Genomic DNA, 227,423 nt, shown 5'->3' with positions numbered 1-227,423 from the left:
GCGGCAGCCGCTCCTTCTCGCGATCCGCCAACAGCTTCGTCATGAAGCGCTGCCCCTCGGAAATCCGCTCGACCTCGATCGCCACGGTATCCACCGCCGACTCCAGCCGTCGCATGCGCTCCTGCGTCTCGGCATCGAGGCGCGGCACCGGCGGATTGTTCGCGCGCTTCCACAGCATGCGCGCGACGGTGAACGCGATCGGCGCGAGCACGAACATCGTGAAGACCATGGCGATCGCCGTCGTGTCGACCGACCGCCACTGGATGTTCGGCGCGGACGGCTGGCTCGTGCTGTTCGAGAGCAGGTTGCCGGGCGTCTGGGCAATCAGTTCGCCCGTCCGGGCGATCTCCTGCTCCAGCTCGATGATGCGGTCGTCGAGCACCTTGAGCCGCGCTTCCAGCCCCGGGCGCTCGGACGCCGAGGCCTCGCGCAGCTGATCGACGATGTCGTCGCGGCGCCCAAGGGCCGAGTTCAGCTGATTCGACAGCTCGGTGCGCTGGGCACGCAGTGCCCGCACCTCGACGACGGTCTGCGGCACGCCGGGCCGTGGCGGCAACACCGTGAGCTGCGTGGCCTCGCCGGGCGGCGTCGGGGGAGTGGGGGCTTGGACTTGCATGGTCATAACCTGCAGTACGGCGCCGCTGGCCGCGAGGTGTCACGCCGACACATCTTTCCCGGGTCCCGGATTGGAGCGACGCGTGCGGATGGGCCTCGACATCGCAGTCATCGGCGGCGGCATCGCCGGCCTCTCGGCCGCTTGGCGGCTGAGCACCCACCATCGCGTCACGCTCATGGAGCGGCACGAGGTGGCGGGCATGGACGCCCATTCCCTCGACCTCGAGCACGGCGGCGGGACCTACCGCGTGGACGTGCCGCTGCGCGTGCTCTATGAGGGCTACTATCCGACGCTGATCGCCCAATACCACCAGCTCGGCGTTCAGCTCGAGCGCACGAACTACGCGGGCTCGTTCAGCACGCTGGGCGGCGCAGCCTACTATCGATACGCCAACTGGCTGGTCGCCGGCCGTTCGATTCCCCTTCCGGCCTCGCCGTTCGGCGGCCGGGCCCTACGCATCAACAGGGAACTGCTGCGCTTCTATCGCGTCGCGCGGCCGGCGCTCGCCGGCCTGCAGGACAGCGAAGAGCCGCTCGGCAGCTGGCTCGACCGGCATCGCTTCGACCGCGATTTCGCCGAAGGCTTCCTGATCCCGACCTTCGCCGCCGTCTGCACCTGTTCGAACGCCGCGGTGCGCGCATACCCCGCGCGGGTGATTCTCGACTACCTCACGCGCGGCCTGACCTTCGGCGGCGTCCGCCGCGTGGTCCTCGGAACCCGCGAAGTCGTCAGACGCCTCACCGAGCCCGTGCACGCCGTCGAGTGCGGCATCAAGGTGCAGCGCATCGCGCCGGCACCCGACGGCGTGCGCGTCACGTGGGAAGGCGGCGAAAAGGTCTTCGACCACGTGGTCGTCGCCACGCAGGCCAATCAAGCCGCGGCGATGCTCGACGGTGCCTATCGTCGCGAGAAGGAGTCGCTCGAGCGCTTCGCGTATGAGTCCAGCGAAGTGGTGGTCCACACGGACGAGCGCCTCGCTCCGCGCGATCGCGCGCATTGGGCTCCGGTGAACCTCATCACCAGCGATGCGCACGACAAGCCGATGGCCACCATCTGGATGAACCGCGTGCAGCCGGGCCTCGCGGACTCGGCACCGGTATTCCAGACCTGGAATCCCATCGTCGCGCCACGGGCCGAGACGGTGCGCGCGCACGCGCGCTTCGAGCGGCCGCTCGTGAATGCCGCCTCGCTCGAGGGCGCACGCAGCGTGCGCCTGCTCCAGGCCCAGCACGGAAGGCGCCTGTGGTTCTGCGGCAGCTACCTCGGCCCCGGCATCCCCTTGCTCGAGGCCGCCTCGCGCACGGCGCTGGATGTGGCGGCCGCGATCAACGACGACGAGAGTAGGACGCTTCGACTGCCAACGCCTCTGTCCCGTCCGGCGTGATGTTGTACATGCGCAGGAGCAGCGCGTCAGCGCCCGGCTGCTCAAGCGTGATGCGCCATCCCCAGTCCGGTCCCGGCGGCGCCGGATAGCTGCCTCGCAGGTCCGGCACGCCCTCCCCCGCGGCGGGACCGGTGAGCGGCATGAGGCGATGTCCGTTGTGAAAGGAGTCCGCCCACGCGGCGTCGCACCGTCCCGCCTTGAGGTCATCCCCGAGGAGGAGGATACCCTCGCAGGGCTTTCCGTCGTGCGACCACTGGTAGCGCACCGCGAGCATGCGGCCAGACGCCTCCGCGCGCACCTCGGCCGTCGTGGCACACTCGATCGCGTCTGAGCCGGGCTCGAACCACAGCTGATTGCGACCCTCCCAGTCACCCAGCGCCGCCTGGAGCCGCGCGGGGACGCTCATCGGGCCTCCACGCGCGCCAACGCGCGCTCAGCCTGCACCACGTGCCGCAGCGCATGCCGGACCAGGATCCAGAGCGCCGAGTACGCGTCGTAGCGTGCACCGGCGACGAACGGCGACTCGACGATCACCTGATCAAGCGGCAGGCCCTCGGCCCGCCACACCATCGCGAGCTCTTCGGACTGCCAGCGCCGGAACTCTGCGACCACCTGCGCGCGCGGCAGGTCGCTGCCGGGCACGAACGCGGCCGCGGTCCTCGTGCGGCCGAGCCGGATGCCGAGCACCATGGGCACCGGACCCAGCATGCGGGCGAGCAGGCGTCCGAAGACGGCGCCCGTCAACTCGCGGGTTCCCATCGGCGGAAGCTGTTGCGCGTCGTCATAGGCCGCCTTGAGCCGCGGCAGCATGGCCGCGCTCGTGAGGTTCAGGTGGGCCACGCATTCGGCCACCGACCATTCGTTCGGCGCGGGACGCGTGGTCCACTGGGAGTCGCGGACGCGGGCATCGAGCGCCGTGAAGCGACGGCCCACCTCCGCGTACGCGGCGGCAAGTGCGTCGAGCTGCGCGTGAGACGATGCGTGTGCCATGGGCCGAAGGGTGCGGGGATCCGTCGGGGAAACCTACGCAATCCCGCCACTTCTTGTGACGCTGACCGTGCCGCATCTTTACGGGCAGAATCCCTCTCAGAGGCAACTCCGGATGCGTCGATACCCCTTGCTGGCCACCGCGCTCCTGCTCGCCGTACCGCTCGGCGCACAGGCCCCCTCCCCGCTCACCGCCGAGCTGGACCGTCGCCTTGCCGGCGTGATGCCGAAGGTCGTGGCTTGGCGCCGCGACATCCATGAGCATCCGGAGCTCAGCGGCTTCGAGGTCCGCACGGCGCGCCTGGTGGCCGAGCACCTGCGCGCCCTCGGCATGGAGGTCCGCACCGGCGTCGGTGGTCACGGCGTCGTGGGCGTGCTGCGCGGCGGTCGCCCGGGCCGGACGGTTGCCCTGCGTGCTGACATGGATGGCCTGCCCGTCACCGAGCAGGTGGACCTCCCGTTCCGCTCGCGCGTGCGCGCGACGTACAACGGCCAGGAGGTCGGCGTGATGCACGCCTGCGGGCACGACAACCACGTCGCGATCCTCATGGGCACGGCCGAAGTGCTCGCCGGCATGAAGGCGCAGCTGCCGGGCACGGTGGTCTTCATCTTCCAACCCGCGGAAGAGGGCCACCCGGATGGCGGTGGCGGCGCCGAGCGCATGATCGCCAACGGCGTGATGGATAATCCGAAGATCGACGCCATCTTCGGCCTGCACGTCTGGTCCGGCAAGCTGGGCGAGATCACGTATCGCCCCGGCCCGACGATGGCGGCGTCGAACTCGTATCGCATCACCGTCCACGGCCGGCAGACGCACGGCGCGAACCCGTGGGGCGGCATCGATCCCATCGTCGTCGGCTCGCAGATCGTGATGGGCCTGCAGACCATCATCTCGCGGCAGACGGACATCACGGCCAACCCGGCGATCGTCACCGTGGGCCAGTTCAATGCCGGCGTGCGCAACAACATCATCCCCGACTCGGCCGTGCTCGTCGGCACGATCCGCACGTTCAGCAACGAGCAGAAGGCCGACATCTTCCGCCGCGTGCAGACCACGGCGCAGAACATCGCCGAGGCCTCGGGCGCGCGCGTGGACGTGAAGATCGACTCCGGCTACATCGTCACTCGGAACGATGAAGCGCTCACCGCGCGCATGTTGCCGACGCTGCAGCGCGCCGCCGGCCGCGACATGGTGCAGCTCGCGCCGCTCGCGACGGGCGCTGAGGACTTCTCGTACTTCCAAGCGCGCGTGCCCGGCCTGTTCATCTTCCTCGGCGTGTCGGCGCCGGACGCAGACCTCAACACCGTGCCGCGGAATCACTCGCCGCTGTTCTTCGCGGATGAGCGGGCGTTGCCGGTGGGGGTGAAGGCGATGAGTGCGTTGGCGCTCGACTGGCTGGCGCAATCGTCTCGCTAGTTCGAGCGCGTCATTACCTGGGAGAGGGGAGACGAGGGTACGGGCGGAGATGGAGAGAGGGGAATGGGAGAGACGGGGGGTAGACGTGTCACGTCTGCCCCCCGTCTTCCGCATTTCCGTCTCGCACTCCCCGCCCGTGTCCCCTTCTCCCACCTCAGCGCGTGGCGACTTGCTGTCTATGCACCCTAGCCCCGGCCACGCCGCCACTCCGTCGGCACCATCCCCATCCATCGCTTGAACGCACGGATGAACGGCGCCGCCTCGGCGTAGCCGAGCAGGACGGCGACCTGGGCTGAGCTGAGGCGGGGGTCCGCCAGCAGCTGCAACGCGCGCTCGCGACGCTCGGCCTCGACCAGCGCGGTGAACGAGCTGCCGGCATCCGCGAGTCGGCGAGACAGCGTCCGTGCCGACATGGCGAGTCGCCGGGCGATGTCGCCGCTGCGTGGCTCGCCGTGGGCGAGCGCGATGCCGATCTCGCGCCGGACGCTCGCCACGATGTCCCCCTCTCGCTCGAGTGCGGCGTGCATGGCCTCGGCGTGCCGCGTGAGGTACGGCAGGACGAGCGCATCGGCGCGCGGCAGCACCTGCGCAAGCACCGCGGCATCGAACGCGACTTCGAACACGCGGCCGTTCCATGCCACCGGAGCGGCAAAGAACTGTTCGTGCCGCGCCGCATCGTCAGGACGCGACAGCGGGTAGGTCACCCACGCCGCCCGCACGCGGCGTCCGAGCAGCGCCTCCATCACGCTCACCGTGCTCGCCGCCTGCGCGTACACGGGCTCACGTAGTCGGGCGAAAGCTGGCGTCGGTGGACGCACGAAGACGATGCGCTCCCCCGCGGGTGTCATCCGACGTTCGGTCCGCGGCATCAGCTCGGGATGCACCACGGCCGCGAAGCGCTGCATGAGCTCGAGCGCCTCGGCCACGGTGCTCCCGTGACGCATCACGTGGCCGACGATGCCCGCGGCCCCCAGTCCCAGGCGCTGGCCGATCTCGAGGCCCATGCGCTGCGAAGCCAATGCTTCCCACAGCCGCAGGTCGCAGGACACGGGCACACGGGCGTCGGGATCCGCGAGCTCGGACTCGCGAAGGCCGGCCGCGTGCAGGAGTGCATCGCGGTCGGCGCCCAGCGACACCGCGACCGCCAGCACGCCGGCGGGAACGCTGGCCAGGATGGTGTCATGCTCGGAGACGGCGCGTGGGGTGGCGGGCACGGTCAATGCGTTGGCGGAATCGGTCAACGAGCGGAGGATGGGGCTGCCGTACGGTTCGCACACCCTACTGGAGGAATGATGCAGCTGGATTCGCTTCGTGTCATCGTCGTCGGCGGCGCCATCGGCGGCAGCACCACGGCGCTCTTGCTGGCCAAGGCCGGCGCCCACGTCACGCTGCTCGAGCGCATTGCCCACCCGCGCGCCGTCGGTGCGGGGATTGCGATCGCGGCCAATGGCATGGCCGTGCTTGAGGGCCTCGGACTCGGACCCGCGTTGGCGGATGCCCCCTTGGTGCGGAACGGCCGCATCGTGGACGGCAACGGCCGCGCCCTCCTCGAACCGATGACGGCGATGCCGCCGGTGCGCATGCTGCGGCGCGCGACGCTGGCCGCGGTGCTGCTCGATGCGATCGCCGCCGAGCCGCGCATCGAGGCACGCTTCGGGTCGGAAGTCCTCGCCGTGCATCCCGAGGGCCGGGTTCGCGTCCGACACGCGCAGGGCGAGACGGAGCTGCAGGCCGACTTGATCATCGCGGCCGACGGTGCGCACTCGGTCGTGCGCGAGTCGCTCGATTTCGGCGCGCGCGTGTCGGAGGGCATCGCATACGTTCGGGCGCTTGTGCCAGCTGGCCTGGCGCGAGAGGAGGAGGCGTGGACGTCCGCCGGAATCTTCGGCAGCTTCGCGGTCGATGCGGCCACGTATCTCTACGCCTCGGCCGGCACCCCGGCGCTGCAAGCAGCCGTCGCGGCACGAGATCTCGACGCCTTCCGCCAAGCATGGAGCAGCGCCTACCCCGCGGCACAACCGTTGCTCGCCGCACTCGCACGCTGGGACGACCTCCTGCTGCACCGCGTGGTGCAAGTGCACTGCGCGCGCTGGTCTGTCGGCCGCGTGACGCTGCTCGGCGATGCCGCACACGCGATGGCACCGAACCTCGGCCAAGGGGCGAACAGCGCGATGGTGGACGCCGCCATCCTGGTGGATGCGTTGCGGTCGTTCCAGAACGTGCCTGCGGCGCTGGTAGCCTATGAGAAGCGGCGGAGGCCGGCGGTCACCCGAGTCGCGACGACATCGTCGCGGCTCGGTGCGCTGGCGGATGCGACAGCACCGCGCGCACGGTGGCTGCGCGATCGCGTGCTGATGCCGGTGCTGCGGATGCTACCGGCGAAGCGGGCGGTACGGGACGTGCTGCAGGAGCAGCCGGAAATCCTACGCCGAGCCGCCGCGCTTAGCTGACCGCGGCGACGGACGCCCCGCACTCCACGCAGAACTTCGCGTCGGCTGCGACCGCCGCACCGCACGACGGGCAGCCGGCGCCCAGCATCCGCCCGCAATCGGAGCAGAACAGCGCGTCGCTCTCCGGCCGCGGACCGCAACTCGGGCAGCTGCGTCCACCCCGCTTCACGCGGGCAATCAGCGCCTCGGCCGCGTCATCGGCCGCCGTGCGTGCGGCTGCGGCGGCCGGTGTCGCCGCAGCGACGTCCCCCGCCTCGCGCGCCCGCAACTCCGCCAACGCGCGCGGCGTGTACGTCGCCTTGAGCGTGGCGTAGTCCTCCGGCGAGAGCTTCCCGGTGGCTTGGTCGAACTCGATTTCGCGAAGTGCCTCGAGGGCGCTCGCTTCCGGCGCCTGCTCCGGCGCGAGGACGATCGGCGTGTTCCGCAGGCCGCCCTTCAGCAGCGGCCACATCACGAAGGCAAGCGCAGCGACGGCCAGCACCGAGCCGAGCAGCAGGGCGATCACTCGAAGTCTTCCTCGCGCAGCGCCTTCTCGAGGCGCGCCATCTCGTCGGCGCTGGCATCAATGCGCGGCGCGACCACCGCAGCGCTCGCCGAACCGGCGGCCACCACCGGCGCGTTGGCCGCGGCCCGCGCCGTCCAGCGCTTGATCATCATCGTGAGGATGATGCCGCCCGTCGTCATCACCACGGCGGGGGCGAAGTACCCCGCCCAATTGAAGCCCTGCTTCACGGGCGCCGTCAGCGCGACCTCGCCGTACGTCGCGACGAAGGCATCCTTGATCTCCTGCGCGGTGAAGCCGCCTTCCACCAGCCGCATCACGTCGCGGTGCATCGCCGGCGACACACTACAGGTGAAGTCCGTCGTGCGGCAGGTGTAGACATCGAGGATGCAGGTGCACTGGCACTTGAGCGTACGCTCGAGTTGGTCGCGCTCGAGCGGCGTCATCGACGGCTGCGCACCCGGCTTGGGCTCCCGCAGCACGGGCCGGTACGCGCCCTGGTCCATCGGCGTGAACGTCGGCTGGCCTTGGCCACTCAGCACGCGGCTCGTCAGTACCGCGCCCGCGCCAGCCGCCGCGACGAACCACTCCCGACGCGTCAGCATCAGACGCCCGCCGTCTCGGCGTGCTGCGGCGCGAGTTCCGTCACGTAGCCGCCCTGCCGCTTCCGCTCGCTCTGCGGCCACATCACAATCAAGCCGCCCAGTGCCATCAGGATGCCGCCGTGCCACACCCACACGACGAGCGGATTGAAGTTGATGCGGATCTCCGCGCGGTCGCCGATTGTGCCGGCAAGCACGAGGTACACGTCCTGCCGCTGCATCTGCAGGATGCCCACTTCCGTGCTCGGCTGGAACGTCGGGTTGCCGCGCGTATCGAAGTGCTGCCGCTTCTCGCTGGTGAGCACCGGGAAGGCCTTGCCTTCCATGACCGGCATCAGCGCGACCGTGACGACGTCGCGGTTCAGCGCCTTGAACTGCGAGATGCCGTCGCTGGTGAAGGTCCATTCCTTGCCGAACGGATCCTTGGTCGTGAAGCTCTCGCCTTCGCGCAGCGTCACGTCGTACTCCTGACGGAACGCCATGCCGGCGAACGCCGAGAACAGGATGACGATGCCCGCGTGCACGATGTAGCCGCCGTAGCGGCGGCGATTGCGCGTCACGAGGTTCACGAGCGCGGTGAAGATGTTCTCGCCATGCATCTTCATGCGCGCCATCGCACCCTTGTAGAACTCCTGGATGATCGTGCCGGCCACGAAGGCGCCGAGGCCCCAGGCCATCAGCGGGTAGAGTTCGCGCGCGCCGAGCACCCAGAGCACGGCAGCGGCCACGACGCCGAAGAACGCCGGGCCCGCGAACTGCCGTTGGATGTTCTGCACCGAGGCGCGACGCCAGGCGATCAGCGGGCCGATGCCGGTCAACGCCAGCAGCAGCAGGCCCAGCGGGACGTTCACCGTGTTGAAGAAGCTCTCGCCCACCGTGATCTTCGAGCCGCGCACCGCCTCGGAGAGAATCGGGAACAGCGTCCCCCAGAGCACCGAGAACGCGATGCCCACCAGCACGAGGTTGTTGTACAGGAACGCCGCCTCGCGCGAGATCATCGCCTCCAACTCGGCCTTTGCCTCCAGGTCCTTGAGGCGGACCGAGACCAGCCACGAGGTCACCACGAGCATGAGCACCATGAACACGGCGAACCACATGCCGATGTTGCTCTGCGCGAACGAGTGCACGCTCTGGATGATCCCCGAGCGCGTGATGAACGTGCCGAGGATGCTGAGCAGGAACGTGCCGACGACCAGGATCACGTTCCACTTGCGCAGCATGCCGCGCTTTTCCTGGATCATGATCGAGTGCAGGAACGCCGTACCCGTCAGCCAGGGGAGCAGCGAGGCGTTCTCCACCGGGTCCCACATCCAGTAGCCGCCCCAACCCAGCTCCACGTACGCCCACCACATCCCGAGCAGGATGCCCAGCGTGAGGAACACCCAGGAGATGATGCTCCACTTCCGCACCGCGCCCAACCACTCGGCGTCCAAGCGGCGCGTGACCAGCGCGGCGATCGCGAAGCCGAAGGGAATCGCCGTCGCGACGTAGCCCAGGTAGAGCAGCGGCGGATGGATGGCCATCGCCGGGTTCTGCAGCTGCGGGTTCAGGCCGCGGCCATCGGGCGGAATCCACTCGAGTCGTTCGAACGGGTTCGACGCAATCGTCGTCGCCATCACGAAGAAGAGCAGCACCGCGGCGTTCGTGCCCGTCACCCACGGCATCAGCGCGCGGTTCTTGCTTCGGTTGGTGAACGTCGCCGCGGCCGCATAGCCGGCAAGCACAAGGCACCAGAAGAGCATCGAGCCCGCCTGGCCGCCCCAGAACGCCGAGAACTTGTAGACGATCGGCAGGTTGGCGCTCGTGAACGATGCCACGTAGCGCACGGAAAAATCACTGGTCAGCAGCGCGGTCCAGAGTCCGAGCGAGGCCAGCACCACGAAGCCCGTGGTGGCATAGAGGCCGCGCTCGCCGCTGACGATCAGGTCTTCACGCTTGAGGTAGCCGCCCGCGAAACTCAACGTGACGGCCCAGACGCCCATCAGGAGGGCGATCCACAGGGACAGCTCGCCGACGAGAACCACGACTCAGTACGACTTCGTCGCGGCGCTGTCGTGGCCCGCCGGCATCGGGGCGCCGCTCTCCATCGCCTTGCGCATCGCCTCGTAGCTCTCCGGCGTGGCTTCGTAGCGCGAGGCGCACTTGGCGAGCAGCGTCGTCGCCTGGAAGGTGCCCGTCGCATCGAGACGGCCTTCGACGACCACTTCCACGGAATCGGAGAAGGTGTCGGGGATGATCCCGCGGTACACGACCGGATACGTCGCCTTGCCGTCGGTCATCTGGAACGTGACCATGCGGCCGGACGAGTCGCGTACGACCGTCCCCGGCACGACCTTCGCGCCGACCTTCACGCCGGTCCCGACCATCGACGGGTCTTCGGCCACTTTGGCTTCCAGCTCGGCGGGCATCAGGAAGTAGATGCCGGTGTCCTTGATGGCGCCGGCCATCAGGACGCCTGCGGCGCCGAGGACGACGGCTCCGCCGAGGAGGAACTTGGTGCGGGGGTGCATCAGGGGGCTCCCAGGATTCGCGTACGCTTCAATATAGTCGCGGCGGTGGGCAAAGGGTCCCGTCCACGTGGTCCGCTATCTGTCCAGCTGTCGTACGAGAATCGCGCCGCTTCCACCGCTGAATCGGCCCGGGATTTCCGGAGACTCGGTTAGTTGAGTCCCACGGCCGCGGACGCGGCCTGGGTGTGATAATACTGCGCTTCGTACTCCGCCGGGGGGATGTCCCCGAGCGGCTGCATCAGGCGCTGGCTGTTGTACCAGGCCACCCATTCCAGCGTCGCATACTCCACGTCCTCCCGCCCCTTCCGTCAGCTTCCCCGTCAGGCAGACCGTTCGTAACTAGACTGGAGCGGCGCGGGTGACCTCGGCAGGAAGGTGAGCGGCGGGACCCGGCCGAGGCTGTCGTGCGGCCGCCGCGTGTTGTAGATCGTGAGCCAGCGTTCGGTCTCGGCGCGGACGTCGTCAAGGGAGCCGAAAAGGTACGCGTCGAGGACTTCCTTGCGGTAGCTCCCGTTGAAGCGTTCGATGTAGGCGTTCTGGTTGGGCTTGCCCGGTTGGATGTGCAGCAGCCGCACGCCATGGCGCCGGCACCACGTGGTGAGTTCGACCGAGACGAACTCGGGCCCATTGTCACAGCGGAGCGCGCTCGGCGCCCCGTGCAGCGCGACGAGCTGGTCGAGCACCTGCGTCACCCGCGCGGCCGGCAGCGACAGCGCCACCTCGACCGCGAGGGCCTCCCGATTGCCTTCGTCGAGCACGTTCAGCGTGCGGAAACGCGTCCCGCTGTAGAGCATGTCGCTCATGAAGTCGACGGCCCACATCCCGTTGAGGACCGCGGGCGCGTCGAGCGGCTGCCGCTCGCGCGGCGGGATCCGGCGTTTCGTCCGTCGCTTGAGGTTGAGCTTCAGCGCGCAGTACACGCGATACACGCGCTTCCAGTTCCAGCGATGCCCGGCGAGGCGCAGCGCATCGAAGCACATCCAGAAGCCCCACTGCGGCGTCTCGGTCACGAGCGCGGTGAGCGCCGCGATCACGTCGGCGTCGCGGTCCAGCCGGTCCGGCGGCGGTCGGTAGTACGCCGCCCGCGAGAGGGACACGACCTGGCAGGCATGCCGCACGGACAGCCCGTGCTCCTCCACCAAGATCGCGATCACCTGCCGCTTCGCGGGCGGCGCTACAGCTTGCGACTGAGGACGTCCTTGATGGCCGCATTCTCGAGCGCGAGCTCCGCGTACATCCGCTTGAGCTTCACGTTCTCGGCCTCGAGTTCCCGCAGCCGCTTGAGCTCGGCGACGGTCGCCCCGCCGTACTTCGACTTCCAAGTGAAGAAGGTCGCCCGGCTGATCCCGTGCTTCCGGATCACCTCGGCGATGGGCACCCCGCCTTCGACTTCCTGCAGGGCGGCCACGATCTGGGACTCGGTGAACTTCGAACGGCGCATGGCTCCTCCATAGGCACCGTCCCAAGTCTAACTCCGACTGTCTACCTCAGGGGGAAGCTGACGCGGGCGCGAGGAGCGGTCGGCCAGCGCCGCCCAGCCCCCGGCCGCGAAGCGGCGCAGCCACTTGTAAGCCGTGCTCGGGCTGATGTGGAGGGCCGCGGCGACGGCGCGCACCGGCTCGCCGTCGAGGACCACCCGGCGGACGAGCTCGGCTCGCCCCCAGGCGGTCAATCGCGCATTGTTGTGGATGTTCACTGAGGCCTCTGGCTGAAGGTTGGGTGGCTCGCACCTCCAGCTTCCTCAGTTATGCCTCAGTGAACAACCTCTTTAGAACCGACATCTAGGTCCCACTGGCTCAGCTGGCAGCTCTGCGGTTGTGGCTGCATGCAGCACGACCGTCCTATCGGAGAGACACCGTCGCGCCCGCCGTGCCTCAGTCTTCTTCTTGGTATCCTCGAGGAATAAGCTCCACAACGGCTGAGCCGCCAATCAGATCGAACACGAAGGTTGCGACATCGCCTTCGTCCGCCCCTACCTGACGGAGCCATCTCTTGTATCCGCCCACGATACCGCTGTCGTCTACTCGCAAATCGGTATCGTCCTGAGGAAAAGCGAAAGTACGCGCCGCGATATATCGCACAATCGTCGCAGGGGCAGAGAGAACCAACCCCTCCGTGTACTTTGGAAGCACGCATGAGAAGTGGAGTCGACCATCATCTCGCCAGCCGAAATCTGTGATGCGCTTAACGGGGGCACGAGTTGCGAGTTGTCGTCGCAACTCCGCGATCGCGACCGGGTCCGGCTTCAGGCCGCGGAGAGTCCAGATACCGCCACCGAGATTCTCGAGGTAGGGGCTGTAGGTCATTGCCAGTGCCGTGGAAGAAGGACTGACGTCCTGCCGCGCAGCGAGGTCGATGACCCTCGCTCGGTCAAGAATCCCAGTGGGAGACTCCCTGAATAGATCTGCGAGTTTCGACTCCGTCGGTGTGACGCGAGTGGACACACGCGCTCCTGGTGCCAACCGCACTGATGAGCCTACCTGAACGAAACTAGGGTGAGCCTGGAAGAAGGACGCGAGCGCCTCGCGGGGAGGGGGTACCGGAATCCACGGCGCGCTCATCCGACCTGAAGTTGTCCGCCACCTAAGCCCCTTTCCGAGCCCCTCTCGGATGCTGCCGACGTCGATCTCCGAGACAAAACCAAGCATCCCTGCCGCGGTGACCTCCACATAGCTGCCCAGTTGGCCGCGGTGCCAATACCACCCTCCTGCTAACTCCTCGTACTCCGAAAGCTGGTTGAGCACTGCCTTCACTTCCTCTGGTCCGGCAGTCGTGCCTCGAAGCCTCAGTGCGCTCACAACTGAATCGGGCCGGAACACCCCTCCCTGAAATGCAAGGCGCGATGACTCACGCTCGACTTCGATGTTCAGACGTGCCCTTGCCTCAATCACAACGATTAACTGACCAGCAATCTCCTGGAGAATCAGAGACACACGTCGACCGAGCCTTGCGGCTGTGCTCAAGAGGCTCTGAGGATGAAACGGACCGTCCGAGATGCCTCGATCTCTCAGTACGCGACTAGCTGTCTCAGCATCAATTGGCGCCTCGGACTCTAAGATTTCCAGCGCGGCATCGAGCTGTGGGAGATAGACCGGGTGCCGTGAAATTCGTGAGTCAAATTTGAGTTGCAGCTGTCTCGCTCGCTCTCGGGTGATGCCAAGGCGGCTAGCGACTTCTTCCAGCGTATATGCTCGAGACTGACCGGACATCTGAAGTCGGTCGAGTATTCTCGCAAGCCGGTCTCCCTTGAGTCCGGTGAGTCGACCAACGTAGTCCTCGATAGCCCCCTCGAGAGACAACGCGCTCACCTTCTCGGCGGTGAAGCGAGACCGAATGACAGCTTCACGCAGCTGAGCACCCTTCTCTTGCGCGTCCCCACCAACCTCCGAGACAAAGCTCTCAACCAACTCCGCGAGCGTCTCGCCTCCAAGCGGTAGGTGCTCGCGGAATCTGGGATCTGAGTGGCTGACGAACCTCATCCAGGGCTCGACCTCAATCCCTTCCCCTTCGGTCGAATCAGGAGTCTCAGCGTCCGCCTCGGACTGACTGTGGAGGTCAGCCACAGCACCCGCCTCAAGAGTACACGCGAAATCCAAATATGAACCTGGACCGAGGTTCGGGATGGCCATGATGTCCCGGATGCGCAGCAAACTCCAGTCGAACGGCGAGGCTGGCAACTGACGCTGCCATACCGCGCTTCTGACCGCGTTACGGGTCCGAGTTGTCCAAGGGATGAAGTCGACCGACACCTGAAGATTCAGGTCAGATACCGCCGGCAAGTCCTGAATCTCGGCGAGTCGGCTCTTAACGAGCCAAACCAAGAGCGCCTTTCCGCGCTCGCTAAACGACTTGCCAGGAGCAATCGCCGACACTGAGAGGTCGGAGTAGGTGCGAGCACCAGTTTCGGAGAGCTCGGCCTGCAACCAGGCAGGAAGCTCCTCGTGAGCCCACGCGTCGCGGAGCGCTCGAGGTAGCAAAGGAGCCCCGGCCATTCCCCAGCGAGGAAGCATTCGAACCTGGTGAGGGATGCTATCGATGTGTGAGTTGCGGAACGATGACGCACACAATATACTTTGTCAATCCCACAATTAACATTTTCGGTATTGATTAGTGCCAGTGTCCAACGTTGAAATCGTCACCTTCGCGGTTTTTGCCCTCGGGGGCGCCTCGAAAGTGGTTGACACTGAGGACATCGCAATCGAGTCTCACGCGATTGCTCCTTCTCGCTTCGCTTGGACCAAGTATCCGGACCAAGTGAATCTGGAGCTGGTGCGCGTCTTTCTCTCCGACGCGAAGAAGAAGTCGCATGGCTGGCTCGCCGGCACTGGCAAGGATGGATGGAGCCTGACACCCAAGGGACTCAAGTGGGTGAAGGAAAACGAGCATCGGATGCGCAGCACCGAGTTCTCTAGTCGTGCCCGGCGTGATCGGAGGTCCGCGTCCCCGGACGAGCGCCGCTGGAGGCGCGAAGAGCTTCGACTGCGATCTCTTCCAGCCGCGCGCGCCTGGATCGAGAGCAGGAGGCCGCCCACGAGTGCGGAAGCAATGGTGGTCTTCCGCATCGACTCATATGTGAACGCGCAGATGCGAGACCTCAAGATCACTCGCCTCTTGGAGCTATTCGCGCAAGAACCGGATCTCTTGGAGTTCGTCCAAGCGGCCGCGGACGCTATTCAGCCCGGAGAACGCCATGAAGGCCTCTGACATCAAGGTCACATCTCATGTGGGCCGCGACCTGCTGGCAGCAGCCGCATCATTTAAGCATGAAGCGGCTGTTGTTTGGGAGTATGTAGTAAATAGCCTTCAGTATGTTGAGCGCGGTCTAACACCGAGCGTGCAGGTGGAAATCGCTCCGCGCGCACGGCGAATTCTCATTAGCGACAATGGTCGCGGTATGACTGCGTCCGACCTGCAGCATTACTTCCAAATGCACGGAGAGAACCGTGATCGCGCTGCGGGCCGACCAGGGCGAGGGAAGTTCGGCACAGGGAAGTCTGCGGCGTTCGGAATTGGCACAAGTCTCACTGTCGACACGCGCCGGAATGGATTGCGCAACGTTGTGCATCTGTCGCGCGCGGCTATTGATGCGTCCAATGGCAGCGATATTCCGATTGAATGGCGTGTCCGAAATGAGTCGACGACCGGTGCAAACGGCACCGTGGTCACAATTGACGACATCGTTCTCCCTCGGATCGAGGCGTCGCGGGTGATCGAGTACATCGAACGCCATCTCAGCGCATTCAGAGGACTCTCTCCCGAGGTTGCGGTCAACGACCACGTTTGCTCTGCCCGAGAGCCCGTCGTGTCGCGAGAGCTCAAGTTTGAACCATCTCCTGCCCAGCGGACCTTGCTCGGAGATGTCGTTCTAGTGGTCCGTGTGGCGCGATCGTTACTGGGCGAGCTCGATCAAGGGGTGCAGGTAACCTGTGGCCCGGGTAACCTTGTCGCGATCGAGAAGGGAGGAGTCGACCGCAAGGAATACGGGGCGTTCCTATTCGGCAATGTCGACGTCCCGGCGCTCGAGCGCCACGAATCCCCGATTCAGCCTTTTGATGCGAGCCGATCACTCTCGCTGAACCCGCTCCATCCCGTCTCTGCCGCGCTTATTGCTTTCATCGGCGCCAGCCTCGAGAAAGCGAGACTTGAGCTCGTCTCCGATGCAAGAGAACACCGAAAGACCGAGCAGGCCCGCAAGCTAGCAGAGGCAGCTGACAAGATCGCGGAGGTGCTTAACAAGGATTTTGCACAGGTTCAGGGACGGCTCTTTCACATCCGTTCTGCCTCCGGCAGCGGCCCCGCACACGGTCGTTCTGCTCGATCCGAACTTGGGGGCGATGATCAGTCTTCGTGGATCGAAGGGGCGAGTGAACCAGGGGAACTCGCTTCTGAGCCGCCGCAGAGAACGGACAATCCAAGAGGGCGCAAGGCACCCGACCTGCCAAGGCTCGGTGACTTGAGCGATTCCGGATCAAGGTCGGTAGATCCTGCGGGTGGTACCGGAAACCGTAAGCGTGCAACTGGCGGCTTTCAGGTTAGGTTCGAGGAACTCGGAAAAGAGGAACCGAGGTCCGTTTACGATTCCTCCTCGCTGACAATCTTCATCAATCTCTTGCATCCAGCCGTGGAAGCCGCGCTCGGCGATGGAGACACGGAGAACGTTCTGTTCCGGCGGCTCGCGTACGAGGTGGCCTTCTCCGAGTACGCTATCGCGCTCGGGCACGAGACGGTGAAGGCTGACCCGGACCTCCCGGCAAACGATCTGCTGTACGAGATTCGAGCATCACTAAACCGAGTATCCGCCTCGGCCGCCAGCCTTTATCGCACCTGATTCTCGCTATCTGTCCAGCTGTCGTACGAGAATCGCGCCGCTCCCGCCGCCGGCGACATCTGCCGTCAGATCGCGCCAGGAGAAGAACCGGCCATCGGCGCGGTCATACAGCTCCTTCGCGATTCCCGCCGTGAGCGTCAGCCCCGCCGCCGTCCACGCGGCCTCGCGATAATCGAGTCCTGCACTGCGCCCGATTGCGTGCCCCGCACCCTGCAGCACGGCGGAGCCCACGAAGTGGTACAGCTTGTCGCGCCCGAACCACGGATCCTCCGGCGGCCGCTCGGGCGGCGCGCCGAACGTCCCCGAGAACAGGACGAACACCAGCGCGAACTTCATCCGTCGTCGCGGTCGCGGGCCCAACTCACCGCGGCGCGCGTCGCGCGCCGCCAGCCGCCCAATCCCTGCCGTGCTACGTTCACACCAGCCGTCGGCGCGAAACGCGTGAACGTCCGCGAGGCGTGGAACGCCTTGGCATCGGGCCACACGCCGCCGGCGATGCCCGCGAGGCCCGCCGCTCCCAGGGCGGTCGTCTCCACGAGATCGGGACGCTCGACCGGCACGCCGAGGACGTCGGCCTGGAACTGCATCAGCCAGTCATTCTGCGCGGCGCCGCCGTCGACGCGCAGCACGTCGAGCGGTGCGCCGCTCGCGCCGCGCATCGCCTCGAGCACGTCCGTCGTTCCGTAGGCCATCGCCTCGAGCGCCGCGCGGACGAGGTGCTCGCGCGAGGTGCCGCGCGTGAGGCCGACGATCGTCCCGCGGGCTTCGGGCTCCCAATGCGGCGCGCCGAGTCCGGTGAGCGCCGGCACGAAGTACACGCCATCGTTCCGCTCGAGCGACCGCGCCATCGCCTCGGTCTCATGGGCCTTCTCGACGATCCCCAAGCCATCGCGCAGCCATTGCACGGCCGCCCCGGCGACGAAGATGCTGGCCTCGAGTGCATACACGGGCCTTCCCGCCGCGTCGCAGGTGAGTGTCGTCAGCATCCCCTGTCCGCCCGGTGGCCGCGTCGCGCCGGTGTTGAACAGCAGGAAGGCGCCGGTGCCGTACGTGTTCTTGCTCTGTCCCGGATTCCAGCAGCCCTGACCGAACATCGCGCTCTGCTGATCGCCCGCCACGCCGAGGATCGGCAGCGCCACGCCGAGATGCTCCCGGGCGCTCTCCCCGAACGACCCCGACGACGGCCGGACCTCGGGCAGGATCTCCCGCGGCACGCCGAACAGCGCGCAGAGCTGATCGCTCCACTCCATCGTGTTGATGTCGTAGAGCATCGTGCGCGACGCGTTCGTCGGATCGGTCGCATGCACGGCACCGTTCGTCAGCTTCCAGATGAGCCAGGTGTCGATCGTCCCCGCGGCCAGGGTGTCGGGCGCCATGCCGCGCGTCCGCTCCTTGAGCAGCCACTCGAGCTTGGTCGCCGAGAAGTACGGATCCGTGACCAGTCCCGTCGCGGCGTAGATCGCCGGGGCCTGCCCGGCCTCGCGCAGCGCCGCACAGCGCCGCGTCGTGCGGCGATCCTGCCAGACGATCGCCTTGTCGACGGGCTTCCCGGTCCTCCGGTCCCACAGCACGATCGTCTCGCGCTGGTTCGTGATGCCCAGGGCATCGGGCGTGACCTTGGCCTGCGCCAGCGCCTCGCGCGCCGCGTCGACCGTGCGCGCGAAAATCTCCTCGGCATCATGCTCCACCCAGCCCGGCTGCGGAAAGTGCTGCGTGATCTCGCGGTACCCGCGCCCCACCACGCGCCCATCCTCGGCGATCACGAGCGCCGTCGTGCCGGTCGTGCCTTCATCGAGTGCGAGGACGTGACGCACGATGTCTCCTTACGCCGGCGGCAGCGGTAGCGTGGCGCGGTCGAAGTGATAGGGCGCGCAGAGCACACCGTCTTCGGTGACGATGTGGGAGATCAGCGCCGCGGGTGTCACGTCGAAGGCCGGGTTGAACACGCGCGCGCCCTCGGCGGCCACGCGCGTGCCGGCGACCTGCGTGATCTCCTCCGCCGCACGCTCCTCGATGGGAATCATCTCGCCCGTCGGGATGGCGCGGTCCACGGTGCTCGACGGCGCGATGACGATGAACGGGATCTTGTGATGCTTGGCCAGCACAGCCAGCGAGTACGTCCCGATCTTGTTCGCCGCGTCGCCGTTGGCGGCAATGCGATCGGCACCCACGATGACCATGTCCACCTTTCCCGCGGCCATCAGCGACCCCGCCATGCCATCCGTCACCAGCGTCACGGGGATGCCGGCCTGCGAAAGCTCCCAGGCCGTCAGCCGCGCGCCCTGCAGCAACGGCCGCGTTTCGTCGGCGAACACCTCGATGTCGAGGCCTTCGGCCTTCGCCACATACAGTGGCGCCAACGCGGTGCCCATGCCCGCTGTCGCCAGCGCCCCCGCGTTGCAGTGCGTGAGCACGCGCATGCCGTCCTTGAGCAGCGTGCGACCATGACGCCCCAGCGCCTCGCACATCGCCACGTCATCGGCGCGAATGCGTTCGGCCTCTTCGCGCATCGCGGCGACCAGCGCCGCGGGTGCGCCCGAGGCCTGCTGCAAGGCCGCGAGCATGCGGTCCAAGGACCACATCAGGTTCACCGCCGTGGGACGCGTGCCGCGCAGCGTCGCCGCGCCCGCTTCAATGAAGAGCCGCGCGCGCGCGGCGTCCGCGAGTGCGCCGCGCTCGAGTTCAGCCGCGGCAGCGGCCGCGAGCCCCATCGCCGCCGCGACGCCGATCGCCGGTGCGCCGCGGACGGCCAGCGTGCGGATCGCCTCGGCCACGTCCTCGAGGCTCGCGAGGTCCCGCATCACCAGCTCGGCGGGCAGTCGCCGCTGGTCCACGATGCGCAGCGCCCCGCTCGGGGCCCACGCGACGGTCTGCACGGGAGGTGTGGGCACGCTGCAAGATATAGATTGTAGGCATGACGACGCCATTCACCTTCCTCACGCTCGAGATCGCCGATGCGTTGGCGATCGTCACGGTCAACCGCCCCGACAAGCTCAACGCGCTCAACGCGACGGTGATCGCCGAGCTCGACAAGGCGTTCACCGAGCTGTCGCAGCGCGAACAGGTCCGCGCGATCATCCTCACGGGCGCCGGCCGCGCGTTCGTCGCGGGGGCCGACATCGCCGAGATTGCCGAGGGCGCCGACAGCCCGGCCGGGCTGGAATCGCTGTCGCAGGTGGGCTCGCGCGTGTTCACGAAGATCGAGCGGCTCAACAAGCCGGTCGTCGCCGCGATCAACGGTTTCGCGCTTGGTGGGGGCCTGGAGTTGGCGCTCGCCTGCCATGTGCGCGTCGCCAGCGAGGGCGCCAAGTTCGGCCTGCCCGAAGCCAAGCTCGGGCTGATTCCCGGCTACGGCGGCACGCAGCGGCTCCCGCGCCTCATCGGCACGGGTCGCGCGATGCAGATGATCCTCACGGGCGGCATGATCGACGCGAACACGGCGGCGAGCTACGGCCTTGTGAACGCGGTGTATCCCGCCGAGGTGCTGTTGGACGTGACGCGCTCGATGGCCAAGGAGATGATCGCCAACGGGCCGTTGGCACTCGCGCATGCGATCGAGGTGGTCGCGAAGGGCGCCGGGATGTCGATGGATGATGCCTTGGCGCTGGAAAGCCGGCACTTCGGCGTGCTGGGGCGGACGGCGGACATGCGCGAGGGCACGACGGCGTTCCTCGAGAAGCGACCCGCGGCGTTCAAGGGCGCGTAGGCGCAGGCGGCGCGCGCCATGTCGTCGCCTCGGTCCGCGCAGCTCCGTGCGCTCGCGCTGCATGACTTTCGCAACATCGCGGCCGCGCGGCTCGAGTTGCCGCCCGAGGGCATCGCCCTGGTCGGCGAGAACGGCCAGGGCAAGACGAATGCGATCGAGGCCATCGCGTACCTCCGCATGCTGCGCTCGATGCGTGGCGCGCGCGACCGCGACCTGATCCGGCACGGCGCCCCGGCGTTCCACATCGCGGCGGAGCTCGGCAACCTTCCGGCGATGCGCGCCACCATCGGCGCTGACCGCGCGGGCCGCAAGAAGGTGACGCTCGACGGTGCGGAGCCCGAGAAGCTCACGGACGCGCTCGACGCGCTGCCCAGCGTGTCATTCTCGCCGCGCGACGTCGACCTCATCGCGGGCGCGCCCGCCGAGCGGCGGCGCTACCTCGACATCACACTCGCACTCACGTCGCCGGCGTATCTCCACGCGCTGCGGCGCTACCGCGGCGCGCTGCTGCGGCGCAACGCCGCGCTGCGCGATGCCACGCGCAAGGGCGCCGCGCGCACGCTCGTCGCCGCCGTCGCGGCGTGGGAACCGGCGCTCGCCGAGCAGGGGGCGATCCTCGTGCGCGCGCGCCGTGCGTGGGCGGCCGCGCATGCCGCGCGCTTCACCGCACTCTCGGCGGCCATCGGCGAGACGCAGCCCGCCGCCCTCGAGTACGCCGGCAGCGCCGCCGACGCGGACGATCCACAGGCGGAGTTGCTGGCGCAGCTCGAGCGGCAGCGCGAGCAGGATCTGCGCCGCTGTCTCACGCATGCCGGCCCGCATCGCGACGATCTCGTGCTGCGGCTCGACGCGCACGACCTGCGGCAGGTCGGCAGCGCCGGCCAGCAGCGCACGGCGGCCATCGTGCTGCGCATGCTCGAGAGTGCCACGCATCGGGAGGCGACAGGCGTGATTCCCGCGCTGCTGCTCGACGATCCCTTCGCCGAGCTGGATCGCCGGCGCACGGCACGCATCCTCGCGCTGCTCGAGGAAGAGGGCGTGGGGCAGTGCGTGCTCTGCGTGCCGCGCGAGGACGAGATCCCGTCGCAGTTCACGCGGCTGCAGCGCTGGAGCGTGCGCGCGGGGACGTTCACGCGGTGAGCGCGGCGTGACGTACTACGACGACTCCCGCGCGGGCGGCCGCAGCGGACGCAACGCGCCGCGCCCGATCGCCGAGATGTTGGCCGAGGCGCTGCGCGAGAGCGGACTCGACGACGACGTGCATCGTGCCCAGGTCCTCGAGCTCTGGCCGCGCCTCGTCGGTACGCAGATCGCGAAGGTCACGCAGGCGCGGTTGATCGCCGAGGACGGCACGATGGTCGTGGGCGTGAAGACGCATGCTTGGATGCAGGAACTGGCGATGATGGAGCGGTCGTTGGTGGCGAAACTGAACGCCGCGACGGGCGACACTGGCGTGAAGAAGATCCGCTGGGAACTGCTGCAGGAGCCGGGTCCGGGACGCGCTCCCTAACCCATTGCCGCACAGGCATTTGCCGCGCGCGAAATCCGTTGCGTTCGCCCTGAAAAACCGTTAGCTTTGTGGGTCGCTCCCACGAGCGGACATTCGGCTTATCTTCGCGCGGTTTCCACGCCCCTTTTTCGTCCCCCAATGGCCAAGACGAACGACGTCGCCGATTCGCAGTACGACTCCTCTGGCATCCAGGTCCTCAAGGGGCTCGAAGCCGTCCGCAAGCGCCCCGGCATGTACATCGGCTCGACGTCGCATCGCGGGCTGCACCATCTCGTCTACGAGGTGGTCGACAACTCGATCGACGAGGCGCTCGCCGGCTACTGCGACACGGTGAACGTCATCATCCACCCGGATGATTCGATTTCCGTCGAGGACAACGGCCGTGGCATCCCGGTGGACATCCACCCGGTGGAGAAGCTGCCGGGCGTCGAACTCGCGCTCACCGTGCTGCACGCGGGCGGCAAGTTCGACAAGAACACCTACAAGGTCTCGGGCGGCCTGCACGGCGTCGGCGTGTCCGTCGTGAACGCGCTCTCCGAAGTGCTGAAGGTCTGGGTGAAGCGCGACGGCAAGGAGCACTACATGGACTTCGCGCGCGGCGGCACGACGACGAAGCTCAAGGTGCTCGGCCAGGTGAAGCCCAAGGATACGGGTACCAAGGTCTGGTTCAAGCCCGACGCGCAGATCTTCACGGAACTCGAGTACGACTACGCGACGCTGGCGTCGCGCCTGCGTGAGCTGTCCTTCCTCAACAAGGGCGTGACCATCACGCTCAAGGACGAGCGCGAGGGCAAGCAGCGCGAGGAGACCTTCCATGCGAAGGGCGGCCTCCGGGAATTCGTCGGCTTCCTCAACGCCAAGCAGAAGGCGCTGCACTCCGAGATCGTCTACTTCGACGGCGAGAAGGACGACATCGGCATCGAGATCGCGCTGCAGTACAACGACGGCTACAACGAGAACGTGTTCTCGTTCGTGAACAACATCAACACGCACGAGGGCGGCACGCACCTCACCGGCTTCAAGTCGGCGCTCACGAGCGTGATCAACAAGCACCTCGACAAGTCGTCGTTCGCCAAGAAGGACAAGGACCTCAAGCTCTCCGGCGACGACGTCCGTGAAGGCCTCACGGCCGTGCTCTCGGTGAAGGTCCGTGAGCCGCAGTTCGAGGGCCAGACCAAGACCAAGCTGGGCAACTCGGAAGCCGAGTCGGCGGTGAAGACGACGGTGAACGAGTGGCTCTCGACCTACCTCGAGGAGCATCCGCGCGTCGCCAATGCCGTGCTGGAGAAGGCGCTGAGCGCCGCCCGCGCGCGCGAGGCCGCCCGCAAGGCCCGCGACCTGACCCGCAAGAAGTCGGCGCTCGACGTCGGCAACCTGCCGGGCAAGCTCGCCGACTGCTCGCTCTCCGACCCCGCGATGTGCGAGCTCTACCTGGTGGAAGGTGACTCCGCCGGTGGCTCGGCCAAGCAGGGCCGCGACCGCATGTTCCAGGCCATCCTGCCGCTGCGCGGCAAGATCCTCAACGTCGAGAAGGCGCGTATCGACAAGATCCTCGGCAACGAGGAGATCCGCACGATCGTCACGGCCATCGGCGCCGGCATCAAGGAAGAGTTCTCGCTCGAGAACGTGCGCTACCACAAGGTCATCATCATGACCGACGCCGACGTGGACGGCGCGCACATCCGCACCCTGCTGCTGACGTTCTTCTTCCGCCAGATGCCAGAGCTCATCGACGCCGGCATGGTGTACATCGCGCAGCCGCCACTGTTCTCGGTGTCGAAGGGCAAGGAGATCTACTACGCCTACGACACGCAGGAGCGCGATGCCATCGCCCAGCGCATGGGCGGCGAGGACGGCAAGGGTCTCAACATCCAGCGCTACAAGGGTCTCGGCGAGATGAATCCCGACCAGCTCTGGAAGACCACGATGGATCCGGAAACGCGCACGATCCTCAAGGTCACGCAGGACGATGCGTTCCAGGCGAACGAGATCTTCCAGACCCTCATGGGTGACGAAGTCGAGCCGCGGCGCGTGTTCATCGAGACCAACGCCAAGTTCGCGTCGAACCTCGATATCTAGGCTGCGCCGATCGCGGGATGCCTAGGGCATCGCGCCATCGTTCGGCCCCACAAGCCTAGGACACGCGCGGTCCTGAGGGTTGTGGGGCCGAATGATTTCCCGCATGCTGTGGGCACCGGAGGCTGGCATGCGCGCGCTCGCACTCGTTGCACTGGTCGCATTCACGCAGGGCACGGTCGCCTGCGGCGGGAACATCGACGACCCGTTCGGCTCGACGCCGTCAATGATCTCACCCGAGATCGTGATACTGGGCGCCACCGCGACGGTTGGCCTCCTCTACGCCTCCGGTGGCACGTGGCGCTCATCGGACAGCGCGGTCGTCACGGTCGCCGCCGACGGCCGCGTGCATGGGAGGCGCATCGGCAGCGCGTACATCGAATACGCACAGCCGGGATTCCGCGACTCCGTGCAGCTGGGCGTGTACGCGAGCAGTTGCTTCGCCACGCCGCCGCAGGACACGCTGGTCGGAGACACGGTGCTCACCATTGGCTTCGATGCGTCGTCCTGCGGCATGCCGTCGTTCGCCGCCTGGAGCTGGCTGCCACGAACGGCCAGCGGGCAACCGGCAGTCGCGAACCGCGCGGACGGCTGGCGACTCCATCTGGCCGGGCCACGCATCGTGGAGATCGAAGCCGACGCGAGCGGCACGCGCCCGACGATCGCGTTGCTCGATGTGGGCGGCCGTGCGCTCGAGTGGGTGCACGGCAGCGATAGCAGCGCACGCCTTCAGCCGACCACACTCGGGGCCGGGCGGTATCGCATCTGGATTGCGACGCGCGGCATGTTCGACACCGCCAGCCTGCGCGTGGTGCTGCGCACGACGGCGGTGCCGTAGTCGTGATGTCCATCGCGACCCTCCGCCGCGCGCATCGCCGGCACGCGATTGCCCTGGCGGCCGTGCTGACGCTCGGCAGCGCCTGCGAGTTCGGCATTCCGGTCAGTCTCGATTTCGACCCGAGGTCCGGTGGAGGTCCCCCGCCCATCGCGCCCGGCGCGTTGTTCAGCTTCTCGTCGAGCGAACGCGCGGTGCAGGTGGGGGACACGCTCGCGATTCCCGTCATGGATGCCGTCGGCGCCGTTTGGGCGGTGAGCGATACCAGCATCGCGACGGTCACCGGCGACGCCTCCGGCGGTGTGCTGCGTCCGCGACGCGTCGGCTTGGTGCGCCTGGCGGTGCAGGCGCATGGCCGGACCCTCCGGCGCGACTACGAGGTCGTGCAAACGCTCTGCCAGCGCGGCGCCGTCTCCGCGCCACTCGTCGTCGGCAGCGATTCCCTTGTCACCCTCACCGCCGACGATTGCGCGCTCGGCTATCACCCGGGCTTCGGGGAATGGCCGCAGGACTCCCTCGGCCCGCGGTATCCGACCCTGCGCGCCGAGGGGCGACGGCTCGTGCTCACCGACAGCACCCTCGTGCGCATCGATGCGTCCTCCGCGGAGGTGATGCCGCTGCTCGCCATCATGGAGTCCACCGATTGGAGCGTCACGATGCGACGCAATCCCTGGGGGCGCGCATTCGTGGCGCGGATGCTCGCGCCCGGGAGCTACGTGCTCTGGGTCGCCGGTGAGCCCGACCACCTCAACGCGTCCATCAGGCTGGAGACTCGCGAGGTGGCGTTGTGCTCGGACTCGACGGCCACCATCCGTCCGCTCACGTTGGGCTCCGCCGCGGACGGCAGCCTCGATGCATCGGACTGCCACGCCGCATTCGGGTTCGCCCAGGAGTGGTGGCGCATCACGCTGCCACGCGACGGCTTGTATCGCGTCGCCATCGAACCGACCTCGACGCCGAACAACCCGTCGCTGCAGGTGTTCCGGCGCGGCGGGTTCCTTGGCGTGCTGCCCTCCTTCTGGGCCGCCGGTGACTACGTCGTCGAGGCCAGCTCCCTCAGCGACGTCAGTTACCGGATCCGCGTGATTGCCTGCGTCTCCGAGACGATCTGTCCGTAGTCGGCGCGAACTCAGCGCGGAACGACTGGTTGGGCGCGACGTGTCGCTACCATCGGCAGGCGCGCGCCGCCGTGGTAGTCGACGATGCCTTCCATGGACTGCCCGTCCTGGCTCAACCGGGCGCGGAACACGACATCGCCCTCGCGCGACGCCACGACCATGCGCACGGAGTCGCCGCTGACGGTGAGCACGGGGATCGCGAGCGTATTCGTCAGGTACATCGTGATCGAGCCGGCCCAGTTCTGCCCGACGGGACCCAGCGCGAAGAAGCCGGGCGACATGCGATCACCCGCGCGCATCGTGAAATCCCAAAGACCCTGCAGATCGGGGCCGGCGGGCGCGGGCCGCGTCGACTGTGCGCCGGCCGCAGCGGACCAGACCACGGTCGCGACGAGCACGGCAATCCCACGGCGGTAGCGTTTCACGGTCTCGAACACGATGCTGCACTCCTGCTGAAGTTGGGGAGAATCTACGGCTGCTGGACCCGGACGGCGTAGCCATCCGTCGTCGTCCGCAGCGCATCGTCGGCGGCGCCGACCTCGACGATCGTCGCCGCAATCCGCGACGCCTGCCGCACATCCGGCACCTCGAAGCGCAGGAGCGCCCCGCTGGCGAGTTCGCCGAACGCCGCGATGAACAGCGTATCGCCGCTTTGGCGGTGAAACACCTCGATGCCGGGCGTGGCGCCGTCGAGCCCGGTGGCCGAGAGCCCGGACGGCAGCACGACGCGCAACAGCGCCGAACGATCATCCACGTGCGGCGTCGTCCAGGTGACCTGCAGCGCGCCGGCCACGGGCCGTTGCGGCGCGGTGGGCTCGGCGCAGGAGCCGATCAGCGCGACCGCAGCGCCGAGGGCCAGCCCCCGTCTCCATCGCGAGCCGATCATGGTGTCCCTCCGGCACCGAGGACGGTGTCGAGCGCCGCGCGCTGCGCCGCCGTCAGCGCCGGCGCCTGCCGCCGGCGCCACGCGCGCACGTCGCCGACATCCAGGCGACCGTTCCGGTTGCCCTGCAAATCGAGATACCGGAGCGCGTCGGCGTTCAACGACGCGCCGCCGAGCAGTTGCGCGATGACCGCAGTGGGGGCGAGCACCGGCTCCTGTACGCTGAGCCGCAGCTCGCGCAGCGCCGTATCTGCACCAATGACGGCGCGCGCCGTCGCGACGAACGCACCGCTCGATTCGGCGATGCCGTGGACACGGCCCGATGCGGCTTCAAGCGTGAGCCCGGCGGGCAGCGCGCCGCTCGCCAGCGACCACTGCGCCGTCCCCGTGGGACCGCCGACGAGGCGCAGGGTGTCGGAGTATGCGGCGCCCATCGTCGCCGGTGGCCGCGCTGCGTCGCCCGCAATGACCGGCGCCGCATACACGCGCAGCGAGTCGATGACGCTGGCGCGCGCACCGAAACTCGGCGCCTTCACGCGGATCGTGTCCACGTACCAGCCCGGTGCCAATGCAGCGGCGCTTCGCGTCCAGCGCAGCGGCGACGTGCCCGTGCCCGCGGTGGCCCGCAGCGTGATCCACGCGGCCGTCGCCGATGCCGTCCACGCGATGCCCGCGGCCTCGTCGCCGGTGGCGATGACGCGCACGCTGTCGTCGAGGGTCACCGCACTGCCTGCCCGCAGTTCCGCGCGCCGTGAGGGCACCGACATCGCCAGCGTCGTGGGGACAGGGCCGGCTGCGACGTAGAGGCTGTCGATGAGCTTCGCCAACACGACCGAGCCGTTGGCCTCGAGGAAGTCGAGCGTGTCGACGTGCCAGCCCGGCGCGCGGTCCGCGATGTTGCGGATGAAGCGAATCCAGTTCGGCCCCGTGCGCTGGCTGGGAAGCATGCTTCCGCTCAACGGAAACGCCAGCAGCGCACGCGCATTCATGGCGCGCCAGGCGCGGGACGAACTGCCCGGGCCCGTGGGCTGCACGAATACGGAGTCCTCGCTGAGGGAGGAGAGGCCACGGACAGTGTCGCGCGTGACCCGCGTCGACAACGTGATGCCCACCGGGGCAGCCGTGACGATCAGCGTGTCGGCGAGGTCGTACTCCTGCGTCGGGTCCGCCGCGAGGTAGAGGCGGATCGTCGCGGGATGCGCACCCGGGGTAAGGTCGGCCGGCGCGCGCCGGAAGCGCACCCATCCGCTCCCGACCGGCCCCGGAAACTCCGGACGAACGTAGTACGAGCCGATGCCCTGCACCGCGTACCACTGCGCTGATGTCCCGTAGCGCCCGCTGAGCTCGACGCGGATCGAATCCAGCGCCGGCAAGGCGCCCTGGCCGAGCGTCGTGCGCGTCGCGCCCCGATGCGTCACCTGCCAGCTGACGGGCTCCAGGACCTCGAGCGAGTCGAGGAGCGAAAGCGGCGGCAGCGTGGTGCCCGGGGCGCGCAGTGTGAGCTCGGCCACGTACATCCCCGGATTCAACCCAGCGGTATTGCGGACATACTGGACCGAGGCCGCGCCGACACCGGCACCTTGCACCATCGTGATCCACGGCGCGGACGTCGTCAGGGTCCATGACGTCGTGTCCGCTCCCGGGCCGCCGATGACGACCGAGTTGAAGGTGTTCCGCTGCCCGCCCGCGATGATGGAATCGCGACGCACCGGTCCCGAGACCCCGAGCGTCAGCGACGACGGCGCCAGCACCCGCACGCGCACCTGCACGGAGACCCAACCGAACGCGCCGGCGTCCACGCGGATGCTCTGGTCGTATTGCCCGGCCGCGAGCCCGCTCGTCCGCACCGACCACCGCAGCATCGCCGTTCCGGTGCCGCCGGCGGTGAGCACCGAGAGCGGCCCGCTCATCTGCTTGCCGGCCGTCCACGCCGTCCCCTCCGGCATGCCCACCAAGGTCACGCGCGCGCTGTCCGTGATCACGCTGTCGGCCCCCGCCGTGACGACATAGAGTCGCAGTGGCGACTCCACGACGACCTGTGGGGTTGCGGCGACGTCCAGCCGCAGGCGAAACGCATCGCCCACGCGCTCGAGCACGCGGATGGTGATGCCGTTCACCCCGTCGATGAACTGCTCGCCGGGGACGAGCAGTGCACCGTCGTCGTTGGGGTCGATGACGTTGGACGGCGTCACGCCACCGCCACCGATGCGATGCACCACCACGCCCGCGCCGACGAGACCCGCATGGTACCCGCCGATGCCCCGGACCTCGAGCGTGTAGTACTGGTTCGGCCCGAACCGCGGCGTGGGGATGCGCGCGATGAGATAGTGGCCGTTCGCCGCCGGACGCGCCGTCTTCTCGAGGATGATCTCGTGCGTGCCCGGGGAGGCCAGGAAGTCGCGCGCCGCCGGGATGAACCCCAACTGCCGCTTGCCGTAGGCGTTGATGTGCGACCCGACGGACTGCACGGTACCGGGCACCGGATGCCAGGCACTCGCGCTCATCACGTCCCAGCGCGAGTCATACACCAGCCCGTATGAGCCACTCGAATGCGAGAGCCCCAACGAGTGTCCGACTTCATGCGCGATCGTACCAAGGGCGTTGAAGACGTTACTCGCCAGCCACGTCATCGCGTAGCCACGCGTGCCGCCATCGAGCGTCAGCGAACCCGTGCCACCGTAGCTGCAGCAGTCGAGATTCGTATTGAAGACGAAGTTGACGCCCTGAAACTGTGAGAAGTCCACATCGGCATCGGCGGCGGCCGCACAATCGCGCGCGAGACCGTTGAGGTTGGCGAAGTCCCCGGGGACGTACACGTCGCGGGGCTGTGGCATCACGTACCACCCGCGCACGATGCTGCCTTCCAAGGACAGCTGGCCGTTCGACACTTCGTCCCACTAGTGACCGACGCCGGGGAACGCCTGACCGAACATCGCCTCCGCGTCGGCCAACGTGCCCGGATTGACCCAGTCGAAATCCGGAAAGCGGCACAGCAACGTGACGTACCGCATCACGCGCGGCCCCTCGGCAGCCATCAGCGCGAGGCTCGCCGGCGTCTGCGCTTGGATTTCCTGGATCGTGGCCGCCTGCCCAGCCGACACGCTCAGGCGCACGCGCCGCAGTCGGATGGCATCGAAGCCACCGTAGCGCTCGGCCTGCTCCGCGGTCAGCTGAACCGGCGCGACGCGCCCGGAATCGTCGACGACACCGAAGAGCCGGGTCGGGGTCTCTCCCGGGCGCACAGGATCGCGCCAGACGCTGTGCAGCGTCCCGCTCACCTCAAGCTGTTGGGCTTGCGGCGTCGAGGCAGCGAAGAGTAGGGCTGTAGCGACGACAGCCGCGTGCGCGAAGGCGCGACGCAGGGAGCACTGGCGAAACACGATGGGCGGAGGGGTTCGCGTCCAATACGCGCGTCCGCCCACGTTGGTGTCAGCCGAGGATCGAGTCCTTGCCCTTCGTGAGCTGCTGGCCGAACCAGAAGTGCGAGAGCGCCAACATGCCGAACACCATGAACGTCGAGGCCATGATGGCCATGTGCGTCACCGGGTCCACGCCGCCGGACGACATCGGACGCGTCAGGAACGCAAACCCGAGCCAAGCGGCCACGGCGCCGCCGGCGACTCCCTTCGCCCCGAGGGCGCCCAGCTTCTCGAAGTTTTCCATGGTGCCTTAATGTGCACCCACGCCGGGGAGTTCCTCCACCCCCCGGGCCGTGATCCGATGCGAAATCAGCGGACGTCTGGACGGAGTCCCAGTGCCGAGCGGGATGGCCTGCCGCAGCGCGTACTCCGCCTCCTGCCGCGCCGACTCGCTCGCCGCGTGGATGGTCGCCAGCGGCTGGCCGGCTTCCACGCGTGCGCCGGGCTTCACGTGCAGCACGACCCCGACGGCGGGATCCACGACATCGTCCACCTTCGTGCGGCCACCGCCGAGTCCGATGATCGCGCGGCCGATTACGCGCGGCTCGACGCGCTGCACGACCCCGGCCTTCGTCGCCAGCACCGGTTTGACGACCGGCGCCTGCGGGAGCACGGCGTGGGGATCATCGACCACGCGCGCGTCACCGCCCTGCGCGGCGACCAGCGCGCGGAACTTCTCCAGCGCGGCACCCGAGTCGAGCGCACGCGTCGCGCGCGCCCGCGCATCGGCGACGTCCTCACTCACCCCGCCGACCAGCAGCATCTCGGTGGCCAGCGCCAGCGTCACCTCTCGAAGGTCGGCCGGCCCCTTGCCGCGCAGGCAGGCCACCGACTCCTCGACTTCGAGCGCGTTGCCGCAGGCATCGCCGAGCGGCGTGTCCATGTCCGTGAGCAGCGCGACGGTCGGGCAGCCGCGCCGTTCGCCGAGCGCGATCATCGTCTTCGCGAGCGTCAGCGAATCCTCGAGCCTCGTCATGAACGCACCGGCGCCGGTCTTCACGTCGAGCACCAGCCCGGTGAGGCCCTCGGCGAGCTTCTTGCTCATGATGCTCGCCGAGATGAGGGGGATGGCCTCCACTGTCGCGGTGGCGTCACGCAGGGCGTAGAACTTGCGGTCGGCCGGCGCGATCTCCGCCGTCTGGCCAATCATCGCGACGCCAAGCCGCTGCAGCTGCGCCGCCGTCTCCTCGAGCGTGAGGCGGGTGCGGAAGCCGGGGATGCTCTCGAGCTTGTCGAGCGTCCCGCCCGTGTGCCCCAGTCCCCGGCCCGACATCATCGGCACGGCAATCCCGCAACAGGCGACGAGCGGGGCGAGGATCAGCGAGACTTTGTCGCCGACGCCGCCGGTCGAGTGCTTGTCGACGCGCGGCAGCCCGAGATGCCCGAGCTCGAGCATGCGGCCGCTCTCGAGCATCGCCGTCGTGAGCGCCTCGATCTCGACGTCATCCATGCCGCGGAAGTACACGGCCATGGCGAACGCCGACATCTGGTAGTCGGGAATCGCGCCCGCCGCGTAGTCGCGCATCATGGCCGCGAGCTCGCCGGCCTCGAGACGTCCCCCGTTGCGCTTGCGTTCGATCAGGTCGACGACAGACATCCGGTCCCTCGTCCGCCGGGGCGGACGTTAGATTGAGTGTGTCCTCTAAATGAACCGTGTGAGCGGTCGGGAGTCCATCCACATGCTGATTTCCAAGCAACTCAACGCCGCGCTCAACGCGCAGGTCGGCAACGAGCTCCTCGCGAGCAATCAATACGTGGTGATCGCGTCGTACTTCGACGCCGAGGGCCTGCCGATGCTGGCCAAGCACTACTTCAACCAGGCCACCGAGGAGCGCGACCACGCGATGCGCTTCGTGCGCCTCATCCTCGATGGCGGCGGCGACCTCAAGATTCCCGCCGTGCCGGCGCCCAAGACGGGCTTCAAGTCGTCGCTCGCCGCGGTGCAGCTCGCGCTCGAGTCCGAGATCACGGTCACGAACCAGATCAACGACATCGTGGACCTGGCGATCAAGGAGAAGAACCACATCATGAAGAACGGCCTCGATTGGTTCGTGAACGAGCAGCGCGAAGAAGTCACCTCGGCCGACACGCTCGTCCGCATGGTGAAGCGCGCGGGCGAGGCGGGGCTCTTCCACGTCGAGGCCTTCCTGCGCGATGGCGGGCTCTCGGAGGCCGAGGGCGGCGCCGAGGGCGCGGCCGGCTGACGCCCGCGCACGACTCGTCCGCCGCGGCAGGGCGCGCAGCCGAGCTGCGCGCCCTGCTCGCACGTGCCCAGCACGAGTACTACGTGCTCGACCGGCCGTCGCTCAGTGACGCCGAGTACGACAAGCTGTTCCGCGAACTGCAGGCCATCGAACGCGACCATCCCGAGCTGCGCGACGCCGATTCGCCGACCGCGCGCGTCGGCGCCGACGTGGGCGACAGCCACCTCGCCAAGCACACGCACCTCGTGCCGATGGCCTCGCTCGACAACGCCTTCGACGAGGCGGAGCTGCAGGAGTGGGACCAGCGCCTGCGCAGACTCGTCGGCGACGCCGTGGACAAAGACGGCTATTGCTGCGAGCTGAAGATCGACGGCGCGGCGGTCTCGCTCACCTACGTGAACGGCGAACTCAAGATCGGCGCGACGCGTGGCAACGGCCGCGTCGGCGAGGACGTGACGGCAAACCTGCGCACCATCGCCGATGTCCCGCGACGGCTCGAGGGCAAGGACTGGCCCGAGACCATCGAGATCCGCGGCGAGGTCTACATGGAGTTCGACGGCTTCGAGCGCATGAATCGCGAGCGCGCGGCGGCCGGTGCACCCGTTTTCGCGAACCCGCGCAACTCCGCCGCGGGCGCGCTGCGGCAGAAGGACCCGCGCGAGACCGCCAAGAAGCCGCTGCGCTTCCTCGGCTATGCCTTCGCCGTGCCGGGGAATCCCTCACTGCCGTTCACGACGCAGTGGGAGTTGCTCGAGTCGTTGGCGAGCTGGGGCATCCCCACACCGCCGCACCGCCGGCACTGCCCGACGCTCGATGCCGTGCACGCCTGGGCGCGCGAGATCGAAAACACGATTCGCCCCGAGCTGCCGTTCGCCATCGATGGCGGCGTGGTGAAGGTGAACCGCCTCACGCTGCAGACGGAGCTCGGCGTGGTGGGCGGGCGCATCCCGCGCTGGGCGGTGGCGCGCAAGTTCGCGCCGGACATCGCCGAGACGAAGCTGCTCGACATCGAGGTGCAGGTCGGGCGCACGGGCGCGCTCACGCCGCGCGCCGTGCTCGCGCCCGTCGAAGTCGGCGGCGCGACGATCACCTACGCGACGCTGCACAACTTCGACCTCGTCGCCGAGAAGGACCTGCGCATCGGCGACGTGGTGCAGGTGAAGCGCGCCGGTGAGGTGATTCCGCAGATCCTCGGGCCCGTGCCCGAGCGCCGCGACGGCAGCGAGCGCAGCGTGCAGGTGCCGACGCACTGCCCCGTGTGCGGCAGCGCCGCCGTGCGCGACGAGGAAGAGGTCGCGAGCTACTGTCCCAACCTCGCCTGCAGCGGGCGGCGGCTGGAGGCGCTGGCGCATTTCACGTCGCGCGCGGGCATGGACATCCGCGGCCTGAGCTACCAGCGGCTCGAGCAGTTGATCGCCGCCGGACTCGTGAACGACGCGGCGGACATCTACGGGATCACCGTGGAGCAGCTCGTGCCGACGAAGGCCGGTGGCGGCGTGCCCGGCTTCCAGGCGAAGAGCGCATCGGCACTTGTCGAGGCCATCGACGCCTCCAAGCAGCAGCCGCTCTCGCGCTTGCTCAACGCCCTCGGCATCCGTCACGTCGGCGCCGAGAGCGCCAAGCTGCTGGCGCGGGCGTTCGGGACCATGGACGCGCTGCAGGGCGCGAGCGCCGAGCAGATCGAAGCGCTGCACGGCGTCGGTGCGACGATGGCCGCCTCCGTGCGCGAGTGGTTCGACGCGCCGGCCATGCAGGACCTCGTCACGCGGCTCGAGGCCGCCGGGCTGCGCATGGACGAGCCGCAGGCGGCCGTCGCCGGGGGTGTCTTTGCGGGCAAGAAGATCGTCCTTACCGGGACGCTGCCCACGCTCTCGCGACCGCAGGCTACCGAGCTGATCGAGAACGCCGGCGGCAAGGTGACGAGTTCGGTCTCCAAGGCTACGGACCTCGTGGTGGCTGGCGACGAAGCGGGCAGCAAGCTCGACAAGGCGAAGGAGCTCGGCGTCGAGGTCATCGACGAGGCCGAACTCTTGCGCCGGCTGGGCCGGTGACCCTTTCTTAGGGCTGACGATGACTCCCTTCACGCTCGGCGCCTCGGCGCTCTCCGCCATTCCCCGCAGCTCGCTGACCACGCTGCGCGCCTCGCTGGTGCGCGATCTCGGCGACGGCTTCGCGGCGGTGCTGCAGGAAGCAGGCTACGCGGGCGGCGAGAGCGTGCTCGCCGCGATGCAGCAGTGGTGCGCGGCCAACGGCCTCGCGGCGCCGGAGTCCCTGCCCTACGCGCAGTTCCAGCAGGCCGCGGCGCGGTTCTTCACCGAAACGGGCTGGGGCACGGTCACGCTCGAGCCGCTCGGCGACACGGCGGTGGCTTTTGATTCCGCCGATTGGGCCGAGTCCGATCCGGCGGCGGCGATGCCCTACCCCAGCTGCTACTTCTCGGCGGGCATGCTCGCCGATGTGTTCGGGCGCGTGGCGGGTGAGGCGCTGGGATGCCTTGAAGTCGAGTGCCGCTCGAACGGCGCGGCGCGCTGTCGCTTCTTGCTGGCGAGCCCCGCGGTCGTCGCGCACGTGTACCAGCGGCTGACGGAAGGCGTGGGGTACACGGACGCTTTGGCGGAGTTGGCCTAGGATTTCGAACGGCCCGCGCCCCAGTGCGCAGGTGGTGACCGCGCCGTAGCTTGTGCAGTGTGCGGACCGCCTTCTTCACCAAGCCCATCCTCAACTCGCCATACGAGTATCCCGCGCGGCATTGGGAGCTCGACGCGAGTGGCCAGCCCACAGGCGCAATCCTTGAATCGAGGCGCTCCGTCTCGTTCATCACGCCGATTCCGAAGCCCAAGAAGCATTCGAAGGCGCAGACGGCGCTCGTGCTGGATGAAGGCGCTGGGCTCTCCACCGAGCAGCAGGGCTACCACCGCAGTCTGATCAACGACCTGCGCACGCAGGTGGATCGCTGGCGGGCGCTGCCCGACCCGTCCACGTGGATGGTCACGCCCGAGACCGCGCGCCTGCTGCACCACTGGCGGCACTTCAAGTTCAACGGCGTGCGGCCGTTCTTCTGCCAGGTCGAAGCCGTCGAGACGGCCATCTGGCTTACCGAGGTCGCGCCGCAGCTCGGCAAGGACGGCCAGCGATTCCTCGCGCACCTGGATGCGGTGAACGCCGAGGCGAACCCGGGACTCTTCCGCCTCGCGCTCAAGCTCGCGACGGGCGCCGGCAAGACGACCGTGATGGCGATGCTCATCGCCTGGCAGACGATCAACGCGGTGCGTCACCCCGGATCCAAGCGCTTCACGCGCGGTTTCCTCGTGGTGACGCCGGGCATCACCATCAAGGACCGCCTGCGCGTCCTGCAGCCCAACGATCCCGACGCGTACTACCAGCAGCGCGAGCTGGTGCCGACGGACCTGCTGCGCGAAGTGCAGCACGCGAAGATCGTCATCACCAACTATCACGCGTTCAAGCTGCGCGAGCGCTGGGAGATTTCGAAGGGTGGCCGCGCCCTGCTGCAGGGCCACGGACCGGCGCTGAGCACCACGGAATCCGAAGGCCAGATGCTGCAGCGCGTGATGCCGGAGCTGATGGGCTTCAAGCACATCATCGCAATCAACGACGAGGCGCATCACTGCTATCGCGAGAAGGCCGTCGCCGACGAGGACGTGGAGCTGAAGGGTGACGACCGCAAGGAAGCGGAAGAGAACGCCGAGGCGGCACGGCTCTGGATCTCCGGCCTCGAGGCCGTGCAGCGCAAGCTCGGCCTCCAGCGCGTGATCGACCTCTCGGCCACGCCGTTCTTCCTGCGCGGCTCGGGCTACGCCGAGGGGACGCTCTTCCCCTGGACGCTCAGCGACTTCTCGCTGATGGACGCCATCGAGTGCGGCATCGTGAAGCTGCCGCGCGTGCCCGTGGCCGACAACATCCCGGGCGCGGAAGTGCCGGTGTACCGCAACCTCTGGGAGCACATCCGCACCAAGATGCCCAAGGCGGGCCGCCGCAGCGGGGGCGACGCCGACCCGCAGTTGCTGCCGACGCCGTTGCAGACCGCGCTCGAAGCGCTGTACGGACATTACGAGAAGACCTTCGAGCGCTGGCAGGCGACGCCGGGCGTGGAGGTGCCGCCGTGCTTCATCGTGGTCTGCAACAACACGACGGCGTCCAAGCTGGTCTTCGACTACATCAGCGGTTTTGAGCGCACGCTCGAGGATGGCTCGACGCAGCAGGTCCCGGGCAAGTTCAAGCTCTTCCAGAACCACGACGCCGACGGCCGCGCCCTGGCGCGCCCCCGCACGCTGCTCATCGACAGCGCGCAGCTGGAATCCGGCGAGGGCCTCGACGACAACTTCCGCAAGGTCGCGGCGGCGGAGATCGAGTACTTCCGGCGCGAGCAGACGCAGCGCTCGGGCCAGCAGATCAAGGCCGACGACATCTCCGACGCGGAACTGCTGCGCGAGGTGATGAACACCGTGGGCAAGAAGGGCCGGCTCGGCGAGGGCATCCGCTGCGTCGTCTCCGTCTCGATGCTCACCGAGGGCTGGGATGCCAGCACCGTCACCCACGTGCTCGGCGTGCGCGCCTTCGGCACGCAACTGCTCTGCGAGCAGGTCATCGGCCGCGCACTGCGGCGCCAGTCGTATGAACTGAACGAGGAAGGGCTCTTCGACGTCGAGTACGCCGACGTGCTCGGCATTCCGTTCGACTTCACGGCCGAGCCGGTGGAAGCCGTGCCAAGCCCGGTGAAGCCGACGGTCACGGTGAAGGCCGTCTCGCCGGACCGCGATCACCTGGAGATCCGCTTCCCGCGCGTCGAGGGCTACCGCGTCGCGCTGCCGGACGAGCGACTCGAAGCCACCTTCGGGCCGGACAGCACGCTGACGCTCACGCCGGACCTCATCGGCCCGACCATCGTCCGCAACGAAGGCCTCATCGGCGAAGGCGTGAACCTCACCGTCGAACATCTCGGCGAGACGCGGCAGAACACCGTGCTGTTCCATCTCGCGCAGCACCTGCTGCTCACGCATTGGCGCGATCCCAACGGCGCGCCCAAACTGCACCTCTTCGGCCAGCTCAAGCGACTCGCCCGCGAATGGATGGACGGATACCTCGTCTGCAAGGGCGGCACCTACCCGGCGCAGCTCCTGCACAAGGAGCTCGCGGACATGGCCTGCGAGAAGATCACCGCGGGCATCGTCAGCCGCGTGGCCGACAGCAGCAACATCGAGGCGCTGCTCGACCCGTACAATCCCACCGGCTCCACGCGCCACGTGCACTTCAATACGTCGAAGGCGCTGCGCTGGGATCCGAACCCCGACCGCTGCCATCTCAACTGGATCATCTGCGACAGCACCTGGGAACAGGAGTTCTGCCGCGTGGTCGAGCGGCATCCGCGGGTGCGGGCCTACGTGAAGAACCACGCGCTGGGCTTTGAAGTCCCCTATCGATATGGCGGCGCCGCGCGGCGCTACCGACCCGACTTCATCCTGCTCGTCGACGATGGCCACGAGGATGCCCTGCACCTCGTCGTGGAAATCAAGGGCCAGCGCGGTGAGGACGACAAGGAAAAGGCCCGCGTGCTGCGCGAACGCTGGATTCCCGCCGTCAACAATCACGGGGGCTACGGGCGCTGGGCGGCGGCGGAGTTCACGGATCCATTCGAGATGGAGTCCGACTTGGCTGCCGTGATTGAGCGCGAGCTGACGCGATTGGTCGATGAGGTCGCGCCGGTAGTGGGAGCGCACGCCTAGTGGAGACCGATGCGCTTGTTCGGCTGCTTGCTGCGCCCGAGGGGGAGCACCTCGAGTGCAAGCAGTTCGGGAACAAAGGGGACTTCGACGAACTCTGCAAGTACGTAGCGGGCATTGCGAACTCTGGCGGCGGCGTGATTGCCATCGGCATCTCGGATGCCAGGCCCCGTCGCGTGGTGGGCACCAAGGCCTTCCCGGAGCCCGGCAAGACCGTCGCCTCCCTGCAACGCGCTCTCGCGCATTCGGTGCGTATCGACGAGCACGCACTCGACGGTCAGCGCGTGCTGTCGGTGACGATTCCCGCGCGTCCGCCCGGGACCGCCATCGCCGACAGAGGCAAGTACTGGTATCGCGTCGGCGAGGAGTTACTCCCGATGCCCGATGCGGTGCTGCGTGCAATCCACGCCGAGGTCGAATCCGACTTCTCGGCGGAGGAATGTGTCGGAGCCGACGTTTCTGACCTCGACGAGGTCGCCGTCGCCGAGTTTCGGCAACGCTGGGCGCGCCAGCGCCCGCAGCTACGCATTGACGGCCTACGTCCCGATGAGCTGTTGCGCGACGCTGGACTGCTCACGGGGGACGGTCGCCTCACCAATGCGGCGCTGCTCCTGCTCGGATCCCACGCCGCCCTGACGCGATTCTTGCCTCAGGCCGAGCTCGTGTATGAGTACCGCGCTACGGAGGCCGCTGGGCCGGCGCAGGACCGCAAGGAGCTTCGGCAGGCGCTCCTCCTGTCGCTGGAACAGCTCTGGGCTGCCGTCAACGCCCGCAATGATCGACAGAGCATCCAGGACGGGCTGTTCCGCCAGGAGGTGGCCACCTTCGACGAAGGGGTCGTCCGCGAGGCCATTCTCAACGCAGTGGCGCACCGTGACTACCGTTTAGCGCCGTCTGTGTTCGTGACGCAGCACCTGCGGCGGCTGGAAGTGACGAGCCCCGGCGGTTTCCCGAACGGCGTCACGGAGGACACCATCCTGCACCAACAGGTGCCCCGAAACAGACGGCTTGCTGAGACACTCGCCCGCATCGGACTTGTGGAACGTGCCGGCCAAGGGGTGAACCTGATGTTTGAGCGCTCTGCGCAGCAGGGGAAGCGAGCGCCGAGCTTTTCGGGATCAGACCGACATCACGTCAAGCTGGTGCTCGATTGTATGGTGTCGAATGTGGCGTTGCTGCGGGCCATCGAACGCATCGGGCAGGAAGACCTGCTCAGCTTCCGCACGGAGGACTTCATCGTCTTGGACCGCCTCTCGCGCGGCGAGAGCATCTCTGCGGAACTCAGCCAGCGACTCCTACCACTTCGTGAACGCGGCCTTGTGGAAAGCGTCGGGCGCGGCCGGGCCGTTCGATATTTTCTTAGCCGCCGCCTCTCGAACCAGATTGGCCAGCGTGGATCATACACGCGCCGTCGTGGGCTCGATTCAGGCGCTGCAGAAGCCCTCCTGCTCACGCATCTGCGCAGCGTTGGACGCGAGGGGGTGGCCATTTCTGAGCTGGAACAGGTGCTCCCGGGTCACTCGAGGAGCCAGATCCGTGCCTCACTCGCGCGGATGCTCTCCGCTGGCACCGTCCGGATGCTGGGGAGTCGGCGCTGGGCTCGATGGGCCGCCATAAGTGAGGACGCCTAGGCGCTATGTCAAAGTTAGAGGTCGCAGAACTCACATAGGATTCTGCTATAGAATTGCAAGTCATTATAGGACAATAACTTATATGTCATTTTGAAACGACGACTTGTCGGTTCAATATCGATAAACAATCCGAAGTTTTCTTTACGTTTCGCCGAAACGTGTAAAGAAAATCGCGAATTCTTTCAGTATTTCCGCTGCCGAGGGTAATGATGGCGAAGTCACCTAAGTCAGGCACGAAGTTGAGCGCAAAAGCGACCGCGAAGTCCGTCGAAGCCATCACGCACGACGAGGCCAAGCGCAAGAACATCCCTACCGCCGAGTACTCGGCCCTGCACGGCAAGGGGGACGACACGCTGCGCGTGGCCTACGAGCGCCGCAACCGTGACTTGGACCCGCAGTTGGTGTGGCGCGGCAAGGATGAGCAAGACTGGAGCGACCTCGTGGTGCCGGCGCCGCCGCTCTACATCCAGGAGAAGGTGCACCCCAAGGCGCTGATCGACGACCTGCTGCGGCAAACGCGCGAACAGCAGCACGAGAGCGGCGAGTTGATGGCGGATCTGTTCGCCGACTTCAACGGCATTCCGAAGGGCGTGGACAAGACCGAGTTCTACCAGCACGAGCAGAACTGGACGAACCGGATGATCCTTGGCGACTCCCTGCAGGTGATGGCGTCACTGGCCGAGCGCGAGGGGCTGCGCGGGAAGGTGCAGTGCATCTACTTCGATCCGCCGTATGGGATCAAGTTCAATTCGAATTTCCAGTGGAGCACGACGAGCCGCGACGTGAAGGACGGAAACGCGGCGCACATCACGCGCGAGCCAGAGCAGGTGAAAGCATTTCGCGATACGTGGCGGGATGGGATTCACTCCTATCTCACGTACCTGCGCGACCGGTTGACGGTGGCGCGGGATCTGCTGACGGAGAGTGGGAGCATCTTCGTGCAGATTGGGGATGAGAATGTGCACCGGGTAAGGACAGTGATGGATGAGGTCTTTGGAGACGAGAACCTGGTCGCGATCATCACGGTCCAAAAGGCAGGATCGACCTTCGCTGAGTACCTTGGCGGCGTTGCGGATTTCGTGCTTTGGTACGCACGAGAGAGGACGTCTCTCAAGTACAGGAGTCTCTACTCTGACCGCGGTCTGACGGACGAGGACCGAGGGCGCTTCTCGTTGTTCGAGCGCGCGGACGGCACGCGCTTTTCTGCATCAGTTGTGACATCTGCGCCAGCTGATGGCGAGCTCGTCGCACCGGACCCACTGCAGTCGGCATCGGCAGGGCGCGACAAGGGCGAAGGTGCCGCAAGTTGGTTCCCGGTTGAGCTGGAGGGAAAGACGTTCCGTCCGACGATGCAGAGCCGCTGGAAGACGAACGAGGATGGCATGGGTCGCCTTGTTCGTTCGAATCGTGTGATCGCGCAGAAGGACTCGATTCGATATGCCCGACGTTTTCGCGACTTTCCGGTACAGGTCCTCACCAATATCTGGACTGATTTGGCCGGAGCGACAGATAAGGTCTACGTCGTACAGACGAGCACTAAGATTGTCGAGCGCTGCTTGCTTCTCGCCACCGACCCCGGCGACCTCGTCCTCGACCCCACCTGCGGCTCAGGCACCACCGCTGCGGTCGCCGAGCAATGGGGCCGCCGTTGGATCACCATCGACACCTCCCGCGTCGCACTCGCCCTCGCACGCTCCCGCATCATGGGTGCACGCTACGCCGCCTACCTCCTCGCCGACTCCCGCGAAGGCCAACTGAAGGAAGCCGAAATCACGCGCAGCGTCCCCAGCACCCAGCCCGTGCACGGAGACCTGCGCCTCGGCTTCGTCTATGAGCGCGTCCCGCACATCACGCTGAAGTCAATCGCCAATAACGCCGAAATCGACGTCATCTACGAGAATTGGCAGCAGACGCTCGAACCGCTGCGCCGCGACCTGAACGCGGCACTCAAGCAGCAGTGGGAAGAGTGGGAGATTCCCCGCGACGCGGACGCGAAGTGGTCCGAGAAGGCCAAGGCACTCCACACCGCGTGGTGGGAGGCGCGTATCAATCGGCAGAAGGAGATTGACGCCTCCATCGCCGCCAAGGCCGAGTACGAGTACCTCTACGACCGCCCCTACGAAGACAAGAAGCGGGTGCGCGTGGCCGGCCCGTTCACGGTGGAGTCGCTCTCGCCGCACCGGATGATCGTCGCCGACGAAGACGGCGCCTCGACACCGGCGGCCACGGTGCTCGAGAAAAAGACGGGCTACGCCGCGGCTGGCCAGAGCTTCCCCGAGCGCATCCTCGCAAACCTCAAGGTCGCGGGCGTCCAGCAGGCCGCCAAGGCGGACCGCATCACCTTCGATTCGCTCGTCCCCTGGCCGGGTGACTTCGTTTGCGCCGAAGGCATGTACCAAGAGGGCAAGAAGGCGAAGCGGGCGGCCATCTTCATCGGCCCGGAGTTCGGCACCGTCACGCGTCCGGACTTGGTGGGTGCCGCTCGCGAAGCCAAGGAGGCCGGCTTCGAGGTGCTCGTGGCCTGCGCCTTCAACTTCGAGGCGCATACCACGGAGTTCGAGAAACTGGCCAACATGCCGGTGCTCAAGGCGCGGATGAACGCCGATCTCCATATGGCCGCCGACCTGAAGACCACGGACAAGGCCAACCTCTTCGTCGTATTCGGCGAGCCAGACATCGCCATCGAGCCGGTGGAGGGTGACCGCCTGCGCGTCACCGTGCAGGGCGTGGACGTCTTCGACCCCAGCACGGGCGAGGTCCGCTCCGACGACGTGGACGGCATCGCCTGCTGGTTCGTGGATACCGACTACAACGAAGAGAGCTTCTTCGTGCGCCACGCCTACTTCCTCGGCCAGAACGATCCCTACAAGGCGCTCAAGACCACGCTCAAGGCCGAAGTGGACGCCGAGGCTTGGGCGACGCTCAACTCGGCGACCAGCCGGGCGTTCCCGCGGCCGAAGTCGGGGCGCATCGCGGTCAAGGTCATCAATCACCTTGGGGACGAGGTGATGAAGGTGTTCCGCGTCTAGGTTTCAGCGATGTCTATCGTTCCACACACATTTTCTTCGGCAGCCGAGCTCACCTCGCGCCCCGGCCGCACGATCGTCTACAAGCACTCGCCCACCTGCTCGCTCTGCGGCTGGAGCGAACACGTCCTCGGCCGCATGGCCCGTGAGGACGGGGTCACGCTGGAGCTGGTGGACGTGCTCGCTGAGCGGCCCCTTTCGCGCGAAATCGAGCAACACTTCGGCGTGCGGCACGAGTCGCCGCAGATATTGATCATCGATGAGGGCGCAGTGACTTGGCATGCGTCGCATCGGGGCGTGGCGCCCGAGCGCGTGCGCGCCGCGCTGGCGGGGAGCCGCGAGGGGCTCGGCGCGCGCGTCTAGCGTCAGAGCATCCCGTCGTACTTGGGATTCGGCACGAGCACGCCGTTCACGATCTGCTCCCGGTCCCAGGGGAGCACGATGCGCGCTTCCGTCTCGAGGGCCGCAAAGTCCGGCTCGTACGTTCCCGTGCGGAAACTCACCGCCGTGCGCACTTCCTTCGCGCCGGCATTGACGAGCGCAGCGATCGCGAGCCGCATCGTATCGCCGCCGTCGCAGGTCTCGTCGACGATGAGCGCCCGCTTCCCGATCACATCCGCCGGCGCCGCGGAGAGCACGGCCGGCGTCTCGCGCACCGTCTTGGCCGAGTAGCGCCGCGAGACGATCATCGAGTGGAAGGGGCGGTCGAGCATCGCCGCGACCACCGCGCCCGGGACGACGCCGGCCGTCGCGATGCCGACAACCAGATCGGGATCGAAACTCTTCGACACCTTGAGCGCGAGGGCGCGCGAGAGCTCGCCGAAGAGCGGCCAGTCGACGTGGAAGGTCTCCTTGGGGGCGGTGCGGCGCGCGGGCATGGTTGCAACCTATCTCGCGGGACCCGCGCGCAGTAAGGGCAGCAGCGTCACAGCTTCCCCCGGTCGGGGCGTATCTATAGCTTTTGCCCGTCCCCCATCCAGACGCCCTATGTCCTTCTGGGACCGCCTCTTCGGCGGCCGTTCCGAGAACGCGCAGGACCGGCAGCGCCTCGACTATCTCAGCGAGGCGCTGGTCTTGGAACGTCAGGGCGACTACGACGCGGCGGTGACCTCGTACCGCCTCGCGCTGCGGGAGCGGCCGGACGACCTCAAGGTCCTGCAGAACCTCGCCATCGCGCTGTCGAAGATCGGCCGCGTCGAGGAAGCGATCCGCGCGTACCGGAAGGCCCTGGAGATCGACCCCTCGCTCTCGGGTGCGCACTACGGGCTCGCCTTCCTGCTCATCAAGCGCGGCGACGGACACTTCGCCGTGAAGCATCTCAAGGCCTTCCTCGCGCAAGCGCCCGCCGGTCCCGAGACCGAACGCTGGGTCGCGCATGCGCAGGCCACGCTCGACCAGCTGATCGCCACCGACAGCTCCTCACCTTCGGCCGGTACCTGACGTTGGGCAAGGTCCTCGCGATCGTCAGTCAAAAGGGCGGCGTCGGCAAGACGACCACCGCCGTGAATCTCGCCGCCGCCTTCGCGCGGCGCGGCATGAAGACGTTGCTCGTCGACGTCGACCCCCAGGGCTCCGTGCGCTTTGGCGCCGGCCTCCGCAAGGATCACCCGACCTATGGCTTCGCCGATTACCTCTCCGGCGAACGCACGCTGCGCGATGTGCTGCTGCCGACGACGCTGCCCTGGCTGCGCGTGATGCTCGCCGGCTCGGTCACCGACCTCGCGGATCACACGAACTACCAAGAACAGATCGCCAGCGGCGAGCAGTTGCCGCGCATGCTCGCCGCCGCCAAGGAACGCTGCGATATCGTCGTGGTGGACACGCCGCCGGGCCTGGGCCCCGTGACGCGACGCACGCTGGCCTCGGCCGATCGCGTGCTGATCCCGCTGCAGGCGGAACCGCTGGCCCTCCAGACGACACCCCAGATCCTGCGTGGGGTACAGGATATCGTGACGACCCACGAGCACCTCGTCTTCGACGGCATCCTGCTCACGATGTACGAGGCCGGCAACCCAGCCTGCGAGAGCACGGTGCAGTACATCCGCGAGAAGGTCCCATCGCATCTGATGCTGGACGTCGTGATCCCGCGCAGCCCGGCGCTGGCCGAGGCGTTCGCCGCGGGACAGCCGGCGGTGGTGCGGTCGCCGGCGGATGCCGCCTCGCAGGCCTACGTGAACCTCGCGACCAAGCTCGCGGAGCGCGCGGCGGGATGATGCGGTCCTGGGGGCGGATTGCCGCCCCGCTCGCCCTTCTCGCGGCGGGCCTCCTCGCCTGCGATGACGTGGTCACCGATCCCGATGCGGTGGCGGCGCTGGACTTCGACGGCATCGCCTTCCCGGCCGTCGTGAGCGGGGATACGCTGCGCGACGGCAGCGGTGTCGCAACGCCGCTGGCCGCGACGGTATACGATGGCCGCGGCGGCGTGATCGCCGATGCGCCAGTGGAGTTCTTCGCGCTCGATACGGGCGTGACGATCGATGCCAACGGATTCCTCACCGCCGCGCGCCGCAGCGGCCCCGTGCGGCTCGTCGCCAGCGTGAACGGCCTGCAGTCGCAGCGCCGCACGGTACAGGTGACGCCGCGCCCCGACACGGTGCGCAGCGGCGCCACCGACATCACCTTCACCTACAACATCCCGGACAGCCCGCCGAGCGTCAGCCCGGCCCTGTCGCTCACCCTGCAGAGCCGGGATACCGTCGGCGGGGGAAGCCCCGGCGTGGCGGGTTGGATCGTCCGCTGGCGCATCGTGCACCAGGGGGACACCCTGGCCCCGACGGACACGTCGAAGGTCGCGCTCTGGCCCGCCGCCGCCTCGCGTCACGGGCTGCTCGATACCACGCGTGCGGACGGCACGGTCTCGCGCCGCCTGCGCGTGTACGCCAACCTGCTGCCCGTGCAGCCGGACAGCTTCATCGTCATCGCGGAGCTGCGCGCCCGCGGGATGCCCGTGCCGGGGAGTCCGCTGCGCTATGTCGTGCATATCCGTCCGCCCAGCATCTAGGAACCCTTCGTTCGCTCTGTAGCAGTCCGTCGCCGACCCTCACGCGAGAGACCAGCCGATGATCGCCACTGGAGGCCCGCGCCCCGCGCCGGGCACACTGACACAGATCTTCTTCCAATCTGTCGAGTCCCACGACCTGCCCGCGGCCTACCAGTTCAAGAAGGACGGTCGCTACCAGCCGATCTCGCACAAGGACGTGCTGCGGCGCGTGCGCCACATCACGCTCGGCCTCGAATCCCTCGGCGTGAAGCGCGGGGACCGCGTCGGCATCATGTCGGAGAACCGCCCCGAGTGGGCGCTCGCCGACTGGGCCTGCCTCTGCAGCGGCATGACGGACGTGCCCGTGTATCCGACGCTGCCCGCCGAGCAGATCGTGCACCCGCTGAACGACTCCGGCGCCGTGGCGCTGTTCGTCAGCACGCCGGAGCAAGCGGCGAAGGCCAAGTCCGTGCGCGGCGAGTTCAAGACCCTGCGCCACATCATCTCGTTCGTCGACAGCAAGCCCGACGGCGTCGATTTCACGCTGGCCGAGATCGAGGCGAAGGGCGCGACGATGGACTCGCCGGAGAAGGCCGCGGCGTTCAAGGCCGGCGCCCTGTCGGTGCAGCCGGACGACCTCGCCACCCTGATCTACACCTCGGGCACCACCGGCCTCCCCAAGGGCGTGATGCTGACGCACGACAACATCTACTCGAACGTGAAGGCGTCCGAGAAGAAGGTGCCGGTGCGCGCGGGCGAGGTCGCGCTGAGCTTCCTGCCGCTCTCGCACATCTTCGAGCGCATGGGCGATTACCTGTTCTTCTGCTGCGGCGTGAGCATCGCGTACGCGGAGAGCATCGACACCGTGCCGCTCAACCTCTCCGAGGTGAAGCCGCACTTCTGCATGTCGGTGCCGCGCCTCTTCGAGAAGATGTACGCCCGCGTGCTCGAGAACGCCGTGAGTGGCGGCGCGGTGAAGGCGAAGATCTTCCGCTGGGCCGTCGGCGTGGCCGATGCCTGGGCCAACGAGAAGCTGGCCGGCCGCGAGCCCGGCGGCTTCCTCGCGTGGAAGTACGGCATCGCGCAGAAGCTCGTGTTCAGCAAGCTCAAGGAGCGCACCGGCGGCCGGCTCCGCTACTTCGTGTCGGGCGGCGCCCCGCTCAACCCGACGATCAACAAGTTCTTCTACGCGGCCGGCCTCAAGATCCTCGAGGGATACGGCCTCACCGAAACCTCGCCCGTGATCGCCGTCAACGCCGACGACGCCTTCCGCATCGGCTCGGTGGGCAAGCCGGTGGCCGGCGTCGAGGTGAAGATCGCCGCCGACGGCGAGATCCTGACGCGCGGCCCGCATGTCATGAAGGGCTACTACAACCGGCCCGACGCCACGGCCGAGGCCATCGACAGCGAGGGCTGGTTCCACACCGGAGACGTCGGCGTGCTCGAGGATGGCTTCCTCCGCATCACCGACCGCAAGAAGGACATCATCGTCACCGCGGGCGGCAAGAACATCGCGCCGCAGCCGATCGAGAACCGCATCAAGACCAACAAGTACGTCTCGCAGGCGGTGATGATCGGCGACAAGCGCAAGTTCCCGATCGTGCTCATCGTCCCCAACTGGGACAACCTCGAGAAGTGGGCGGCGCTCAAGAACATCATCTGGACCGACCGCAAGCAGCTGCTCGAGATGCCGACGATCCAGGCGAAGATGGACAAGGAAGTGCGCAAGACCATCGAGGGCCTCGCCAGCTTCGAGTCGCCGAAGAAGATCGGCCTGCTCGAGCACGATTTCTCGATTGAGCGGGGCGAGCTCACGCCCAAGCTCAGCGTCAAGCGCAAGGTGATCGACACGCAGTACAGGGCGTTGATCGACAGCCTGTACGAGGGGGCGGATTGATCCGCAGGTTGCTCCTCGGCATCCTCTGCGCGGCGGCGGTGGGCGCGCCGCGCAGCCTCGCCGCGCAGCGCGGCGAAATCAGCATCCTCGGGGGCATCGTCCACAGCCCCGGCGTGGAATTCGATCGCGTGCTGCGCGGCAGCAACCTCGGGCCGCCACTGTACGTCCGGCAGCGCGGCGAGCGCAGCGCCGGTCCCGCGATCGGCGCCGCCGCCACCTTCGCCATCCGCGGCCATGTCTTTGCCGAACTCGGCGTCATGCACCACGGCGTCGAGCGCGCCATCTCCGCCACCGGGCTCGGCGACGAGTCGGGGCCGTTCCTCATCACGAATCGCTACAAGGGCGCGCTGACGACGCTGTGGGCCGGGCCGTCGTACCGCGTCGTCGACCGGGAGTGGACGGCGCTCTCCGCCGTCCTCGCGCCGACCGTCATCGTCATGACCGGCGACGCATTCTCGACCGAGACCGTGTTTCACAACTTCCCGAGCAGCAACACGACCATCGGCGTCCTGCTTGGCGTCCGCGGCCGTCACTGGCTCAACGACCGGGTCGGCGTCCAGGCATCGCTCGACGACGTGATCTGGACCTTCCCCTTGGCGCCTCACAACGCCGATGGCACGCCATTCGCGCCGCTGAGCTCGCGGAAGACGCCGCCGCAGCACGACCTGCGCCTGCACCTCGGACTCGCCCTGCGCCTGCGCTGAACGCCGTTGGCGCGCCGTTGGCGCGCCGTCGGCGCTGCGCCGCGCGTCGGCCGCCTATGCGCGGCGCAGCGGCACGACGATCGCCGGCGCCAGGACCTCGCCGACCCAGTGCCGCTCGTCGCGGGCGAGCTCGCGCACGCCCTGTGGCAGCGGAAGCGACACGGCCGCCATCACGCGGCCGCCCGTGCGCACGCCGCGCACGGCCTCGGCCATGACCGCTGCGCTCATCGCGCCATCCAGCGCCGCCGCGTCGAAAGTGGCATCGGCGAACGGCAGTGCGTCGCCGCAGCCGCTCACGTTCCCCACGCCGCTCGGGCTCGGCCCATCGACACCGAACACCGCCACGAGCGCGTCATACCGCACGACGAGCGGCTCGGCGAAGGCGGCGAACGAGGCAGCGAGCAGGACAGGCAGGCGCGCCTCACCGAGGCCCAGGAGCGCCGCGAGCCGGAGCAGCGCCGCGTCGTCCACGGCGCCAGCCGCAGAGGCGTCGGGCGACGCGAGGCCGCGCGCGCGCGCCTCGCGACCGAAGCGTAGCGAGCCGTCGCTGAAGATCCCTTCGCGATGGCACAGCATGCACCCCGCGGTGCCGCGCACGAGATCGCGATCGCGCGTCTCCTCCGCGATGACGATCAACGGCGTGCGCACGTGCGGCGCGGGGCACACCAGGCGCTCGGCGAGTTCCAGTCGCATCAAGAGGAACAATCACCTATGATACGGGTACAATCCAGTCTGTCTGTGGCGTAGCTGCATCCTGCGCGCGCCCTCCTCCCACCCCGACTCCCATGCTCGAATTCGCCAAGTCCGAGCCGTTCACGCTCGGCGTCGAGGTGGAGCTGCAGATCGTGGATCGCGAGACCCACGAGCTGTCCCCCAAGGCTCCGCAACTGCTGCACCGCTGGTCCGGGCCCGCGACCGTACAGCCCGAGATCTTCCAGAGCATGATCGAGCTCTCCACCGGCGTCTGCCGCGATGCGGCGCACGCCGAGGCCGACCTCCGCGCCACAGCCGAGCGATTGCTGCCCATCGCCAAAGGCCTCGGCGTGCGCTTCATCGCCACGGGCACGCACCCGACGGCGCGCTACACGGAGCGCAAGCTGTTCCCGGCCGACCGCTATCACGGCCTGATCGCGCGCAACCAGTGGATCGCGCGCCGCCTGCAGATCTTCGGGCTCCACGTGCACATCGGCATGGAGAACCCGGAAGTCGCCATCGCCATCCAGAACGAGCTCCTGCACGACCTGGCGCTGCTGCTCGCGGTTTCCACCAGCTCGCCGTTCTGGGAGGGCGACCCCACCGGCCTCGCCTCGTCGCGCGTCACGGTGTTCGAGGCGCTGCCGACCGGTGGGAGTCCGCAGCTGGTCCACGATTGGAACGAGTTCTGCGAGCTCGTCGAGACCCTGACGAAGGCCGAGGCCATCACGTCGCTGAAGGACCTCTGGTGGGACATCCGGCCGAGCCCGCGCTACGGGACGATCGAGATCCGCATCTGCGACGGCCTCGCGACGCTGCGCGAGACCGCGGACATCGTGGCGCTGGCGCAGGCGTTGGCGAAGCGCGCCGGTGCGCGGGTCGCCGCCGGGCAGGGCCGCACGTTCCCGCCGATGTGGCGCGTGCGCGAGAACAAGTGGCGTGCGTCGCGGCACGGCATGGACGCCGAACTCGTCATCGTGAATGACGGCACGCACGCACCGGCACGGAAGTACCTCGCGCGCACGCTCGACGAGCTCGTCGCCGACGGCCATCTCGACGGGACGTCGCGGCACACCGCGCACCTGCGGGGCATCGCGGAGGGCGCCCCGACCTCGTCGGAGCGTCAGCGCGCCGTGTACGCGGCCACCAACTCGCTCAGCGAGGTGGCGCGCTCGGTCGCGGAGGAGTTCGAGGAGGACGTGCTCTCGCGCGGGGCGTCGCTCTAGCGGGCACCCACGCCAGCTCGCGCGCCGCTAACTGCGCGAGAGCCGGATCTCGTCGAGATTGACGGCAGGCGGGCGGGTGACGCTCCACAGCACGGCGTCGGCGACGTCCTCGGGCCGGAGCATCTCGTCCCGATTCGGCAGGTGAGCCTGCGCGTCCGGATCGTGCGGGTCCCAGATCGGCGTGTCGGTGGCCGCCGGCGACACGAGCGTGCAGCGCACGCCGCTTCCCCGCGACTCGGCCCGCACGGCTTCGGCCGTCGCGCGCAGCGCGTGCTTGGTCGCCGCATAGACGGCGTTCGACGGAAACACGTGGCGGTCGGCCAGCGAGCCAAGGAAGACCACATGCCCCGTGTCGCGCGCGCGCATCGCCGGGAGGAAGGCGCGCACGAGCCGCAGCGGCGCGATGGCATTCAGGCCGAACGCGGTCTCGAGTTCGTCCTCCGCGATGGCATCCACCGGCCCCAGCGGGAATGTCCCGGCCGCGAGCACCACGATGTCCGGCGTCGCCCCGAACGCCTCGGTGGCGGCGGCCGCGACCGTCGTCGCGGCGATCGGCTGCAGGAGATCGTCGGCGATGACCACCGGCGCGTGCGGCAGCGTCGCCGCCACGGCCTCGAGCGCCGCCTGCGAGCGCGAGACCAACGCCACGCGCGCGCCAGCCGATGCCAGCGCGCGCGCCACTGCCGCCCCGATGCCCCGCGAGGCGCCCGTCACGAGCGCCGTGCGTCCGGCCAGCGGCAGCGTCACCGCCCCGAACCGTACACGAGCCGCAGGAACTCGTCGCGCGTCGCCGGCTCGTTCCGGAACGAGCCCTTCAGCGCCGAGGTGATCGTCCGCGAGTTCTGCTTCTCGACGCCGCGCATCATCATGCACAGGTGCTCGCACTCGATGACGACGCCCACGCCCTCGGGCTTGAGGACGTCATGGATGGCCTGGGCGATCTGCTCCGTAAGCCGCTCCTGCACCTGCAGGCGCCGCGAGAACACCTCGACGATGCGCGGCAGCTTGCTCAAGCCGACGATGCGCCCCTGCGGGATGTAGGCGATGTGCGCCTTCCCGAAGAACGGCAGCATGTGATGCTCGCACATCGAATACAGCTCGATGTCGCGCACCATGACCATCGATTCGTGCTGTTCCTCGAACACCGCGTCGCCCACGACCTCGGCGACGTCCATGTCGTAGCCGCGCGTCAGCCAGCTCATCGCCTTCGCCACGCGTTCCGGCGTCTTCAGCAAGCCTTCCCGATTCGGGTCCTCGCCGATCAGCTCGAGCTCGCGGCGCACCAGCGTCTCGAACTCGACCATCCGCGCCGCGTTCGAGGCGGCCTCCGCCTCGAAGGCGTCGGCGCCGGATCCGTTGCGCACGTCGGTCTGGATCCGGTCAGCGGCCATCGTATTCGACATAATGATTTTCCGTCTCCCACAACTTGAGGCGCACGAGGCGCGAAGGAGCAACCTTGGGCGCGAGCACGCGCCAGCATGCCAATACAAGGTTTTCCGTAGTGGGAATGGTTCCCGCCATGAAGGGCACGTCGAGATTCAGATTCTTGTGGTCCAGATGCTGGACAAGTTCCCGCTCGGCGATGCGCTTGAGCTCGCCGAGGTCCATGACGTAGCCCGTCTCCGGATCCACCTCACCCTCGATCGTGATCTCGAGCGTGTAGTTATGACCGTGGCCGTTCGGGTTGCTGCACTTCCCGAAGGTCGCGCTGTTGCGCTCGTCGCTCCACGCGGGATTGTAGACCCGGTGGCCGGCGTTGAACTTGACGAGTCGGGTGGCGGTGACGAGTGGCATGGCTACGTAATCCTGCAGCGGAATCGAATGTTCCGCGAGGGGAAAACACCGACGCGCCGCCCGGCTTGCCGGGCGGCGCGTCAGCAAAGAGAGGGAGCAGAGAGGGTTTTTTGAAGCCCTGTCGAACGCTAAGGTCCTCACCCTACGTCCGACTTCCCGGCGTCCGGGCGTGTCGTCGGCAGAGATGTCGGATCCGCCTCGGAGGACTTATCGGCTCAAAAAGTAATTCTCCCTGTCCCAACGAATCGTGGGGGAATAGTAGGGGCCGCTCCCGAACCCGTCAATCACACGACGCCGCCGCAATCGTTACGTTTCGGCATGGACCTCTTGACCGTCGGCGGCATCGCGATGCTCGGGCTGTGGATCCTCGGGACCTTCGTGTTCGAGGGCCCGGGCTTCATCCACCTGTTCCTCACGCTTGGCGTGATGTTCATCGTGCTCGGTGCCGTGAAGCGGGCCGAGCGCGCCCGCAAAGGCGAGCAGCGCGGACGCTGACGCCTCAGATCTCCCAGTTGGAGATCGCCATGCCGACGGGCGTCGGCACTTCGCCGTAGCCGGTCAGCGTCATCCGCAGGTCCGTCCAGCGCACGCGTGCCCCGTGTGCCACGAGGACCCGCAGGGCATCGGGGAACTCGCCCTGCACCCGCAGCGCGGCGCGCATCGTGCCGCTGCGCCGCGCCTGCACCCGCACGAGATGCATCAGCGCCGGGAGTTCGCGCGCATCGTCCACCGCGAGCTTGAGCACGCGCAGCTCCTCGCGGCTGCGTCCTTCGACCAGCGGGATCTCGTGGTACAGCGCGAAGCCGCGCAGCTGTCCGTCCTCCGCGGTGTGCAGCAGGACGTCGCCGAGGCCGTGCCGCAGCGTGAGCGCCAGCTCGCGGGTGTAGTCGGCCCCGGGGCGCACGCGCGCGAGCAACGCGGCGCAATCTCCTAGCAGTCGCTCGCGCTCGCCGCTCCCGGCGTGGCCGAGCAGGCGCGGCGCTACGCCGCCAATCGCATCCATGGTGACGGTAATCGTCAGCGGCGCCGGCACGAATCCCATCGACGCGTAGAAGCCGATGTTGTCCATCGTGCGCGGCATCGTCTCGAGGCCGATCGTCGTGCAGCCCTGCTGCTTGAGATGGGCGATGCCCGCCTCGACGATGCGATGGCCCAGCCGGTGCGCCTGCAGGTCCTCGCGCACGGCCAGCGGCCCCATCCATCCCTCGCGGCCCAGCGCATGGGCGAAGTTGAACGCCGCGATGTCCCCCGCCGCGTCGCGCCACAGCATCGCCCCGGCGCCCGCCGACTCGATCGCAAAGCGCCAGATCGCGGGGTTGAGCGGTGGCACGCGCACGCCCGACATCCCGTCGCGACGGTAGCGCTCGCTGAACGCATCGCTGAAGATCGCGTTGAGCGGCGCGATGTCCTCGACGCGTACCGCGAACGGCCCGCTCACGCGGGAGACCTGGGCCTGCGGCTCGCTCACGCGCCGCTCCGGGTCACGCCGCGGCCTCCGCGGCCTGCAGCGCCGCCACCGCCGTATCCACCTGCGTGACCTTCGCCGCGCCGGTCTCTTCGTCCACGCCGACCTGGATGACGCGATCGAGTCCGTCGCGCACGCCCTCGATGTGCGTGATGACGATGACCTGGTCGAAGCGATCCTCCAGCCCCCGCAACAACGACACCACGTTCGCCCGCCGCACGTCGTCGAGCGAGCCGAAGACCTCGTCGAGGATGAGCAGCGAGAACGCCTGCCCCGCGCGATCGGCGATCATCTGCGAGATGGCCAGCCGCAGCACGAGATGCGCGACGTCTTCCTCGCCGCCGGAGATCACCGGCTTCGGCACGCCGTCCTCGAGCACCTGGATGCGGTACTTGTCGTCCAGCTCGAGCTCCGTGTACCGCGCGTCGGTGATCGTCTTCAGCAGCTCCGACGCGATCTCGCCGATCTCCGGCCGCAGCTGGAAGTTGAGCTCGTTGCGCAGTTCCGAATACGCACGGTGCAGCTCGTCGTGCACGCGGCGGTCGGACTCCAGCGCCGCGACCTTCGCCGCCAAGGCCTCGTACGCCGCCTTCGCCTGGGCGGCGCGCTCCGCGCCGGCCGCGGCCACATCCCGCGCGGCCTTCGCCGCCGCGGCGCGCTGGCTGGCCTCGGCGTGCGCCGCTGCCACGCCATCATGCAGGCGCCGCAGCTCGGCGTAGTCGCCATCGGGGACGGTCAGGCGCGCACGCCGCTGCTCCGCGGCCTCACGGCGCGCCTGCAGGTCGTCGCGCTGCCGCAGCAGCGTCTCGCGCTCGCGCAGCAACGCCGGCTCGCGCTCGATCCGCAGCGAGAGCCGGTTCGCGATCGTCGTGCGCTCCACCAAGCGCTCACGCTCCGCGTCGAGCGCCTGATGCACCGCGGCATCGTAGCCGCTCGGCAGCGAGGCCAGCTCCGCCGCCACCGTGGCCAGTCGCGCGCGCTTTGCCGCGAGGTCCTGCTCCTCCGCCACCAGGCGACGCGCGTCCTGCTGCGCCTCCGTCAGGCGCCGCTCCAGCGCCGTGACATCCGCGGTGAGCTTCTTGCGCAGCTCGTCGAGATGCTCGATGTCCGCCGGCATCGCCTCGAGCTGGTCGCGCCGCGTGCGGAAGTAGCTGCCGTCCGCCTCGACGGTCTCCAACTGGCGCTCGACGGTCTCCAGCACCGCGCGGAAATGCTCACCCAACGGGCGCGTGCAGGTCGGGCAGTTGCCCGCCTCGCCGGCATTCAAGAGCACGTCGCGCTGGTCGCGGAGGTCGGCATAGGTCTCGCGGAGGGTGCGCAGGCGGCTCTCCACCGACTCGCGCTCGCGCACCCACTCGGTGCGCCGCAGTTCGAGCTTGCCATGTGCGCGCTCCAGCTCGGCACGGCGGTCCGTCACGTCCTTGCCGAGCGCCTCGGCGTGCGAGGCGGACTCGCGCAGCCGCGCCACCTCCTGCTCGAGCGCCGCGCAGTCCGTGCCGAGGTTCGTGCGCGAGGTCTCCAGCGCGCGCCGCCGGCCATCGCTGGCCTGCAGGGCCCGCTGGGCCTCCAGCGCATCGTCGGCGCGCTGCAGCGCATCGAGGTCCGGGAGCATCGGGGCGAGCTGCGTCCTGGCCTCGTTCACCTGGGCCAACTCATGATCGAGCTTCTCGAGGTTGCGGACGAGGGCTTGCTCCTCCGCCGCGAGTGCCGCGAGCTCGCGCTCGATCCGCTCCCGCTCCTCGCGCCCCGTCTGCGCGGCCTGCCAGCGCGGCGCGATGTCGGCGAAGGCCGCTTCCGTCTCGCGCGCCGCGCGCTCCGCCGACTCCGTCGCCTTGGTCGCCGCGCGCAGCGTTTCGGTCGCATGCGCCAGTTCGCGCAGCACCGCGTCGCGCTCCGGCATGCCCGCCCGCAGACCGGCGACCTCGCTCGTCAACTCACGCCGCCGCGCCGCGCAGAGGTCCTGCGCCACGCGCAGCTTCTCGTAGCCGAGCACGCGGGAGAGGAACTGCGCGCGTTCCGATGCCGAGAGCGCCTGCATCACCGCCAGATCCTTCTGACCGGTGAAATACGTGTTGAAGAACTCCGTGCGCGTCATGCCGAGGCGACGCTGCAGGAGGCTCGCCACTTCCGTCACCGAGTTCGCGATGGGCTCGGCCGCGCCGTCCAGGTAGAGCTCGGCCATCGACAGCCCGCGCACCACGCGGTAGCGATGCCCGCCCAGCTCGAAGTCCAGCTCCACCCGCACCGGCGAGCGTGCCGGCGCCCGCTGGAAGCGGATCGAGTCGTTGGTGCCGCGGAGGATGGCGCCTCCGTAGAGCACCCAGGCAATGGCTTCGAGGATCGTCGACTTGCCGGCGCCGTTGGGCCCGATGATGCCCGTCAGCCCCGAGTCGAACTCGAGCGTGGTGTCCGCGTGCTGACGGAAGTTGGTGAGCTTGAGTCGCGTCAGTCTCACGCGTCGCTCCCCGGCAGCGCCGGCTGCGGCTCGCTCTCCTCGGCCTGTTCGAGGAAGCGCAGCCCCAGTGCGACAAAGGCGTCGCGATCGACGTCGTTCGGCAGGTTCCGCGCGCGCAGCGACTCGCGCAGGGTATCGGCCAGCGAGGCCTTGCGCCCCGGGGCGCCGCTCCGGTCCACGCGCACGGCCTCCGGCTTCCGCACATCGAGCTGGAAGTGCAGCGCCCGCTTCTGCAGGTCGCGCAGGGCCTTGTGGTCGAGCTCGCGGGCCACGTGCCGCGGCACGTCCTTCAGCACGAGGCGCACGACCTTGCCGTCCACGCCGTCGGGCAGCTTCGTCACCGCGGCCTGTATCGCGGCGTCGATCTCCGCCGCGGCAAGCCCCGCGCCGGCAATCGGCGGCAGGTCCACGAACGGCCGCGTCACCGGCAGCGGGTGGAAGGTCTGCTTCCCCGTCGCGAGGTCGCGCTCGATCATGCCCTTGCCCGGCAGTTTGGCCGCGCGTTCAGCGGCCAGCTCGCCCCAGGGATTCGTGCTCGTGTAGTCCAGCGCGCCCGAGTAAAACGCGTGCTCGGCGACCCGCGCATAGACGTGGTAATGGCCAAGCGCGACGTAGTCCCAGCCTGGCCGGCTCACGTCGGCGACGGGGATGCGCATCGCGGCGCGGTCGGGATGCTCGCTGCGCTCGGCCTGCGGCAGCACGCCCTGCACTTCGCCGTGCATGACGAGCACGTTGTACTTGAACGCCGGGTCGGGCGCGAGCTCCACGGAGCCCGGCGGCAGGTCCGGCACGGCGAGCACCGCGAGGTCGAGCGATTCGAAGGTGAAGCGCTTCGCCTCGCGGTCCGCGACGTAGATGCCGAGCGGCGCGGCGAAGAGGCGCAGGATGCAGATCGTCTCCGTGGACCGCGGCATGTCGTGATTGCCGGCGGCGATGACGATCTTAGCCTCGGGCAGCGCTTGCACGAGGCGCGCGAACTGGTTGAAGGCGTGCAGGATCGCCGTGTTCGTCGGCCGCACGGTATGGAACACGTCGCCGCCGATCAGCACCACATCAGGTGCGAGCGCGATGATGCGGTCCACGGCGCGCGTGAACGACGCCGCGACATCGGCTTCGCGCTGGTTGATGCCAGCGGGAGTGGACCGCTGGAACTGGCGGAAGCCGAGGTGGAGGTCGGAGAGGTGGACGAGACGCACGCAGAGGGGAATCTACGGCGATGCTGCCTTAAGCGCCGTAGGGATCGTCCAGCGGCGGCCCCGCCCGCAACGGTGCCGGGCCGCGCCGCGCCGGCTCGGCGGCCACGCGCTTCTTCAGCTGCGCGCGGAAGAACGCCTTCACGTCGTCGGGCTTGGTCTGCAGCGTGCGGTTGCGGGCGCGGAGGATGTCGTCCTCGCTGTCGCCGGCCAGCGCGATGCTGTCCTGCACCCAGCTCAGCGTGATGCTCGGGTCCAGCCGGCGCAGCGCCTTGGTGATGGCGGCATCGAGCGGCAGCTCTTCCGCCTGCGGGAAGCGCTCCACGCCCTCGCGCCCGGTGAGCACTGCCGGCCGCGGGAAGCGCACGAAGATCGGCTGCCCGAAGTGCGGATGCCGCACCATCAACTGGCCCTTCTCCAGCGTGGCCAGCCGCGCCTTCGTGGCCGGCGCCAAGGTCTGGTAGCCCGGTGTCGCGAGCTCGTCGGGGTCCATGCGTCCGTACAGCGCCGTCCCGCTGTTGCCCACCACGCGCCGATGCACCTGCGAGCGGAACTGCTGGGCGCCGAACAGCACGAGCCCCAGGTAGCGGCCGCGTTCGGCGATGTCGAGCAGCATCTTGCGCACGTACGTGTCCGGCCCGTCGGCCGGCGCGTACTTGTTCAGCTCATCCACGAACACCACGACCTGCGACACGCCGAGCTGCCGCTTCTCGAGGTACTCGCGCAGCTGCGAGACCACGCGCGCGAACACGAGGTCCTGTGCATCCTCCTCGAGGTTCGCCACATCCACCACGTACACGGCGCGGTCACGGAACTCGCCGAAGGGCAGGTCGCTGACGCTGCCGTCGTCGGTGACGAGACCGCGGCAGCGCGTGGAGATATTGGTCAATCGGTTTCGCACCTTGCGGATGGTGGCCACGTGGTGCGTGCGCCACACGTCCGCGTTGCGCGACTCCATCGCGCGCAGCAGCGTCGAGAACCACTTCTCGAGGTCCGCGAAGCTCCGCACCTCGACGGGCGCGTCGAACAGCGCGTCGCTGAACGATTGGTCCAGCACGCGCTCCTTGATGAAGTCGATCAACGCATCGGCCTTGGCGTCGACGTCATCCTTGTTGAGCAACACCTCGGCGTACTGCAGCGTCTCGCGCAGACCCCAGGTCAGCGGCTGCACGTTGTCCTGCAGTGCCTCGTTGCTGCGCAGCGTCGCGAGCTGGAAGCCCTTCGCCGTCCACGGCGCGTAGTAGTGCACGTCCTTGAACGGCTCGGCGGGCACCTTGAGCGCCGCGTACATCGCGCGTTCGTCATCACTCAGCGACGACGCCGGCTGGTCGAGGAAGCAGAGGTCGGGGCCCTTCACGTTGAAGCACACCGCTGCCACGCCGTCCTTGTCCTGCGGGAAGTGCGCAAAGATGCTGCCCAGCAGCCACTCGACCGCGCTGGTCTTCGTCGCGAGGCCCGACACACCGCTGATGCTCAGGTGCGCGGCCTCGGGCCCGAGCAGGAAATCGGCGTCCAGATGCACCGCCGCCTGCGTCCCGCCCGCGCGATACATCCCGACCGGAATCCCGCGCTCGGCGCCCGGCTGCAGGTAGCTGTCCATGCGCAGCGCCAGCTGCACGTCTTGCTCGGTGGCCAGATGCACCGTGCCCATCGGCACCGGCTGCAGCGGCTCCTCGGGCACATGCCGCAGCACCGCCGCGGTGTACAGGCGGATCTCCGTGCGCTCGGTCGGCGCGATCGCGCTCGCAGCCGGCACGCCGTCGGCGCCGAGCACGTCGTGCAGCGGTGTTTGCAGGTCGGTGTAGCCGAAGCCTTCGGTCACCACGCCGTAGACCGTCGGCAGCACGCCGGCGATCGGCCGCTCCGACTCCACGCGCACGATCGTCCCGATGCCCACGGGAGCATCGAGCGCGGTCCAGAAGTGGAACTCGTGCGGCGTGTTCGGCTTGCGCTCGGTGGCGACGACGCGGCCGAGGATCGGAGAGTCGGTCATTGCAGGATGCTGGTAAGGTACTGCTCGCACTCGCGGATGCCGTAGACCATCACGTCCCAGCGTGCATCGGGGAGCGCGACCGGCGCGCGCTCGGCGAGCAGCCAGCGCGAGACCAGATCGGCGCGCGCCGTGATCGCATCCGGCGCGTCGAGGGCGATCTCGACGCGGACGAGCCCGAAGAACGGGCCGCGGGCACCGGCGTCGCGCAAGCGCAGGTACCAGGTCGCGATGGGCGTGCGGCGCGGCGACGCCACGACCACCGCCGTGCTGCGCTCACCCTCGCGCAGGCGGAGCACGGTGTCCATCGCATCGCCCGCCACATACAGCGTGCGGTGCGATTTGACCACGCCCACCACCTGCGGGCTGCGCGCGACTTCCTCGGTGCCGGCGATGCCGCCGTCGATGAGCAGGGCGTCTCGTCGCTCACGCACCCACGCGGACGCCAGCGCCTGCTCGGCGCGCTCGCGGTCACGCTGCACGGCGGTCAACGCGCGCGCCGAAAGGTCACCTGGATGCCGGGGCAGCGGCTGCGCCGTGTCGTGCTCGGCCAAGGTATCCACGACCGTGCAGCGCGACGCGAGCGTCGCGTACAGCGTCTCGTCGAGCAACGCCTGGGGCAGGTACAAGGCATGCGACCGGATCGGCGGGACCCACGCCGAGAGGCGCCGAGCCGCCCGGATGCGCACCGCCGCGGCGACCGCGCCATGCACGGCCGGCACGCCCTGGAGGTGTGCCCGCACGTGCGAGCGCTGGATGCCGTCGAGGAACGCGGCGATGCCGACCACTGGGTAGCCCGGTACCGTCCGGGCCTGCATCTCGACCCCTTCGACGGGCGTGGCACGCTCTACGCGCGGCGGCGCCTCAACTTCGCGCTGGGCCTCGAGCGAGAGCGTCGACGCCTGGGTCGCGACGCCGCCGTCACGAAGTGCGAGAAGCACGGCGCGCGTGGTTGCCGCCCCCGGGGGCGGGTCGTAGCTTCTGACCATGCGCCGATTCGCGCTCATCGCGAGCATCCTAGTCCTCGCCGTCGCCTGCGACAAGCAGACGCAGGCGCCCGGCAATACCCCTGCGGGCGACCTCACCGACCTCTCGACGTCGCCGACGATCCTGTTCACGGTGTTCGGGCCCCGGGAGACGCCGAAGCTTGCCCCGATCGGCGTCGTCACGACGACCGGCCTCAAGCCGCTGACGCTTGACGACGCCGGGTGGCGCGAACTCGACTCGGTGTACTTCGCCGCGGGCCGCAAGCTGCCGATGTACCGCAACGGCGCCGCCATCGGGGAGCTCGAGATCGTCCGCGGCATGTGGCCGGCCGACTCGCTGCCGCTCTACGAGGTGCCGGGCTGCAGCCGCGTCGTCCCGCAGGCGTTGGCGCGCTTCGCCGATCCTGCGGCCTTCGAGGAAACGGTGGAGTTCCTCGCCTCCTCCACGCCGCTCGCGCAGCCCACCGACTCGCGGCCCTTCCCCGCCAATCCAGAGGCCCAGGGCCTGACGCTGGCCAGCGCCGTCGCCGCGGCCGCCGATATCGGCGCCGAGGACCTCAACGGACTCGACTTCCACGCGCGCTGGCTGCGCACCGGGGTCGGCGCCAATGGCCGCTCGCTGCTTGCCAGCTACATCGACCCCGACGCGGGCGACTTGGGGCCCGGGGCCGGAAGCACCGCGGTACTCGTGCTCCTCGCCGAGGACTCGGCCGGCACGTTCACCACGAGCTACCAGCACGCGCGCGTGGGCGAGGCGCGCTCCGTCGATTTCCGGCGCGTGATCAACTACGCCGACCTCGATGGCGACGGGAAGGCGGAGATCCTGATGGAGCAGTGGCGCTACGCCGCCATTCCGTCGCTGGTGCTGCTCAAGCACAACGGCACCCGCTGGGCCGACGCGTTCACCGTCAGCGCCGAGTGGTGCACGGACCAGCGCCGCTGAGCGAACTGCCGCCCCAAGCGATCCAAGGGGCGGCTCGGCGTCAGTCGACGCCGAGATCCCAGGCCTGTTCGAGATCCGCCTTCGAGTAAGCGCGGAATGCCGTGAGCGTGGTGGTGCGCACCAAGCCCGGCACCGTCGGGAACTTCTCCGTCACGATCTCGGCGATCTGCGCGTACTCCGCGACCTTCACCATCGCGATGAGATCCCATTCACCCGACACGGAATAGACATCGGTCACGCCCTCGATGCCGGCGAGCGCGGCCGCCGTCTTGGGAATGCTCTTCGGCTCTGCCTGGATGAGGACGATGGTCGTGATCATGGCGCGGGGAATGGCGGGACGTTGAGGAACCAGAGGCCGGCGATGCGCTGCTTCGCATCGACTTCGAGCAGCAGGTCGCGGGCGACATGCACGGCCCGTGAGGCACGCGTCGGACCGATACGGAAGTGTATCGTGCGTTCGGGGGCATCGGCTACCGCCCGGATGGCGGTGTCGACTTCCATTGCGGTGAGGAGGTCGTCCCCCTGCTGCGGGATGCGCACCCGCGCGGCCAACGTGGGTTCCGGTGCCTGGAGCGTCGCCACGCTCTTCACGTCGGGCCAGACGGCGACCTCCACCGCGGCCAGCCGACCGTCCACGAGCTCGAACGTGAGCCAGGAGCCGTCCGAGCCCTCGAAATCCAGCGAGCCGCTCACGCCCTCCGACACGCCGGCCGGCCGCAGCATCGCCACGAGGATGTCCGTGTCGGCATCCCAGCGATACTCGATGGGTGGCAGGTCCTTCGCGTCCAGTGGCTCCAGCCGCACGTCGAATGCCATCGTCGTCCCCCGTTCAGGTCGAGGGCAGCGTAGCGATGCGCGACGGCCGGAAGCGCATCATGCCATCGCGTCCGCGGTCGCGACGATGCGACGCGCGGCCTCGATCACCTGCGCCTTGTCGGCCGCGTAGGACACCCGCACCCAGTCCGGCGTGCGGAACGCCGACCCCGGCACGATCGCCACCCCAGCCTTCTCCAGCAGTTCCTGGCAGAACGCGCCGCCGGCATCCGGCACGCGCCCGGCCCCCGGCACCTTGAGGTAGAAATAGAACGCGCCTTCCGGCGGCAACACCGTGAGCGCCCGCGACGCCTGGAGGATCGGCAGCGCCGCGTCACGCCGCGCCTTGAACTCGGCCACCATCGCGCGCACCGTCGCGTCCACCGGCTCGCCCAGCGTGAGCGCCGCGAGCGCCGCGTACTGCGCGACCGTCGCCGTGTTCGACGTCGTGTGCGACTGCAGGGCCGTCATCGCCTTGGCGACCGCCGGCGGCGAGATCGTCCAGCCCACGCGCCAGCCGGTCATCGCCCAGGCCTTCGCGACGCCGTTCACCACGATGAGGTTGTCACGCCGCGGGGCGACGTCGAGCGCGCCCGGCGCCGGCGCGTCGTAGGCGATGCGCTGGTAGATCTCGTCGCTGATCACCCACCAGCCGCGCGTCGCCGCGAGGTCGAGGATCGCGCGCAGCTCCTCGGGCGCGTACACCGCGCCGGTCGGATTCGACGGCGAGTTCAGCATGAGGCCGCGCGTACGCGGCGTCGCATGCCGCTCCAGGCGCTCCACGTCCACCTTGAAGCCTCGCGCCGGATCGCCGTGTACCTCCACCGCCGTCGCTCGCGCCAACTGCACCATCTCGTAGTAGCTCGTCCAGCTCGGCGTCGGCACCAACACTTCGTCGCCCGGGCCGAACAGCGTCACGCAGGCGTTGTAGAGCGATTGCTTGGACCCGCAGGACACTACCACGTCCGTCGCTGCGATGGCCTCCGTGCCCCTGAACGACGCGTTGCCCTGCGTCGCGATCGCCTGCCGCAGCGGGAGGATGCCCTCCACCGCCGTGTAGCGCGTCGCCCCCTCGTCCAACGCCCGCTTGGCAGCCTCGAGAATCGGCGCCGGGGTCCCGAAGTCCGGCTCGCCAGCCCCGAGATCGATCACCTCGCGCCCCTGCGCCTTCAGCGCCTTGGCGCGTTGCGAAACGGCGATGGTCGCGGACTCGCGCAACTCGGCGATATTCGCCGACGGACGGAAGGGCATCGGGTTATATTCCATTGACGCGAACGTTATCCCAGCGCCCCCGCGTGCGCCATTATTGAAAACCGAGGATCGCAGTGTCTGCTACTTCCCGCGAGACGGCCGGAGCCGTCCGCTCCGCCCACGTGGCGTATTTCATGCCCGCCGATTGGGCCCGCATCGCCCAGCGCGCCGCCCCCGCCCTCGAGCGCGCGGCGACCGACGGCGCGTCCCTCAGACTGCTGATCCTCGTGCCCGACTCGGAGGCCGCCGTGGCCCTGAGCCGCGCCCTCGCCGAGCTCCCGCAGGCCGATGGCCGCCGCATCGTCGCCGCCTCGTCGCAGGCGCGGTTGCAGCGCCTCCTCGGCATCGGTCCCGCCGATGTCGTCGTCGGCTCGCCGGAGACCATCGCCGCCGGCCTCGCCGCCTCCGCAATCAAGCTCGACAGTGTGCGCACCGTCGTCTTCGCCGCCGCCGACGAGATGGACGCCGAGTCCGACGCCCTCGCCGCCGTGCTCGCCGAGGTGCCCAAGGACGCCGCGCGCATCCTCACGGCCCTCGCCGCCAGCGATGCCGTGGACGCCCTCATCACGCGCTACCTCTCCAAGGCGCGGCGTGTGCAGGACGATGTCGTCGCCGACGTGCCCGCCGCGCAGGTGCAGAACGTGCGCTACCTGACGGTCACCAGCGATCCGCTCGCCGTACTGCCTTCCCTGCTTGATGAGCTCGACGCGCCGTCCGCCGCCGTGCTCGTCGGCAGCGATGCCGCCGCGAAGGCGACGCGTCAGGTGCTCGCCAGCGTCGGATACACCGAGGGCCCGCTCGCGCAGGTCACGCGTGGTCCCGTCGCCGCCAACACGTCGGTGGTGATCACGCTCGGCGTGCCCACCGCAACGGCCTGGGGCCAAGCCGTCGCCGCGGCGCCCGCCCAGGTGGTCGCCATCTGCGCCCCGCGTGATCTCGAAGCGCTGCGGTTGCTCGCAGGCGAAGCCACGCCGCGTCCGCTCGGCGATCGCGCGAGCCTCTCGCGGGCCCGCGCCGTGGAATCGCGCCGTCGCGCCGAGCTGCGCGCCGAGCTCGCCGAAGGCATTCCGGCGCGCGAAGTGCTCGCCCTCGAGCCGCTGCTGCGCGAGAACGACGGGCTCGAGATCGCCGCCGCCGCGCTGCGCCTGCTGGAGCGCACGCGCGCCGAGCAGACCGAGCAGGTGCGCGCCGCCGAGGAGCGAGCGCGCTCACAGATGCGCGAGGCGCAGAAGGAGAAGGAAGCCGCCGAGCGCGCGGAGCGTGGCGATCGGTTCGAGCGCAGCGACCGCGGCGACCGTGGCCCCCGCCCCGGTCCTCGTGGCGGCGGCGAGCGCGTGGAGGGCCCGCGTGGCTTCCGCGGCGGCGACCGCCCGATGGGCGAGCGCAAGCCGCGCAGCACCTACGATCGCGAGGCCCCGCCGCGCGAAGGCAAGCCGCGCATCAGCTCGTTCAGCAAGGATCGCGACGGCAAGCCGCGCAGCAGCTATTCCCGCGACGACAAGCCGCGCAGCGGCGGGTTCTCCCGTGACGACAAGCCGCGCTCGGGCGGATTCAAGCGCGACGGCGGTCCGCGTGACGGCGGCCCGCGCAGCGGCGGCTTCAAGCGTGACGACAAGCCGCGCGGCCCGCGTCCGCCCAGGGGCGACCGGTGAGCGGAGCGCTCCAGCTCACCGGCGGCTGGATCGAGGTCATCGCCGGCGTGATGTTCAGCGGCAAGAGCGAGGAGCTCATGCGCCGCGTGCGCCGGTCGACCATCGCCAAGAAGCGCGTCCAGGTGTTCAAGTCGCACCTGGATAACCGCTACGAGGGCGGCGTGTATGCCGTCGGCTCGCACGACGGCCGCACGCTCGAGGCGATTCCCGTGGACTCGTCGCAGCAGATCGCGCTGCGCATCGATCCGCTGGCGCAGGTGATCGCCGTCGACGAAGTGCAGTTCCTCGACCAGGGCATCGTGAAGCTCGCCTGCGATCTCGCGCTGCGCGGGCGTCGCGTCATCCTCGCCGGCACCGACACCGACTTCCGCGGCGAGCCCTTCGGCCCGATGGCGGCGCTGATGTGCGTGGCCGAGGTGGTCGACAAGCTGCACGCCATCTGCGTGCTCTGCGGCGCGCCGGCGAGCCGCAACCAGCGGCTCATCGGCGGCAAGCCCGCGCCGTACGACTCGCCGGTCGTGATGGTCGGCGCGGCGGAGTCGTACGAGGCACGCTGCCGGGCCTGCCACGCGGTCGGCAAGCCCGACGACGCCCAGCTACGGCTGGGATAGCAGCACGTCCTCGAAGTACTGCAGCGCCCGCGGATCGCGCTTCTGCCCCAGCCAGAACACCGCGCGGCGCCGCACCGCGGGATCCTGATGCGTGCGGGCGAGTCGGATGAGCGCCGGCACGCTTTCCTCGTTCGGTCGCTGCGAGAGCGCGAACACCGCATGCTCGCGGATCTCGCGGTCCGGATCGCCAATGAGCTCCTGCAACCCGGCGGTCGCGCGATCGCCGGCCGACTGCGAGAGCCAGAACGTCGCACTGGAGCGCACGTCACGCGGACGCGCGTCGTCCTTGGCGACCGCCAGCAGCTGCGCGTCCGGCGACGGCCCGTCGGCGATCAGCGCGGGGAAGATCGCGTCTTTCGCCGCGCGTGATTCCGCCGTCGCGGCAAGCTGCATGAGATAGTCGCGTGCCGCGGTCGGCGAGACCTCGCCCAGGTCGAGGTCCGCCGCTGTGCGCCAACGACCGCCGACATAACTGCGCACGGCCGTGACGCGCCGGTCGCTCACATCGAGCGCGACGCGCACCGGCCCGGGCTCGCAGTCATCCTCCCACTCCGCCGCCCGGCGGCCGTTCACGTGGATGTTCTCGCCGCTCACTATCGCGCGACCATCGCCGCGACGGATGCTGATGTTGCCGCGCCCGTTGCCGCAGACGCCGCTGTCCGCGGCGAACTGCAGGCGGACGGTCCCGCTCCCGACTGCGGCGACGCGCGCGGCGAGGTCCTGCGCGCCCGCAGACGCGCTCACGAGGAACGCCAAGGCGAGGGCGCGCATCAGAGTGGCTTGTTGATGATTTCTTCCAGCGCCGCCGCGGCCCGCGGATCGCGACTCTGCCCAAGCCAGAACAGCGCCTGTCGCCGCAGCTCGGCGTCCTGCTCCGTGCGCGCGATGGCCAGCAGCCGGTCCACCGCCGCGGAATCGTTGCGACGCTGCGACAGCGCGAAGATCACCTGGCCGCGCAGTTCGCGGTCCTCCGTGCTCGTGTCGTAGATCTGCCCGAGGTCGGCGACGGTCGCGCCACCGCTCTGGCTCGCCCAGAACAATGCCGACTTCCGCAGCTGCGCCGAGAGCTGGCGATCCTTCGCGCGTTCGAGCAACCACGCGGCGTTCTCGGGCGAGCGGCGCTGCGCCACGGCGAAGATCGCCTTGTCGCGCAACTCGTCGTTGTCCAGCCGCGGGAAGAGTTCGCGGAGGAAGGCGGAGTTCTCGCCGCGCCCGCGCTGGCCGATCCAGAAGATCGCCTCGGCGCGCAACTCGGTGTTCGCGTCGCGCCGGCCGGCGAAGTCCCGCAGGATCTCGCCCGCGCGCGGGGCGTTCGCCTGCGAGAGCGCGAAGATCGCACGCTTCTGCAGGTCCTCGTCCGTCTCGGTCTTGAGGATCCCCTCGAGCACCGTGACCGAGCGGTCCGTGTTCACTTGCGAGAGCCAGAACACGGCCTCGCTGCGCGTCGTGCGGTCGGGATCGTTGCGCACGACGTTGACCAGGATGTCCGCCGCCTCGTCGTTGCGACGCTGCGCGACGATGAACACCGCCTTGCGGCGCAGCACTTCGGAGCAGCGGTCGCGGCGCTCGAGCACGCGGCGCAGGACGGGCAGCGCCTGCTCGGAGTTCATCTGCATCAGGGCGTTGAGCGCCTCGATGCGGTCGTCGCCGATGACGCCTTCGCACTCGGGCGGGATCTCGTCGCTCCCACGACCGCTGCGGGCGCGCGACGACGCACGGGCCGCCGCGACGGCGCTGCCGCGAACCCCGGCCATCTCGGCCCGCGCTTCCGCCAAGCCGCGCGCCATCTCGGCGCGGGCGCGCTCGGCTTCGGCGGAGCTCATGTGTCCCGACGCGATGGCCGCTTCGAGCGCGGCCGGCGCGACGGCCGCCGCCATCTCCAGGGCCGCCGGTGCCACGCTGGCGGCGATCTCCGCCGCAGCCGCCGCGACGGCCGCACCAGCCTCGGCGTCGCCGCTTCGGGCCAGACGGCCGTTCACGCGCGTCAGCAGCGCCGCCGACTCGCCAGAGGTATACGTCGCGCTCGTCGCGTACTTCTCCCGCTGCGTCTCGAGCGCCCGCGCCGCGCGGCGCAGGTCAGACGAGCTGCCCGTCCGCTGCAGCGCGAAGGCCTGCCAGTAGAGCGCGTCGCCCGCGTAGGCCGAGGTCGGATGCTCGTTGACGAGCTGTTCAAAGAGCCGCGCGGCACGGCGCCAGTCTTCGTCGGCGATCGCCACGCGACCGGCGCGCCACAGCGAGTCCGCGGCGTCTTCCGGCGCGTAGCTCACCGCGGGAATGGGATCGGGCGAGGCCGGCCGATCGAGCGCGGCGCCGGTGCCCACGAGGGCGAGGAACGACAGGGTCAGGAGCTTCATGGTTACCTCAGATGCCAGCCGCGCCGGTGCGCAGCCGTGTCAGGAGTTGCGTGCGTTCGAGCGTGCGGTCGAGGAGCTCGCGCTCCTCGACGGCCGTGCCCGAGCGCTGGATGAGTTGCACGAGGACCGTCTCGAGGTCCTCCAGCAGGCGGCGCCGCACGGGATCGTCCCCGGCGGGTGAATCGAGGAGCAGGCGCGTGTTGGTGAGCATCTCACGGGCCCACTTCCCGGTGAGGGAGTCCATCGTCGCATCGGCGGGCGTTGCCGCGATCACCGAGACCAGCGCCTCGGCGCGCTCAAGGTGATCGCGCGACGCGAGGGTGAAGGCAGTGTTCGGTTCGGCGCGCGTGGCGGCCGGGAGCGGGCGAGGTGCCGACACCAGACGCGCCTGTGGCAGCAACGGCGTGGTCCGCAGCGGTTCGCCGGCGCTGCTGTCGGTGGCTTCCAGGGTGAGGATCGAGTCTCGCGGTTCGTCGTTGACCGCGCTGACGGTCGGGCTGACGGCTGCGCCGCCCACGCTGTCGGCCTGCGCGACCGTCGTCGCGGCAGGCGTGGTGAGCATGAAGCGCCCAATGCCGATGCCGACGAGCAGCGTCGCGGCCATGCCGATCCACGGCGCGTAGCGGCGCGTCGGTCGGACAATGCGCTTGGGAGCGCGCGCCCTGGCGATGGACGCCCACATCTCGTCGCGCGGCGTCTGCGCCGGCGGGGCGTTGTAGTCGCCCGCGTTGCGCTTGAGGAAGTCTTCGAACTGTTGCTCGCTCATACCGCCCACTCCCCGGCGAAGTCCGCCAGTTCATCACGTAGCCGGGCGCGTGCCCGGTGCAGCTGTGCCTTGGAGGTGCCCGGCTGGATGCCCAGCGCGCTGGCGATCTCCTCGTGTGTGTAGCCTTCCACGTCGTGCATCACGAAGACCGTGCGATACCCGTCGGGAAGTCCATCGATTGCGCGTCGCAGCCGGAGTTTGAGGTCCGGCTCCGCCTCGCGGGTCGGGATGATGGCGTCCGGCATTTCGTCGCCGCCGATCTCCCGGCCGTGGATGCGTCGCACCTTCTTGAGCCCGTTGAGGATCACCGACGTCGCGATGGCGTGCAGCCAGGTCGCGAGCGAGGAATCCCCGCGGAAGTCGCCGAGCTTGTCGAAGGCCCGGATGAAGGTGTCCTGCGTGAAGTCGCGGGCCAGCGTCTCGTCCCCGGACATTCGCCACGCCAGCCGATAGATGCGGTCCACGTGCGCGTCGTAGAGCTTGCGCTCCGCGAGTGCGTCGCCCCGCAGGATGTCGGCGATGAGTTGTGCGTCTGTCACGAGGTGGGGGTCGCGGACCGGACTTCGGTGTTCACACCAGAGACAACGCGAGTGGGCGGAGGGTTGCGTGGAGGGAGCTGCCGGCCGTGTGAACGCCCGAAGCTGGCGCCAAACGCCGACCCTAACTCGTTCTCCCGCAGCGGCTTGCAGAATACTCGCGCGACATTCGCCCGAACGCGACTAGAGCGCCTTTCCCTTGAGGCGCACGAGCAGGGCGCGAATCTCCGGCGGCGTGTTGGCGCGGGTCGCTTCGACCTCGAGCGTGCGGACGCGCGTGTAGCGGTTGGTCACGGGGAAGAACGGCGGGCGCCGTGTCGAGTTCTGGCAGCGATCCGGACTGCCGTAGTAGCGGAAGCCCGTGTTCGAACCCGAGTAGTGCGCGGAGAATCGGCGCATGATCATGCCGCCGACGACTTCGAGGCAGCCGCCGTTGGCGCGATTCGACGACCCAGAGCCTTCGGGACACTCCGGCTGGTCACCTGCCGCGCCCATGGTCGTGTTCGGGGCCTCGACGCCGACGGTGCCGGTAAGGCTCATGAAGGCGCCATGCAATGTCGTGCGGCGCGCTTCCCCCTCGTGGAGTGTCACACTCGCCAGCGTGAACAATGACGGATTCCCGAAGCGCCGGGCGCGGGTGAACATGCCGTCCACGACGGTTACGTCTCCGACTGCCAACACCCCGAGCTGTGTACTGCAGTCCGACTCCGGCAGATTGGGGGCGTTGGCGTAACGAAGCGGTCCGATGATGCTCACGCGTCCGTTCACACGCAGCGTGACGCGACCCGTCACCACGCCGCTCACGTACAGCGGTCCAGTGGTGCTGCTGATTACGCCACGCGAGTTCGCGTTGTAGGTGCTGCCGAAGGCGAACAAGTACGGCGACTCCACTGCCTGCCGCACCGTCGTGCTGATGCCGGTCGGCGAGGTACCGGTGCGCCAACTACCAAGCGTTCCGTGGGTCGCGGCAACGCAACGGCCGTCGGTCGCTGAGTTGCCGTTACTCTTGAAGGTGCAGGTTCGGCTGCGGACGGAAAACGTCGTATCTTGCCCGCCGTATCGATGGGCGGCGTTCGCGACGCCCCACGGCACCGTATCCGCGGCCGTGCCGGTCACGGTTCCCGCAGAGTTTGTGAACCGCTCCGTCAACACGAGCTGCGGACTCCCGGCCGGGAAGCATCGCGCGGTCGGCTGCTCGAGGATGTCTTTCGCCGCATCCCAGTCGTAGTCCTCGAACCCGTTCATGTCGCCATTGCTGACCGTCGGATACGTGCTCGACCGGAGGACGGAATTCGCCCACGAGGAGCGGTGTACCGCGATCGGGAAAAACTGCCAGCGGTTTGAGATTCGATAGAAGGCCCCGCACTGGTTCTGGATGCGCGCATCCTGCCAGTGATGATAGATGCTCCCAGCGAACAAGTGGTACGACTGCTCGGGATTGCCTCGCAGGTAGGTCGTGTCGTACCCCGCCGCGAGGTCGAAGACCTTGAAGAAGCCCTCGCCCTCCTCGATGCTGCCATCGTTGTCGGCGTCGATGGCCACGAACTCGAGGCGACTGCCGAGCCCTGACCCCGTCACCGGAGTGAATCGCAGGCCCGCCGCGTTCGCGAGAGTATCGAGGCGCGCGAAGGTCGAGTCCTTTGGGTAGGGGACTGGCATCGTGCCCGGCAGGCTATCGATCTCGAACGTAGCCGTGCCGCTGATCGATCCGCCGACGCTGACCGTATCGAGGAAGCGATTGCCAGACGCCGAATTGACCCAGTTCAGGTTGCTATGGACCCGCCCGCCGACGACGCCAGGCCCGAACGTGACGTCACTCGGAAAGGAGTCGGTGAAGAACTGATAGCGCGAGAAACTCTCGCGCCGCAGGTCCATGCGGCGCACATGCCGGGTGCCGGTGGCGTCGTACGCCTGGGCCAGGAGCGTCACAAAGGGGAGATGCGTCCCGGTCGTATCACCCGTGACCGCGGCATACACATTCACCGAGACATTCGGGACTTGCGTGCCGGATGCGTCGAGGAGCTTCCACCCCGTGACGAGTACACGATAGCCCGTGTCCGGAATGGCGGGTGCGACGTCGCTCTCCAGCCGCGTCCGCTGCACCTCGAGCGCTGCCTCCGCGGCATAGCGAAAGAGCCGCTCGCGATCATAGAATCGGGACAGCAATCCCGCGCTCGACGTCATGAAGATCGCGGCGATCGCGAGCGCCGCGACCGCAAGCGTCATGAGCAAGACGAGGATAAGCGCCGAACCGCGTCGGCTCTTCATCCGCATCACGGCAGCGTCACCGACGAGCGCGTCGCCCGTCCGGATGCGAGCCCACCGCAGTCCACCGCACGAACGCCATACTCGACGGTACCAACCAGCGACGGATTCACGTCACTCCACACGTACTCCGTCGCGCGCGTCGCAGGAATCGTCGCGATGGCGGACCAGGCACCGCCTGAGATACGTCGCTCCATCAGGTAGTGCGTAACGTCCGCGGTCGCGCCTGCATCGTCCGTGGACGGGTCGAACGTCACCTCGACGTGATACGGCTGGTTGCTGTTGTCCCTCGACAACGAGAACTGCGATGCGTTGTTCGCCGGCGGCGTCGACGGCGCCGCGCCGCAATCGCGCCCCGTCGACGTCCGGTTCTCCAGCACCACCATCCAGAAAATCGACCGGATCACGTCCTCGCCGGTCTGGGTATTCCTGAAGAACCCCGCCGAACGCACGCCGATCGCCCGGATGCTCCCCACACCCGCCGAGTCCCACCACATCGGCAGGCTCGCCGATCCGACGCGGCTGAGCGTGTCGCCGCTGCGCGTGTAGTAGCTGAAGAACGCGGAATCGGCCGGCACATGGATGCCGCGCACGACCTGCGTGGAATCGCGGCCGTTCACGCGCCGGTACAGCACGTACACGTCATTCCGGTCCGTCACCGTATCCGCCCGCAAGAAGTACATCACCGTCTCGTTGCGGCTCGGCGTCCCCGCACCATCCGTGTAGGTCGTGGTCGGATACGTGCGCGCAGTGAGCGGAATCGTGCCGGCCTGCCCGACGCGCCACGCCTCGGTCAGCGTCGTGTCGGCGGACGTATCCAACTCCAGCGCACCCGGATCAAGCGTATCGCGCGCGACGAGATTGGCGTTGAACGCAATGCCCATCGGCCCCGCATAGACGATCAGCGGCTGCGACGCATCGGCAACCGCCACGCGCAGGTCCTTGTCGATCATTCGCTGCGCGTAGCGCGCGATCTGGTAGGCGTCGAGCCGACCGGCATTGTCGCCGAGGGCCCGCGTCTGCGTGCGGACGAAGGGCAGCGTGATGGCAAAGACCAACATCGTCAATGCCATCGCGACCACCATCTCGATGATCGTGAACCCGCGCCGGTTCCTACCCATCAGCGGGCGCCGATCACGACGGTCTTGGACACCGGCGTCGAGAGGTCGGGGGAGGTCACCGTAACCGTCACCGTCACGTACTCGGTGCTGTCGGTGACCGTCGCGACGGCCAGCGTGGTGCGCGTGTACCCGGTGTACCCGGCCATCGAGGGGTTCGCCGTGGCCGTCGCGCTGGTCTCGGTCGTGTTGTGGAACGTGCTCACGAGTGTCGAGTACGTCACGTGCGCCCGCGCCGCTTCGAGGCGACCGGTCGCGAGGTCGCTCGCGATCGTGAGATACGCCGCGTTCCGGCTCGCCCGCGCGAATCCGTTGCCGAAGTTCGACAGCGACAGCATCACACCCGAGAGGATCACGATGGCAAACAGCACCTCGATGATCGTCATGCCGCGGCGGATCGCCAATCGGGAAGTGGGCATCAGGCGAAAACTATGGAGAACGCGCTCGGGGGGACGGCAAATCGGCCACCACGGCGGTCCGGCCGCCGCTGCCGCTGTCACAATATGATATTGCATTCTGGGTCCCACGCGCTCATATCCCATCCCATGGCCACCCTCGCCGCGATGATTACCGATCCCCAGGCGCTCCAGCGCCTGAACGCCGCCGTCCACGGTGAGCATCGGGTCATCCACTGCACGTCGTGGGACGCCCTCGAGGAGGCCTGCAAGGATGAGTCCGTCACTCTCGCCATCCTTGACCTCTTCGCGGAAGGCAAGGCGCAGTTCGATGTCATCCGCCGGCTGAAGCTGCGCGCCGAGCGCATCTCGCTCGTCGCGTACGTCACCGTGACGCCCGAGCGCTCGCGCGACTTGTTCGACGCCGGCCGCGCGGGCCTCGACGGTCTGCTCATCGCCGGGCAGGACGATACGCCCGCCGCGTTCCGGGCCGTCCTCGAGCGCGCCGAGGCGCGCGGTGTGGCGCAACTGCTGCGGCCCCGCGTGAGCGGATTCAGTGCCACCGTCCGCGACGCCGTGATGGTCGCCGTGACGCGCGCCCACCTCCGCCTCACCGGCCAGCGCCTCGCCGAGATCTGCGGCACATCCAAACGCACCCTCCTGACGGCGCTGGCCGACGCGAAGTGCCCGCCACCGCAGAAACTGATTACATGGGGCCGCCTCATTGTCGCGGCCCAGATGCTCGAGGACGGCCAGCGTACGGCCGACGGCGTCGCCCGGATGCTCGACTTCCCCTCGGGATCCGCCTTCCGCAACACCTGCCAGCGCTACCTCGGCGCGACCCCGCAGGAAATCCGCGCGAAGGGTGGCGCAGCATGGGCGGCCAGCCGCTTCGTGCTTGAACTTGGCACTACCCAGAGCTGAGGCTCAGTAGGATCGTCGGCGCCAGGCGCCGTTCGCGTGGCTCCAAAACGCCGTGCGTGCCGTCGCTCCGGTGACGGCCAGCGCCCGGAAATCGTACGAGCGGCTGCTGACCGTGCCGATGTAGATCACGACATCGCCGCCCAAGGTGCCGTTCGGCGCAATCCGAAGCGCCTGCATGAGGGCCGGACGACCGGTGACCAACCCGGGACCCGTTGCATAGGCGGCCGACGCGCCGTCGATCGTGCTGTCCGGCGCAAGGAACCGCGCCCCGTCGAGCGGCCGGTAGGACACCGTCTCATTCTCCGAGACCTGGCCGTCGTCATCCGCATCCAGCAGGATGCGGACGCGCATCGCGCTGTCGCTCGAGGCGTCAAACATCAGCTGCACCGGCATGTTGCGGTTAATGGCGGTCTGCTGGGCGGCGATGATGGTGTTCTGCAGCATGCGGATGTTCGCGTCCATCCGGTAGTTCATGTTCGTGAAGCGCGAGACGGTCCACCCCGCCACCAGCCCGATGAGGATGATGACGACGAGAATCTCGGCGACCGTGAACCCGGGGCGACGCGGCAGCTGCACGATGCACAATCTACGTCTCGACGCTACGATTCTGCGATGCTCACCGTCGGCCTCACCGGCAACATCGCCGCAGGCAAGTCCGCCGTGGCTGCGCGCCTCGCCGCCCACGGCGCGCCCATCGTCGACGCCGACCTCCTCGCCCGCGAGGCCGTCGCGCCCGGCTCCGCCGCGCTCGCCGCCATCGCCACGCGCTTCGGCCCGCACGTGCTCAGGCCCGACGGCTCGCTCGACCGCGCGGCCCTGCGCCAGGTCGTCTTCCGCGACGAGACCGCCCGCAAGGCGCTCGACGCCATCGTCCATCCGGAGGTCGCACGCCTGCGCGCCGCGGCCGTCGCGCGCCTCCGCGACAGCGGCGCGCCCCTCGTCATCTGCGACATCCCCCTGCTCTTCGAAACCGGCCTCGACGGCGAGATGGACCGCATCATACTCGTCGACGCCCCCGTGGACGTCCGCCGCGAGCGCCTCATGCGCGACCGTGGCTTGAGCGCGAGCGACGCCGACGCGATGATCGCCGCGCAGATGCCCGCCGACGCGAAGCGCCCGAAGGCCCACTACATCATCGAGAACGACGGCACGCGCGAGGCACTCGACGCGCAAGTGGACGCCGTCTGGACGGCCCTCCGCGCCGCCGCCACTGCTTGATTCCCGCCTCCAAGCGGCGTAGCCTTCGCCATCGGTACATCACCCCTCGCACCCCCCTCCGGAGCCACGCGTGTCGTCGATCCCCGCGGATCTGAGCTATACCAAGGACCATGAGTACGTGAAGAAGACCGCCGACGCCTCGGTCGTCATCGTCGGCATCACCGACTACGCCCAAGGCGAACTCGGCGACATCGTCTTCCTCGACCTCCCCAAGCCCGGCCGCAAGGTCGCCGCGCACGAGGTCTTCGGCACGATCGAAGCCGTGAAGGCCGTGAGCGAGCTCTACTCGCCGCTCGCCGGGGAGATCGTCGAGGTCAACGCCAAGCTCGACGGCGAACCGGCGCTCGTGAACACCGATCCCTACGGCGACGGCTGGATGATCAAGCTCAAGGTCAACGCCGCCGACCTCAAGGGTCTCATGGACGCGGCAGCGTATGGGAAGCTGCTCGGCCAGTAACGGCTGAACTGCCTTCACCACGAAGGCACGAAAGGAGCCGCAACAGGCGTTCGGCCCCGCAACCCAAGAGAAGCGATGCTTCTTGGGGTTGCGGGGCCGAACACTTGCAGTGAGCCCTTCGTGCCTTCGTGGTGAACCGCCGTTAGGCCTGCGCGTACTCCTCGATCGGCGGGCACGAGCACACGAGATTGCGATCCCCGAACGCGCTCTCGATCCGGCTCACTGACGGCCAGAACTTCCGCTCACGCACCCACGGCAGCGGATACGCCGCGCGCTCGCGCGAGTAGCCACGCGCCCAGCTGTCGCTCACCACCACATCCTGCGTGTGCGGCGCGTGCACCAGCGGATTGTCCTCGCGCGACAGCACGCCGCGCTCGATGTCGCGGATCTCCTCGCGGATGGCGATCAACGCCTCGATGAACCGGTCGAGCTCCGCCTTCGACTCGCTCTCCGTCGGCTCCACCATCAGCGTGCCCGCCACCGGGAAGCTCACCGTGGGCGCGTGGAAGCCGTAATCCATCAGGCGCTTCGCGATGTCTTCCACCTCGATGCCCGCGGACTGCTTGAGCGGACGCGTGTCGAGGATGCACTCGTGCGCCACGTGGCCGTTCTTGCCGCGATACAGCACCTCGTAGTGCCCCTTCAGCTTCTCGGCGATGTAGTTCGCGTTGAGGATCGCGACCTTCGTCGCCTCCGTCAGCCCCTCGCCGCCCATCATGTCGATGTACATCATCGAGATCGGCAGGATGCTCGCGGATCCCCATGGAGCCGCGCTCACGGCCCCGATGCGCGTCTCCTTCGGCTCGAGACCCACGACGCCGTGGCCCGGCAGGTACGGCGCGAGGTGCGCCACCACGCCGATCGGCCCCATGCCCGGGCCGCCGCCGCCGTGCGGGATGCAGAACGTCTTGTGCAGGTTCAGGTGGCAGACGTCCGCGCCGATGTCGCCCGGGCGGCTCAAGCCGACCATCGCGTTCATGTTCGCGCCGTCAAGGTACACCTGGCCGCCATGCTCGTGGATGATCGCGCAGATGTCCTTGATGCTCTCCTCGAAGACGCCGTGCGTCGACGGATACGTCACCATCAGCGCCGCGAGGTTCTGCGAATGCTGCTCAGCCTTCGCGCGCAGGTCGGCCACGTCGATGTTGCCGTTGGCATCCGTGCCGCAGACCACCACCTGCATGCCCGCCATCACCGCCGAGGCCGGGTTGGTGCCGTGCGCCGACTGCGGAATGAGGCAGATGTTGCGATGCCCCTGCCCGCGCGCGCGGTGGTACGCGCGGATCACGAGCAGACCCGCGTATTCACCCTGCGAACCGGCATTCGGCTGCAGTGACACGGCCGCGAAGCCCGTCACTTCCGCCAGCGCCTTCTCCAGACGCACGAACATCGACTGGTAGCCCAGCGTCTGCTCCGCCGGCGCGAACGGATGGATGCCGCCCACCTCGCGCCAGGTCACCGGATACATCTCGGCGCTGGCGTTCAGCTTCATCGTGCAGCTGCCCAGCGGGATCATCGAGTGCGTCAGCGACAGGTCGCGCGACTCGAGCTTGCGCATGTAGCGCAGCATCTCGGTCTCCGAGTGGTACTTGGAGAACGTCGGATGCGTGAGGAAGTCGCTGGTGCGACGCACGCGCTCGTCGTACCGCGCGTCCACCGACTTGCCCAGCGTGTCGAGGTCGAGCCCGTGCGGCTGGCCGAGGTTGAACGCCGTGAGCAGGTCGCTGATATCGGCGACCTTGGTGTTCTCGCCCATCGAGACGCCGAGGTGCTTCTTGTCCACGACGCGCAGGTTGATGCCCAGCTTGCCGGCCGCCTTCACGATCTTCCGGAGATTGCCGCCCACCGGCACCGTGACCGTGTCGAAGAAGATGCCCGCCACCGGCTCCATGCCGAGCTTGCGCACGCCCGCCGCGAACAGCTCGGCGAAGTAGTGCACACGGTTCGCGATGCGCTTCAGGCCATCGGGCCCGTGCCACACCGCGTACATGCCGGCCATCACCGAGAGCAGCACCTGCGCCGTGCACACGTTCGACGTCGCCTTCTCGCGGCGGATGTGCTGCTCGCGCGTCTGCAGCGCCATGCGCAGCGCCGCGCGGCCCGTCGCATCGCGCGACACGCCGATGATGCGGCCCGGGATCTGGCGCTTGTAGTCATCCTTGGTGGCGAAGAACGCCGCGTGCGGGCCGCCGAAGCCGTACGGCACACCGAAGCGCTGCGAGTTGCCCACCGCCACGTCCGCGCCCCACTCGCCCGGCGGCTGCAACAGCGTCAGCGCCAGCAGATCCGTCGCGACGATCACCAGACCGCCCGCCGCGTGCACCGCCTCGCAGAGCGCGCGGTAGTCTTCCACCTGGCCCGTGGTGTTCGGGTACTGCAGCAGCACGCCCGCCGTCTTCTTGTTCGGCTTCATCTTCGCGACGTCCACCACCTTCACATCCACGCCACGCGCCTCGGCGCGCGCCGTCACGACTTCGATCGTCTGCGGGTGGCAGTCCTTCGCAATCAAGAAGGTGTCGCGCCCGTCCTTGCCGACGATGCCGTGCACCATCGTCACCGCCTCGGCGGCCGCCGTGCCTTCGTCGAGCAGCGACGCATTCGCGATCGGCAGGCCCGTGAGGTCGCTGACCACCGTCTGGTAGTTGAGCAGCGCCTCGAGGCGGCCCTGCGCGATCTCCGCCTGATACGGCGTGTACGCCGTGTACCAGCCCGGGTTCTCGAGGATGTTGCGCTGGATCACCGCCGGCACGTGCGTGTCGTAGTAACCCATGCCGATGAACGAGCGCCGCACGTCGTTCGCATTCATCTCGGCGCGGAAGGCCGCCAGCGCCTCCTGCTCGGACTGCGCCGCCGGCAGCGCCAGCGGGCGCCGCAGCCGGATGTTGTCGGGAACGGTCGCGTCGATGAATGCATCGAGCGAGGCGTAGCCGAGTTCCTTGAGCATCTCGGCCTGCTCAGCCTCGGACGGACCGAGGTGGCGGCGAACGAACGTGTCGGGCGCAGGATGCGCAGACGCAGAAGCGGACACTTGGGGGGACTCCTCAGAGGGCCGTGGGCCCTGGGTCACCGGAAAGGAAGACTTCGGAACAAGCACCACCGGCTGGAGGTCGGAGCGCAACCGGAAATTTAGTCGCCCCCCAGCCCCGATGCGTAGATTGGACCGATACAAGGAAGCGGCACACGAGAGCGCGCCGAGCAAATCCCCTCCCGTCTCCCCCCCATCTCCCCCATCCCCTCTCCCCTCGTCCCACCCCCGCCCGTACCCCCCCCCTCTCCCCTCTCCCAATGTCCAGCACCCGAATAGAGGTCGCCAAATCCGGCATCAGTTTTGGATCCGCATTGGCCATCGCCATCTCCTGGTCCGTCAACCAGTCCGTCCTCTGGGCCATCCTCCACGGCATCTTCGGCTGGTTCTACGTCATCTATTACATGATCGTCCGCTGACCGTGCCCCTGCCGACGCGCTGGCGCCTGCTCGTCACCCCGGCGGACGACGGCGACCGGAACATGGCGATCGACCACGCGCTGCTCGACCGCGCGGCGCACACGGACGAAGCCGTCTTCCGCATCTACGCCTGGGCGCATCCCACGCTGTCGCTCGGCATGCACGAGAAGGCCCGGCTCGAGCCCGACGCCGCCGCGACACGCGGCATCGCCGTCGTCCGCCGCCCCACCGGCGGCCGCGCGTTGCTGCACCATCGCGAGGTCACCTACAGCGTGACCGCCCCCGCGCGCGACGCCTCGCTGCGCGAGAGCTACGATGCGATCAATGCCATCCTGCTCGACGCGCTGACGCGACTCGGCGTGCCCGCCGCACCGGCCGAACGCCGCGGCCGCCCGCTCGCGCCCGACGGCGCGGCGTGCTTCGCCGAACCCAACGTCGGTGAGCTGGTCGTCGATGGCCGCAAGCTCGTCGGCTCCGCGCAACGTCGTGATGAGCACGCGTTCCTGCAGCACGGATCGATCCTCCTCGCTGATGATCAGGGCCTCGTAGCCGCGCTCCGCGGCACGACGGCGCCTCCGCCGGCCGCGACGCTCACGCAGGCCCTTCGGCGCGATGTCGACTTCGATGAAGTCCGCGATGCGCTCATCGCCGCACTCGAGCACGCCGTCGGCCCGGTCTCCACGCTTGCGGTCGGCGAGCTCGCCCCCGCGATCGCCCGCCACGTCGCGACCTACCGTGACCCGCGGTGGACGTTTCGTCGATAGTCCGGTAACCTTTCGGACGTCGCACTCCCCCTGACCCACACTCCGTGCGCCGTCTCGTCCCTGCCTTCCTGCTCGCCCTCGCCGCCTGTGGCGATGCCTCCGTCCGCGGCCCACTCGGCGGCACGGTCGTCGTCGCCACCGCCGCCGATGCCGATGCGCTGCTGCCGCCGCTCGTCCGCTCGTCGCAGGGCCGCATGGCCGCCGAGTTGCTGTTCGATCGCCTCGTCGAGATCGGTCCGTCGCTCAACACCATCGGCGACGCCGACTTCCAGCCTCGCCTCGCCTCCTCCTGGACGTGGAGCGCCGACTCGCTGAGCATCGCGTTCGAGCTCGATCCCGATGCCCGCTGGCACGACGGCCGTCCCGTGGTCGCGGCGGACGTCGAAGCGGGCTACCGCGCACTCATGGACTCCACCAACGGGTCCTCGGCACGCGCCGAGCTCGCGGACATCGTCGAGGTGACGCCCGACGGCGAGCGCCGCGTGTCGCTCCGCTTCCGTGCGCGCTCGAGCGAGCAGTTCTATGCCGCTTCGATGATTGTACCGCTGCCGGCACATCTGTTGCCGACCGACGGCGCGCCGCTCTCGACCAGCGCCTTCGCGCGCAATCCGATCGGCAGCGGCCCGTTCCGCTTCGTCGCGTGGGAACCGCTCGAGCGCCTCGAATTCGCCGCCGTCGACGACTACTACCGCGGCCGCGCGCGCCTCGACCGCGTCATCGTCACCGTCTCGCCCGAGCCCGCCACCGGCCTCGCCAAGCTCTGGGCCGAGGAAGCCGACGTCTGGGAGCTCGTGCCGGCCGGCGACCTCGCCGAGGCCGCCAAGCATCCGCACGTGCGCCTCGTGCTCGCCAATTCGTTCGACTACACCTACGTCGCGTTCAACTTCCGCGACGCCCGCAACCGCGAACGTCCGCACCCGCTCTTCACCGATGCCGCGCTGCGGCGAGCCATCGCGCATGCCGTGGACCGCGAACAGGCTGTGCGCGCGGTCTTCGACACGCTGGCCTTCGTGGCGGACGCGCCGATGGTGCATGCGCAGTTCACGTTCGATTCCACCGTCCGCGCCGTTCCGCACGACCGCGCGCGCGCCGCGGCGATCCTCGACTCGCTCGGCTGGCGCGTCGACCCGCGCGACGGCATCCGGCGCAAGGACGGCCGGCGCCTCGCGTTCAGCGCGCTCGTGCCCGGCTCTAGCCGCAACCGCGAGCGCATGGCCGTGACGCTGCAGGAGCAGCTGCGCCAGGTCGGCATCGCCATGGAGCTCGAGCGTACCGAGAACCGCACCTTCACGCAGAAGCGCGAGGCCGGGCAGTTCGACGTCGTCTTCGGCGGCTGGCTCACCGTGCCCTCGCCGCGCACGCTCGTCGGCACCTGGATGAGCGCGACCAAGCCGGGCCAAGGCACGCGCAACGACGGACGCTGGGAGAACGCCGAGTTCGACGCGGCCGTCAGCGCCGGACTCAGCACGATGAATCGCGACGACGCGAAGCGCGCGTTCTCCCGGGCGTACCAGACCATCGCCGACGACGTCCCCGCGCTCTTCCTCTACGAACCGCGCATCGTCGCCGGCGTGCACCGGCGCCTCACCGTGCCTGCGTGGCGCCCCGATGGCTGGTGGCGCACGCTGCACGAGTGGTCGGTGGATCCCGCGCAGCGCCTGCCGCGCGACGCGCGACCCGCCAACTGAGGCCGCCTCGCGCGTGACGCGCGTCCTCGTCGTCCGCCTCGGCCAGGCGATCGCCGTCATCGGCATCGTCGTCACACTCTGCTTCGCGCTCGTCCGCCTCGCCCCCGGCGATCCCTTCTTCGCGGCCCTCGACCAACCCGGCGTACCGCCGGAGGCCGCGGCCGCCATGCGCGTATCCTTCGGCTACGATCGCCCGCTGCACGAGCAGTACCTGCGCTTCCTGCGCAACATCGCCAGCGGCGACCTCGGCTACTCGCATTCGCGGAGCCGACCCGTCCGCGAGGTGATTGCCGCGCTGCTGCCGAACTCGCTCTTGCTCTCGGGCACCGGCCTTCTCGTCGGCGCGCTGCTCGGCATCGGGCTCGGTGCGTGGCAGGGATGGCGCGCCGAGTCCCGCCTCGCCACGCTCAGCGATCGCGCGCTGCTCGCCATCGCGTCCGTGCCGGAGTTCGTGCTCGCGCTGCTGCTCGCCATGCTCTTCGCGCTCGAGCTCCGCTGGCTCCCCGTGAGCGGCATGCGCAGCGAAGGCGTCGGCGGCGCGGCCGATGTGCTGCGGCATCTCATCCTCCCCGCGGGTACGCTGGCCCTCATGGTCGCCGCGATCCTCGCGCGGCACCAGCGCGCCGCCATGCGGGGCGTGCGGAACGCCGAGTTCATCCGGGCGGCTCGCGCCAGCGGCATTCCCGAACGACGCGTGCTCTTCCGTCACGCGTTGCGCAACGCCATCGCGCCCGTCCTCACCGTCCTCGGCGTCATGCTCGGTGCCGTCGCCGGCGGTACGGTGCTGATCGAGCGTGTCTTCGATTGGCCCGGCATGGGGCGCGCCGTCGTCGAGGCGGTGGGCCAGCGCGACTACCCGCTCGTCGTCGGCGCCGTCCTCGTGACGAGCGTCGCGGTGACGCTCGCGACGCTGCTCGCCGACCTCGCGGTGGCGTGGGCGGACCCACGCCTGCGGAACCGCCTCTGATGCGCGCAATCCGCCTGCCACTCGGCATCCTCGCAGGCTTCGCGCTCGTCGCGCTGCTCGCGCCACTGCTCGCGCCGTTCGATCCCGTCGCCCATCTCGATCCGCTGGGACGCGCGCTGCAGCCGCCGAGCGGCGCGCACTGGCTCGGCACGGACCCCTACTCCCGCGACGTCCTCTCGCGGCTGCTCTATGGCGCCCGCGCCTCGCTGGGCATCGCCACGCTGGCCGTCGCCGTTGCGCTCTCGCTGGGCACGCTCGTCGGCACGGTCGCCGCCGTAGGCGGCGGCTATATCGACGCCCTGCTGATGCGCATCACCGACGCGATGCTCGCGATCCCGCGGCTGCTGCTCCTGCTGCTCGTCGTCGCGGCGTCGGGCCCGCTGCCGCCCGCGACGCTCGCGGCCGTGCTCGGGGCCACGGGATGGATGACTGCCGCTCGTCTGGTGCGCCAGGAGACGCGGCGCCTGCTGGCGACCGAGCACGTGAAGGCCGCCATCGCGCTGGGCGTTCCGCGCCGGCGGCTCTGGCGCGGGCACATCCTACCCGGCCTGCTGCCCACGCTCGGCGTCGCGGCCACCGTGGCCTTCGCCGCGGCGCTGCCACTCGAGGCGGCGCTGAGCTTCCTCGGGCTCGGCGTCGCGCCGCCACACGCCAGCTGGGGCAACATCATCCTCGAAGCCGAGGGCCGGTTGCTGCGCGCCTGGTGGCTCGTGCTGTTTCCCACGCTCGCGATCGTCGCGGCTACGCTGACGGCCAACGTGATCGCGGAGCGCGTCAGCGGGCAGCACGAGGGCGACGCGTGAGCGGATCGGCCGTGCGCCAGCGCGAGGCCCTCGCGGTGCGCTCCCTCGGGGTCGAGACCACCGAGCCCGCGCCGCGTCGCGTGCTCGACGAGCTCTCGTTCACGCTTGCGCCGGGCTCGAGCGTGGGCATCGTGGGACGCTCCGGCGCGGGCAAGAGCACCATCGGCAACGCCATCCTCGGCCTGCTGCCGCGCGGCCTGCGCCGGACGCCGGGCTCGCGCATCCTCCTCGGCGACACCGAGCTCACAACGCTCGACGTCGAGGCCATGCGCGATGTGCGCGGGCGACGCATCGCGATGGTGTTCCAGGAGCCGCTCAGCGCGCTCGACCCCGCCATGCGCGTCGGGCGCCAACTCACGGCCGCACTCGAGGCGCACGGCATGGCGTCGGGTGCCGAGGCGACGGAACGCGCCATCGCGATGCTCGACCGCGTCGGCATCCGCGATGCCGCGCGCAGCGCCCGGCGCTTTCCGCACGAACTCTCCGGCGGCCAACGCCAGCGCATGCTCCTCGCCCTCGCGCTGATGCTTGAGCCGGACGTGCTCATCGCCGACGAACCCACGACGGCGCTCGACGTCACGCTGCAGGTCCAGCTGCTCGACCTGCTCGACACGCTCCGTCGCGACCTCGGCACCACGCTGCTGTTGATCTCGCACGACCTCGCCGTGGTCGGAGAACGTTGCGAGCGCGTGCTGGTACTCGAGAACGGCCGCCTCGCCGACGACGGTCCGGCCGAGCGAATCGTCGCGGAGCGCGCGGCGCGTGCCAGCGGAGCCGCGGCGGTAGCGCGCGCGCGCGCCGTACGCCCCTCCGAGCCCGACGGCACGCCGCCCGACGTGCCGTTGGTCGCCACTGACGCATTGGCCGTGCACTATCGCACGCCGCCGCGCCTGTTCCAGCGACCCGAAGTGCCGGTGCATGCCGTCGATGGCGTGTCGCTCGCCATCGGGCGCGGCGAATGCGTGGGGCTCGTCGGCGAGAGTGGCTGCGGCAAGAGCACGCTGGCCCGCGCGATGCTCGGGCTCGAGATGCCGACGGCAGGCTCCGTCACCGTGCTCGGGCGTCGGCTCGACGTCCACGACCGCGTGATGATGCGCGCGCTGCGCCGTCGTCTCCAGCTCGTGCCCCAGGACGCCGGTGCCTCGCTCACGCCGCAGCGGACGGTGCGCTCGCTGTTGGTCGAGGCGCTCGAGGTGCACGGCCACACGCCGGGCGCGCAAGCGCAGCGGCGCGCCGAGCAGTTGCTGCAGGAAGTCGGGCTCGATCCCGCACTGGGCGCACGCCGTCCGACGGCGCTCTCCAGCGGCGAACGCCAGCGCGTCGCCATCGCGCGCGCGCTGGCCCCGCAGCCGGATCTCCTGGTGTGCGACGAGCCCGTGGCCAACCTCGACGCCGCGGCGCGTGAACCCCTGCTCGCCATGCTCGATCGCCTCCGCGACGAGCGTGGATTGGCATTGGTCCTGATCTCGCACGACCTCGGCGTCGTGCGGCGGCTCGCCTCGCGCGTCGCCGTCATGTACCTCGGACGCATTGTCGAGCAAGGGAACGCGGCGCAGGTGCTGGACGCGCCGCGCATGCCGTACACGCAGTTGCTGCGCGCGGCGGTCCCCACGGGACGCCCGCGGCAGACCCCGGTGCGCGGCGGCGAGATTCCCGCACCCCTTGCCGTTCCGGCCCGAGGCTGTCCATTTCATCCGCGATGCACACACCCCTTGAAAGACGAGGGGTGTCGGAGCGAGCGTCCGGAGTTGCGCGCACTTTCTGCTGGTCCTGACGGCCACACCGTGGCCTGCCTGAAGGTCTCTCTCCCCCCGAGCCCATGACCCCCAGTCCACAGTCCGACGCCCCGAAGCCTGTCTCGCCGGCGCTCGCGCCGTACGTGAACGACACGCGCTTCTTCGGCCATCCGCGCGGCCTCTCCACGCTCTTCATGACGGAGATGTGGGAGCGCTTCTCGTACTACGGCCTGCGCCCGCTGCTCGTGCTGTTCATGGCCGCCGCGCTCAACGAGGGCGGATTCGGCCTCGATCGCACCCAAGCCTCGGCCATCGTCGGCATCTACGCCGCGAGCGTGTATCTCGCCTCGCTGCCCGGCGGCTGGATCGCCGACCGCTGGCTCGGCCTGCGTCGCGCCATCCTCATCGGCGCCGCGCTGATCACGAGCGGCCACCTCGCGATCGGCGTCAGCGGCTTCGCCGGCGCGCGCGGCAAGATCTTCTTCTTCCTCGGCCTCGCGCTCATCGTCCTCGGCACTGGCCTGCTCAAGCCGAACATTTCGGCGATCGTCGGCGACCTGTATCCGGAAGGCGGCGCGCGCCGTGACGCCGGCTTCTCGATCTTCTACATGGGCATCAACGTCGGTGCCTTCCTCGGCCAGTTGGTGACCGGCTTCCTCGGCGAGGCCATCGGGTGGCACTGGGGCTTCGGCGCCGCCGGCGTCGGCATGCTCTTCGGCTTCCTCTGGTTCTGGCTCCGCGCCAAGGACACGCTCGGGCCGATAGGCGAGGACATCGTCCGCGACCCGGATCCCGCCGTGCAGGCCAAGCGCGAGCAGGGCGTGAAGACCGCCACCTACGCCGGCCTCGGCCTCTTCGCGTTGGTCTTCGTGCTTGCCGCGCTGGGCGTGGTGCAGATCAATCCGCAGGTCGTCGGCCAGTACATGACCTTCGTGCTCGTCGGCCTGGCGGTCGCGTTCTTCGCGACCGTGCTGATCGCCGGCGGCCTCAACACCGACGAGAAGAAGCGCGTCGGCGTGATCTTCGTGCTCTTCGTGTTCGCCGCGATCTTCTGGGGCGCCTTCGAGCAGGCCCCGACCTCGCTCAACCTCTTCGCCAAGGACTTCACCGACCGCAGCATCTTCGGCTGGGAGATGCCGGCCACGTGGTTCCAGTCGGTGAACTCGTTCTTCATCATCGTGCTGGCGCCGGTGTTCGCCGGCCTCTGGGTATGGATGGCGAAGCGCAACATCGAGCTCTCGAGCCCCGCCAAGTTCGCGCTCGGCCTCGCGATGGCCGGCGTCGGCTTCGCCCTCATGATCGGCGCCGCGAACAAGGTCGTCGCCAGCGGCGGCACGCTCCTCGTCTCGCCGTGGTGGCTCATCGGCTCGTACTTCTTCCAGACGGTCGGCGAGCTCTGCCTGAGCCCCGTCGGCCTCTCGTCGATGACCAAGCTCTCGCCGCGGCAGTACGTCGGCCAGATGATGGGCATCTGGTTCCTCGCCGCCTCGGTGGGCAACCTCGTCGCCGGCCTCGTCGGCGGGCACGTGGACCCGACCAACCTGCAGCAGACGCCGACGGTGTTCATCGGCACGACGATTGCATTGGCCATCGCCACGGGCGTGCTGCTCGCGCTGGTCGTGCCGATCCGCCGGATGATGCAGGGCGTGAAGTAAGCTGCGCCGGGGCTACTCGCCCCGCATCTTCCGCTTGAGGGCTTCGAGCGCGGCGTCCGCCTGGGCGTCGCGCTCTTGCCGTTTGGCCTGTCGGCCCAGCGCGTCGAGGTCGCGGCGCAGCGGCGCGTCGTCCGGCAGGCCGAGGTCGGCGTCGCTGAGCGGGCGGTTGGCCTCGCTCAACCCCGAGCCCACACCGAGCGACGCCTGCTTGAGCTGCTTCAGCATCTCGTCGTACTCACGCTCGGCCAGCCCGTGCTCGGCCTCCTGCACGTCGAGCTTGCGTTCGAGCACGGCGATGCGCTCGGCGTGCTGCGCCTCGTACTTCGCCGCCAGCGTGGCCGTCTCGGTGTCGTTGATGCCCTCGGCCAACGCCCGGCGCCGTGCGGCCGTGGCCTGCTGTTCGCGTTCGTCCTTGAGCCGCGCGCGCGTGACCTCCGCCGACTGCGCAAGGTCCTCCACGCCGAGCTTGGCCAGCGCGAGCGCGCGCTTCATCTCGGCGATCACCGCGCGGCGGTCGGCCGGGGCGATGCGTCCGCCGACGAGATCCTGGATGGTCTGCTTGAGCGATTCGAACATCAGCCGGCGCGCTTCCAGCGCACCTCGTCCTGCACCTGGCGCATCAACCGTTCCGGAGTGTGGTGGTCCGGGAAGAGTAACGCATCGGAGATGCGGTTGAGCGTCACGCGCAGCAGCGGGAAGCGCTCGGCGGCCAACGCGAAGAGCATGGCCACGCCGTGTTCCGACGCGAGCCGGTGCTCGGCCGCCATCTGGAAGCCGCGGCGCCCCATCGACTCGAAGTACTCGAGCGTGGGACCGCCGCGCCGGTACTGGCGCTGCACGACGCGGTCGGGAAACAAGCCGCTCATCCACAAGGCGTAGTTGCCGAGGTGCGCGCGCACGAGGAACGCGCGTCGCGGCTCCGAACGCTCGGCGTCCTCGAACAGCGCGGCGAGCGTGTCGTAGGTCTGGTCATCCGCGTCGTGGATGCGCTGCGCGCGGTCGCGCATGCCGAAGTGCAGCAGGATGCTCGCGGCGTAGTCGGCGAGGACGCGGTCCTTCTCGCCGGCCTGGAGCAGCGCGTGCCGGACAAGCACGTAGCAGAACAGCGGCAGCGAGGCCTCGCGCCCGCGCGGCGTATTCACCATCGCCGGCAGCAGCGCCGGGTCGTCGAGCAGCGCGTCGAGCCCCTGCTCGCGCAACTCGTGTTCGCCGCGCTCGCGGGTTTCGCTGCCCTGCTGGGCCAGCAGGGCCAACGCGAGCGCCACGTCGTGGCGGGTGAGCTTGGACCGGACGTCGGCGAGGATCACGCGGGAACCTCCATCGGCTACGGTTGCGGGCTATTCTACCACCCGTCCCTCAGTGACGATACCCTCCGCGCCGGAGTCCTGTTTCAGGTGCTCCACGGCCGCCTGTGACCCCGGGCACAGGGAACCCGGCGGTCCTCTCACGGCCTTGTGGAGTAGTACGCGATAGGCCCTGGCCATAGGTTTCAGCCGTGCTCTACATCTGCATCCCCACCCACGACGAAGCGCCGACGGTCGGCGTCCTGCTCTGGCGCATCCGCAAGGTGTTCCAGGAGTACACGCGCGAGTACGAAGTGCTCGTCTATGACGACGCGAGCACCGACGGCACGCGCGAGGTCCTCGAGCCCTACGAGAAGGCGCTGCCGCTGACCGTGCTCGGGAGTGCGACGCGCGTCGGCTACGCCAAGGCCGTGGACGCGTTGCTGCGCGAAGCCGCCCGCCGCACCCGCTACCCGCGCCGCGACGCCGCCATCCTCATGCAGGCGGACTTCACCGACCGGCCGGAGGAGATCCCGGAGCTGGTGAAGCGCTTCGAGGGTGGCGCGGATGTCGTCGTCGGCGATCGCGAGATCCCCGCCGACGCGCCGGAGGAGATCCGCAAGATGCAGAAGTACGTGGGCTGGATCCCCAAGGTCTGGCCGCTCAAGCGTGCGGTCACGATTCCCGGCGTGAAGGATCCGTTCGGCTCCATGCGCCTGCTGCGCATCGCGACCGTCCGGGACCTCCTGCGCACGCTCGACACCACGCCGCTCTCGGCGGTCCCGTCGACCTGGCAGACGAACCTCGACTTGCTCGTCGCCGCCGCGCCGCATGCGCGCCGCATGGAGTCCGTGCCGGTCACGCTGCGCTACGACTTGCGTCCGCGCGACACGCGGCGCCAGGCCTGGCCGGAGGCCTGGGGCATGGCCAAGGCTGCGTGGGCCGCGCGCAAGCAACCGCCCCCGCCGTCGCGATGATCCGCCTGCTGGCCGCCGCCATCGTGGGGGCCACCGCCCTCGGCGACGCGTCGGCCCAGTCGAGGCCCGCCGCGGTGCCCTTCGAGCTCGGCGAGTCGCTCACCTACGACGTGCGCTTCGGCGCCGTGAAGGTCGGCACCGGCCGCATGCGCGTCGTCGGCCAGGAGGACGTCCGCGGCCGCACCGCCTGGCGCGTCCGCTTCAGCGTCAGCGGCGGCACGTTCTTCTACAAGGTCGACGACGTCAACGAGAGCTGGATGGACGTCGAGACGCTCAACTCACTGCGCTTCGTGCAGGACCTCAACCAAGGGTCGCGCGATCGCGAGCGCCGCTACGAGATCTTTCCCGAGCGGGCCGTCTACCAGGAACTCGTGCGCGGCACCGAGGAGCGCCCGTCGGTGCGCGACCCGCTCGACGACGGCTCCTTCCTCTATTTCATCCGCACGGTACCGCTGGTCGTCGGGCAGTCGTACTCGTTCGACCGTTATTTCCGCCCCGACCGCAACCCGGTGATCATCCGCGTGCTGCGCCGCGAGCGCGTGCGCGTGCCGGCCGGCGAGTTCAACGCCATCGTCGTCCAGCCGATTATCAAGACCAGCGGCATCTTCTCCGAAGGTGGCCAGGCCGAGATCTGGCTCAGCGACGACGAGAAGCGCATCATGCTGCAGATGCGCTCCCGCCTCTCGTTCGGCTCGCTGAACCTCTACCTGCGCAGCTATCGCCTCACGGCGAACGGCGCCGTGGTGGGCGAGCAGTGAGCGCCGACCGTCGGCCGCCCCGCGAGATCGACCTCGCGCGAGTCCGCACCATTCCCGTCGCGACGCGCCCCAACAAGGTCGAATCCGAGTCCTTCGCCAAGCCCCCGGGCGACGCCCGGGCGTTCAGTGATTTTCTCGAGGCGCTCCCCCACGTCCTCAAGGCCGATGACTTCCGCCGCGTCGTACGCGCCGTCGTCGCGGCCCATCGCAAGAAGCGTGCGGTGATCGTCATGCTGGGCGGCCACGTCGTGAAGACCGGTATCGCCCCGCTGCTCATCGACCTCATGAAGCGCGGCGTCATCACGCACCTCGCCATGAACGGCAGCGCCGCGATCCACGACTACGAGATCGCCCGCTTCGGCGCCACCAGCGAGGACGTCGCCGCCGGCCTCAAGGACGGCAGCTTCGGCATGGCCGACGAGACCGGCCGCGGCCTCAACACCGCCTTCACCACGGGTCGCACCCATGGTTGGGGCATGGGCGAAGCAGTGGCCCGCGCCCTTGCCGCCGAACCCAAGCTCGCGCACCCCGAGCAGTCGGTCATCCTCGCCGCGCATCAGCTTTGGATTCCCGTCACGGTGCACGCGGCCTTGGGCGCCGAGATCATCCATCAGCACCCCGCCGCCGACGGTGCCGCCATCGGGGACACCAGCCATCGCGATTTCCGGCGCCTCGCCGCCAGCTGCGAAGACCTGCACGAGGGAGGCGTCGTCCTCAACCTCGGCAGCGCCGTCATCATGCCCGAGGTGTTTCTGAAGGCACTCACCGTCGCGCGCAACGTGAACGCTGGCCGCCCCACGCACTTCACCACGGCCGACTTCGACATGCAGCGCCACTACCGGCCGCGCGAGAACGTCGTGAAGCGCCCTATCCTCGCCGGCGGCGAAGGCTTCGAGATCACCGGACACCACGAGATCATGATTCCGCTGCTCGCGTGGGCGGTAGTCGAGGGGATCGCGACCGCAGGCTGACGGTGAGGGCTCACAACTGCAGTTGGAAGTTGGGAGTTGAGAGTGGGGAGAAACGACAAAGGGCTCCGCAGCGCATCGCGCTCCGGAGCCCTTTTCGGGCCTATACGGATTTCTGTGTGTGAGGCCTCGTGGTGATCATGCGTGATCGCTGAAGCGCGTCCCAAACAGCATCCCGAGATACGGCATGGCGGCCTTCCACGCGTGATTCCCGCGCTTCCACTTCGCTTGGATGTTGCGCAGCGCGAGATAGAGCAACTTGGCCGCGGCTTCGTCGGTCGGGAAGTGGCCGCGGGTCTTCACGATCTTCCGGAGCTGCATATGCAGGCTCTCGATCGCGTTCGTCGTGTAGAGCAGCCGCCGGATCTCGGGCGGGTACGCGAAGACGGGTACGACGTGCGGCCAGTGCCGGCGCCACAGCGCGGTGATGGCCGGGTACTTGGTGCCCCAGGGGCCCGCCGCGAAGGCGTCGAGCGCCTGCACCGCCGCGGCTTCGGTCGGCGCGCGGTAGATGGCGCGCAGCGTCCCGCTGACCGCCTTGCGGTCCTTCCAGTTCGCGTACGCCAGGCTCTGCCGCACGAGATGCACCACGCAGTGATGCACCTGCGCCTGCGGGAAGACCGTCGTGATCGCGTCCGGGAAGCCGACGAGCCCGTCGACGAGCGCCACCAGGATGTCGTCGACGCCGCGCGCCTTCAGCTCGCTCATCACGCGCAGCCAGAAGCCCGCGCCTTCCGTCTGCTCGATCCAGAGGCCCAGCACCTCCTTGTGCCCCTCGCGGTCCACGCCGAGCGCGAGATACACGGCCTTGTTCCGCACGGTGCCCTCGTCGCGGATCTTCACGCGCAGCGCATCGAAGATGACCACCGGATACATCCGCTCGAGCGGGCGCTGCTGCCAGGCCTGCACCTCGGCCACCACCTCGTCGGTGATCACGCTGATGACGCTCGGCGCGATCTCCACTTGGTAGAGCTGCTCCAGATGCGCCTGGATCTCGCGCACGCTGACGCCCCGCGCGTAGAGCGAGAGCACAGTCGCATCGAACTGCGGCAGGCGCCGCACGCCCGTGGGCACCAGCTGCGGCCGGAAGCTGCCCTCGCGGTCGCGTGGGATCTCGAGCGGCACGGCGCCGGTCTCGGTCAAGACCGTCTTCGGCGTCGCGCCGTTGCGGTGATTCGTCTGCCCCGCGGGCTTCTCCTCGCCGGGCCCATAGCCCAGGTGCGCCGTCAGCTCGCCGGCCAGCATCCGCTCCGCGAGCCGCTTCTGCAGCGCGCGCATCACGGCGGTGAAATCCGCCGGCGAACGCGCGTCCCCGATCAGCGCGTCCAGCGCCGCCGGGTCAAACGTGGGGAACTCCTCTTTCGGCTTGGCCATCGCCCCTCCTTCAGGGTGAGTATGGCCTCACACACAGAATTCCGGATAGGCCCCCCTTTTCTGTCACCCTCTCAACTCACAACTCCCAACTCATCGCTGCAGTTCGGCGCTGATCCGTTCAGTTGCTGCCAAACTTCTCGCGCATCTCCCGCGCCGTATCCGGCGCGAACACGAGCATGAGCACGTAGATGAGCCCGCCGATGATGAGCACCGGAATCGCCATCCCGAGCAGCGCGAAGAAGATGCCGAACAGCCCGCCGAGGATGCCGAAGACAAGCTTCAGCACAAAGAGGCCGACGAAGGCAAGCAGACCGATGACGAAGATGGTACGGAGCATGGCGATTCCCGAAGTTGGGGTCGAATGAGCTTACGCCCCCACGACCAAAGCGGTTTCAGAGCAACTTAAACCTCTCCCCCATCCCCCCCACCTCCCCCCATTCCCCTCTCCCACCCCCCGCCCCTACCCCCATCTCCCCTCTCCCGCTATAACCTTCAAAAGAACTATTAGACAGTTACCCAGCATAGCAATCCACCAACCCCAGCCATAACATTCGAGTCATGGCCGAGCACCTCTATCAGATCATGGGCCGCCACCGCGCCGAGCCCCTCCCCGCTCGCAAGCCGTCTTGGCTCAAGGTCAAAGCCCCCGGCGGGGCCAACTACCTGCGCCTCAAGCAGCTCATGCGCGACCTCGACCTCCATACGGTCTGCGAGGAAGCCCACTGCCCCAACGTCGGCGAGTGCTGGGAGCACGGCACCGCCACGTTCATGATCCTCGGCGACGTCTGCACCCGGAACTGCGCCTACTGCGCCGTTGCCCACGGCCGCCCGCCTAAGTTCGACCCCGCCGAACCCAGCCGTGTCGCCGAGGCCGCCAAGGCCATGAGCCTGCAGCACCTCGTCATCACCTCGGTGGACCGCGACGACCTGCCCGACTTCGGTGCCTGGGCCTTCGCCGAGACCATACGCCAGGTGCATGAGGCCGTGCCCGGCTGCTCGGTGGAAGTGCTCGTCCCCGACTTCCAGGGCAACGAGGATTCCATCCGCCTGGTCCTCGAGGCGCGCCCCGAGATCTACAACCACAACACCGAGACCGTGCCGCGCCTGTACAAGAAGGCGCGCCCCGGCGGCCGCTACGAGCGCGTGCTCGAGATCTTCCGCATGAGCAAGCGCATCGCGCCGGACATCCCGACCAAGACCGGCATCATCCTCGGGATGGGCGAGACCAACGAGGAAGTGCTCCAGACCATGCGCGAGCTGCGCACGGTGGACGTCGACATCCTCACCCTCGGCCAGTACCTCAAGCCCTCCGACGACCACATCGCCCTCGACCGCTACGTCACGCCCGAGGAGTTCACGATGTTCCGCGAGGAAGGCAAGAAGATGGGCTTCAAGCACGTCGAGTCCGGCCCTCTCGTCCGCTCGAGCTACCACGCCTGGGAGCAGGTCCAGGCCGCGGGCGTCTAAGAAGCAACAGAGCGCACAGGTGACGTCACCCGTGCGGCAGCAAGAGCAGGTCAAGAAGCAGAGGCAAGCGCAGAGCTCCGTGTGATGGCGGCTGTCGTTGCCGTTCTCTCACTTCTCACATCTCATATCTCACATCTGCCGTTCTGATGCCCCCCAAGAAGAAATCAGAGCAGTCCCTCGGCGCCGACGGCGCCACCCTCAAGGAACTGCTGCACAGCATGCTCCTCCAGCGCCGCTTCGAGGAGAAGGTCGGCGAGGCCTACGCGCTCGGAAAGATCGGCGGCTTCTGCCACCTCTACATCGGCCAGGAAGCCGTCTCGACCGGCATCATCTCGATGCTCCGCCCCGACGACTACGTCATCACCACCTACCGCGACCACGGCCAGGCGCTGGCCCGCGGCATGACGCCGCGCTCGGTGATGGCCGAGCTCTTCGGCCGCATCGACGGCTGCTCGCGCGGCAAGGGCGGCAGCATGCACCTCTTCGACCGCAACGTGAACTTCCTCGGCGGCCACGGCATCGTCGGCGGCCATGTGCCGATCGCCGCCGGCGTCGGCTTCGCCATCAAGTACCGCGGCGGCGACCAGGTCATCGTCTGCTTCATGGGCGAGTCCGTGGTGAACACCGGGGCCTTCCACGAGGCGCTGAACATGGCCGCGCTGTGGAAGCTGCCCTGCATCTTCGTCATCGAGAACAACAAGTACGGCATGGGCACCGCCGTCGAGCGCGCTGCCGCCATCAAGGATCTCTCCCGCCGTGCCGACGCCTACGACGGCATGTACGCCGAGCACGTGGATGGCCAGGACGTCATGGCCGTCCGCGACGCGACGGCCCGCGCCCTCACGTATGCACGCAAGGAACAGAAGCCCGTCCTCCTCGAGGTGCGCACCTATCGCTACATGGGCCACTCGATGTCCGACGCCGTGAGCGGCACGTATCGCACCAAGGCTGAACTCGACGAGTACCTCAAGCGCGACCCGATCAACCTGCTCAAGGCCAAGATGCTCGACGAAGGCATCATCAGCGACGACGACTTCGCCGCGATGGAGCAGGAGATCAAGGCCGTCTGCCAGGACTCGTGGGATTTCGCCGACGCCTCGCCGGAGCCGCCGCTCGAGTCGCTCTACGAAGACGTCCTCGTCACCACGGAGAGCTGAGCGATGGCCGTCATCACGTATCGCGAGGCCCTCAACCAGGCCCTGCGCGAAGAGATGTCCCGCGACGACCGCGTCTTCCTCATGGGTGAGGAAGTCGCGCAGTACAACGGCGCCTACAAGGTCTCCAAGGGTCTCCTCGATGAGTTCGGCGAGATGCGCGTCGTCGACACGCCGATCACCGAGCTCGGCTTCGCCGGCGTCGGCGTCGGCGCCGCGATGGTCGGCCTGCGGCCGATCATCGAGTTCATGACCTGGAACTTCGCGATCCTCGCGCTCGACCAGGTCGTCAACTCCGCCGCCAAGATGCTCTACATGTCCGGCGGCCAGTATCCGATGCCGATGGTGTTCCGCGGCCCCAACGGCGCCGCGCTGCAGCTCTCGGCCCAGCACTCGCAGGCCTTCGAGAGCTGGCTCGCGCACATCCCCGGCATCAAGGTCGTGACGCCGGGCACGCCGTACGACGCGAAGGGCCTGCTCAAGGCCGCCATCCGCGACGACAATCCGGTCATCGTGCTCGAGGGCGAGATGCTGTACAACACCAAGGGCGAAGTGCCGGAGCACGAGTACATCGTGCCGATCGGCAAGGCCGACCTCAAGCGAGAAGGGTCGGACTGCTCCATCATCACGAACGGCAAGATGGTGCTGGTCGCGATGAAGGCCGCCGACGAGCTCGCCAAGGAAGGCATCAAGGTCGACGTCGTCGACCTCCGCACGGTGCGTCCGATGGACGTCGAGGCGATTGCCACGTCGGTACGCAAGACCAACCGCGCCGTCGTCCTAGAGGAAGGCTGGGAGCTGGCAGGCATCGGCGCCCAGGTCGTGGACTACGTCCAGCGCGAATGCTTCGATGACCTCGACGCGCCCGTCGTGCGCGTCCACCAGGAAGACGTGCCCATGCCATACGCCAAGGGGCTGGAGAAGTCCGCCAAGCCCGACCTCGCCAAGACCATCGCCGCCGTCAAGAAGGTGATGTATGTCGACTAAGGTCTTCATGGAGGCCCTCTCCCCCACGATGGAAGAGGGGCGCTTGGTGAAGTGGGTCAAGGCCGAGGGCGCCGCCGTCAAGCAAGGTGACGTGCTCGCCGAAGTCGAGACCGACAAGGCGGTGATGGAGCTCGTCGCCCGCGGCGACGGCATCCTCCGCAAGCAGCTCATCCCCGAAGGCACCACGGCGCCGGTGAGCTCGCTGGTCGGCATCATCGCCGGCGCAGACGAAGACATCTCGGCGCTGCTCGCCGGGGGCGCGGCCGCTCCTGCGGCAGCGGCTCCCGCGGCTGCACCTGCGGCTCCATCCGCTCCCGCGGCATCGACGCCTGCGGCGGCTCCGGCCGCCGCGCCGGTCGCGGCTGCACCGACGGCCACCGGTCGCGTGACGGCCTCTCCGCTGGCGCGCCGCATCGCCGGCGACGCGGGCCTCGACATCCGCAACATCCAAGGCTCCGGCCCCGGCGGTCGCATCATCAAGCGCGACATCGAAGCCGCACTGCAGGGCGCGGCTCCGCGTGCCGCCGCCGCGCCGGCTCCCGCCGCGGCCGCAGCGCCTGCGTTCCGTGCGGCGCCGGCTTTCAACGGCGAGGCCTTCCGCGACGAGCCGCTCACGCAGATCCGGAAGACGATCGCCAGGCGCCTCGGCGAGTCCATCGGTCCGATCCCGACGTTTTACCTGACCGCCGAGTTCGACCTCTCGCGCGCCGCCGAGCTCCGCAGCGCCGCCGCCGAGCTGGGCGATGCGTTCAAGGTCAGCTTCAACGACATCATCCTGAAGGCCGTCGCCACCGCGCTCACGCAGCATCCGGAAGTGAACGCGCACTGGCTCGGCGACAAGATCCGCTACTTCAACACCGTGCACCTCGGCATGGCCGTCGCGACGGATGACGGCTTGATCGTCCCGGTGATCTTCGACGCGCAGACCAAGGGCATGGCGCAGATCAGCGCCGAGGCCAAGGTGCTCGCCAAGAAGGCCCGCGAGCGCAAGCTCAAGCCCGAGGAGTTCACGGGCTCGACGTTCTCCGTGAGCAACCTCGGCATGATGCAGATCGACCAGTTCACCGCGATCATCAATCCGCCCGAGGCCGCGATCCTCGCCATCGGCGCCATCGAGGACAAGGTCCAAGTCGGCGCGGACGGCGGCTTCGAGGTCAAGAAGAAGCTCCGCGTCACGATGAGCTGCGACCACCGTATCATTGATGGAGCGGTAGGCGCCAAGTTCCTCCAGACGCTGCGCCGCCTGATCGAAAACCCGTTGCTGTTGCTGTTCTAGTCGAGCAGAAAGAAGAGGTAAGTGTCGTTCCACTTACGTCTTACATCTTACATCTCACATCTGCGGTTAGAGACTATGGCTCAGTTCGATATCCTCGTCCTCGGCGGCGGCCCCGCCGGCTACGTCGCCGCCCTCCGCGGTGCCCAGCTCGGCCTCAACGTCGGCGTCGTCGAGCGCGAAGGCCTCGGCGGCACCTGCGTGCTCTGGGGCTGCATTCCCGCCAAGGCGCTGCTCGAAGCCGCGTCCATCGCGCAGAAGGTCGCGAAGGGCAAGGAATTCGGCGTCACCGCCGAGAAGGTCACGCTGGACTACGGCGTCGCGATGAAGCGTTCGCGCCAGGTCTCGGCCCAGAACTCCAAGGGCGTCGAGTTCCTCTTCAAGAAGAACAAGATCACCTGGCTCAAGGGCACGGGTGTGCTCGGTCCGAACAAGTCGGTGAAGGTCACCGGCGCCGACGGCAAGACGGAGACGCACACCGCGACGAAGGGCGTCGTCATCGCCACCGGCTCGCGCGTGAAGGGACTGCCGCAGATCGGCCTCGAGCTCGACAAGCAGCTGATCCTCTCGTCGGACGAGGCGCTCACGCTCGAGAAGGCGCCCGCCACGATCGCCGTGATTGGCGCCGGTGCCGTCGGCTGCGAGTTCGCCGACGTGTTCAACGCCTTCGGCTCCAAGGTGACGCTGCTCGAGGTCATGCCGCGCATCCTGCCGGTCGAGGACGAAGACTGCTCCGTCGAGCTGAACAAGGCGTTCAAGAAGCGCGGCATCGAAGTCATCACCGGCGCCAAGCTCGGCACCGCGAAGAAGGGCAAGAAGGACGTCACCATCCCCGTCGAGGCCAACGGCGAGAAGAAGGAGATGACCTTCGACCTCGTGCTCGTCGCCGCGGGCCGCGCGCCGAACATCGAGAACATCGGCCTCAAGGAAGCCGGCGTGCAGACCACCGAACGCGGCTTCATCAAGATCAACGACAAGTTCGAGACGACTGCCAAGGGCGTGTACGCGATCGGCGACGTCGCCGGCCCGCCGATGCTCGCCCACAAGGGCTCGCGCGAGGGCCATGTCGTGGCCGACATCATCGCCGGCCACAAGCATCACCCGGTGAACTACGGCAACATCCCCAACGCCACCTACTGCCACCCGGAAGTCGCCAGCATCGGCATGACCGAGGCGCAGGTGAAGGAGAAGGGCCTCAAGTACAAGGTCGGCAAGTTCCCCTTCTCGGCCAACGGCCGCGCGCGCACCAGCGGCGAGACCGAGGGCTTCGTGAAGGTCATCCGCGACGAGAAGCACGGCGAGATCCTCGGCGCGCATATCATCGGCGCGCACGCGACCGAGATGATCCACGAGTTCGCCGTGGCCCGCGAGAACGAGTTCACCGTGGAGGAGATCGACCTCGCCATCCACGCGCATCCGACGCTCAGCGAGGCGATCGCCGAGGCGGTGCTCGACTCGATGGGGAAGATGCTGCACGCGTAAGCGCGTAGTCTCGCACCGTGAAGGAGTTTCTCGTTTACGACCTCGGCCTCCGCAGCTATGCGGAGGCCTTGTCGTTCCAGCGGGAGGTGGCGGCCAAGCGGATCTCGAAGGAGATCCCGCAGGACGTGCTGCTGCTCGTGGAGCATCCGCCGGTGATCACGCTGGGACGATCCACCAAGCAGGAGAACCTGCTGTTCACGCCGGAGCTCCTGGCGGCGCGTGGCGTGGAGCTGTTTGAGGTGGAGCGTGGCGGCGACGTCACCTTCCACGGGCCGGGTCAGCTCGTCGGCTATCCGATCGTGAACCTCACCGAGCACAAGCAGGACCTGCACTGGTACCTGCGGCAGGTCGAGGAGGTGCTGATCCGTGCGGTCGCGAAGTTCGGCATCGTCGCCGAGCGCGTGGAGAAGAAGACCGGCATCTGGACGCAGCCGCTGCGTGATGCCTCGGGTGCGGAGATTCGCGCGGCCCGCAAACTCGCCAGCATCGGGGTGCACGCACGGCAGTGGGTGACTTGGCACGGCTTCGCCCTCAACGTCACCACGGATCTGAGCTACTTCGACCTCATGGTGCCCTGCGGCCTGCCTGGCGTGGACATGACATCTGTGGAACGCGAACTGCTCGAGCGCAGCGAGGCGGGGCTTTGCCTCGCACCCTCACCCACGCTGGGCGAGGATGTGCGCGAGGCGACGGTCCAGGCGTTCGCGGACGTCTTCGGGATGAAGGCTTCGCTTCACCACTGAAGTTGCCAACCGGCTGCACACGGCCGCGTGCGCGAGGCTCGGGCGATACGTCTCGAAGCGGCTCCGCCCGAGCCTCGCGCGCCTGTCCCCTAGAAAGCCGTCACCGCTTCGAGCACGAAACCCTTGAACCGGCCGCCGTTGCGAATGTCGGTGCTGCTGAAGCCGTCGTAAGTCTGGTTCACATACTCGGCCTTGAGCAGCAGGCTCGGCGTGATCCACCAGCCGCCGCCGAAGTTGCTGCGGGTCACCTCGATGTCGCTATTGGCGCCCCCGAGGTTTCCGGTCACGGTGTTCCAGCGGCCACCCACAAAGAGCCGTTCACCCGGCAAGAACCGATACACGAGCTCGGCCATCAGCTGCGTCACATCGCGCTCTGGCGGCGCGACTCCAGCCGGTGCACCACCCGTCCCTTCCTGCCCACGCCCGGACGCGTTCTCATAGACGCCGAAGAACTCGAGCCCGCGGAACTTGACGAACGGGTTGATCATGTACGCCGTGACCGCATCGCTGAAGCCCGGGTTGATCATCCCAGACGACGCGTTCGCCGTTTCGGTCGCCACGTAGTTCTCCAGGACGTAGTAGTAGCGAGACCCCGCGCGATCACCGGTGTAGAATGTGTTGTTGATGGCTCCCTTCTGTGTGCGATACGATCCGGAGAGGCGGACGCGCAGATCCTCGCTCATCTGGCGATCGAATCCCGCCTTGAACATCAGCGCTGGTTCACGACTGTTCGGACGCTGGATGTTGCCGCGGATCTCGCCGTTGGTCAGGGCGATGACGCCGAAGAGATCTCCCTTCTGGACGATTGCCTCAGTGCCGACTTCTGTGGTGAACGCATCGAGAATCAGGTTCCCGACGAACGGATTGTACAGGGCCTGCCCGTTGTCCGTTCGCCGAAAATGAAAGTCGCCGTAGTTGATCTCGAAGTGACCGATCTTCAGCGTCGTGTACTTCATGATGTCGTTGAAGAGCGGCAGGTCGATCGGGGACTCGTCGATCTGCAAGAATCCGTCCTTCACCCACGTCTCGTTGTGACGCCGCGCGGAGAGGTAGCTGGTCAGCTGGACGCGCACCCCGGGCGCAAGCTGCGCGTGGAGATACATATTGGCCGTGGCATTGTTGAAACCATTGCCGACTTCCATCAACCGATTGCGGTTCGCGATCGCAGCGCTGCCGGCGTTGCCCGGCGACGGCGCCACGGCAGGCACTGCCACCGAATCGGCGGTGTTCGAGTGCGAGAGCGCCTGGAACTGCTGCGTGAACGCTGCACCCCACTGCAGCGCGAAGCCCCGATACTCCGCCCCGGCCTCCTTCGAGGTTTCGAACAGGTTCAGGCCGCGCTTGTCCTGCGGCCTCAGGTACTAAATCACGTTCTGCGGTTGAAACCGCGTCTGCGCAGTGTCAACGGTCTGGGCCGCCGAAAGCGATGGCAGCGTCAGCATCACCGCTGCGATCGCGCTGCAGATCATCCTGGTGTTCGAGTTCATCGTCCTTCCTCCGCATTGTGTGTATGCTTGATTGCCGTCAGTCATGTCGCTGGTTCTCGCTACGTCGTGTGGCGGTGGATTCATGTCACCTCCTGTGACGCGAGCTCTCCGGCGCCGCGGAGCACCTCCCGCTCCTTCCACAGCGAATAGACCGCAGGAATCACGAGCAGCGTCAGCACCGTGCTCGAGACCATCCCGCCGATCATCGGCGCCGCGATTCGCCGCATCACCGTGCCGCCCGCTCCCGTGCCCCAGAGCAAGGGCAAGAGCCCGCCCATGATTGCGGTCACCGTCATCATCTTGGGGCGCACACGCTCGACCGCGCCCTCAATCACGGCGTCGTAGAGATCGGCGAGAGTCGCACGCTGCCCCGCCGCCGTCCGTGCCTGCCACGCGTGGTCGAGGTAAATCAGCATCACCACGCCCGTCTCGGCGGCGACGCCTGCGAGCGCAATGAAGCCGATCGCCACGGCCACCGACCAGTTGTAGCCGAGCAGCCAGAGGAACCAGAGTCCGCCGACCAACGCAAACGGCAGCGAGAGCATCACAATCAACGACTCGCTGACGTTGCCGAAGTTCAGGTACAGCAACAGGAAGATCAGCGCGAGCGTTGCCGGAATGACGAGCTTCATCCGCTCCTTCGCGCGCTGCATATACTCGTACTGTCCGCTCCATACGACGGAGTAGCCTGTGGGGAGAGTGACCTGTTCGGACACTGCACGCTGCGCCTCCGCGACATAGCTACCGATGTCGCGGTCCACGACGTCCACGTACACCCACGCCGTGGGCATCGCGCCTTCGGTGCGGACCACCATTGGACCCGCGACGGGCGTAATGCGCGCCAGCTGGCCCAGCGGCACCTGCGCAGGCTTCTTGCCGCCTCCGCCGTTCTCTGCTCCCATCCCGCCCATTCCTCCACTCGCAGCGGCGCTGGATCCGCCAGCTCCGTGCGCCACCGGCACGAGCACCGACGCCAAGCGCTCTGGCGAGTCCCGCAGTTCCTGCGGATACCGCACCCGCACGCCGAACCGGCGCCTTCCCTCGACCGTCTGCGTGATTGTCATGCCGCCAATCGCGGTCGCGATGACCGCTTGCACGTCGCCGACATTGAGTCCGTGCCGCGCAGCCGCCTGCCGATCAATGTCTATGTCGAGGTAATAGCCGCTCACGGCGCGCTCAGCGAACGCACTGCGGGTGCCGGGCACCATCCGCACCGCCTGCTCAATCTCGCGACCGAGCCGCTCCAGTTCCGCGAGATCAGGACCAAACACCTTAATGCCCACTGGTGTGCGGATGCCGGTAGCGAGCATATCGTTGCGGCCTTGGATCGGCATCGTCCACGCATTCGTCACGCCTGGGACGCGCAGCGCAGAATCCAGCTGAGCAACGAGCCGGTCGTAGGTCATCCCCGCGCGCCATTCCTCTTGAGGGCGCAGCGTAATGGTTGTCTCGATCATATCGAGCCCGGCGGGATCAGTGGCCGTGTTCGCCCGACCCGCCTTCCCCCACACGTGTGCCACTTCGGGAAACGTCCGAATGATATCGGCTTGCATGCCGAGCAGCTCACGCGCACGCGCCACGCTCACGCCGGGCAAGGTCGTCGGCATGTAGAGCACCGTACCCTCTTCCAATCTCGGCATGAACTCACTGCCAATCCGCGACCACGGTATCCACGTCAGAATCACTGCCGCTACCGAAGCGATCACCACCGGCCAGCGATGCCGCAGCACGAACGTGATGAGCGGGTGATACGCACGCATCAGCCATCGATTGACGGGATTGGCCGATTCCCGGTAGATGCGTCCACGTACAAACAGGCCCATCGCCACGGGTACCAGCGTCACAGACAGTAAACTGGACGCCGCCATTGCGAACGTCTTAGTGTATGCGAGCGGCGAGAACAGCCGGCCTTCTTGCCCCTCCAGCGCAAAGACGGGCAGGAACGAGACGGTAATGATGAGCAACGAGAAGAAGAGCGCGGGCCCCACTTCCTGCGCCGACTCGACCACCGCCTGCCAACGCTCGGCGTGCGTGAGCGTGCCCGTGTCGAGCCAGCGCGATTCCACCGCGCCCGGTTGCTCGCGCGCAACGATGGCACGCTCCAGATGCTTGTGCAGATTCTCGATCATCACGATCGCGGCGTCAATCATCGCGCCAATGGCAATCGCGATGCCGCCGAGCGACATAATGTCGGCACCAACGCCGACGTAGCGCATCGCGATGAACGCGATGAGAATGCCCACTGGCAGCGTGATGATTGCCACGAGCGCCGAGCGCGCGTGCAGTAAGAAGACGATGCAGACCAGCGCGACCACGAGACTCTCTTCCAGCAGCTTGAATCGCAAGTTCGCAATGGCGCGCTCGATGAGATCACTGCGGTCGTACACGGGCCGCAGGACGACGCCGGGCGGCAACGCCGGCGCCACCTGCGCAATGCGCTCCTTGACGCGTGCAATCGTTGCGAGTGCGTTCTCGCCAAAGCGCATCACGACGATGGCGCCGACCGCGTCTCCACGACCGTCGAGCTCGGCGACGCCGCGACGCACGGCCGGCCCGACCGACACGCGGCCCACCTCGGCCACGCGGATCGGCGTCCCGCGATCCGTCGCCCCGACGACGATGTTCTCGATATCACGCAGCGACTTGAGGTACCCCAAGCCCCGCACCATATACTCGCGCTCGGATAGCTCGACGACCATCGCGCCGATGTCGGCGTTCGATGTCTGGATGGCCTGCATCACCCGAGTGACGGGAATGCCATACGCGAGAAGCTTCGCGGGGTCGAGATCCACTTGGTACTGCTTTTCGTAGCCCCCGACGGTAGCGACCTCCGAGACGCCGGGCACGGCGGTGAGCTCATAGCGGAGATACCAATCCTGCAGTGCTCGCAACTCAGATAGGTCGAGGCGGCCGGTGGTGTCCTCGAGCGCGTACTGATACACCCAGCCGAGTCCGGTGGCGTCTGGACCTAGCGTCGGCGACACGGACGCCGGGAGACGACCCTTGAGACCATTCAGGTACTCGAGCACACGACTACGGGCCCAGTAGAGGTCGGTGTCGTCGTCAAAGATGATGTACACGAACGAGACGCCGAAGAACGAGTACCCGCGCACCACCTCCGCCCCCGGCACCTTCAGCATCTCGGCCGCAATCGGGTAGGTGATCTGGTCCTCGACAATCTGCGGCGCCTGCTCGCTGTATTCGGTCTGGATGATGACCTGTACGTCGCTCAAGTCGGGCAGGGCCTCGAGCGGCGTGCGCTGCAGCGCGATGACACCGCCCCCGATGGCAGCCACCGTCGCAAGCGTCACGAGGAAGATGTTCCGGACCGACCACTCGATGATTCGTTTGAGCATCGCGCGGCGCCTCAGTGATCGTGAGCGGGCGGAGGCGGCGGCACCGACTTGCTCGGTGTCGGCGCTTCCATTCCCGGCATGCCCGCCATCGCGCCGAGCGCCGCGCCCAGATTCGACTCCGCGTCCACAAGGAACGTCGCGGACGACACGACGGTCTCGCCCACTGCAAGGCCCGACCGAATCTCCACGCGATCGTCGGAGGCAATGCCGAGCACCACCGGCCGCGGCTGAAGCATTCCGTCGTCCATCCGCACGAATACGATGTCACGGCGTCCAGTGGAGAGCACGGCGGAACGGGGCACGTGCACCACAGCCCCGGAACCCGTCGCCCGCACGCGGATGGTCGCGTACATCCCAGGGCGTAGCTGGCCGTCGGCGTTATCGAGTTCCACGCGCACGCGCAGCGTTCGCGTCTCCGGATCCACCGTGGGTTGCAGGAAGACGATCGGTCCGGAGCGCGGGCGGCCCGCGAACGCGTCGAGTTCCACCGTCACGCGCTGCCCGAGGCGTACGAGTGCGACATCCTGCTCAAACACTTCTGCCTCCACCCACACCCGACGCAGGTCTGCAATGCGCAGCAGTGGATCGCCCGCCATCACGCGCTGGCCTTCGTTCACGAGTTTCTCGATGACCACGCCGTCGTAGGGCGCCCGAATCTCCAACGTGCGGCGGCTCTCGCCCGACTCCTCCGCGCGTGCGATTTCCTCGGCGGGTACGTCCCAATTGCGCAGTCTTTCCCGCGCGCCGATCAGCATCCGCTCGGCGCCGCGTCGCGTGGCACTGTCGGCGCCCTGCACATCGCGCAGCAACTGGTGCGCCAACACCAGTTCCTCCTCCGCGCTGGCCAGCATCGGCGCGTAGGTGACGAGCAGCGGTTCGCCGGCACGCACCGCGCGGCCGGTGAAGTCCACGAAGAGCCGCTCGACCCAGCCGTCGAACTTGAGGCTCACGGTGCGCACCAGCGTCTCGTCGTACGTCACTTGCCCGACGCTGCGAATCTCCTGCTCGATCACCCCACGCTCGGCCTGCGCGTACGACACGCCGATCCGTGCGGCCTGTGCGGAATCGAGCATCACCGGGCCCGAGGTACCGCCCGCGGCCCCCGCGCCGTGCGCGTGCCCCGCCGCTGCGGCGGGGTCAGACGTGTTCCGCGTTGCCCACCACGCCACGCCAGCCGCCACCGCCAGCACCACGGCGCCCAAGGCGACGCCACGCCAGCGCACACGCGCCACAGTCTCGAATGTCATCGATTCTCCGGTCCATCGGCGCCGCGTCGCGCGTCAAAGAGTTCACGCCCCATCAGCATCTCGAGCTCCGCCAACGCGATGCCTTCCATCGCTTCCAGCCCCGCCAACTCCTGTGCATAGCGATTCACCGTCGCTTGGTTGTCGAGCAGCGTCATCAGGTTCACGCCGCCGACGCGGTACGACGCCAGCGCCGCATCCACGGCAGCGCGGGCCTGCGGCAACACCGTCGAGCGATAGAGCGCCTGCAGGTTCCGCGCGCGTTGCCATTCCGCGTAGGCCGCGCCCACGCGTGCGCGGGTCTCGGCGCGCATCGCCGTGAGATCGGCCACCGCCATCGCGCGCATCGCCTCCGCCTCCGCACGCATCGGCAGCTGTCGGCGTCGGGCGAATACTGGCACCGACGCCCCGACCATCAGGCTGCCCATGCGCTCGGTGCCCATCGCGCCACCGCGTTGGCCGTACTGAAACCCCAGTTCCACATCGGGTATGAGTTCACGGTTCGCGAGCGTGCGTGCCGCGTCGGCCGCCGCCACCTCCGCATCGCCCGCGCGCAGCATCGGACGACCCTGCAGGGCCATCGCCTCGAGCTCGGGCTGCGACGGCAGTTGCGCCGGAAACGCCGGCAGGACCGCGGGCGGTGTCGAGTCTCCGAACGCGCGGTCGAGTAACCCGCCCAGTCGCGCAAGCGCGACCTGACGCATCGCCTGCATCACCACGATCTCCTCACTCATCCGCGCGACTTCGACCCGCGCCTTCAGTACGTCGGCCTGCGGCGCCTCACCGACCCGATACATCGCCTCCGCGACGCCGGCGACATTCTCCATCAGCCGCCGCGTCTCGAAGGCGATGCCGACAGCGCGCTCGACGCGGTAGAGCTCGTAGAACGCTGCCGCGACTCCGGCGCGGACTTCCCACGCGACCTCAGCGGCCTGGAACGCCACGCCGGTGGCGCGCACGCGCGCCACCTCTGCGGCCAGCCCAAGTTTCCCGGCGGTGGGCAGCATCTGCATCACCTGCAGCTGCGACATCCCCAACGGATCCATCGGCGCGAATCCCGGGAGTTCCCGGTTCATCAACCCGAGCTGGACGCGAGGGTCTGGCGGACGCGTCACGGTGAGCGCCTGCGCGGCACGGGCCCGCGCCTGTGCCTCCGCCGCCTGGATGCGCGGACTCGTCAGGCGCGCGGTGTCGTACAGCGACCCGAGTTGCAGCGCGTTGTCGGCCGACGGGAGCCCACCGCGCTGACCGATTGGCGATGTGGCTTGCTGCGCCGCCGCAGACGGCGCCCCGAACGCCACCACGCATATCCCCAGCATCGCCAAGCGGAGTCCTCGTGCCTCCCAACGCGAGTGATGCACCAGCCCTCCGAGACCACGGGTGAACGACGCACCCGGAGACGGCTCACCAGTCCGGGCACCTGCAATCTCGTGGCCGCGGCCCGAGGACACCGTCGCCGATGCCCTGAGTTTACGTAAGGTAAAGTCTGACGCTCGGACCGTGGCGTACGGCCGAGGAGGGGAAGGCCGGCCCCTCACTGCGCTATCCCCAGCGTGCGACACAACGTCGCGTGACAGCGCGTGACCTCGGTCACGACCGTGCCCGGATCATCAGTGATGGTGATGCCATCCACATCCTCGGGCGCCAGGGAGCCAGCGGGAATGGCCACCCGCCGAAGCCAGTCGACAAGGCCCTGCCAGTACTCGGTCCCCACGAGAATCACCGGGAAGGACTCAAGGCGCCTCGTGTGGCGGAGGTTCAGCGCCTCGAACAGTTCATCCAGTGTCCCGAATCCGCCCGGCAGCAGGACGAACGCGCAACTGTACCGTACAAGCGCGAGCTTACGCAGGAAGAAGTAGTGGAACGGAACGCGGAGTGAGAGGAACGCGTTGGCGGGTTCGTCGTGCGGGAGCTCGATCGTGAGTCCGACGGACGCCGCACCCGCGTCCTGCGCTCCTTGGTTCGCGGCGGCCATCAGACCGGGCCCACCGCCGGTGATCACGGTGAACCCAGCGTCGGCCAGGGCCCAGGACACCCGATGCGCCAGCGCGCCCCAGCGAGTCACCGGGGCCGCACGGGCGGATCCAAAGATCGTCACGCCCTTCCGAACCCGGGCCATTGCCGCAAACGTGGCAGCCGCCTCCTCCGCGATGCGTCGCACCCTGGCCTGATCCTCAGCACTGGTCGCGGCCACGAGCGCCGCGAGCCGCAGGTCGGCGAGCACGTCGGTTGCTGATGGCTTGGTCACCTCAGATCTCCACACGCCGGAGGAGTTGTGCATTGATTGCCACGACAATCGTGCTCGCGGACATCAGGACCGCACCGACCGCAGGCGTCAAGACGACTCCCCACGCCGAGAGCACGCCGGCCGCCAGCGGAATCGCGACGATGTTGTAACCGGCGGCCCACCAGAGATTCTGGATCATCTTGCGATACGTGGCTCGCGAGAGCGACACGATGCGCGGGATGTCCCGTGGGTCCGAACGCACCAGCACGATATGCCCCGCCTCGACCGCCACATCGGTGCCGGCGCCGATCGCGATGCCGATGTCGGCCGTGGCGAGGGCCGGGGCGTCGTTGACGCCGTCACCCACCATCGCAACCTTCTTACCCTGTTCCTGGAGCGTGCGCACCCGCAACGCCTTGTCCTCCGGGAGCACGCGGGCGAAGACCGTATCGATTCCGAGGTCTGCGGCCACGGCCTTCGCGACGGGCTCCGCGTCCCCGGTGAGCATCGCGACTTCGAGCCCGGCCGCGTGCAGCGCGTCAACGGCCGCGCGGCTCTCCTCGCGAATCGCGTCGGCCACGACGAATACGGCGATCGCCACACTGCCCGACAGCAGATAGATCGCGGCTTGCCCACGCGCCGAAGCGCGTTCCGCGACGCCCCGAAGCCCTTCAGGCACCTCGGCACGTACGTGGTCGAGGAGCGCCGGTCCACCGATTCGGTAGGCCACGCCGCCCTCGGGCTTTCGCTCGCGACCCCGCTGCAGGCCGCGCGCGCCCATCCGCGTCTGGTCCGTGCCACCCCGTCGGCTGACAGCCGCGTCGCCGCGCCCCGAACCCTGTCGCTCACGTTCAACGAGTCACTTGACCTCGCGCTGACCCGCGTCACCTTGCTGCGCGGCGATCGCCCGATTCCGCTCGACTCGCTGCGCTTGGCCACCGGCGACGCCAACACCGTCGTCGCCGGCGTCAGCACCACGCTCGCACCCGGCCGTTACACGGTGCGTTGGCAGGTCACCGGAGCCGATGGTCACCCGGTACGCGGAACCTTCGAATTCGAGGTCCAAGCCAGCGGCGCGCCAGAGGCCCACGCGGCGCACGCGCCCCACCCGTCACCACACTAGGCGCGGACTCCCACGATGGACAGCATCTTCGGGGTCGAGTCACCCGCCTATGTCGGTGTCCGTGCGGCGCTGTCCATCGTCACCGTCGGGCTGCTCGGGGCGCTCTCGCTCCGTCTCATCGTGATGCGGCGCTACGTCGGCCCCGATGCGGCGGCTCTCCGCCGCGCCGTGGACGCGAAGCTCCCGACGCTTGTTGACGCCTTCGGCATCGCCGCTGTCGCCGCGACGTTTGCGAGGCTCGCCGCACAGCACGCCGCGGTCTTCGGCAGCGAGGTCGCTCCCTCTGCCACGACACTCTCCGCCTTGCTGTTCCGCGCAGGCTGGGGCCGCGCGTGGTGGATCGCCCTCGCGAGCGCAGTCGCCATCACCTGGATCGCCCCACGGCTGCGCGAGAGCGCCGCCGCGTGGGCCGCGGCCTCAGCGGCAATCATCACATTCGCGCTCACCCAGCCGCTCGCAGGCCATCCTGCAGCCGCCGTGCGCCCGTTCGTCGCAGTCTTGACCCAACTCGTGCACATCATCGGGGCCGGCGCGTGGATCGGTGGACTCGCGATGCTCACAGCCGTCGCCATCCCTGCGGCCCGCACCGTCGCGGATCCGACCGACGGCGACGCCCGCATCGCCGGCCTCGTCCGCGCTTTCAGTCCCACAGCGCTCGTGGCCGCGGCGCTCCTCGGACTCACCGGTGTCATCGCCGCCTGGAGCAATCTCGGCGGTGTCGCCGAGCTGTGGCGGAGCGACTACGGCCGCATACTGCTGCTCAAGCTCGCACTCCTCTCCGCCGTTGCCGCCACCGGCGCGTACAACTGGCGACGCGTGCTGCCATCGCTTGGCAGCCCGTCATCGAGCGCAGCGCTGCGGCGCTCCTCGCTGGTCGAACTCGCCACCGCGACTGCTGTGCTCATCGTCACCGCCGTGTTGGTGGCGACGCCGATGCCGGGCGAGTAGGCGCGGTCGCGGAAGGCGCGCCTCGCCGTGAGCCCAAGGCGGCACACGAGTGCCGCTTCGGGATATATTCAGGGTCCGATGTCCGACGACCTCCGCGCCTATCCGCCCCGCGAACGCACCGCCGAGCCGCGACGCTCGGTGGACTTCGCGGCCGAGCTGAACGCCGCGCAGTTCAAGGCCGCCACGCACCCCGACGGACCGCTGCTGATCGTCGCCGGCGCGGGCACGGGCAAGACGCGCACGCTGGTGTACCGCGTCGCGCATCTCATCGACCGCGGCGTGCCACCGTCGCGCATCCTGCTGCTCACCTTCACGCGGCGCTCGGCACAGGAGATGCTCGCGCGCGCCGAGAAGCTCGTCGGCCACGCGAGCCGCAGCGTGCACGGCGGCACCTTCCACGGCACGGCGCATCGCCTGCTGCGGCGCTTCGGCCCCGAAGGCGGACTCCCCGGCGACTTCACGATCCTCGACCAGTCCGACGCCGAGGATCTCATGGGCCTCTCGCGCACGGCACTGGGCTTGGGCGACAAGACCAAGCGCTTCCCGAAGAAGGAAACGCTGCACCACGTGTACTCGCGGCATGTCAACACCGACATCCCCGTCGGTGCCATCCTGCGCGACGAGTACCCGCGCTTCGTCCAGCTCGAAGAGGAGTTCGCGAAGGTCTTCGCCGACTACACGCAGCGCAAGCAGCAGCGCGACCTCGTGGATTACGATGACTTGCTGCTCTACTGGGCGCTGCTGCTGGAGAACGCCCCCGCCGTCGCCGACAAGATCGCCGGACTCTACGACCACATCCTGGTCGATGAGTACCAGGACACCAACGTGCTGCAGGCGCGCATCCTCAAGGGCATGTGCCGCGTGCACCGCAACCTCACGGTCGTCGGCGACGATGCGCAGAGCATCTATGCCTTCCGCGGCGCCACGATCCGCAACATCCTCGACTTCCCGCGCGAGTACCACGGCGCGAGCACCGTCACCCTCGAGGAGAACTACCGCAGCACGCAGCCCATCCTCGACGCGACGAACCTGCTGATCAGCCGCGCGGAAGAGCGCTTCAGCAAGGAGCTGTATTCGCGGCGCACGGGTGGCGAGAAGCCTTGGCTGGTCACCGCGCAGGACGAGCAGCAGCAGACGCGCTTCGTCGTCGACCGCATCCTCGAGCTGCACGAGCAAGGCATCCCGCTCCGCGAAATGGCCGTGCTCTTCCGCGCGGGGTACATGAGCGCCGACCTCGAGATCGAGCTCACGGCGCGCAACATTCCCTTCGACAAGTGGGGCGGGCTCAAGTTCCTCGAAGCCGCGCACGTGAAGGACGTGCTGGCCTTCCTCCGCGTGCTCGAGAACCCGCGCGACGAGGTCAGCTGGTACCGCCTGCTGCTGCTCATGCCTGGCATCGGCGAGGTCACGGCGCGCAATGCGGTGCAGTCCATGGCGGATCTCGCGTGGAGCCACGAGTCCTTCGGCCGCTTCACGCCGCCACCGCGCGCGCGCGAGGCACATGCGGCACTCGTACGGCTACTCGCCGATCTGCGCGCCGGCACGGGCGACGAGGACGGCCGCGTCACCCGCGAGATCGTCCGCGTGCGCGCGCTCTACGACGACATCTTGCGCGAGCGCTACGACCGCGTCGAGCCGCGGCTCTCCGACCTCGACCAGCTGCAGACGATCGCCGGCGGCTATCCCGACCGCGCCACGTTCCTGAGCGCGCTCGCCCTCGAGCCGCCGAGCGCGACCAGCGACCTGGGCTTCGGCAGCGACACCGAGGACGACACCCTCGTGCTCTCCACCGCGCACAGCGCCAAAGGCCGCGAGTGGGACGCCGTGTTCGTCATCTGGGCCGTGGACGGCTGGTTCCCGATGGCCCGCGCACTCGGCAGCGAAGACGAGATCGAAGAGGAGCGCCGCCTCATGTACGTCGCGATGACGCGGGCGCGCAATCATCTCGCGGTGAGCTATCCGCTCAATGTGTACGACACGCGGCGCGGGGCGGACTATTCACTCGACCAGGTAAGCCGCTTCCTCGACCGCGGCGTGCGCAAGGCGTTCCAGCGCGTGACGCTGCAGGCAGTCGTGGAGCCCGCGGCGGTGCCCGATGCATCCGCGCCGCCGGAAGTGGACCTGAGGGCCCTGCTACGGGGACGCTTCGGCTCGTCCTGACAGTACCGTGTAGCGCTCGAGACTCGGCACCCCGTCTTCGTCGAGCCGGATGCCCCACACCGTGGCTCCGCGTGCGGCGCGAAGCCGCAGCGCGCGGTCGACGACGACCTCGAGATCGAACGTCCCAGCGGTGGAGATGCGCTGGTAGGTGACGCGTGGTCCGTCCTCCTCGCGGCGCAACCAGATGCGTCCGTCCGCATCCTCGAAGGCATCGCTGACTGGGGTAAAGCTCTCGGGCAGGTGCAGGATCGCGCGCACGTCCGCCTCTGTCGCGCCGCTCCGCGCCAGCCCCCGCGTGATGCGCCGCACCACGCTGTCGCGCACGCCGCGCGAAATCGGGCGCGGACGGTACCCGATGCGCAGGGTCCACAGCGTGTCGCCGTTCGCGCCCACTGCCGTGACCGGGAAGCGCCGTGACGCGGCGAACTGCGTACGGCGGTCCACGATCACGATGCGATCGCTCGCGCCAGCTCCGAGCACAATCGGTGCGTCGGCGAACGGCTGCAACCCAAACTCGATGGTCGGCCCGTCGAGCCAGCGAAAGCGCGCGTGCTCCGACGCCACCTCGGCCAACGCGCGGACGCGCTCGGCGCCAGTTGGCGAGAGCAGCTCGATGCGGCGCGGCGCCGATTCATCGGCCGCCGACTGCGGCGCCGCGCTCCGCTCTCCCCACGCGAGCCCCGAGCGCAGATACCCGCCGATGACGAACCCTGTCACAGAACGCGCGTCATCCGCGAGGTCCCAGCGTACGGTCCCCAAGGTCGTTCCGTCGCTGGCCAGCCACGTGGTGCGGCGCAGCGAGACGTCAAGCACCCAGATCGAGTCGCCGATGAGTCCGATGCCGCGAATCGCGCGGAACTCCCCGGGGCCCGCCCCGCCGCGGCCGACGGTCCCGCGCGGCGTACCGTCGGCCGCGAACTGCCGCAAGCGGCTCTCCCGAGGCTCCGCGACCAGGACGGATCCGTCCCGCAGCGGCACCAAGTCGCGAATGAAGGAGAACGACACGAGGTCGTCGTTGCCGTCGACGCGCGCCTCGGGGCGAAGCGTCGCGTTCATCACCGCTTGCGCCGGCACCGCGGTCGCCGCGGCGAGGAGGTACATGCCAACCGTCGCGGCACGTGCCAGCGTGCCACACTGCGATTCAACCTTCATGGCCATTCGCCTCTTCCTCGCCCTCGGTTCTGGAACGCCCGCTCACCAGCACCTTGTCCACGCGCCGGCCGTCCATGTCCACCACTTCGAGACGGAACCCACCCCATTCGATGGCATCACCGGCGCGCGGCACGTTGCCGGCCCGAGCGAGGACGAAGCCCGCCAAGGTCCGATACATCCCGCGCTCACTCTCTGGCGCCGCAGGCAACCCAAGCTGCACCGCAACATCGCCGAAGTCGGCGGCGCCGTCGACCAACCAACTCCCGTCCGGTCGCTGCGTCCAAGGCGCGGCCGGCTCGGCACCACCGGGCTCCCGAACGTCGCCCACGATCTCGCTCAGCAGATGCTCCAGCGTGAGCAAGCCTTCAACGCCCCCGTACTCATCGAGCACTACGACGGCGCGGTGGCCGGCGGCACGCTGCTGCTCGAGTACGCGCAGCACGGCCAGCGACCCCGGCACGAACTCCGGCGGCTCCGCGAGCGCCACGAGGTCGATCGGCTCGCCCGTCAGCGCCGCCGAAAGCACGCGCTGTGGACGCAACACACCGACCACCTCGTCCAGCGATCCACGGCAGAGCAGCACGGTGTCCGCCTCCGGGCGACTCAGCCGCTCTCGAAGGCCCGCGATGCCCTCTTCCACGTCGATCCAATCGACGTCTGGACGCGGTACCATCACGTCGCGCGCCAGCCGGTCTCCCAGCCGGAACACGCCCTCGAGCATCTCGTGCTCGACGATCTGCACCGCTCCCGACTGACGCCCCTCGGAGATGACCGCACGGACCTCGTCTTCCGTGACGCGCGTGCCCTGCGCCTCCTTGATGCCGAGGAGGCGCAGGATGGTCGCCGTCGTGAACGTCAGCACCGCGACGGCCGGCGAGGCAACACGCGCCAGCGAGAGCATCGGACCAGCTACCGTGGCCGCGATGCGCTCCGGCGCTTGCATCGCGATACGCTTCGGCACCAGCTCGCCGAAGACCAACGACAGGAAGGAGATCGCGCCGACCACCGTAGCGACGGCGATTGCCTCGCTGAAGCGCGCCAATGCAGGAATCTGCTCCAGCCGCACGTCGAGCTGGGCCGCGATCGTCGCGCCGCCGAAGGCGCCAGCCAACACGCCGATCAGCGTGATGCCGATCTGCACGGTCGAGAGGAAGCGCGTGGGATCGTCGATGAGCCGCAGCGCCCGACGGGCACCCTTCGAACCGAGCTTCGCGGCGGTCTCCAGCCGGGCACGTCGGGAGGTCACCACCGCGATCTCCGACATCGCAAACACGCCGTTCAGCAGCAGGAGGCCGAAGATGACCAGCGACTCCGTGAGGATATGCTCCATGCCGGAAGTTACCTCGCTGCGGCCTTGGTCGGCGTATGCCAGCGCCCTTGACGATGACGCAGCACCAGCGTATCGACGACCGGTCGCAACTCGCGCCCCGCCGCCGCATACACCGCCTCGAAGCGTTCGATCTCCGTCAGGTAGACTCGGCGCGCCAGCACGGCGGCATTGTCGAGTCGCACGAGATCCGCATACCGCGGCGCGATGGTCTTCCACTGCGGCGCCACGCTCGTGCGCAGCTCCTCGCGCGCCGCGCCGTAGAGCGAATCACGCAGCGCGATGCGACGCTCGCGCAGCGAATCCCCCGGATGCGCCCGGAAGGTCGAGTCGAGGCGCCCGTACAGCCGTGCCCAGTACGCCGCGAGCACCCGCTCGTCGTCCCAACGCGCCGCCGTGCGCGCCGCGCGCACAGAGTCGCCGCGTGAGCGGAAGAACGCCTCCGCCCCCCGTGCCCCCACGAAGTTCGCGAAGCTCTCGTTGTACGACGCATCGCCAGCGGCGAAGTAGCGATTGTGCGTCAGCTCGTGGATCACCGTGTTCACGAGATCGAGCGAATCCTGCGCCAGCGTCGTCGAAAGCAGCGGATCGTTGAACCACCCGAGCGTCGAGAACGCCGAGGCAGGCCGCAGGTAGGTATCGAATCCCTTCTCCCGCAGCTCGCGCTCGGCCGCCAGCGCATCCGCCAGCCGGAAGAACCCCTTGTACGGCAACCGCCCCACGATCGGAAACCGCCACAGCACCGGCTCCAGCCAATCCGGCCGCGCCCCCGACAACACCAATACCAGCGTATCGGTCTCCAACTGCGTGAACTGCGTAAACGTCTCCCCCGCCGGCAGCCCCAGCGAATCGACCGCAAACGCCCGCGCCGCCAACACGAGCCGCAACTTCTCCCGCGTCTCACCGTCCACCGTCGAATCTCGCACCATCTCCCCGATCGACCGCCGTGCGAGGAGAATCCGCGCCTCCTCATACCCCGCGCGCAGCAGATACCGCCCAAGCGGCGTCGCGACGAGCAGCAGCAAGCCCACGCCGAGGAGCACGCCGAGGCCCAACAGCCCCCGCCGACCCCAGCGCCTCAAGAATGACCCCTCCCCTCTCCCCCCCGTCTCCCCCATTCCCCTCTCCCTATCCCCGCCCGTACCCCCGTCTCCCGTCTCCCACCGAAAGCCGAGCGGCTAGATTCCCCAGGATATGGGCTTCGTTCATCTCCACACCCACTCCGAATACAGTCTCCTCGACGGCGCCAACCGCATCGACGACCTGATCGCCCGCGCCCAGGAGTTCGAACAGCCCGCCCTCGCCATCACCGACCACGGCAATCTCCACGCCGCCTGGGAATTCCAAGAGAAGGCCAAGAAGGCCAAGCTCAAGCCCATCATCGGCATGGAAGCCTACGTCGCGCGCGGAGACCGTCGCGACCGCTCCCGCGCCGCCGCCGGCGAGAAGAACTACTATCACCTCGTCCTCCTCGCCCGCGATCTCGAAGGCTACCGCAATCTCGTGAAGCTCTCCTCCCTCGGCTACACCGAGGGGTTCTACGGAAAGCCGCGCGTCGACCGCGAACTGCTCGCCCGCCACAACTCCGGCCTCATCGTTTCGTCAGCCTGCATGGCCGGCGAGGTTGCCCAGCACCTCCTCGAAGACCGCTACGATGAAGCCAAGGCTGTCGCCGCATGGTACGCCGAAGTCTTCAAGGATCGCTACCACCTCGAGGTCCAGGCCCACGAGGCCGGCGAACAGCAGAAGCTCAATAAGCTGATCTTCAAGCTGGCCGAGGAGATGAACCTCCCGGTCGTCGCCACGAACGACGCGCACTTCCTCAAGGCCGAGGACCACGACGCGCACGACGTGCTGCTCTGCATCGGCCTCAAGAAAGATCGCCTCGACGCCGACCGCATGCGCTACGACCGCGGCCTGTACTTCAAGAGCGCCCCCGAGATCCAGGCGCACTTCAAGGGCCGCACGGACGTCCTCGAGAATACGCTGAAGATCGCGGACGAGGTCAACGTCGTCTTCGACAAGAAGTACTACGTGCCGTCGTTCCCGCTACCCGCCGGCGTGAGCAGCGAGAACGACTTCTTGGTGAAGCTGGCCACCGACGGCGCCAAGCAGCGCTACGGCGATCCGCTGCCCGCCGACGTGAAGGAGCGCCTCGACTACGAACTCGGCGTGATCACGAAGACCGGCTACGCCGGCTACTTCCTCATCACCGCGGACTTCATCAAGGCGGCCCGCGATCGCGGCATCCCCGTCGGCCCGGGCCGCGGCTCCGCGGCCGGCTCGCTGGTCGCCTACGCCACGGGCATCACGAATGTGTGCCCGCTCAAGTTCGACCTGCTGTTCGAGCGTTTCCTGAATCCGGAACGCGTCTCGATGCCCGACATCGACGTGGACTTCTGCGAAGAACGCCGCGGCGAAGTCATCGAGTACGTGCGCGACAAGTACGGGCGCGAGTCCGTCGGCCAGATCATCACCTTCGGCACGCTCAAGTCCCGCGCCTGCATCAAGGACGTCGGCCGTGTGCTCGGCTTCACGCCGGCCGAGACCGACGCGATCGCGAAGCTCATCCCCAATGCGCCGAACTTCTCGCTCACCGTCGCCGAGGCGATCGAGAAGGTCCCGGAAGTCCGCAAGCTCTACGAGCAGGACGAGCGCCACGCGCAGCTCTTCGACTTCGCCATCTCGCTCGAAGGCCTCTCGCGCCACGCCGGCGTCCATGCCGCCGGCATCGTCATCGCGCCGGGTCCGCTCGAGGAGTACGTCCCCGTCTGCACGCAGGAGTCCAAGGGCTCCGGCTCGGGCAACGACGAGCGCGTCGTCGTCACGCAGTACGACATGGTCGCGCTGGAAAAGGCGGGCATGCTCAAGATGGACTTCCTCGGCCTCACCACGCTCACCATCCTCACGGATGCGGTGAAGGCCATCAAGGAGCGCCGCGGCGTGGACATCGACCTCGACGCGCTCGCGCTCGATGACGAGCCCACGTATCGCATGCTGCGCGCCGGCCGCACCGCCGGCGTGTTCCAGTTCGAATCGCCGCTGGCCACCGAGATGGTCCGCGCCATGCGCGCCGACCGCTTCGACGACCTGGTCGCCTCGAACGCGCTGATGCGCCCCGGCCCGCTCGACGCCGGCATGCACAAGGTCTACCAGCGGCGCAAGAAGGGCGAGGAGCCCGTGACCTACCAGCTCCCCGAGCTGGAAGAGATCCTCGCGCCCACCTACGGCGTCATCACCTACCAAGAACAGGTGATGCGTATCGCGCAGCGTTTGGCGGGCATCTCGCTCGCCGAAGCCGACGTGCTGCGCAAAGCCGTCGGCAAGAAGGACGCCGAGCTCATCAAGGCCGAGCTCGGCAAGTTCTCGCAGAAGGCCATCGCCAACGGATTCCCGGCGAAGGTCATCGAGGACATCTCCGCGCAGATCGAGACCTTCGGCCGCTACGGCTTCAACAAGTCGCACTCGGTCGCCTACTCGGTCCTCTCGTACCACACGGCCTATCTCAAGGCGCACTACGCGCCCGAGTTCATGGCCGCCGTGCTCTCGGCGTCCATCGGGGACACCGACGCCGTGGTGAAGTACATCAACGAGGCCCGCGACTTAGGCCTCGAGATCCTCGCCCCCGACGTCAACGAATCCGGCTGGAAGTTCACCGTCGTCGGCGACACGCGCATTCGTTTTGGGCTCGGCGCCATCCGCAACGTCGGCCACTCGGCGGCCGAGAGCATCATCGCGGCCCGCAGCGAGAAGCCGTTCACCTCGCTCTACGATCTCTGTGAGCGCGTGGACCTGCGCGTCTGCAACAAGCGCGTCTTCGAAGCGCTGATCCACGCCGGCGCGCTCGACAACCTACCGGGCCACCGCGCGCAGTTCCTCGCCGCGCTCGATGGCGCCATGCAGCATGCCTCGCTGGCGCAGGCGGAGATCGCCACCGGACAAGGTTCCTTGTTCGGGGACCTCGGCGGTGATCCCTCCGAGACGCCGAGCGCGCCGCTGGTGCCCACGCTGCCCAACGTGAAGGAGTTCACGGAGAGCGAGCGCCTCACGCAGGAGAAGGCCATCCTCGGCTTCTACATCTCCGGCCATCCACTCGAGCCGTTCCGCGCCGAGTGCGAACTGCTCGCCACGCATCAGGTGAACCAGCTGGGCACCTGGAGCGCCGAGTCGATGGCGCTGGCCGGCGTCGTCACCAGCGTGAAGCGGCAGATCTCCAAGAAGTCCGGCAACGAGTTCGCGCGCTTGGTCGTGGAGGACTTCTCCGGCACAGCCGAGATCCTCGTCTTCCCCGAGGCGTGGGCGGCCATGAGCGACCGCGTGCAGACGGACATCCCGGTGCTCATCAAGGGCGCCTACGGGCGCCGCGACCAAGGCGCCGACAACCCGACGTTCATCGTCGAGTCCATCACGCGGCTCGCCGAACTGCGCGCCACCGGCCAGTTCGCCATCTCGCTGGAGCTGGATCCGGCCGCCGGCTTGCCCGTGGCGGTCATGCAGGACGTCCGCGCCGTGGCCGACGCCCATCCCGGTTCGGCCCCGTTGGAGCTACGTTGGAAGGGTCCGGATGGGAGCCCGGCCCGCCTGCGGTCGAGCTCCCTGAAGCTGTCCACCGCTGGCCCGGCCCTGCTGGAGCTCCGCGCCCTCCTGGGCCCGGAGCGGGTGCGCCTCGTGCGCGGGAGCTGAAATGGGTACGTCCGCACTGGAATTCGAAAAGCCGCTCGCCGAACTCGAGAAGCAGATCGAGGAGGTCCGCCGCGTCGCCGAGGAGCAGAAGCTCGACGTCAACGCGCAGATCGCCCCGTTGCAGGCCAAGCTCGGAGAGATGCGCGCGGAGGTCTACAAGAACCTCACGCCGCTGCAGCGCGTGCAGGTCGCGCGCTCGGCCCGCCGGCCCTTCACCCTCGACTACCTGCGCCTCGCGTTCAGCGACTTCATCGAACTGCACGGCGATCGCGCCTTCCGCGACGATCCCTCCATCGTCGGCGGTTGGGCGCGGCTCGATGGCGAGACGGTGATGGTGATCGGCCAGCAGCGCGGTCGCGACACCAAGGAGAACCTGCACCGCAACTTCGGCATGCCGCACCCCGAGGGCTACCGCAAGGCGCTGCGCCTCATGAAGCTGGCCGCGAAGTTCCACGTGCCGATCATCACCATGATCGACACGCCGGGCGCCTGGGCCGGCCTCGGCGCCGAGGAGCGCGGCCAGAGCGAGGCCATCGCACGCAACCTCTTCGAGATGAGCATGCTCGAGGTCCCGATCATCGCCATCGTCATCGGCGAAGGCGGCTCGGGCGGCGCGCTCGCCCTCGGCGTGGCCGACAAGATCCTGATGTTCGAGCACTCCGTGTACTCGGTCATCACCGTCGAGGGCTGCGCGGCCATCCTCTGGAAGGACGGCAAGAGCGTCGAGATGCGCGAGAAGGCTGCGCAGTCGCTGAAGATCACGGCGCCGGACCTCGTGGAGCTCAAGGTGATCGACGAGGTGCTGCCGGAGCCGGCGGGCGGCGCGCATGCCGATCACGCCGCGGCCGCCAAGACGCTACACGACGCGGTCGTCCGGCACCTCGACGAACTCAAGGGCCTCAAGCCCGACAAGCTCGTGCGGAAACGCCGCGAGAAGTACCTCAAGATGGGCGCCTTCACCGAGTGACGGCCGCCGCAGTCGCCACCCATCTGGTCGAGGTCGAGTTCAAGGGGAATCGCCGGGTCTTCTATCAATGGAGCGGCGAGACGCCACCCGCCCCGAAGACCGCCGTGATCGTCGCCGTCGACCGCGGCGAGGACTTCGGTCGCGTCTACGCCACGGGCGAGCTCGCCGAGAAGCGCAAGGCGGGCACCACGCACGGTAAGGAGTCGCCGGCCGAGCTGCCGAAGATCAGCCGCCTCGCGAAGCCGGACGAGATCGACCGCGCCGTCCGCCTCCGCGCCGACGAGCACGCCGTACGCAAGGCGGCCATCGAGTTCGCCCGCGAGCTCAAGCTCGACCTCAAGATCAGCGACACCGAGTGGCAGTGGGACCGCCGCAAGCTCACCTGCTACTTCACCGCGGAAGAGCGCGTGGACTTCCGCGAACTCGTACGTCGCCTCGAGAAGCGCTTCTCCACCCGCGTGCATATGTGGCACATCGGCGTGCGCGACGAGGCGCGTCGGCTCGACGGCATCGGCCGCTGCGGCCGCCAGTTCTGCTCCAGCTCCTGGCTGCCCGAGCTGCGCCCCGTGAAGTCGAGCACGGCCAAGGACCAGCGGCTCTCGACGCTCAACCCCTCGCAGATCTCCGGCACCTGCGGGCGCCTCATGTGCTGCCTGCGGCACGAGCATGAGTTCTACGTGGCGGCGCGCCGGCGCTTTCCGAAGGAGGGCAAGGTCATCGTCACTGCGGTCGGCGAGGAAAAAGTCGTGAGCAACGACATCTTCCGCGATCTCGTCACGCTGCGGACGGCCGAGGGCGAGATGCGCACGATCCCGCTCGCCCAGCTCCGCAAGGAGACGGCGCCAGGCGTCGTGCCCAGCGACGAAGACGCCGCGGCCGCCTCCGGCACTTTGCTCTCGCTCGAGCGGGCGCAGGGCGAAGATGACGAGGCAGACGAGGCGCCTGAGCCCGTTGCAGCGTCGGAGTCCGTCGACGCCCCGGAGGACGAGTCCCCTTCGGCCGACGCCGAAGAACCGAAGCGCCGTCGCCGTCGCGGGCGCCGCGGCGGCCGACGCGGACGCGGTGGCCCGGGTGGGCCAGACAGCGCCGGCGCTCCCCAGAACCCGACGACCTGACGTGGCCCGCTTCTACCTCACCACCGCCATCGATTACGCCAACGGCGAGCCGCACCTCGGCCACGCCCTGGAGAAGATCGGCGCGGATGCCATCTGCCGCTTCCACCGCCAGTTGGGCCACGACGTGTGGTTCCTCATCGGGATGGACGAACACGGCCAGAAGGTCGCGCAGACGGCCGAGAAGGCCGGGCTCGCCCCCAAGGCCTTCGTCGACGACATCGCCGCGAAGTTCGTCGCGATGTGGCAGCACCTCGGGCTGTCGCACGACCAGTTCATGCGCACCTCGGCCGCCGAGCACCACGCGGCCGTGAAGGACTTGCTCGAGCGCATCTTCGCGCACAGCCCCGACGACTTCTACGAGCGCAGCTACACGGGCATGTACTGCGTGGGCTGCGAGAGCTTCAAGCAGCCGGCCGACATCGTCGAGGGCCGGTGCGCGCTGCATCCGACGCGCACGCTCGAGGAGGTCACCGAGCGCAACTGGTTCTTCCGGCTTTCGAAGTACGCACCGGCGCTCAAGGCGCACTTCGCGGCGCATCCGGAGTTCCTCCAGCCGGCCTCGAGGCGCAACGAGATCCTCGCGCTGCTCGACGAAGGTCTCGAGGACGTCTCGGCCAGCCGCGCGCGCTTCGACTGGGGCGTGCCCTTCCCGCGCCCCTTGAGCGATGGCGAGACGCAGACCACCTACGTCTGGTTCGATGCGCTCCCCAACTACTGGACCGCGCAGTTCTTCCCGGGGTCCAAGGCCAGCTGGCCCGCGAACGTGCACGTGGTGGGCAAGGACATCACGCGCTTCCATACCGTGATCTGGCCGGCAATGCTCATGGCTGCCGGGCTGCAGCTGCCCGCACGCGTGTGGGCCCACGGCTTCATCTCCCTCGGCGGCGAGCGCTTCAGCAAGAGCGCCGGCGTGAAGCTCGAGCTGCGCGAGGCTGCGGACCGTTTCGGCGCCGATGCCTTCCGCTACTACCTGCTGCGCGACATCCCGTTCGACGGCGACGGGTCGTTCAGCTGGGAGCGCTTCGAGGCGGTGTACACCTCCGAGCTGGCCAACGGGCTCGGCAACCTCGCCAGCCGCACGATCGCGATGGTCGAGAAGTACTGCGAGGGCGTGGTGCCGGCGGGCCGGTTCGGCGACACGGACCGTGCAGACCTCGCGGACCTCGCCGCTGCCCGATCTGCCGTCGACGGCTCGCGCGGCTACCTGCTGCACGAAGCCCTCGACGCCATTTTCCGCACCGTCACGCGGGCGAACCTCGCCATCCAGGAATCGAAGCCCTGGGTGCTCGCGAAGGACCCGGCGCAGCGGCCGGAGCTCGAGCGCGTGCTCGCCGCGCTGATGCGCCAGCTGGCTCGCCAGGCGGTCTACCTGGCGCCCGTCATGCCGGGCAAGGCCCAAGTGCTCTGGGAGGCGCTGGGAGGCCCGGGCAGCGTCCATGAGACCACCTTCGAGCAGGCGCAGCTCCTGGACTGCGCGGGCTGGCATGTCGCCAAGGGCGACGGCCTGTTTCCCCGCCCCGAACCTCCGAAGCCCGCGTAGGCATTTTCGGCCCGTCTTCGGGTAGTTGGGGCCGTCGCAATCCCCTAGATTTCGGGGATGCCGAATCGCCGCCGCTGGACGATCGTATTCGTCCCCCCGCGCAACGAAGCCGCCCGCACCTTCGAGGTGCCGGGGTGGACGTTCCGGGCATTGAAGTGGACGGCGGCGTGCTCCGTGTTGCTGGTGGCCGCAGCCGTGTTCGTCCTGTTCTCCCCATGGGGCACTCCGGGCGCCCGGCTTGTCGCGGCGCAGAACCGGGCGCTCCAGCGTGAGATCGCGAGGGTGGAGCAGCGCTTCGCCGAGCTCGACGACACGCTGCGGCAGATCGCCGTGCGCGAGGAGCAGATGCGCATGCTGGCCGGCCTGCCCGTCGAGTCATCGAACGACGCGCGGGCCACGGTGGCGAGCGCCGACGCCGGAGGCCAGATCGTCGGACCGATGTCTGCCTCCGTCGCCGATGTGGGAGGACTCACGCGTCGTCGGCCATTCGCCGGCCGCTTGGGCTGGAGCGCACGCCCGGACGTCGAGGGGTTGATCTCGCGCGCCTCGAATCTCGCGAGCGGCTTCCGCGATGTCTCCGACTCGCTGCAGGCCAACTACCAGCGCTTCGCGAACACGCCGAGCATCCTGCCCACGGCCGGCTGGCTCTCCAGCCAGTTCACGCGCAGCCGATTCCACCCGATCCTGCACGAGAACCGCCCGCACGAAGGCATCGACGTCACCGCGCCCACCGGCACACCCATCGTGGCGCCTGCGGCCGGCAAGGTCGTCCGCGCGGGGATGGAAGGCGGCTTCGGCCTAGTGGTCGAGATCGACCACGGCAACGGCATCCTCACGAAGTTCGCCCACTGCTCGCGCATCGCCGTGCGCGTGGGCCAGCAGGTCACGCGCAACCAGCTGATTGCCGCCGTGGGGTCTACGGGGCTGTCGACGGCGCCGCACCTGCACTATGAGATCCACGTGAATGGGAAGCCAGTGGATCCGCTGACTTACGTCTTGCCTGATGCGGCGCCATAGCTGGCTGAAAGACGTGAGACGGGTGTACGGGCGGAGGTAGGCCGACGGGATGGGAGAGAGGTTGGGAAAGACGGGATGGGAAGCGGGGGCGACGCAACGCGTCGCCCCCGCTCGTCTTCCCCCTCCCCACCGTCTCCCTTATGCCGTCAGACGTCGTCCCCCCACCGCCCCTGCCCCCCTCTCCCCCGACGCTATCGCGGCCGCCGCGGCTCCGCCGCCTTCCGCTCCGCCCGTCGAAGATGCGGCGGCAGCTGTCCGTCATCGTACCGATCCCCGTTCATCCGCGTATACACCACCACCGCCCCGTTGATCGCCCGATTCCCGTACATCACCGCCGACTCTGTGGGCGTCAGCACCGCGAGGAAGTACACGTCCTCCGGCAACACGTAGGCGTCGGGCCCCAACACCTGGCCGTCCACCACATAGGTGACGCACTGGTTGTTGCGCATCGAGCGCACGCAATCGCGCGGCGAGCGTGGCATCTGCACGTTGCGGGCGCCGACGGAGCGCAGGAGCTCGGTGAGGTCACGCGCGCGGCTGCGATGCTGCGCGATGATCTCGGGTCGGTAGAGCGCCCATCCGCGTCGCTCGGCATCCTCCAGGCGCTGCGCGTTGAGCGCCGCCATGCCCGTGACCGTGACCGCATCCGTCTCCGTGGCGACCTCGGCGAGCTGGAACTCGAGGTTCACGGTATCCTCGCTGACGCGCGGGAGGTTGGTCTCGGCCATCTGGAAGCCGAGCCGACGCGCATGCACGCTGAACGCCACACGATCGCGTAGGCTTATCGCGAACAGGCCCGCGTCGTTCGAGTACGCGCGCGCCAGTTCGCGACCGAGGCTGTCACGCACCATGATCTCGACGCTTGGCACGGGCAGCGAGGTGTCGAGCGTGCGGACGCTGCCTTTGAGGACCTGGGCTTGAGCGCTGGCGGATGCGCCGAGGGCGAGGGCACCCGCGAGCAGGCACCGCACGACGCCTTGCAGGCGCCGGAGGGGGAGATGAGCCGACCGCATCGTCTTTCCTATCTCTTAGTGTGCGCGGTCGGGCGCACCTGCGCAAGCACGGAGGGGGAAACGCGACAGCGGCCGCCGACCAGAGGTCGACGGCCGCCATCGTAGGACTGGTTGAGCGATTACGGCGCGATCGTACGAGCCGGCGAGCGGTCGACGGTCACGAGAGCCGACGGACGCGAGGCCGCGCCGGTGCCACCCGTCTGCGCACCGAACACCCACACGGTGAGCACCGAGCCGTTGATGTTCGAGCCACCCGCGGCTTCGAAGTCCGCCGTTTCGGCAACACCAGCCGGCACGGCGACGCGCACCGGGGTCGGCGTCGCGGCCGTTCCCGGACGGTTCAGCGTGCCGGCGGTGGTGAAGCGGAGCTGGTAGTTGCCCAGCGCCCGCGCCGTGTAGTTCTGCGCAACGGCGCCAGCCGAACCCGGCGCGGTCGTCGACGCCAGCAACGTGCCCGGGGCCGCCGCGTAGGCCGTCGACGTCGTCGAGGTGTCACCCACCTGCGTGGCCGTGGGGCCGAGGTACACGTCCCACGTGCCGGTGTAGGCGAGGTTGTACACGCGGATGAGCGTGCCGGTCGCCGGCGAGGCCGGCGGATCGTCCGTGATGATGTTCAGCTGCGCGGCCGGCGTGCTGCCCGTCCGCGTGAAGCCGGAGTAGACGATCGTGTAGTGCTGACCGGCGACGAAGTTGAAGGTGGTGTCCTTCAGCACCGTCGTGTTGCCGGCGATCGGGAAGTTCAAGACGTTCTGCTGGTACGTGAACACCTTGAAGCGGCGGCTGCCCGCGCGGAGGCCCTGGAAGCCACCCTGGCCTTCGGTGCGGAAGCCGACGTTGATGAACGTCTGCGGCGTGAACTCGAGATCGTCCACCCAGCGCACCGTGTGCGGGAAGGTGTCCGGCGTCGCGTTGATGTAGCGGACGTACGCGAGCGGCGGAATCACGGCTGACGTCGGACCGGTATCGTCGTCCGAGCAGGCCGCCGCGCCGAACGCGAGCGTCGCAAGCAGAAAGTGACGTGCAAATCGCATGAGTCTTTGACTCCGTTGAAGTACGCTATCAGAAAGAACGCTGGTGGTACCTACCACCGAATTTGCTCATTCGGCCCACAACCTTGGCCCCTGCAGACATCATCGCCTTCGTCGCCGAAGACGTCGAGGCTTACTGCGAAGATGGAGTAGATGACGACCGCGGCGGTCAGCCCTGCCAGCGCCCAGGATCTCCCTTTCGAGAACTGCCGACCTTGGTAGCCCATGATGCCCGACCGTTGAATCGCCACCTCCTCGCCTGCCCAAACCGCCGTGCCGCCCCGGAGATACACGACGCGGCTCACCTTCAACCGCACCGCCGATGAATCCTCTCCTGCGACGACACCTTCGACAGCTTCGACAAACGGGCCCATCCCATCACCCACCTGCACTCGGCCGCGGTCGTTCAGCAGGACCTTCACTTCCGGCGACCTCGGCAACTCTGTCTGCAACGGGAGATACGAGTAGCAGCCGACCTGGAACAGCACCAAACCCATCGAGAGCCATCCGGCGAGCCGGCGCACCGCAGTGCGCCGGCCAACCGAACGGTCCTTACAGATTGGCACCAGACCCAAACCGGTACGTGCCCTGCGGCGCGACCATCGTGCCATCATAGAAGCCCTTCTGACGCGCCTGCATCTCCTGGTACGGGACGGGCCATTGGAGCGGCGTCCCTTCGATCATGTCACCCCAGCGACGGTGATGGCGGAACCACTGCATGTAGCCGGTCCACGCCGTCTCCATCCGGAGCTCGTACTTCATGGCTTCCAGCATGTTGCCGCAGGCCGTCGCGGTGTACGACGGCGCCACCGGCACCTGCGGGACGCAGCTGGCACCGCCCGCCACCGGCGACGTGCCGTCGGTGATGCCCACGGCCGGGAGGCCGTGCGCCTGACGGCTCAGGTTGATCAGCGGAGCCGCGAGCGCGAACTGGTTGGTCCGGATGTAGCCTTCGGCCGCCAAGAGGCGCGGCTCGTCGACGTCCATCTCGACCAGCGTGCCTTGGTTCGAGTTCTCGCGGATGAAGCCCCAGCGACGGTGGTCGTACATCGACTGACCCCAACCGTCTGCCGGCGGATCCTCACCCGTCGGGCGGTTGCGCATGTAGCGGCCAGCCGGGAGCAGCGTGCCGGTCGACGCCGGCGCCTCAGCCTGCTGCGCCGCGCGCGTCGCGCCCTGCGGCCAGCGGGTGTCCGGCGTCTGCACCAAGAACTGCGTGCGGGTCGAACGCGGCGTGGCGAGCCAGGTCGCGTACGCGCCCGACACGTCGGCCATGCCATAGTAGTACATCGGCGCCCAGGCCCACGTCGACGCGACGTACGACTGGACCGTGTGGTATCCACCGCTCCAGCCGGTGGTGCCACCGACGTCCTGCGTGAAGTCCGCCGTGATGCCGTTGGTGCCGTCGGCGATCACGGCCGGCCAATCGATCGCCGCGGCTTCCGTCGGATTTCGCGCCGCGCCGGCGCGGATGCGCGCACGCATCGACCGGACGAGGCGGGTGAAGTTGGCGTTCGTCATCGTGGCGTTCGACAGCCACGTGCCCGGCAACGTGAAGTTGCCCGCATCGGCCGCGCCAGCCGTGGCTGCCACGAGCGCGGTGTCGAGCATCCGCACCGCGGCCGCGTTCACATCCGCGTAGCTCGAGAGCTCCGGGATCACGTCAGACGGCACGTCCGGCGTCACGATCGCCGCCGAGTCGTAGCCCGAGGCGAGGTTGCCCAGCGCCTGGCCGAGGATGAAGTACCCGAACGCACGCGACCGCTGCGTACGGCCGACGGAGCCCATCGCCGCCGGGCCGTTCGTCGCAATGAGGCGCTCAACGGCCGCCAAGGCGTTCGATGCGGTGCGCGAGAGCACCGAGAAGCGCTGGAAGTCGACGCGGTTGCCCGTCTCGATGTCGTTGCCCAGCGAGTTGGAGATCGGCGAGCGCGGAATCGCGGAACGCGGCGCGCCGCCGAAGTTGTTCACCGACGTCATGGACTCGCCGGAGAGAATCTTCGACTGCGTGTTCACGCCCTCGTTGCTGCGCTGGCCCTGAAGGTTGTAGAGACCGGAACCAAGTCCGGCGATGACACCTTCGACGCCGTCAATCGTCGAGTATGCTCGCGCGACGTCCGGGTTGTTGAAGTTGTCGACCTGAAGGACGTCACCGCAGGCGCTCAACATCAGCACGCCGACGGCACCGCCAAGAAGGGAAAGCTTACGCATGATGTTCCTCTAGGTGGGGTGAGCGGGGCCGGGAGAATCCCGGCCCCGCTCGCCGTCAGAAGCTCGTGCTGATCTGGAAGGAGATGGTGCGGAGGTTCGGGAAGCCGAAGGCATCGATGGCGTTCAGCACGCCCGAGCCCAGGGTACCGCCACCCACACCGACTTCAGGATCGAAACCGTTGTAATCGCTGAACGTGATCAGGTTGCGGCCGATCAGCGACACGTTCCAGTCACCCACGCCGGCGATGCGGCCGACGCGGTAGCCGAGCGAAAGCTCACGCAGCTTCACGAAGCTGGCGTCTTCCACCGTGTTGTTGTTCGGGGCGAGCACGTCGTACAGACCGCCGATGCCCGTCGAACCACCCGCCGCGTTGGCGCGGAAGTAGTAGCCGATCGGCTTGGCGTTGGAGACCGTGCGACCAGCCTGGTCGGACTCGGAGTACATGAAGTCACCGAGCGACCACTGACGCGCCTCGTTCCAGACGTTCTTGCCGACCGTGGCGTCGAACAGCATGAAGGCCGAGAAGCGCTTGTAGCTCAGGTTCTGCGAGAGCGACCAGCGGAAGTCCGGCAGCGCGTTGCCGACCGGCAGCACCGGCACGCCCGTGGCGTCACGGACCAGGATCGGCAGACCCCAGTTCTGGTCGGCCAGGCCGTACGGGTGATCCGCCGACGGGATCGACGTGAACCACAGGTTCTTCGTGATGCCGTCGCCCAGCGTGTTGCCCGTGCCGACGTAGACCACGAAGCCTTCGTCGTTGACCTGGTACTCACGGCCCGCACCGCAGCGCGACTGGAACGCCGTCGGCATCATCGAGCAGGACTTCATGAAGCGGCGGCCGTAGATCTCGCCGAGGTTCCCGCCCTCGACGATCTTGAACATCGTGCCCGAACCCTGCTGGCCCGCGGCGTCCACGAAGTACTCGGGGACGTTGAGCTTCGTGATCTCCGACGTCGTGCGGTCGTAGAGGACACGGGCCGACCACGACAGGTCACGCGACTGGATCAGCGGCAGGTTGAGCGAAACCTCGAACGTGTTGTTCGTCAGCTGACCGGCGTTCCGCCACTGGGTGTTGAAGCCCGCCGAGGACGGGGGCGGCACCGGGAGGATCTGGTCGTTGATGACGTTGCGCGAGTTCGTGAGCGTGAGCGCGTACTTGCTCATGATCTCGACGTCCACGCCGATTTCCGTCTCCGTCGACACTTCCGGGCGGAGGTTGCGGTTACCGAGCTGGTTCGGCGTGAGCACACCGCCGGCGCCGATGTTGAACGTCTCGTACTGCGCCGCGAAGGACGGACGGTTACCCGCCTGACCGACGGAGGCGCGGAACTTCAGGTCGGAGATCTGGTCGAAGTTGAACCAGGACTCTTCCGACGCACGCCAGGCGAACGAGGCGCGGCCGTAGGTCTGCCAGCGGTTCGCGGAACCGAACAGCGAGGCGCCGTCGCGACGCACGAGGGCGCTCGCGATGTAGCGACCCTGATAGTCGAGGTCGAGGTTCACGAACATACCGATCTGCCGGACGTCAGTGCGGCTGCCGTCATAGTACCAGTTCTGGATCGTCGCGTCCGGATCGGCGAGACCCGGCACCACGATGTTCGTGCCGCCCGACTGGAAGTCGGTGTTGCTCTGGGCCTCGAACAGGTAGCGGCCGGAGAGGCGGGCCGAGAGCGCGTCCTCCATGAAGCTGCGGCGCGCCGTCACGTCGAGCGAGCTGTTGATCGAGTACTGCGAGCCGGCGTCGCGGTCGTTGAAGCCGAGGTTGGTATTCGGGTTCGGCGTCGTCGTGCGGTAGCCGCGGTCACCCTGCGAGGCCTGGAAGTTCTCGCGGCCGTCGTAACCGAAGTTGAACTCGCCGTCGAGCCACGCAAGCGGCTGCCAGCGCGTGGTGATCTGGCCGAGGAAGCGCGAGATCTGGTTGAGCGCGTCGAAGTTCTCGGCCTCGTAGGCCGGGTTCTGGTTCTGCGCGCCCTGGTTCACGACGACCGAGCGGATGAACAGGCGGTCGCGGGAGTCGCGACGGAGCAGGTTCACGTAGGCCGGCTGGCGCGTCAGGCGGAACCACGCATTGCGGAGACCCTGGTTGTTGTCGTCGATGCTCGTGAAGCTCGTGCGCACGCCGAAGCTGAAGGCGTTGGCCATCGTCTGGTCGACGTTGAGGCGCAGCGAGTTGCGGCGGTAGCCTTCGAGGAACTTCACCGCGCCCTGCTGGCGGAACTGGTTGCCGGAGGCGAAGAAGTTCGTGCGGCCGATGCGGCCCGTCGCGTCCACCGTGAAGTTGTACGTCTCGCCGCTCGTCAGGAACGACCGGATCGGGTTGTACGTGGTCGGGTAGGTGACGTTCTGGAAGAGGCCGCGGGCGCCGGCCTGGTTGATCACGATGCCGATGCCGTTGTCGTTGAGGAACAGCGACGGCGGCAGGGCGAAGTCACCACCCTGGTCGTTGATGCGGAACGCCTCGGCCTCGATGTCGACCGTGCGCGAGCAGGCCGGCTGGCCGGCCTGGTTGATGCAGAAGCGCTGATAGTCCTTGTCCATCAGCATCATGTGCGTCTTCGGATAGTTGTACTCGTTCTCGATGTCCGAAGCGCCGTACTCGACCTGCGAGCGGAAGCGGACGCCTTCACCGGCGTTCCGGCCCGAGCGGGTCGTGATCTGGATGACGCCGTTGCCGGCGCGCGAGCCGTAGAGCGACGAGGCCGCGGCACCCTTCACGACTTCGATGCTCTCGATGTCCTGCGGGTTGATGTCCGCAAGGGAGCCCTGCGAGATCACGCCGTCAATGATGTACAGCGGGTCCTGGCCGCGGTTCTCCGCGTTGATCGACTGGGGGCCACGGAGAATCACCGCCGGAGCGGCACCCGGGCGACCCGACGACGACACGATGTTCGCGCCCGGCACCTTGCCCTGGATCTGCGAGAGCGGGTTCGCCCCCGGCACCGGCATGTCCTCGGCGCTCACCTGCGCGACCGCGAAGGGCAGCTTCTTGATTTCCGTCGCGCCCGTCACGCCGGTCACGACGACCTGGCTGAGGCGGTTCACGTCCTGCTTCAACGTGAAGTCATGCGACTGCGATCCACCCTCGAGGGTGATCGTCTTCTGATCCGGTACATACCCGAACGACCGCACGCGGAGCACCACCTGCTGGCCGCGCACGCGCGCACCAGGAATTGCGATGGTGTACCGTCCCTCTTCGTTCGTGCCAACAGAGATCGCAAGCGCCTCGATCGATACGTTGGCTCCGAAGAGCGGCTGTCCACCCTCTGCCGTAATCCGGCCGGTGATCGTCGCGGCATTCTGCGCCTGCGCGATCTCCGCCGAACCCACGGAGAGGAGCAGCCCGAGGATGGAGGCGCCAAGCCTCCGCATCCCGTTCCGTCCCAGCATGAGCATACCTCGTGAAGGGGTTTCACTACGCGTGCGGTGCGTGCGGATCACACTCACCGCCGAACCAACAACAACGGCAATCGCCCTAGGGCGATCACAGGTACTGCAACCATAGGAACAAAGGAACTTCCCCCCGCTAAAGGGGGTAGGCCGACCGCTTAGGGTAACGCGGGTGTCACATGTGGCGCAAGTCACTAAACCATTACCGTCACGACCCGCGCCAAACGAAACCCGAATAGCCCCGCGTCGCTTTTGGCGGCGCTGCTCCCCATACCGGGCTCGGGCCTAGGGCGTCACAAACCCAATGACGCATGCCCGCGGAAGGGGGTCACCACTATCCTTATAGTATGCGCTTTCCCCACGCCCTCCTTCTCGCCGTCGCGACGCTCGGCTTCGCCGGGTGCTCCGCCGCCGAAGCCTCGCCGGACCGTTCCATCGACGCGTCCGTCGACGCGTCCGTCGCGTCCGCCCCTGTCGACTCCCTGCGCGACGCCGTCCTCAACCGCGCAGACCTCGGCCGCATCAGCGGCCGCGATTCCGCCAAAGTCTGGCTCGTCGTCATCTCCGACTTCCAGTGCCCGTTCTGCAAGCGCTGGCATGAGCAGACCGCACCGCAACTCATCGAGCAGTACGTACGCACCGGCAAGGTCCGCATCGCGTACCTCAACCTGCCCATCTCCACGCATCGCAACGCCCAGCCCGCGCACGAAGCGGCGATGTGCGCCTCCGAGCAAGGCGCGTTCTGGCCCGTCGCCGACGCGCTCTTCGCGTCGCAGGACGCGTGGAAGTCCAAGTTCGAGGTCGAACCCTACTTCGACTCGCTCGCCACCCGCCATGTGCGCGACGCGGCGCGCTTCCGCGCCTGCATCCGCGATGGCCACACGCGCGCGCTGATCAACACCGACGTCTCGCGCATCACGCGCCTGGGCGTGGGCTCGACGCCGACGTTCTTCGTCGGCTCGCAGATGATCGTCGGCGCACAACCCTACGCCGCATTCGCCCGCGCCCTCGACGCGGCACTCGCGGCCGCTCCGCGCTGAGGCGCGCTCGCACCGCGCCACCGAGCTCGCCGCCGTGCACCCCGCCCTGACCTGGCCCTATCGCGCGACGACGGCGCTGGCCGAGTGGCTGGCGTGGCTGCCGCTGCCGGGTCAGGGCAAACTCGCGCGATCGCTGCGGCATCGCCGACACGCGCTGCGGCCGTTCCTCGAGTTCGCCCGCATCCGGCGCGATCCCGCGCGACCGCTCGTCTGGATCCACGCGCCGTCCGTCGGCGAAGGCCTGCAGGCGAAGCCGGTCATCCAGTTGCTGCGCGAACGTCGGCCCGACGTGCAACTCGTATACACGCATTTCTCGCCGAGCGCCGAGGCGATGGCCCGCGGCCTCGACGCCGATCTCGCGGCGTACCTGCCCTTCGATCGCCCGCACAACGCCGAGGTCCTGCTCGACGCGCTGCGCCCGACGGCACTCGTGTATAGCAAGCTCGACGTGTGGCCGATGCTCACCGCAGCCGCGGCGCGGCGCGGCGTCCGGCTTGGCATGGTCTCGGCGACGCTCTCCTCCCGCTCTGGCCGCAGCGGTCCGATGGCCCGCGCGCTCCTCCACGACGCCTATGCCGCCCTCGATGCGGTGGGTGCGATCGATCCCGACGATGCCGATCGACTCGTCGCGCTTGGCGTGCGGCGCGAGCGCATCCGGATCACGGGCGACACGCGCTACGACCAAGTCGCGGCGCGCGCCAAGTCGCGGAACCTCGCGTCAGCGCTGCTCGCGCCACTGCGCAGCGCGAGGCCGACGCTCGTCGCGGGCTCGACCTGGCCCGCGGACGAGGCCGTACTGCTCCCGGCGTGGCGCGCGCTGCGCGTCGCCGTGCCCGAGGCGCGACTCATCATCGCGCCCCACGAACCCACGGAGGCGCATTGCGCACCGGTGCGCCGCTGGGCGCAGGAAGCCGGCATCGGCCTGAGCACGCTCGATGCGGCGGGCGCCGACGATGATGTGGTGCTCGTCGACCGTGTCGGCGTCCTCGGCGATCTCTACGCGCTGGGCGATGCGGCCTTCGTCGGCGGCGGATTCCATGCCGCAGGCCTGCACTCGGTGCTCGAACCCGCGAGCTTCGGCATGCCGGTGCTCTTCGGGCCGCGGCATCACGGGAGTCGCGACGCGCGGTTGCTTTACGAAGCCCGCGGCGGCGAGCCGGTGCGCGACGTCCCGGAGTTGGTGCGCGCGCTGCGCATCCTGTTCACGGAGCCGGACACGCGCGAGCGCGCCGGGGAGGCCGCGCTCGCCGTGGTCCGCGAGGGAGTGGGTGCCGCCGAGCGCAGCTACGCGCTCGTCACGGAGCTGCTGGGCGCCTAGCGCAGGCCGCGCGGCAACCAGACGAAGCTGAGGCCGAAGGCGTCGCCGTTGCCGATCGTGGCGGAGACGCGCACCTGCATCCGCTCGTTGATCTCGAAGGCGCCACCGAGATCGACGTCGATGTTCGTGTCGGTGCCGCTGCCGGCGGCGGTCTTCACGCGGTCTACCGACAGGCGCGGATGCACGAACGGCGTGACCGCCATCTTGCCCTCGAGCGGAAAGCGATGGCCGATGGCGACGCCGACGGGAATCCGGAAGGCATCGTAGCGATCGCCGCTGACGATGCCGACGCCGGCACCGAGCACCATGTCGAACGGCAGGTCGGCCGTCGCGCGCATCAGCTGGTAGTGGAACGAACCGCCGATGATCAGCGCGCCGTCGTCGTTTAGCGGGCCGTCGCCGTCGGAGATGCCGAGATCGGCCGTGAACTGCGTGCGCGCGGTGCCGAGGCCCTCACGCCACTGGAAGAGCAGCGCCGAACCGCCGTCCCAGTCGACGAGGCCGAAGTTGTACTCGCGCTCGGCCACGCGCGTGGGCTGGAACGACGGATAGAAGCCCGCCTGCGCGGCGAGCGAGAGCGGCAGGATCAGCAGTGCGACGAACGCCAGCGAGAGCTTACGCATAGGGAAATGATGGTCTTGGGGGAACAGTCAGCGCGGCACCGTGGCGCGCGCGGCCAACACTTAGACGCATAACCCGCGAGTGGGGTTTCGTTCCTTCAGTGACTGCGTGAATGGTGCGGTGCGTCACATCAGCGGCGACTCACCACGAAGGCACGAAGGGCTCCCAGCAGACTTTCGGGCCCGCGACTCCAAGAAGCATCGCTGCTTCGGCGTCGCGGGCCCGATCGATTGTCGCGGCTCCCTTCGTGCCTTCGTGGTGAAAGCGGTTACAGCTTCGCCGCCTTCTCCGTCACGACGCGCACGACGTTGTCGACGACCTGCATGAACCCACCCTCGACGCTGAAGCGCTGCGCGCCGTCGCCGATGCGGAGTTCGCCCTTGCCGAGCACGGTCACCATCGGCGCGTGGTTCTCGAGGATGCCGACTTCGCCGTCGAAGGCGGGCGCGACCAGCTGCCGCGCCTCACCTTCGAACAGCGTCGCTTCGGGGCTGATGACCGAGATCTTGAGCATCAGGTTCAGCCCTGGAGGGCCTTGGCGTTCTCGACGACGTCGTCGATGCCGCCGGCCATGAAGAAGGCCTGCTCCGGCAGGTGGTCGAACTCGCCGGCGACGAGGCGCTCGAACGAGCTGATCGTCTCCTCGAGCTTCACGAACTTGCCCGGGCGGCCCGTAAACTGCTCGGCCACCGCGAACGGCTGCGACATGAAGCGCTGGATGCGGCGCGCACGGCCGACGATCTTCTTGTCGTCTTCCGAGAGCTCGTCCATGCCGAGGATCGCGATGATGTCCTGGAGCTCCTTGTAGCGCTGCAGGATGCGCTGCACCGCCGTCGCGGCCTTGTAGTGGCGCTCGCCGACGAACTGCGGATCGAGGATGCGCGAGCCCGAGGCCAGCGGGTCCACGGCGGGGTAGATGCCGAGCTCCGTGATGGCGCGCGAGAGCACGACCGTCGCGTCGAGGTGGGCGAAGGCCGTGGCCGGCGCCGGGTCCGTGATGTCGTCGGCCGGCACGTAGATGGCCTGCACCGACGTGATGGAACCGTCGCGCGTCGAGGTGATGCGCTCCTGCAGCTCGCCCATCTCCGTCGCCAGCGTCGGCTGGTAACCCACGGCGCTGGGCATGCGGCCGAGCAGCGCGGACACTTCCGAGCCGGCCTGCGTGAAGCGGAAGATGTTGTCGATGAAGACGAGCACGTCCGCCTTCTCCTTGTCGCGGAAGTACTCGGCGACCGTCAGGCCGGCGAGACCCACGCGGAGGCGCGCACCCGGCGGCTCGTTCATCTGACCGTAGATGAGCGCGACCTTGTCCAGGATGTTCGCTTCCTTGAACTCGAGGTAGAGGTCGTTGCCCTCACGCGTGCGCTCGCCCACGCCGCAGAACACGGACTTACCGCCGTGCGCCTTCGCGACGTTGTTGATGAGCTCCTGGATGACGACCGTCTTGCCGACGCCGGCGCCGCCGAAGAGACCGATCTTGCCACCCTTCACGAAGGGGGCGATGAGGTCGATGACCTTGATGCCGGTCTCGAAGATCTCCGTCTTCGGCTCGAGGGCGACGAAGTCCGGGCGCTTGCGGTGGATCGGCCAGCGCTCGACCGAGGCCGGGATGTCGGCGCCCATGTCCACCGGCTCGCCGAGCACGTTGAGGATGCGGCCGAGGGAGGCCTCACCCACCGGCACCGCGATGGCGGCGCCCGTGTCGATGGCGGTCATGCCGCGCGTGATGCCGTCGGTGGAGCTCATGGCGACGGCGCGGATCTGGTTGCGGCCGATATGCTGCTGCACCTCGGCGACGACGCGGATCTGCTGGCCGGCGTCGGTGGTCGCCTTGATCTCGATGGCGTTGTAGAGCTCGGGGAGCTGCTCGGAAGCGAACTCGACGTCGATGACCGGTCCGATGACCTGGACGATCTTGCCCGTGTTGGTAGCGGTAGCGGTAGTCATTTATGGTCAGCCCTGGAGCGCAGCGGCACCGCCGACGATCTCGGCGATTTCCTGCGTGATCTGCGCCTGACGGGCGCGGTTGTAGGTGCGACGGAGGAGCGTGAGCATCTCGCCAGCGTTATCCGTGGCGTTCTTCATGGCCGTGCGGCGCGCCGCCTGCTCGGCGGCGGCCGTCTCGACGAGCGCGCGGTACACGGCATTGCGCACGTACGAGGGCAGCAACTCGGTGAGGATCTCCTCAGCCGAGGGATACAGCAGGTAATCCTTCTGGGCGCCCTTGGTGGCCGGCGGCTCCACGGGCAGCACACGCTCCGTGGTCGGCGGCGTCGAGAGCACCGAGTTGAACTTGGAGCCGATCACGTACACCGCATCGAGGTCGCCGGCGACGAAGCGCGCCATCAGCTCGTCGACGAGCGAGGCGGCATCCGCGGCCGTCGGCTTGTCGGTGATGTCCGTGCGCTGGACCTTCACGTCGCGGCCGATGTAGCGGAAGTAGCCCAGACCCTTCTTGCCGACGACGTGCAGCTCGACGGCGATGCCCTGCCCTTCGAGCTTCGCGAGCGTCGTGCGGGCTTCCTTGATGAGGTTCGCGTTGAACGCGCCGGCGAGGCCGCGGTTCGACGTGAGCAGCACCAGCGCCGCGCGCGTGACCTTCTCCGGCTGGCGGAGCAGCGGGAAGCGCTCGGCCAGCTCCGGGTTGTAGAGCGACGCGATCACGTCGCCGAGGGCCCGCGCATACGGCTTCGCCGCCGTGACGCGATCCACCGCCCGCTTCATCTTGGACGTGGCGACCATCTCCATCGTCCGCGTGATCTTGCGGGTGTTCTCGACGGACTTGATGCGGCCCTTGAGCTCTCTGCCCTTGGCCATCTCGGTTACCGGCTCTTCTTGTACTGCTCGATCGCGCGACGCAGCTCGGCTTCCGTGTCCTTGGAGACCAGGCGGTCCTTCTTGATCGCGTCACCGACCTGCGGGAACTGGGCCTTCATGTACGCGTGGAACCCGGCTTCCCAGTCGCGCACCTGCGCGACCGGCACGTCGTCGATGTAGCCGTTCGAGACCGCGAAGATGATCATGACCTGCGTCTCGAAGCCCATCGGCTGGTACTGGCCCTGCTTGAGGACTTCCACGGTACGGGCACCGCGCTCCAGCTGCTTCTTCGTCGCGGCGTCGAGGTCCGAGGCGAAGGCGGCGAAGGCTTCGAGCTCGCGGTACTGGGCGAGGTCGAGGCGCAGGCGGCCGGCGACGGACTTCATGGCCTTGGTCTGCGCCGAGCCACCAACGCGGGACACCGAGATGCCGACGTTGATCGCGGGGCGGACGCCGGCGAAGAACAGGTCGGACTCGAGGAAGATCTGGCCGTCGGTGATCGAGATGACGTTCGTCGGGATGTACGCCGACACGTCACCGGCCTGCGTTTCGATGATCGGCAGCGCGGTCAGCGAGCCACAGGCGGCGAAGATCGTCTTGTTGTCGATGATCTTCGGGTCGGTCGAGAGCTTCGCGGCGCGCTCGAGGAGACGGCTGTGGAGATAGAACACGTCGCCCGGGAAGGCTTCGCGGCCCGGCGGACGACGGAGCACCAGCGAGAGCTGGCGGTAGGCCGCGGCCTGCTTGGAGAGGTCGTCGTAGACGGCCAGCGTGGCCTTGCCCTCGTGGTACATGAAGTACTCGGCCATCGCGACGCCCGAGTAGGGCGCGATGTACTGCATCGGGGCCGGGTCGGAGGCCGAGGCGACGACGACGATGGTGTACTCCATCGCGCCGGCGGCCTTGAGCTTCTCGACGACGCTCGCCACGGTCGAGGCCTTCTGGCCGATCGCGACGTAGACGCAGATGACGTCCTGGCCCTTCTGGTTGATGATCGTGTCGATCGCGATCGCGGTCTTGCCCGTGCCGCGGTCACCGATGATGAGCTCGCGCTGGCCGCGGCCGATCGGGATCATGGCGTCGATGGCCTTGATGCCGGTCTGCATCGGCTCGCCGACGGGCTGACGGACGATGATGCCCGGCGCTTCGGATTCCACCTTGCGCGACATCGTCGTGGCGATCGGGCCCTGGCCGTCGATCGGACGACCGAGCGCGTCGACGACGCGGCCGATCATCGCCGGACCGACCGGCACCTCGAGCACGCGGGCGGTGCGACGGACCTCGTCGCCTTCCTTGATCTTCAGGTAGTCGCCGAGCACGACGGCGCCGATGTTGTCCTCTTCGAGGTTCAGCGCGAGGGCCGTGATGGTCTCGCCGGTCTCGGAGGACTTGATCTCGAGCATTTCGCCGGCCATCGCCTTCTGGAGGCCGTAGATGCGAGCGACACCGTCCTTCACTTCGAGGACGGAACCAACCTCTTCGACGTCGAGGGTATTGAGGTCAGCCGCCTCGATTTCGCGGAGGAGGATGTCCTTGATCTCGCCCGGGCGCAGCGCCGTCTGGGAAGCCATATCGGTAGCGGAAAAGAGCGTGAGGGAAAACGCGATTTTGCGGTGACGCGCGCGCGTCAGTTTTGTGACGCGGCGCGTGTTCTGGTACAGCTTGTGAAAATAATCACAATCTGGGGGCGGATGCAACTGGTCTCATGCCGAGTTGCGGGTCTGCCTGGCGTCACTTGCTCGGCTAGCCGGACTTGAATCAAGTCGAACAATGACAACTACTTAGCCACAGAGACGCAGAGGCACGGAGGATTGCGCGACGCCACGCCTGATGTGGCGCGGACGCCCTCTCATGCGGCGGTCGATGCTGCCGATGTCTGTGCGAGGCACGCATCGCTCTGTGTCTCCGTGCCTCTGTGGCCCCGCCGTTGACTCAACTGCGCGAACGCCCGCGGCCCTGCTTCACGAAGCGATCCATCAAGTCGGTGGGCCGCAGCCGCGTGAGCGAGCCGCTCTTCACACCGACGAGGCGCTGGCAACTGGCACTCAGATGCGACGCCGAGGCGAAGCCGAGCACGCGCGCGATGTCCGGGAGGTCATAGCCGGGATTCTTCGCCAGCTCCGCGGCGGCCAGCAGGCGCACGAGATCGATCACGCGCTTCAGGTTGGGGGCACCGTCGGCGGCGAAGCGGCGGCTCAAGTGCTCACGCGTGAGCCCGACGGCCTGCGCGATGGCCTCGGTGCGGACGGTGCGGCCACCCTGCGCCACCACGTAGCGCCAGGCCTCGTGCTGCAGCGGCGTCGTGAGCCCGATGCGGGACTCCGCCCCGCGCAACGCGGTCGCGAAGCGCACCGTGAACGTCGCGGGCAGGATGAGGTCGCGGCAGAGGTCGTCCTCGACGCCCTCCACGAGGCAGTCGGCGAACTCGAGTCCCCAGGCGCGCGAGAGCACAGGCATTTCCGCGGGGCGCATCGCGGCATAGGCGAAGAACGGGATGCTCGGGAACTCGCGCGCCGTGGCCGCCACCGCCCATGCGTCGTCGCTGGCTTGACCGAGGTCGACGACGACGGCGTCGACCAGCGTGTCCTGCAGGGCGGCGACCAGTTCGTCGCGGCCGCGCGCGAACGCGAGCTTGGCGCGGCGGCGCGGCAGCACCCGGCGCAGCGCATCGCGGCAGCGTTCACGCCCGGTGAACGCGACGACCGTCGGTGGGGCCAAGGGCCCGAGGAGACGCTCGGGCATCAGGAGACGCCGGGAAGCGGCGTGTCGACGGCGTCGTCCGCTGGCGCGAGTTCGCGGCCCTCGAGGATCGCCTGCGCCTGCTCGAGCACCGCGCGCGCGTTGTCGTAGGCGATCATCTTGGTGGCCTGCTCGTAGGTCGCCCAGCGGCAGGCGGTGATGCCTTCCTTGGCCTGCGGCGCCGTGCGGCGCTGCGTGGTCTCCATCAGGAAGAAATGGCAGGTCTTGTGGATCTTCCGGCCGCGGAAGCGGAACGTCCAGTCGATGGTCTCGACGGCCGACCGCAGCTCCACGTCCGCGATACCCGTTTCCTCCGCGACCTCGCGTACCGCCGCCGCGTCGGGGGCCTCGCCGTCCTCGAGGTGCCCCTTGGGGAATCCCCAGTTGCGGTACGGATCGCGGATCAGCAGGAAGAACGTGCGCTCGCCATCGCGGCGGAACACGATGCCGCCGGCGCTCACTTCCTCCCGCGGCTTCTTCTTGCGCGTCACCGCGTGAGGCCCGCGCCCGATTCGAGCTCTGGGCGCCCTTCGATGAACTGCCGCACGACGGGATCCGTGGTGTGCTGGATCTCGTCCACGGTGCCGACCTGCTGCACGCGGCCCTCGTAGAGCATCGCGATGCGCGTGCCCACGGTGTAGGCCGAGCGCATGTCATGCGTGATGACGATGCCGGTCACGCCGAGCTGCTTCTGCATGCGCACCATCAGCGCGTCGATGACGGCGCTGGTGACGGGGTCGAGGCCGGTGGTCGGTTCGTCGTAGAGGAGGTACTTGGGGCGCAGCGCGACGGAACGCGCGATGCCGACGCGCTTGCGCATGCCGCCGGAGAGCTCGGAGGGCAGGCGGTCGGCGACGTTGTCGTCGAGGTCCACGAGCCCGAGGGATTCGTGCACGCGATCTTTGATCTGCGCTTCGGTCAACTGCCCCTGCTTGCGGAGGCCCATCGCGACGTTGTCGTAGATGGACATGGAGTCGAAGAGGGCGGCGAACTGGAACACGTACCCGATCTTGCCGCGCAGGGCGTAGAGGTCCTGGCGCGACAGGGTCTGCGGGTCGACGCCGTCCACGATGACACGGCCTTCGTCCGGTTCGAGCAGGCCGACGATGTGCTTGATCGCGACCGACTTGCCGGTGCCCGAGAAGCCGATGATGACCATCGTCTCGCCTTCGTTGACCTCGAGGGAGAAGCCGCGGAGGACGCGGTTCTCGCCGAAGGCCTTGTGGAGATTCTCGAAGACGATCACGGCAAGGAGCAGATGTGAGATGTAAGATGTGAGATGTAAGTGAACGGAATATGCAGCTTTGTGAGGCCACTCGCATCTACGCCTGTGAAAAAGGCGGCCGGTAACACCGGCCGCCGATCTCACATCTCACATCTTACATCTCACATCTGCAGTTAGGCCGCAAAACTGCCCAGCGCGCGTCCCACATCCCCCTCGCGCAGCCGCTTGAGCGCACGGTCGCGCAGCTGGCGGACGCGCTCGCGCGTGACGCCGAGCATGGAGCCGATTTCCTCGAGCGTGTGCTCGCGGCCGCCTTCGAGGCCGAAGTAGAGGCGCAGCACCTTGGCGTCGCGCGGGGGCAGCGTGTTGAGCGCGTGCTCGATCTCGTCGTTGAGGAAGCGGTTCATGGCCTCTTCCTCGGTGTCGGGCATCTCGTCGGCGACGAAGCGCTCGATGAGCGAGCGATCGCCGTCGGGATCCATCGGGGCGTCGAGGCGGACGTCGCCGGTGTTGAGCGCGGCGAGCGACTGCACGACGTCGACGGACAGGCCGGTGACCTGCGAGAGCTCTTCCGGGGTGGGCTCGCGGCGGAGCTTCTGGCGGAGGATCTCGGAGGCCTTGATGATGCGCGAGAGGTCGGCGGTGCGGTTGAGCGGCACGCGCACGGTGCGGCCCTGGCGCGCGAGCGAGCTCAGGATCGCCTGGCGGATCCACCACACGGCGTAGGAGATGAACTTCACGCCCTGGTCCGGATCGAACTTGCGGGCGGCGGTGAGCAGGCCGACGTTGCCCTCGCCGATGAGGTCGATGAGCGGCAGGCCGCGGTTCTGGTACTTCTTGGCGACGGAGATGACGAAGCGCAGGTTGCGCTTCACGAGCTCCTGGAGCGCATCCTGGTCGCCGGCCCGGATCTTCCGGGCGACCTCGATCTCCTCGTTGCCCTTGAGCAGCGGGTAGGTGGAGACCTCGTAGAGGTACTGGTCGAGGATGTCGCGTTCGGGCTCGCTCGGGGCGATGCCAGCGGGGGCCGTGCGGCGCTTCCGCTTCTTGACTTCAGTTGCCATGGCTATGCAGTCCTGGGCCGTGGTGCAGCCCGGCGAAATTCGGAGGGGTGGAGCGAGCCCTAAGATAAGCGTTTCCTGCGTCGGCGCCAGTTTCATGCCTTGACCATCTACATACTCTCGGATAGCTTCCTCGGTTCCTGTCAGACACGTCCAGAACACCGGGCGTTGCTGCTGCGGGGGCGTAGCTCAGTTGGGAGAGCGCTTGAATGGCATTCAAGAGGTCAGGGGTTCGATTCCCCTCGCCTCCACTGCCGACCCAGGACAGCGGGCGGTGTGGATACACGCGGGAATAGCTCAGTTGGTAGAGCACAACCTTGCCAAGGTTGGGGTCGCGGGTTCGAGTCCCGTTTCCCGCTCTGCCGCCAGTATCGGCGGCTGATGGTCAACGCTTGACGGCTCCGGAACGTTCAAGAGCCGATCGGGTAGTGAAGGGCGGTTAGCTCAGTTGGTTAGAGCGCCACGTTGACATCGTGGAGGTCACAAGTTCGAGTCTTGTACCGCCCATCGCCCCGCGAGGTCACTCGTGGGGCGTTTGTTTCCGGCCCCGTTGGATGCAGGTTCCATAGCAGGTTCGTTGGCCCCCATCGGCCGTCGCGCCGTCTGCGCCCGGCCCTCCTTCCAGATCGCGACCGATGCTTACCTCGCTCCGCGTCCCCGCACTCGCCGCCGGCCTCGCACTGGCGCTCCCCGCCGGCCTCGCCGCGCAGGAGTGCGCCGTCGACTTCACCCAGCCGACGCAGCTCTTCACGGCGAACATCGCCATCCAGCGCGCCGCCGGCGATCCGGCCGGCGAGGGCACGCCCCGCGCCCTGCGCGACGCCGCCCGCTCGCTTCAGGATGCGCGCCGCTTCGTCGGCAACCCCGTCGGCTACGCCTACGCGCGCGCGCAGCTGGCCATCGTCTGGCTGCACCGCGACGACACCCCGGCCACGATGACGCAGGCCGACCTCAACCTCGGGCGCGACCGCACGACGCCGGTCGACCTCATCGGCATGGCGGATTCGCTGCTGCGCGTCGTCGAGTCGGCGATGCCAGAGTGCAAGGACGAGACGCTCCGCTGGCGGCAGTCGAAGCCCTGGAACGACCGGATCGCGGCGGCGTACCGCCTCATCAACGCCGACGAGCTGGACTCGGCGCAGCACTACCTCACGCAGGCCGCCCGCCTCGACCGCAGCTCGCCGTACCTGTTCAACGCGCGGGCCCAGATCGCGCTGAAGCGCGGCCAGCAGGAGACGGCCGTCGCCGAGCTCGACACGGCCATCGCCCTCGCCGCGGCCGACACGGCGCTGGCGGACACGCGGCGCCAGATGCGCATCCAGCGCGCGAGCATCATCCAGGAGTGGGGCGGCGGCCTCGAGGACATCGCGGCCCGCAAGGCCGCCCTGTCGCGCGCCGCGCGCGAGTTCCTCGCGCTCGGCCACGAGTCGCCGGAGCATGAGCAGACGGCGATGTTCGTCTCGGTGGGCCTCGACATCGCGATGCTCGTGCAGGACTCGGTGTTGACGCTCGAAGGCCTCAAGCCGATGCTCGAGAACCCGGCGCCCTATGCCGACCTCGCGCTGCTGATCGGCGCCGAGGTGAGCCGCATGAGCGGCAACCTGCCGAACGCGATGACGCTGTACCAGGAAACGCTGAAGAAGAACCCGAACGCGCGCGATGCGAACTACTTCCTCGCGTACCTGCTCATCGACGCCAATCGCGGCGAGGAAGCGCTGCCGCTGCTGGACCGCCTGATCGAGATCGATCCGTCGAACGGCGACAACTACCTGCTCAAGTCGATCGTCATCCGCAACCGCGCGACGGCCGCCCAGACGCGCCGCGACGCCACGCGTGACGCCACGCAGCGGCAGACGCTGCTGCGCGAGATCCGCGCCCTGACCGCCCAGGCCGACTCGCTGGGCGCGAAGGAATCGGGCATGCCGCAGAAGGTGCAGGTCATCGGCTTCGAGCGCCGTCCCGAGGGCGCGAAGCTGAACGGCACGATCGAGAACCGCACGCAGGCGGCCAAGACCTACACGGTGGAGATGTCGTTCCTCAACGCCGCCGGTGAAGTGCTCGAGACGCTGACCGCGACGACGGAGTCGATCGCCGGCGGCGCGACGGGTGGCTTCGAGATCATCGCGACCAAGCCGGGGATCGTGGCCTGGCGCTACAAGGCCCTGCCATAGGGCACGCGACGCAGGGTGAAGGGGTGGGCTCGAGGACTCGGGCCCACCCCTTCGCATTTCCGGTGGTCTCGATGCGTTGACGCCTCCTCAGGGGGCCACTATCTTTCGGATTCCCTCGGAGCGCGTGACCGGCATCGAGGCGCAGGATGCGCTCGTAGCTCAATTGGATAGAGCATCTGACTACGGATCAGAAGGTTGGGAGTTCGAGTCTCTCCGGGCGCATGGAAACGGCAGTGATGAGTTGGCAGTAGGGAGTTGGAAGAGTCTTTACCGAATGATCGGGGCGTAGCTTAGCCCGGTAGAGCGCCTGCTTCGGGAGCAGGAGGTCGGAGGTTCAAATCCTCTCGCCCCGACTGTACGTAAAATGAAGCCCTGCAATGACATTGGTCGTTGCAGGGCTTCATCGGTTCAGTGTCCACAAGACCCTCCAGTGTCCGCCAAGTGTCTGTCCGCATCTCGGTTAAGCTTGGCGTCGCAGCTGGACTGCCGACGAATCACCTCTCGGGAGGAAGAATGGCAGGCGCGAGATGCGCGCGCAGTCACTCGCTATTCAGGCTTCCGTGTTGGTTCAAGAACTCCCTAACGGACTCCGGGATGTCGGCTCCTAGAAGCGGTAGAATCCGACGAATCTCGAGTGCGAGCAGTTTGTGTTCCTTTCGTGAGGACGAGCTGCTGCGAGCCCGACCCAACCAGGCAGCAACCTCGCTCCAGTCGCGCCCCCAGTTGAGCGGCCCCTCGAGGAGTTCAGAGCCAGCCGTCAGCCTTTGGACGCCAATGCAACTCTCGCAGTACACGCGCATCCCAGCCGCGCGGCCCTCGTAGCACCATAGAACCGAGGTTGCCGGCGCGGCGCAGCGCTCGCATCTAGGCGGTCCAGTCAGCGTCCGTCCTCAAGCGTGGTGTACACATCGAGCATACGAACCCTCCCGAAACCAACAAGGTCGCGCTCGGGCGATTCGCTGAGCATTTCAAGGATGCCGGCGGCTCGCGAGAACGAGCTCGTGGCGGGCGAGTCGTACGCTGGATCTCTCCTGAACCGCACTCGTCTCTCTCTGCTCCCGACAAGCGTGTCCGACGCGATTCGAGCTGCCATACGAAGCCCCATCGCCAACTCGCGCGGCCCCGCGTCGGAAGCACGCAAAACGAGCACAAGGGGCGCCGCGGGATCAGTCGGGCGCTTGATCACGACAGCGACAGTCGCCGAATCTCTATCGATCGACGGACTGAGGATTACTCGAACTCGCTGAGCCCTTCTCTCGACGGCGGCGCCCCGAATCCTTCTTGCTCTCTCAGCTCGGACGTTTGCCAGAGCATTCAAGAGCGGCTCGTACTCGGTTGCCGGTGTGGATGCAATGATCGCGACTGTTCTTGGCGAGGGAACCAAGATCGTTCGTTCACGCTCCCGGGACTCCGGTGGCACCTGCTCCAGGAGTGAACTCACTATTTGCGAATCAAGGGCAGCCAGAGCCGTCGAAGACAGAACAGCCAACGCACGAGGACTTGCTTCATCAATCAGTCGCGCAGTGCGTCCGGCACCGTCGACGGCAAACGCTCGACTGTCGGAGCAGCTCACAAGCAAGCAAAACGTGAGAGCGCAAACCAAGAGGGGAAGCCGCATGGCGAATATTGCGGGGATTCTACGGGTCATGTGTTCATTCCTCGAAAACTGGGTTGCACCAGCTGTCGAGTACAATCTCGTAATACGCACCGTAGCTATCATATCCGACAAGCACCAACTCCCAGCATTCCAGTCCGGACATTCCGGGTCTCAGCCTCGTCACCGTGGTGGGTTCAAAGTCGCTTGGAAAGGCGTGTCCCCACACCGGCCCCATCCAAGCCACCCGTGTGACCCAGCCATAAAAAAACGTCCAGGTTCTTGTACAACTCGCCAATACTCCAGGCACGCCACTACTTGCCTGCCAGTACCATGTCTTCCCCTCATACTGAGTCTCTTTGGGAAAGACTTCGTACCAGCCTTGGCCGAAAAGGACAGGCTGAATTCTCGTCGTCAGCGAAAACGTGTGAGGCCGGAACGGCACCTCAGCTCCGGCCGGTTGCTGCCACTTCTGCACATTGAACGTGATTCCCGTCATGCTGGAATAGTGACCATCGATTGGTGGCAGCATTTGCGGACAAAGCACCGGGGCACCTTCGAAGTCATCCGAGATGCTGTCGTCGAGAAGGGAGATTCGATGCGCTCCTGTGAGCAGAAGCACGAGTGTGGTCACCCACATAATCCGATTGAGCGAGCGAACCTGCATTCCCCCTCCGCTAGTCAGTTTCGGGCTAGTCGCTTTCAGAAGGCCGCCGGATTACCCTCAGCTTCGAGAATATGAGAAGCGAAATCGCGGCGTGCAACAGCGGACTCGGCGGGCGGCGAGGCCTGCCGAAACGCCAAGGGAATGTGCTAGTGGCACGAGGCCGGGAGTCACCTTCTAACCTAGTTGTAGTGACTCAGCACGTTGTTGACAGATACTGGGCGAGCCGCATCGCCGGGGTCTGGTGGCCGAGCGCGCTCTGCCGGCGCTCCGTGTTGTAGAAGGACGGATAGTGCGCGGGTGCGCCAGCCGGAGCGGGCGTAGGCGCGGTTGTACGCCCGTTCATTGATAAGCGTGCGGATGAAGCGCTCGGCCTTGCCGTTGGTCTGCGGGCGATTGGGCCGCGTGAAGCGCTGGCCGATCCCGAGCGCGAGGGCCTGCTCGCCGAAGGGCAGCGCGCGGTAGCAGCTGCCGTTGTCGGTGAGGATGCGCTCGACGACGTGCACGTCCTCCCAGCCCCGCCCGTGCGTGCGGCGGCGCCGGTCGCCGTGGATGCGATGCCCCACGAGACTGATGCGGCCGAGCTTTTTGATGTCGAGATGCACGAGCTCGCCGGGCCTGTCGCGCTCGTAGCGGACGATCCGCCGCGGGCCGTCGACCGCCGGGAGGCGGCCCAGGCCGAGGCGGCGCAGCTCGCGGCCGACGGTCGACAGCGGGATGCCGCAGTGCTGCGCGATGCGCCGGCCGGACCAGCGCTGGCCGCGCCGCTTGCGGATCTGCCGGCGCTAGCGCCGCAGGATCCACGTCGGCGAGTGATGCGGTTTGGACGAGCGCGTCTCGACGTCGTCGGGGCGCTCGAGCCAGGCGTGGATGGTCTGGCGCGAGACGCCGAGCTCGCGGGCGACCTGGGCCACGGGGATGCCCGCCGCCACGCGGCGGCACGCCTCCCGTCGCAGATACGGCGTCAAGCGTGCATTCTTGTGGGTGTTCATGGGGCCGCTGGCGTTGCCGGTTGAGTGTCTCGACAACCCCAGCTTGGTGAGGCTACGCCCTGTGAACAACCTCCTGAGCAATAAGACCTAGGCCATCTTGACAGTTCACGCTCCCGTCCCCAGCGTAGCTCGCGCTGCAACCCATGAGCCGCCTTCCTCCTAATCTATCGAGATGCGTGCAATCATTGCGTCTTCGGCCCTCGCCGCGCTCGTGCTGTCCGCTAGCGTCACGTACGGTCAGGCGGATGCCCGCATCGTTCCTGACCAACCGACGTGTTCACGATGCGTCATCAATCTGCGGCAACTGCTGACCCTGAAGACCGGAGACAGCACCGTCTCGTGGATCCCCGGCGACGTGCTACTTACGCAGAGCGGGGCGGTATACGTCATCGAGGTGGGAGAGCTCCCGCGACGGTTCTCCCGAGACGGACAGTTCTTGGGGGTGGTGGGAACTGCGGGACGTGGCCCGAACGAGTTCGCAGGAACCGTTGGCCTCGCACAGGCACCCGGGGACAGTACACTCGCCGTTCAAATCGACGGCCGCGTGCTCGTCATTGACCCGTCAGGCGTACCGCGTCGGGAGGTCACACTTCCGACTCCCCTTGCCCCGCTCAAAGTCGTCGAGTGGCCGAGCCGGGTGCTTGCTACCGGATTTCTTGGATCGCCAGAGGCCGCCGGATTTCAGATGCACGTGCTCGACCTTTCCGGTCCTCGCGCAAGGGTGCTCACGTCGTTCGGCTGGGAGCGTGGCCGCATGGTGCCAGGAGGGAACGCGACCATCCCGCAGAACGTGTCGACTCCGAAGCAGGCGAACTTCTGGATGTCGGACCCGTTGGAGTATCGCCTAGCGCGATGGAGTGCCTCGGGACAGCACCTCGCCGAGCTTCGTCGGTCTCCGGAGTGGTTTCGCGGACGTTCACAGGCGTGGATTGGAAACCCGAACACGCCGCCGCCGCCCAGTGTGATCGGCATTGCGGAAGACACCGAAGGGCTGTTGTGGGTCTACATTCGCGTACCGAGGGCCAACTGGCGAGCCGGATGGCCCCGAGTGCAAGAGGGAGTTCGAGAACTGTCATCGCGCTCCATCGACTTCGCTAAGCTCTTCGAGGTTCAGGTCGAAGTCATTGACCCCGACCGAGGAAGAGTGGTCGCTCGCCAAATGCTACGGGAGTTCGTCTTCGACGTACTGGATAACGGCGACCTCGTCACTTACCGCACGGTCGCAGACGGATTGCCAGAGATCAGCGTGCTCCGACCGCGCCTGACAAGGCCCTAGCGACCGCGGCCCCCACACGTAACGGTCAATCGCAGTTCCCCGGCAACAGCACACCTCAACAGGAGCACCTCTCATGAAGATTCTCATGACCCTGATTGCTGCGCTTACGGTGGTGGCGGCGGACTCGCCACCGCCCGCGCCTTCCGCGCCTGCGCAGGGTGGCTGTTACGGCATGTGGTACTGCACCGGCGGCCACTACATGCTCCCGGGACCGATCGGCGCGTACCGGGATCACCACGGTGACTGTAGAGTTTGCTTAGTCGAAGGAGGCTGCCACGCGGGATGTTTTGAGGTGGACGCGGGAAAGAAAGTGGACTACACCCGAATGGTCGCCTCGGCCGCGGCAATGGACGTACAGGGCGTGATCGACGCCGCAGCAGTCGCCCGAGAGTTCGCGCTCTTCAACTCGGAGCGCTCGTCCGTTCAGATCCTGTCTTGCGACAAGGCCACGATCATAGCCTCGATTCCCGTGGAGGGCGTGACCCGTCAGCTCGCTGCAGCACGCCTGCGCGGAGTGCCAACCCACCTCGCGGCGGGAGAGTAGATCACGGAGGCTGGATGCACGGCGGGGACGGGATCAGCAAGTGGCGATCCCGTACCCGCTTGGTTTTCGTGGTTGACATTGCGGACGTCAATTGCCACACGATCGGACATGCCGCAGAGATATCTTTCGATACGCACGCTTGAATCATCGACGAGGACGGGTCCGGTGACAGTCGTTCGATACGTCTTGCGATTGCTCCCTATACTTTTTCTTCTCGGCAGCTTGCCAGTCAGCGGATGCTCTGAATCCCCAACTGCCGGTGGAAGCGGCGGGTGCTGTCGGGTGTGCACCACCGGCAAAGCGTGTGGTGACAGCTGCATCTCCAGGAGCTCGACCTGCCGCGTCGGAGCCGGGTGTGCGTGCAACGGCTAAGCCCGACGGCTCGACGGCCTAGGGCGTCTCTGGCGCACCAACGGGCGGAGACCGCAGTATTGCGAATCAGTCATCCGGGAGCATCCGATGAAGCGTACCTCTCGATTCGCAGTGGCGGTTGCGATGCTGCTTGGCCTCTCTCTGGTTGCCGCGCGCGACCTCGAGGCACAGCGCGGGTGCGTGAAGGGCAAGCCCTGCGGCAACACGTGCATCGCCCAGAACAGGACCTGCAGGGTCGGGACGCCCCCGGCGAACCCGACGCCACCGCCGACCTCACGCCCTGCGCCGGCGGCACCGCCGACGAGCGCTGAGGGCGAGACCAGGGCATCCGCGCCAGCGACGATTGGTCCGTGGGTCGCCTCGCGGCGCGGCTCTACGTACTACCGGAATGGCTGCAGCGGCGGAAACTCGCTCGCCGTCCAGAACCGGATCTACTTCAGGACCGAGGAGGAAGCCCAGGCCGCGGGCTACCGACGGTCCTCTCAGCGAGGGTGCTGATGTGAAGCGCTATGCCGACGTCGACAACGATTCAGGCGTCTTCGCCTACGAGTACGGGCCCGGCTGGATTCACGTACAGTTCGACACCGGCGCGGCCTACGAGTACACGGACGCGAGCGCCGGTGCGCACCACATCAGAGAGATGCAGCGGCGGGCGGACGCCGGAGACGGCTTGAACGCCTACATCATGAAGCATGCGCGGAAGGGGTACAGCCGGAAGCTGTGATGAATGATCGGTTCGTGAGATCACCCACGCATCCAATAACTCTCTCATGAATGAAGCGAGTATGACGACCGTCGACTGCCCCGTGTGTGGCCTTGTCGCTGCGGATCGCGCCGACCTTGGGCCCGTGGCGATTCACTGTCCCGTCTGCGGCCGATACACCTTCAAGATCAACGAGGCGGTGGACCGCACCGCGGCACGCGAGCCGGCGCCGGTGCGCGCATATCTCTCCACCTACGTGCGGGAGCGCTACGAGACCGCCGTCCGCCAGCATGGTGAGGGCGCGTACGCAGACGTGGAGTGGGGCGAGGCATTCACGTGGGCACGCTCCCAGCCGTGGAACCGCCCTACACCGGGCACAGGACCTTCGCTGGGCAGTGCGGCCGCCGCCGAGGTTGAACTTGGCCTCGTCCGAAAGCTGCTCGAGCGTCGTCCGCGCGGTTACTCCGCGAGCACGCTCCGGTGGAGCGACTACAGCCTGTTTCATGCGGACAGCGCCGAGGCCTTCGAGGCGCTGCTCTTGCATTGCCAGCGTCAGGGGTGGGTCTCGTGCGTCCCGGTGCGCGGCCGGGACCGAGAGTGGCATGTCAGCGTGACCGGCGCCGGCGAGCGCGAGCTGCGCGCAGACGAGTAGCGACCCGCACATTGAGTTGGCGAACGACGCGTTCGCGGCCCACCGTGAAGCGCTTCACGAGAACGACCGATACTCTCTACAGGAACCATATCGAGGCGGCACGAGTCTAACTGACACGCACGCCGGCGCGTACCTGCGTTGCGCGGGCCCGGGGGCCTGTACGGATTTCTGTGTGCGAGGCGTCGTGGGGATCACGCATGATCGGTGAAGCGCGGACCAAACAGCATCCCGAGATACGGCATCGCGGCCTTCCAAGCGTGACTCCCGCGCTTCCACTTCGCTTGGATGTTCCGCAGCGCGAGATAGAGCAACTTGGCCGCGGCTTCGTCGGTCGGGAAGTGGCCGCGGGTCTTCACGATCTTCCGGAGCTGCATGTGCAGGCTCTCGATGGCGTTCGTCGTGTAGAGCAGCCGCCGGAGCTCGGGCGGGTAGGCGAAGACGGGCACGACGTGCGGCCAGTGCCGGCGCCACAGCGCCGCGATGGCGGGATATCGCGTGCCCCACGGGCCGGCGGCGAGGGTCTCGAGCGCACTGCTGGCGGCCGCCTCGGTGGGCGCCTTGTAGATGGCCCGCAGGGCGGCGCTGATCGGCTTGCGGTCCTTCCAGCTCGCGTACGCCAGGCTCTGCCGCACGAGATGCACGACGCAGTGGTGCACCTGCGCCTGCGGGAAGACCGTCGTGATGGCGTCCGGGAAGCCGACGAGCCCATCGACGAGCGCCACGAGGATGTCGTCGACGCCGCGCGCCTTCAATTCGCTCATCACGCGCAGCCAGAAGCCCGCGCCTTCCGTCTGCTCGATCCAGAGGCCCAGCACCTCCTTGTGCCCCTCGCGGTCCACGCCGAGCGCGAGGTAGACCGCCTTGTTCCGGACCGTGCCCTCGTCGCGGATCTTCACCCGCAGCGCGTCGAAGATGACCACCGGGTACATCCGCTCGAGCGGCCGCTGCTGCCACGCCTGCACCTCGGCCACCACCTCGTCGGTGATCACGCTGATGACGCTCGGCGCGACCTCCACCTGATACAGCTGCTCCAGGTGGGCCTGGATCTCGCGCACGCTGACGCCCCGCGCGTAGAGCGAGAGCACGTTCGCATCGAACTGCGGCAGGCGGCGCACGCCCGTGGGCACCAACTGCGGCCGGAACGTGCCCTCGCGGTCGCGCGGGATCTCGAGCGGCACGGCGCCGGTCCCGGTCAGCACCGTCTTCGGCGTCGCGCCATTGCGATGGTTCGTCTGCCCGGCCGGCTTCGCCTCGCCGGGCGCGTAGCCCAGGTGCGCGCTCAGTTCGCCGGCCAGCATCCGCTCCGCGAGTCGCTTCTGCAACGCGCGCATCACGGCGGTGAAATCCTCCGGCGAACGCGCGTCCCCGATCAGCGCGTCCAGCGCCGCCGGGTCAAACGTGGGGAACTCCTCTTTCGGCTTGGCCATCGCCCCTCCTCAGGGTCAGTATGGCCTCACACACAGAATTCCGGATAGGCCCGGGCCCGGACCGCCTCGTATTGTTTGCGAACAGAGCGAGCAGTCCCCCCGGCTGCACCACCCTTCCGACTCGCCCTAACGCTATGAAGACCCGTCCTACAGCCGGCCGCGACGACGCGACCGGTCGTTCGTCCAAGGCCTCCGAAGCTGCCGCAGAACTACAAGAGCGCGCCAAGGCCCACCCTGGAGTCGCAGACGTCATTCGCGCTTACGCGGCGTACCAGGTGGCGATTCAGGCCGTGCGCGCCGCTACGCCGCGGCGGCCGATGGGCTCCTTCGCGACCTCCAGCACCACGGCCTGAGTGTCGCCGACGTGGGGTGGCGTCCTGGAGGAAATCCAGGAGAGCGCGGCTGCGCATAACGGCGTTCCGCTGCTCGACCAGATTCGTCGAAAGCACATCGCCGCCCTGCACGCTTACACCGGGCGCAACGTCATTCTCTACGCGTCGCGGTGGGTCCAAGGCATGGTCACGGACTCCCAGGCGATTTCCATCGTCGACGAGGACGTGCATGGCCTGATGGAAGTCGTCAACGGCCTGAAGCGGGAGGCCGCACTCGACCTGATCCTGCACAGCCCCGGCGGCTCGCCGGATGCCGCAGAGATGATGGTGCACTACCTCCGGCAGAAGTTCGACAACATCCGCGTCATCGTACCGCAGGCAGCAATGTCGGCCGCCACGATGCTCTCGTGCGCCGCAGACGAGATCGTGATGGGCGCACATTCGTCCCTCGGTCCGATTGACCCACAGCTGATCACGCCGATGGGCGCGATTCCGGCCCAGGCGATCCTGCAGCAGTTTGAGCGCGCCCTCAACGAGTGCGCCGACCCGAAGAAGCTCGGGGCTTGGGCTCCCATGCTGCCGCAGTACGGACCCGCGCTACTCGCGCAATGCGAGAACGCATCGGGCCTGGCGGCGGAGTTGGTCGCGACTTGGTTGGAGCGCTGGATGTTCAAGGGTATGCCGGACGCAAAGACGCGAGCCGAGAAGATCGCACTCAAGCTCGCCGACCACGGTTCATTTAAGAGCCACGGGCGACCGGTCCATCGCGAACTTGCGCGGACACTTGGGTTCGTCGTCCGAGATCTTGAGGCGGACCAAGAGCTGCAGGACAAGGTGCTGTCCGTGTTCCACGCGACAATGCACGTCTTCTCGATGAATCCGTCTGCTGCCAAGCTGATCGAGAACCAACGTGACCGCGCGTTTGTCAAGCACCAGTTCTTGCCGATGCAGCAGATGCAAATGCAGATGATACCGACGCCTCCGGCCCCGGCTGCTCGGTAGGGGGACCGCGCTAGTTCGTCAGCGACAGGGCGCGGCGCCCGACGCGAGCCCGACCGTCCCACCGACAGCGGCACCTCCGGGCCCCGCCGCCAACGTCCCAGCGGCGGCCCCACCCGCGGTCGGACCAGCCACACGCGCGCCGCGCAGGAGCGATCGCCACCAGCTGCGTCGCGCGCGCTCCGGCTCTAGCTGCTCACCCTGCGCGTCGACGAGCGAGCGCGCAGTGCCCAGCACCACCGGCCCATATGTGACCGTGACCTGGAGGCGGCGGATCCTCTCGGCCGCCGTCTGTCGCTCGAACGCCTGCAGCCGCAGCTGCTCCTCCAAGCGCCGCGCGAGCTCCTCGAGCGCGGTGCCGGTCGTGAGGTAGAACGTCCGCGTGCCCGGCAGCGCGGGGTCGTAGGCGGTGAGCATGACGAGGACGCGCATTACTTCGTGCGTCCGGAGTCGAAGGGCACGTCGACGGGCTCGACTCCCGTGACGGTGCCGTTGCGGATGGCCCACCCTATCGCCGCGAGCTGGATGCCGACCGACATGAGGCCGTTCTGCACGGCCTTCTGCACGGCGAGGAAGCCTCCCTGCTGCACCGCGAGCGGCGCGTTGGCGACGGCGATGGTGCGGTCGGTCTGCACCACGAGCGCGCTTGTAATGGGCGACACGTCGAGCGTCGGCTGGACGACGCTGTAGTCGAACCCGACGCTTCGGCTATGCAGGATCACCAATCAGGGAGCAGCGAACTCGCGAGAAAGGTAGACCGCGGCCTCTCCGTATGTTGTGCCTGTCAGCCCGAAGACAGTGTGTCGAACGTCCTCCCAGCCACCGAGCTTGCTCGTCCACTGCCCGTTGCGAAGCTGGCGGGCTGCGTGGGTAGGGATACCCACTGAATCAACGTAGATTACTACTTTCTCCACGCCATCTTCATGTGCACCATCAGGGCACTGCTTGTAGCCGAGGCTCTCGAACGCTTCCACGAACCGGCGCAGTGACACCTCCCTCACGACGCCCGGCGGCCAGTATCCGAAGCCACTAGGCCACCACCACCTAGAGTCGTCGCCAGCAGCCCAGGCAATGCAGTTGTATTGCTGCGTATCCGGGCTGGTGATCGAGAAGAGAGTCGTCCGCAGCCGCGGAAACTCCCTGAAGATGATCGAACGAGGCAACTCTAATAGCCGTTCGCCGCTGCCCAGGTGAGCCAGTCGGCAGTCATAGCCCTGAGATCCCCGTAGTGCTGCGGAATGACCGGGTTGACGCCGGTCAACACGTGCAGCGCCCAGAACCAGTGGTCGGGGTTGCGGCGCATCTCGTTTATGATAAGCGGAATCGCTACTGGCCCTAGCGCGATGATCCGCTGGTATGGCACGGACAATACGAGTGCTTCGTGGGAGGAGTGCGGTCCCCGACCACGCCTCCAAGTCTCCGCTAAGTCCCTGAACTTTTCCGCCAGGGGCTGACGGCTAACGGGGTAGGTGGAGTGCGCGCTCGCCCCCTGCCAGCTATCCCAGACCGCCACCGCGCTCGCGCTGACACCGGTGGCGGTGGCGCTGCGATACACGGCTGGCATTGTGGGCGGCACGTCAACTGCTGGTATCATCGTCTCAGTAACTCCAGGGCTGACTCGGTCAGACTCTCGAAGAAGACGACATTCTTCCGCTCGCGCAACGCGGTGAACTGGGAAAAGAGATCCTTTCCCTTGGCCGGAAGTGACGTCAGACGGAAGACGTCAATGTCGAAGATGATGGGAAGCTCTGATGGAGTTGTCGCGGCGGTGTCGACCGTCATATTCACGACCGTCTGGATGCTTGACGTCGGATCCGAGAGCTCAAGGTGCACAAAGAAGTTGAGCAATCCGTGCGGAATGCCTTCTCCAACCATCGGACCCGAGGCGAAATAGTCGGTGAGTCTTTCCACCGGGCGAGGAACCACGACGCGGTTGATGTAGCGAAGCGCAGTTCTGGTGACCTTACGTGCCTTGGTTTCGGCCGCGAAGCGGCCCCAGAGCCTCTCCGCGGTCGCCCTCAGCTCTTCAAAGGACACATAGGGAGCAAGTCGGCTCAGCGCGAAGCCGTCCTTGCGCACCTGAACAACCCACTTTCCGTCGTTGGACCTGAACAGGTAGGCCACGGTCGATACCTGGGCCGAGGCCGTGGCCGCTGAGTTCCGATCAACCTTGAGATTCCCCGTCACGCTTTGTCGTACGAGCTTGTTGGAAAACTCAGGTCCTAAGACCGATCCAAAGCCGTCCAGCACCTCCTCCGAGATTGGACGATCGTGCTCGGAGCGAATATCTAGGAGCGCCTCGACGATCGGCGCGCGCGGAAGCTGCGAGATATCTGGCATCCCGGTAACGAGGCGTCTGCTGTCTCAACCTACCCTCGACGTGAAACATACGGGCCAGCAGAAGCAACTGCTAGGCGATGGCGAGCGCACTCTGTGAGAGGACCCTTCACACGGTAGACGGGTGCCAGCTGCCGCCTCGTTTCGTTGGCACCCCGTCCCGGTTGAGGGCGTCGGCCTCAGCGGCGAGCCGGGTGAGTCCACCCCTACTCAGTGAGCGAATGCGACGAAGCACTGCCTGCTCCTCCGGCACCGGCACCCAAGCCGCGCCGTCCCCCGTGGCCGCATAGCCATAGGGCGGCGCTCCCACCCGCTCTCCCCGCGCCACCTCGTCCCGCAGCGACGCCGGCGAGCATCCCGAGGAAGAAGCGCCCCACCGCCGAGCCGGCGTTCACCGCCTGGGCGCCAAGATCGACGAGGTGCATCGCGGTCCCCGCATCGTCCCATTGCCGAACGGTGCGCAGGCAATCCACCGCGTCGCGGAAGAGCCGGTCGAGCTTGAAGGCGAGAACTCGCTGCAACTCGCCGCGATCGAGCGCCGTCGGCAGCTCGGCGCCCTGCGGCCGTTCGCCCAGCGGCACCGACCCGCTGACCCCAGAGTCACGGTAAGTCACGTTCACGTCGAGCCCGTGCGCTGCGGCGTCGCCCAGCAGGCGCGCCTCCTGGGCGTCAAGCGAGACGCCCTCCCGCGCCTGCTCTTCGGTCGAGACCCGGAGGAAGAGCGCCGCCGCGGTGCTCGGCTGAAAGTCACGCGAAGTCGCCTTTCGCATCCAGTTGCGCGCGCACTCGGTCGGCAGCAGAATCAAGGCGTCGTCGAACTGCGTGGCGCGTGGGCGCCTGTCCGCACTCGACGCCCACATCGCTCGCGGAGCATCCCCGTGTTGCAGCAGGAATCCGGCCCCAGCACCGAAATCGTCGCCATCGTGATGTTCTTCGCGGGATTCGCCCTTGGCGTCGAGGCGGAGCGCACCGAAGCGCCGAAGGTCGGCGCGCCGGTCGTCGCCAAGGCGGTCGCGGCGGCGCCGGCCTCGGCGACGCCGCACGCGATGCGCGGGATGACGGGATTGCTGCAGCTGGGCGGCGCGGTCACGCCGTAAGGCGTCGCGCCTGGCGCGTCAGCGCCAGGGTTGCAGGCGATAGCCTTCGGCGTAGAACACGTTGAGTGCCGTCATCGCGGAGATGGCGAGCTGCACGCCGGGCAGGAGCTCCTCGCGAGTGACGCCCATCGAGCCGGCCGTCTGGCCACAGACGGCGAACTTGGCGCCGTTGGCGATGAGCTCCTCGACCAACGCCTTGCTCGGATTGGGCCGGCCGTACCGACGCTGATAGGCCTCGTCGGTGAGCAACGCGCGCCACCCGGTCCCGTGGACGACCGCCGCCCCGAAGAGATTCGCCTTCGGCACGCCGTGACGCGCGTGCAGGTTGTAGAAGCGCGCGATCGTGGTGATCTGCGGGCTCACCGCGGACGAGTCGGGCAGCGCGTTGATCTCCCACATCACGCGGAACACGTGGCCCGGCGGAACGGCGAAGTTCGCGTCGGGCACCTCGAGCGAGGGACCGGCGCTCATGATCAGCGGCCCGCTCATGGTCATCGACGACGGCCGAGGCGCTTGCTGCGCCCCGGCCGCCGACGTGAGGACCATCGCCGCGATGAGTGCGCGGGCGACCCGCATCAGCGGCGGCCGCGCGCCGCGGCCTGCGGCTGGAGGGTCATCTTGCCTTCGATCCACTGGAAGCGGAGCTGCGCGGCACCCTCGAGCGCCGTGATGGCGGCCTGCGACGAACCGAGCGGCACGTCGAGCGAGACGCTGCGCGCGGCAGCGACGGAATCGGTGAGCGCGATATCCATGCCGTACCAGCGCCAGAGGGCCTGCACGGCGGTGCCGGCGGTCACGTCACGCAGGACCAGTCGGCCCGCGGTCCAGGCGAGTTCACGCTCGACGGTGGCGGGATCGGCCGCGGCAATGGCGCCGCTGCGATCGACGGTGACAGCCTCGCCCTGCGCCAGCGTGCGCTCCGCACCACCGACGGTGAGGCGCAGCGTGCCCTCGTCGGCACGCACGACCCGCTGCATCTCGTCGCCGTAGTCGCGCGCGGTGAAGACGCCGCCCTCGGAGAACACGGAGATGTCACCCAAGCGCGCCTCGAAGGCATTCATGTTGCCCGGCGTGACGGTGAACACGGCGGTGCCGGAGAGGCTGAGGGTGCGATACTCGTTGCCGAACTGGTCGACGATGACGAGGCGCGTCTCGGGCCCGAGGCGCGCCGTCGAGTTGTCGGCGAGGGTGACGCTGCCGAGCTGGCCGGCGCGGGTGTTCACCTGCTGCGCCTCGGCCGAGCCGAGCATCTGGTTGATGACCTCGGCACGCGACTTCTCACCGAACCACCAGGCGCTGGCCAGCGCCACGACGGTCGCGACGACGGCGACGATGATGGGCGTCTTCCACGCGGCACGCTGCGTCACCGTCTGGATGTGCTCGGCGACTTCATGCGAGCGGTGCTCGCGACGGCGCTTGGCCGCGGTGGCGGGATCGACGACGGGCTTGTGCAGCTCGGCGGCGATCTCGGTCCAGAGTTGATCGGCGTTCGGGGCGGCCGGCGGCGGCGCGACATGCACGCCCTCGGCCTTCTCGAAGCGATGCACGGCGGTCATGCGCGCACGGATGGCCCGGGCGCGGTGCCGGAGCTCCTCGTTGAAGAAGGCCTCGATCTCGGCGCTGGAGTGGAAGCCATCGCGCTCTTCCCAGAACTCGCGCACGGTGTTGACGATGAGCTTCGGTGCGGCGGCGTTCTCACCCTTGAGGCGCTCGAGCGCCTTCTCGAGGATCCAGTCGTAGTGGTCGCGGAAGATCTGTTCCAGCGCCCGCTCACCGCCGGCGTTGAGTGCGGAAATCGTCGCCTGGTCGATCGGGGCGAAAGTAGCCGGCATCGCGTGGTCCTCGTGTGGGTCAGGTAGCTCCGGGGGGCACGGAGTGCGCGGTGGGATCCGGAGGGTTCCGCAACTATACGACGCGCGCGTTCAATCCGCATCCCCGGCGCCCCGGGATTTTGCCCGAGCGGCCTACCCGGAAGGGGGGTGGGGGCGATAGTTTTCACCATTCGCGCGAGTAGCTCAGCTGGATAGAGCGCTGCCCTCCGGAGGCAGAGGTCGTGGGTTCGAATCCCGCCTTGCGCACTGCACGTATCCCTCTAGGTCGCGCCCCTCACCTCCCCGCCCCGTGTGCGCGGGCCCGGCGCCGCCTCCGCTCCCTCCTCCCCACATCCTGCGTGGAAACCGCGTCCCTGCGCCGCCTTCCTGAGGCCGAGCTGCGCGCCCTCGCCGAGCAACTGTCGCTCGCGCCCACCCCGACGATCGCCCACGGCGACCTGCTGCTGCGCGTGGAGAAGGCGTTGCTCGGGCGCGGCGAGACGCTGATCGCCGAGGGCACCCTGGAGTTGGTGAAGGGCGGCAACGGCTACCTGCGCCAGCCCGCGCACAGCTACCTCGCGGGACCCGACGACGTCCACGTGGCGCCGGCGCAGGTGAAGCGCTTCGGCCTGCGCACGGGGGACGTGGTGCGCGGCACGGTGCGGCCGGCGAAGCCCTGGGAAAAGTTCCTCGCGCTGGCGCAGGTGGAATCGGTGAACGGCGCCGCGCCGGAAGCCGCGTTGGCGCGCGGCAACTTCGACACGCTGCGGCCCAAGTACCCGGACCAACGCATCCGGCTGGAATCGAAGTCAGGCGGGCTCGCGATGCGCGTCGCCGACCTCATCGCGCCGCTCGGCAAGGGCCAGCGCGGGTTGATCGTCGCACCGCCGCGGGCCGGCAAGACGCTGTTCCTGCAGCGCATGGCGAATGCGATCGCCGAGAACCATCCGGAGATCGAACTCATCGTGCTGCTGATCGACGAGCGGCCGGAGGAAGTGACGGACTTCATCGCGACGGTGCCGAGCGCCGAAGTGGTGGCGAGCACCTTCGACGAAGTGCCGAAGCGCCACGTGCAGGTGGCGGAGATGGTGATCGAGAAGGCCAAGCGCTTGGTGGAACAGGGCCGCGACGTGGTGATCCTGCTCGACTCGATCACGCGCCTCGCCCGCGCCCACAACGCGGTGACGCCGATGAGCGGCAAGATCCTCTCGGGCGGCGTGGATGCGAAGGCGCTGGAGAAGCCGAAGCGGTTCTTCGGCGCCGCGCGGCGCATCGAGAACGGCGGTTCGCTGACGATCGTCGCGACGGCGCTGGTGAACACCGGCTCGCGCATGGACGAAGTGATCTTCGAGGAGTTCAAGGGCACGGGCAACCAGGAGATCGTGCTCGACCGCGACATCGCGAACCGCCGCATCTATCCGGCGATCGAGATCAACAAGTCGGGCACGCGCAAGGAAGAGCTGCTGCTCTCCGACAAGGAACGGAACCGGATCTTCCTCCTGCGCCACTTCCTCGGCGACATGGCGCCGGAGGACGCGACGCAGTTCCTGCTGCGCAAGCTCGCCGCGACGGCGACGAACGAAGAGTTCTTCCAGCGCATGGCCGAGGGCGGCTGAGCATGACGTGGCGCCGGCGCTGGCTCGCGATCGATCTGGGGGATCGCCGCGTGGGGCTCGCGGTGAGCGATCCCGCCGGCATGATCGCGTCGCCGGCGGGCTTCGTCGAACGCCGCGCGGGCAAGCGGCCCCCGCTCACGGCACTGCTGGCGAAGGCGACCGAGCTCGAGGCCGAGGGATTCATCGTGGGGCTGCCCCTGGACCAGCAGGGGGAGGATACCCCGCGGGCGGAAGAGGCGCGGCGCCTCGCGCAGGAGCTGACGACGCGCACGGGCTTGCCTGCAGAGTTAGTGGACGAACGATTCACGACGGCGGCGGCGCTGCGAGCCGTGCAGGCGATGGAGGGCACGACGCGCGACCGCAAAGGCGATGTCGATGCGCTGGCGGCGACGATCCTGCTGCAGCACGCGCTGCGCTCGATGGAGCTCCGCACGGACACGGCACACGGACCGGAGGCGCGCAATGAATAAGCGGATGCGTGTGCCACTCGCCATCTGCGCGGCACTCCTGGCGTGGAGCCTGCTCGGCTGCGGCACGTCGGAACAGGAATCCGTCGCCGTGACGATCCGCCAGGGCTCGAACTTCCCGGAGGCCGCCGACTCGCTGCACGCCCACGAGTTGATCCGTTCGCCGTTCTTCTTCCGGCAGTACGCCAAGTTCTCGAAGCGAGACCGGACCATTCGCTACGGCCGGTACATCATCCGCCGCGGCGCGAGCTGGAACGAGATCCTCACCGCGCTCGAGCAGGGCCGCGGGATCGTGCATCGCGTCGTGGTGCCCGAGGGCTGGGCGGTATGGGACATCGTGCCGGAGATCGCGACGAAGCTCAGCGTGCCGGAGGACTCCGTGATGGCCGCGGTCCGCGATACCGCGTTGTTGCGGCGCGTGGCGGCGCCGCGGGGCACGCGCACGCTCGAAGGCTACCTGTTCCCCGACACGTACGACTTCCCCGACGGCGCGACGGCGCGCCAGGCGATCGAGATCATGGTGCAGCGCTTCGAGCGCACGTGGAAGCCGGAGTGGAACGCGCGCGCGGTGGAGCTCAAGCTGACGCGGCACCAGGTCGTGACGCTGGCGAGCATCGTCGAGAAGGAAGTGCGGAAGGGCGCGGAGCGTCCGACGGTCTCCGCGGTCTATCACAACCGCCTGAAGATCGGCCAGGCGCTGCAAGCGGACCCGACGGTGCAGTACGCGCTTGGCCGGCGTCGGCCGGGCCGCGTGCTCTACCGCGACCTGCGCGTGGACTCGCCGTACAACACGTATCGCCGCACGGGCCTGCCGCCGGGTCCGATCGCCAGCCCGGGCGCGGCGTCGCTCGAAGCGGCGCTGTATCCGGCGAACGTGAGCTTCCGCTACTTCGTGGCGCATCCCGACGGGCACCACGAGTTCCGCAACACCTACGCCGAGCACCTGCGCGCCATCGAGTTCGTGCGGTCCGTGGCGCGCCAGGATTCGCTGGAGCGCCGCCGGCGTGCGGCGCAGGCGGCGGTGGATTCGGCGATTGCGGCGGTCGGACTCCCGCCGCGCAGCCCCTAATCGGCGAGCAGGTCCGAGCGGAGCAGGATCGCGTCACGGAGGTAGACGTGACGGATCTCATGCTTGGCCCGCGTGGTCTCGGCGTGCAGCATCACGCGCAGGCAGCGCGGCAGCGCCCCGACGACGGGCAGTTCCTGCGCGCAGATGAGCGGGATGTCGGTCCAGCCGTAGAGGCGGGCGGCGTGCGCGGGGAACTCGCTGACCAAGTCCGGCGTGGCCGTGAACACGGCCGAGATGATGTCGGCGGGGACGAGGTCGTTGTCGTCGAGCATCGCGTCGAGCATCTCGTGCACGGCCTCGCGGATCAGCACGGGCTGATCGGCGCTGACCGTGGTCGCGCCGCGGACGGCGCGCACGCTGCGGGGACGCGAGGGCTTCGGCATGGACCGAAGATGGCGTGGCGGGCGTACGCTGTCCATCGCACCTAGATTGCGCGGCATGACCCAGCGTCCAGTGGCGGTGATCTCGAGCCGCGGCGCCCGGCGGTGGCAGGACGGGCATCCGTGGATCTTCAAGTCCGACGTCGTGACGCCGCCCGCGGCAGCGGCCGGCGCGGTGACGGTGCGCGATGTGCAGGCGCGCACGTTGGGCACGGCGCTGTGGAGCCCGCAATCGGAGATCTCGCTGCGCTTCGTCGCGCGCGACGAGGTCACGTTGGATGGCGCGTGGTGGGGGGCGCGCATCGGCGCGGCGATCGCGCGACGGCAGGGCATCCTCGACGGCGAGACGAATGCCTGCCGCCTGGTGCATGGCGAAGGCGACGGGCTGCCGTCGCTGGTCGTGGACCGCTTCGACCGCTGGCTGGTGGTGCAACTGCTGTCGGCGGGGCTGGAGGCGTACCGCGCCGAGATCGTGGACGCGCTGGTGACGCTGACGGATGCGGCGGGCGTGCTGGCGCGCAACGACGCGAGCGTGCGCACGCGGGAGGGCCTCGCGAAGACCGTGGAGCCGCTCTCGGGCAGCGTGCCGGAGACGATCGAGGTGCGGGAGCATGGCGTGCGCTACCTCGCCGCCCCGCATACGGGACAGAAGACCGGTGCCTTCCTCGACCAGCGGGAGGCGCGCGTGCTGATCGGCAGCGTCGCGCGGGGCCGGGCGCTGGATGTGTTCAGCTACCACGGCTCGTTCGCGCTGCACCTGGCGCGGCGCGCCGAGCACGTGCGCGCGGTGGATGCGAGTGCGGCGGCGTTGGCGCGCGTCGAGGCGAACGCGGCGTTGAACGGCCTGCCGAACATCGAGGCGGTGGAGGCGGACGCGTTCGACTTCCTGCGCGAGGAGGAGCGGGGCGGCGCTCGCTACGATACGATCGTCCTCGACCCGCCGGCCTTCGCGAAGAACCGGGCGTCGCTGGCGGGCGCGATCCGCGGATACCGGGACATCAACCTGCGGGCGATGAAGCTGCTCGCCCCCGGCGGGATGCTGTACACGGCCAGCTGCTCGTATCACCTGACCAAGCCGGACTTTCTCGCGATGCTGCGCGAGGCGGCGGCGCATTCGGGGCGGCGGATGATCCTGCGGGCGATCACGGGGCAGCCGGTGGATCACCCGGAGCTGCTGACCGTGCCGGAGACGGGCTATCTCAAGGGCGCGTTGCTCGAAGCTGGTGACTGATGGGCGACTAATGCCACAGAGGCACAGAGGCCCGGAGGATTGCGCTGGTTCGACCGCTACTTACGCTGTGGGGCCCGCGCCAATCTGTCGGTGCGGGCCCCACAGCATTCAGGTCGATTTCACCGATCCTGGCGAGAGGCACGCAAGGCTCTGTGCCTTCGTGCCTCTGTGGCGACGCCGTCAGCGGGCCTGGCAGCGCGAGCAGAAGTACGTGCTGCGCCCGGCCTGCGCGATGCGGCGGACGGGGTGCCCGCAACGCGGGCAGGGTTCGCCCTCGCGGTCGTAGACGTTGAAGGGGATGAGTCGCTCGCCGCGATGGTAGCGCCCGGCGTTCACATGCCCGTCGGCGAGGGCAGCGCGGATTCCATCGAGCAATCGCGCCGCGCGTTCGGCAGTGAGCGACGCGGCCGCGGCGCGCGGCGAGATGCGCGCGTGCCACAGGGACTCGGCGGCGTAGATGTTCCCCACCCCGGCGACGACGGATTGGTCGAGCAGCACCGCCTTGATCGGACCCCGCCGCCCGGCGAGTCGCGCGCGGAAGGCGGCGGCATCCAGCGCGGGGTCCTCGGGTTCGGGGCCGAGGCCGAGGTCGGGATGCGCGTCGGCGGCATGCCAGGTGAGCGTGCACAGCGCGCGGGGGTCGACGAGCACGGCCCGCCGGCCGTCGGTGAAGTCCAGCGTGACGCGCGCGTGCGGCGGCAGGCCCGTGTCACGACGGTCGAAAACCCAGTCGCCGTCCATGCGGAAGTGCACGAGGAGCAGCGCCCCATCGTCGAGATGCAGGAGCTGGTGCTTGCCACGGCGCTCGACGCGCGCGACGCGCCGCCCGGCGACGGCGGCGGCGACGCGGCTGGTCACGCCGCGGCGTTGGGAGGGGTGGTGGGCGCGCAGGCGCGCGATTTCGCGCCCGCGAACTGCGCGGCGCAGGCGGCGGACGGCGAATTCGACTTCCGGCAGTTCAGGCATTGGGTGAATTTCAGGAATGTCTCGCTCCGCGGGAATCCAGCGCACCCTGGCGCTGATCCTCGGGCTCAACGCGATCGTCGTCGCGGTGAAGCTCGTCGTCGCGCTGCGCACGGGCAACCTCACGGTGCTCGGCGCGACCTTCGAGAGCTTCCTGGACGCGGCGAACAACATCATCGCGATGGTCGTCGTGGCGCTTGCCGCCCGCGGTCCGGACGACGACCATCCGTACGGCCACGACAAGTTCGAGACGGTGGGCGCGCTGGGCATCGTCGTGTTCCTGTCGATCTCCTGCTACGAACTGCTGCGCGGCGCGGCGAGTCGGTGGATGGGGGCCCCCGCCCCGCCGGCGCCGGCGATGGGCGAGATCCTTCTGCTGGCCTCGACCGCGCTGATCAACGTCGCCGTGGTGCTCTACGAGAAGCGGGAGGCGGCGCGGCTCAAATCGCCACTGCTGGCGGCCGACGCCGCGCACACGGGCGGCGACCTGTTCGTGACCGGCCTCGCGGTGGCGTCGTTGCTGACGGCGCGGATCGGATTGTCGTGGACGGACCCATTCCTGGCCGTGCTGGTGGCAGGCGTGATTGCGCACAGCGGCTGGCAGATCCTGCGCGTCACGGTGCCGGTGCTCGTCGACGAGCGCGGGGCGGACGCCGAGCGGATCGCGGCGGCGGCGTGTCGCGTGGACGGCGTGACTGGCTGCCGCCTCGTGCGCAGCCGCACGATCAGCTCGGGTCTGGTGTTCGCCGACGTGACGATCACCGTGGCCGGCGACGTACGCGTCGCGGACAGCCACACGATCGCAGACCAAGTCGAGGACTCCGTGCGCGCCGCGCTCGGCGGCACGGCGGACGTCACGGTGCATGTGGAGCCAAGCTAGGCTAGCTTGGTGGCATCATGGCTGCGCGCCAATCGCCCCGGTCGCTCCGCGCCGAGTACCAGGAGTTCGTGGAGCGCGAGATCGAGGACTACAAGAACTCCGTCTCGCGCGAGTTCCTGTACAGCATCGCGGCGGAGGCTGACGTCGCGTTAGGCGGCGCGGCGCAGCTCGGCATGCGTGACGTGCTTCTCGCCGACGAGGTGGACCGCATCATCGCGAAGCGCCTGCGGCTCCCGACCTACGAGACGTGGCGGAAGCGGCTGCTCAAGAACGCGAACGAGTTGCGGAAGCCGGAGCATTGGGGCCTGCGTCCGGACACGCCGCTCAAGCAGGCGATTCCCGCGCACCACTCCTCGGCGTCGGTGTTGGTCGCCGGCCCGCGCATCGAGGGCTCGGCGCTGTATTTCGCGGCCAACGGCTGCGAGGTGATGGCGGTGGAGAGCGAGGTCGCGGTGGTGAACAAGGTGCTGCAGTCGGCCAAGGACGCGGGCCTCACGGAGAAGCTGCGCGGCTTCGTGGCCGACTTGGTGAGCTTCACGCCGGACGGTCCGTTGGCGGCGGTGGTGTGCACACCGGCTGCGTTCGCCGAGCTGTCGGCGTTCGAGCGCGAGCGCGTGATCCAGTTGCTGCAGCAGGCGACGCAGGACGGGGGCGTGCACTTGATCGAGACGCTGGTGGCCGGTCAGGCGGTGCTCAGCGAGGAAGAGCTGCGGCAGCGTTACGACGGCTGGGAGATCAAGCTCGTGCCGGAGCCTGGCGCGACGCGGACGTTCATGGCGAAGAAGCAGGTGGCGTAGCTGAGCGACACGAATGTGCGCTGGCTCACGGTGTCATTCTGCGACAAGCGTCACTTCAGGTCTCGCCGACCATCGCCGTAAGTCTATATACTGCAAGGTGATATGCCACGCGGAAACTGGCATTGAAGTTGCGGAGTCTATCATATGAACGCGCCGACGTGCGGCGCGAGGACTCCGTCCCCAATAGGAGGGGACTTCATATGGTGGATATCGCGATGCAGGCAGAGCTTGAGCAGGAACCGGTGGGGATTGTCATTTCGCGCGGGAGCCGGGCGGAAGCGGCGCCGCGGTTTACGGCATATGTGTGGGGGCCGGTGCCAGAGGAATCCGAGCCGGCGTCTGTAGAAGCTGCGTAACTGACAACTGCAGTTGGAAGTTGTGAGTTGGGAGTTGGAAGAGAGCGCGAGGCCATAGGCTTCGCGCTTTTTCTCGTTACTCACTACTGCCAACTCCCGACCGCCGTAATAGCACACGGGGACCGCCGCTCTCGCGACGATCCCCGTGTGTGTGAAGCTGGCCAGCTTACTTCTTCTTCGCGGCCTTCTTCTTGGTGGCCTTCTTCGCGGCCTTCTTCTTCTTGGCAGCCATTGTACTATCTCCTTAAAGGAGTGGTCTTCCCGGCCGATCCCCCGGTGGATCGGTGGGTTCATGCGAAAGCCTCACGACTTTCGCATTTCGTGCGATCCGGAGCATCCCGGACCAGAAATCAGACAGCCTCGGACAGGCTGGTGAAGTTGAAATCCCTGACCTTCAGCGCCGGCATCACTACGCTTCCACCGGCTTCCGTCCCTGCGAGTCGCTCTGGCGCGCCGAGCATTTCGAGATTGTTCAGCATGAACAGCGGCGACTCATTGAACCGCAAATTCCGAATTGAACGCGAAATTCTTCCCTGTTCGATAAGAAAAGTTCCGTCGCGTGTCAAGCCCGTATAAAGAATGGTGCGTGGATCGACTTCGCGTAAGTACCAAAGTCGGGTGACCAAAATCCCGCGTTCGGTGCTTCGGATCATCTCGTCCATCGAACTCGACCCGCCCTGCATCTTCAACGACGTAGCACCTCCGGTCGCAACACGATTCTGCTTCTGCGCCCAGAAGCGCGAGGTCTGCAGCGTCTTCAAGTTGCCGTTCTCGACCCACACCTGGCGCGCCAGGCGCATGCCTTCGCCGTCGAACGGCTGGCCGAGCAGCTGCGGGTCCTGCGGGTCGGAGAACAAGGTGACGCGCTCGTCGACGATCTTCTCGCCGAGCTTGTTGCCGCCGCCCTGCTTGGAAAACGGCGAGCGCCCTTCGTCGGCGAGGCGCGCGTCGGCGTAGAACGCGATGAGCTGCACGAGGTCGCCGACGGCCTGCGGCTCGAGGATGACGGTGTAGCGCCCGGGCTCGACGGCGCGCGGTTCGCGCGACGCCCGGGCCTTGTCGATGGCGCGCTGCGACACCTTGGCGAAATCGATCTGCCGCCAATCCGGATGATCCGCCGCGGCCCAGCCCGAGCCCGTGCCATCGGCCGTGCGGACGGTCAGCGTATAGTTGGTGCTCGTCGCGCGGTGATACGCGAACATGCCCTTGCTGTTCGCCAGCGCGGTGCAGCCGGCGCCGACGACGAGATAGCCCGCCGCCTTGAGGTCGCCGGCGGAGCGCGCGGGCTGCAGCGCGGTGAGCGCCGCGCGGGCGCGCGTGCCGGCATCGGTGGCGGCGGTGCTGTCGAAGTACGACTCGACCGGCACGTACTGCTGCGGCTCGAGCAGCGGCATCGCTTCCGGATCGTCCGGCGCGAGGCGCGCCAGCACTTCCGACTGCTCGACGCAGCGGCGCAGCGAGGCTTCCGACAGGTCGTTGGTCGTCACGACGGCGTGCTTGGGGCCGAACCAGCTCTGCACGGCCAGCTGTCCGTCGGTGACGGCGCCCGCGGTGCTCATCTGGTTGTCGGCGAAGCGGACGTTGGTCGTGTGGTTGGAGCCGAGCTGCACGTCGATGCCGTCGGCCTTCGAGAAGCGCATCACGCGTTCGCAGATGGCCTGCGCCTCGGCGCGCGAGAGAACGGCGCCGGCCGGCACGCCCTGCTTCAGCCGCTTGAGCGTATTGTCGGCGCTCATCCCTGCCTCCCGGTGTTGATCACGTTGACCTGGCGGAACCGCGCCGGCGGCGAGCCGTGGCTCACCGCGTTGACCTGAGGCGGCTGTCCCTTGCCGTCGAAGAAGCTGCCGCCGAGTTCGTAGCTCGCGCGGCCGCCGATGGCGTCCATGGAGTTCCAGAAGTCCGGCGTGCGGATCTGGTAGGCGACGTCCTTGAGCATGCCTTCGATCTTCCCGCCCTTGATCTCGTAGAAGACCTGGCCGCCGAACTGCGCATTGTAGCGCTGCTGGTCGATCGAGAACGAGCCGTCGCCGACGATGGCGATACCGCGGTCCACGCCGGCAATGAGGTCGTTCCAGGTCTTGTTGTCGTTGCCCGGCATCAGCGAGACGTTCGGCATGCGCTGGAACGCCACGCTGCCCCAGCTGTCGGCGTACGAGCAGCCGTGCGAACGGACGGGCTTGCCGCTCTTGGTGTACCAGTCCCGCAGCCAGGGCGCCTGCTCGCGCGTGGTCTGGTAGTCGTTGAACATGCCCTCCTTCACGATCAGGAAGTCATCCGGGCGCTCGCCGTCGTCGTCGTAGCCGATGGTCGAGAGCGCGCCTTCCTGCGAACGGTCGCCCTGCACGTTCATGATGCTCGGGCCGTACTTGAGCGTGCCGAGCTGGCGCTCCGGCGGCGCGATGAAGCTGGTGCCGGCGTAGTTGGCCTCGTAACCCATCGCGCGGTCGAGCTCGGTCGGGTGGCCGATGGACTCGTGGATGGTAAGCCACATGTTGCTGGGCGCGAGCACGAGGTCGTAGCGGCCCACATCCACCGGCTTGGCCGAGAGCTTCTCGTTGGCCTGCTCGGCCCACTTCCGCGCGTTGCCGGGCAGGTCGCACTGCTGCACGTACTCGAAGCCGCGGCCCATCGGCGCGGCCTCGGCGCCGGTGCGGCTCTGGAAGTCCGAGAAGTCCGGCTTCACGGCGGTCGCCGTGAACAGCGGCCAGCTGCGGATGAGCGTTTGGTCGGTGACGGTGCCTTCGGTGCTCGCGAACAGCTTCTCCTGCTTCACGAAGAACAGGATGCTGTTCACGAAGCGGACGTTCTGGACCTTCATCGCCTCGGCGTTGGCCGAAAGGAGGAGGTTGACCTTTTCCTCGAGCGGGACGTCGAAGGGATCGCGCGTGACCGGCGAGCGCCAGGTGGCGTTCGGGTAGGCCTGCACCGGCGCGAGCTCGACGGAGCGGTCGCGGGCCACGCGGTTGGCGCGGGCGATGGCGACGGCCTCGCGGGCCGCAGAGGTGATGGCCTCGCGCGTGAGCGTGCGGGTCGCGGCGAAGCCCCAGCAGCCGTCGACGAGGGCGCGGACACCGCAGCCGAGCGTGTCGGTGTCCACGACGTTGACGATCTGCTGTTCGCGGGTGACGACGAAGTTCTGGCGGATGCGCGCGATGCGGGCGTCGGCGTACGAGGCGCCGGCCATCTTGGCCGCGTTGATCGCGTCCATCAGGAGTTCCTTCGAGAGTCCGCTTTGGAAGCGGTCGAGGTCGTCCAGGGCCGGGGCGGCGCCGACGGGTCGTGGTGCTGACGCGAAGGCGATGGCCGCAGCCGCTGCTGCTCCGGTGGTCCGGAGGAAATCGCGGCGGTCCGTCATTTAGATGGCGTCACTCGTGGAGGTGAAGTTGAAATCCCGGACCTTCATGGCCGGGATCATGATGGCCTGGCCCGGACCGCCGGACTCCGAGGCGCTGACGCGCTCCGGCCGACCCATCGCGAGCAGGTTGTTGAGCATGAAGATCGGCGACTCGTTGTAACGCAGGTTCTTCACCGGACGGGTGACGCGGCCGTTCTCGATGAGGAAGGTGCCGTCGCGGGTGAGGCCGGTGAAGAGGATGGTGCGCGGATCGACGCCGCGGATGTACCAGAAGCGCGTGACGAGCAGGCCACGCTGCGTCGAGGCGATCATCGACTCGACCGTCTCGTTGCCGCCGTTCATCGCCAGCGTGCCGCCCGTGCTCGACTGCTGCTTGCCGGTGCGCTGGGCCCAGAACCGATCGTAGGCGAGGTTCTTGACGACGCCGTTCTCGATCCAGGTGGTCGCGCCGACGGGCGAGCCGTCGCCGTTGACGGTGTTGGCCGGGACGCGCGGGTCCAGCGGGTTGGAGTAGAGCGTCACGCGTTCGTCTACGACCTTCTCGCCGATCTTGTTTCCGCCGCCGGCTTTGGAGAAGAAGGAACGGCCTTCGTCGGCGTTGCGGGCGTTGAGCGCGCCGCCGATGAGCTGGATGAGATTCGCCGCGGCCGTGGGCTCCAGCACGACGGTGTAGCGGCCCGGCTCGATGGCGGCGGCGTTCACCGAACGCCGGGCCTTCTCGATGGCGCGCTCGGCGAGCTGGCGCGGGTCGATGCGCGTGAAGTCGTTGTCCGACGCGCCGGCCCAGCCGGACCCCTGGCCGTCCTCGGTGCGCACGGTGGTGGTGAAGGCGACGCCCGTGCTGCGCTGGTAGGCGAACAGGCCCTTCGAGTTCGCAATCGCGAAGGCCTGCGCCTGGGCCTCGAGGTAGCCCGTGCTCACCAGGCCGGCGGCGCGCGCACGCTCCGTGATCTGGCGGACGGCATCGGCGCGGGCGTCGGGTTCCAGGGACGCCGTGGCGTCGTTCCACACGACGGCATCCTGGTAGGTCTGCGGCCCGAGTTCGGGCAACAGCTCCGGATCGTCCGGCGCGAGCTTGGCGATGCGCTCGGCGTTCTGCACGGCGTCGCGCAGGGCGGCTTCGTCGAGGCGATTCACCGTGACGTTCGCGACCTTCTTGCCGAACACGGCACGGATGGAGACCGCGGCGTTGTAGTTGTCGCCGGCGGTGGAGATCTGGTTCACGGCGAAGCGCGTGTTGGCGCGCACGCCGGAGTTGATCGTCACCCGGCACTCGTCGGCCGTGGAGAACTCGAGGACGCGCTTGCAGATGGCTTCGGCTTCGGCGCGGGAAAGATGGCGCGCGACGGCGCGCAGGGAGCGGCTCGACATCAGGCCTGCCTCCCGGTGTTGATGACGTTCACTTGCTTGTGCCGGGTTGGGGGGCAGCCGTGCGAGACGGCGTTGGACTGCGAGGGCTGGCCCTTGCCGTCGCCGAAGGCGCCGCCGAGCTCGTAGCTGCGCTGGCCGCCGATCATGTCCATGGCGTTCCAGAACTCCGGCGTGCGGATCTGGTAGGCCACGTCCTTGAGCATGCCGGTGATCTTGCCGTTCTTCACCTCGTAGAACAGCTGGCCGCCGAACTGCGCGTTGTAGCGCTGCTGGTCGATCGAGAACGAGCCATCGCCGACGATGGCGATGCCGTTCTCGGTGGCGGCGATGAGATCCTCCCACACGAGATCGCGCTCGCCGGGCATGAGGTTCACGTTCGGCATGCGCTGGAACTGCACATCGGCCCAGGTCTGGGCGTAGGAGCAGCCATGCGAGCGCGTCGGCATGTTCTGCGACTTGTACCACCAGTCGAGCCACATCGCCTGCTCGCGCGTGGTCTGGTAGTCGACGAAGATGCCGTTCTTGATGATGTGGAAGCTTTCCGGCGCGACGCCTTCGTCGTCCCAGCCGCAGGCCGAGAGCGAGCCCGGCGCCGAGCGGTCGGCCACGACGTTCATGAAGTCGGGCCCGTAGCGGAACTTGCCGAGGAACTGCTCTGGCGGCGCGAGGAAGCTGGTCCCGGCGTAGTTGGCTTCGAAGCCATAGGCGCGGTCGAGCTCCGTCGGGTGCGCGATGGCCTCGTGGATGGTGAGCCAGAGGTGCGTGGGGTGCAGGATGAGGTCGTAGCGGCCCACCTCGACCGGCTTCGCACTGAGCTTCTGCCGCGCTTCCTCGACCCAGCGGGCGGCGTGCGCCTTCATGTTCGAGTCGAGCACGTGCTCGTAGCCCAAGCCCTTGGGCTGGATGTCGGTGCTCTGCCGCGTCTGGAAGTCGCGGTTGTCGGCGGAGACCATGGTGACGGTCATGCCGGGCTGGGCGCGGAAGATGGTCTGCTGCGTGACGGTGCCTTCGGTGCTCGCGAAGGTCTTCTCGTCCTTGAGGAAGAACATCTGCGAGTTCACGAAGCGCGCGCCGGCGGCGAGCGCGGCGGCGTTGGCGTCCATGAGGTACGCGACCTTGTCCTCGATGGCGACCGAGAATGGATCGATGCGCGCCGGGGAGCGCCACTGCCCATTGGGGACGGGCGGGTGGTGGATGGGCGCCAGCTCGAGCGGCTTCACCATCGCGCGGCGGTTGGCGCGGGCCTGCGCCACGGCTTGGCGCGCGACGCGGGCGACTTCGTCGGCGCTGAGCTCGCTGGACGCGGCGAAGCCCCAGGTGCCCTCGACCATGACGCGGACGCCGAAGCCGAAGGTCTCGTTGTCGCCGATGTTGGTGACGCGACGCTCGCGCGTGCCGATGTTCTGTGAGCGGGCCGACGAGATGCGGCAGTCGGCGTAGGAGGCACCGGCGGCGCGGGCGGCGTCGATGGCGCGCATCGCGAGTTCGCGGTGATCGCTGTCGCCGCTCCAGAGCGGTTGCCGCGCCTCGAGGGCGGCGGCCTGCGCGCGGTCGGCGGTGAGGAGGCTCGCAGCGGCCGCGGCGGCGGCCGAGCTGCGGAGGAAGTCACGACGGGACGTGCTCACGCGGAACCCTCGGTAGGGGAGATGACCTGCCCAGCGAATATACGACCTGACACGTTGTGTACGCGCGGGCGCAGTGCCAACGTTCAGACACTGGATCCCCCCTCCGGAGTTTGCCGCAATGCCAAAGTTGACCATCGACGGCCGCGAGTGCGCGGTCGCGGATGGCGCGACGATTCTCGATGCCGCGCGTGCCGCTGGCATCGACGTGCCCACGCTGTGCTGGTACCCCAAGCTTCCGACGGTCGGCAATTGCCGCATTTGCCTCGTGAGCGTCGAGGGGACGGCGAAGTTGCTGCCTTCCTGCGCGACGCCGGCCGCCGAGGGCATGGTCGTGCACACCGAATCGCAGGCGGCGGTGAAGAACCGCCAAGGTGTGCTGTCGCTGCTGCTTGAGCGGTATCCGGCTGAGGAGATCCCCGCGGACCGAGGCCGCAACGAGTTCGAAGACCTCGTGCACCGCTACGAGGTGCCGCGGACGCGCTCGCGCGAACTGCCGCTGCGCACGGGCGACGAGCGCCCGACGGACGGCATCATCACGCACGACATGTCCACCTGCATCCTCTGCACGCGCTGCGTGCGGGCTTGCGAGGACATCCAGGTGGTGGGCGTGCTCGAAGTCGCCGAGCGCGGCGAACACGCGCAGATCGTCGTCGGCGCGGACGGGAACCCGGAGCACGCCGGCTGCACCTGGTGCGGCGAGTGCGTGCGGGTGTGCCCGACCGGCGCGATCCACGACATCCTGCCGATGGCGAAGCTCAAGGCCGGCGTGATGGAGCAGCCCAAGGAGACGGTGCGCAGCGTGTGCCCGTACTGTGCGGTGGGCTGCCAGCTCGACCTCGAGGTGCGCGGCGGCCAAGTCACGCGCGTGGTCTCGCCGTGGATCGAGGAGGAGACGCCGAACGAAGGCAGCACCTGCGTGAAGGGGCGTTTCGGCACGGATTTCATCCTGCACCGCGACCGCCTCACCACGCCGCTGATCCGTCGCGGCTGGCAGCGCGGCGCCGACGGGCAGTGGCGCTACGATGCCGCCAGCGACGCGGTGGCGACGCAGTTCCCGCGCCGTGGCGGCCCGTGGGAGCTCGTCGAGGAGGAAGGCGCCGCGGCCAAGGATCGCCGCCCGCGCACCAATCCGTTGCGCAAGCGCATGGACCCCGGCGCCGACGCGGCGCTTGCCGATCCGCGCGACCGCATCGCCACGCCGCGCGAGTGGTTCGACGTCTTCCGCGAAGCGACCTGGGACGAGGCCATGGAGCTCAGCGCGCAGCAGTTGGCGCGGCTGCGCGACACGCGGGGCCCCGATTCCCTTGCCACCTTCGCCAGCGCCAAGTGCGCGAACGAAGAGAACTACGTGCTCCAGAAGCTGTTCCGCGCCGGCATCGGCACGAACAACGTCGACCACTGCACCCGGCTCTGCCATTCCAGCTCGGTGAGCGCGATGCAGCGCGCCCTCGCCACCTCTGCCTCGTCAGGCTCGATGCGCGAGGTCGAGCACGAGAGCGACGTCATCTTCATCCTCGGCGCCAACACGACGGAGAGCCACCCGGTGTTCGGGGCGGCGATCAAGCGCGCCCTCAAGCGCGGCGCGACACTGATGGTCGCCGACCCCCGCCGCATCGAACTCGCCGCCCGCGCCGACGTGCACCTGCAGCTGCTGCCCGGCACGGACGTGGCGCTGCTGAACGGCATGCTGCACCACATCCTCGCGATGGGCCTCGAGGACAAGGACTTCATCGCCAAGCGCACGCGCGGCTTCGACGAGGTGCGCGCGGCGGTGCAGCGCTACACCCCTGAGCTGGCGGAGAGCATCACCGGTGTGCCGGCGGCGACGATCCGCCGCGCGGCCGAGCTGTACGCCCGCGGGCCCAACTCGGCGACGCTCTGGGCGATGGGCCTCACGCAGCATCACACGGGCACGGACATCGTCACGTCGCTGCTCAACCTGATGCTGGCCTGCGGGATGATCGGCCGCTGGGGCGCACCGATGATTCCCATCCGCGGGCAGAACAACGTGCAGGGCGCGTCGGACATGGGCGCCATTCCGTTTGCGTTCACCGACTACCGCCGCGTGGATGATCCGCAGGTGCGGACGCTGTACGCCGAGGCCTGGGGCGTGGATCCGGCCAAGCTCGACGCGAAGCCAGGCCGCAAGGTGACCGAGATCGTCGGCAAGGACTCGCCGGTGCGCGGGATGTACATCATGGGCGAGAATCCGATCATCTCGGACCCGGATGTGGCGCACGCCGAGGATTGGTTCCTCGGACTCGAGTTCCTCGCGGTGCAGGACCTGTTCCTGACGGAGACGGCGCGCTGCGCGGACGTGGTGCTGCCGGGGGCGAGCTTCGCTGAGAAGGACGGCACCTACGTGAACACGGAGCGCCGCATCCAGCTGGCGCGGAAGGCCGTGGAGCCGCCGGGCCAGGCGCGCGGCGATCTCGATATCGTGCTGGATCTCTCGCGGCGGCTGGGCGTGCCGACGCCCTACGCGACCGCGTCCGAGGTGTTCGATGAGATCGCGCGTGTGACGCCGAGTTGGCGTGGGGTGTCGTATCGGCGCCTGATGGAGCGGCCGGCTGGCCTCCAGTATCCCGTGCCCGACGCGTCGAGCGAAGGCATGGCGTTCCTGTTCGCGGATCGCTTCCCGACGCCGGACGGCAAGGCCCTGCTGGTGGCGACGGAGTACTTGCCGCCCGCCGAGCTCCCGGACGCGGAGTTCCCGTTCTTCATGAACACGGGCCGCCAGATGTACCACTGGCACACCGGCACGATGACGCGGCGTTCGACGGCGCTGGACGCGCGCGAAAGCACCGCGACGGTGGAGCTGAACCCGCTCGATGCCGCGGAACTCGGCGTGCAGGACGGCGACGAAGTGAGCCTGACCTCGCGCCGCAACACGATCCGCATCGCGGTGCGGCTCTCGGATCGTGTGGCGCGCCGGCAGGTGTTCGTGCCGATGCACTACCGCGAGGCGGCCGCGAACCTGCTGACGAACCCCGCGTTCGACGGCCCGTCGGGGATCCCGGAGTTCAAGGTCTGCGCCGTGCGCGTGGAGGCGGTGAAGCCAGCGCTGGTGTAGCGCCGGCTCAGCCGGCGACCGCGCTGTCGTCTGGGTCCACGCCCGGCAGCAGGACGTTGAAGGTCGTCCCGACGCCGAGCGTCGACTCGACGCCGATCTCCCCGCCCGCTTGGTGCACGATGCCGTGCACGGTGGCGAGGCCGAGGCCGGTGCCCTTGCCTTGCGGTTTGGTCGTGAAGAACGGCTCCCAGATGCGCGCGACCACTTCCGGTTCCATGCCCGTGCCCGTGTCGCGCACGGAGACGCGGACGCCGACGCCGTCGCGGTAGCGGGTCCGCACGACATCCACGCCCAACTCGCCGCCGTTCGGCATCGCATCTCGGGCGTTGACCGCGAGGTTCATGAGCACCTGCTCGAACTGTGCGGGATCGATGCGGACATCGGGCAGGTCGGTGCCGATGCGCACATTGAGGCGCACAGTGCTGCCGAGCAGCGGGTCGAGAAGTCGCATGAAGCCACCCACGAGATCGCCGACATCGACGACCTTCGGGGCGACGACGCGGCGCCTGGCGAAGGCGAGGAGCTGCTGCGTGAGTTCGCCGGCCCGCGTCGCGGCGCGTTCGATCTCGGCAAGGTCCGCCTGGCGCGGGTCGTGCGCGGGCAGCGACTGCGCGAGGATGCCGGCATACCCGACAACGGCGGTCATCAGGTTGTTGAAGTCATGCGCGACGCCGCCGGCAAGGCGCCCGAGGGCCTCGAGGCGACGCGTCTCGGCCTCGGCCGACTCGTGCTTGCGGCGGTCGGTGACGTTGCGGACCACCTGACTCGCGCCGACGATGTCGCCCTGCTCGTCGCGCACGGGACTGTAGGTGATCTCGAACTCGTCGCGCGCGAGCGCCGGATCGCCGACCTCACGGATGGCGGTGAAGCGGTGGCCTTGCAGGGCGCGGCGCCAGTGCGCCACCGATTCGTCGCGATCCATCGGCAGGCTCTCGAGCACGTCGTCCATGCGCATGCCGGGGCGCACGGTCACGCCGGAGATGCGATGGAATCCGCGCACCCAGGCGGGGTTCACGGCGATGATGACGAGGTCGTGGTCGATGGCGGCGATGGGGTCGCCGGAGCTTTCGATGATGGCGGCGAGCTGGGCGAAGGCGCCGCGGGCGCGCGCCTCGGCGATGGCGCGTTCGACGAGCGTGAGCGGGAAGATCATCGTCGGGCCCGCGAGCGAGGCGACGTAGATCCAGGCTCGGCGCCCACGGACGATGGGGTCGTCGCCGAACTGGCCGAAGGGCCCGACGTCGAGCACCGTCGAGGCGATGACGGCGACGACGAACATGGCGGCGAAGACGGCGTAGCCGCGCACGCCGAAGCGCAGACCGGCCCACACGAGGAACGGCACGGTCGCGACGGCGGCGGGCAGCTGCAGCCGCGGCCACGCCGGCTCGAAGAACGCCCAGACGAGCGCGATGGCATAGACCGCGGCCAGCAACGGCAGCTCCCAGCGCCAGGTCGTGCTGGCACGTACCTCGATGCGGGCCGGCGCGCTCTGGGCCAGCAGGATCGGTGCGATCGCGTACATCGAGGAGACCGCCGAGACCCACCACTCGCCCGTGGTATAGCCTGGCGCGATCTGGGGGCCGACGATCTCGACAATCAACGTCGCGAGCAGCGTCGTCGGCAGCGAGCCGAGGAGCACGACGACGCCCAGCCACGCATAGGAGAGTGCGCCGCGGAGCGGGTGCCGACCGCCGCTCAGCCACTGATGGAACAGCACGACGGCGATGGTCTGCGCCATCAGCTGGGCCGTGCCGGTGATGGAACGCATCCAGTCGCCGCTATGGCCGCCCGCGCCGAGGATGATGGCGACGGAGAGCGCGATGGCGGTCCAGGGGCGATCCCGCTCGCGGCTGCTGAAGAGGATGGCGACGGCGAGGCCGTGCAACGGCCACGGGATGACCGCGAACTCCATGTGTCGCAGCACGGGCCCGGCCGCATACGTCACGAGTCCCGCCATCGCGATCCAGGCGACGAGGGCGGGCGTGCTGTAGGGCCGATAGGCGTGGCGCGGAATGGAGCCGACGGACATCGCTGGCGGAACTCGAGGGGCCCCCTTTCTTCGAGGGGGCGAGAGGGTGACGTTTCTATGCTGAAGGTACACCACGACGCCGATGGGAGTATCGGCCCTGCCCCGCCATTCCGTGCGCGCTCTCGTCAAATCCGCCCCGACCCAGGGGTTCACGCTGAAGGAAGTCCCCGTCCCCACCATCCGCGACGACGAGGTGTTGATCCGCGTCCGGCGCGCCGGCGTCTGCGGCACCGACGTCCATATCCACGAGTGGGATGCCTGGGCGCAGGGTCGCTGCAAGCCGCCGTTCATCGTCGGCCATGAGTTTGCCGGCGAAGTGGAGAAGGTCGGCGCGCTGGTGACCGACGTAAAGGTCGGCGACCGCGTGACGGCGGAGGGCCACATCGTCTGCGGGATGTGCCATCTGTGCCGCACAGGCAACGCGCACGTGTGCCCGAACACGAAGATCATCGGCGTGGACCGCGACGGCGCCTTCGCCGACTACATCGCGATGCCGGCGACGAACGTGTGGCAGCTGGATGCGAACATCCCCTTCGAGATCGGCGGCATCCACGACCCGATGGGCAATGCCTTCCACACGGCGCTGCACGGGACGGAGCTCTCGGGCAAGACGGTGCTGGTCACCGGCTGCGGCCCGATCGGCATCTTCGCGGTGGGCATCGCGAAGGCGGCGGGGGCCTCGCACATCGTGGCCAGCGACGTGAACCCGAAGCGCCTGGCATTGGCGACGACGATGGGCGCGCACAGCGCGGTGCACCCGCAGGACGCCGAGGCGGCAGTGCAGAAGGCGACGCACGGACTCGGCGTGGACGTGGTGCTCGAGATGAGCGGCGTGCCGGCGGCGGTGCACCAGGGCTTCAAGCTCGTGCGCGTGGGCGGCCGCGTGCAAATGCTCGGGATCCCCGCGAAGCCGATGGACGTGGACTTCGCGACGGAGATCATCTTCAAGGGCATCACGGTGTACGGCGTGGTCGGCCGCCGCATGTATGACACCTGGATCCAGATGACGCAGTTCCTGCGCGCGGGGCAGTTCGATCCGACGCCGGTCATCACGCACCGGTTCCCGCTTGAGGCGCACGCAGAGGCGATCGCGGCGATCAAGTCCGGTGAGGCCGGGAAAGTGGTGTTCGAGATCTCCTGATTCTCATGCACTGGCTCACAACTGCAGTTGCGGGTTGTGAGTTGGGAGTTGGGAGTAACTGCGACCGGCGCGCATCTCCCCTCGTCCAGTGCTTTCAACTACCAACTGCCAACTTTCAACTGCAGTTATTCGATGAATTCGAACTTCGTCTCCGAGCTCCAGTCCGGCATTGACGCCCTCAAGGCCGCCGGCACCTACAAGAAGCTCAACCATCTCGACTCCCCGCAGTCGGCCCGCGTGCAGATGGAAGGCCGCGGGGAGGTCCTGATCCTCTCGTCCAACAACTACCTCGGCCTCTGCGACGAGCCGAGCGTGGTGCAGGCGGGCATCGACGGGCTCAAGAAGTACGGCGCGGGTACGGGCTCCGTGCGTTTCATCTGCGGCACCTTCACGGTGCACCGCGAGCTCGAGACGGCACTGGCGCGCTTCGTGGGCACGGAAGCGTCGATGAGCTACGTGTCGGCGTGGAACGCGAACGAGGGCCTGACGGCCAGCGTGGTGCAGGAAGGCGACTTCGTGATCTCGGATGCGCTGAATCACGCGTCGATCATCGACTCGATCCGCCTCGCGAAGGCCATCACGAAGTGCACGACGGCCGTGTACAAGCACAGCGACCTCGACGACCTGGTCGAGAAGCTGAAGGCGAACAAGGCGGCGAAGCGTCGGCTCATCTGGACGGACGGCGTGTTCTCGATGGAAGGCAGCGTGGCGAAGCTGCCGCAGCTGCTGCAGATCGCCAAGGACCACGACGCGATCCTCATCATGGACGATTCGCACGCCACCGGCGTGCTCGGCAAGACGGGCCGCGGCACGGCGGAGCATTTCGGCGTGCTGGGCGAAGTGGACGTGATCACGAGCACCCTGGGCAAGGCGCTGGGCGGTGCGGCGGGTGGCTTCGTAGCCGGACCGACGGCGCTCTGCGACACGCTCACGCAGCGCTCGCGGCCGCAGCTGTTCTCCAACGCCCTGCCGCCGACGGTCGCGGCCTCGGCCCTGGCGAGCGTGGAGTTCATCGAGCAGCACCCGGAGCGCGTGCAACAGCTGCGCGACAACACGGCATTCTTCCGCGGGGCGATCGTCGAGGCGGGCTTCAATCCGCTCGAGGGCGACACGCCGATCGTGCCGATCATCATCGGCGAGACGGCCGATGCCATCCGCATGAGCGAACTGCTGCTGGAAGAAGGCATCTTCGTGACGGGCTTCGGATTCCCTGTGGTGCCGCAGGGCACGGCGCGCTTGCGCTGCCAGATCTCGGCCAGCCACACGAAGGCGGATCTCGAGTTCGCGGTGGCGGCGATTCGTCGCGTGGGCCTGAAGACCGGCGTCATCAAGTGAGGCAGACCATGCGCGCGTTGCTCGCGGCGGCGGCCCTTCTCGGACATGCGACCACACTCGACGCGCAGGCGTCGGCGCTTCCGCCGGTGGTCAGCGCCGAGTGGCTCGCGCTGCAGCTCGCGCGGCCGGGCGTGGTCGTGCTGCACGTCGGGAGCGACTCGTCGTATCGCGCCGGGCACGTGCCGGGCTCGCTGCGGTTGGACTTCGAGCGTGTGATGGTGGCGCCGATGGTGCCTGGCGGCCTACGCCTGCAGCTGCCGACAGTCGAGGCCCTGCAAGCCGGGCTCCGTGACCTCGGCGTGCGCGACGATTCGCGCATCGTGCTCGTGTTCGATGGACCCGCGCGCATGCTGCAGGCCGGACGCGCATTCTATACCCTGGAGTGGGCGGGCCTCCGTGGCCGCGTGGCGGTGCTCGACGGCGGGCTGCCCGCGTGGCGCTCGTCGGTGGCGCGCACTGTCGCGAGCGGCGCAGGCCGCAGCCCCATCAGTGGCGATGTGCGCATCGTGCCGGATACCTCGCGGCTCGTGACGCGCGACGGTGTGCGTGCGGCGATCGCCGATGGCGGTCGGCAGCTCATCGACGCCCGCACGGAACAGTTCTTCACGCCCACGGCACTTGGCGGTGGTCCGAACGGCGGGCACATCGAGAGCGCGGTGAGTCTGCCGTTCACGAGCGTGACCGATGCCGAAGGACGCTTCAAGCCGCGCGAGGAGATCGAGCGCCTGCTGATCGCCACGGGCGTGATTCCCGGCGAAGCGACGGTGACGTACTGCCACATCGGGCTGCAGGCGAGCTGGGTGTACTTGGCGCTGCGGCACATCGGGCGGGATGTGGCGCTTTATGATGGGTCGTATGAAGATTGGGTACGTCAGGAGACACCTCGCTGAGGGGAACCCAATGCCGCTGTGCACGATCGGATACGAGAAGCGATCGCTCGACGAGTACATCGACCTCCTGCTTGAGGACGGCGTCGAGGTTGTGGTGGACGTGCGCGAAACGGCGTGGTCACACAAGCCAGGATTCTCCAAGACGGCCTTCGCCTCCGGCCTGAGGGCCGCAGGCATCGCCTACGTCCACGTACCGGCGGCTGGGAACCCGAAGTGGCTCCGCGAGGCCGCTGCGAGCCACGCCGAGTGCTTGGCCTTGTACCGCTCCTACGTGAGGCACCATCCCGAGGTGCTTGAAGTGCTCAGCAATGCCCTCCGGGAACACGGAGTTGTGCATCGCCGAATCGCCTTGACTTGCTTTGAGCGCCATCCCGAGGACTGTCATCGCGGGATCTTGGCTGAGCTCTGGGCGGAACAGAACGAAAGTGAGGTTCTGCACCTCGGGCCCGAGGGCTGCAAGCGGCTGATTCCCGCCTAGAACAGCCGCTGTTGGGCTTGGCGCTTCGGGTACCAGAGTCCGATGACGCCCCAAGTTTGCTGGTGCAGGCGAAAGTTGCCGATGAAGAGGCGGAAGTCGCGCGTCTCGAGATTGGAAATGCTCTCCAGCTTCTGCCGCGCCTTCTCCCAGTCCCGATCGCGACGGGCGAGCTCGAGCAAGCCCCAATCCAGCACCATCATATCGTGGGGATTCTTGGCGCAGGTGTCACAGGCAACCGCGCAGCGCCACGCGATGCGGATTTCGTGTTCGAGGAACTCCAGCTCCTTGTACTCGGGCAGGAAGAAGTCCCGTTGGGCGGTGACGCTCGCCCACTTCTCCTCGAATTCGCGACGGGCGGAGGCGGGCTTCCGGCTAAGGTAGACTCGTTCCACTGCACCGGGACGGATAAGTCCAATTGAGCTGTCGTCGCGCAGCCTCGCCGCCTCGAGATCGGCGATGCTCTCGTAGTGCCAGGACCGGTCCCGGTTGATCCACTCGGCGCGCCCCGCCCATTCATCCCGATCGGTCGGAATGTTGCGGATAATCCTGAGCGATGCGGGGTCAATCCGATGGCTCTCTGGACGATTGTCCTTGGGATTCGGCTCTGCGCGGACCTCGACCACATCGCCGATGCTATAGGCCCTGTCGCTCCCGAGATAGCGCAGCGGAACGGGGTACAGCCGGATGGGCCGACCACGCTCGTCCACCGCGCCGGTACAGACGGTCTCGGTGTGCCTGCTGCTCAGCTCTGGGTAGGTCTTGCCCCAGATGAGCACGCGCAAGAGTTCGGACTGGCCCATCGGAACACCCTAACCTTCGCGCCACCGTGCCTCACATCGTTTCCTCGCAGCCGGTAGCGCCGCGTTGCGAGGAGCCGCTAGCTCTCCAGCACGTCCAGCTTCGGGAGCTGGTCCACCAGCTTGAGCGTCTCGACGCTGAGCGCGATGACGCGCAGGAGCAGCTCCAGCGGGTACTTAGGATTCTTCATCGTCTCGATGGCCCAGGCGTTGGTATCGTTGACGATGCCACTGTCCTTGTCGGTGCGGACGCCCTGGCGCTCGACGACCCAGTCGATGGCCGAGCGGCCGGCAATCACGTAACTGTGCGCGTGATCCGGGATGTTGCGGACTGTGATGAACTCGTTGTAGTGGATCGTCGTGAGGTCCTTGGCGCCTTCGACCTTGCTGTACCGCATCTTCTCGACACGGTAGTGCTCGTCGGTGAGCGTCTTGCCTTTGGTGTCGACGACGACCTCGGGGCAGCGGTTGTAGTCGAACGATTCGTAGTTGACGTGCCACTCGCCGAGGGTGCGACCGATGTTGTGGATGTCCCAGAAGTCCTCGCGGGACTTCACGCGAGGGATGCGGGGGAGTTCCTTGGCGAGGTTGTCCTTGAAGCTGCGGAGGTACTCCGGGTGGTGGAGGATGCCGTAGCAGTAGTAGAAGATGGATTCCTTGTCGAGCGAGGGGTCGTTGGGGTAGGCGGCGCGGAAGTGGGCGAGGGCGGCGTCTGTGATGGCGAGCTTCTGGTCGCCCACTGCAGAAGAGGGTGCAGAAGCACCAAGCAGGAGTTGCGGAGCAGTGACGTCGTCCTTGTCCTCTGCATCCGCACCGTACCAATAGAGCGGAAAGGCCTGCACATCGCCGTTGACGTGAAGATCCGGGATGATATCAGACATCAACGCGACAAAGCCGGTCATCTTATACGCAGCGTTCACCAGGATGACTCTGTTGTCCTGCCCATCCGGAAAGATTCGAGGATGTTGGCCTGGCCGGGTGATGAATGCACGGTCGAAGTACAGCCAGCGCTTGTTGAAAGGCCGATACAGGCTCGGCCGCAAGTGATCCTGGCTAAACTCGCCTCTACGTCCGCTTAACGCCGAGCGGAACATCTTGTCGTCCCATCCGAACTTTGAGGGGTCCGTGTCAACGAAGCCCCGGACGTCGTCGAGCGTGAGTTCCTGACCGGCGGCCTTGGCGTTGGCGATGCGCTTGACCTCGCCGTTGAAAAACTGCACCGCAGACTGAAAGTTCTTCGCGAGCATCTCCTGCGAGTCCTGGTACGCCCAAACATCCCGATTAGTACTCACGCCAAGAGAGTAATTCTCGAACATCGACGGATCAGACCCACGCTTGTCACCGATTGCCAAGAACCGCTCGAAACTAGGCACTCTCTGGTTCAACCAGTCACCGTGCTCGTCCGGCGTAATCGACTGCCACGAGCCCGCAGCCTCGATGCCTGCGATGCTTGCGAGGCCTTGGAGCTTCTCGAGCTTTTCCTCGCGGCTTAGATAGTCGCCAATCTCATAGAAGTACACCCGACCGCTCACACGAGCGTCTGGGTTCCGCACAAGCAGGGTAACAGCTACCGGCGTCCGTGTTCCGGCTCCGAAGACATTGTCCTTCTCCTTGCGTCGCCGTTCACCCTGTGTGCGGGCGTCGCCGCGCAGGTGAAAGACGTAGATGCTGCTATACTCATCGACGAGCGACCTTCTGATACCCGAGCCGGCGTTCCCTTCAAGGAACCCCGCGTTGGTCACAAATCCTACGACCCCACTCTTGCCGACACGCTCAGTCGCCCAGCGCAATGCCCTGATATAGCTGTCGTACAACGCCTTCTTCTGCGTCGCCGTGGAGCGCTTTACGTAGGTCTCAGCGATGCGTTCGTCCAGGTGCGGGTAAGCCACGTTCTGGTTGTCGTCTGCTGCATCCTTTTGGCCAGCCGAGTACGGCGGATTCCCCACAATCACGCGAATATCCAGCCTCTTCTGCCGCTTCCGCCGCGCACTGTTGTCCACTAACAGCTCGCTGAGCAGGTCCTCCTTCTCATACATCTGGAACGTGTCCGTCAGCAGGATGCCCGGAAACGGCTCATACTCCCCGCCCACGATGCTGTGATACACGGACTCGATGTTCACGCCAGCGATGTAATAGGCGAGCAGCACGATCTCGTTAGCGTGAATCTCCTTCCGATACTTCCGCTGCAGCTCTTCCTTGGAGATCAACCCGCTCTGCAGTAGCCGCGTGATGAACGTCCCCGTCCCCGTGAACGGGTCGAGGATGTGCACCCCCTCGCTGCCCAAGGTCTGACCGAACTCCTTCTCCAGCAGGTGCGCCACGCTGTGGATGATGAAGTCCACCACCTCCACCGGCGTGTACACGATGCCCAGCCGCTCGGTGAGCTTCGGAAAGGCGCCGCGGAAGAACTTGTCATAGAGCTCCACGACGATCTTCTGCCGCCCCTCGGCGCTGTCGATCCCCTCCGCGCGCATCTTCACGCTGGCATAGAAGCCCTGTAGGGTATCGGCCTCCTTCTCCAGATGATGCTCCTGCAGCACATCGAGCACCTTCTGCATCGCCCGGCTGATCGGGTTGCGATCCGCAAAGCCCTGCCCCGCGAAGATGGCATCGAACACGGGCTTGGTGATGAGATGTTGCGCGAGCATCTCGATCACCTCGGCATCTGAGATGCTGTCGTTGAGGTCGTCGCGCAGCTCCTTGGCAAACTCGGCGAAGGCCGCCCGCTCCCGCTCGTGCTTGGGGTCCTGCACGAGGAGCGTGATGCGGTCGATGTGCGTCTGGGCGATCTTCGCGATGTCGTTGGCCCACTCTTCCCAGTGCTGCCGGTTGCCGACCTTCTGGACGAGCTTGGCGTAGATGGCGCGCTCGATCTCGCCGATCTCGAACTCGATCTGCGTCTGGTTAAGCTCGGCGTCCTCCTTGGGTGACGGCTTCGCGCCAATCCCGAACGCGCCCTTGGCTCTCTCGGCCGTGCCCTTCTTGCGCGGCTTCTGCTGGATGCGGTCGGTGACGGCGATGACTTCCATCTTGCTGGGCGGCACCTTCATCAGGTCCAGCTTGTTGACCATCGCGTCGAAGCTGTCGTCGTGCGAACGCAGGGCCTGCAGCACCTGCCAGACGACCTTGTACACCTCGTTGTTGTCGAGCGCCTCGTTTGGCGCAACGCCGGCAGGAATCACGACAGGCAGCACGACGTAGCCGAGGTCCTTGCCGGGTGCCTTGCGCATTACGCGGCCCACCGACTGGACGACGTCCACCTGCGAATTGCGCGGGGTGAGGAAGAGCACGGCATCGAGCGCGGGGACATCCACGCCTTCGCTGAGGCAGCGCACGTTGCTGAGAATGCGGCAGGTGTCGGCGGGCGCCGGCGACTTGAGCCAGGCGAGCTTGGCTTCCTTCTCGCTGGCGTTCATCCCGCCGTCCACGTGCTGCGCCTCGCAGCGCAGCGTGACGGCCTGCTCCTCGGGCGGCGCGGACTGCTGATAGGCCTCGACTACCGCCTGGAACATCGAGGCGATGTTCATCGAGCTGACCTTGTGCTTCTTGCCCGTGCTCGGCTTGATGACCTGGCAGAAGGCGACCGCGCGGCGCATCGGGTCGCCGTAGTTGCCGTACTCCCTGAAGCCCTGCTTGGCCAAGGCCTTCCAGCAGCCGACGATCTTGCTCGCGTCGTCCACCTTGAGCTGGTTGTTGGGGTCGGCGAGCAGCCCCTGCAGGCGCTTGTTGACGTGTGACTCCTCGATGGCCAGCACCACGACCTTGTAGTCCACGAGCAGGTTGCGCTGCACGGCGTCGGAGAAACTGAGGCGGTGCAGCTCCTCGCCGAACAGCGCGGGGTCGTCCATCGAGGCCAGCGTGACGCTCTCTTTGTCGGCAGTCGCCTTCGCCGCATTCCCATAGATGCGCGGCGTCGCCGTCATATAGAGCCGCTTGCCGCCCACGATGTAGCCAGCGTCGTGGACCTTCACGAAGCTGCTCTCGTCCGCATCGGCCCAGGTCGCACCCGTGGTCCGGTGGGCTTCGTCGCAGACGATGAGGTCGAACTCCGGCAACCCGTGCTCGGCCTGCGCCTGATGCACGACCTCGATCGAGTGATAGGTGCTGAACACGACGGTCATATGCTGCGCATCGTGCCGCGCCTTCACCTCCGCGGCGAGGCGCTTGGCGTCAGTAGTTGCCGGAAAGCGCAGCTCGTGCGTGACGGTCTGGATGCTGTCGTCGTCGGCGGATTTCTTCTTGCCGACGTCGCTGTCGGAGCACACGGCAAAGCTGTGCAGGCCGACGTTGCTCTCCTGAGTCCACTCCGTGAGCGTCTGCGAGAGCAGCGCGAGGCTCGGCACTAGGAACAGCACGCGCTTGCCTTCACCGGCCTGTCGCTCGGCGATCTTGAGGGCCGTGAAGGTCTTACCCGTGCCGCAGGCCATCAGGAGCTTGCCGCGGTCGGCCTTCTTGAGCCCGGTGATGACGTCTTCGATCGCCGAGCGCTGGTGCGGGAACGGCGACTTCTTGGGCTTCAGGGCGGGCGCCGCCTTGGCCTTCGGCTTGAACTGCGCCCAGTCGATTTGACTGGTCTCGAGATCGTAGAGGGTGATCTTGCTGACGGGGATCTGCTGGCCCGCGAGGGCTGCTTCCGCGTTCTCGGACCAGTGATCCGTGCTGCTGACGATCACGCGATGCGAGAACGGCTTCTGCCCCGACGCCGTGAAGAAGCTGTCGATGTCGGATTTCTGGATGCGGTAATCCGGCGCGTAGAACTTGCACTGGATGGCGTGGATCTCATCCGTGTCGCGTGTCTTCGCGACGAGGTCGATGCCGACGTCCTTCGCGACCCTCCCTTCGGACTTGGCCCAGTCGGCGAAGGTCCAGACATCGCTGTAGAGGTCTTTGTAGTTGGCTTCGTGCCGCAGGTACGCAAGGATCAGCTCCTCGAAGTACGTCCCTTTCTCACGCTCGCTCACAGCGGCAGCGCGGAAGCTGTCCAGCAACTCTACGAGTGCAGTCATTCTCAGAAGCTAGCCATGGGGACTGACGCTCTCAACGCAGCGCGCGGGGCACCCTCAGAGGGCGCCCCGCGCGTTTGCCTGGTGTAACCGCGAAGAAGGCCTAGACCTTAGCCTTCTTCTTCGCCGCCGGCTTCTTGGCCTTGGGCGCATCGCCCTCCGCCTTGGCGGCCTTCTTCTTGGCCGGCGCGGCCTTCTTCTTCGCGCCCTTGGCCTCAGTCGCCTCGGCCTTCGGCTCTTCAGCCTTCGGCGTCGGCTCGTCGTGCTCGACGACGCCGAGGAGGAGCAGCGACGGCGGCACCGGCTTCGCACCACGCGCGCCACCCTTGGACGGAATGCCACGCGCGCCCATGCCGCGCGGCACCGGCGTCGTCGCGACCGGAGCCGGCGTATGCGCAGCTTCCGCCGCGCTCAACTGATCGGCGATGCTCGGCGCGTCCGCAACAGCCGTGACCTCGAAGGCCTCGCCACGCTTGCGGAGGTCGAGGATGCCGGCGTCGTGCGCGTCCTTGAGGATGCGCGCGAAGTTCTTGGCCGAGAGCGACTCGGAATCGCGGCCGAGCAGCGCGAAAGCCTTCGCACGCACGGTCTCCGACGGCACCGGGTTGTCGCCGGCGGCGACGGCGTTCACGGCATCGCGGACCAGGCCGAAGGCCTCGTCACGCGTGAGGCGAATGCCGGCGACGCCGATGGTTTCATCGACCTTGGGCGCAGGCGCCGGGCGCGGACCGCGGTCCGGACGGCCACCGCGCTCTTCACGCGGCGCCGGTGCGGCAGCAGCGGCCGGCGCGTCGGCGACGGCGAGCTCGCCCTGTGCAGGCGTCGCCGGACGATCGTCACGGTCGCGACCACGACCCCCGCGGCCCCGACGGCCCCGACGGCCCCGACCACCCTCGCGCTCTTCACCTTCGGCGCGGGGAGCCGCAGGTGCCGCGGCAGCGGCGACCGGTGCGACGCCACCCTTCGGCGGGCCGACCTCGAGCTGACCGTTCTCGAGCTTCGCGACGTGCAGGAGGCCCTTCTGCGCGGCCTCCATGCAGAAGCGCGAGAACTTCGACATGCCGAGATCCTTCTCGTCGAAGGTCGCGTCGATCTCCTGCATGACCTGCTTGAGACGGTCAGCGCGCATGACGTCGCCGTTCTTCTGCATGCGGCCGATGGCCTCCGTGACCAGCTCCCACGGATCCCACTTCTTGGCCGCCCCGTTCTCGTCGCCCGTCTTCACGAGACCGGCGAGGGCGTTGTAGCTGTAGTACTCGTCGCAGTTCTGGACGAGCAGGTCACTCGACGACTCGCGGATACCGACGCCGATGACGTACTTGCCGTACTCCTTGAGCTTGAGCACCAGCGACGAGAAGTCGCTGTCGCCGGAGAGCAGGATGTAGGTGCCGATCTCGGGCCGCGTGAAGACGAGCTCGATGGCGTCGACGGCGAGGCGGATGTCGGTGGCATTCTTCTTCGACGAGCCGTAGGCCGGCGCGAAGATGAGGTCGATCGACGACTCGCTGAGCGGGACGATGTACTGCGGATAGCGGCGCCAGTCGGCGTAGGCGCGCTGGACCGCGACCTTGCCGGAAATGATGGAGCTGCTGAGGAGGTTGCGAAGCTCCGTCTGCAGGTCGGAGCGGATCCCCATCGTGACGTTGTCGAAGTCGATGAGGAGTGCGGCGTTGGGCGCGTGGGCGGAGGTGCCGCCGAGTGCGCTGGCCTGCGGGCCCCTGTGCAACGGGGCGACCGGGCCGCGCGGAACACGCGCGGCGGCCGGTGAAGCGGAACGAGGGTGCATCTGTATCCTGGCGTGAATCGCCGTGTGAGTGCCCGCGGGGGAGTATCACCCGCGAGGGGGGCGCCAGCTCGACGTGCCGATGGTCGCGCCAGGAGGGCTGCGGATCATCGACGCGCCGAGCGCGTCCCGGACGGGAAAGCTAGCGCGAAACGGGCCAAATGGCAGTGGGGTGGGCACTTGGGGGCCGAAACCGAGGTCGCCAAACCCCTGCGCGGAGGTGCGGATGGGCGCAGATTTGGAACGTGCGCACGCCGCGGTTCCGGACCCGCCTCTTCCTCATCCTCGCCGCCTTCGCGTTCCTGCCAGCCTTGGTGCTGACGCTGGCGTGGAGCGGGATGACGGCGCGCATCCTCCCGCGGCTCTCGAGCGTGGGGGCCTGGGACCAGGTGGCGGAGAGCGGCGAGGCGGCAATCCGCGCGGCCCGCGAGGCCCCGGGTGCGGCGCGGACCGATTCCCTGCTCCGCCGCCACGAAGAAGAGCTCGGCGAATCCCGCGTGCAGGCCCGTCGCTTCCGATTCCTCGTGAACCGCACGGCGGCGGTCCTGCTCGGGCTCGGCCTGCTCGTGATGGTGATCATCAGTTACATCGCGTCGCGCGTCGCGGGCCACCTGAGCCGCCAGCTCTCGCGCCCACTCGACGAACTGGTCGGGTGGACCGAGCGCATCGCGCGCGGCGAGGCGCTGCCGGCACCCGGCGACGAGCAGACGAAGGGCGCGCCGGAGTTCGGCACGCTGCGCGAGCGCATGCGGACGATGGCCGTGGATCTCGAAGCGGGGCGGCGCAGCGCGATCGAAGCGGAGCGCCTTGCGGCCTTCCGTGAGTCGGCGCGACAGGTGGCGCACGAGCTGAAGAATCCGCTCACGCCGATCCGCTTCGCCGTGGCGACGCTGCGCAGCAAGGTGCCGCCGGAGCTGCGCGACACGGTCGAGGTGCTCGATGCGGAGTCGACGCGGCTCGAGGCGATGGCCAAGAATTTCGCGCAGTTCGGCCGGCTGCCCGAAGGGCCCGTCGCCGACGTCGACCTCGCGGAGCTGGCCCGGGAGACCGCGCGCGCCACCCTACCCCGCAGCGTCACGCAGGAAGTGAAGACCGATGGCGGCCCGTTCGTCGTGCGCGGTCAGCATGACGCGCTGCAGCGCGCGCTCACCAACGTCCTGCTGAACGCCGTCGATGCCACGCAGGCCCGCGGCACGGTGAGCCTGCGCATCATCGGGCGAAACGGCATGGTGACGCTGGCCGTACGGGACGACGGCGTCGGCATCCCCGCCGATGCGCTCGCGCGCATCTGGGAGCCTTACGTCACGACCAAGACCGGCGGCACCGGGCTCGGGCTGGCCATCGTGAAGCAGACGGTGGTCTCGCACGGCGGCAGCGTCGAGGCCGAGAGCGCGCCGGGCGCCGGTACCGAGATCCGACTCATCTTTCCCGCAGCGGCCGCCGCAACGGCCACGGAGCCCGCATGAACGAAGACATCCTCGCGATCGGCGGTTTCTTCTTCACCGTGATCGTGGTGACGCTCGGCCTACCGCTCGTGCGCGCGTACGTGCGGCGGCGCGAAGCCGAGCCGGCCGCGAGCACGTTGGCCCAGGAGCGACGCCTCGAGCGCATGGAACAGGCGCTGGAGACAATGGCGGTCGAGATCGAGCGCATCAGCGAAGGCCAGCGCTTCGTGACGAAGCTCCTGGCCGAGCGCGAGCAGCCGGTGAAGGCGTTGCCGCAGTCCGAGTCGCGCTAGCGGCACGGCGGATCCTCTCCCACCCCGGTTCCCCATGGCATCCGTACTCATCGTCGACGACGAACCCAACATCCGCCGCATGGTCGGCGCGCTGTTGGGCGCCGAGGGCTACGAGGTCCACGAGGCCGCCGATGCGCGCAGCGGCCTCGACAAGGCGTCGGAGACCGATCCCGATCTCGTGCTGCTCGACCTCATGATGCCGAACCCGACGGACGGGCTGGTATTGCTCGAGCAACTGCGGGAGCGCATCCCGGACCTGCCGGTCGTCATGATGTCCGGGCGCGCGGGCCTCGGGGACGCGGTCAAGGCGACGCGGCTCGGCGCGGTGAACTTCCTCGAGAAGCCGCTCACGCCCGAGGGGGTGCTGCTGGCGATCTCCGGTGCGCTTGAACTGCGTCAGGCCCGCCGCGAACGCAGCGCACTGCGCGCCGACCTCGGGCTCGCGGGTCAGCTCGTCGGCACGAGCCCGGCGATGGACGCCGTGAAGGCGATGATCGCGCGCGTGGCCCCGAGCGACGCGCGCGTGCTGATCACGGGCGAGAGCGGCACGGGCAAGGAGCTGGTGGCCGCCGCGATCCACGCGCAGAGCCCGCGGCGCGAGAAGCCGTTCGTGCGCGTGAACTGCGCGGCGATCCCCCGCGACCTCGTGGAGAGCGAGATGTTCGGCCACGAGCGCGGTGCCTTCACCGGCGCGACGGAGCGTCGCATCGGCCGCTTCGAGATGGCCCACACGGGCACGCTGCTGCTCGACGAAGTCGGCGAACTCTCGGCCGAGGCGCAGGCCAAGCTGCTGCGCGCGATCGAAGCGCGGGAAATCGAGCGCGTGGGCGGCGGGCGGCACATCAAGGTGGACGTGCGCGTGCTCGCGGCGACGAACCGCGACTTGGCGAAGGAAGTGCGCGAGGGGCGATTCCGCGAGGATCTCTACTTCCGGTTGAACGTCATCCCGATGTCCGTGCCGCCGCTGCGCGAGCATCCGGGCGACATCCCCGACCTCGTCCTGCATTTCGCGACGCTGCACCGACGCCGCAGCGGCCAGCCCGCGCCGACGTGGAGTGGCGCCGCCGTGGACGCGATGACGCGGTACCGCTGGCCGGGCAACGTGCGCGAGTTGGCGAACATCGTGGAGCGCCTGGCAATCCTGCACGCGGGCCAGGAGATCACGGCCGATCACGTGCTCGAGGTGCTGCCGACGCTGGACATCGCGACGTCGGCACCGGCGGCCCTGCCTGCCGCCGACCGACTGGAGATGGGGTTGAGCGACCAGCTCGACGAGTACGAGCGCCTCCTCATCCAGCGCGCGCTGCAGGCGGCGAACGGCGTCGTGGCCGAGGCGGCGCGGCGGCTGCAGACGGACCGTCCGAACCTGTATCGCCGGATGCGCCGACTCGGCATTTCCGGGGTAGAGTGACGCCATGACCTACGTGGAGCGACCGATGCGGCAGGCAATGGCAGTGGTGATGGCACTCGTGATGGCGGCGGCGCCGGCGGCGGCGCAGCGCAGTGTTTCCGGGCAGGCGGTCTCGCTGTGGAACAACCCGTCGACAACAAGGGTGATCGGCGCCTACGACGTGCCCGCCGGCGCCGAAGCGAGCGGCACGATCGGCGTGCTCAACGGACCGGCGGTCATCGCGGGAACGTTGCGGGGCACGCTCGTGGCGATCAACGCGGACGTGCGCTTGGTGAGCGGCGCGCGGATCACCGGTGACGTGATCGTCGTGGGTGGCAGCGTGCAGCGCGCGGACGGCGTGACGGTGGATGGCGAGACTCGCGTGCAGGCGGAGCTGCTGCGCTACACGCTGGACGGCGAGCGCATCGAGCCCGAGGGCTTCACGCCCGGCGACTGGCGTCCGCGCATCGGCGAGGGTGACGTGCGGCGCACGGCGTACACCGAGCTGTTCTTCACCGCCGCGCGCACCTACAACCGCGTCGAGGGATTGCCGGTGACGATCGGCCCGCGTTTCCGGCGCACGACGGATTGGGGGCGGGTGGACATCGAGGCGCTGGGCGTGCTGCGCATTGCGGAGCCGATGCGCTGGGACCGCAGCACGATCGGCCACGATGCTCGGACCGAAGTACGGCTCGGCAAGGATTACGGGCTGGTGCTCGGCGGTCGCCTGTTCGACGTGATCGAGCCGATCGAAGACTGGCAGCTGCGCAACGCCGAAGCGGGCCTCTTGGCCTTCGTCATGCGTCGCGACCTGCGCGACCACTACGGGCGACATGGCGCCGAGGCGAGCATCGGCGGCCGCATCGGCGAGGAGCTGGCGCTCAAGGCGGCATTCGGCAGCGAGCGCTGGCGCTCGGTGAACGTGCGGAACGCGCTGTCGCTGTTCAACGACCGGACGCCGTGGCGGGTGAATCCCGACGTGGACATCGGGACGATGCACTTGTTGAGCCTGCGGCTCGACATCGACACGCGGGAGCGCGTGCGAGCCCCGTGGCTCGGCGGCTGGTATGTGGCGGCCGATATCGAGCGCGGACGCGGCACGCTGAACCGCACGCTACAGCCGATCTTCGGCTACGGCCCAGCGACGGACGTCGAGTACACGCGCGGGTTCCTCGATGCGCGGCGGTACACCAATCTCTCGCCCGGCACGCAGCTGAACCTGCGCATCGTGACCGCTGGCCAGCTGGGCGGCAACGAGTTGCCGCTGCAGCGGAAGTTCTCGGTCGGCGGCCCGGGCTCGATCGAAGGCTACGACTTTCGGCGCGCGCCGTACGACGCCGATGTGTTCACCTGCGGCGGCATTGCGACGATGGACGGCCGCGCGACGCTCTGCGACCGGATCGCGTTGGCGCAGGTGGAGCTGCGCCAGGACTTCCGTGTGAATTGGGTGCGCACGGACTGGAACGACGATTGGTGGCGCCCGGGCTTCAACGGACGCGGGCAGTGGGTGCTCTTCGCCGACGCGGGGCGCGGCTGGACGGTCGGTGACGGGCCGGCGGAGGTGCGATTCGACAAGGGCATTCCGCCGCTCAGCAGCTTCCGCACCTCGCTCGGGCTCGGCCTCGATTTCGGCGGACTCGGCGTGTACCTCGCGAAGGCCGTGTCGACGCCGGAGGAGAAGGTGAACGTGCTGATCCGTCTGGGGCGCCGCTTCTGAGATGATGCGGCGCGCCTTCCTCGTGGCGGTGCTGGCGACGGCCTTCGGGTCGCCGCTGGCAGCGCCATTGGCGGCACAGCGTCCGGGGTTGGTCATCCAGCTGCCGGCGGCGGCGCGCGTCACGCAGGACGGACCGCTGGTGCATGCGCGCAACGTGCTGACGGATGCGCGGATGCGCGAGTTGTTGGAGGCGGGCTTTCCCGCGCGGCTGCGGTATCGCGTGGAGCTGTGGTCCGACGAGCGCTTCACGGACGAGTTGCACCGCACCGCCGAGTGGGAGGTGCTGGTGCGCTGGCGCGGGACGGACCAGCGCTACGAGGTGAGCCAGCGCGTCGGCGAGCGCGTGCTCTCGCTAGGGACGTTCCAGCACATCGACGACGCCGAGGCGGCGGTGGAGCGTCCGTTGCGCGTCCCGCTGGCAGCGCCGGCGCGGAACCGACGGTACTACTACCAGGCCTCGCTCGAGGTGCGGACGCTGAGCGTGAGCGACCTCGACGAAGTGAATGCGTGGCTGCGCGGCGAGCTCACGCCGGCGATGCGCGGGCGGGGCAACCCGGGGACGGCGCTGACGCGCGGCGTCCGCAACCTCACGACGCGCCTGCTCGGCGGTGAGCGTCGCGAGTACAGCGCGCGGTCGAGCGTGTTCCGCCCGCCGCGCGCGGACTAGATGTCGGTTCTAAGGACGTTGTTCACGCTGCATGAGGAAGTGGAGCAGCGGCGGGACGCGGCCGAGCGACCGGTGCGGCCGTTCGACGTTGTAGCAATCTAGGAAGTCGGGCAGCGCCGCGTTGCGGTGCGCCGAGGTCCGGTATGGCTTCTTGTAGGCCCAGCGGCGGAGCGCGGTCTGGATGAAGCGCTCCGCCTTGCCGTTCGTCTGCGGGCGGTAGGGCTTGGTGCGCAGGTGCCGGATCCCGTGCGCGGCCAGCGCGGCCTGCACCGCGTGGCTCGTGTACGCCTTGGCGTTGTCGGTCATCACACCGGTGACGGCGATGCCCAGCTGCGCAAACCAGCGGCGCGCCGCCTCGAGGAAGCGGGTGCACGCCGCCGCGTCCTGTGTCGGTAGCAGCGCCGCGTACGCGAGCCGCGTCGCGTCGTCGACCGCGACGTGGAGATGGTCCTGCCCGAGCCCCCGACGGCGGCCGACCTTCGAGCGGTTGCCGTGCGCGCGATGGCCCGCCGTGACGAAGCGATCGAGGGCCTTCGTGTCGACATGCACGAGCTCGCCGGGCGTCTCGCGCTGGTAGCGCGGCCCGCCCGTCGCCCCCGGGCCCTTCAGCCGGCCCTGGCCCGCGCGCGTGAGGACCCGGCCCACGGTCGAGACCGCGAGCCCGAGCCGCTCCGCGATCTCCGGCCCGGTGAGCCGCGTCGCGCGCAGGCGGAGAATCCGCTCGATGAGCGCCGGCCGCGTGGCGGTCGGCGAGCGATGCGGGCGCGAGGAGCGGTCGGCCAGCGCCGCCCAGCCCCCGGCCGCGAAGCGGCGCAGCCACTTGTAAGCCGTGCTCGGGCTGATGTGGAGGGCCGCGGCGACGGCGCGCACCGGCTCGCCGTCGAGGACCACCCGGCGGACGAGCTCGGCTCGCCCCCAGGCGGTCAATCGCGCATTGTTGTGGATGTTCACTGAGGCCTCTGGCTGAAGGTTGGGTGGCTCGCACCTCCAGCTTCCTCAGTTATGCCTCAGTGAACAACCTCTTTAGAACCGACAACTAGAGCGCCTGCGCCTCGGGCGGCAGCGCGCCGCCGTGGCGCCGCTCCATGGCCTCGAGCTGTCGCACCACATCGCCGCCATAGAAGAGCTTGATGTAGCGCGCCTGCGTGGGCGTGAGGCGACGCACCGCCCAGGAGAGATGCACGAAGTGCGGCTCCACGGGCGGATGCGCGAGGTGCATGCCGATCTCGGTGAGGAGATGGTCGGCCTTGCGCGTGTTGCAGGGCGAGCAGGCGGTGACGACGTTGGTCCAGACGTTGAGGCCGCCGCGCGAGATCGGGATGACGTGGTCGCGCGTCAGCGATTCGCGGGGGCGCAGCTCGTAGCTCGCGCGGCCGCAGTACTGGCAGCGGTAGCCGTCGCGGGCGAAGAGGAAGGTGTTCGTGACCTGGCGGCGGAAGCGCCGCGGGACGTGGACGAACTTGCGGAGGCGGATGACCACCGGGCGCGGCACGGCCATGCGTTCGGAGCGCACCGCCTTCCCGCGGTCGGACTCGACGATCTCGGCCTTGCCATCGATGACGAGACGGAGGGCGCGCTTGAGCGGCACCATCGTCAACGGTTCGAAGGACGCGTTGAGCGCGAGACAGCCGACGGTCACATCCACCTCCTCAAGTGAGGGCTTCGAGTGCGATGACCGTCGGCGGGACGGTCAACTCCTCTTCGCCGGGGGCACCGGGGTCAGCCAGCCTCTGGTGTCGGGCTGCTGGCCGGTGGCTATCGCGAGGAACCGCTCCTGGATCGCCTTCGTCACGGGGCCTCGCTTCCCCGCGCCGATGGGACTCTTGTCGATGCTCCGGACCGGCGTGATCTCGGCCGCCGTGCCGGTGAAGAAGATCTCGTCCGCGATGAGCAGGAACTCGCGCGGCATGAGCAGTTCCTTAACCTCGTACCCCAGATCGCGGGCGATTGCCACGACTGCGTCACGCGTGATGCCGTTGAGGATGCTCGCCGAGAGCGGCGCGGTGTAGAGCACGCCGTCGCGAACGACGAACAAGTTCTCGCCGCTGCCCTCCGACACGTGGCCGTGCACGTCGAGCATGATGCCTTCGACGTAGCCATCGCCGCGCGCTTCCATCTTGGAGAGCTGCGAGTTGAGGTAGTTGCCGCCGGCCTTGGCCATCGTCGGGAACGTGCCCGGCGCGGCGCGACGCCAGCTGCTCACCGTCACGTCCACGCCTTCCTCGAGCGCGTCGTGACCGAGGTAGGCACCCCAGCGCCAGCAGATCACGAAGGTCTCGACCGGCGCATTCGTGGGCAACACGCCCATTTCCTGCCCGGCACGCACGGCGAGCGGGCGGATGTAGCAGTGGTCGAGGCCGTTGGCCGTAATGGTATCCGTGACCGCCGCGCAGAGCTCGTCGAGCGAGTACTTGAGCGGCATGCGGTAGATCTTGGCCGAGTCCTGGAAGCGCCGCATGTGCTCGCGCAGCCGGAACACCGCACCGCCGGCCGGCGTCTTGTAGGCACGGATGCCCTCGAAGATGCTCGAGCCGTAGTGCACGACGTGGCTCATGACGTGCAGCTGCGCGTCGTCCCAGGGGACGAGCTTGCCGTCACGCCAGATGAGGTCGGTGGCTCCGGAGCCGCGGGACAATGGCAGACCTAACAGGGGAGATGTGAGACGGTACGTACCGCTGGGAAGCTAATTCAACGATTGCGACTCGCGCCACCGCCGGAGGCGGCGGCTGGCGTCATCCACGCGAGTGGCATGTGCCACGTTGGACGACGCAACAAGGCCGTCCCGCTGCAGTTCGCGACCGGCGACGACCGTGCGCAGGGCCCGCGCCGGTTTGAGGTGCGCGTCGCGCAGGAGCGCCGCGTAGACGTCCTCTTCCCGCTCCACGGACACGGCAAACGCGGCGAGGTCCGCCTGTTTGCCGGGCTCGAGCGACCCGATGGCCTCGTCGAGCCCCAGCGCCTCGGCGCCGCCCAACGTCGCCAGGCGGAACGCCTTCGCCCAGGAAAGGGCGTGCTCGTCGGCCAGCACGATGCGTTGGCCCACGGCCGCAGCCCATCCCTCCTTGAGCAAGTCCATGGAAGCGTTCGAAGCAAGTGAGTCGGTGCCGAGTCCGACCTTCACACCCTGCCGTAGCATCTCGTGCACGGGGGCCAGGCCTTCCTGCAGGGTCGTGTTCGAGAACGGGCAGTGCGCGACGCCGCAGCCCGCGTTGGCGATGCGACGGATGCCGTCGTCACTGACTTGCACGGCGTGGATCAGCAGGGTGCGCGGACGCAGGAGCGCCGCACGTTCGATGACGTCGAGCGGCTCCTTGCCGCGCGGCGGCGTGGCGATGCCGCGCCGCTGGAGGAACGCGGCGAACTCGCCGTCGCCGTGCGTGACGAGCCGCGATTCGGCCTCGCTCTCGGCGATGTGCACCGCCACCGGCAGCCGCTCACGGCGCGCGAGCTCCGCAACCGCAGCGTACAGCGCATCGCTCACCGAGTACGGCGCATGCGGCGACACGCCGACCTGCACCAGCTCCGTCGCGCGCTGCCGCATCGCCGCGACCTGGTCGGCGAGCGTCGCGAGATTCTTCTCGGCGTCCTTCGGATCGGGGCCGAAGACCTCGCGATAGCAGATCCCGCGGACCCCCATCGCGCGCATCGCGTCGAAGGCCGCGGCGTTCGGCGCGGTATCGGCATAGGTCGTCACGCCGCGGCGCAGGCCCTCGGCGATCCCCTGCGATGCCGAGGCTAGGAGGTCGTCGTCATCGAGCATGGCGATGGCACGCGTCAGCGTGCGGACCCAGTCAAAGAACGACAGGCCGACGAGGCATCCGCGCAGCACCGTGAGATCGAGATGCGTGTGCGCATTGACGAGGCCCGGCGTGAGGATGGCGTCGCCGAGCTCTTCGTCGCGGCCCGCGGCAGGCGCGTGCCGACGCTCGCCAACCCACACGATGCGATCCTCCTCGGTGATGACGGTGCCGTCGGCGATCGGTGGCGATACCACCGGGACGACCCAGCGCGCGTGCCAGCGGACGCGCGCCGTCATCAGGGAAAGAGTCTCCGCGGGCACTCCTGCAGCGGCTCGGTGCCGGTGATGAAGAACTCGGTGCGGATGGTGTCGGAGATGCAGCCGAGTCCAGCGCGCAGGCCGGTGGCGGGATCGATGGGAATCGCGAGCACGCCCGGCGGCCGCGGCCAGTCGGGCGGCGCCGGCTTGCGCTCGTAGACCTCGCGCATGAAGCTGGCCCACGCGGGCGCCGCGAGTCGCCCGCCCTGCGCCTGGCCCATGATCTCCTTCGGCTGGTCGAAACCGATCCACACGCCAGCGACGAGATCGGCAGTGAAGCCGACGAACCAGACATCGGTGTAGTCGTTGGTCGTGCCCGTCTTGCCGCCGGCGGGATGCGTGAAGCCTTCGCTGCGGACGCGCGTGCCGGAACCGGCACGGATCACGTCCTTCAACATGTCGACCATCACCCACGATTCCTCGCGCGAGAGCACCTGGATGCGCTCCGGGTCGGCCTGATAGAGCCGACGGCCATCGAGCGTCTCGACGCGCAGGATCGGGTTCGGCGCGGTGCGCCAGCCGAGGTTGGCGAAGGTCGAGTACGCGGCGACCATTTCCAGCGGATACACGTCGGCCGAGCCGAGCGCGATGGACGGGTACGGCGGCACGCGCGTCGTGAGGCCGAACTGCTTGGCCATGTCGACGACGCTGCCTTCTCCGATCTCCATCGTGAGGCGGATGGCCGGCAGGTTGCGCGAGAACATGAGGGCGCGACGCAGCGTGACGCGGCCCTCGAACTTGAGGTCGTAGTTGTTCGGCGACCACACGGTACCGTCGAGCTGCGGCACTTCGATCGGTTCGTCGTCGATGAAGTACGCCGGCGTGCGGCCCGAGCGGATGGCCGTGGCGTAGACGATCGGCTTGAAGGTCGAGCCGGGCTGGCGCAGGGCCTGCGTGGCACGGTTGAACTTGGAATCGTCGAAGTCGCGGCCGCCGACGAGGGCGCGCACCGCGCCGGTGCGTGGATCGAGCGCGATGAAGCTGGCCTGGAGGTAGGGCGAGTTGTTGCCGCTGCCGGCGGCATCGCCGGCGGCGGCGCGCGCGAGGTACTCCTCGTAGGTCGTCTGCGTGTACGGGCCCCACGTGTTCGCCTCGATGGCGCGCAACTGGCGTTCAACGGCACGCTCCGCCGCGCCCTGCATGTCGAGGTCCAGCGTGGTGAGCACGCGCAGCCCGCTTTCGTAGACTTGCCGCCCGAAGCGCTGCTCGAGCTCCGTGCGCACCCATTCGACGAAGTACGGCGCGGGATCTCCCGCCCCGCGGGCCGAGCGGTTGAGGCGCAACGGGTAGGCCTTGGCGATGCTCGCGTCGGCATCCGACAGCGCGCCTTCGCGGCGCATGAGCTCGAGGATGGTGTTGCGGCGCTGGATGGCGCGGTCGGGGAAACGCCGCGGGTTGTAGCGTGAGGGCGCCTTCGGCAACGCGGCCAGCATGGCGCCTTCGGCAACCGTGATCTCGCTGACCGGCCGCCCGAAGTAGCGCTGCGACGCGGCTTCGACGCCGTAGGCGCCCGCGCCGAGGGCGATCTGGTTCAGATACAGCTCGAGGACGCGCTCCTTGGGAAAGCGCGCTTCGATGCGCCGCGCCACCTTCGCCTCGCGGAACTTGCGGACGATGTTGTTGTACGCACTCCCTGCCTTGGACCGCGACGGCAGCTGGGCCGGGAAGATGTTGCGCGCCAACTGCATCGTGATGGTCGAGAAGCCTTCCGAGAGACCGCCCGCCTTGAGGTTGGCGATCACCGCGCCGAAGACGCGGATGTAGTCCACGCCGTGGTGCTGGTAGAAGCGCTTGTCCTCCGTGATGACGAAGGCGTCGACCACGTGGCGCGGGATGTCATCGAGGGCCACGACGGACCGGCGCTCCAGGCCGATCTCACCGATGAAGCGGCCGTCGGCGGCGTAGAGGCGCGCTGGTTCGGCCGGCTTGTACTCGGCGAACTGCTCGATGCTCGGGCAGGTCTCGTCGGAGCAGAGGAAGAAGCCCCACCAGACGCCGAACACGAGGAGTCCGAAGACGCTGAGGCCGGCGCCGACGAGGGTCGCGCGGAGGAGGAACTTCTTGAGCCGGGGGTACTTGTTCAGCACTCGGGAAAGCTAGCCAAGTGACTTCCCCTCCCGCGACCCGTATTTTGCTGGGATGACGTCCCCGACCTCCCTGCACGACGAGCTGCGCTGGCGCGGCCTGCTCCATCAAGAGACCGAAGGCTGCGAGGCCCACCTCGCGAAGGGTCCGGTGACGGGCTACTGCGGCTTCGATCCCACGGCCGAGAGCCTGCACGTGGGCAACTTGGTCTCGCTGATGGGCCTGGTGCGCCTGGCGCGGGCCGGGCACAAGGCCGTGGCGCTGGTGGGTGGCGGCACGGCGATGATCGGCGACCCCTCGGGCAAGAGCGAGGAGCGCCCGATGCGGTCCACCGAGGAGATCGCCGCCAATGCGGAGCTCATCTGGCAGCAGATCCAGCGGGTGGCACAGAACGCGCTGGGCGCCGATGCCCTGCCCCGCTTTGCCGTGCGCAACAACGCCGAGTGGCTGGGCGGCATCGGGCTGATCGAGTTCCTGCGCGACACCGGCAAGCATTTCACGGTGAATTGGATGATGCAGAAGGACTCCGTGAAGACGCGCATGGAGACCGGCATCAGCTTCACCGAGTTCAGCTACATGCTGCTGCAGGCCTACGACTTCTCGCGGCTGTACGCCAAGGACGGCGTAACGCTGCAGCTCGGCGGCAGCGACCAGTGGGGCAACATCACGGCGGGCACCGAATTGGTGCGGCGCACGCAGCGCGGGGAGGCGCATGGGCTGACGTTCCCGCTGCTCACGGACGCGCAGGGGAAGAAGTTCGGGAAGACGGAAGCGGGCGCGGTGTACCTCGATGCCAAGCTCACGAGCGTCTACAAGTTCTATCAGTTCTGGATCAATGCTGAAGACGCCGATGTCGGGCGTCTGCTGCGGACGTTTACGCTGCTCGATGCGGCGGAGATCGCGTCCATCGAGGCCGCACACGCGGCGGCTCCGCATGAGCGTGGGGCGCAGAAGCGGTTGGCGCGGGAGGTCACGTCGCTGATCCACGGCGTGGCGGCTGCCGAGCTCGCCGAATCGGTCTCGAAGACGGTTTTTGACAAGAAGGCCGATGCGCATGCGCTCAGCGACGAGGTGTTCGCGATGCTGGCGGCGGAAATGCCGTCCGTGTCGGTGACGCCGACGGCGGAGGGCGTGGACATCGTCGCGGTGCTCGCCGATGCGTTCGGACTCTCGAAGACCGCCGCGCGCAAGTTGGTGCAGCAGGGCGCGGTGAGCGTCAACGGCGAGAAGCTCGGCGCCGAGGCGACGCATGTGGCCGCCGACCGCGCCGTGCGCGGGCGCTGGATGCTCGTGCGGAAGGGCGCTCGAGAGATCGGAATCGTCGACGCGAACGGCTGACGCAGAAACCGCGGTGGCCGGCGGCCGTAGAGGGCGATGTGGCTCCCCTCTCCCCGGATACTTCGATGACCGACCGCCTGCGGCTGTGGTTCACGGCGAGCGTCGCGCTGGTGACCTGTGCACTTCTCACGTGGCAGCAGCTGCACGGCGGCGTTCCAGCGCACAGCTTTCTTTCGCGCGACGACATGCCGAGCATCTCGAACTGGTGGGGCGCGCTGAGCCTTCCGCTCTTCACGTGGTTCGCCGTTGGCAACACCCAGCGGCGAGTGGCACTCGGGCGCAGCAGCAACCGGTCGGCCGTGATGGCCGCGATCGGCGCCGCCGCGTTTGGAACCGTGCTGGCGGTTTCGTACTCGCTGGGCTACTCGGAAGTGCCGCGACTACAGGTGCGCTTGCTGCCGCTCCTGGCACTCGCTCTCCCGATCTATCGCGCCGAATACCTACTCGGCTTCGTGCTCGCCCTGAGCTACACCTTCGGTGGCGTGCTGCCGATTGTGATCGGATCCATCTTCGCACTGGGCGGCAGCGTGGTGCACCTCGCTCCCCGCTGGCTCCTACGGCGCTTCCGTGTGAAACACTAAGCCCTGCTCTCCCGCCTTGTCCGTCGCCCAGCGCAGCCGCCACTCGTCGCGGAACACGAGCACGAAGTTCTCCTTCGAATCGCGCAGCAGCGTGAGATCCTGCGCCTCACCCAGCCGGCGGATTGCGGCCTCGGGCCCCGTGACCCACCGCGGGAAGCGATACGGCATCATCTCTAGCGTGCAGGGCGCGCCGTACTCGTTCTCGAGGCGGTGCACCATGACGTCGAACTGCAGCATGCCCACCGCGCCGACGATCGGCACGGGCCCCATCATCGACTCGGCGAAGAAGGCCTGCGCCGCGCCTTCGTCGGAGAGCTCGCGCAGGCCCTTGTCGAGCGCCTTCCGGCGCAGCGGATCCTTGGAGAGGATGCGCGCGAAGTGCTGCGGCGCGAAGCGCGGGATGCCGACGTACTCCAGCAGCTTGCCGCCCTCGGCCCTGGGGGCGCCTGCGGCGGCGAGCGTGTCGCCGATGCGCAGTGACCCGCGGTCGTGCACGCCGACGACGTCGCCAGGCAGCGCCTGCTCGGCGAAGGCCCGCTCGCGGCCGAGGAACTGCTGCGGCGGCGCGAGCTTGAAGGTCTTGCCCGTACGCACATGCGTAACTTCGAGGCCGGCCGCGTAGCGTCCGCTGCAGACGCGCAGGAAGGCGACGCGGTCGCGGTGCCGCGGGTCCATGTTCGCCTGCACCTTGAACACGAAGCCCGTGAAGGCCTCGCCGCTGGGTTCGATGCGACCGGCGTTGCTGTCGCGGCCGACCGGCGCAGGCGCGAGCGGCAGGAAGTCCTCGAGGAAGGGCTCGACGCCGAAGTTGGTGAGCGCCGAGGCGAAGTACACGGGCGTCATCTCGCCGCTGGCGATGGCGGCGGGATCGAATTCATGGCCGGCCATGTCGAGCAGCTCGATGTCGTGCGCGAGCTTCTCCACCGCCTGCAGCGCCTCGTCGGTGTTGCCGAGCGCCTCGAGCAGCTTGGGGTCGTTGGGCCCGTCGAGGGCGATGGACGTCGTGGCGACCTTGTCGGCCCCGTGCTTCTCGTCGCGCTCGAAGAGGAAGGCGCGCTTGTTGCGGCGGTCGTAGACCCCGCGGAACATCGTGCCGTGCACCGCGTCGCTCATATGGATCGGCCAGTGCGCGGCGACGGCGATGATGCCGAGCTCGGCTTCGACGTCCGAGACCAGCTTGAGCGGATCCTCACCGACGCGGTCGCACTTGTTGACGACCGTGAAGATGGGCATGCGGCGGCGACGGCACACGTCGAAGAGCTGGCGCGTGCGCTCCTCGACGCCCTTGCGGTTGTCGAGCAGCATGACGACCGAGTCCGCGGCGACGAGCGTACGGAAGGTGTCTTCGCCGAAGTCGGCGTGGCCGGGCGTGTCGAGGAGATTGACCTGGAAGCCGTGGTACTCGAACTGCAGCACGGAGCTCGTGACCGAGATGCCGCGCTCCTGCTCGAGGGCCATCCAGTCGGAGGTGGCGTGCTTCTGCGCCTTGCGCGCCTTCACGGAGCCGGCTTGGTGGATGGCGCCGCCGTAGAGCAGCAGCTTCTCCGTCAGCGTGGTCTTGCCCGCGTCGGGGTGCGAGATGATGGCGAAGGTGCGGCGTCGCGCGATCTGGTCGGCGAGGGCGGCACCCGAGAGAGCGGGGGCGGTCACGTGGGAAATCTAATCCGGTCCCGCCCCCGCCCCGTTGCGGAGTCCGGTACCACCTCACAGGTTCTGGCGTCCGCACCGAACCTGCCAGCACAGGAGTCTAGATGCCTGCACGCAACCGTCCGTTCCTCGCCGCCGCCGTCGCGCTCGTCGGCATTGCCGTCGCCTGCGGGGAGCCCGCCATCACGATCAGCGCGTCCGTCACGCGCAGCGACTCGGCAGGCGTCACTATCGTCACGCTTGGGGACTCGCTGACAGCGTACACCGCGATCACCGCGAGTGACTCGGTGACGCTGCGGGGTGCCCCGGAGGATCTGTTCGCCAACAATCCGCAGATCGTAATTCCGCTGCGCGATGGTCGCACCCTGCTCGGCGACGGGCAGGTCGTGGCGTCCTTCGACTCGTCTGGCGCGTATAGCCGCATCGCGATGCCGAAGGGACGTGGTCCGGGCGAGATCACCACGCTCTCGGGCCTCTGGCAGACCGCCGACGATTCGCTCTGGGCAGTGGATCCGTCGACGCGGCGCATCTCGCGCTTCGGTCCTGACCTCACGTTCGCGCGTAGCATCGAGTATCCCCGTTTCGGCGACTCGAGCGCGCTCTCGCTGTACGGCGTGCTCAACCGCGACACGACGGCTGTCGTCGAGTTCAACTTCTCCGATCCGCCGGGCGGCGTGGGCGTGATTCCGATTGAGTACCGCATCGGCATCTGGGTAATGGGCGGTGCCGCGGCCATCGGCGACACGCGCCAATTCGGCGTCAGCCAGCGCTTCGCGCCGGGGATCGTGCCACCGGGATTCGGAATGATCCCACCATACTCGCCGAGTGCCCAGTGGCGCAGCTACGGCCGCTGCATGATCTACGGGTATCCCGAGCGCTGGGAGCTGCGCATCGAGTCTCCCGACGGGACCGGACGCTTCTCGACCGTCGCGTCACTCTGGGCGCCCCGCATGCTCGGCGAGATCGTCACTCCGGAACGCAAGGCGCGGCACATCGAGGAGCAGATCGCGCGCTATCCGGCCCGCAACAGTGAGTTTCCGAAAGAGCAGTTCGAACGCGCCATGCGCGAACACGTCACATTCGCGGAGCGCGTCCCGGCTTTTGGCCGCATCCTCGTCAGCGACGACGGCGCCATCTGGGTGCAACGGTATCGCGAATCCGCCGAGATGGAGCGGGACCATTGGATGATCGTCGACCCGCACGGTGTGCGCGCGTGGCGCTTCGAGCTGCCGACCGGCTCCCGGTTGCTGGCCGTGCGCCCGCAAGGGGCTTTCGTCGCGACCCGCGACGCTGACGACGTGGAAACGCAGCGCTGGTTGCGTCTGCCGCAGCTGAACGACGTGAGGCCGATTCCCGCCTGCCGGCAGACGCCCTGACGCGGCTCGCCAATCTAGGTGGCTATGACCGGAGCGTGCGCACTACGCGCGCCACGTCGCTGGGCAGCGTGTGGAAGTGCGGCGCAAGCCTGATGGCTCCCTCGCGCACGCTGTGTACGATGCCTGAGCCGCGCAGCCGCGCGGAGTCACCCGCGACGTCCGGCGTGCGCAGGGCGACGATGCCCGCTCGCGTGGCACTGCGCTCAGGCGTGAGCACCACGGCACCCGGCAGGCCGAGCAACGCACGCCGGAGCTCGCCGGTGATGCCGAGCACATGCTGCTCGATGCGGTCCGGCCCGAGCTCCAGGAACAGCTCCAGCGTCGCATTCATCCCGACGAAGTCCTGGATCGGCAGCGAGCCCACCTCGAAGCGCTGCGCGTCGTCGCGCCAGGCGGGATCGTAGTCGAGGAACCGCGCGAAGTCGCCGGCGCTGGCCTGCGACAGCCAGCCCGCGGCGGGCGGCTCGAGCCGCGCGATCAACTCCTTGCGCACGTAGGCGAACGCGGCGCCCCAGGGCGAGCAGAGCCACTTCTGCGCGCCGTTCGATACGATGTCCACCGGTACCTCGCGCACGTCGAGTGCACAGGCGCCGAGTCCTTGAATCGTATCCATCGCGAAGCAGACGCCGCGCATCCGGCAGGCGGTACCGATGCGCTTGGCATCGATGCGATACCCGGTCCAGAACGACACCCAACTCAGCGCGACGCCCTTCACGCGCGGGTCGGTCTCAATGCGCCGCAGGATCTCGTCCTCATCCACGGCGAAGCCCCGCATCGGCACGAGCTCAAACGTGAAGCCGCGCTGCTTGGCCGCCGCCATCCACGGATACACGTTCGCGGGAAACTCGCCTTCGCTGCCGAGCACGATGTCGCCGGGCCCGAGCGGCAGGGCGTAGGCGGCGAGGTTCACGCCCCAGCTGGTGTTGGTCGTGAGCGCAATCTCCTCCGCGCTGGCGCCGATGAACTGCGCGATGAGCGCGCGCGAGCGGTCCAGCTGCGGGAAAAAATCCTCGGCGCGCATCGCATGCATCTCGGCGCGCTTGTCGTTGTAGGCGGCCACGGCATCGCGGGCCCGCTGCGGGATGACGCCGATGCTGGCGTGGTCGAAGTGCACGGCGTCGCCGCGCGCCTCCCAGGGGTACTCGCGGCGGCGGACCGCCGCGACGTCGTATGGGGCGCTCATGGCTCCCTCAGGTGCGGCGGCGTATCGGGCGGCTGGCGCTTCCAGCGGCGATGCTGCCAGAAATACTGCTCGGGATGCTCGCGCACGCAGTCCTCGATGGCCTTCGTGTAGTTGCGCACGGTGTTGTCCACGGCTGTCTCGCGGTCGGCGTCCTCGGCCAGCGCGACGTCGCGCACGATGAAGCGGTACGACTGGTCGGGCTGGCGGATGGCGGCGACGAAGAGCATCGGCAGCTTGCTGCGCAGCGCGAACACCGCGGCACCGCGCGGCGTCTTGGCCGGACGCCCGAAGAAGTCCACGAACGTGCTCGCGAGCCCGAGTGCGCCTTGGTCGGAGAGGAAGCCGACCGCGCGGCCATCGCGGAAGGCACGCGGAATGGCACGCACGGCTTCGTCGTCGAAGATGACCTTGATGCCGAGGCGCTCGCGCGTGCGGCGCACGAAGGAATCGCTCAACGGATTCGCCATGTGCATGGCGATGGCGTCGATGGGAATGCCGCGCGCCGCCATGTAGGCCGCCGCGAGTTCCCAGCTGCCGATGTGCCCGCTGACGAGCACGACGCCGCGGCCTTCGGCGACCGCCGCCTCGAGCTTTTCCCAGCCCTCGGTGCCGCTGAAGGCGGCGAGGATGCTCTCGCGCGGTTCCTTGCTGAGGATGATGCCTTCGATCGTCACGCGGCCGAGGCCGCGATAGCTCTCGCGCGCGACGTCGCGCACGCGCTGCTCGCTGAACTCCGGGAAGGCGGCGCGGATATAGCGCTCGACGCGGTCGGCGCGCACGCGGAACGGCCAGTAGCCCCAGCCGCCGACCACCGCGCCGACTCCCGACGCGGTGCGCAGGGAGAAGGGCCGGAGCAGCGTCGCGACGAGCCGCAGCAGCGCGTACTCCACCCGATGCATCAGCGTGGGAGGCTTGACCTCCCGCTCAGCCATCGCCGTTGCGCTCCCCGCGCTGCTGCAACGCGTGCAGGCGGGCATACGCGCCGCCGCGCGCCAGCAGCTCGTCATGCGTGCCGCGCTCCACCACCTGCCCGGCGTCCATCACGAGGATCTGCGTCGCGTGCACGATGGTGCTCAGGCGATGCGCGATCACAAAGGTCGTGCGCCCGGCGAGCAGGCGGTCCAGCGCCTCCTGCACGAGTCGCTCGCTCTCGGTATCGAGCGCGCTCGTAGCTTCGTCGAGGATCAAGATCGGCGGGTCGGTGAGCAGCGCGCGGGCGATCGCCAGGCGCTGGCGCTGGCCGCCGGAGAGCCGCGTGCCGCGCTCGCCGAGCACGGTGTCGTAGCCTTCCGGCAGCGCGGCGATGAATTCGTGCGCGTTGGCCGCGCGCGCCGCCGCCTCGACCTGCGCCTGCGTGTACTTCTCACCCGCACCGTAGGCGATGTTGGCGCGCACGGTGTCGTTGAAGAGCACGGTGTCCTGCGAGACGATCCCCGTCAGGGAGCGCAGCGCGGGCAGCTTGATCTCGCGCGTGTCCACGCCGTCGAGCAGGATGCGACCGCTCGTCGGCTCGATGAAGCGCGGAATGAGATCCACGAGCGTGCTCTTGCCCGCGCCACTGGCACCGACGAGCGCGATGACCTCGCCCTTCCTGGCGGTGAACGAGACGTCCCGCAGCACGGGCTCGTCGCCGTAGGCGAAGCCGACCGCGTCGAACACGAGCTCGCGCTCCAATCCGCGCACGTCGCGCGTGCCGCGGTCGGCCTGCAGCTCCGTGGGCTGGTCGAGCACGTCGAACAGCCGCTCGGCCGCGGCCAGCGACTGCTGCGCGATGGTCGGCGCCTGCGAGAGCTGCTTGAGCGGCTGCAGCAGGCGCATCACGAGCACCATGAAGGTGATCAGCGTGCCGCCATCCATGCCGCGGCCGCCGAGCACCTCCTGCGCGCCGAGCCAGAGAATCGCCACCGCGACCACGGTCCCGAGCACTTCCGTGAGCGGCCCGCTGAGCAGTGCGATGCGCTGGATGCGCGTCATCCCCTTCGAGTAGCGGCCCGAGGCCCCGATGAAGCGACCGTCTTCGTACGCTTCTCCGCGGAACGACTTCACGAGGCGGATTCCGCTCACCACCTCCTGCAGCACGCTGGTGATCTCGCCGTACTCGGCGCGCAGGCGGCGGTGCCCCTTGCGCAGCTTGCGCAGGATGGGCTGCAACAGCCCGATGATGAGCGGCGCGACGACGAGCGCGTACAGCGTGAGCCGCGGCGACATTGTGTAGAGGATCCAGATCGTCACGAGGAGCTGCGCGGCGTTCTGGATCGTGCGCGTGGCGACCTCGGCGAGGATCGCCTTCGTCTGCTCCGTATCGGTGAGGATGCGGGCGATGATCTGGCCCGTCTTGGTGCGCGAGAACCAGCCCAGCGGCAGGCGCTGCATGTGGGCGAAGACCGCGGCGCGCAGGTCGCGCGTGAGGTATTCCTGCAGCGAGGCGCCGAGTTGGCCGCCGGCCCAGAGGAAGACGTTCTTGAGCGCGACCATCGCGATGATCACCAGGATCACGCCGCGCAGCGACGCGAGGGGCTGGTCGGGCACCAGGAACGCGCCGATGAGGCGGTCCTGCGCCACCGTGAGCCAGCCCATGTCCTGCGCAATCGCGTTCGGCATGCCGAACAGCGTGTTCAGGAACGGAATGAGCAGCGTGAACGCGATGCCGTCGAGCGCGGCGGCGGTCACGTTGAACAGGATGTTCCCGACCAGCCGCCACGTATGCGGGCGGAGGAAGACCAGGAGCCGGCGGTAGAGGCGCATCAGGCCTGGGCCGGCGTCGGGAATCGCAACCGTGACATTGCCCGAAAGCTAGCCCCTTCCGAGGGCAGGGCGAGAGCGGCAAGTTGGGCATATGGTCGAACCGTCCACTCCATTCGCCCCCCCGCGTGCGCTGTTCCCGTTCCCCGGGCTCGCCGCAGCGGCGGCGCGAGCGCCGTTGGGCGGCCCCCGGGAGTCGTTGCTGGCGGCGCTCATGGTGGTGCGATTGGCCCAGGGCATGCGGCTGCCGCACCCGCTGACGGTGGACGCGCGCCGTGCACGTGCCGAGCAGGCGAAGGCCTGGTTGACCGCGATCACGCTGCCTCCCAAGACGCGCACCTCGATCCAGCGCGGCCTGCAGGCGAGTGCGCAGGGCGACCGTACGGTGATGGCCGAGGCGCTGCATGCGGTGACGGACGTCACGGCGGCGCACTTGGACCGGGTGGCACGTTCGGAGATGCAGCTTTTGGCCGACGCGCTCCGACGGGACGCCGTCGCGCTTGCCGCACCGGGTGACTGAGCCGTAAGATTGGTGGCCCGAGCCTATCCTTTTTTATAGAGACTCACCTGCGGCCGACCGACATCTCCCCGATCTCGCGTGTGATGAAGCGCGTGGACCTCGCCTCCGACGGCCAACCGTCCGGAGACACGGTCGCGACGGGCTTCGCGAGTCTCGATCGTTGGCTGGGCGGCGGCGTGCGCCGCGGCGACCTGGTCGTGCTCGGTGGCGATGTCGGCAGCGGCAAGTCGGCGCTGGCGTTGGCGATGGCGTTGCGCATGGCGCAGGCGGGCACGAGCGTGGCGTTCCTGACGGGCGAGATGACGGCCGAGCGCGTGATGGAACGCGCGCTGGCGGTCGAGGGACGGGTGCGCGTCGACGAGCTACGCACGGGGAAGCTCGACGACATGGCGCGGGCCGGCGTGGGTGCGGCGGCGGTGCGACTGCGCGATCGTCCGCCGCGTGTCGAACCGTTGCCGACGGCCTCGCTCGAGGCAATGCGCGCACGCGTGCGCGAACTGGACTGCCAGGTGGTGGTCGTCGACTCGCTGCAGTCGCTGGCGCTCGGCCAGGGACCGCAGGACGAGTTGCTGGCGAGTGCGGTACGGGCGTTGAAGGCGGCCGCGCTGGACATGGACGTCACGGTGCTGGTGACCGCGCAGCTCACGCGTTGGGAGCGTGGCCGGCCCGATCCGCGTCCGGCCCTGGACGACTTCGGGGCGCTGGGCGCGGTGAAGCAGCATGCCGACGTCGTGCTGGCGATCTACCGTGAGGAGATGTACGCGCCAGGCTTCGGCGTGGAGGGCGCGACTGAGCTGCTCGTGCGCAAGAACCGGAACGGGACGACGGGCTACGTGGACCTGTATTTCTACAAGCAGTGGTTGCGTTTCGAAGACATGCTGGACCCTGACCGCTAGGAGTTGGCGATGCGTGGAATCCGTGGGATGTTCCTTCTTGCGCTGCTCGTCGGCGTGACGACGCCGGCAGCGGCGCAGCGTGATGCGATCGCCCGACTCGAGGCGACGCGGACGGCGAATCCGCGCAGCGTCGCGGCGCTGCGGGCGCTGGGTGTGGCCTACTACAAGGCCGACCGCTTCCGCGACGCCCGCGCGGTGCTCGAACAGGCGCGCACCTTGGACCCGCGCGACGGCGTGAGCGCCCTCTACGCGGGTCTCTCGGCGGAGAAGCTCGAGGACTTCACGGCGGCCAAGGCCGCGTACAGCGAATACCTGCGTGTCGGCCGCTCGCGGCGGACACGCACGCAGATCCAACAGCGCTTGGTGGCGCTGGCGCGCGTGGAGGTGGTGGCGGCGGCCAAGCAGGCGGTCGCGAACGAGGCCACCCTCTCGCAGACGCCTGGTGACCGCCGCACGATCGCGGTGCCGCCGTTCAAGTTCAACGGGCCGGAAGCCGAGACCTACGCGCCGCTGGAGCGCGGCTTCGCCGAACTGATGATCACCGACCTCAGCCGCTCGTCGCAGCTGACGGTCGTCGAGCGTGACCGCATGCAGGCGATCGCCGATGAGATCCGGCTGGGCGCCACCGACCGCGTGGACGCGGCGACGGCCGTGCGCGCCGGCAAGCTGATCCGCGCGGGGCGCCTCGTGAACGGCTCGATGGTGCAGGCGGGCGCGCAGCTGACGGTGGAGTCGAACGTCATCGACGTGAACACGGGGGAGCTTGCGGCCCCGGTGTCAGTCACGAACGAGCTCGACAACCTGTTCGCGATGCAGAAACAGCTGGTGTTCCAGGTGTTCACGCAGCTCGGCGTGACGCTGACGCCGGCCGAGCGGCAGCTGGTGGACCGGCAGGCGACGACGAACCTGAATGCGTTTCTCGCGTACAGCCGCGGCCTGTTGGCGGCGGATGACGGGCGCTTCGAGGATGCGGCGCGCTACTTCCAGGAAGCGCGGTCGCTGGATCCGGGCTTCGGTGCGGCGTCGACGCGCTTCAATGCGGCGCAGGCCGCCGCAGCGGGCGCAGAGGTCAGCGCGGCGTCGATCGAGTCGGGGCTCACGGGCGCCGAGAGCCAGGCGGTGACCAGTGCCGAGCAGGGCGCGCTGCCGCAGACGGCGCCGTCGAACACGCTGAATGCAGTGACGCAGAACGTGAACCCGCCGTCGGTGACGCCGATTGCGAACACGGGGCCAGCCACGAATCCGGCGCCGCCGGCGCGCGATCCCTCGAGCAGCGGCACCGGGACTGACCAGCCGGCCCCCATCACCGGCACGGTGACCATCATCATCCGGCGGCCCTAACCGATGCCATACTCCACCCGGCAGCTCGTGACCCTGCTCGCGGCGACGGCGCTCGCCGCGTCGCCGCTGGCCGCCCAGCTCAGCAACGCCTCCGTGCTTGGCGCGCCGACCTACACGTCGCTGACCTTCGGGTCGGGCGCGGCGTCCCGGTCCGTCAGCCAGCTCGCGATGCCACTGGTCGTCATCCTCCCGTTCGGCGAGAAGTTCTCGGTGGACGTGTCGACGGCGTTCGCCTCGTCAGCGGTGAAGGCCGACGACTCGACCTCCAGTGAGATCAGCGGCCTGACCGACACGCAGATCCGCGCGAACCTGCGCATCGGCGCGGAGAACCTGCTGTTCACCTTCGGCGTGAACCTGCCCACCGGCCAGTACTCGGTCCCGACGGAACAGCAGGAGGCCGCGGGTCAGATCGGCAATGACTTCCTGTTCTATCCGATCTCGTCGATGGGCAACGGCCTCGCCATGACGGGCGGCGTGGCCTACGCCTTCCCCGCCGGCAACTGGAACTTCGGCGCGGGCGCGAGCGCGCGAAAGTCGACCGAGTTCGCGGCCTTCGAGGTCGCGTCCTCCGACTTCCGGTTCACGCCGGCCGACGAGTACCGCGTGTCGTTGAACGCCGACCGTCCGGTGGGCGATGGCGCGCTTTCACTGGGCCTCACGTACTCGGCGTTTGGCGAGGACATCGCCGACACGACGACGTACAGCACCGGTGACCGCATCATCGCGACGGCGGGCTGGACCTTCCCGGTGCGCGGCAGCGACCTCTTCCTGAGCGCCTGGAACCTGTATCGCCTCGACGGCGAGGTGCTCGGCGACGAGGCACCGGGCGAGAACGTGTTCAATCTCGCCGCGGCGTTGAGCATCCCCGTGCGCGACCTGCTCGTGCAGCCGAACGTCGAAGCCCGCCTCTGGCAGGTCGGCGGCGTGAAGGCCGGCAATCTCGCGACGGTGGGACTGCGCCTGCGCGTCCCGGTGGGGCCGCTGGGGCTGTTCCCGTCGGCGGGCTACAGCGTCGGCACGCTCTACAGCACCGTGGATGGCACGGGCACGTCGGTGAGCGGGATCCGGGCGAGCATCACGCTGCGCTACAACTAGGGCAGCGCGGGGCGCAGGACCGGCGGCCGCGGGGGACAAGTCCCCCCGCGGCCGTTAGATTTCCCAGCGTCGCGGCAGGCGCGGCTCGCGCCTGACCCCTGCACCGTTCCCCGCATTCCGCAAGACAATGGCCGGCCACAGTAAGTGGAAGCAAATCAAGCACTACAAGGCCGCCGCTGACGCCAAGCGCGGCGCCATGTTCACCAAGCTCCTGCGCGAGATCACCGTCGCGGCCAAGGCCGGCGGCGGCGACCCGTCGGGCAATCCGCGACTGCGCACCGCCATCGAGAACGCCAAGGCGCAGTCCTGCCCCAAAGAGAACATCGAGCGCGCCATCAAGAAGGGCACCGGCGAGCTCGAGGGCGTGGAGTACCAGGAAGTGCTGTACGAGGCCTACGGGCCGGGCGGCGTGGCCCTGATGATCCAGGCGCTCACCGACAACCCCACGCGCACGGTGGCTGAAGTCCGCGCCAAGCTCTCGCGCGGCGGCGGCAATCTCGGCGCGGTGAACTCCGTCGCGTTCATGTTCGACCGCAAGGGGCAGATCTACATCCCCGTCGAGAACCGCGACGAAGACAGCGTGATGGAACAGGCGCTGGAAGCCGGCGCCGAGGACTTCGTGCGCGAGGACGAGCAGTTCGTCGTGTCTACCGCGCCGGCGGACCTGCACGCGGTAAAGCAGGCGCTGGAGTCGGCCGGGCTCATGGCCTCGGAGGCGGCGCTGACCTGGGTACCCAAGAGCAGCGTGCGCGTGGAGGGCGACAACGCCGCGCAGCTGATCAAGCTGCTGGAGCAGCTGGAAGACCTCGACGACGTGCAGAAGGTCGACGCGAACTTCGACATGGACATGTCGGAGCTGTCCGCGTGACGCATGCGGCCGGCGCGTCGTGCTGATCCTTGGCATTGACCCCGGCACGGCAGTGACCGGCTACGGCGTCGTGCGCGCAGGGCCGACGCCGTCGCTGGTGGAGTGTGGCGTGATCCGCACGAAAGCCGAGTGGCCATTGCCGCGGCGCCTGAAGGACATCGCCGAGGGCGTGCGGGAGCTGCTCGCGCGTCACCGCCCGCAGGCGATGGCGGTGGAATCGGCGTTCTACGCGAAGAACGTGCGCACCACGCTTGTGCTGGGTCACGCGCGCGGCGTGATCCTGCTGGCCGGCGAGGAAGCCGGCGTCGAGATCCACGAATACCCGCCGGCGGAGATCAAGAAGGCCGTCGTCGGCACCGGTGCCGCCACCAAGGTCCAAGTCCAGCTGATGATCGCCCAGCATTTGCGTTTGAAGAGTCCGCCGCAGCCGAACGACGCCGCCGACGGCGTGGCCGCGGCGTTGACCTGTGCGATGCGGTTGGGGATGCAGCGGGCCCTCGCGCGCGCGCGGATGGTGACCCGATGATCGCGCGCCTCGACGGCACGCTGGCCGCCCACGGCCTGGACCGCATCGAACTGCGCACGTCGGGCGGCGTCACCTACGAGGTGATGGTGCCATTGAGCGTGTTGGAAGCGCTGCCTAAGCTCGGCGGCGAGCTCGCGCTGCACACGGCGATGGTCGTGCGGGAGGATGCGACGACGCTCTACGGCTTCGCGACGTCCGACGAGCGCAAGCTGTTCCAGCGCCTCATGAGCACGACGGGCGTCGGGCCGTCGCTGGCGATGAACCTGCTGAGCACGCTCACCGGCGAGCGCCTCGTGCGTGCCATCCGCGAGGGTGACCTCACGGCGCTGACGCGCGTGCCGCGCGTGGGCAAGAAGCTCGCGGAACGGCTCGTGCTCGAGTTGCGCGACAAGCTCGAGGGCGCCGAGGTCTCCGTGAGCGGCGCCAAGCCGGTTGGCAGCGGCGGCCCGAGCGCGGACGCGGCGCGCGCGCTCGTCGCGCTCGGCTACCAGCCGGCGGACGCTGAGCGTGCGGTGCGCGCTGCGCTGGATGGCGCGCCGAAGGGCGAGACGACGGCCGATCTCATCCGCCGCGCCCTCGCTGGCCTCGCGAAGTAACTTTCGGCGATGTCGCGCCCTGAAATCACCACGCCGGAAGCCCTCACCGACGAGTCGGTGGTGGAGCTGTCGCTGCGCCCGCAGCGGCTGGCGGAGTTCATCGGCCAAGGCAAGGTGAAGGACGCGCTGCGCATCTACGTGGATGCCGCGACCGGGCGCAGTGAGCCGCTGGACCACACGCTGCTCTTCGGCCCGCCGGGCTTGGGCAAGACGACGTTGGCGGAGCTGATCGCGCGGGAGATGGGCGTGAACATCCACACGACCAGCGGGCCGGCGCTGGAGAAGCCGGGCGACCTCGTGGGTACGCTCACCAACCTGCGCGCCGGCGACATCCTGTTCATCGACGAGATCCATCGCCTGAAGCCGGTAATCGACGAGTTCCTGTATCCGGCGATGGAAGACTCGAAAATCGACATCCGGCTGAGCGAAGGCCCGAAGGCGCAGACGATCACGATGCCGATCGAGCGCTTCACGCTGATCGGCGCGACGACCCGGCTCGGCATGCTGACGGCGCCGCTGCGCGCGCGCTTCGGCATCGAGCTGCGGCTCAACTACTACCCGGCCGCGGAGATCGAGGAGATCGTGCATCGCACGGCCGTGGTGCTGGGCTGCAGCGTGGACGCCGAGGGTGCGGCGGAGCTGGCGCGGCGCGCGCGCGGCACGCCGCGCGTGGCCAACCGGCTGTTGCGCCGCGTGCGGGACTTCGCGCAGGTGAAGGCCAGCGGCCACATCTCGCGCGACGTGGCGCGCGAGGCGCTGGCGATGCTCGACGTGGACGAGTTCGGCCTCGACGAGATGGACACGCGGCTGCTGCGCGCGATCATCGAGAAGTTCGACGGCGGGCCGGTGGGCGTGGGCACGATCGCCGCGGCGGTCGGCGAGGACGCCGACACCATCGAGGAAGTGTACGAGCCGTTCCTCGTGCAGAACGGCTTCCTGCAGCGCACGCCGCGCGGGCGCGTGGCCTCGGCGCAGGCCTATCGGCATTTGGGGTATCCGCCGCCCTCTCGCCCCGCCGACGCGCAGCCTGAACTGTTCTGACCGTGCGCGGTCTCAAGACTTCCGACTACGACTTCGCGCTCCCGCTGGACCGCATCGCGCAGACGCCGATGCCGCGACGCGACGAGAGCCGCCTGATGGTGGTGAATCGCCGCGCGGGCACGATTGCGCACCACGTGTTCAGAGACCTGCCGACGTTCCTCTCGAGCGGCGATGCCATCGTCGTGAACACGACGCGTGTGTTCAAGGCGCGCCTCTTGGGCACGCGCGATTCCGGCGCGCCGGCCGAGGTGCTGCTGCTCAAGGAAGAGAAGCGCGGCATGTGGGAGGCGATGGTGCAGCCGGGCAACAAGCTGAAGCCGGGTCGCATCGTGACCTTCGCGCCAGGCTTCCGCGCCGAGATGGGCGAGCCCACGGACCGCGGCACGCGTCTCGTGAAGCTGCTCGTGGAGGGCGCGAAGCCCGGTGACCGCGACGCCGAGCGCGCGGCGATCGCGGCGACCGGGCACGTGCCGCTGCCGCCGTACATCGAGCGGGCCGACGCCGCCGCGGACGTGGAGCGGTACCAGACGGTGTATGCGAAGCAGGAGGGCAGCGTCGCCGCACCGACGGCGGGCCTGCACTTCACCTCGGAAGTGCTCGCGGCCCTCGCCGCGCGGAGCGTGCAGCGTGAAGAAGTGCTGCTGCACGTCGGGGCCGGGACGTTCAAGCCGGTCGAGGTGGACGACCCCGCGCAGCACCAGATGCACGAGGAGTGGTACGACGTCGCGGAGGAGACTGCCGCGCGGCTCACGGCACTGCGCCGTGCGGGCGGCCGCGTGTGCGCGGTGGGCACGACGGCGCTGCGCACGCTCGAGACGCTGTGGACGGACGACGCCGGCTATCGCGCCGGCAGCGGCGAGACGCGCATCTTCATCCGGCCCCCCGAGCCCGTGCGCTCCGCCGACGCGCTGGTGACCAACTTCCACCTGCCCCGCTCCACGCTGATGATGCTCGTGGCGGCCTTCGCGGGCTACGAGCTCACCATGGACGCCTACGCCACCGCCGTGCGGGAGAAGTACCGGTTCTACTCCTACGGCGATGCCATGCTCCTGCTCTGATTAGATTTCGGGGTCGTCGCCGGTCCCCTCGTCTTCAGTCATCTCCCCCATGCCGTTCACGCTCTTCCTCCAAGCCACGCCTGCCGCTCCGGCGGGTCCGGGCATCGCGCCGTTCCTGTTCCAGATCGGCGCCATCTTCGCGATCTTCTACTTCCTCATGATCCGCCCGCAGCAGAAGCAGCGGAAGGCGCATGAAGCCGCGATCCTCGCGATGAAGAAGGGCGACCAGGTCGTCACGGCCGGCGGGCTCGTCGGCGAGGTCGTGCACATCGCCGCGCCGGGCGAGAAGGGACCGTCGCTGACGGACCACATCACGATCAAGTGCGGCGAGTCGCGCCTCGTGGTCGTGCGCAGCCGCATCGCCTCGGTGGGCGGCAGCGAAGCGGTGGCCTAAGCACGATGGCCGTCCTCCCGATCACCGTCCTCGGCAGCCCCGTCCTGCGCCAAGTCACCACACCGGTGGCCGAGGTGACGGACGAGCTGCGGCAGTTGGCGGCCGACATGTTCGACACGATGCGCGCGGCCGAAGGCGTGGGCCTCGCCGCGCCTCAGGTCGGGCGCACGGAACGCATGTGCGTGGTCGAGGTCGGTGACGTGGCGGCGGTGCTGATCAACCCCGAGATCATCGCCCGCGAAGGCAAGATCAAGTGGGAAGAAGGTTGCCTCTCCATTCCCGAGGTCTTCGGCTGGGTGGAGCGCAGCGCGGTCGTGAAGGTCCGTGCCATCGGGCTCGACGGGCAGCCGTTCGAACTCGAGGGCCGTGAACTGCTCGCGGTGTGCATCCAGCATGAGTTGGACCACCTCGACGGGAAGCTGTTCATCGACCACCTGAGCTTCCTGAACCGCCGCAAGGCGATGAACGCCTGGGACGACGAGAAGGACAAGTACCCCGGGCTGCTGCGCATCCTGAAGCCGGGTGACACCGACGAACCCAAGGGCCGCGCAGCGGCAAGCGACGCACCTGCGGCGCATCACGACGCGCTCTAGGCGCGCGAGCATAGATTGAAGGCGATGCGTCTCGCCTTCTTCGGCACCCCAGACTTCGCCGTTCCCACGCTTCGCGCCTTGATCGGCGAGGGGCACGACGTCGTGTGCGTGGTAACTCAGCCGGACCGCCCGCAGGGCCGGTCGCGTTCGACGCTGGTGCCGCCGCCCGTGAAGGCCGTCGCGCTTGAGGAGAGCATTCCGGTCCTGCAGCCCGACCGCCCGCGCGGCGAGGAGTTCCTTGCCCAACTGCGCGCGTTCGAGCCGGACCTGAGTGTCGTCGTCGCCTACGGCCACATCCTGCGGCAGGACGTGATCGATCTTCCGACGCGCGGCACGGTGAACATCCACGCCTCGTTGCTGCCGCGCTGGCGCGGGGCTGCGCCCATCCAAGCGGCGATTCTCGCCGGCGACGCCGAGACCGGCGTAAGCATCCAGCGCATGGTGCTGCAGCTCGACGCCGGCCCGGTGCTGCACGAAGTGCGCGTGCCGTTGCCTGACACGATCACTGGCGGCGAACTCACGGAAGCGCTCTCGGAGCTCGGCGCCGAGGCGATCGTCGAGTTCCTCACCATGTTCGAGGTGGATGGCATCACCGAGCGGCCGCAGGACGAGTCGTTGGTGACCTACGCGCCGAAGATCGATCGCGCGATGGCGCGGCTCGATTTCCGGCAGGAGGCTGCTCAGATCGCACGCGCGATCCGCGCCTTCGATCCGCGCCCGGGGGCTTGGGGCGTCGTGCGCGACACCGAGACGCGGCTCTTCGGCGCGCGCGTGCTCGTGGACCGCCGCGGCGAGCCCGGCGAAGTGCTCGAGGTCGGCGAGATGGGCATGGTTGTGGCCTGCGGCGTGGGCGCCGTAGCCGTGGAGACGGTGCATCCGGCTGGGCGCCGGCGTGTGGCGGCGCTCGATTGGGCACAGGGACGCGGCGTGGCCGTCGGCGACTATTGGACTTTGCCCGAGTAGGGTCGGGGTTCGCCGGACCGACTATCTTTCGAGGGTATGCCTGGTACCCTCCCGCTCGTGACTGACGCCCGCATCGCCGCCGCCGAGACGCTTGCCGATCTCCGCAGCGGCCTGCTGCTCGACGCCGCCTTTGATCGACGTGCGGCGGAGCTTGATGCCCGCGACCGCCGCTGGACGCAGGAACTCGTGTGGGGCATGCTGCGCAAGCGCGGATGGATCGATCACCTGCTGGCCCCGCGCGTGCGCGGCGGCATCGCCCGGCTCGATGCGGACCTCGCGGACCTGCTGCGGCTCGGCGTGCACCAGCTCTTCCACATGGGCAGCGTGCCGGCCTATGCGGCGATCGCGCAGACGGTCGAGCTCGCGAAGCAGCGCCACGGCATGGGCGCGAGCAAGCTCGTGAACGCGGTGCTGCGTCGGTTGGACCGCGAGCGCGATGCGTTGGGCGCCGAGTTGCCGGCGGATCCCGTCGAAGCGCTGGCGGTGGAGTATTCGCATCCGCGGTGGCTGGTGGCGCGCTGGGTGGCCCGCTGGGGCGCCGATGAGACGCGCGCGCTGCTCGAGGCCAACAACCAGGAAGCGCCGTTGATCGTGCGCCCCTGGGGTGTGGTGCGCGAACAACTGGAGGCGATGCTCGAGAGCTCAGGAGTCGGCGTCGCCGATGCTCCGCTGGTCGAGGATTCCATCACGCTCGCGCCGGGCACGGTGCTCACGGCGCTCGGCGCGTTCCAGCAGGGCCATTGCTTCGTGCAGGATCCGGCGGCGACGCTCGTGACGCGCTACGCCGCCGTGCCGGCGGGCGCCGAGGTCGCCGATCTCTGCGCCGCGCCGGGCGGCAAGTCGGTGGAGCTCTCGCGGACGGCGAAGCACGTGACCTCGGCGGATTCCAACGAAGCGCGCATCAGCCGCATCATCGACACGATCGGCCGTCTGGATCTCGAGAACGTGGATGCCGTGGTCGCCGATGCACGCGATGGCACGCTCGGCCAGTTCGATGCCGTGCTCGTGGACGCGCCCTGCACGGGCACGGGCACATTCCGCCGTCACCCCGACGCGCGCTGGCGCCTGCGTACCAGCGACCTCGCGGTGATGGCGGCGACGCAGCGCGCGATCCTGCGCGGCGCGGCGAAGAACGTGAAGCCGGGCGGCCTGCTCGTGTACTCCACCTGCTCGATGGAGCCGGAGGAGAACGACGCGCAGGTGGAGACGTTCCTCGCCGACCATCCGGGTTGGACGCTGGAGCCGCCGCCGGCGGGTACGGTGCCGGAGACGGTGCTCGACGCCGGTCGCTTGCGCGTGCTGCCGCAGCGGCATGGTGCGGATGGATCGTTCGCGGCGCGGCTGCGCCGAGGAGAGTCGTAATGCCCGCGAAGTCGGTGCGCATCGCGCCATCGCTGCTCTCGGCCGACTTCGGCAAGCTGGCCGAAGACCTCGCGATGCTCGAAGCGGGCGGCGCCGACTGGCTGCACGTGGACGTGATGGACGGCGTGTTCGTGCCGAATCTCACCTTCGGCGCCAAGGTGATCGAGACCTGCAAGAAGCTCACGAAGCTTCCGCTCGACTGTCACCTGATGGTGGTCGAGCCGGAGAAGTACTTCGACAGCTTCGTGAAGGCGGGCGCGGACACGATCACGATCCACGTGGAAGCGGCGCCGCACCTGCACCGGCAGGTGACGCGCATCAAGGAGCTGGGCGCGAAGGCCGGTGCGACGCTCAACCCAAGCACGTCGCTCGAGACGCTGCGCGAGGTGGCGGCCGACCTGGACCTGCTCTTGATCATGAGCGTGAACCCCGGCTTCGGCGGGCAGAAGTTCATCGAGGGTTCCGTGAACAAGATCGCGCGCGCGCGGCAGTTGCTCGACGAGACGCGCTCGCGCGCCGTGCTCGAGGTGGACGGCGGCATCGCGCGGGAGACGATCACGGCCTGCTGGCGCGCCGGCGCCGACACCTTCGTCGCGGGCAACGCGATCTTCTCGGCCAAGGACCCGGTGGCGGAGATCGCGGCGCTGCGCGCGCGCTGCGCGGAGCAGGCGTGAACAAGAACGTGCAGTGGGTGATCGTCGGCGCGTTGGTGGCGCTCATCGGTATCGGCCTGTACTCGGCGAAGGATCAGCTGTCGGCCGAGCTGTTTCCGGTGAAGATCGGCAATGCGGCGCCCGACTTCCGCGCGAACCCGATGGCCCCCGGCAGCGTGGCCAAGACCATCGCTGACTACAAGGGCGACGTCGTGCTGCTGAACATCTGGGCGACTTGGTGCGGCCCCTGTCGCATCGAGATGCCGTCCATGCAGCGCCTTGAGGAACAGCTGGGCCCGAAGGGCCTGCGCATCGTCGCGGTGAGCGTGGACGTGGCCGGGATGGAGAATGCCATCAACACGTTTACCGACGAGATGAAGCTCAGCTTCGAGATCCTGCATAACCCCGAAGGCGACATCCAGCGCGCGTACCAGACGACCGGTGTGCCGGAGACGTTCATCATCGGACGCGACGGGCGGCTGCGCCGCCGGGTGATCGGTGCCGACAGCTGGGACAGCCCGGCGAATGTCGCGTACCTCGAACGCCTGCTCGCGGAGCCACGGCCGTAGTGCACGGCGTTCGGCGCGCCTCGCCGCGTCGCGTCGCAGGCTGACCTATGCGCCTCCTCGCCCTCGAGACCTCCTGCGACGAGACCTCGGCCGCCGTGCTGAGCGGCACGTCGGCGGCACCCGCGCTGGAATCGCTGGTGATTCTCTCGCAGGACGTCCACACGGTGTTCGGCGGCGTCGTGCCGGAGATCGCCTCGCGCGAACACCTGACGGCCGTCGTCCCGGTGGTGGAGCGAGCGCTAGCCGATGCCAAGGTCTCGCTCGCGGACATCGATGCCATCGCGGTGACGCACGCGCCGGGGCTCGTCGGCGCGCTGCTCGTGGGCGTGAGCTATGCGAAGGCGCTGGCCACGGCCGCCGGCAAGCCGGTCATCGGCGTGCATCACATGGAAGGGCACCTGTTCGCGACGGTGCTCGAGCATGCGGACGCGACGCCACCGTTCACGGCCCTGCTGGTGAGCGGCGGGCACACGCTGCTGCTCGACGTCGAGGCGTGGGGTTCGTATCGTCTCCTCGGCCGCACGCGCGACGACGCCGCCGGCGAAGCCTTCGACAAGGCGGCGAAACTCCTCGGCCTGCCCTACCCCGGTGGCCGGCATCTCGAGCAGCTCGCGCGCAGCGGCGATCCCAAGCGCCACCGCTTCACGAAGCCGATGCTCAATGCCGGACAGAAGCCCGGGGACGTCGACTACTATGATGTGTCGTTCAGCGGCCTGAAGACGGCCGTGCTGCTCGCGACGCAGCAAGCCGTGGACCTCGAGGCGGAGAAGCCGCACATCGCGCGCGGATTCCAGGACGCGCTCATCGGCACCTTGGTCGCCAAGACCATCCGCGCCGCCAAGGCCCACGGCCGCACGAAGATCGTGCTCGGCGGCGGCGTGGCCTGCAACGGTGCCCTCGTCGACGCCATGCGCGCCGAGGGGAAGAAGATCGGCGCCGAGGTGTTCGCCCCGACGCCACGTCTCGCCACCGACAACGCCGCAATGATCGGCGCCGCTGCCCTGTTCCGCCTCGAACGCGGCGAGCGCAGCGAAGCCACGCTGAATGCCCATAGCGCGATGCCGATTCCCGGCATGACCACCGCGTCGTAGAGACTTGCCTGACGGCAGCTGTACGAGCGTAGTTTCTTTCATCTCATATCTCACATCTCACATCTGATGTATACCCATCTCCCCTTCGCCTACGACCTCGGCCCCCTGCAGCTCACGGGCTTCGGCATCGCGATGCTGCTGGCGTTCGTCATCGGGCAGATGGTGGCGAGCGAGAATCTCGAGGCACGGGGCTTCGACAGCGAGATCATGGGTGACGTGACGGTGGCGGCGGTGGTCGGCGGCCTTCTGGGCGCGAAGCTCTACTATGCCATCCTGGTCGGCGACGCCACGGCGATCTTCAGCCGCGCGGGCTTCGTGTTCTGGGGCGGCCTGATCGGCGGCATCGTGGCCTCGGCGGGCACGATCCTCTACAAGAAGCAGAGCTTTGCCCAGATCTCCGACGCGGCGGCACCCGGACTCGCGGCGGCCTACAGCGTAGGACGCTCGGGCTGTTGGGCCGTGGGCGACGACTACGGCCGGCCGTGGGACGGGCCGCTGTCGGTGGCATTCCCCGAGGGCGCGCCGCCGAGCACGGTGGACAATCTCGTGGCCTTCGGCGCGAAGGGGCTCGAGGGGCTGCCGGGCAACCAAGTGCTCGCCGTGCATCCGACGCAGCTCTACGAGACGGCGATGGGCCTCGTGATGTTCTTCATCCTGTGGCGCATGCGCGACCATAAGCACGCGGCGGGCTGGCTCTTCGGTGCCTACTGCGTGCTGGCCGGCCTCGAGCGCTTCGTGGTCGAGTTCTTCCGCGCCAAGGATGACCGGTTCTTCGGACCGTTCACGATGGCGCAGGTGATCGCGATCGCCTTTGCCGTGGGCGGCGTCGCGTGGATGACGATGCGCTCGCGCGTCGGTCCGGGGCGGCCCGCGACGCAGGCGGCGTAAGGGTCAGTCGCGCTCGAGGACGACCACCGCGCCGGCGATGTCGTCCGTGTGACTCAGCGTGAGGTGCACGCGGGTCACGCCGAGTTCCTTGGCCCGCGCCTCGGCGCGCCCGAAGAACGCCAGCACCGGCGGGCCGTCGTCCCCGCGGCGCACCTCGGCTTCTTTCCAGCCGATCAGTTTGGCATCGTCGCTGCCGGTGAGGGCCTTGAACACGGCCTCCTTCGCCGCGAGCCGCGCCGCGAGATGCATGGCGGGACGCGCGCGAGCCAACGCGTACTCCTGTTCGTGCAGCGTGAAGAGCCGATCGAGCGCGCGCTGTTCCTTGCGCGCCAGCATCTGCTCCACGCGCGCGATGGCCACGAGATCGAAGCCGATGCCGACGATCACTGGTCCTGCCTCAGGACGCGACGCCAGAAGGCGCCCTTCCGGCCGCGGGGATCGGCGAGCACGGGCAGCGACTGCTCCCACCACGCATCGGCGGCGCGGAACACCAGCTGCACCTCGGCGACCCAGCGCTCCCACGCGGCATGCTTGTCGTCGGCGCGCGCGAGGCGGGTGTGCTCGGCCGCAGCCTTCATCGACTCAAGCGCCTTCCACACGGGTTGGGCCAGCAGTTCCAACTCCGCCGCCAACGCACGGCGATCGGGCAGCGACTTGCGGTAGCGCCGTTCGGCGAGCGTGGCGATGGCGCCGCGCCAGCCGCGGTCGAGCCGGCCGGCGTCGAAGGCCGCGAGCTGTTGCTCCAGCGCGGTGGCGCGGTGCGCGGCACGGCGCGCCTCGAGCAGCGGCTGGAAGACGACGTCGTGATCCGAGCCTGGCGCCGAGGCGACGGCGAGGGCACGCAGCGATCGCGTGAACTCGGGCAGCGGATACTCAGGCGTCATTGGGCGAGTACCGGTATTCGCCATCGAGCTCGCGGTCGCAGAGCGCGGCGCGCTGCCCGGTGCGCGACTCGAACTTGAGCACGAAGTCCGGCAGGCGCTCGGCCGTGAAGCGCTCGCGCGGTAGCTCGAGCGCAGCGATCGCGGCCTCGATGGCCTCGGGGCTGCCCTCGACCTCGATGAGGATATCCATGCGGGGATATCGCTCAAAGCGAATCGTGGCGCCAGCGAGCGTGAACTGCACGATCTCCCGGTCGATCTCGCGGGTGATGACGTAGCCCATGGCCTCGAGGATGCGGGCGAGCGCGACGGGATCGTCGGCGCCGACGGTGAGTTCCTCGCGGACCTTGAACCCGTCGGCGTAGCCGGTCGGGCCCTTGAAGTCGAGCGACGTGACGACGCGCTCGCTGCGATACACGCGTAGGCGCAGCACGTGGTCGCGCAGGGCCAGCGCGCGGTCAGGCATGTCGTAGCGACGGTCTTCAAGGCGTCCTTCGTAGGCCAAGCTGGCGCCGGCACGCTCGACACGCGCCCGCGCGGCCTGCGCTTCGGCATCGGAGGTCGCGAAACCCTTGAGTTCGACCTCACGCATCGAGGATCGCCTCCAAGACGCGCGGCGTGTCGGTGAAGTCGTCGAAGACGGCCACCGGTGCGTGCGACTCGAGCGTCGTGCGCGCGACGCCGCCGGTAGCGACGCCGATCGCGCGGGCGCCGACGCCGAGTCCGCAGGTCATGTCGTGCTCGGTATCGCCGATGATGACGAGTTGGTCGCCGGCGACGACGCGGCCGAGCAGCCGGCTGGCGCGCTCGCGGGCAATCGGCGGCAGCATGGGACGCTCCTCGTGATCCGAGCCGAAGGCGCCGACGCGGAAGCGCTCGGGTTCGATGTGCACGGCACGGAGCTTGAGGTCCGCGCCTTCAATCACGTTCCCCGTGAGCAGGCCCAGCAGCATGCCCTCGTGCGCCTCGACGGCGGAGAGCAGCTCGAACACGCCGGGCAGGGAGCGCAGCGCCTGCGGATCGCGATCGATCTCCGCGCGCAGGTTGCGGAGATATGCCTGCACGGTCGCGTCGACCGCCGCGTCGATGGCATCGTCGGCGAAGCCCTCGATGCGCATCTTCTCACGGACGATGAGCCGATCCGTCTTGCCGCCGTAACGGTAGGACTTCGGGCCCATGACACCGAAGGTCTCGACCAGGGCGCGCTCCATCGCGCGGCGGCCGGCGCCATCGGACAGCAGCAGCGTGCCGTCGATATCGAAAAGGACGATCTTCATCGCCGTGCCAGGTAGAGGCCGCCGAGCACGGCGACGGCGCCGAAGCCTTGGAAGAGCGTCGGCACTTCGCCGAGCAGGATCCACGCGACGATGACGGCGACGAGCGGCTGCAGGTTGGCGAACATCGCGGTGCGCGTGGGACCGATGGCGCGTACGCCGTGATACCACACCAAGTACGCGACGACCATCGCGAGGACGCCGGAATACGCCACCGCGCCCCAGGTGAGCGGCGTGACGGCGCTCCAGTCGGTCTTGAGGATGGACGGCGCCGCAACGAAGTAGAGCGGCACGACGCCGCCGACCAGTGTCCACGCGGCAACCTGCGCGGGCTCGACGCGCTGCGCGAGGGGCACCAGCCCCGTCGTGTAGAACGCCCAGATCACCACGGCCGCGAGGATGAGCAAGTCACCGACCAGGTGCGCCGTGCCGTCCGCCTGCACGCTGCCGCCGACGACGAGCATCACGCCCGAGATGGACAGGATGATGCCCCACACGGCGCGCATGGGCAGCCGCTCGTGGCCGCCGGCGCGCGCGACGATCGCCACGGCCGCGGGGCTCGCGGCGACGACCAGTGCCGCCGTTCCGGCACGCGTGAGCGCGAGCCCGCTCACGAAGAGCATCTGGTAGATGAAGTGGCCGAGGACTCCGAGCCCGAGGAGCCGCTTGCGATCCGCGGCGCTGGGCCGCAGGCCCTTCTGCGCATATGCGATCGCGAGCAGGAT

204 protein-coding genes, 6 tRNA genes and 2 pseudogenes (2 of these 212 only partly in view) are annotated in these 227,423 nt (G+C 68.3%); 106 read left to right on the top strand and 106 right to left on the bottom strand.

Translation table 11 applies throughout. From position 1 onward, the window contains the following. Positions 1-616: the 5' portion of a hypothetical protein gene (locus tag Strain318_RS03115; RefSeq protein WP_367887073.1), read on the bottom strand. The gene continues 5 nt to the left of window position 1, outside the view; 616 of the gene's 621 nt are visible here — the first part of the coding sequence; the start codon lies at positions 614-616; its stop codon lies off the left edge, out of view. A gap of 88 nt (positions 617-704) precedes the next feature. Between Strain318_RS03115 and Strain318_RS03110 the strand changes: the two genes are divergently transcribed. Continuing rightward, positions 705-2,000 carry an FAD-dependent oxidoreductase gene (locus tag Strain318_RS03110; protein ID WP_367887873.1) on the top strand — a complete coding sequence of 432 codons (1,296 nt, stop codon included), beginning with the start codon at positions 705-707 and terminating at the stop codon, positions 1,998-2,000. Here Strain318_RS03110 and Strain318_RS03105 read toward each other — a convergent pair. Both Strain318_RS03105 and Strain318_RS03100 read right to left on the bottom strand, forming a co-directional pair. Next, positions 1,942-2,406, bottom strand: a complete 465-nt coding sequence (locus tag Strain318_RS03105) for a DUF1579 family protein (RefSeq protein WP_367887072.1) — start codon at positions 2,404-2,406, stop codon at positions 1,942-1,944. The genes Strain318_RS03110 and Strain318_RS03105 overlap by 59 nt on opposite strands. Then, positions 2,403-2,990: a DinB family protein gene (locus tag Strain318_RS03100; RefSeq protein WP_367887071.1), complete on the bottom strand. Its 588-nt coding sequence runs from the start codon at positions 2,988-2,990 to the stop codon at positions 2,403-2,405. Before Strain318_RS03100 ends, Strain318_RS03105 begins: the two co-directional genes overlap by 4 nt. A gap of 112 nt (positions 2,991-3,102) precedes the next feature. Between Strain318_RS03100 and Strain318_RS03095 the strand changes: the two genes are divergently transcribed. Next, on the top strand, positions 3,103-4,404 hold the full coding sequence (locus Strain318_RS03095) for an amidohydrolase (RefSeq protein ID WP_367887070.1): 1,302 nt from the start codon (positions 3,103-3,105) through the stop codon (positions 4,402-4,404). Between the two features lie 185 nt (positions 4,405-4,589). Here Strain318_RS03095 and Strain318_RS03090 read toward each other — a convergent pair whose 3' ends face one another. Then, positions 4,590-5,645 carry an AraC family transcriptional regulator gene (locus Strain318_RS03090; RefSeq protein WP_367887069.1) on the bottom strand — a complete coding sequence of 352 codons (1,056 nt, stop codon included), beginning with the start codon at positions 5,643-5,645 and terminating at the stop codon, positions 4,590-4,592. A gap of 48 nt (positions 5,646-5,693) precedes the next feature. Here Strain318_RS03090 and Strain318_RS03085 point away from each other — a divergent pair, with 48 nt between their 5' ends. Further along, positions 5,694-6,854 carry an FAD-dependent oxidoreductase gene (locus Strain318_RS03085; RefSeq protein ID WP_367887068.1) on the top strand — a complete coding sequence of 387 codons (1,161 nt, stop codon included), beginning with the start codon at positions 5,694-5,696 and terminating at the stop codon, positions 6,852-6,854. Here Strain318_RS03085 and Strain318_RS03080 read toward each other — a convergent pair. The 8 genes and pseudogenes from Strain318_RS03080 to Strain318_RS03045 form a co-directional block, all read right to left on the bottom strand. Further along, on the bottom strand, positions 6,847-7,359 hold the full coding sequence (locus tag Strain318_RS03080) for a double zinc ribbon domain-containing protein (protein WP_367887067.1): 513 nt from the start codon (positions 7,357-7,359) through the stop codon (positions 6,847-6,849). The genes Strain318_RS03085 and Strain318_RS03080 overlap by 8 nt on opposite strands. Next, positions 7,356-7,961 carry a cytochrome c-type biogenesis protein CcmH gene (locus tag Strain318_RS03075; protein WP_367887066.1) on the bottom strand — a complete coding sequence of 202 codons (606 nt, stop codon included), beginning with the start codon at positions 7,959-7,961 and terminating at the stop codon, positions 7,356-7,358. Before Strain318_RS03075 ends, Strain318_RS03080 begins: the two co-directional genes overlap by 4 nt. After that, entirely contained in the window at positions 7,961-9,982 is a 2,022-nt protein-coding gene (locus Strain318_RS03070) for a heme lyase CcmF/NrfE family subunit (RefSeq protein WP_367887065.1), read from the bottom strand. Before Strain318_RS03070 ends, Strain318_RS03075 begins: the two co-directional genes overlap by 1 nt. Before the next feature lie 3 nt (positions 9,983-9,985). Further along, a complete protein-coding gene (locus tag Strain318_RS03065) occupies positions 9,986-10,468 on the bottom strand; it encodes a cytochrome c maturation protein CcmE (protein WP_367887064.1) in 483 nt (160 codons plus the stop codon). 149 nt (positions 10,469-10,617) lie between these two features. Further along, positions 10,618-10,773 (bottom strand): annotated as a pseudogene (locus Strain318_RS03060) (IS3 family transposase); the annotation flags it as partial. Positions 10,774-10,788: 15 nt separating this feature from the next. Further along, a protein-coding gene (locus Strain318_RS03055) for an IS3 family transposase (protein WP_367885731.1) occupies positions 10,789-11,909 on the bottom strand; the annotation gives its coding sequence in 2 pieces (ribosomal slippage) (positions 10,789-11,648 and positions 11,648-11,909; 1,122 coding nt in all). A gap of 27 nt (positions 11,910-11,936) precedes the next feature. Continuing rightward, positions 11,937-12,164, bottom strand: a complete 228-nt coding sequence (locus Strain318_RS03050) for a helix-turn-helix domain-containing protein (RefSeq protein ID WP_367887063.1) — start codon at positions 12,162-12,164, stop codon at positions 11,937-11,939. Positions 12,165-12,342: 178 nt separating this feature from the next. Further along, positions 12,343-14,391 carry a sigma-70 family RNA polymerase sigma factor gene (locus tag Strain318_RS03045; protein ID WP_367887062.1) on the bottom strand — a complete coding sequence of 683 codons (2,049 nt, stop codon included), beginning with the start codon at positions 14,389-14,391 and terminating at the stop codon, positions 12,343-12,345. Positions 14,392-14,584: 193 nt separating this feature from the next. Between Strain318_RS03045 and Strain318_RS03040 the strand changes: the two genes are divergently transcribed. Both Strain318_RS03040 and Strain318_RS03035 read left to right on the top strand, forming a co-directional pair. Next, positions 14,585-15,172 carry a hypothetical protein gene (locus Strain318_RS03040; RefSeq protein ID WP_367887061.1) on the top strand — a complete coding sequence of 196 codons (588 nt, stop codon included), beginning with the start codon at positions 14,585-14,587 and terminating at the stop codon, positions 15,170-15,172. Further along, positions 15,159-16,796, top strand: a complete 1,638-nt coding sequence (locus Strain318_RS03035) for an ATP-binding protein (protein ID WP_367887060.1) — start codon at positions 15,159-15,161, stop codon at positions 16,794-16,796. The genes Strain318_RS03040 and Strain318_RS03035 overlap by 14 nt, the downstream gene beginning before the upstream one ends. Before the next feature lie 6 nt (positions 16,797-16,802). On the opposite strand, the gene Strain318_RS03030 is transcribed toward Strain318_RS03035, so the two are convergent. The 3 genes from Strain318_RS03030 to mtnA are packed head-to-tail and all read right to left on the bottom strand — an operon-like array spanning position 16,803 to position 19,687. Continuing rightward, positions 16,803-17,132, bottom strand: a complete 330-nt coding sequence (locus Strain318_RS03030; protein ID WP_367887059.1) for a hypothetical protein — start codon at positions 17,130-17,132, stop codon at positions 16,803-16,805. Then, positions 17,129-18,610: a glycerol kinase GlpK gene (gene glpK, locus Strain318_RS03025; protein WP_367887058.1), complete on the bottom strand. Its 1,482-nt coding sequence runs from the start codon at positions 18,608-18,610 to the stop codon at positions 17,129-17,131. Before glpK ends, Strain318_RS03030 begins: the two co-directional genes overlap by 4 nt. 9 nt (positions 18,611-18,619) lie before the next feature. Next, positions 18,620-19,687 carry an S-methyl-5-thioribose-1-phosphate isomerase gene (mtnA, locus tag Strain318_RS03020; RefSeq protein WP_367887057.1) on the bottom strand — a complete coding sequence of 356 codons (1,068 nt, stop codon included), beginning with the start codon at positions 19,685-19,687 and terminating at the stop codon, positions 18,620-18,622. 23 nt (positions 19,688-19,710) lie between these two features. Here mtnA and Strain318_RS03015 point away from each other — a divergent pair, with 23 nt between their 5' ends. The 6 genes from Strain318_RS03015 to Strain318_RS02990 all read left to right on the top strand — a co-directional run bounded on the left by Strain318_RS03015 (position 19,711) and on the right by Strain318_RS02990 (position 26,041). Continuing rightward, positions 19,711-20,502 (top strand): enoyl-CoA hydratase/isomerase family protein, encoded by a 792-nt coding sequence (locus tag Strain318_RS03015; RefSeq protein WP_367887056.1) that lies wholly within the window; start codon positions 19,711-19,713, stop codon positions 20,500-20,502. Positions 20,503-20,520: 18 nt separating this feature from the next. Then, positions 20,521-21,642 (top strand): DNA replication/repair protein RecF, encoded by a 1,122-nt coding sequence (recF, locus tag Strain318_RS03010; RefSeq protein WP_367887055.1) that lies wholly within the window; start codon positions 20,521-20,523, stop codon positions 21,640-21,642. 7 nt (positions 21,643-21,649) lie between these two features. Next, positions 21,650-22,012 carry a DciA family protein gene (locus Strain318_RS03005; protein WP_367887054.1) on the top strand — a complete coding sequence of 121 codons (363 nt, stop codon included), beginning with the start codon at positions 21,650-21,652 and terminating at the stop codon, positions 22,010-22,012. Between the two features lie 138 nt (positions 22,013-22,150). Continuing rightward, entirely contained in the window at positions 22,151-24,091 is a 1,941-nt protein-coding gene (gene gyrB / locus Strain318_RS03000; RefSeq protein WP_367887053.1) for a DNA topoisomerase (ATP-hydrolyzing) subunit B, read from the top strand. 127 nt (positions 24,092-24,218) lie between these two features. Then, the gene (locus Strain318_RS02995) at positions 24,219-24,926 is read left to right on the top strand and encodes an Ig-like domain-containing protein (protein WP_367887052.1); all 708 of its coding nucleotides are present in this window, start codon (positions 24,219-24,221) and stop codon (positions 24,924-24,926) included. 5 nt (positions 24,927-24,931) lie between these two features. After that, positions 24,932-26,041 carry a hypothetical protein gene (locus tag Strain318_RS02990; RefSeq protein ID WP_367887051.1) on the top strand — a complete coding sequence of 370 codons (1,110 nt, stop codon included), beginning with the start codon at positions 24,932-24,934 and terminating at the stop codon, positions 26,039-26,041. Positions 26,042-26,052: 11 nt separating this feature from the next. On the opposite strand, the gene Strain318_RS02985 is transcribed toward Strain318_RS02990, so the two are convergent. The 6 genes from Strain318_RS02985 to Strain318_RS02960 all read right to left on the bottom strand — a co-directional run bounded on the left by Strain318_RS02985 (position 26,053) and on the right by Strain318_RS02960 (position 31,940). After that, entirely contained in the window at positions 26,053-26,478 is a 426-nt protein-coding gene (locus tag Strain318_RS02985) for a hypothetical protein (RefSeq protein ID WP_367887050.1), read from the bottom strand. A 32-nt stretch (positions 26,479-26,510) separates the two neighbouring features. After that, positions 26,511-26,927, bottom strand: a complete 417-nt coding sequence (locus Strain318_RS02980; RefSeq protein ID WP_367887049.1) for a hypothetical protein — start codon at positions 26,925-26,927, stop codon at positions 26,511-26,513. After that, positions 26,924-29,758 (bottom strand): hypothetical protein, encoded by a 2,835-nt coding sequence (locus tag Strain318_RS02975; RefSeq protein WP_367887048.1) that lies wholly within the window; start codon positions 29,756-29,758, stop codon positions 26,924-26,926. Before Strain318_RS02975 ends, Strain318_RS02980 begins: the two co-directional genes overlap by 4 nt. Before the next feature lie 63 nt (positions 29,759-29,821). Further along, positions 29,822-30,202 carry a hypothetical protein gene (locus Strain318_RS02970; protein WP_367887047.1) on the bottom strand — a complete coding sequence of 127 codons (381 nt, stop codon included), beginning with the start codon at positions 30,200-30,202 and terminating at the stop codon, positions 29,822-29,824. Positions 30,203-30,353: 151 nt separating this feature from the next. Next, positions 30,354-30,587, bottom strand: coding sequence for a hypothetical protein (locus Strain318_RS02965; protein WP_367887046.1), 234 nt, complete (start codon positions 30,585-30,587; stop codon positions 30,354-30,356). Positions 30,588-30,593: 6 nt separating this feature from the next. Next, on the bottom strand, positions 30,594-31,940 hold the full coding sequence (locus tag Strain318_RS02960; protein WP_367887045.1) for a thymidine phosphorylase: 1,347 nt from the start codon (positions 31,938-31,940) through the stop codon (positions 30,594-30,596). A gap of 82 nt (positions 31,941-32,022) precedes the next feature. On the opposite strand from Strain318_RS02960, the gene Strain318_RS02955 reads away from it, so the two are divergent. The 7 genes from Strain318_RS02955 (at position 32,023) to Strain318_RS02925 (ending at position 43,305) form a co-directional block, all read left to right on the top strand. Then, positions 32,023-32,547, top strand: a complete 525-nt coding sequence (locus tag Strain318_RS02955; protein ID WP_367887044.1) for a ferritin — start codon at positions 32,023-32,025, stop codon at positions 32,545-32,547. Next, on the top strand, positions 32,544-34,598 hold the full coding sequence (gene ligA / locus Strain318_RS02950; RefSeq protein WP_367887872.1) for an NAD-dependent DNA ligase LigA: 2,055 nt from the start codon (positions 32,544-32,546) through the stop codon (positions 34,596-34,598). The genes Strain318_RS02955 and ligA overlap by 4 nt, the downstream gene beginning before the upstream one ends. Before the next feature lie 19 nt (positions 34,599-34,617). Further along, positions 34,618-35,175 (top strand): V4R domain-containing protein, encoded by a 558-nt coding sequence (locus Strain318_RS02945; RefSeq protein WP_367887043.1) that lies wholly within the window; start codon positions 34,618-34,620, stop codon positions 35,173-35,175. A gap of 59 nt (positions 35,176-35,234) precedes the next feature. Next, entirely contained in the window at positions 35,235-38,288 is a 3,054-nt protein-coding gene (locus Strain318_RS02940; RefSeq protein ID WP_367887042.1) for a BPTD_3080 family restriction endonuclease, read from the top strand. Beyond that, positions 38,288-39,916, top strand: a complete 1,629-nt coding sequence (locus Strain318_RS02935) for an ATP-binding protein (protein ID WP_367887041.1) — start codon at positions 38,288-38,290, stop codon at positions 39,914-39,916. Before Strain318_RS02940 ends, Strain318_RS02935 begins: the two co-directional genes overlap by 1 nt. A gap of 209 nt (positions 39,917-40,125) precedes the next feature. Continuing rightward, positions 40,126-42,945 carry a site-specific DNA-methyltransferase gene (locus tag Strain318_RS02930; RefSeq protein WP_367887973.1) on the top strand — a complete coding sequence of 940 codons (2,820 nt, stop codon included), beginning with the start codon at positions 40,126-40,128 and terminating at the stop codon, positions 42,943-42,945. Between the two features lie 9 nt (positions 42,946-42,954). After that, on the top strand, positions 42,955-43,305 hold the full coding sequence (locus Strain318_RS02925) for a monothiol bacilliredoxin BrxC family protein (protein WP_367887039.1): 351 nt from the start codon (positions 42,955-42,957) through the stop codon (positions 43,303-43,305). Between the two features lie 2 nt (positions 43,306-43,307). On the opposite strand, the gene Strain318_RS02920 is transcribed toward Strain318_RS02925, so the two are convergent. Further along, the gene (locus Strain318_RS02920) at positions 43,308-43,820 is read right to left on the bottom strand and encodes a phosphoribosyltransferase (protein ID WP_367887038.1); all 513 of its coding nucleotides are present in this window, start codon (positions 43,818-43,820) and stop codon (positions 43,308-43,310) included. A 109-nt stretch (positions 43,821-43,929) separates the two neighbouring features. Between Strain318_RS02920 and Strain318_RS02915 the strand changes: the two genes are divergently transcribed. Genes Strain318_RS02915 through Strain318_RS02895 form a run of 5 tightly spaced genes read left to right on the top strand, consistent with a single transcriptional unit; the run spans position 43,930 to position 48,523 of the window. Beyond that, positions 43,930-44,382, top strand: coding sequence for a tetratricopeptide repeat protein (locus Strain318_RS02915; protein WP_367887037.1), 453 nt, complete (start codon positions 43,930-43,932; stop codon positions 44,380-44,382). A gap of 2 nt (positions 44,383-44,384) precedes the next feature. Continuing rightward, positions 44,385-45,155, top strand: a complete 771-nt coding sequence (locus Strain318_RS02910) for a ParA family protein (RefSeq protein WP_367887036.1) — start codon at positions 44,385-44,387, stop codon at positions 45,153-45,155. After that, on the top strand, positions 45,152-45,943 hold the full coding sequence (locus Strain318_RS02905) for a hypothetical protein (protein ID WP_367887035.1): 792 nt from the start codon (positions 45,152-45,154) through the stop codon (positions 45,941-45,943). Before Strain318_RS02910 ends, Strain318_RS02905 begins: the two co-directional genes overlap by 4 nt. Before the next feature lie 58 nt (positions 45,944-46,001). After that, positions 46,002-47,819, top strand: coding sequence for an AMP-dependent synthetase/ligase (locus Strain318_RS02900; RefSeq protein WP_367887034.1), 1,818 nt, complete (start codon positions 46,002-46,004; stop codon positions 47,817-47,819). Then, positions 47,816-48,523 carry a hypothetical protein gene (locus Strain318_RS02895; protein WP_367887033.1) on the top strand — a complete coding sequence of 236 codons (708 nt, stop codon included), beginning with the start codon at positions 47,816-47,818 and terminating at the stop codon, positions 48,521-48,523. The genes Strain318_RS02900 and Strain318_RS02895 overlap by 4 nt, the downstream gene beginning before the upstream one ends. Positions 48,524-48,577: 54 nt before the next feature. Here Strain318_RS02895 and Strain318_RS02890 read toward each other — a convergent pair whose 3' ends face one another. After that, positions 48,578-49,216, bottom strand: coding sequence for a hypothetical protein (locus Strain318_RS02890; RefSeq protein ID WP_367887032.1), 639 nt, complete (start codon positions 49,214-49,216; stop codon positions 48,578-48,580). Positions 49,217-49,308: 92 nt separating this feature from the next. On the opposite strand from Strain318_RS02890, the gene Strain318_RS02885 reads away from it, so the two are divergent. After that, positions 49,309-50,442: a carboxylate-amine ligase gene (locus tag Strain318_RS02885; protein WP_367887031.1), complete on the top strand. Its 1,134-nt coding sequence runs from the start codon at positions 49,309-49,311 to the stop codon at positions 50,440-50,442. 27 nt (positions 50,443-50,469) lie between these two features. Here the strand turns inward: Strain318_RS02885 and Strain318_RS02880 are convergent, their stop codons facing one another. From Strain318_RS02880 to Strain318_RS02870, 3 genes are all read right to left on the bottom strand, one after another. Then, the gene (locus Strain318_RS02880; RefSeq protein WP_367887030.1) at positions 50,470-51,189 is read right to left on the bottom strand and encodes an SDR family oxidoreductase; all 720 of its coding nucleotides are present in this window, start codon (positions 51,187-51,189) and stop codon (positions 50,470-50,472) included. After that, the gene (folE, locus tag Strain318_RS02875) at positions 51,186-51,746 is read right to left on the bottom strand and encodes a GTP cyclohydrolase I FolE (protein ID WP_367887871.1); all 561 of its coding nucleotides are present in this window, start codon (positions 51,744-51,746) and stop codon (positions 51,186-51,188) included. The genes Strain318_RS02880 and folE overlap by 4 nt, the downstream gene beginning before the upstream one ends. A gap of 76 nt (positions 51,747-51,822) precedes the next feature. Then, a complete protein-coding gene (locus Strain318_RS02870) occupies positions 51,823-52,236 on the bottom strand; it encodes a 6-carboxytetrahydropterin synthase (protein ID WP_367887029.1) in 414 nt (137 codons plus the stop codon). A gap of 318 nt (positions 52,237-52,554) precedes the next feature. Here Strain318_RS02870 and Strain318_RS02865 point away from each other — a divergent pair, with 318 nt between their 5' ends. Further along, positions 52,555-52,731 (top strand): hypothetical protein, encoded by a 177-nt coding sequence (locus Strain318_RS02865; protein ID WP_367887028.1) that lies wholly within the window; start codon positions 52,555-52,557, stop codon positions 52,729-52,731. 4 nt (positions 52,732-52,735) lie between these two features. Here Strain318_RS02865 and Strain318_RS02860 read toward each other — a convergent pair whose 3' ends face one another. The 5 genes from Strain318_RS02860 to Strain318_RS02840 are packed head-to-tail and all read right to left on the bottom strand — an operon-like array spanning position 52,736 to position 60,280. Next, a complete protein-coding gene (locus tag Strain318_RS02860) occupies positions 52,736-53,704 on the bottom strand; it encodes a GNAT family N-acetyltransferase (protein ID WP_367887027.1) in 969 nt (322 codons plus the stop codon). 13 nt (positions 53,705-53,717) lie between these two features. Continuing rightward, on the bottom strand, positions 53,718-56,156 hold the full coding sequence (locus Strain318_RS02855; RefSeq protein WP_367887026.1) for an AAA family ATPase: 2,439 nt from the start codon (positions 56,154-56,156) through the stop codon (positions 53,718-53,720). After that, positions 56,153-57,352, bottom strand: a complete 1,200-nt coding sequence (locus Strain318_RS02850) for a metallophosphoesterase family protein (protein WP_367887025.1) — start codon at positions 57,350-57,352, stop codon at positions 56,153-56,155. Before Strain318_RS02850 ends, Strain318_RS02855 begins: the two co-directional genes overlap by 4 nt. 28 nt (positions 57,353-57,380) lie before the next feature. Then, on the bottom strand, positions 57,381-59,342 hold the full coding sequence (locus Strain318_RS02845) for an ATP-binding protein (protein WP_367887024.1): 1,962 nt from the start codon (positions 59,340-59,342) through the stop codon (positions 57,381-57,383). Beyond that, complete coding sequence (locus tag Strain318_RS02840) at positions 59,339-60,280, bottom strand: hypothetical protein (RefSeq protein WP_367887023.1); 942 nt, start codon at positions 60,278-60,280, stop codon at positions 59,339-59,341. Before Strain318_RS02840 ends, Strain318_RS02845 begins: the two co-directional genes overlap by 4 nt. A gap of 46 nt (positions 60,281-60,326) precedes the next feature. Here Strain318_RS02840 and Strain318_RS02835 point away from each other — a divergent pair, with 46 nt between their 5' ends. Further along, on the top strand, positions 60,327-61,268 hold the full coding sequence (locus tag Strain318_RS02835) for a hypothetical protein (RefSeq protein ID WP_367887022.1): 942 nt from the start codon (positions 60,327-60,329) through the stop codon (positions 61,266-61,268). A 40-nt stretch (positions 61,269-61,308) separates the two neighbouring features. Here Strain318_RS02835 and Strain318_RS02830 read toward each other — a convergent pair whose 3' ends face one another. Genes Strain318_RS02830 through Strain318_RS02820 form a run of 3 tightly spaced genes read right to left on the bottom strand, consistent with a single transcriptional unit; the run spans position 61,309 to position 63,332 of the window. Then, positions 61,309-61,587: an Lrp/AsnC family transcriptional regulator gene (locus Strain318_RS02830; protein WP_367887021.1), complete on the bottom strand. Its 279-nt coding sequence runs from the start codon at positions 61,585-61,587 to the stop codon at positions 61,309-61,311. Continuing rightward, on the bottom strand, positions 61,584-62,084 hold the full coding sequence (locus Strain318_RS02825; protein WP_367887020.1) for a hypothetical protein: 501 nt from the start codon (positions 62,082-62,084) through the stop codon (positions 61,584-61,586). The genes Strain318_RS02830 and Strain318_RS02825 overlap by 4 nt, the downstream gene beginning before the upstream one ends. 57 nt (positions 62,085-62,141) lie before the next feature. Further along, the gene (locus Strain318_RS02820) at positions 62,142-63,332 is read right to left on the bottom strand and encodes a pyridoxal phosphate-dependent aminotransferase (protein ID WP_367887019.1); all 1,191 of its coding nucleotides are present in this window, start codon (positions 63,330-63,332) and stop codon (positions 62,142-62,144) included. 74 nt (positions 63,333-63,406) lie between these two features. Here Strain318_RS02820 and Strain318_RS02815 point away from each other — a divergent pair, with 74 nt between their 5' ends. Next, positions 63,407-64,984 carry a hypothetical protein gene (locus Strain318_RS02815; protein WP_367887018.1) on the top strand — a complete coding sequence of 526 codons (1,578 nt, stop codon included), beginning with the start codon at positions 63,407-63,409 and terminating at the stop codon, positions 64,982-64,984. After that, a complete protein-coding gene (locus tag Strain318_RS02810; RefSeq protein ID WP_367887017.1) occupies positions 64,981-65,595 on the top strand; it encodes a thymidine kinase in 615 nt (204 codons plus the stop codon). The genes Strain318_RS02815 and Strain318_RS02810 overlap by 4 nt, the downstream gene beginning before the upstream one ends. On the opposite strand, the gene Strain318_RS02805 is transcribed toward Strain318_RS02810, so the two are convergent. The 7 genes from Strain318_RS02805 to Strain318_RS02775 all read right to left on the bottom strand — a co-directional run bounded on the left by Strain318_RS02805 (position 65,581) and on the right by Strain318_RS02775 (position 73,053). Then, positions 65,581-66,366 (bottom strand): HEAT repeat domain-containing protein, encoded by a 786-nt coding sequence (locus tag Strain318_RS02805; protein ID WP_367887016.1) that lies wholly within the window; start codon positions 66,364-66,366, stop codon positions 65,581-65,583. The genes Strain318_RS02810 and Strain318_RS02805 overlap by 15 nt on opposite strands. Next, positions 66,366-67,949: a HEAT repeat domain-containing protein gene (locus Strain318_RS02800; RefSeq protein WP_367887015.1), complete on the bottom strand. Its 1,584-nt coding sequence runs from the start codon at positions 67,947-67,949 to the stop codon at positions 66,366-66,368. The genes Strain318_RS02805 and Strain318_RS02800 overlap by 1 nt, the downstream gene beginning before the upstream one ends. A gap of 7 nt (positions 67,950-67,956) precedes the next feature. Then, a complete protein-coding gene (locus Strain318_RS02795) occupies positions 67,957-68,715 on the bottom strand; it encodes a hypothetical protein (protein ID WP_367887014.1) in 759 nt (252 codons plus the stop codon). Further along, a complete protein-coding gene (locus Strain318_RS02790; protein ID WP_367887013.1) occupies positions 68,712-69,254 on the bottom strand; it encodes an RNA polymerase sigma factor in 543 nt (180 codons plus the stop codon). Before Strain318_RS02790 ends, Strain318_RS02795 begins: the two co-directional genes overlap by 4 nt. 180 nt (positions 69,255-69,434) lie before the next feature. Then, positions 69,435-71,477: a hypothetical protein gene (locus Strain318_RS02785; RefSeq protein ID WP_367887012.1), complete on the bottom strand. Its 2,043-nt coding sequence runs from the start codon at positions 71,475-71,477 to the stop codon at positions 69,435-69,437. A 47-nt stretch (positions 71,478-71,524) separates the two neighbouring features. Beyond that, a complete protein-coding gene (locus tag Strain318_RS02780; protein WP_367887011.1) occupies positions 71,525-72,637 on the bottom strand; it encodes a PilW family protein in 1,113 nt (370 codons plus the stop codon). Continuing rightward, positions 72,637-73,053, bottom strand: coding sequence for a type IV pilus modification PilV family protein (locus Strain318_RS02775; protein ID WP_367887010.1), 417 nt, complete (start codon positions 73,051-73,053; stop codon positions 72,637-72,639). The genes Strain318_RS02780 and Strain318_RS02775 overlap by 1 nt, the downstream gene beginning before the upstream one ends. A 126-nt stretch (positions 73,054-73,179) precedes the next feature. On the opposite strand from Strain318_RS02775, the gene Strain318_RS02770 reads away from it, so the two are divergent. Continuing rightward, the gene (locus tag Strain318_RS02770) at positions 73,180-73,953 is read left to right on the top strand and encodes a helix-turn-helix transcriptional regulator (RefSeq protein WP_367887009.1); all 774 of its coding nucleotides are present in this window, start codon (positions 73,180-73,182) and stop codon (positions 73,951-73,953) included. Positions 73,954-73,956: 3 nt separating this feature from the next. On the opposite strand, the gene Strain318_RS02765 is transcribed toward Strain318_RS02770, so the two are convergent. Further along, the gene (locus tag Strain318_RS02765) at positions 73,957-74,529 is read right to left on the bottom strand and encodes a pilus assembly FimT family protein (protein ID WP_367887008.1); all 573 of its coding nucleotides are present in this window, start codon (positions 74,527-74,529) and stop codon (positions 73,957-73,959) included. A 36-nt stretch (positions 74,530-74,565) separates the two neighbouring features. On the opposite strand from Strain318_RS02765, the gene coaE reads away from it, so the two are divergent. Further along, positions 74,566-75,171, top strand: a complete 606-nt coding sequence (gene coaE, locus Strain318_RS02760) for a dephospho-CoA kinase (RefSeq protein WP_367887007.1) — start codon at positions 74,566-74,568, stop codon at positions 75,169-75,171. Positions 75,172-75,241: 70 nt separating this feature from the next. Continuing rightward, the gene (gene gcvH / locus Strain318_RS02755; RefSeq protein WP_367887006.1) at positions 75,242-75,628 is read left to right on the top strand and encodes a glycine cleavage system protein GcvH; all 387 of its coding nucleotides are present in this window, start codon (positions 75,242-75,244) and stop codon (positions 75,626-75,628) included. Between the two features lie 142 nt (positions 75,629-75,770). On the opposite strand, the gene gcvP is transcribed toward gcvH, so the two are convergent. Continuing rightward, on the bottom strand, positions 75,771-78,656 hold the full coding sequence (gene gcvP, locus Strain318_RS02750) for an aminomethyl-transferring glycine dehydrogenase (RefSeq protein WP_367887005.1): 2,886 nt from the start codon (positions 78,654-78,656) through the stop codon (positions 75,771-75,773). A 257-nt stretch (positions 78,657-78,913) separates the two neighbouring features. On the opposite strand from gcvP, the gene Strain318_RS02745 reads away from it, so the two are divergent. From Strain318_RS02745 to Strain318_RS02715, 7 genes are read left to right on the top strand one after another with little or no spacing between them, the layout of a single operon-like run. Then, entirely contained in the window at positions 78,914-79,072 is a 159-nt protein-coding gene (locus Strain318_RS02745; RefSeq protein ID WP_367887004.1) for a hypothetical protein, read from the top strand. Positions 79,073-79,074: 2 nt separating this feature from the next. After that, complete coding sequence (locus Strain318_RS02740; protein ID WP_367887003.1) at positions 79,075-79,836, top strand: lipoate--protein ligase family protein; 762 nt, start codon at positions 79,075-79,077, stop codon at positions 79,834-79,836. Between the two features lie 44 nt (positions 79,837-79,880). Further along, positions 79,881-81,524, top strand: a complete 1,644-nt coding sequence (locus tag Strain318_RS02735; protein WP_367887002.1) for a peptide ABC transporter substrate-binding protein — start codon at positions 79,881-79,883, stop codon at positions 81,522-81,524. A gap of 13 nt (positions 81,525-81,537) precedes the next feature. Further along, positions 81,538-82,491 carry an ABC transporter permease gene (locus Strain318_RS02730; RefSeq protein WP_367887001.1) on the top strand — a complete coding sequence of 318 codons (954 nt, stop codon included), beginning with the start codon at positions 81,538-81,540 and terminating at the stop codon, positions 82,489-82,491. Further along, positions 82,491-83,294, top strand: coding sequence for an ABC transporter permease (locus Strain318_RS02725; RefSeq protein ID WP_367887000.1), 804 nt, complete (start codon positions 82,491-82,493; stop codon positions 83,292-83,294). The genes Strain318_RS02730 and Strain318_RS02725 overlap by 1 nt, the downstream gene beginning before the upstream one ends. Further along, on the top strand, positions 83,291-85,117 hold the full coding sequence (locus Strain318_RS02720) for a dipeptide ABC transporter ATP-binding protein (RefSeq protein ID WP_367886999.1): 1,827 nt from the start codon (positions 83,291-83,293) through the stop codon (positions 85,115-85,117). Before Strain318_RS02725 ends, Strain318_RS02720 begins: the two co-directional genes overlap by 4 nt. Next, positions 85,114-86,685, top strand: a complete 1,572-nt coding sequence (locus tag Strain318_RS02715) for a peptide MFS transporter (protein ID WP_367886998.1) — start codon at positions 85,114-85,116, stop codon at positions 86,683-86,685. The genes Strain318_RS02720 and Strain318_RS02715 overlap by 4 nt, the downstream gene beginning before the upstream one ends. A 12-nt stretch (positions 86,686-86,697) precedes the next feature. On the opposite strand, the gene Strain318_RS02710 is transcribed toward Strain318_RS02715, so the two are convergent. Together Strain318_RS02710 and Strain318_RS02705 are read right to left on the bottom strand one after the other, a co-directional pair. Next, positions 86,698-87,261 (bottom strand): hypothetical protein, encoded by a 564-nt coding sequence (locus Strain318_RS02710; RefSeq protein WP_367886997.1) that lies wholly within the window; start codon positions 87,259-87,261, stop codon positions 86,698-86,700. Next, positions 87,261-87,992: a hypothetical protein gene (locus Strain318_RS02705; RefSeq protein ID WP_367886996.1), complete on the bottom strand. Its 732-nt coding sequence runs from the start codon at positions 87,990-87,992 to the stop codon at positions 87,261-87,263. The genes Strain318_RS02710 and Strain318_RS02705 overlap by 1 nt, the downstream gene beginning before the upstream one ends. 188 nt (positions 87,993-88,180) lie before the next feature. Here Strain318_RS02705 and Strain318_RS02700 point away from each other — a divergent pair, with 188 nt between their 5' ends. From Strain318_RS02700 to Strain318_RS02690, 3 genes are read left to right on the top strand one after another with little or no spacing between them, the layout of a single operon-like run. Next, positions 88,181-88,945, top strand: coding sequence for a glycosyltransferase family 2 protein (locus tag Strain318_RS02700; RefSeq protein WP_367886995.1), 765 nt, complete (start codon positions 88,181-88,183; stop codon positions 88,943-88,945). Further along, complete coding sequence (locus tag Strain318_RS02695; RefSeq protein WP_367886994.1) at positions 88,942-89,703, top strand: DUF3108 domain-containing protein; 762 nt, start codon at positions 88,942-88,944, stop codon at positions 89,701-89,703. Before Strain318_RS02700 ends, Strain318_RS02695 begins: the two co-directional genes overlap by 4 nt. After that, positions 89,700-90,674, top strand: coding sequence for a GSU2086 family protein (locus Strain318_RS02690; protein WP_367886993.1), 975 nt, complete (start codon positions 89,700-89,702; stop codon positions 90,672-90,674). Before Strain318_RS02695 ends, Strain318_RS02690 begins: the two co-directional genes overlap by 4 nt. A 135-nt stretch (positions 90,675-90,809) precedes the next feature. Here the strand turns inward: Strain318_RS02690 and Strain318_RS02685 are convergent, their stop codons facing one another. Both Strain318_RS02685 and Strain318_RS02680 read right to left on the bottom strand, forming a co-directional pair. After that, on the bottom strand, positions 90,810-92,045 hold the full coding sequence (locus Strain318_RS02685) for an IS256 family transposase (protein ID WP_367886992.1): 1,236 nt from the start codon (positions 92,043-92,045) through the stop codon (positions 90,810-90,812). Between the two features lie 118 nt (positions 92,046-92,163). Beyond that, the gene (locus Strain318_RS02680) at positions 92,164-92,382 is read right to left on the bottom strand and encodes a hypothetical protein (protein ID WP_367886991.1); all 219 of its coding nucleotides are present in this window, start codon (positions 92,380-92,382) and stop codon (positions 92,164-92,166) included. A 221-nt stretch (positions 92,383-92,603) separates the two neighbouring features. Between Strain318_RS02680 and lipA the strand changes: the two genes are divergently transcribed. From lipA to lipB, 6 genes are all read left to right on the top strand, one after another. Next, on the top strand, positions 92,604-93,512 hold the full coding sequence (lipA, locus tag Strain318_RS02675; protein ID WP_367886990.1) for a lipoyl synthase: 909 nt from the start codon (positions 92,604-92,606) through the stop codon (positions 93,510-93,512). 146 nt (positions 93,513-93,658) lie between these two features. Then, positions 93,659-94,669, top strand: a complete 1,011-nt coding sequence (gene pdhA / locus Strain318_RS02670; RefSeq protein ID WP_367886989.1) for a pyruvate dehydrogenase (acetyl-transferring) E1 component subunit alpha — start codon at positions 93,659-93,661, stop codon at positions 94,667-94,669. Between the two features lie 3 nt (positions 94,670-94,672). Continuing rightward, the gene (locus Strain318_RS02665; RefSeq protein WP_367886988.1) at positions 94,673-95,653 is read left to right on the top strand and encodes a pyruvate dehydrogenase complex E1 component subunit beta; all 981 of its coding nucleotides are present in this window, start codon (positions 94,673-94,675) and stop codon (positions 95,651-95,653) included. Further along, the gene (locus Strain318_RS02660; protein ID WP_367886987.1) at positions 95,643-96,929 is read left to right on the top strand and encodes a pyruvate dehydrogenase complex dihydrolipoamide acetyltransferase; all 1,287 of its coding nucleotides are present in this window, start codon (positions 95,643-95,645) and stop codon (positions 96,927-96,929) included. The genes Strain318_RS02665 and Strain318_RS02660 overlap by 11 nt, the downstream gene beginning before the upstream one ends. Before the next feature lie 75 nt (positions 96,930-97,004). Beyond that, on the top strand, positions 97,005-98,408 hold the full coding sequence (gene lpdA, locus Strain318_RS02655; protein ID WP_367886986.1) for a dihydrolipoyl dehydrogenase: 1,404 nt from the start codon (positions 97,005-97,007) through the stop codon (positions 98,406-98,408). A 17-nt stretch (positions 98,409-98,425) separates the two neighbouring features. After that, on the top strand, positions 98,426-99,151 hold the full coding sequence (gene lipB / locus Strain318_RS02650; protein WP_367886985.1) for a lipoyl(octanoyl) transferase LipB: 726 nt from the start codon (positions 98,426-98,428) through the stop codon (positions 99,149-99,151). An 89-nt stretch (positions 99,152-99,240) separates the two neighbouring features. Here lipB and Strain318_RS02645 read toward each other — a convergent pair whose 3' ends face one another. The 6 genes and pseudogenes from Strain318_RS02645 to Strain318_RS02620 all read right to left on the bottom strand — a co-directional run. Next, positions 99,241-100,365, bottom strand: coding sequence for a hypothetical protein (locus Strain318_RS02645; protein WP_367886984.1), 1,125 nt, complete (start codon positions 100,363-100,365; stop codon positions 99,241-99,243). 353 nt (positions 100,366-100,718) lie between these two features. Then, complete coding sequence (locus Strain318_RS02640; protein WP_367886983.1) at positions 100,719-103,994, bottom strand: efflux RND transporter permease subunit; 3,276 nt, start codon at positions 103,992-103,994, stop codon at positions 100,719-100,721. Positions 103,995-104,005: 11 nt separating this feature from the next. Then, positions 104,006-105,241, bottom strand: coding sequence for an efflux RND transporter periplasmic adaptor subunit (locus tag Strain318_RS02635; protein WP_367886982.1), 1,236 nt, complete (start codon positions 105,239-105,241; stop codon positions 104,006-104,008). After that, positions 105,238-106,599, bottom strand: a complete 1,362-nt coding sequence (locus Strain318_RS02630) for a TolC family protein (protein WP_367886981.1) — start codon at positions 106,597-106,599, stop codon at positions 105,238-105,240. Before Strain318_RS02630 ends, Strain318_RS02635 begins: the two co-directional genes overlap by 4 nt. 173 nt (positions 106,600-106,772) lie before the next feature. After that, the gene (locus tag Strain318_RS02625) at positions 106,773-107,486 is read right to left on the bottom strand and encodes an LOG family protein (protein ID WP_367886980.1); all 714 of its coding nucleotides are present in this window, start codon (positions 107,484-107,486) and stop codon (positions 106,773-106,775) included. A 1-nt stretch (position 107,487) separates the two neighbouring features. Beyond that, a pseudogene (locus Strain318_RS02620) lies at positions 107,488-108,198 on the bottom strand (HAD-IC family P-type ATPase); the annotation flags it as partial. Between Strain318_RS02620 and Strain318_RS02615 the strand changes: the two are divergent. The 3 genes from Strain318_RS02615 to Strain318_RS02605 all read left to right on the top strand — a co-directional run bounded on the left by Strain318_RS02615 (position 108,157) and on the right by Strain318_RS02605 (position 111,696). After that, complete coding sequence (locus Strain318_RS02615; protein ID WP_367886979.1) at positions 108,157-108,588, top strand: copper resistance protein CopC; 432 nt, start codon at positions 108,157-108,159, stop codon at positions 108,586-108,588. The pseudogene Strain318_RS02620 and the gene Strain318_RS02615 sit on opposite strands and share 42 nt — an antisense overlap. Before the next feature lie 15 nt (positions 108,589-108,603). Beyond that, positions 108,604-109,536 carry a CopD family protein gene (locus tag Strain318_RS02610; protein ID WP_367886978.1) on the top strand — a complete coding sequence of 311 codons (933 nt, stop codon included), beginning with the start codon at positions 108,604-108,606 and terminating at the stop codon, positions 109,534-109,536. Between the two features lie 78 nt (positions 109,537-109,614). After that, a complete protein-coding gene (locus Strain318_RS02605; RefSeq protein ID WP_367886977.1) occupies positions 109,615-111,696 on the top strand; it encodes an ATP-dependent helicase in 2,082 nt (693 codons plus the stop codon). Here Strain318_RS02605 and Strain318_RS02600 read toward each other — a convergent pair. The 3 genes from Strain318_RS02600 to Strain318_RS02590 are packed head-to-tail and all read right to left on the bottom strand — an operon-like array spanning position 111,670 to position 115,257. Next, positions 111,670-112,848: an NHL repeat-containing protein gene (locus Strain318_RS02600; RefSeq protein WP_367886976.1), complete on the bottom strand. Its 1,179-nt coding sequence runs from the start codon at positions 112,846-112,848 to the stop codon at positions 111,670-111,672. The genes Strain318_RS02605 and Strain318_RS02600 overlap by 27 nt on opposite strands. Beyond that, positions 112,838-114,178, bottom strand: a complete 1,341-nt coding sequence (locus tag Strain318_RS02595) for a hemolysin family protein (RefSeq protein ID WP_367886975.1) — start codon at positions 114,176-114,178, stop codon at positions 112,838-112,840. Before Strain318_RS02595 ends, Strain318_RS02600 begins: the two co-directional genes overlap by 11 nt. Before the next feature lie 8 nt (positions 114,179-114,186). After that, positions 114,187-115,257: an aminopeptidase gene (locus tag Strain318_RS02590; protein WP_367886974.1), complete on the bottom strand. Its 1,071-nt coding sequence runs from the start codon at positions 115,255-115,257 to the stop codon at positions 114,187-114,189. A gap of 112 nt (positions 115,258-115,369) precedes the next feature. Between Strain318_RS02590 and dnaE the strand changes: the two genes are divergently transcribed. From dnaE to Strain318_RS02565, 5 genes are read left to right on the top strand one after another with little or no spacing between them, the layout of a single operon-like run. After that, positions 115,370-118,858, top strand: a complete 3,489-nt coding sequence (gene dnaE, locus Strain318_RS02585; protein WP_367886973.1) for a DNA polymerase III subunit alpha — start codon at positions 115,370-115,372, stop codon at positions 118,856-118,858. Position 118,859: 1 nt separating this feature from the next. Continuing rightward, entirely contained in the window at positions 118,860-119,825 is a 966-nt protein-coding gene (locus Strain318_RS02580; protein WP_367886972.1) for an acetyl-CoA carboxylase carboxyltransferase subunit alpha, read from the top strand. Then, positions 119,822-120,940, top strand: coding sequence for a PSP1 domain-containing protein (locus Strain318_RS02575; protein WP_367886971.1), 1,119 nt, complete (start codon positions 119,822-119,824; stop codon positions 120,938-120,940). The genes Strain318_RS02580 and Strain318_RS02575 overlap by 4 nt, the downstream gene beginning before the upstream one ends. A gap of 1 nt (position 120,941) precedes the next feature. Beyond that, the gene (metG, locus tag Strain318_RS02570; protein ID WP_367886970.1) at positions 120,942-122,480 is read left to right on the top strand and encodes a methionine--tRNA ligase; all 1,539 of its coding nucleotides are present in this window, start codon (positions 120,942-120,944) and stop codon (positions 122,478-122,480) included. A gap of 57 nt (positions 122,481-122,537) precedes the next feature. Continuing rightward, positions 122,538-123,497: a M23 family metallopeptidase gene (locus Strain318_RS02565; protein ID WP_367886969.1), complete on the top strand. Its 960-nt coding sequence runs from the start codon at positions 122,538-122,540 to the stop codon at positions 123,495-123,497. Positions 123,498-123,688: 191 nt separating this feature from the next. Here Strain318_RS02565 and Strain318_RS02560 read toward each other — a convergent pair whose 3' ends face one another. The 5 genes from Strain318_RS02560 to Strain318_RS02540 form a co-directional block, all read right to left on the bottom strand. Then, a complete protein-coding gene (locus Strain318_RS02560; RefSeq protein WP_367886968.1) occupies positions 123,689-124,468 on the bottom strand; it encodes a carboxypeptidase-like regulatory domain-containing protein in 780 nt (259 codons plus the stop codon). 161 nt (positions 124,469-124,629) lie between these two features. After that, on the bottom strand, positions 124,630-125,541 hold the full coding sequence (locus Strain318_RS02555) for a DUF4397 domain-containing protein (protein ID WP_367886967.1): 912 nt from the start codon (positions 125,539-125,541) through the stop codon (positions 124,630-124,632). A 50-nt stretch (positions 125,542-125,591) separates the two neighbouring features. Continuing rightward, the gene (locus Strain318_RS02550; protein ID WP_367886966.1) at positions 125,592-126,026 is read right to left on the bottom strand and encodes a hypothetical protein; all 435 of its coding nucleotides are present in this window, start codon (positions 126,024-126,026) and stop codon (positions 125,592-125,594) included. A gap of 64 nt (positions 126,027-126,090) precedes the next feature. Beyond that, complete coding sequence (locus Strain318_RS02545; RefSeq protein ID WP_367886965.1) at positions 126,091-127,749, bottom strand: hypothetical protein; 1,659 nt, start codon at positions 127,747-127,749, stop codon at positions 126,091-126,093. 55 nt (positions 127,750-127,804) lie between these two features. Then, entirely contained in the window at positions 127,805-131,137 is a 3,333-nt protein-coding gene (locus Strain318_RS02540) for a SusC/RagA family TonB-linked outer membrane protein (RefSeq protein WP_367886964.1), read from the bottom strand. A gap of 347 nt (positions 131,138-131,484) precedes the next feature. Here Strain318_RS02540 and Strain318_RS02535 point away from each other — a divergent pair, with 347 nt between their 5' ends. Both Strain318_RS02535 and Strain318_RS02530 read left to right on the top strand, forming a co-directional pair. Then, positions 131,485-132,177, top strand: a complete 693-nt coding sequence (locus Strain318_RS02535) for a DsbA family protein (protein WP_367886963.1) — start codon at positions 131,485-131,487, stop codon at positions 132,175-132,177. 34 nt (positions 132,178-132,211) lie between these two features. Then, positions 132,212-133,495, top strand: a complete 1,284-nt coding sequence (locus Strain318_RS02530) for a 3-deoxy-D-manno-octulosonic acid transferase (RefSeq protein ID WP_367886962.1) — start codon at positions 132,212-132,214, stop codon at positions 133,493-133,495. Here the strand turns inward: Strain318_RS02530 and Strain318_RS02525 are convergent. From Strain318_RS02525 to Strain318_RS02485, 9 genes are all read right to left on the bottom strand, one after another. Beyond that, on the bottom strand, positions 133,492-134,118 hold the full coding sequence (locus tag Strain318_RS02525; protein WP_367886961.1) for a hypothetical protein: 627 nt from the start codon (positions 134,116-134,118) through the stop codon (positions 133,492-133,494). The two genes, Strain318_RS02530 and Strain318_RS02525, sit on opposite strands and share 4 nt — an antisense overlap. A 266-nt stretch (positions 134,119-134,384) precedes the next feature. Then, positions 134,385-134,630 (bottom strand): F0F1 ATP synthase subunit epsilon, encoded by a 246-nt coding sequence (gene atpC, locus Strain318_RS02520; protein WP_367886960.1) that lies wholly within the window; start codon positions 134,628-134,630, stop codon positions 134,385-134,387. Positions 134,631-134,635: 5 nt separating this feature from the next. Next, a complete protein-coding gene (gene atpD, locus Strain318_RS02515; protein WP_367886959.1) occupies positions 134,636-136,063 on the bottom strand; it encodes a F0F1 ATP synthase subunit beta in 1,428 nt (475 codons plus the stop codon). A gap of 6 nt (positions 136,064-136,069) precedes the next feature. Next, positions 136,070-136,933, bottom strand: coding sequence for an ATP synthase F1 subunit gamma (atpG, locus tag Strain318_RS02510; protein ID WP_367886958.1), 864 nt, complete (start codon positions 136,931-136,933; stop codon positions 136,070-136,072). A 5-nt stretch (positions 136,934-136,938) separates the two neighbouring features. Next, complete coding sequence (atpA, locus tag Strain318_RS02505) at positions 136,939-138,504, bottom strand: F0F1 ATP synthase subunit alpha (protein WP_367886957.1); 1,566 nt, start codon at positions 138,502-138,504, stop codon at positions 136,939-136,941. 361 nt (positions 138,505-138,865) lie between these two features. After that, the gene (locus Strain318_RS02500; protein ID WP_367886956.1) at positions 138,866-139,675 is read right to left on the bottom strand and encodes a helix-turn-helix domain-containing protein; all 810 of its coding nucleotides are present in this window, start codon (positions 139,673-139,675) and stop codon (positions 138,866-138,868) included. Next, the gene (locus Strain318_RS02495; protein ID WP_367886955.1) at positions 139,675-140,163 is read right to left on the bottom strand and encodes an NUDIX hydrolase; all 489 of its coding nucleotides are present in this window, start codon (positions 140,161-140,163) and stop codon (positions 139,675-139,677) included. Before Strain318_RS02495 ends, Strain318_RS02500 begins: the two co-directional genes overlap by 1 nt. Then, the gene (locus Strain318_RS02490; protein WP_367886954.1) at positions 140,160-140,918 is read right to left on the bottom strand and encodes an ABC transporter ATP-binding protein; all 759 of its coding nucleotides are present in this window, start codon (positions 140,916-140,918) and stop codon (positions 140,160-140,162) included. The genes Strain318_RS02495 and Strain318_RS02490 overlap by 4 nt, the downstream gene beginning before the upstream one ends. Before the next feature lie 152 nt (positions 140,919-141,070). Further along, positions 141,071-141,961, bottom strand: coding sequence for a sigma-70 family RNA polymerase sigma factor (locus Strain318_RS02485; RefSeq protein ID WP_367886953.1), 891 nt, complete (start codon positions 141,959-141,961; stop codon positions 141,071-141,073). Between the two features lie 175 nt (positions 141,962-142,136). On the opposite strand from Strain318_RS02485, the gene Strain318_RS02480 reads away from it, so the two are divergent. The 6 genes from Strain318_RS02480 to Strain318_RS02455 all read left to right on the top strand — a co-directional run bounded on the left by Strain318_RS02480 (position 142,137) and on the right by Strain318_RS02455 (position 144,482). Further along, positions 142,137-142,209, top strand: a tRNA-Ala gene (locus Strain318_RS02480). Positions 142,210-142,244: 35 nt separating this feature from the next. After that, a tRNA-Gly gene (locus Strain318_RS02475) sits at positions 142,245-142,317 on the top strand. 74 nt (positions 142,318-142,391) lie between these two features. Further along, positions 142,392-142,465 (top strand) — tRNA-Val (locus Strain318_RS02470). 128 nt (positions 142,466-142,593) lie between these two features. Further along, entirely contained in the window at positions 142,594-144,129 is a 1,536-nt protein-coding gene (locus Strain318_RS02465; RefSeq protein ID WP_367886952.1) for a tetratricopeptide repeat protein, read from the top strand. Between the two features lie 148 nt (positions 144,130-144,277). Further along, positions 144,278-144,351 (top strand) — tRNA-Arg (locus Strain318_RS02460). Positions 144,352-144,408: 57 nt separating this feature from the next. Further along, positions 144,409-144,482, top strand: a tRNA-Pro gene (locus Strain318_RS02455). Between the two features lie 1,299 nt (positions 144,483-145,781). Here Strain318_RS02455 and Strain318_RS02450 read toward each other — a convergent pair. The 3 genes from Strain318_RS02450 to Strain318_RS02440 form a co-directional block, all read right to left on the bottom strand. After that, the gene (locus tag Strain318_RS02450) at positions 145,782-146,390 is read right to left on the bottom strand and encodes a hypothetical protein (protein WP_367886951.1); all 609 of its coding nucleotides are present in this window, start codon (positions 146,388-146,390) and stop codon (positions 145,782-145,784) included. 179 nt (positions 146,391-146,569) lie between these two features. Then, positions 146,570-146,992, bottom strand: a complete 423-nt coding sequence (locus Strain318_RS02445; protein WP_367886950.1) for a hypothetical protein — start codon at positions 146,990-146,992, stop codon at positions 146,570-146,572. Positions 146,993-147,172: 180 nt separating this feature from the next. Continuing rightward, entirely contained in the window at positions 147,173-147,379 is a 207-nt protein-coding gene (locus tag Strain318_RS02440) for a helix-turn-helix domain-containing protein (RefSeq protein ID WP_367886949.1), read from the bottom strand. Between the two features lie 172 nt (positions 147,380-147,551). Here Strain318_RS02440 and Strain318_RS02435 point away from each other — a divergent pair, with 172 nt between their 5' ends. The 4 genes from Strain318_RS02435 to Strain318_RS02420 all read left to right on the top strand — a co-directional run bounded on the left by Strain318_RS02435 (position 147,552) and on the right by Strain318_RS02420 (position 150,926). Beyond that, complete coding sequence (locus tag Strain318_RS02435; protein WP_367886948.1) at positions 147,552-148,655, top strand: NHL repeat-containing protein; 1,104 nt, start codon at positions 147,552-147,554, stop codon at positions 148,653-148,655. A gap of 73 nt (positions 148,656-148,728) precedes the next feature. Continuing rightward, positions 148,729-149,199 (top strand): hypothetical protein, encoded by a 471-nt coding sequence (locus Strain318_RS02430; RefSeq protein WP_367886947.1) that lies wholly within the window; start codon positions 148,729-148,731, stop codon positions 149,197-149,199. An 871-nt stretch (positions 149,200-150,070) separates the two neighbouring features. Further along, positions 150,071-150,295 carry a hypothetical protein gene (locus Strain318_RS02425; RefSeq protein WP_367886946.1) on the top strand — a complete coding sequence of 75 codons (225 nt, stop codon included), beginning with the start codon at positions 150,071-150,073 and terminating at the stop codon, positions 150,293-150,295. Positions 150,296-150,356: 61 nt separating this feature from the next. After that, a complete protein-coding gene (locus Strain318_RS02420; protein WP_367886945.1) occupies positions 150,357-150,926 on the top strand; it encodes a hypothetical protein in 570 nt (189 codons plus the stop codon). Positions 150,927-151,117: 191 nt separating this feature from the next. Here the strand turns inward: Strain318_RS02420 and Strain318_RS02415 are convergent, their stop codons facing one another. Next, complete coding sequence (locus Strain318_RS02415) at positions 151,118-152,353, bottom strand: IS256 family transposase (RefSeq protein ID WP_367886944.1); 1,236 nt, start codon at positions 152,351-152,353, stop codon at positions 151,118-151,120. Positions 152,354-152,706: 353 nt separating this feature from the next. On the opposite strand from Strain318_RS02415, the gene Strain318_RS02410 reads away from it, so the two are divergent. Next, the gene (locus tag Strain318_RS02410; RefSeq protein WP_367886943.1) at positions 152,707-153,687 is read left to right on the top strand and encodes an SDH family Clp fold serine proteinase; all 981 of its coding nucleotides are present in this window, start codon (positions 152,707-152,709) and stop codon (positions 153,685-153,687) included. Between the two features lie 18 nt (positions 153,688-153,705). Here the strand turns inward: Strain318_RS02410 and Strain318_RS02405 are convergent, their stop codons facing one another. The 6 genes from Strain318_RS02405 to Strain318_RS02385 all read right to left on the bottom strand — a co-directional run bounded on the left by Strain318_RS02405 (position 153,706) and on the right by Strain318_RS02385 (position 156,791). Continuing rightward, positions 153,706-154,116, bottom strand: coding sequence for a hypothetical protein (locus tag Strain318_RS02405; protein WP_367886942.1), 411 nt, complete (start codon positions 154,114-154,116; stop codon positions 153,706-153,708). Continuing rightward, complete coding sequence (locus tag Strain318_RS02400) at positions 154,116-154,409, bottom strand: hypothetical protein (protein WP_367887972.1); 294 nt, start codon at positions 154,407-154,409, stop codon at positions 154,116-154,118. The genes Strain318_RS02405 and Strain318_RS02400 overlap by 1 nt, the downstream gene beginning before the upstream one ends. Further along, positions 154,410-154,847 carry a DUF7689 domain-containing protein gene (locus Strain318_RS14940; RefSeq protein ID WP_437436309.1) on the bottom strand — a complete coding sequence of 146 codons (438 nt, stop codon included), beginning with the start codon at positions 154,845-154,847 and terminating at the stop codon, positions 154,410-154,412. It lies immediately after the preceding gene. Between the two features lie 2 nt (positions 154,848-154,849). Continuing rightward, on the bottom strand, positions 154,850-154,987 hold the full coding sequence (locus Strain318_RS02395) for a hypothetical protein (RefSeq protein WP_367886940.1): 138 nt from the start codon (positions 154,985-154,987) through the stop codon (positions 154,850-154,852). Positions 154,988-155,274: 287 nt separating this feature from the next. Next, entirely contained in the window at positions 155,275-156,024 is a 750-nt protein-coding gene (locus tag Strain318_RS02390; protein WP_367886939.1) for a TIGR04255 family protein, read from the bottom strand. 203 nt (positions 156,025-156,227) lie between these two features. Next, on the bottom strand, positions 156,228-156,791 hold the full coding sequence (locus Strain318_RS02385; protein ID WP_367886938.1) for a recombinase family protein: 564 nt from the start codon (positions 156,789-156,791) through the stop codon (positions 156,228-156,230). A gap of 108 nt (positions 156,792-156,899) precedes the next feature. Between Strain318_RS02385 and Strain318_RS02380 the strand changes: the two genes are divergently transcribed. Next, positions 156,900-157,118: a hypothetical protein gene (locus Strain318_RS02380; protein ID WP_367886937.1), complete on the top strand. Its 219-nt coding sequence runs from the start codon at positions 156,900-156,902 to the stop codon at positions 157,116-157,118. Positions 157,119-157,136: 18 nt separating this feature from the next. Here Strain318_RS02380 and Strain318_RS02375 read toward each other — a convergent pair whose 3' ends face one another. After that, positions 157,137-157,694: a DsrE family protein gene (locus tag Strain318_RS02375; RefSeq protein ID WP_367886936.1), complete on the bottom strand. Its 558-nt coding sequence runs from the start codon at positions 157,692-157,694 to the stop codon at positions 157,137-157,139. Further along, on the bottom strand, positions 157,694-158,950 hold the full coding sequence (locus Strain318_RS02370; protein WP_367886935.1) for a FecR family protein: 1,257 nt from the start codon (positions 158,948-158,950) through the stop codon (positions 157,694-157,696). The genes Strain318_RS02375 and Strain318_RS02370 overlap by 1 nt, the downstream gene beginning before the upstream one ends. A gap of 172 nt (positions 158,951-159,122) precedes the next feature. Here Strain318_RS02370 and Strain318_RS02365 point away from each other — a divergent pair. The 4 genes from Strain318_RS02365 to mltG all read left to right on the top strand — a co-directional run bounded on the left by Strain318_RS02365 (position 159,123) and on the right by mltG (position 162,081). Continuing rightward, positions 159,123-159,196 (top strand) — tRNA-Arg (locus tag Strain318_RS02365). Positions 159,197-159,288: 92 nt separating this feature from the next. Beyond that, entirely contained in the window at positions 159,289-160,545 is a 1,257-nt protein-coding gene (rho, locus tag Strain318_RS02360; RefSeq protein WP_367886934.1) for a transcription termination factor Rho, read from the top strand. A gap of 2 nt (positions 160,546-160,547) precedes the next feature. Continuing rightward, positions 160,548-161,015: a Holliday junction resolvase RuvX gene (ruvX, locus tag Strain318_RS02355; RefSeq protein ID WP_367886933.1), complete on the top strand. Its 468-nt coding sequence runs from the start codon at positions 160,548-160,550 to the stop codon at positions 161,013-161,015. After that, positions 161,008-162,081 carry an endolytic transglycosylase MltG gene (gene mltG, locus Strain318_RS02350; RefSeq protein WP_367886932.1) on the top strand — a complete coding sequence of 358 codons (1,074 nt, stop codon included), beginning with the start codon at positions 161,008-161,010 and terminating at the stop codon, positions 162,079-162,081. The genes ruvX and mltG overlap by 8 nt, the downstream gene beginning before the upstream one ends. On the opposite strand, the gene aroH is transcribed toward mltG, so the two are convergent. Beyond that, positions 162,078-162,464, bottom strand: a complete 387-nt coding sequence (gene aroH, locus Strain318_RS02345) for a chorismate mutase (protein WP_367886931.1) — start codon at positions 162,462-162,464, stop codon at positions 162,078-162,080. The two genes, mltG and aroH, sit on opposite strands and share 4 nt — an antisense overlap. Positions 162,465-162,519: 55 nt before the next feature. On the opposite strand from aroH, the gene Strain318_RS02340 reads away from it, so the two are divergent. Then, positions 162,520-163,692: a class I SAM-dependent rRNA methyltransferase gene (locus Strain318_RS02340; RefSeq protein WP_367886930.1), complete on the top strand. Its 1,173-nt coding sequence runs from the start codon at positions 162,520-162,522 to the stop codon at positions 163,690-163,692. A gap of 180 nt (positions 163,693-163,872) precedes the next feature. Here Strain318_RS02340 and mutM read toward each other — a convergent pair whose 3' ends face one another. Continuing rightward, positions 163,873-164,658 (bottom strand): bifunctional DNA-formamidopyrimidine glycosylase/DNA-(apurinic or apyrimidinic site) lyase, encoded by a 786-nt coding sequence (gene mutM, locus Strain318_RS02335; protein ID WP_367886929.1) that lies wholly within the window; start codon positions 164,656-164,658, stop codon positions 163,873-163,875. Positions 164,659-164,674: 16 nt separating this feature from the next. Here mutM and Strain318_RS02330 point away from each other — a divergent pair, with 16 nt between their 5' ends. Together Strain318_RS02330 and Strain318_RS02325 are read left to right on the top strand one after the other, a co-directional pair. Beyond that, entirely contained in the window at positions 164,675-165,535 is an 861-nt protein-coding gene (locus Strain318_RS02330) for a cation diffusion facilitator family transporter (RefSeq protein WP_367886928.1), read from the top strand. A gap of 17 nt (positions 165,536-165,552) precedes the next feature. Further along, complete coding sequence (locus tag Strain318_RS02325; RefSeq protein ID WP_367886927.1) at positions 165,553-166,332, top strand: hypothetical protein; 780 nt, start codon at positions 165,553-165,555, stop codon at positions 166,330-166,332. Between the two features lie 706 nt (positions 166,333-167,038). Here Strain318_RS02325 and Strain318_RS02320 read toward each other — a convergent pair. From Strain318_RS02320 to Strain318_RS02305, 4 genes are read right to left on the bottom strand one after another with little or no spacing between them, the layout of a single operon-like run. After that, complete coding sequence (locus Strain318_RS02320) at positions 167,039-168,424, bottom strand: TldD/PmbA family protein (RefSeq protein WP_367886926.1); 1,386 nt, start codon at positions 168,422-168,424, stop codon at positions 167,039-167,041. After that, positions 168,421-170,043: a TldD/PmbA family protein gene (locus Strain318_RS02315; protein ID WP_367886925.1), complete on the bottom strand. Its 1,623-nt coding sequence runs from the start codon at positions 170,041-170,043 to the stop codon at positions 168,421-168,423. The genes Strain318_RS02320 and Strain318_RS02315 overlap by 4 nt, the downstream gene beginning before the upstream one ends. Continuing rightward, positions 170,044-171,414 (bottom strand): TldD/PmbA family protein, encoded by a 1,371-nt coding sequence (locus Strain318_RS02310; protein ID WP_367886924.1) that lies wholly within the window; start codon positions 171,412-171,414, stop codon positions 170,044-170,046. Next, on the bottom strand, positions 171,414-173,039 hold the full coding sequence (locus tag Strain318_RS02305) for a TldD/PmbA family protein (protein ID WP_367886923.1): 1,626 nt from the start codon (positions 173,037-173,039) through the stop codon (positions 171,414-171,416). Before Strain318_RS02305 ends, Strain318_RS02310 begins: the two co-directional genes overlap by 1 nt. A gap of 118 nt (positions 173,040-173,157) precedes the next feature. On the opposite strand from Strain318_RS02305, the gene fdhF reads away from it, so the two are divergent. Then, on the top strand, positions 173,158-176,112 hold the full coding sequence (fdhF, locus tag Strain318_RS02300; protein ID WP_367886922.1) for a formate dehydrogenase subunit alpha: 2,955 nt from the start codon (positions 173,158-173,160) through the stop codon (positions 176,110-176,112). A 7-nt stretch (positions 176,113-176,119) separates the two neighbouring features. Here the strand turns inward: fdhF and Strain318_RS02295 are convergent, their stop codons facing one another. Continuing rightward, positions 176,120-178,141 (bottom strand): ATP-binding protein, encoded by a 2,022-nt coding sequence (locus Strain318_RS02295; protein ID WP_367886921.1) that lies wholly within the window; start codon positions 178,139-178,141, stop codon positions 176,120-176,122. Positions 178,142-178,253: 112 nt separating this feature from the next. Between Strain318_RS02295 and tdh the strand changes: the two genes are divergently transcribed. From tdh to Strain318_RS02275, 4 genes are all read left to right on the top strand, one after another. Next, on the top strand, positions 178,254-179,282 hold the full coding sequence (gene tdh, locus Strain318_RS02290; protein WP_367886920.1) for an L-threonine 3-dehydrogenase: 1,029 nt from the start codon (positions 178,254-178,256) through the stop codon (positions 179,280-179,282). Positions 179,283-179,414: 132 nt separating this feature from the next. Next, positions 179,415-180,617 carry a glycine C-acetyltransferase gene (locus Strain318_RS02285; RefSeq protein ID WP_367886919.1) on the top strand — a complete coding sequence of 401 codons (1,203 nt, stop codon included), beginning with the start codon at positions 179,415-179,417 and terminating at the stop codon, positions 180,615-180,617. Positions 180,618-180,625: 8 nt separating this feature from the next. Further along, the gene (locus tag Strain318_RS02280) at positions 180,626-181,507 is read left to right on the top strand and encodes a sulfurtransferase (protein WP_367886918.1); all 882 of its coding nucleotides are present in this window, start codon (positions 180,626-180,628) and stop codon (positions 181,505-181,507) included. Continuing rightward, a complete protein-coding gene (locus Strain318_RS02275; protein ID WP_367886917.1) occupies positions 181,473-181,985 on the top strand; it encodes a DUF488 domain-containing protein in 513 nt (170 codons plus the stop codon). The genes Strain318_RS02280 and Strain318_RS02275 overlap by 35 nt, the downstream gene beginning before the upstream one ends. Here Strain318_RS02275 and Strain318_RS02270 read toward each other — a convergent pair. The 3 genes from Strain318_RS02270 to Strain318_RS02260 all read right to left on the bottom strand — a co-directional run bounded on the left by Strain318_RS02270 (position 181,982) and on the right by Strain318_RS02260 (position 189,511). Next, positions 181,982-182,785, bottom strand: coding sequence for a hypothetical protein (locus Strain318_RS02270; protein ID WP_367886916.1), 804 nt, complete (start codon positions 182,783-182,785; stop codon positions 181,982-181,984). The two genes, Strain318_RS02275 and Strain318_RS02270, sit on opposite strands and share 4 nt — an antisense overlap. 77 nt (positions 182,786-182,862) lie before the next feature. After that, the gene (locus Strain318_RS02265) at positions 182,863-187,788 is read right to left on the bottom strand and encodes a DEAD/DEAH box helicase (RefSeq protein ID WP_367886915.1); all 4,926 of its coding nucleotides are present in this window, start codon (positions 187,786-187,788) and stop codon (positions 182,863-182,865) included. A gap of 100 nt (positions 187,789-187,888) precedes the next feature. Continuing rightward, positions 187,889-189,511: an NYN domain-containing protein gene (locus Strain318_RS02260; RefSeq protein ID WP_367886914.1), complete on the bottom strand. Its 1,623-nt coding sequence runs from the start codon at positions 189,509-189,511 to the stop codon at positions 187,889-187,891. Positions 189,512-189,813: 302 nt separating this feature from the next. Between Strain318_RS02260 and Strain318_RS02255 the strand changes: the two genes are divergently transcribed. Genes Strain318_RS02255 through Strain318_RS02235 form a run of 5 tightly spaced genes read left to right on the top strand, consistent with a single transcriptional unit; the run spans position 189,814 to position 195,080 of the window. Beyond that, the gene (locus Strain318_RS02255) at positions 189,814-191,034 is read left to right on the top strand and encodes a sensor histidine kinase (RefSeq protein ID WP_367886913.1); all 1,221 of its coding nucleotides are present in this window, start codon (positions 189,814-189,816) and stop codon (positions 191,032-191,034) included. Continuing rightward, entirely contained in the window at positions 191,031-191,306 is a 276-nt protein-coding gene (locus tag Strain318_RS02250) for a hypothetical protein (RefSeq protein ID WP_367886912.1), read from the top strand. The genes Strain318_RS02255 and Strain318_RS02250 overlap by 4 nt, the downstream gene beginning before the upstream one ends. A gap of 34 nt (positions 191,307-191,340) precedes the next feature. After that, positions 191,341-192,717, top strand: coding sequence for a sigma-54-dependent transcriptional regulator (locus Strain318_RS02245; protein WP_367886911.1), 1,377 nt, complete (start codon positions 191,341-191,343; stop codon positions 192,715-192,717). Positions 192,718-192,721: 4 nt separating this feature from the next. Then, positions 192,722-194,413 (top strand): BamA/TamA family outer membrane protein, encoded by a 1,692-nt coding sequence (locus Strain318_RS02240; RefSeq protein ID WP_367886910.1) that lies wholly within the window; start codon positions 192,722-192,724, stop codon positions 194,411-194,413. 1 nt (position 194,414) lies between these two features. Next, positions 194,415-195,080: a hypothetical protein gene (locus tag Strain318_RS02235; protein WP_367886909.1), complete on the top strand. Its 666-nt coding sequence runs from the start codon at positions 194,415-194,417 to the stop codon at positions 195,078-195,080. A gap of 9 nt (positions 195,081-195,089) precedes the next feature. On the opposite strand, the gene Strain318_RS02230 is transcribed toward Strain318_RS02235, so the two are convergent. From Strain318_RS02230 to Strain318_RS02210, 5 genes are all read right to left on the bottom strand, one after another. Then, on the bottom strand, positions 195,090-196,031 hold the full coding sequence (locus tag Strain318_RS02230; protein ID WP_367886306.1) for an IS481 family transposase: 942 nt from the start codon (positions 196,029-196,031) through the stop codon (positions 195,090-195,092). An 85-nt stretch (positions 196,032-196,116) separates the two neighbouring features. Further along, entirely contained in the window at positions 196,117-196,719 is a 603-nt protein-coding gene (locus Strain318_RS02225) for an HNH endonuclease (RefSeq protein ID WP_367886908.1), read from the bottom strand. Positions 196,720-196,770: 51 nt separating this feature from the next. Further along, positions 196,771-197,721 (bottom strand): branched-chain amino acid transaminase, encoded by a 951-nt coding sequence (locus Strain318_RS02220; protein WP_367887870.1) that lies wholly within the window; start codon positions 197,719-197,721, stop codon positions 196,771-196,773. A gap of 42 nt (positions 197,722-197,763) precedes the next feature. Then, on the bottom strand, positions 197,764-199,116 hold the full coding sequence (locus Strain318_RS02215) for an amidohydrolase family protein (RefSeq protein ID WP_367886907.1): 1,353 nt from the start codon (positions 199,114-199,116) through the stop codon (positions 197,764-197,766). Then, positions 199,116-201,224 carry a penicillin-binding protein 1A gene (locus Strain318_RS02210; RefSeq protein ID WP_367886906.1) on the bottom strand — a complete coding sequence of 703 codons (2,109 nt, stop codon included), beginning with the start codon at positions 201,222-201,224 and terminating at the stop codon, positions 199,116-199,118. Before Strain318_RS02210 ends, Strain318_RS02215 begins: the two co-directional genes overlap by 1 nt. A 52-nt stretch (positions 201,225-201,276) precedes the next feature. On the opposite strand from Strain318_RS02210, the gene tyrS reads away from it, so the two are divergent. Continuing rightward, positions 201,277-202,560: a tyrosine--tRNA ligase gene (gene tyrS, locus Strain318_RS02205; protein WP_367886905.1), complete on the top strand. Its 1,284-nt coding sequence runs from the start codon at positions 201,277-201,279 to the stop codon at positions 202,558-202,560. Positions 202,561-202,625: 65 nt separating this feature from the next. Next, positions 202,626-203,141, top strand: a complete 516-nt coding sequence (locus tag Strain318_RS02200) for a hypothetical protein (protein WP_367886904.1) — start codon at positions 202,626-202,628, stop codon at positions 203,139-203,141. Here the strand turns inward: Strain318_RS02200 and Strain318_RS02195 are convergent. Next, positions 203,115-204,791, bottom strand: a complete 1,677-nt coding sequence (locus Strain318_RS02195; RefSeq protein WP_367886903.1) for a peptide chain release factor 3 — start codon at positions 204,789-204,791, stop codon at positions 203,115-203,117. The genes Strain318_RS02200 and Strain318_RS02195 overlap by 27 nt on opposite strands. Positions 204,792-204,892: 101 nt before the next feature. Here Strain318_RS02195 and Strain318_RS02190 point away from each other — a divergent pair, with 101 nt between their 5' ends. Further along, on the top strand, positions 204,893-206,164 hold the full coding sequence (locus Strain318_RS02190; RefSeq protein WP_367886902.1) for an NHL repeat-containing protein: 1,272 nt from the start codon (positions 204,893-204,895) through the stop codon (positions 206,162-206,164). A gap of 22 nt (positions 206,165-206,186) precedes the next feature. Here Strain318_RS02190 and Strain318_RS02185 read toward each other — a convergent pair whose 3' ends face one another. From Strain318_RS02185 to Strain318_RS02175, 3 genes are read right to left on the bottom strand one after another with little or no spacing between them, the layout of a single operon-like run. Further along, positions 206,187-207,347: an aminotransferase class V-fold PLP-dependent enzyme gene (locus tag Strain318_RS02185; RefSeq protein ID WP_367886901.1), complete on the bottom strand. Its 1,161-nt coding sequence runs from the start codon at positions 207,345-207,347 to the stop codon at positions 206,187-206,189. Beyond that, the gene (locus tag Strain318_RS02180; RefSeq protein ID WP_367886900.1) at positions 207,344-208,279 is read right to left on the bottom strand and encodes a lysophospholipid acyltransferase family protein; all 936 of its coding nucleotides are present in this window, start codon (positions 208,277-208,279) and stop codon (positions 207,344-207,346) included. Before Strain318_RS02180 ends, Strain318_RS02185 begins: the two co-directional genes overlap by 4 nt. Further along, positions 208,272-210,092, bottom strand: coding sequence for an ABC transporter ATP-binding protein (locus Strain318_RS02175; RefSeq protein WP_367886899.1), 1,821 nt, complete (start codon positions 210,090-210,092; stop codon positions 208,272-208,274). The genes Strain318_RS02180 and Strain318_RS02175 overlap by 8 nt, the downstream gene beginning before the upstream one ends. Before the next feature lie 91 nt (positions 210,093-210,183). On the opposite strand from Strain318_RS02175, the gene Strain318_RS02170 reads away from it, so the two are divergent. The 17 genes from Strain318_RS02170 to Strain318_RS02090 all read left to right on the top strand — a co-directional run bounded on the left by Strain318_RS02170 (position 210,184) and on the right by Strain318_RS02090 (position 224,543). Continuing rightward, the gene (locus Strain318_RS02170) at positions 210,184-210,609 is read left to right on the top strand and encodes a hypothetical protein (protein WP_367886898.1); all 426 of its coding nucleotides are present in this window, start codon (positions 210,184-210,186) and stop codon (positions 210,607-210,609) included. 83 nt (positions 210,610-210,692) lie between these two features. Next, entirely contained in the window at positions 210,693-211,505 is an 813-nt protein-coding gene (locus tag Strain318_RS02165; RefSeq protein ID WP_367886897.1) for a DnaB-like helicase C-terminal domain-containing protein, read from the top strand. Between the two features lie 9 nt (positions 211,506-211,514). Continuing rightward, a complete protein-coding gene (locus tag Strain318_RS02160; protein ID WP_367886896.1) occupies positions 211,515-212,846 on the top strand; it encodes a tetratricopeptide repeat protein in 1,332 nt (443 codons plus the stop codon). Positions 212,847-212,849: 3 nt separating this feature from the next. Beyond that, positions 212,850-213,941, top strand: coding sequence for a hypothetical protein (locus Strain318_RS02155; RefSeq protein WP_367886895.1), 1,092 nt, complete (start codon positions 212,850-212,852; stop codon positions 213,939-213,941). 127 nt (positions 213,942-214,068) lie between these two features. After that, the gene (locus Strain318_RS02150; RefSeq protein ID WP_367886894.1) at positions 214,069-214,809 is read left to right on the top strand and encodes a YebC/PmpR family DNA-binding transcriptional regulator; all 741 of its coding nucleotides are present in this window, start codon (positions 214,069-214,071) and stop codon (positions 214,807-214,809) included. 19 nt (positions 214,810-214,828) lie between these two features. Then, complete coding sequence (gene ruvC / locus Strain318_RS02145; protein ID WP_367886893.1) at positions 214,829-215,335, top strand: crossover junction endodeoxyribonuclease RuvC; 507 nt, start codon at positions 214,829-214,831, stop codon at positions 215,333-215,335. Then, positions 215,332-215,931 carry a Holliday junction branch migration protein RuvA gene (gene ruvA, locus Strain318_RS02140; RefSeq protein ID WP_367886892.1) on the top strand — a complete coding sequence of 200 codons (600 nt, stop codon included), beginning with the start codon at positions 215,332-215,334 and terminating at the stop codon, positions 215,929-215,931. Before ruvC ends, ruvA begins: the two co-directional genes overlap by 4 nt. A gap of 9 nt (positions 215,932-215,940) precedes the next feature. Beyond that, positions 215,941-216,972 (top strand): Holliday junction branch migration DNA helicase RuvB, encoded by a 1,032-nt coding sequence (ruvB, locus tag Strain318_RS02135; RefSeq protein ID WP_367886891.1) that lies wholly within the window; start codon positions 215,941-215,943, stop codon positions 216,970-216,972. Between the two features lie 2 nt (positions 216,973-216,974). Next, a complete protein-coding gene (queA, locus tag Strain318_RS02130) occupies positions 216,975-218,030 on the top strand; it encodes a tRNA preQ1(34) S-adenosylmethionine ribosyltransferase-isomerase QueA (protein ID WP_367886890.1) in 1,056 nt (351 codons plus the stop codon). Positions 218,031-218,079: 49 nt separating this feature from the next. Beyond that, entirely contained in the window at positions 218,080-218,424 is a 345-nt protein-coding gene (yajC, locus tag Strain318_RS02125; protein WP_367886889.1) for a preprotein translocase subunit YajC, read from the top strand. Between the two features lie 5 nt (positions 218,425-218,429). After that, entirely contained in the window at positions 218,430-219,017 is a 588-nt protein-coding gene (gene def / locus Strain318_RS02120; protein WP_367886888.1) for a peptide deformylase, read from the top strand. Between the two features lie 24 nt (positions 219,018-219,041). Next, complete coding sequence (fmt, locus tag Strain318_RS02115) at positions 219,042-219,980, top strand: methionyl-tRNA formyltransferase (protein ID WP_367886887.1); 939 nt, start codon at positions 219,042-219,044, stop codon at positions 219,978-219,980. Between the two features lie 36 nt (positions 219,981-220,016). Continuing rightward, positions 220,017-221,342 carry a 16S rRNA (cytosine(967)-C(5))-methyltransferase RsmB gene (rsmB, locus tag Strain318_RS02110; RefSeq protein WP_367886886.1) on the top strand — a complete coding sequence of 442 codons (1,326 nt, stop codon included), beginning with the start codon at positions 220,017-220,019 and terminating at the stop codon, positions 221,340-221,342. Beyond that, on the top strand, positions 221,342-222,016 hold the full coding sequence (gene rpe, locus Strain318_RS02105; protein ID WP_367886885.1) for a ribulose-phosphate 3-epimerase: 675 nt from the start codon (positions 221,342-221,344) through the stop codon (positions 222,014-222,016). The genes rsmB and rpe overlap by 1 nt, the downstream gene beginning before the upstream one ends. Further along, positions 222,013-222,564, top strand: a complete 552-nt coding sequence (locus tag Strain318_RS02100; protein WP_367886884.1) for a TlpA family protein disulfide reductase — start codon at positions 222,013-222,015, stop codon at positions 222,562-222,564. The genes rpe and Strain318_RS02100 overlap by 4 nt, the downstream gene beginning before the upstream one ends. A 47-nt stretch (positions 222,565-222,611) precedes the next feature. Continuing rightward, complete coding sequence (gene tsaD / locus Strain318_RS02095; protein ID WP_367886883.1) at positions 222,612-223,655, top strand: tRNA (adenosine(37)-N6)-threonylcarbamoyltransferase complex transferase subunit TsaD; 1,044 nt, start codon at positions 222,612-222,614, stop codon at positions 223,653-223,655. A gap of 66 nt (positions 223,656-223,721) precedes the next feature. Next, positions 223,722-224,543 carry a prolipoprotein diacylglyceryl transferase gene (locus Strain318_RS02090; protein ID WP_367886882.1) on the top strand — a complete coding sequence of 274 codons (822 nt, stop codon included), beginning with the start codon at positions 223,722-223,724 and terminating at the stop codon, positions 224,541-224,543. A gap of 3 nt (positions 224,544-224,546) precedes the next feature. On the opposite strand, the gene acpS is transcribed toward Strain318_RS02090, so the two are convergent. The 5 genes in view from acpS to Strain318_RS02065 are tightly spaced (each overlapping or abutting the next) and all read right to left on the bottom strand, a layout consistent with a single transcriptional unit that may run on beyond the window. Further along, a complete protein-coding gene (gene acpS / locus Strain318_RS02085; protein WP_367886881.1) occupies positions 224,547-224,930 on the bottom strand; it encodes a holo-ACP synthase in 384 nt (127 codons plus the stop codon). Continuing rightward, complete coding sequence (locus Strain318_RS02080) at positions 224,927-225,427, bottom strand: hypothetical protein (protein ID WP_367886880.1); 501 nt, start codon at positions 225,425-225,427, stop codon at positions 224,927-224,929. The genes acpS and Strain318_RS02080 overlap by 4 nt, the downstream gene beginning before the upstream one ends. After that, positions 225,417-226,016: a CYTH domain-containing protein gene (locus tag Strain318_RS02075; protein ID WP_367886879.1), complete on the bottom strand. Its 600-nt coding sequence runs from the start codon at positions 226,014-226,016 to the stop codon at positions 225,417-225,419. Before Strain318_RS02075 ends, Strain318_RS02080 begins: the two co-directional genes overlap by 11 nt. After that, positions 226,009-226,701, bottom strand: a complete 693-nt coding sequence (locus Strain318_RS02070; protein WP_367886878.1) for an HAD family hydrolase — start codon at positions 226,699-226,701, stop codon at positions 226,009-226,011. The genes Strain318_RS02075 and Strain318_RS02070 overlap by 8 nt, the downstream gene beginning before the upstream one ends. Next, positions 226,698-227,423, bottom strand: partial view of a DMT family transporter gene (locus Strain318_RS02065; RefSeq protein ID WP_367886877.1) — the 3' portion only. Its footprint extends 153 nt past the window's final position; the window shows 726 of its 879 coding nt (coding positions 154-879); its start codon lies off the right edge, out of view — the gene reads right to left on this strand; its stop codon occupies positions 226,698-226,700. The genes Strain318_RS02070 and Strain318_RS02065 overlap by 4 nt, the downstream gene beginning before the upstream one ends.

This window comes from Pseudogemmatithrix spongiicola (assembly GCF_030623445.1).
GTDB lineage: Bacteria > Gemmatimonadota > Gemmatimonadetes > Gemmatimonadales > Gemmatimonadaceae > Pseudogemmatithrix > Pseudogemmatithrix spongiicola.
Note: the sequence above shows the minus strand (reverse complement) of the source record. Positions and strands in the feature narration are given on the sequence as shown.

What these genes read in the sequence shown, in the direction of transcription:
- Strain318_RS03110 (WP_367887873.1), top strand. Translation starts at nt 705, where the DNA reads ATGGGCCTCGACATCGCAGTCATCGGCGGCGGCATCGCCGGCCTCTCG.
- Strain318_RS03105 (WP_367887072.1), bottom strand. Translation starts at nt 2,406, where the DNA reads ATGAGCGTCCCCGCGCGGCTCCAGGCGGCGCTGGGTGACTGGGAGGGT.
- Strain318_RS03100 (WP_367887071.1), bottom strand. Translation starts at nt 2,990, where the DNA reads ATGGCACACGCATCGTCTCACGCGCAGCTCGACGCACTTGCCGCCGCG.
- Strain318_RS03095 (WP_367887070.1), top strand. Translation starts at nt 3,103, where the DNA reads ATGCGTCGATACCCCTTGCTGGCCACCGCGCTCCTGCTCGCCGTACCG.
- Strain318_RS03085 (WP_367887068.1), top strand. Translation starts at nt 5,694, where the DNA reads ATGATGCAGCTGGATTCGCTTCGTGTCATCGTCGTCGGCGGCGCCATC.
- Strain318_RS03075 (WP_367887066.1), bottom strand. Translation starts at nt 7,961, where the DNA reads ATGCTGACGCGTCGGGAGTGGTTCGTCGCGGCGGCTGGCGCGGGCGCG.
- Strain318_RS03065 (WP_367887064.1), bottom strand. Translation starts at nt 10,468, where the DNA reads ATGCACCCCCGCACCAAGTTCCTCCTCGGCGGAGCCGTCGTCCTCGGC.
- Strain318_RS03035 (WP_367887060.1), top strand. Translation starts at nt 15,159, where the DNA reads ATGAAGGCCTCTGACATCAAGGTCACATCTCATGTGGGCCGCGACCTG.
- Strain318_RS03030 (WP_367887059.1), bottom strand. Translation starts at nt 17,132, where the DNA reads ATGAAGTTCGCGCTGGTGTTCGTCCTGTTCTCGGGGACGTTCGGCGCG.
- Strain318_RS03015 (WP_367887056.1), top strand. Translation starts at nt 19,711, where the DNA reads ATGACGACGCCATTCACCTTCCTCACGCTCGAGATCGCCGATGCGTTG.
- recF (WP_367887055.1), top strand. Translation starts at nt 20,521, where the DNA reads ATGTCGTCGCCTCGGTCCGCGCAGCTCCGTGCGCTCGCGCTGCATGAC.
- gyrB (WP_367887053.1), top strand. Translation starts at nt 22,151, where the DNA reads ATGGCCAAGACGAACGACGTCGCCGATTCGCAGTACGACTCCTCTGGC.
- Strain318_RS02995 (WP_367887052.1), top strand. Translation starts at nt 24,219, where the DNA reads ATGCGCGCGCTCGCACTCGTTGCACTGGTCGCATTCACGCAGGGCACG.
- Strain318_RS02990 (WP_367887051.1), top strand. Translation starts at nt 24,932, where the DNA reads ATGTCCATCGCGACCCTCCGCCGCGCGCATCGCCGGCACGCGATTGCC.
- Strain318_RS02980 (WP_367887049.1), bottom strand. Translation starts at nt 26,927, where the DNA reads ATGATCGGCTCGCGATGGAGACGGGGGCTGGCCCTCGGCGCTGCGGTC.
- Strain318_RS02975 (WP_367887048.1), bottom strand. Translation starts at nt 29,758, where the DNA reads ATGCCACAGCCCCGCGACGTGTACGTCCCCGGGGACTTCGCCAACCTC.
- Strain318_RS02965 (WP_367887046.1), bottom strand. Translation starts at nt 30,587, where the DNA reads ATGGAAAACTTCGAGAAGCTGGGCGCCCTCGGGGCGAAGGGAGTCGCC.
- Strain318_RS02960 (WP_367887045.1), bottom strand. Translation starts at nt 31,940, where the DNA reads ATGTCTGTCGTCGACCTGATCGAACGCAAGCGCAACGGGGGACGTCTC.
- Strain318_RS02955 (WP_367887044.1), top strand. Translation starts at nt 32,023, where the DNA reads ATGCTGATTTCCAAGCAACTCAACGCCGCGCTCAACGCGCAGGTCGGC.
- Strain318_RS02945 (WP_367887043.1), top strand. Translation starts at nt 34,618, where the DNA reads ATGACTCCCTTCACGCTCGGCGCCTCGGCGCTCTCCGCCATTCCCCGC.
- Strain318_RS02930 (WP_367887973.1), top strand. Translation starts at nt 40,126, where the DNA reads ATGGCGAAGTCACCTAAGTCAGGCACGAAGTTGAGCGCAAAAGCGACC.
- Strain318_RS02925 (WP_367887039.1), top strand. Translation starts at nt 42,955, where the DNA reads ATGTCTATCGTTCCACACACATTTTCTTCGGCAGCCGAGCTCACCTCG.
- Strain318_RS02920 (WP_367887038.1), bottom strand. Translation starts at nt 43,820, where the DNA reads ATGCCCGCGCGCCGCACCGCCCCCAAGGAGACCTTCCACGTCGACTGG.
- Strain318_RS02915 (WP_367887037.1), top strand. Translation starts at nt 43,930, where the DNA reads ATGTCCTTCTGGGACCGCCTCTTCGGCGGCCGTTCCGAGAACGCGCAG.
- Strain318_RS02905 (WP_367887035.1), top strand. Translation starts at nt 45,152, where the DNA reads ATGATGCGGTCCTGGGGGCGGATTGCCGCCCCGCTCGCCCTTCTCGCG.
- Strain318_RS02900 (WP_367887034.1), top strand. Translation starts at nt 46,002, where the DNA reads ATGATCGCCACTGGAGGCCCGCGCCCCGCGCCGGGCACACTGACACAG.
- Strain318_RS02890 (WP_367887032.1), bottom strand. Translation starts at nt 49,216, where the DNA reads ATGCGACTGGAACTCGCCGAGCGCCTGGTGTGCCCCGCGCCGCACGTG.
- Strain318_RS02885 (WP_367887031.1), top strand. Translation starts at nt 49,309, where the DNA reads ATGCTCGAATTCGCCAAGTCCGAGCCGTTCACGCTCGGCGTCGAGGTG.
- folE (WP_367887871.1), bottom strand. Translation starts at nt 51,746, where the DNA reads ATGGTCGAGTTCGAGACGCTGGTGCGCCGCGAGCTCGAGCTGATCGGC.
- Strain318_RS02870 (WP_367887029.1), bottom strand. Translation starts at nt 52,236, where the DNA reads ATGCCACTCGTCACCGCCACCCGACTCGTCAAGTTCAACGCCGGCCAC.
- Strain318_RS02865 (WP_367887028.1), top strand. Translation starts at nt 52,555, where the DNA reads ATGGACCTCTTGACCGTCGGCGGCATCGCGATGCTCGGGCTGTGGATC.
- Strain318_RS02845 (WP_367887024.1), bottom strand. Translation starts at nt 59,342, where the DNA reads ATGACCGACTCTCCGATCCTCGGCCGCGTCGTCGCCACCGAGCGCAAG.
- Strain318_RS02835 (WP_367887022.1), top strand. Translation starts at nt 60,327, where the DNA reads ATGCGCCGATTCGCGCTCATCGCGAGCATCCTAGTCCTCGCCGTCGCC.
- Strain318_RS02830 (WP_367887021.1), bottom strand. Translation starts at nt 61,587, where the DNA reads ATGATCACGACCATCGTCCTCATCCAGGCAGAGCCGAAGAGCATTCCC.
- Strain318_RS02825 (WP_367887020.1), bottom strand. Translation starts at nt 62,084, where the DNA reads ATGGCATTCGACGTGCGGCTGGAGCCACTGGACGCGAAGGACCTGCCA.
- Strain318_RS02820 (WP_367887019.1), bottom strand. Translation starts at nt 63,332, where the DNA reads ATGCCCTTCCGTCCGTCGGCGAATATCGCCGAGTTGCGCGAGTCCGCG.
- Strain318_RS02805 (WP_367887016.1), bottom strand. Translation starts at nt 66,366, where the DNA reads ATGCGCGCCCTCGCCTTGGCGTTCCTCGTGAGCGCGTCTGCGGGCGCG.
- Strain318_RS02800 (WP_367887015.1), bottom strand. Translation starts at nt 67,949, where the DNA reads ATGAAGCTCCTGACCCTGTCGTTCCTCGCCCTCGTGGGCACCGGCGCC.
- Strain318_RS02795 (WP_367887014.1), bottom strand. Translation starts at nt 68,715, where the DNA reads ATGAGCGAGCAACAGTTCGAAGACTTCCTCAAGCGCAACGCGGGCGAC.
- Strain318_RS02785 (WP_367887012.1), bottom strand. Translation starts at nt 71,477, where the DNA reads ATGACGCTTGCGGTCGCGGCGCTCGCGATCGCCGCGATCTTCATGACG.
- Strain318_RS02780 (WP_367887011.1), bottom strand. Translation starts at nt 72,637, where the DNA reads ATGGGTAGGAACCGGCGCGGGTTCACGATCATCGAGATGGTGGTCGCG.
- Strain318_RS02775 (WP_367887010.1), bottom strand. Translation starts at nt 73,053, where the DNA reads ATGCCCACTTCCCGATTGGCGATCCGCCGCGGCATGACGATCATCGAG.
- Strain318_RS02770 (WP_367887009.1), top strand. Translation starts at nt 73,180, where the DNA reads ATGGCCACCCTCGCCGCGATGATTACCGATCCCCAGGCGCTCCAGCGC.
- coaE (WP_367887007.1), top strand. Translation starts at nt 74,566, where the DNA reads ATGCTCACCGTCGGCCTCACCGGCAACATCGCCGCAGGCAAGTCCGCC.
- Strain318_RS02745 (WP_367887004.1), top strand. Translation starts at nt 78,914, where the DNA reads ATGTCCAGCACCCGAATAGAGGTCGCCAAATCCGGCATCAGTTTTGGA.
- Strain318_RS02725 (WP_367887000.1), top strand. Translation starts at nt 82,491, where the DNA reads ATGCGCGCAATCCGCCTGCCACTCGGCATCCTCGCAGGCTTCGCGCTC.
- Strain318_RS02715 (WP_367886998.1), top strand. Translation starts at nt 85,114, where the DNA reads ATGACCCCCAGTCCACAGTCCGACGCCCCGAAGCCTGTCTCGCCGGCG.
- Strain318_RS02710 (WP_367886997.1), bottom strand. Translation starts at nt 87,261, where the DNA reads ATGTTCGAATCGCTCAAGCAGACCATCCAGGATCTCGTCGGCGGACGC.
- Strain318_RS02695 (WP_367886994.1), top strand. Translation starts at nt 88,942, where the DNA reads ATGATCCGCCTGCTGGCCGCCGCCATCGTGGGGGCCACCGCCCTCGGC.
- Strain318_RS02685 (WP_367886992.1), bottom strand. Translation starts at nt 92,045, where the DNA reads ATGGCCAAGCCGAAAGAGGAGTTCCCCACGTTTGACCCGGCGGCGCTG.
- Strain318_RS02680 (WP_367886991.1), bottom strand. Translation starts at nt 92,382, where the DNA reads ATGCTCCGTACCATCTTCGTCATCGGTCTGCTTGCCTTCGTCGGCCTC.
- lipA (WP_367886990.1), top strand. Translation starts at nt 92,604, where the DNA reads ATGGCCGAGCACCTCTATCAGATCATGGGCCGCCACCGCGCCGAGCCC.
- pdhA (WP_367886989.1), top strand. Translation starts at nt 93,659, where the DNA reads ATGCCCCCCAAGAAGAAATCAGAGCAGTCCCTCGGCGCCGACGGCGCC.
- Strain318_RS02665 (WP_367886988.1), top strand. Translation starts at nt 94,673, where the DNA reads ATGGCCGTCATCACGTATCGCGAGGCCCTCAACCAGGCCCTGCGCGAA.
- Strain318_RS02660 (WP_367886987.1), top strand. Translation starts at nt 95,643, where the DNA reads ATGTCGACTAAGGTCTTCATGGAGGCCCTCTCCCCCACGATGGAAGAG.
- lpdA (WP_367886986.1), top strand. Translation starts at nt 97,005, where the DNA reads ATGGCTCAGTTCGATATCCTCGTCCTCGGCGGCGGCCCCGCCGGCTAC.
- Strain318_RS02640 (WP_367886983.1), bottom strand. Translation starts at nt 103,994, where the DNA reads ATGCTCAAACGAATCATCGAGTGGTCGGTCCGGAACATCTTCCTCGTG.
- Strain318_RS02635 (WP_367886982.1), bottom strand. Translation starts at nt 105,241, where the DNA reads ATGACATTCGAGACTGTGGCGCGTGTGCGCTGGCGTGGCGTCGCCTTG.
- Strain318_RS02610 (WP_367886978.1), top strand. Translation starts at nt 108,604, where the DNA reads ATGGACAGCATCTTCGGGGTCGAGTCACCCGCCTATGTCGGTGTCCGT.
- Strain318_RS02605 (WP_367886977.1), top strand. Translation starts at nt 109,615, where the DNA reads ATGTCCGACGACCTCCGCGCCTATCCGCCCCGCGAACGCACCGCCGAG.
- Strain318_RS02600 (WP_367886976.1), bottom strand. Translation starts at nt 112,848, where the DNA reads ATGAAGGTTGAATCGCAGTGTGGCACGCTGGCACGTGCCGCGACGGTT.
- Strain318_RS02595 (WP_367886975.1), bottom strand. Translation starts at nt 114,178, where the DNA reads ATGGAGCATATCCTCACGGAGTCGCTGGTCATCTTCGGCCTCCTGCTG.
- dnaE (WP_367886973.1), top strand. Translation starts at nt 115,370, where the DNA reads ATGGGCTTCGTTCATCTCCACACCCACTCCGAATACAGTCTCCTCGAC.
- Strain318_RS02580 (WP_367886972.1), top strand. Translation starts at nt 118,860, where the DNA reads ATGGGTACGTCCGCACTGGAATTCGAAAAGCCGCTCGCCGAACTCGAG.
- Strain318_RS02565 (WP_367886969.1), top strand. Translation starts at nt 122,538, where the DNA reads ATGCCGAATCGCCGCCGCTGGACGATCGTATTCGTCCCCCCGCGCAAC.
- Strain318_RS02555 (WP_367886967.1), bottom strand. Translation starts at nt 125,541, where the DNA reads ATGCGATTTGCACGTCACTTTCTGCTTGCGACGCTCGCGTTCGGCGCG.
- Strain318_RS02545 (WP_367886965.1), bottom strand. Translation starts at nt 127,749, where the DNA reads ATGCGTAAGCTTTCCCTTCTTGGCGGTGCCGTCGGCGTGCTGATGTTG.
- Strain318_RS02540 (WP_367886964.1), bottom strand. Translation starts at nt 131,137, where the DNA reads ATGCTGGGACGGAACGGGATGCGGAGGCTTGGCGCCTCCATCCTCGGG.
- Strain318_RS02535 (WP_367886963.1), top strand. Translation starts at nt 131,485, where the DNA reads ATGCGCTTTCCCCACGCCCTCCTTCTCGCCGTCGCGACGCTCGGCTTC.
- Strain318_RS02525 (WP_367886961.1), bottom strand. Translation starts at nt 134,118, where the DNA reads ATGCGTAAGCTCTCGCTGGCGTTCGTCGCACTGCTGATCCTGCCGCTC.
- atpC (WP_367886960.1), bottom strand. Translation starts at nt 134,630, where the DNA reads ATGCTCAAGATCTCGGTCATCAGCCCCGAAGCGACGCTGTTCGAAGGT.
- atpD (WP_367886959.1), bottom strand. Translation starts at nt 136,063, where the DNA reads ATGACTACCGCTACCGCTACCAACACGGGCAAGATCGTCCAGGTCATC.
- atpG (WP_367886958.1), bottom strand. Translation starts at nt 136,933, where the DNA reads ATGGCCAAGGGCAGAGAGCTCAAGGGCCGCATCAAGTCCGTCGAGAAC.
- atpA (WP_367886957.1), bottom strand. Translation starts at nt 138,504, where the DNA reads ATGGCTTCCCAGACGGCGCTGCGCCCGGGCGAGATCAAGGACATCCTC.
- Strain318_RS02500 (WP_367886956.1), bottom strand. Translation starts at nt 139,675, where the DNA reads ATGCCCGAGCGTCTCCTCGGGCCCTTGGCCCCACCGACGGTCGTCGCG.
- Strain318_RS02485 (WP_367886953.1), bottom strand. Translation starts at nt 141,961, where the DNA reads ATGGCAACTGAAGTCAAGAAGCGGAAGCGCCGCACGGCCCCCGCTGGC.
- Strain318_RS02465 (WP_367886952.1), top strand. Translation starts at nt 142,594, where the DNA reads ATGCTTACCTCGCTCCGCGTCCCCGCACTCGCCGCCGGCCTCGCACTG.
- Strain318_RS02450 (WP_367886951.1), bottom strand. Translation starts at nt 146,390, where the DNA reads ATGCAGGTTCGCTCGCTCAATCGGATTATGTGGGTGACCACACTCGTG.
- Strain318_RS02440 (WP_367886949.1), bottom strand. Translation starts at nt 147,379, where the DNA reads ATGAACACCCACAAGAATGCACGCTTGACGCCGTATCTGCGACGGGAG.
- Strain318_RS02435 (WP_367886948.1), top strand. Translation starts at nt 147,552, where the DNA reads ATGCGTGCAATCATTGCGTCTTCGGCCCTCGCCGCGCTCGTGCTGTCC.
- Strain318_RS02430 (WP_367886947.1), top strand. Translation starts at nt 148,729, where the DNA reads ATGAAGATTCTCATGACCCTGATTGCTGCGCTTACGGTGGTGGCGGCG.
- Strain318_RS02420 (WP_367886945.1), top strand. Translation starts at nt 150,357, where the DNA reads ATGACGACCGTCGACTGCCCCGTGTGTGGCCTTGTCGCTGCGGATCGC.
- Strain318_RS02415 (WP_367886944.1), bottom strand. Translation starts at nt 152,353, where the DNA reads ATGGCCAAGCCGAAAGAGGAGTTCCCCACGTTTGACCCGGCGGCGCTG.
- Strain318_RS02405 (WP_367886942.1), bottom strand. Translation starts at nt 154,116, where the DNA reads ATGCGCGTCCTCGTCATGCTCACCGCCTACGACCCCGCGCTGCCGGGC.
- Strain318_RS02395 (WP_367886940.1), bottom strand. Translation starts at nt 154,987, where the DNA reads ATGCGCCGCAACCCCGACCACTGGTTCTGGGCGCTGCACGTGTTGACC.
- Strain318_RS02390 (WP_367886939.1), bottom strand. Translation starts at nt 156,024, where the DNA reads ATGCCAGATATCTCGCAGCTTCCGCGCGCGCCGATCGTCGAGGCGCTC.
- Strain318_RS02385 (WP_367886938.1), bottom strand. Translation starts at nt 156,791, where the DNA reads ATGCGAAAGGCGACTTCGCGTGACTTTCAGCCGAGCACCGCGGCGGCG.
- Strain318_RS02375 (WP_367886936.1), bottom strand. Translation starts at nt 157,694, where the DNA reads ATGCGGGTCGCCCGCGCACTCATCGCGGCGATGGTCCTCACGTCGGCG.
- Strain318_RS02370 (WP_367886935.1), bottom strand. Translation starts at nt 158,950, where the DNA reads ATGCCGGCTACTTTCGCCCCGATCGACCAGGCGACGATTTCCGCACTC.
- ruvX (WP_367886933.1), top strand. Translation starts at nt 160,548, where the DNA reads ATGACGTGGCGCCGGCGCTGGCTCGCGATCGATCTGGGGGATCGCCGC.
- mltG (WP_367886932.1), top strand. Translation starts at nt 161,008, where the DNA reads ATGAATAAGCGGATGCGTGTGCCACTCGCCATCTGCGCGGCACTCCTG.
- aroH (WP_367886931.1), bottom strand. Translation starts at nt 162,464, where the DNA reads ATGCCGAAGCCCTCGCGTCCCCGCAGCGTGCGCGCCGTCCGCGGCGCG.
- Strain318_RS02340 (WP_367886930.1), top strand. Translation starts at nt 162,520, where the DNA reads ATGACCCAGCGTCCAGTGGCGGTGATCTCGAGCCGCGGCGCCCGGCGG.
- mutM (WP_367886929.1), bottom strand. Translation starts at nt 164,658, where the DNA reads ATGCCTGAACTGCCGGAAGTCGAATTCGCCGTCCGCCGCCTGCGCCGC.
- Strain318_RS02330 (WP_367886928.1), top strand. Translation starts at nt 164,675, where the DNA reads ATGTCTCGCTCCGCGGGAATCCAGCGCACCCTGGCGCTGATCCTCGGG.
- Strain318_RS02325 (WP_367886927.1), top strand. Translation starts at nt 165,553, where the DNA reads ATGGCTGCGCGCCAATCGCCCCGGTCGCTCCGCGCCGAGTACCAGGAG.
- Strain318_RS02320 (WP_367886926.1), bottom strand. Translation starts at nt 168,424, where the DNA reads ATGAGCGCCGACAATACGCTCAAGCGGCTGAAGCAGGGCGTGCCGGCC.
- Strain318_RS02315 (WP_367886925.1), bottom strand. Translation starts at nt 170,043, where the DNA reads ATGACGGACCGCCGCGATTTCCTCCGGACCACCGGAGCAGCAGCGGCT.
- Strain318_RS02310 (WP_367886924.1), bottom strand. Translation starts at nt 171,414, where the DNA reads ATGTCGAGCCGCTCCCTGCGCGCCGTCGCGCGCCATCTTTCCCGCGCC.
- fdhF (WP_367886922.1), top strand. Translation starts at nt 173,158, where the DNA reads ATGCCAAAGTTGACCATCGACGGCCGCGAGTGCGCGGTCGCGGATGGC.
- Strain318_RS02295 (WP_367886921.1), bottom strand. Translation starts at nt 178,141, where the DNA reads ATGTCCGTCGGCTCCATTCCGCGCCACGCCTATCGGCCCTACAGCACG.
- Strain318_RS02285 (WP_367886919.1), top strand. Translation starts at nt 179,415, where the DNA reads ATGAATTCGAACTTCGTCTCCGAGCTCCAGTCCGGCATTGACGCCCTC.
- Strain318_RS02280 (WP_367886918.1), top strand. Translation starts at nt 180,626, where the DNA reads ATGCGCGCGTTGCTCGCGGCGGCGGCCCTTCTCGGACATGCGACCACA.
- Strain318_RS02275 (WP_367886917.1), top strand. Translation starts at nt 181,473, where the DNA reads ATGAAGATTGGGTACGTCAGGAGACACCTCGCTGAGGGGAACCCAATG.
- Strain318_RS02270 (WP_367886916.1), bottom strand. Translation starts at nt 182,785, where the DNA reads ATGGGCCAGTCCGAACTCTTGCGCGTGCTCATCTGGGGCAAGACCTAC.
- Strain318_RS02265 (WP_367886915.1), bottom strand. Translation starts at nt 187,788, where the DNA reads ATGACTGCACTCGTAGAGTTGCTGGACAGCTTCCGCGCTGCCGCTGTG.
- Strain318_RS02250 (WP_367886912.1), top strand. Translation starts at nt 191,031, where the DNA reads ATGAACGAAGACATCCTCGCGATCGGCGGTTTCTTCTTCACCGTGATC.
- Strain318_RS02245 (WP_367886911.1), top strand. Translation starts at nt 191,341, where the DNA reads ATGGCATCCGTACTCATCGTCGACGACGAACCCAACATCCGCCGCATG.
- Strain318_RS02240 (WP_367886910.1), top strand. Translation starts at nt 192,722, where the DNA reads ATGACCTACGTGGAGCGACCGATGCGGCAGGCAATGGCAGTGGTGATG.
- Strain318_RS02235 (WP_367886909.1), top strand. Translation starts at nt 194,415, where the DNA reads ATGATGCGGCGCGCCTTCCTCGTGGCGGTGCTGGCGACGGCCTTCGGG.
- Strain318_RS02215 (WP_367886907.1), bottom strand. Translation starts at nt 199,116, where the DNA reads ATGACGGCGCGCGTCCGCTGGCACGCGCGCTGGGTCGTCCCGGTGGTA.
- tyrS (WP_367886905.1), top strand. Translation starts at nt 201,277, where the DNA reads ATGACGTCCCCGACCTCCCTGCACGACGAGCTGCGCTGGCGCGGCCTG.
- Strain318_RS02200 (WP_367886904.1), top strand. Translation starts at nt 202,626, where the DNA reads ATGACCGACCGCCTGCGGCTGTGGTTCACGGCGAGCGTCGCGCTGGTG.
- Strain318_RS02190 (WP_367886902.1), top strand. Translation starts at nt 204,893, where the DNA reads ATGCCTGCACGCAACCGTCCGTTCCTCGCCGCCGCCGTCGCGCTCGTC.
- Strain318_RS02185 (WP_367886901.1), bottom strand. Translation starts at nt 207,347, where the DNA reads ATGAGCGCCCCATACGACGTCGCGGCGGTCCGCCGCCGCGAGTACCCC.
- Strain318_RS02180 (WP_367886900.1), bottom strand. Translation starts at nt 208,279, where the DNA reads ATGGCTGAGCGGGAGGTCAAGCCTCCCACGCTGATGCATCGGGTGGAG.
- Strain318_RS02175 (WP_367886899.1), bottom strand. Translation starts at nt 210,092, where the DNA reads ATGCGCCTCTACCGCCGGCTCCTGGTCTTCCTCCGCCCGCATACGTGG.
- Strain318_RS02170 (WP_367886898.1), top strand. Translation starts at nt 210,184, where the DNA reads ATGGTCGAACCGTCCACTCCATTCGCCCCCCCGCGTGCGCTGTTCCCG.
- Strain318_RS02165 (WP_367886897.1), top strand. Translation starts at nt 210,693, where the DNA reads ATGAAGCGCGTGGACCTCGCCTCCGACGGCCAACCGTCCGGAGACACG.
- Strain318_RS02160 (WP_367886896.1), top strand. Translation starts at nt 211,515, where the DNA reads ATGCGTGGAATCCGTGGGATGTTCCTTCTTGCGCTGCTCGTCGGCGTG.
- Strain318_RS02155 (WP_367886895.1), top strand. Translation starts at nt 212,850, where the DNA reads ATGCCATACTCCACCCGGCAGCTCGTGACCCTGCTCGCGGCGACGGCG.
- Strain318_RS02150 (WP_367886894.1), top strand. Translation starts at nt 214,069, where the DNA reads ATGGCCGGCCACAGTAAGTGGAAGCAAATCAAGCACTACAAGGCCGCC.
- ruvA (WP_367886892.1), top strand. Translation starts at nt 215,332, where the DNA reads ATGATCGCGCGCCTCGACGGCACGCTGGCCGCCCACGGCCTGGACCGC.
- ruvB (WP_367886891.1), top strand. Translation starts at nt 215,941, where the DNA reads ATGTCGCGCCCTGAAATCACCACGCCGGAAGCCCTCACCGACGAGTCG.
- yajC (WP_367886889.1), top strand. Translation starts at nt 218,080, where the DNA reads ATGCCGTTCACGCTCTTCCTCCAAGCCACGCCTGCCGCTCCGGCGGGT.
- def (WP_367886888.1), top strand. Translation starts at nt 218,430, where the DNA reads ATGGCCGTCCTCCCGATCACCGTCCTCGGCAGCCCCGTCCTGCGCCAA.
- fmt (WP_367886887.1), top strand. Translation starts at nt 219,042, where the DNA reads ATGCGTCTCGCCTTCTTCGGCACCCCAGACTTCGCCGTTCCCACGCTT.
- rsmB (WP_367886886.1), top strand. Translation starts at nt 220,017, where the DNA reads ATGCCTGGTACCCTCCCGCTCGTGACTGACGCCCGCATCGCCGCCGCC.
- rpe (WP_367886885.1), top strand. Translation starts at nt 221,342, where the DNA reads ATGCCCGCGAAGTCGGTGCGCATCGCGCCATCGCTGCTCTCGGCCGAC.
- tsaD (WP_367886883.1), top strand. Translation starts at nt 222,612, where the DNA reads ATGCGCCTCCTCGCCCTCGAGACCTCCTGCGACGAGACCTCGGCCGCC.
- Strain318_RS02090 (WP_367886882.1), top strand. Translation starts at nt 223,722, where the DNA reads ATGTATACCCATCTCCCCTTCGCCTACGACCTCGGCCCCCTGCAGCTC.
- Strain318_RS02080 (WP_367886880.1), bottom strand. Translation starts at nt 225,427, where the DNA reads ATGACGCCTGAGTATCCGCTGCCCGAGTTCACGCGATCGCTGCGTGCC.
- Strain318_RS02075 (WP_367886879.1), bottom strand. Translation starts at nt 226,016, where the DNA reads ATGCGTGAGGTCGAACTCAAGGGTTTCGCGACCTCCGATGCCGAAGCG.
- Strain318_RS02070 (WP_367886878.1), bottom strand. Translation starts at nt 226,701, where the DNA reads ATGAAGATCGTCCTTTTCGATATCGACGGCACGCTGCTGCTGTCCGAT.